This is a genomic window from Sphingobium sp. FW305-3-2-15-F-TSA7 (assembly GCF_058787155.1).
This window is the reverse complement of record NZ_JBYSZM010000010.1, coordinates 1-196,125: the sequence shown is the minus strand read 5'-3', so window position 1 is coordinate 196,125 and position 196,125 is coordinate 1. Positions and strand designations below refer to the sequence as shown.

172 protein-coding genes, 3 tRNA genes and 1 pseudogene are annotated in these 196,125 nt (G+C 65.1%); 70 read left to right on the top strand and 106 right to left on the bottom strand.

Going from position 1 to position 196,125, the window contains the following annotated elements; translation table 11 throughout:
- The coding region (locus tag AC3WN8_RS10440) for a LysR substrate-binding domain-containing protein (RefSeq protein WP_492669342.1) at window positions 1–409 on the top strand (409 nt) is incomplete at its 5' end.
- A 105-nt stretch (window positions 410–514) separates the two neighbouring features.
- Here the strand turns inward: AC3WN8_RS10440 and AC3WN8_RS10435 are convergent.
- The 4 genes from AC3WN8_RS10435 to AC3WN8_RS10420 form a co-directional block, all read right to left on the bottom strand.
- Window positions 515–590: transfer RNA gene (locus AC3WN8_RS10435), tRNA-Cys, on the bottom strand.
- Between the two features lie 75 nt (window positions 591–665).
- Window positions 666–740: transfer RNA gene (locus AC3WN8_RS10430), tRNA-Phe, on the bottom strand.
- Between the two features lie 2 nt (window positions 741–742).
- A tRNA-Met gene (locus tag AC3WN8_RS10425) sits at window positions 743–814 on the bottom strand.
- Window positions 815–978: 164 nt separating this feature from the next.
- Window positions 979–1,563 (bottom strand): TetR/AcrR family transcriptional regulator, encoded by a 585-nt coding sequence (locus tag AC3WN8_RS10420; RefSeq protein WP_492669341.1) that lies wholly within the window; start codon window positions 1,561–1,563, stop codon window positions 979–981.
- Window positions 1,564–1,789: 226 nt separating this feature from the next.
- Between AC3WN8_RS10420 and AC3WN8_RS10415 the strand changes: the two genes are divergently transcribed.
- The gene (locus AC3WN8_RS10415; protein WP_492669340.1) at window positions 1,790–3,370 is read left to right on the top strand and encodes a serine hydrolase domain-containing protein; all 1,581 of its coding nucleotides are present in this window, start codon (window positions 1,790–1,792) and stop codon (window positions 3,368–3,370) included.
- A gap of 18 nt (window positions 3,371–3,388) precedes the next feature.
- On the opposite strand, the gene AC3WN8_RS10410 is transcribed toward AC3WN8_RS10415, so the two are convergent.
- Complete coding sequence (locus AC3WN8_RS10410; RefSeq protein ID WP_492669339.1) at window positions 3,389–3,835, bottom strand: GFA family protein; 447 nt, start codon at window positions 3,833–3,835, stop codon at window positions 3,389–3,391.
- A 109-nt stretch (window positions 3,836–3,944) separates the two neighbouring features.
- Entirely contained in the window at window positions 3,945–4,517 is a 573-nt protein-coding gene (locus tag AC3WN8_RS10405) for a bifunctional transcriptional activator/DNA repair enzyme AdaA (protein ID WP_492669338.1), read from the bottom strand.
- A gap of 128 nt (window positions 4,518–4,645) precedes the next feature.
- Between AC3WN8_RS10405 and AC3WN8_RS10400 the strand changes: the two genes are divergently transcribed.
- The 5 genes from AC3WN8_RS10400 to AC3WN8_RS10380 all read left to right on the top strand — a co-directional run bounded on the left by AC3WN8_RS10400 (window position 4,646) and on the right by AC3WN8_RS10380 (window position 9,014).
- A complete protein-coding gene (locus tag AC3WN8_RS10400) occupies window positions 4,646–5,053 on the top strand; it encodes an SRPBCC family protein (protein WP_492669337.1) in 408 nt (135 codons plus the stop codon).
- Between the two features lie 127 nt (window positions 5,054–5,180).
- The gene (locus AC3WN8_RS10395) at window positions 5,181–6,950 is read left to right on the top strand and encodes a tetratricopeptide repeat protein (protein ID WP_492669336.1); all 1,770 of its coding nucleotides are present in this window, start codon (window positions 5,181–5,183) and stop codon (window positions 6,948–6,950) included.
- 80 nt (window positions 6,951–7,030) lie between these two features.
- A complete protein-coding gene (locus tag AC3WN8_RS10390) occupies window positions 7,031–7,687 on the top strand; it encodes a Rossmann-fold NAD(P)-binding domain-containing protein (RefSeq protein WP_492669335.1) in 657 nt (218 codons plus the stop codon).
- Window positions 7,687–8,670, top strand: a complete 984-nt coding sequence (locus tag AC3WN8_RS10385; protein WP_492669334.1) for an MBL fold metallo-hydrolase — start codon at window positions 7,687–7,689, stop codon at window positions 8,668–8,670. The genes AC3WN8_RS10390 and AC3WN8_RS10385 overlap by 1 nt, the downstream gene beginning before the upstream one ends.
- A gap of 158 nt (window positions 8,671–8,828) precedes the next feature.
- Entirely contained in the window at window positions 8,829–9,014 is a 186-nt protein-coding gene (locus AC3WN8_RS10380; protein ID WP_492669333.1) for a hypothetical protein, read from the top strand.
- 169 nt (window positions 9,015–9,183) lie between these two features.
- Here the strand turns inward: AC3WN8_RS10380 and AC3WN8_RS10375 are convergent, their stop codons facing one another.
- The 5 genes from AC3WN8_RS10375 to AC3WN8_RS10355 form a co-directional block, all read right to left on the bottom strand.
- Window positions 9,184–9,312 (bottom strand): hypothetical protein, encoded by a 129-nt coding sequence (locus AC3WN8_RS10375; RefSeq protein WP_492669332.1) that lies wholly within the window; start codon window positions 9,310–9,312, stop codon window positions 9,184–9,186.
- A 190-nt stretch (window positions 9,313–9,502) separates the two neighbouring features.
- Window positions 9,503–10,807: a tetratricopeptide repeat protein gene (locus tag AC3WN8_RS10370; RefSeq protein WP_492669331.1), complete on the bottom strand. Its 1,305-nt coding sequence runs from the start codon at window positions 10,805–10,807 to the stop codon at window positions 9,503–9,505.
- A complete protein-coding gene (locus AC3WN8_RS10365; protein ID WP_492669330.1) occupies window positions 10,807–11,904 on the bottom strand; it encodes a tetratricopeptide repeat protein in 1,098 nt (365 codons plus the stop codon). The genes AC3WN8_RS10370 and AC3WN8_RS10365 overlap by 1 nt, the downstream gene beginning before the upstream one ends.
- 199 nt (window positions 11,905–12,103) lie before the next feature.
- Complete coding sequence (gene lspA / locus AC3WN8_RS10360) at window positions 12,104–12,613, bottom strand: signal peptidase II (RefSeq protein ID WP_492669329.1); 510 nt, start codon at window positions 12,611–12,613, stop codon at window positions 12,104–12,106.
- Window positions 12,614–12,677: 64 nt separating this feature from the next.
- On the bottom strand, window positions 12,678–12,941 hold the full coding sequence (locus AC3WN8_RS10355) for a hypothetical protein (protein ID WP_492669328.1): 264 nt from the start codon (window positions 12,939–12,941) through the stop codon (window positions 12,678–12,680).
- Between the two features lie 497 nt (window positions 12,942–13,438).
- Between AC3WN8_RS10355 and AC3WN8_RS10350 the strand changes: the two genes are divergently transcribed.
- On the top strand, window positions 13,439–14,314 hold the full coding sequence (locus tag AC3WN8_RS10350; RefSeq protein WP_492669327.1) for an OmpA family protein: 876 nt from the start codon (window positions 13,439–13,441) through the stop codon (window positions 14,312–14,314).
- A gap of 133 nt (window positions 14,315–14,447) precedes the next feature.
- Here AC3WN8_RS10350 and AC3WN8_RS10345 read toward each other — a convergent pair whose 3' ends face one another.
- Together AC3WN8_RS10345 and AC3WN8_RS10340 are read right to left on the bottom strand one after the other, a co-directional pair.
- Window positions 14,448–14,843: a hypothetical protein gene (locus tag AC3WN8_RS10345; protein ID WP_492669326.1), complete on the bottom strand. Its 396-nt coding sequence runs from the start codon at window positions 14,841–14,843 to the stop codon at window positions 14,448–14,450.
- Window positions 14,844–14,934: 91 nt separating this feature from the next.
- Entirely contained in the window at window positions 14,935–15,369 is a 435-nt protein-coding gene (locus AC3WN8_RS10340) for a hypothetical protein (protein ID WP_492669325.1), read from the bottom strand.
- Between the two features lie 133 nt (window positions 15,370–15,502).
- Here AC3WN8_RS10340 and AC3WN8_RS10335 point away from each other — a divergent pair, with 133 nt between their 5' ends.
- Window positions 15,503–16,651, top strand: coding sequence for a nucleoside hydrolase (locus AC3WN8_RS10335; RefSeq protein WP_492669324.1), 1,149 nt, complete (start codon window positions 15,503–15,505; stop codon window positions 16,649–16,651).
- Complete coding sequence (locus tag AC3WN8_RS10330) at window positions 16,648–19,212, top strand: GH116 family glycosyl hydrolase (protein ID WP_492669323.1); 2,565 nt, start codon at window positions 16,648–16,650, stop codon at window positions 19,210–19,212. Before AC3WN8_RS10335 ends, AC3WN8_RS10330 begins: the two co-directional genes overlap by 4 nt.
- 25 nt (window positions 19,213–19,237) lie before the next feature.
- On the opposite strand, the gene AC3WN8_RS10325 is transcribed toward AC3WN8_RS10330, so the two are convergent.
- The gene (locus tag AC3WN8_RS10325) at window positions 19,238–19,561 is read right to left on the bottom strand and encodes a hypothetical protein (protein WP_492669322.1); all 324 of its coding nucleotides are present in this window, start codon (window positions 19,559–19,561) and stop codon (window positions 19,238–19,240) included.
- Between the two features lie 193 nt (window positions 19,562–19,754).
- On the opposite strand from AC3WN8_RS10325, the gene AC3WN8_RS10320 reads away from it, so the two are divergent.
- Window positions 19,755–20,135: a hypothetical protein gene (locus tag AC3WN8_RS10320; protein ID WP_492669321.1), complete on the top strand. Its 381-nt coding sequence runs from the start codon at window positions 19,755–19,757 to the stop codon at window positions 20,133–20,135.
- A gap of 281 nt (window positions 20,136–20,416) precedes the next feature.
- Window positions 20,417–21,145 (top strand): DUF4377 domain-containing protein, encoded by a 729-nt coding sequence (locus AC3WN8_RS10315; RefSeq protein ID WP_492669320.1) that lies wholly within the window; start codon window positions 20,417–20,419, stop codon window positions 21,143–21,145.
- Window positions 21,146–21,160: 15 nt separating this feature from the next.
- On the opposite strand, the gene AC3WN8_RS10310 is transcribed toward AC3WN8_RS10315, so the two are convergent.
- From AC3WN8_RS10310 to AC3WN8_RS10295, 4 genes are all read right to left on the bottom strand, one after another.
- Entirely contained in the window at window positions 21,161–21,721 is a 561-nt protein-coding gene (locus tag AC3WN8_RS10310; protein ID WP_492669319.1) for a sugar O-acetyltransferase, read from the bottom strand.
- A 110-nt stretch (window positions 21,722–21,831) separates the two neighbouring features.
- Window positions 21,832–23,340, bottom strand: a complete 1,509-nt coding sequence (locus tag AC3WN8_RS10305; protein WP_492669318.1) for an AMP-binding protein — start codon at window positions 23,338–23,340, stop codon at window positions 21,832–21,834.
- A gap of 34 nt (window positions 23,341–23,374) precedes the next feature.
- Window positions 23,375–24,796 carry an amidase family protein gene (locus tag AC3WN8_RS10300; protein WP_492669317.1) on the bottom strand — a complete coding sequence of 474 codons (1,422 nt, stop codon included), beginning with the start codon at window positions 24,794–24,796 and terminating at the stop codon, window positions 23,375–23,377.
- Entirely contained in the window at window positions 24,793–26,193 is a 1,401-nt protein-coding gene (locus AC3WN8_RS10295) for an MFS transporter (RefSeq protein WP_492669316.1), read from the bottom strand. The genes AC3WN8_RS10300 and AC3WN8_RS10295 overlap by 4 nt, the downstream gene beginning before the upstream one ends.
- 136 nt (window positions 26,194–26,329) lie before the next feature.
- Here AC3WN8_RS10295 and AC3WN8_RS10290 point away from each other — a divergent pair, with 136 nt between their 5' ends.
- The 4 genes from AC3WN8_RS10290 to AC3WN8_RS10275 all read left to right on the top strand — a co-directional run bounded on the left by AC3WN8_RS10290 (window position 26,330) and on the right by AC3WN8_RS10275 (window position 31,408).
- Window positions 26,330–27,202, top strand: a complete 873-nt coding sequence (locus AC3WN8_RS10290; RefSeq protein WP_492669315.1) for an alpha/beta hydrolase — start codon at window positions 26,330–26,332, stop codon at window positions 27,200–27,202.
- Between the two features lie 41 nt (window positions 27,203–27,243).
- A complete protein-coding gene (locus AC3WN8_RS10285; RefSeq protein WP_492669314.1) occupies window positions 27,244–29,523 on the top strand; it encodes a TonB-dependent receptor in 2,280 nt (759 codons plus the stop codon).
- A 97-nt stretch (window positions 29,524–29,620) separates the two neighbouring features.
- On the top strand, window positions 29,621–30,271 hold the full coding sequence (locus tag AC3WN8_RS10280) for a TetR/AcrR family transcriptional regulator (RefSeq protein ID WP_492669313.1): 651 nt from the start codon (window positions 29,621–29,623) through the stop codon (window positions 30,269–30,271).
- A gap of 69 nt (window positions 30,272–30,340) precedes the next feature.
- Complete coding sequence (locus tag AC3WN8_RS10275) at window positions 30,341–31,408, top strand: alpha/beta fold hydrolase (protein ID WP_492669312.1); 1,068 nt, start codon at window positions 30,341–30,343, stop codon at window positions 31,406–31,408.
- Between the two features lie 13 nt (window positions 31,409–31,421).
- Here AC3WN8_RS10275 and AC3WN8_RS10270 read toward each other — a convergent pair whose 3' ends face one another.
- The 10 genes from AC3WN8_RS10270 to AC3WN8_RS10225 form a co-directional block, all read right to left on the bottom strand.
- The gene (locus tag AC3WN8_RS10270; RefSeq protein WP_492669311.1) at window positions 31,422–32,303 is read right to left on the bottom strand and encodes a tyrosine-protein phosphatase; all 882 of its coding nucleotides are present in this window, start codon (window positions 32,301–32,303) and stop codon (window positions 31,422–31,424) included.
- Entirely contained in the window at window positions 32,300–33,556 is a 1,257-nt protein-coding gene (locus AC3WN8_RS10265; RefSeq protein ID WP_492669310.1) for a purine-cytosine permease family protein, read from the bottom strand. Before AC3WN8_RS10265 ends, AC3WN8_RS10270 begins: the two co-directional genes overlap by 4 nt.
- A 54-nt stretch (window positions 33,557–33,610) precedes the next feature.
- Window positions 33,611–34,339, bottom strand: coding sequence for an aspartate/glutamate racemase family protein (locus tag AC3WN8_RS10260; protein WP_492669309.1), 729 nt, complete (start codon window positions 34,337–34,339; stop codon window positions 33,611–33,613).
- A 7-nt stretch (window positions 34,340–34,346) separates the two neighbouring features.
- Window positions 34,347–34,751 (bottom strand): cupin domain-containing protein, encoded by a 405-nt coding sequence (locus AC3WN8_RS10255; RefSeq protein WP_222993948.1) that lies wholly within the window; start codon window positions 34,749–34,751, stop codon window positions 34,347–34,349.
- Window positions 34,744–35,742: a branched-chain amino acid transaminase gene (locus AC3WN8_RS10250; RefSeq protein ID WP_492669308.1), complete on the bottom strand. Its 999-nt coding sequence runs from the start codon at window positions 35,740–35,742 to the stop codon at window positions 34,744–34,746. The genes AC3WN8_RS10255 and AC3WN8_RS10250 overlap by 8 nt, the downstream gene beginning before the upstream one ends.
- A 22-nt stretch (window positions 35,743–35,764) precedes the next feature.
- Window positions 35,765–37,942, bottom strand: coding sequence for a TonB-dependent receptor (locus AC3WN8_RS10245; protein WP_492669307.1), 2,178 nt, complete (start codon window positions 37,940–37,942; stop codon window positions 35,765–35,767).
- Between the two features lie 46 nt (window positions 37,943–37,988).
- Window positions 37,989–38,972: a quinone oxidoreductase family protein gene (locus tag AC3WN8_RS10240; protein ID WP_492669306.1), complete on the bottom strand. Its 984-nt coding sequence runs from the start codon at window positions 38,970–38,972 to the stop codon at window positions 37,989–37,991.
- Window positions 38,962–40,101: an S-methyl thiohydantoin desulfurase family protein gene (locus AC3WN8_RS10235; protein ID WP_492669305.1), complete on the bottom strand. Its 1,140-nt coding sequence runs from the start codon at window positions 40,099–40,101 to the stop codon at window positions 38,962–38,964. Before AC3WN8_RS10235 ends, AC3WN8_RS10240 begins: the two co-directional genes overlap by 11 nt.
- Before the next feature lie 2 nt (window positions 40,102–40,103).
- Entirely contained in the window at window positions 40,104–41,678 is a 1,575-nt protein-coding gene (locus AC3WN8_RS10230; protein WP_492669304.1) for a hydantoinase/oxoprolinase N-terminal domain-containing protein, read from the bottom strand.
- A 171-nt stretch (window positions 41,679–41,849) separates the two neighbouring features.
- Window positions 41,850–42,917, bottom strand: a complete 1,068-nt coding sequence (locus AC3WN8_RS10225; RefSeq protein WP_492669303.1) for a threonine aldolase family protein — start codon at window positions 42,915–42,917, stop codon at window positions 41,850–41,852.
- 331 nt (window positions 42,918–43,248) lie between these two features.
- Here AC3WN8_RS10225 and AC3WN8_RS10220 point away from each other — a divergent pair, with 331 nt between their 5' ends.
- The 3 genes from AC3WN8_RS10220 to AC3WN8_RS10210 all read left to right on the top strand — a co-directional run bounded on the left by AC3WN8_RS10220 (window position 43,249) and on the right by AC3WN8_RS10210 (window position 48,708).
- Complete coding sequence (locus AC3WN8_RS10220; protein WP_492669302.1) at window positions 43,249–45,897, top strand: winged helix-turn-helix domain-containing protein; 2,649 nt, start codon at window positions 43,249–43,251, stop codon at window positions 45,895–45,897.
- 49 nt (window positions 45,898–45,946) lie between these two features.
- Window positions 45,947–46,762 (top strand): hypothetical protein, encoded by an 816-nt coding sequence (locus tag AC3WN8_RS10215; protein WP_492669301.1) that lies wholly within the window; start codon window positions 45,947–45,949, stop codon window positions 46,760–46,762.
- A gap of 119 nt (window positions 46,763–46,881) precedes the next feature.
- The gene (locus AC3WN8_RS10210; RefSeq protein WP_492669300.1) at window positions 46,882–48,708 is read left to right on the top strand and encodes a DUF885 domain-containing protein; all 1,827 of its coding nucleotides are present in this window, start codon (window positions 46,882–46,884) and stop codon (window positions 48,706–48,708) included.
- Window positions 48,709–48,840: 132 nt separating this feature from the next.
- Here the strand turns inward: AC3WN8_RS10210 and AC3WN8_RS10205 are convergent, their stop codons facing one another.
- Window positions 48,841–49,107 (bottom strand): hypothetical protein, encoded by a 267-nt coding sequence (locus tag AC3WN8_RS10205; protein WP_492669299.1) that lies wholly within the window; start codon window positions 49,105–49,107, stop codon window positions 48,841–48,843.
- A 137-nt stretch (window positions 49,108–49,244) separates the two neighbouring features.
- On the opposite strand from AC3WN8_RS10205, the gene AC3WN8_RS10200 reads away from it, so the two are divergent.
- Window positions 49,245–49,778, top strand: a complete 534-nt coding sequence (locus tag AC3WN8_RS10200) for a hypothetical protein (protein ID WP_492669298.1) — start codon at window positions 49,245–49,247, stop codon at window positions 49,776–49,778.
- A 57-nt stretch (window positions 49,779–49,835) separates the two neighbouring features.
- Here AC3WN8_RS10200 and AC3WN8_RS10195 read toward each other — a convergent pair whose 3' ends face one another.
- Entirely contained in the window at window positions 49,836–50,360 is a 525-nt protein-coding gene (locus AC3WN8_RS10195; protein WP_492669297.1) for a hypothetical protein, read from the bottom strand.
- Between the two features lie 229 nt (window positions 50,361–50,589).
- On the opposite strand from AC3WN8_RS10195, the gene AC3WN8_RS10190 reads away from it, so the two are divergent.
- Window positions 50,590–51,792: a dipeptidase gene (locus AC3WN8_RS10190; RefSeq protein ID WP_492669296.1), complete on the top strand. Its 1,203-nt coding sequence runs from the start codon at window positions 50,590–50,592 to the stop codon at window positions 51,790–51,792.
- A gap of 23 nt (window positions 51,793–51,815) precedes the next feature.
- On the opposite strand, the gene AC3WN8_RS10185 is transcribed toward AC3WN8_RS10190, so the two are convergent.
- The 4 genes from AC3WN8_RS10185 to AC3WN8_RS10170 all read right to left on the bottom strand — a co-directional run bounded on the left by AC3WN8_RS10185 (window position 51,816) and on the right by AC3WN8_RS10170 (window position 57,691).
- Window positions 51,816–52,286, bottom strand: coding sequence for a hypothetical protein (locus AC3WN8_RS10185; protein WP_492669295.1), 471 nt, complete (start codon window positions 52,284–52,286; stop codon window positions 51,816–51,818).
- 119 nt (window positions 52,287–52,405) lie between these two features.
- Entirely contained in the window at window positions 52,406–54,100 is a 1,695-nt protein-coding gene (locus tag AC3WN8_RS10180; RefSeq protein ID WP_492669294.1) for a hypothetical protein, read from the bottom strand.
- 36 nt (window positions 54,101–54,136) lie between these two features.
- Window positions 54,137–55,198, bottom strand: a complete 1,062-nt coding sequence (locus AC3WN8_RS10175) for a class I SAM-dependent methyltransferase (protein ID WP_492669293.1) — start codon at window positions 55,196–55,198, stop codon at window positions 54,137–54,139.
- Between the two features lie 279 nt (window positions 55,199–55,477).
- Window positions 55,478–57,691, bottom strand: a complete 2,214-nt coding sequence (locus tag AC3WN8_RS10170; protein ID WP_492669292.1) for a TonB-dependent receptor — start codon at window positions 57,689–57,691, stop codon at window positions 55,478–55,480.
- A 163-nt stretch (window positions 57,692–57,854) separates the two neighbouring features.
- Between AC3WN8_RS10170 and AC3WN8_RS10165 the strand changes: the two genes are divergently transcribed.
- Complete coding sequence (locus tag AC3WN8_RS10165) at window positions 57,855–58,811, top strand: alpha/beta hydrolase (protein ID WP_492669291.1); 957 nt, start codon at window positions 57,855–57,857, stop codon at window positions 58,809–58,811.
- A gap of 48 nt (window positions 58,812–58,859) precedes the next feature.
- Here the strand turns inward: AC3WN8_RS10165 and AC3WN8_RS10160 are convergent, their stop codons facing one another.
- The gene (locus AC3WN8_RS10160) at window positions 58,860–61,001 is read right to left on the bottom strand and encodes a TonB-dependent siderophore receptor (RefSeq protein ID WP_492669290.1); all 2,142 of its coding nucleotides are present in this window, start codon (window positions 60,999–61,001) and stop codon (window positions 58,860–58,862) included.
- 252 nt (window positions 61,002–61,253) lie between these two features.
- Between AC3WN8_RS10160 and AC3WN8_RS10155 the strand changes: the two genes are divergently transcribed.
- The 3 genes from AC3WN8_RS10155 (at window position 61,254) to AC3WN8_RS10145 (ending at window position 65,386) form a co-directional block, all read left to right on the top strand.
- The gene (locus AC3WN8_RS10155) at window positions 61,254–62,810 is read left to right on the top strand and encodes a PAS domain-containing sensor histidine kinase (RefSeq protein WP_492669289.1); all 1,557 of its coding nucleotides are present in this window, start codon (window positions 61,254–61,256) and stop codon (window positions 62,808–62,810) included.
- Window positions 62,811–62,933: 123 nt separating this feature from the next.
- Window positions 62,934–63,332 carry a hypothetical protein gene (locus tag AC3WN8_RS10150; RefSeq protein WP_492669288.1) on the top strand — a complete coding sequence of 133 codons (399 nt, stop codon included), beginning with the start codon at window positions 62,934–62,936 and terminating at the stop codon, window positions 63,330–63,332.
- 146 nt (window positions 63,333–63,478) lie between these two features.
- Complete coding sequence (locus AC3WN8_RS10145; RefSeq protein ID WP_492669287.1) at window positions 63,479–65,386, top strand: potassium transporter Kup; 1,908 nt, start codon at window positions 63,479–63,481, stop codon at window positions 65,384–65,386.
- A 22-nt stretch (window positions 65,387–65,408) separates the two neighbouring features.
- Here AC3WN8_RS10145 and AC3WN8_RS10140 read toward each other — a convergent pair whose 3' ends face one another.
- The 7 genes from AC3WN8_RS10140 to AC3WN8_RS10110 form a co-directional block, all read right to left on the bottom strand.
- A complete protein-coding gene (locus tag AC3WN8_RS10140; protein WP_492669348.1) occupies window positions 65,409–66,104 on the bottom strand; it encodes a response regulator in 696 nt (231 codons plus the stop codon).
- Window positions 66,105–66,109: 5 nt separating this feature from the next.
- Window positions 66,110–68,662, bottom strand: a complete 2,553-nt coding sequence (locus AC3WN8_RS10135; RefSeq protein WP_492669347.1) for a DUF4118 domain-containing protein — start codon at window positions 68,660–68,662, stop codon at window positions 66,110–66,112.
- 125 nt (window positions 68,663–68,787) lie between these two features.
- A complete protein-coding gene (gene kdpC, locus AC3WN8_RS10130) occupies window positions 68,788–69,381 on the bottom strand; it encodes a potassium-transporting ATPase subunit KdpC (RefSeq protein ID WP_492669286.1) in 594 nt (197 codons plus the stop codon).
- 71 nt (window positions 69,382–69,452) lie between these two features.
- The gene (gene kdpB, locus AC3WN8_RS10125; protein ID WP_492669285.1) at window positions 69,453–71,474 is read right to left on the bottom strand and encodes a potassium-transporting ATPase subunit KdpB; all 2,022 of its coding nucleotides are present in this window, start codon (window positions 71,472–71,474) and stop codon (window positions 69,453–69,455) included.
- Window positions 71,475–71,488: 14 nt separating this feature from the next.
- Entirely contained in the window at window positions 71,489–73,192 is a 1,704-nt protein-coding gene (kdpA, locus tag AC3WN8_RS10120) for a potassium-transporting ATPase subunit KdpA (RefSeq protein WP_492669284.1), read from the bottom strand.
- A gap of 13 nt (window positions 73,193–73,205) precedes the next feature.
- Window positions 73,206–73,295 (bottom strand): K(+)-transporting ATPase subunit F, encoded by a 90-nt coding sequence (gene kdpF, locus AC3WN8_RS10115; RefSeq protein ID WP_492669283.1) that lies wholly within the window; start codon window positions 73,293–73,295, stop codon window positions 73,206–73,208.
- Window positions 73,296–73,403: 108 nt separating this feature from the next.
- Window positions 73,404–74,186, bottom strand: a complete 783-nt coding sequence (locus AC3WN8_RS10110) for a TorF family putative porin (RefSeq protein WP_492669282.1) — start codon at window positions 74,184–74,186, stop codon at window positions 73,404–73,406.
- 338 nt (window positions 74,187–74,524) lie between these two features.
- Here AC3WN8_RS10110 and AC3WN8_RS10105 point away from each other — a divergent pair, with 338 nt between their 5' ends.
- Window positions 74,525–75,310: a DUF2189 domain-containing protein gene (locus tag AC3WN8_RS10105; RefSeq protein WP_492669281.1), complete on the top strand. Its 786-nt coding sequence runs from the start codon at window positions 74,525–74,527 to the stop codon at window positions 75,308–75,310.
- On the opposite strand, the gene AC3WN8_RS10100 is transcribed toward AC3WN8_RS10105, so the two are convergent.
- The 4 genes from AC3WN8_RS10100 to AC3WN8_RS10085 all read right to left on the bottom strand — a co-directional run bounded on the left by AC3WN8_RS10100 (window position 75,307) and on the right by AC3WN8_RS10085 (window position 80,077).
- Window positions 75,307–76,857, bottom strand: coding sequence for a sodium:solute symporter family transporter (locus AC3WN8_RS10100; protein WP_492669280.1), 1,551 nt, complete (start codon window positions 76,855–76,857; stop codon window positions 75,307–75,309). The genes AC3WN8_RS10105 and AC3WN8_RS10100 overlap by 4 nt on opposite strands.
- 33 nt (window positions 76,858–76,890) lie before the next feature.
- Complete coding sequence (locus AC3WN8_RS10095) at window positions 76,891–78,135, bottom strand: exo-beta-N-acetylmuramidase NamZ family protein (protein ID WP_492669279.1); 1,245 nt, start codon at window positions 78,133–78,135, stop codon at window positions 76,891–76,893.
- Window positions 78,132–79,358: a serine hydrolase domain-containing protein gene (locus AC3WN8_RS10090; RefSeq protein ID WP_492669278.1), complete on the bottom strand. Its 1,227-nt coding sequence runs from the start codon at window positions 79,356–79,358 to the stop codon at window positions 78,132–78,134. Before AC3WN8_RS10090 ends, AC3WN8_RS10095 begins: the two co-directional genes overlap by 4 nt.
- 125 nt (window positions 79,359–79,483) lie before the next feature.
- Window positions 79,484–80,077 (bottom strand): CGNR zinc finger domain-containing protein, encoded by a 594-nt coding sequence (locus AC3WN8_RS10085; protein WP_492669277.1) that lies wholly within the window; start codon window positions 80,075–80,077, stop codon window positions 79,484–79,486.
- 61 nt (window positions 80,078–80,138) lie between these two features.
- Here AC3WN8_RS10085 and AC3WN8_RS10080 point away from each other — a divergent pair, with 61 nt between their 5' ends.
- From AC3WN8_RS10080 to AC3WN8_RS10035, 10 genes are all read left to right on the top strand, one after another.
- Complete coding sequence (locus tag AC3WN8_RS10080) at window positions 80,139–81,581, top strand: amidase (RefSeq protein ID WP_492669276.1); 1,443 nt, start codon at window positions 80,139–80,141, stop codon at window positions 81,579–81,581.
- Window positions 81,554–82,780 (top strand): MFS transporter, encoded by a 1,227-nt coding sequence (locus AC3WN8_RS10075; protein WP_492669275.1) that lies wholly within the window; start codon window positions 81,554–81,556, stop codon window positions 82,778–82,780. Before AC3WN8_RS10080 ends, AC3WN8_RS10075 begins: the two co-directional genes overlap by 28 nt.
- Before the next feature lie 389 nt (window positions 82,781–83,169).
- A complete protein-coding gene (locus AC3WN8_RS10070; RefSeq protein WP_492669274.1) occupies window positions 83,170–84,117 on the top strand; it encodes a hypothetical protein in 948 nt (315 codons plus the stop codon).
- An 87-nt stretch (window positions 84,118–84,204) separates the two neighbouring features.
- Complete coding sequence (locus AC3WN8_RS10065) at window positions 84,205–85,434, top strand: metal-dependent hydrolase family protein (protein ID WP_492669273.1); 1,230 nt, start codon at window positions 84,205–84,207, stop codon at window positions 85,432–85,434.
- A 167-nt stretch (window positions 85,435–85,601) separates the two neighbouring features.
- Window positions 85,602–88,301, top strand: coding sequence for a LuxR C-terminal-related transcriptional regulator (locus AC3WN8_RS10060; protein ID WP_492669272.1), 2,700 nt, complete (start codon window positions 85,602–85,604; stop codon window positions 88,299–88,301).
- Window positions 88,302–88,605: 304 nt separating this feature from the next.
- Entirely contained in the window at window positions 88,606–90,675 is a 2,070-nt protein-coding gene (locus AC3WN8_RS10055) for a TonB-dependent receptor (RefSeq protein WP_492669271.1), read from the top strand.
- Between the two features lie 75 nt (window positions 90,676–90,750).
- A complete protein-coding gene (locus AC3WN8_RS10050; RefSeq protein ID WP_492669270.1) occupies window positions 90,751–92,310 on the top strand; it encodes a hydantoinase/oxoprolinase N-terminal domain-containing protein in 1,560 nt (519 codons plus the stop codon).
- 34 nt (window positions 92,311–92,344) lie between these two features.
- Window positions 92,345–93,439 carry an S-methyl thiohydantoin desulfurase family protein gene (locus AC3WN8_RS10045; protein ID WP_492669269.1) on the top strand — a complete coding sequence of 365 codons (1,095 nt, stop codon included), beginning with the start codon at window positions 92,345–92,347 and terminating at the stop codon, window positions 93,437–93,439.
- A 109-nt stretch (window positions 93,440–93,548) separates the two neighbouring features.
- Complete coding sequence (locus AC3WN8_RS10040) at window positions 93,549–94,013, top strand: nuclear transport factor 2 family protein (RefSeq protein WP_492669268.1); 465 nt, start codon at window positions 93,549–93,551, stop codon at window positions 94,011–94,013.
- Window positions 94,014–94,097: 84 nt separating this feature from the next.
- Complete coding sequence (locus AC3WN8_RS10035; RefSeq protein WP_492669267.1) at window positions 94,098–95,915, top strand: EAL domain-containing protein; 1,818 nt, start codon at window positions 94,098–94,100, stop codon at window positions 95,913–95,915.
- 153 nt (window positions 95,916–96,068) lie between these two features.
- Here the strand turns inward: AC3WN8_RS10035 and AC3WN8_RS10030 are convergent, their stop codons facing one another.
- Window positions 96,069–97,358 carry an alpha/beta hydrolase family protein gene (locus tag AC3WN8_RS10030; protein WP_492669266.1) on the bottom strand — a complete coding sequence of 430 codons (1,290 nt, stop codon included), beginning with the start codon at window positions 97,356–97,358 and terminating at the stop codon, window positions 96,069–96,071.
- Window positions 97,359–97,505: 147 nt separating this feature from the next.
- Entirely contained in the window at window positions 97,506–98,105 is a 600-nt protein-coding gene (locus AC3WN8_RS10025) for a hypothetical protein (protein ID WP_492669265.1), read from the bottom strand.
- 222 nt (window positions 98,106–98,327) lie between these two features.
- Between AC3WN8_RS10025 and AC3WN8_RS10020 the strand changes: the two genes are divergently transcribed.
- The 3 genes from AC3WN8_RS10020 (at window position 98,328) to AC3WN8_RS10010 (ending at window position 103,154) form a co-directional block, all read left to right on the top strand.
- A complete protein-coding gene (locus tag AC3WN8_RS10020; protein WP_492669264.1) occupies window positions 98,328–98,786 on the top strand; it encodes a nuclear transport factor 2 family protein in 459 nt (152 codons plus the stop codon).
- A 463-nt stretch (window positions 98,787–99,249) separates the two neighbouring features.
- On the top strand, window positions 99,250–100,572 hold the full coding sequence (locus tag AC3WN8_RS10015; protein ID WP_492669263.1) for a surface lipoprotein assembly modifier: 1,323 nt from the start codon (window positions 99,250–99,252) through the stop codon (window positions 100,570–100,572).
- 14 nt (window positions 100,573–100,586) lie between these two features.
- The gene (locus tag AC3WN8_RS10010) at window positions 100,587–103,154 is read left to right on the top strand and encodes a transferrin-binding protein-like solute binding protein (protein WP_492669262.1); all 2,568 of its coding nucleotides are present in this window, start codon (window positions 100,587–100,589) and stop codon (window positions 103,152–103,154) included.
- Between the two features lie 105 nt (window positions 103,155–103,259).
- On the opposite strand, the gene AC3WN8_RS10005 is transcribed toward AC3WN8_RS10010, so the two are convergent.
- Window positions 103,260–107,291 (bottom strand): YadA-like family protein, encoded by a 4,032-nt coding sequence (locus tag AC3WN8_RS10005; RefSeq protein ID WP_492669261.1) that lies wholly within the window; start codon window positions 107,289–107,291, stop codon window positions 103,260–103,262.
- Window positions 107,292–107,772: 481 nt separating this feature from the next.
- On the opposite strand from AC3WN8_RS10005, the gene AC3WN8_RS10000 reads away from it, so the two are divergent.
- From AC3WN8_RS10000 to lexA, 6 genes are all read left to right on the top strand, one after another.
- Window positions 107,773–108,366, top strand: coding sequence for an anthranilate synthase component II (locus AC3WN8_RS10000; protein ID WP_492669260.1), 594 nt, complete (start codon window positions 107,773–107,775; stop codon window positions 108,364–108,366).
- A complete protein-coding gene (gene trpD, locus AC3WN8_RS09995) occupies window positions 108,363–109,358 on the top strand; it encodes an anthranilate phosphoribosyltransferase (protein WP_492669259.1) in 996 nt (331 codons plus the stop codon). The genes AC3WN8_RS10000 and trpD overlap by 4 nt, the downstream gene beginning before the upstream one ends.
- Window positions 109,355–110,143, top strand: a complete 789-nt coding sequence (gene trpC, locus AC3WN8_RS09990; protein ID WP_492669258.1) for an indole-3-glycerol phosphate synthase TrpC — start codon at window positions 109,355–109,357, stop codon at window positions 110,141–110,143. Before trpD ends, trpC begins: the two co-directional genes overlap by 4 nt.
- Window positions 110,140–110,607: a cyclic pyranopterin monophosphate synthase MoaC gene (moaC, locus tag AC3WN8_RS09985; protein WP_492669257.1), complete on the top strand. Its 468-nt coding sequence runs from the start codon at window positions 110,140–110,142 to the stop codon at window positions 110,605–110,607. Before trpC ends, moaC begins: the two co-directional genes overlap by 4 nt.
- A gap of 97 nt (window positions 110,608–110,704) precedes the next feature.
- The gene (locus AC3WN8_RS09980; RefSeq protein WP_492669256.1) at window positions 110,705–111,892 is read left to right on the top strand and encodes a molybdopterin molybdotransferase MoeA; all 1,188 of its coding nucleotides are present in this window, start codon (window positions 110,705–110,707) and stop codon (window positions 111,890–111,892) included.
- A gap of 123 nt (window positions 111,893–112,015) precedes the next feature.
- Entirely contained in the window at window positions 112,016–112,681 is a 666-nt protein-coding gene (lexA, locus tag AC3WN8_RS09975) for a transcriptional repressor LexA (protein WP_492669255.1), read from the top strand.
- Between the two features lie 155 nt (window positions 112,682–112,836).
- On the opposite strand, the gene AC3WN8_RS09970 is transcribed toward lexA, so the two are convergent.
- Entirely contained in the window at window positions 112,837–114,951 is a 2,115-nt protein-coding gene (locus AC3WN8_RS09970) for a ComEC/Rec2 family competence protein (RefSeq protein ID WP_492669254.1), read from the bottom strand.
- Window positions 114,952–115,032: 81 nt separating this feature from the next.
- On the opposite strand from AC3WN8_RS09970, the gene gltX reads away from it, so the two are divergent.
- Window positions 115,033–116,466 carry a glutamate--tRNA ligase gene (gene gltX, locus AC3WN8_RS09965; protein ID WP_492669253.1) on the top strand — a complete coding sequence of 478 codons (1,434 nt, stop codon included), beginning with the start codon at window positions 115,033–115,035 and terminating at the stop codon, window positions 116,464–116,466.
- 15 nt (window positions 116,467–116,481) lie between these two features.
- Window positions 116,482–117,765, top strand: a complete 1,284-nt coding sequence (locus AC3WN8_RS09960; RefSeq protein ID WP_492669252.1) for a citrate synthase — start codon at window positions 116,482–116,484, stop codon at window positions 117,763–117,765.
- A gap of 89 nt (window positions 117,766–117,854) precedes the next feature.
- Here AC3WN8_RS09960 and AC3WN8_RS09955 read toward each other — a convergent pair whose 3' ends face one another.
- The 4 genes from AC3WN8_RS09955 to AC3WN8_RS09940 all read right to left on the bottom strand — a co-directional run bounded on the left by AC3WN8_RS09955 (window position 117,855) and on the right by AC3WN8_RS09940 (window position 121,885).
- Complete coding sequence (locus AC3WN8_RS09955) at window positions 117,855–119,204, bottom strand: sensor histidine kinase (protein WP_492669251.1); 1,350 nt, start codon at window positions 119,202–119,204, stop codon at window positions 117,855–117,857.
- Entirely contained in the window at window positions 119,201–120,310 is a 1,110-nt protein-coding gene (locus AC3WN8_RS09950) for a DUF2336 domain-containing protein (RefSeq protein WP_492669250.1), read from the bottom strand. Before AC3WN8_RS09950 ends, AC3WN8_RS09955 begins: the two co-directional genes overlap by 4 nt.
- 35 nt (window positions 120,311–120,345) lie before the next feature.
- Window positions 120,346–121,515: a hypothetical protein gene (locus AC3WN8_RS09945; RefSeq protein WP_492669249.1), complete on the bottom strand. Its 1,170-nt coding sequence runs from the start codon at window positions 121,513–121,515 to the stop codon at window positions 120,346–120,348.
- 70 nt (window positions 121,516–121,585) lie between these two features.
- Entirely contained in the window at window positions 121,586–121,885 is a 300-nt protein-coding gene (locus AC3WN8_RS09940; protein WP_222990001.1) for an Hpt domain-containing protein, read from the bottom strand.
- An 81-nt stretch (window positions 121,886–121,966) separates the two neighbouring features.
- On the opposite strand from AC3WN8_RS09940, the gene AC3WN8_RS09935 reads away from it, so the two are divergent.
- Entirely contained in the window at window positions 121,967–124,267 is a 2,301-nt protein-coding gene (locus AC3WN8_RS09935) for a coiled-coil domain-containing protein (RefSeq protein ID WP_492669248.1), read from the top strand.
- A gap of 12 nt (window positions 124,268–124,279) precedes the next feature.
- Here the strand turns inward: AC3WN8_RS09935 and AC3WN8_RS09930 are convergent, their stop codons facing one another.
- Window positions 124,280–124,849 carry a DUF7010 family protein gene (locus AC3WN8_RS09930; RefSeq protein WP_492669247.1) on the bottom strand — a complete coding sequence of 190 codons (570 nt, stop codon included), beginning with the start codon at window positions 124,847–124,849 and terminating at the stop codon, window positions 124,280–124,282.
- Window positions 124,850–124,983: 134 nt separating this feature from the next.
- On the opposite strand from AC3WN8_RS09930, the gene AC3WN8_RS09925 reads away from it, so the two are divergent.
- From AC3WN8_RS09925 to AC3WN8_RS09915, 3 genes are all read left to right on the top strand, one after another.
- Window positions 124,984–125,820, top strand: a complete 837-nt coding sequence (locus tag AC3WN8_RS09925) for a helix-turn-helix transcriptional regulator (RefSeq protein ID WP_492669246.1) — start codon at window positions 124,984–124,986, stop codon at window positions 125,818–125,820.
- 154 nt (window positions 125,821–125,974) lie between these two features.
- The gene (locus AC3WN8_RS09920; protein ID WP_492669245.1) at window positions 125,975–126,712 is read left to right on the top strand and encodes a hypothetical protein; all 738 of its coding nucleotides are present in this window, start codon (window positions 125,975–125,977) and stop codon (window positions 126,710–126,712) included.
- 220 nt (window positions 126,713–126,932) lie between these two features.
- Window positions 126,933–127,487, top strand: coding sequence for a pseudouridine synthase (locus tag AC3WN8_RS09915; RefSeq protein ID WP_492669244.1), 555 nt, complete (start codon window positions 126,933–126,935; stop codon window positions 127,485–127,487).
- Window positions 127,488–127,603: 116 nt separating this feature from the next.
- Here the strand turns inward: AC3WN8_RS09915 and AC3WN8_RS09910 are convergent, their stop codons facing one another.
- The 22 genes from AC3WN8_RS09910 to AC3WN8_RS09805 form a co-directional block, all read right to left on the bottom strand.
- A complete protein-coding gene (locus tag AC3WN8_RS09910) occupies window positions 127,604–128,755 on the bottom strand; it encodes a JmjC domain-containing protein (RefSeq protein ID WP_492669243.1) in 1,152 nt (383 codons plus the stop codon).
- 23 nt (window positions 128,756–128,778) lie between these two features.
- Entirely contained in the window at window positions 128,779–129,042 is a 264-nt protein-coding gene (locus tag AC3WN8_RS09905; RefSeq protein WP_492669242.1) for a DUF1467 family protein, read from the bottom strand.
- Entirely contained in the window at window positions 129,039–130,628 is a 1,590-nt protein-coding gene (locus AC3WN8_RS09900) for a ribonuclease J (RefSeq protein ID WP_492669346.1), read from the bottom strand. The genes AC3WN8_RS09905 and AC3WN8_RS09900 overlap by 4 nt, the downstream gene beginning before the upstream one ends.
- 171 nt (window positions 130,629–130,799) lie before the next feature.
- On the bottom strand, window positions 130,800–131,573 hold the full coding sequence (locus AC3WN8_RS09895; RefSeq protein WP_492669241.1) for a type III pantothenate kinase: 774 nt from the start codon (window positions 131,571–131,573) through the stop codon (window positions 130,800–130,802).
- A gap of 10 nt (window positions 131,574–131,583) precedes the next feature.
- Window positions 131,584–132,291 (bottom strand): biotin--[acetyl-CoA-carboxylase] ligase, encoded by a 708-nt coding sequence (locus tag AC3WN8_RS09890; RefSeq protein ID WP_492669240.1) that lies wholly within the window; start codon window positions 132,289–132,291, stop codon window positions 131,584–131,586.
- A gap of 52 nt (window positions 132,292–132,343) precedes the next feature.
- The gene (gene nuoN, locus AC3WN8_RS09885) at window positions 132,344–133,783 is read right to left on the bottom strand and encodes an NADH-quinone oxidoreductase subunit NuoN (protein ID WP_492669239.1); all 1,440 of its coding nucleotides are present in this window, start codon (window positions 133,781–133,783) and stop codon (window positions 132,344–132,346) included.
- Window positions 133,783–135,333 (bottom strand): NADH-quinone oxidoreductase subunit M, encoded by a 1,551-nt coding sequence (locus AC3WN8_RS09880; RefSeq protein ID WP_492669238.1) that lies wholly within the window; start codon window positions 135,331–135,333, stop codon window positions 133,783–133,785. Before AC3WN8_RS09880 ends, nuoN begins: the two co-directional genes overlap by 1 nt.
- Window positions 135,334–135,340: 7 nt before the next feature.
- The gene (nuoL, locus tag AC3WN8_RS09875; RefSeq protein WP_492669237.1) at window positions 135,341–137,398 is read right to left on the bottom strand and encodes an NADH-quinone oxidoreductase subunit L; all 2,058 of its coding nucleotides are present in this window, start codon (window positions 137,396–137,398) and stop codon (window positions 135,341–135,343) included.
- Between the two features lie 6 nt (window positions 137,399–137,404).
- Window positions 137,405–137,710 (bottom strand): NADH-quinone oxidoreductase subunit NuoK, encoded by a 306-nt coding sequence (nuoK, locus tag AC3WN8_RS09870; protein ID WP_489065995.1) that lies wholly within the window; start codon window positions 137,708–137,710, stop codon window positions 137,405–137,407.
- The gene (locus AC3WN8_RS09865; RefSeq protein ID WP_492669236.1) at window positions 137,707–138,318 is read right to left on the bottom strand and encodes an NADH-quinone oxidoreductase subunit J; all 612 of its coding nucleotides are present in this window, start codon (window positions 138,316–138,318) and stop codon (window positions 137,707–137,709) included. The genes nuoK and AC3WN8_RS09865 overlap by 4 nt, the downstream gene beginning before the upstream one ends.
- Window positions 138,319–138,327: 9 nt before the next feature.
- A complete protein-coding gene (nuoI, locus tag AC3WN8_RS09860; RefSeq protein ID WP_492669235.1) occupies window positions 138,328–138,813 on the bottom strand; it encodes an NADH-quinone oxidoreductase subunit NuoI in 486 nt (161 codons plus the stop codon).
- Complete coding sequence (gene nuoH, locus AC3WN8_RS09855) at window positions 138,810–139,856, bottom strand: NADH-quinone oxidoreductase subunit NuoH (protein ID WP_492669234.1); 1,047 nt, start codon at window positions 139,854–139,856, stop codon at window positions 138,810–138,812. Before nuoH ends, nuoI begins: the two co-directional genes overlap by 4 nt.
- A complete protein-coding gene (nuoG, locus tag AC3WN8_RS09850) occupies window positions 139,853–141,859 on the bottom strand; it encodes an NADH-quinone oxidoreductase subunit NuoG (RefSeq protein WP_492669233.1) in 2,007 nt (668 codons plus the stop codon). The genes nuoH and nuoG overlap by 4 nt, the downstream gene beginning before the upstream one ends.
- A 3-nt stretch (window positions 141,860–141,862) precedes the next feature.
- Window positions 141,863–142,534, bottom strand: coding sequence for a hypothetical protein (locus AC3WN8_RS09845; RefSeq protein ID WP_492669232.1), 672 nt, complete (start codon window positions 142,532–142,534; stop codon window positions 141,863–141,865).
- A complete protein-coding gene (gene nuoF, locus AC3WN8_RS09840) occupies window positions 142,531–143,823 on the bottom strand; it encodes an NADH-quinone oxidoreductase subunit NuoF (RefSeq protein WP_492669231.1) in 1,293 nt (430 codons plus the stop codon). The genes AC3WN8_RS09845 and nuoF overlap by 4 nt, the downstream gene beginning before the upstream one ends.
- On the bottom strand, window positions 143,823–144,491 hold the full coding sequence (locus AC3WN8_RS09835) for a complex I 24 kDa subunit family protein (protein ID WP_492669230.1): 669 nt from the start codon (window positions 144,489–144,491) through the stop codon (window positions 143,823–143,825). The genes nuoF and AC3WN8_RS09835 overlap by 1 nt, the downstream gene beginning before the upstream one ends.
- Window positions 144,491–144,745: a hypothetical protein gene (locus AC3WN8_RS09830; RefSeq protein ID WP_492669229.1), complete on the bottom strand. Its 255-nt coding sequence runs from the start codon at window positions 144,743–144,745 to the stop codon at window positions 144,491–144,493. The genes AC3WN8_RS09835 and AC3WN8_RS09830 overlap by 1 nt, the downstream gene beginning before the upstream one ends.
- A complete protein-coding gene (locus AC3WN8_RS09825) occupies window positions 144,742–145,959 on the bottom strand; it encodes an NADH-quinone oxidoreductase subunit D (protein WP_492669345.1) in 1,218 nt (405 codons plus the stop codon). The genes AC3WN8_RS09830 and AC3WN8_RS09825 overlap by 4 nt, the downstream gene beginning before the upstream one ends.
- A gap of 17 nt (window positions 145,960–145,976) precedes the next feature.
- Complete coding sequence (locus AC3WN8_RS09820) at window positions 145,977–146,348, bottom strand: cupin domain-containing protein (RefSeq protein WP_492669228.1); 372 nt, start codon at window positions 146,346–146,348, stop codon at window positions 145,977–145,979.
- Entirely contained in the window at window positions 146,345–147,220 is an 876-nt protein-coding gene (locus tag AC3WN8_RS09815) for an NADH-quinone oxidoreductase subunit C (RefSeq protein ID WP_492669227.1), read from the bottom strand. Before AC3WN8_RS09815 ends, AC3WN8_RS09820 begins: the two co-directional genes overlap by 4 nt.
- A gap of 1 nt (window position 147,221) precedes the next feature.
- Entirely contained in the window at window positions 147,222–147,785 is a 564-nt protein-coding gene (locus AC3WN8_RS09810; protein ID WP_492669226.1) for a NuoB/complex I 20 kDa subunit family protein, read from the bottom strand.
- A complete protein-coding gene (locus AC3WN8_RS09805) occupies window positions 147,776–148,150 on the bottom strand; it encodes an NADH-quinone oxidoreductase subunit A (protein ID WP_492669225.1) in 375 nt (124 codons plus the stop codon). Before AC3WN8_RS09805 ends, AC3WN8_RS09810 begins: the two co-directional genes overlap by 10 nt.
- Before the next feature lie 188 nt (window positions 148,151–148,338).
- Here AC3WN8_RS09805 and AC3WN8_RS09800 point away from each other — a divergent pair, with 188 nt between their 5' ends.
- Window positions 148,339–148,809, top strand: coding sequence for a YbjN domain-containing protein (locus AC3WN8_RS09800; protein WP_492669224.1), 471 nt, complete (start codon window positions 148,339–148,341; stop codon window positions 148,807–148,809).
- 37 nt (window positions 148,810–148,846) lie between these two features.
- Here the strand turns inward: AC3WN8_RS09800 and AC3WN8_RS09795 are convergent, their stop codons facing one another.
- From AC3WN8_RS09795 to efp, 7 genes are all read right to left on the bottom strand, one after another.
- Window positions 148,847–150,034, bottom strand: coding sequence for a GGDEF domain-containing protein (locus AC3WN8_RS09795; protein WP_492669223.1), 1,188 nt, complete (start codon window positions 150,032–150,034; stop codon window positions 148,847–148,849).
- A gap of 76 nt (window positions 150,035–150,110) precedes the next feature.
- Window positions 150,111–152,033, bottom strand: a complete 1,923-nt coding sequence (locus tag AC3WN8_RS09790; RefSeq protein ID WP_492669222.1) for a CocE/NonD family hydrolase — start codon at window positions 152,031–152,033, stop codon at window positions 150,111–150,113.
- A 73-nt stretch (window positions 152,034–152,106) separates the two neighbouring features.
- A complete protein-coding gene (locus AC3WN8_RS09785; protein WP_492669221.1) occupies window positions 152,107–152,724 on the bottom strand; it encodes a DUF2306 domain-containing protein in 618 nt (205 codons plus the stop codon).
- A gap of 42 nt (window positions 152,725–152,766) precedes the next feature.
- Entirely contained in the window at window positions 152,767–153,354 is a 588-nt protein-coding gene (locus AC3WN8_RS09780) for a DUF4126 domain-containing protein (RefSeq protein WP_492669220.1), read from the bottom strand.
- Window positions 153,355–153,426: 72 nt separating this feature from the next.
- Window positions 153,427–153,684, bottom strand: a complete 258-nt coding sequence (locus AC3WN8_RS09775) for a GlsB/YeaQ/YmgE family stress response membrane protein (protein ID WP_492669219.1) — start codon at window positions 153,682–153,684, stop codon at window positions 153,427–153,429.
- Window positions 153,685–153,803: 119 nt separating this feature from the next.
- Window positions 153,804–154,628 (bottom strand): inositol monophosphatase family protein, encoded by an 825-nt coding sequence (locus tag AC3WN8_RS09770; protein ID WP_492669218.1) that lies wholly within the window; start codon window positions 154,626–154,628, stop codon window positions 153,804–153,806.
- Between the two features lie 159 nt (window positions 154,629–154,787).
- Entirely contained in the window at window positions 154,788–155,351 is a 564-nt protein-coding gene (gene efp / locus AC3WN8_RS09765) for an elongation factor P (protein WP_492669217.1), read from the bottom strand.
- Window positions 155,352–155,460: 109 nt separating this feature from the next.
- Here efp and AC3WN8_RS09760 point away from each other — a divergent pair, with 109 nt between their 5' ends.
- Entirely contained in the window at window positions 155,461–156,903 is a 1,443-nt protein-coding gene (locus tag AC3WN8_RS09760; protein ID WP_492669216.1) for an AMP nucleosidase, read from the top strand.
- Here the strand turns inward: AC3WN8_RS09760 and AC3WN8_RS09755 are convergent.
- The 6 genes from AC3WN8_RS09755 to AC3WN8_RS09730 all read right to left on the bottom strand — a co-directional run bounded on the left by AC3WN8_RS09755 (window position 156,896) and on the right by AC3WN8_RS09730 (window position 163,055).
- Window positions 156,896–158,089 carry a GGDEF domain-containing protein gene (locus AC3WN8_RS09755; protein ID WP_492669215.1) on the bottom strand — a complete coding sequence of 398 codons (1,194 nt, stop codon included), beginning with the start codon at window positions 158,087–158,089 and terminating at the stop codon, window positions 156,896–156,898. The two genes, AC3WN8_RS09760 and AC3WN8_RS09755, sit on opposite strands and share 8 nt — an antisense overlap.
- Window positions 158,086–159,246 (bottom strand): GGDEF domain-containing protein, encoded by a 1,161-nt coding sequence (locus tag AC3WN8_RS09750; RefSeq protein ID WP_492669214.1) that lies wholly within the window; start codon window positions 159,244–159,246, stop codon window positions 158,086–158,088. The genes AC3WN8_RS09755 and AC3WN8_RS09750 overlap by 4 nt, the downstream gene beginning before the upstream one ends.
- An 81-nt stretch (window positions 159,247–159,327) precedes the next feature.
- Complete coding sequence (locus AC3WN8_RS09745) at window positions 159,328–161,130, bottom strand: M2 family metallopeptidase (protein ID WP_492669213.1); 1,803 nt, start codon at window positions 161,128–161,130, stop codon at window positions 159,328–159,330.
- A 65-nt stretch (window positions 161,131–161,195) separates the two neighbouring features.
- On the bottom strand, window positions 161,196–161,969 hold the full coding sequence (locus AC3WN8_RS09740; protein WP_492669212.1) for an alpha/beta fold hydrolase: 774 nt from the start codon (window positions 161,967–161,969) through the stop codon (window positions 161,196–161,198).
- Window positions 161,950–162,396, bottom strand: a complete 447-nt coding sequence (locus AC3WN8_RS09735; protein WP_492669211.1) for a GFA family protein — start codon at window positions 162,394–162,396, stop codon at window positions 161,950–161,952. Before AC3WN8_RS09735 ends, AC3WN8_RS09740 begins: the two co-directional genes overlap by 20 nt.
- The gene (locus AC3WN8_RS09730) at window positions 162,393–163,055 is read right to left on the bottom strand and encodes a DUF2238 domain-containing protein (RefSeq protein WP_492669210.1); all 663 of its coding nucleotides are present in this window, start codon (window positions 163,053–163,055) and stop codon (window positions 162,393–162,395) included. The genes AC3WN8_RS09735 and AC3WN8_RS09730 overlap by 4 nt, the downstream gene beginning before the upstream one ends.
- 47 nt (window positions 163,056–163,102) lie before the next feature.
- Between AC3WN8_RS09730 and AC3WN8_RS09725 the strand changes: the two genes are divergently transcribed.
- Genes AC3WN8_RS09725 through AC3WN8_RS09715 form a run of 3 tightly spaced genes read left to right on the top strand, consistent with a single transcriptional unit; the run spans window position 163,103 to window position 166,182 of the window.
- Entirely contained in the window at window positions 163,103–163,552 is a 450-nt protein-coding gene (locus AC3WN8_RS09725) for a MarR family winged helix-turn-helix transcriptional regulator (protein ID WP_492669209.1), read from the top strand.
- Window positions 163,545–164,654 (top strand): HlyD family secretion protein, encoded by a 1,110-nt coding sequence (locus tag AC3WN8_RS09720; protein WP_492669208.1) that lies wholly within the window; start codon window positions 163,545–163,547, stop codon window positions 164,652–164,654. The genes AC3WN8_RS09725 and AC3WN8_RS09720 overlap by 8 nt, the downstream gene beginning before the upstream one ends.
- The gene (locus AC3WN8_RS09715) at window positions 164,647–166,182 is read left to right on the top strand and encodes a DHA2 family efflux MFS transporter permease subunit (RefSeq protein ID WP_492669207.1); all 1,536 of its coding nucleotides are present in this window, start codon (window positions 164,647–164,649) and stop codon (window positions 166,180–166,182) included. The genes AC3WN8_RS09720 and AC3WN8_RS09715 overlap by 8 nt, the downstream gene beginning before the upstream one ends.
- 36 nt (window positions 166,183–166,218) lie before the next feature.
- On the opposite strand, the gene AC3WN8_RS09710 is transcribed toward AC3WN8_RS09715, so the two are convergent.
- The 14 genes and pseudogenes from AC3WN8_RS09710 to ffh form a co-directional block, all read right to left on the bottom strand.
- Window positions 166,219–167,247, bottom strand: a complete 1,029-nt coding sequence (locus AC3WN8_RS09710) for an aspartate-semialdehyde dehydrogenase (RefSeq protein ID WP_492669206.1) — start codon at window positions 167,245–167,247, stop codon at window positions 166,219–166,221.
- Window positions 167,248–167,409: 162 nt separating this feature from the next.
- Window positions 167,410–169,635, bottom strand: coding sequence for a S9 family peptidase (locus tag AC3WN8_RS09705; RefSeq protein ID WP_492669205.1), 2,226 nt, complete (start codon window positions 169,633–169,635; stop codon window positions 167,410–167,412).
- Between the two features lie 82 nt (window positions 169,636–169,717).
- Complete coding sequence (rplS, locus tag AC3WN8_RS09700; protein WP_492669204.1) at window positions 169,718–170,101, bottom strand: 50S ribosomal protein L19; 384 nt, start codon at window positions 170,099–170,101, stop codon at window positions 169,718–169,720.
- 1 nt (window position 170,102) lies between these two features.
- Window positions 170,103–170,843 (bottom strand): tRNA (guanosine(37)-N1)-methyltransferase TrmD, encoded by a 741-nt coding sequence (trmD, locus tag AC3WN8_RS09695; RefSeq protein WP_492669203.1) that lies wholly within the window; start codon window positions 170,841–170,843, stop codon window positions 170,103–170,105.
- Complete coding sequence (locus AC3WN8_RS09690; protein WP_492669202.1) at window positions 170,843–172,366, bottom strand: serine hydrolase domain-containing protein; 1,524 nt, start codon at window positions 172,364–172,366, stop codon at window positions 170,843–170,845. The genes trmD and AC3WN8_RS09690 overlap by 1 nt, the downstream gene beginning before the upstream one ends.
- A gap of 70 nt (window positions 172,367–172,436) precedes the next feature.
- Window positions 172,437–174,032 (bottom strand): serine hydrolase, encoded by a 1,596-nt coding sequence (locus AC3WN8_RS09685; RefSeq protein ID WP_492669201.1) that lies wholly within the window; start codon window positions 174,030–174,032, stop codon window positions 172,437–172,439.
- Between the two features lie 65 nt (window positions 174,033–174,097).
- The gene (locus tag AC3WN8_RS09680; RefSeq protein ID WP_492669200.1) at window positions 174,098–175,651 is read right to left on the bottom strand and encodes a serine hydrolase domain-containing protein; all 1,554 of its coding nucleotides are present in this window, start codon (window positions 175,649–175,651) and stop codon (window positions 174,098–174,100) included.
- A gap of 94 nt (window positions 175,652–175,745) precedes the next feature.
- Window positions 175,746–177,683, bottom strand: a complete 1,938-nt coding sequence (locus tag AC3WN8_RS09675) for a serine hydrolase domain-containing protein (RefSeq protein ID WP_492669199.1) — start codon at window positions 177,681–177,683, stop codon at window positions 175,746–175,748.
- Window positions 177,684–177,699: 16 nt separating this feature from the next.
- Window positions 177,700–180,162 carry a TonB-dependent receptor gene (locus AC3WN8_RS09670; RefSeq protein WP_492669198.1) on the bottom strand — a complete coding sequence of 821 codons (2,463 nt, stop codon included), beginning with the start codon at window positions 180,160–180,162 and terminating at the stop codon, window positions 177,700–177,702.
- Between the two features lie 108 nt (window positions 180,163–180,270).
- Window positions 180,271–181,368, bottom strand: coding sequence for a FecR family protein (locus tag AC3WN8_RS09665; protein WP_492669197.1), 1,098 nt, complete (start codon window positions 181,366–181,368; stop codon window positions 180,271–180,273).
- 7 nt (window positions 181,369–181,375) lie between these two features.
- Window positions 181,376–181,903, bottom strand: coding sequence for an RNA polymerase sigma factor (locus AC3WN8_RS09660; RefSeq protein ID WP_492669196.1), 528 nt, complete (start codon window positions 181,901–181,903; stop codon window positions 181,376–181,378).
- Between the two features lie 186 nt (window positions 181,904–182,089).
- Window positions 182,090–182,575: a ribosome maturation factor RimM gene (rimM, locus tag AC3WN8_RS09655; protein WP_492669195.1), complete on the bottom strand. Its 486-nt coding sequence runs from the start codon at window positions 182,573–182,575 to the stop codon at window positions 182,090–182,092.
- A gap of 246 nt (window positions 182,576–182,821) precedes the next feature.
- Window positions 182,822–183,271, bottom strand: a pseudogene (rpsP, locus tag AC3WN8_RS09650) (30S ribosomal protein S16); the annotation flags it as partial.
- A gap of 49 nt (window positions 183,272–183,320) precedes the next feature.
- Window positions 183,321–184,781, bottom strand: a complete 1,461-nt coding sequence (ffh, locus tag AC3WN8_RS09645) for a signal recognition particle protein (protein WP_492669194.1) — start codon at window positions 184,779–184,781, stop codon at window positions 183,321–183,323.
- 217 nt (window positions 184,782–184,998) lie between these two features.
- On the opposite strand from ffh, the gene AC3WN8_RS09640 reads away from it, so the two are divergent.
- The 5 genes from AC3WN8_RS09640 (at window position 184,999) to ispZ (ending at window position 190,414) form a co-directional block, all read left to right on the top strand.
- Entirely contained in the window at window positions 184,999–186,648 is a 1,650-nt protein-coding gene (locus AC3WN8_RS09640; protein WP_492669193.1) for a putative bifunctional diguanylate cyclase/phosphodiesterase, read from the top strand.
- A gap of 77 nt (window positions 186,649–186,725) precedes the next feature.
- Window positions 186,726–187,532, top strand: a complete 807-nt coding sequence (gene dapF, locus AC3WN8_RS09635) for a diaminopimelate epimerase (protein ID WP_492669344.1) — start codon at window positions 186,726–186,728, stop codon at window positions 187,530–187,532.
- A 16-nt stretch (window positions 187,533–187,548) separates the two neighbouring features.
- A complete protein-coding gene (gene mtaB / locus AC3WN8_RS09630) occupies window positions 187,549–188,862 on the top strand; it encodes a tRNA (N(6)-L-threonylcarbamoyladenosine(37)-C(2))-methylthiotransferase MtaB (RefSeq protein ID WP_492669192.1) in 1,314 nt (437 codons plus the stop codon).
- Window positions 188,859–189,785, top strand: a complete 927-nt coding sequence (gene ftsY / locus AC3WN8_RS09625; RefSeq protein WP_492669191.1) for a signal recognition particle-docking protein FtsY — start codon at window positions 188,859–188,861, stop codon at window positions 189,783–189,785. The genes mtaB and ftsY overlap by 4 nt, the downstream gene beginning before the upstream one ends.
- Window positions 189,782–190,414 carry a septation protein IspZ gene (gene ispZ, locus AC3WN8_RS09620; protein WP_492669190.1) on the top strand — a complete coding sequence of 211 codons (633 nt, stop codon included), beginning with the start codon at window positions 189,782–189,784 and terminating at the stop codon, window positions 190,412–190,414. The genes ftsY and ispZ overlap by 4 nt, the downstream gene beginning before the upstream one ends.
- Before the next feature lie 100 nt (window positions 190,415–190,514).
- Here ispZ and AC3WN8_RS09615 read toward each other — a convergent pair whose 3' ends face one another.
- Window positions 190,515–191,138, bottom strand: a complete 624-nt coding sequence (locus AC3WN8_RS09615) for a superoxide dismutase (RefSeq protein WP_492669189.1) — start codon at window positions 191,136–191,138, stop codon at window positions 190,515–190,517.
- Between the two features lie 168 nt (window positions 191,139–191,306).
- On the bottom strand, window positions 191,307–192,335 hold the full coding sequence (gene pspF, locus AC3WN8_RS09610) for a phage shock protein operon transcriptional activator (RefSeq protein WP_492669343.1): 1,029 nt from the start codon (window positions 192,333–192,335) through the stop codon (window positions 191,307–191,309).
- A gap of 175 nt (window positions 192,336–192,510) precedes the next feature.
- Here pspF and AC3WN8_RS09605 point away from each other — a divergent pair, with 175 nt between their 5' ends.
- From AC3WN8_RS09605 to AC3WN8_RS09565, 9 genes are all read left to right on the top strand, one after another.
- Complete coding sequence (locus tag AC3WN8_RS09605) at window positions 192,511–192,663, top strand: hypothetical protein (RefSeq protein ID WP_492669188.1); 153 nt, start codon at window positions 192,511–192,513, stop codon at window positions 192,661–192,663.
- A gap of 79 nt (window positions 192,664–192,742) precedes the next feature.
- Window positions 192,743–193,414, top strand: a complete 672-nt coding sequence (pspA, locus tag AC3WN8_RS09600; RefSeq protein ID WP_492669187.1) for a phage shock protein PspA — start codon at window positions 192,743–192,745, stop codon at window positions 193,412–193,414.
- Window positions 193,415–193,418: 4 nt separating this feature from the next.
- Complete coding sequence (gene pspB / locus AC3WN8_RS09595) at window positions 193,419–193,679, top strand: envelope stress response membrane protein PspB (RefSeq protein ID WP_492669186.1); 261 nt, start codon at window positions 193,419–193,421, stop codon at window positions 193,677–193,679.
- Window positions 193,680–193,714: 35 nt separating this feature from the next.
- Window positions 193,715–194,095 carry an envelope stress response membrane protein PspC gene (gene pspC / locus AC3WN8_RS09590; RefSeq protein ID WP_492669185.1) on the top strand — a complete coding sequence of 127 codons (381 nt, stop codon included), beginning with the start codon at window positions 193,715–193,717 and terminating at the stop codon, window positions 194,093–194,095.
- A 27-nt stretch (window positions 194,096–194,122) separates the two neighbouring features.
- Entirely contained in the window at window positions 194,123–194,413 is a 291-nt protein-coding gene (locus AC3WN8_RS09585) for a hypothetical protein (RefSeq protein WP_492669184.1), read from the top strand.
- Between the two features lie 23 nt (window positions 194,414–194,436).
- A complete protein-coding gene (locus AC3WN8_RS09580; protein ID WP_492669183.1) occupies window positions 194,437–194,772 on the top strand; it encodes a hypothetical protein in 336 nt (111 codons plus the stop codon).
- Window positions 194,773–194,797: 25 nt separating this feature from the next.
- Window positions 194,798–195,049, top strand: a complete 252-nt coding sequence (locus AC3WN8_RS09575; protein ID WP_492669182.1) for a hypothetical protein — start codon at window positions 194,798–194,800, stop codon at window positions 195,047–195,049.
- Window positions 195,050–195,081: 32 nt separating this feature from the next.
- Entirely contained in the window at window positions 195,082–195,315 is a 234-nt protein-coding gene (locus AC3WN8_RS09570) for a hypothetical protein (RefSeq protein WP_492669181.1), read from the top strand.
- A 178-nt stretch (window positions 195,316–195,493) separates the two neighbouring features.
- Complete coding sequence (locus AC3WN8_RS09565; RefSeq protein WP_492669180.1) at window positions 195,494–195,925, top strand: SufE family protein; 432 nt, start codon at window positions 195,494–195,496, stop codon at window positions 195,923–195,925.
- The last annotated feature ends 200 nt before the right edge of the window (window positions 195,926–196,125 follow it).

The following is a 196,125-nucleotide window of genomic DNA, read 5'->3' as shown; positions in this document are numbered from 1 at the left end:
GCAAGCCCCCACCCCGATCGACGCCCTGCTGGCGGAACGCTGGGTGGTCCGCGAAAAGGGATCGGGCACGCGCCAGACGCTCGACCGCGCGATGCATCCGTATAGCGACCGCTGGCGGATCGGCCTGGAGCTTCAGCAGGGCGAAGCGATCATCGAGACGGTCGCGGTGAGCGCGCTGATCGGCTGCGTATCGCATCTGGCGGTGCGCGGGGCGCTTGAGCTGGGGCGCGTGGTTCGGCTGGATGTACCGGAGCTAGACCTGCGGCGGCGGTTCTTCATCCTGTCACATCGGGAGAAGTATATTACGCCGGGGATTCGGGCGTTTCTGGGGATTTGTGGGGATATGGTGTCGCTTGAACACGGGAGGGAAGCAGAAGCCAACTCTTCGAGTAATTTGATCGTGAATTAAGGGTAAGCCGACCGTTCGGCGCGTGAGCGGATTACCCACCTGATACGCCGCCCGGCCGGGCGCCGCGTTCGAAATACGCGGTCCCGTCATCAGGCGAACGAAGGATGGAGCCGCGAGTGGGAATTGAACCCACATGCATTCGGGTTGCAACCGAAGCCAATGACCACTCTGGCATCGCGGCTTGGCACCGGCGGCGGGAGTCGAACCCACCAGCATCGTCCCTGAAAGGACCGTGCCGCGCCCACGCGAGCCGATGTGGTGCCAGAACATGGAATCGAACCATGGACCTCCGGGCTTCAACCGGAAGCTCTACCAACTGAGCTATTCTGGCGGTGACAATGGCTGGGATCGAACCAGCGACCTTGGCCTTATGAAGGCCCTGCTCTACCTCTAAGCTACACTGCCGATTTGCGCAGTGAAGCAACGAACATGTGCTTCAACAGCGCGAGCTGTTAAATCGACACATTCGTTGGAGGGAGCTTATCCGTCGCATGGCGGCCAGTTTGCCCATCGGCGCATCGAAGTCAATGTCCCGAACTACAGAACAACACTTTCTTCCAACTTCCCCATCACCCTTCCCGCGTCCCCAGCAGGAAATCCAGCGTCTCATAGACTTCCTTCATCGTCTGTTCGACGGGCAGGCCCAGGATGAGATTGAGCCATCCCGTGCCATATTCGATGGCATAGATCAGCTTCGCCATCCGGTCCGGCGGGAAAGGCAAGGTGAGTTCGCCGTTCTTCTCCAGCGTCTCGAATGTCGCGGCGAACATGGCCAGGCTTTTCCGGAGCTGGGTCACCAGTTCCTCGTTCAGGGCACTGGGGGGGAATCCCTCCGCGCTCAGACGCAGGCTGGCCGAGACCATCTGTTCGGGGGTGAGCGCGGTCTTGATCGGGATCGTTTCGAGGAAGGACCGGAACTCGCTCAACGTCTGCTGCGGTGCGGGCGAGACATAGGAGAATTCCCGGATCGCCGCGAGGATCAGTTCCTCCTTGTTGGCGAAGTGCAGGTAGATCGTCCCGCCGCTCAGCCCCGCTTGCTTGCGGATATCGTCGATCGAGGTCTTCTCCACGCCCTTTTCCGCGATGCAGGCGATCGCCGCTTCCAGGATGCGGCGGTTCTGGGCGGCCATATAGGCGGGGCTTCGCTTCGGCATGGCGCTTTATGCCGCGCGGCGCGGAGACCGCACAAGAAAAATGTAATCCAGATTCATTTTTATTGACGCCGCCGTGCCCCGGCCTCAAAAATGAATCAATAATCATTTTCGAATCGGCGAGGAGATCGCGGCGCCGGCACTCCCGGCCGAAACCCCGTTTTCATACCCCGTTCCCCTTCCCCACCGCATTTGCGGGCGGGGCACATAATCAAGCGTGGAGAGAAGAATGTCCGACATGAAACCGACCGCAAAACTCGATCCCGTGGCAATCGACGCGATCTTCGCTTCGGTGAACCAGAGCCAGTTGCCGGGTGTCGCGGTGGCGGTCGCGATCGACGGGGTTCCGGTCTATCGCAAGGGTTTCGGGCTGGCCAATATGGAGCTGCCCGTCGCGCTTTCCCCCACGATGCGGATGCGGATCGGCTCCACGTCCAAGCATTTCGCGTGCTTCGCCTATCTGCTGCTCTGCGAGGACGGACGCGCGGGGCTGGACGATACGGTCGGCACCTATTTCCCCGAATTCCACGACGTCGCGCGGCGCGTCACGATCCGGCAGTTGATGGGGCATGTCAGCGGACTGCGCGACGCCGTGACGCTGTGCATGATGGTGCACGGAACCGGCGTGGCGACCACCGAGCGGGAGATGCTCGCTTATTACGAGACGATCGACGATGTCGATTTCGCGCCCGAGACGAACTGGAGCTACAATAACGGCGCCTATGCGATCCTGAGTTCGGCGATCGAGCGGATCAGCGGCCAGAGCCTGGACGCGTTCCTGCAAGAGCGCGTCTTCAAGCCCGTCGGCATGCACGACACGATGATGCGGCGGTGGGACACCGACTTCGTGCCCAATAGCGCCACGCTGCACATGGTCGATGCGGGCGGCGGCTATACCAAGCAATATATGGGCATGGAGATCTCCGGCATGGGGGGCATGGTGTCGTCGATGGACGATATGCTCCGCTGGCTCCGCCATATGGACCGGCCGGTGGTCGGCTCGGCCGAGACCTGGCAGCTGATGAAGGCGCCGCGCGACCTGTCGAACGGCCGCAGCACCGGATATGGGCTGGGGCTGATCAGCGCACTGTATCGCGGCGTGCCGACGATCGCGCATAGCGGCGGCGTGATGGGCGGCAATTCGCAGATGATCAAGGTGCCCGGCGCCGGGCTCGACATCTCGGTCGCCGCCAATCGCGCCGACGTCAATTCGGTCGAGCTCGCCAACAGGATCATCGACGCCTGTGTCGAGGGGCTGGAGCCGATCGGTGCGGCGGAAGCGGGCGAAAAGCGGACCGGATTGTTCCGCTCCAGCCGGACCGGACGCGTGGTCGAGCTGCTGGACGTGGAGGACAAGCCCTTCGTCTCGGTCGACGCGGCAATGCCCTTTCCCCTCACGTCCGACGGCAATGGCGGTTTCACGCTCGCCCCGCCGGTCGACTTCATCAAATGGGGTGTGGCGCCTTCGGAAACCGGCCTGCAATTCAGCGATTTCGGCAATGAGGACGAGCTGGACGAGGTTCAGCGGGATGCGGAAGCGAAGATCGGCGCCTTTGCCGGCGTCTATCGTTCCGCCCCTTTCGATGCGGCCGCCGAAGTCTCCGACGGGCCGGACGGCGCGCGGCTGCGGCTGACCGGACGGCATGGCAGCCATGGCTATAAGCTCGAGCCGCTGACCGCCACGATCTGGAAGGCATCCAGCCTGGGAGTGTTCTCCGCGATCGGGTTCGCCGTCACCTTCGATCCCGAAAGCGCTGGGCTGGTGATCAACGCCAATCGCGCGGTCGGGCTTCGCTTCGCGCGAAGTTGAGCCCGACAGCGCGAAGGATCAAGCCAGATTGAGCGCGAAGATCGCCTTCAGCCGGTCGATCGGGACGGCCTCGTCATAGACCTCCGCGTCCGGAGGCAGGCCGATCCAGGCGGGTTTGCGCTTCACCCACATATGGACGACGGGCACGACATCGGCGCTGTCGTCGAGCGTGCCCGTCCGCAGGATGGCGAGGCCCGGGCGGCCTTCATTGGTGCTGTGGATCCGCGTCTTGCATGTGGCGCAGACGAAATGCGTCGTCCGGGTGCGTTCGCCGTTGATCCGCGACCAGCCCTCCAGCGCGCCTTCGATCGCGAAGCGCGACAGGGGGACGACGGCATGGAGCGAGCCGGTGCTGCCCGTCATCGTCTGGCAGTCGAGGCAATGGCAGGCATAGCTCGCCGGCAGCGCCGCGAAATCGAGGACATAGCGGCACGCGCCGCAACGGCATCCGCCAGCAAACGACATCGGACATACATCTCCGTTCCAGGCCATTGCTCTGGCCATCCTTCGACAAGGGCTTAGCCGAAATTACGGCGCCAGTGCATATCGTCGCCATAATATCGGTTACGAAGCGTCAGCGACGCAATGAACTCGGAGCGCGGCGATAAGTCTGCTGAAAGGCGGCGTTGAACGATCGCAGGCTGCCAAAACCCGAAAGATAGGCGATTTCCGTCATCGGCAGACTGGTCTGGTCGATCAGCCGCTTTGCACGCTGGATGCGGGCGGTGCGGCCCACGGCGGTCGGCGTGGTATCGAGATATTTCCGGAAAAGCCGCGCCAATTGGCGCGAACCGATGCCGAGCCTGTCGGCGAGATCGTCGACGCCATGCCGGTCGAGGGCCCCTTCCTCTATGAGCCGCAGCGCGCGCGTGACGGTGGCGCGCGAACCGCTCCATGCCGGCGAATTGGGCGCAGTCTCCGGACGGCATCGCAGGCAGGGCCTGAAGCCCGCATCTTCGGCCGCCGCGGCGCTGGGAAAATAACGGACATTCCGGCTCAGCGGCTGACGCACCGGGCAGACCGGGCGGCAATAGATGCGCGTCGAGGTCACGCCGATGAAGATGACGCCGTCGAATGCGGGATCGCGCGCATAGCGGACGCGTTCGCAATCCTCGAAATTCGGCATGGCGATTTCGGCGGCGGTCATTCGCCAGTCCATACCGCCGATCGCGCACGATGTCGCCGACCGGCCGATGACGAGGTCCGTTTTTTGCCAGCGCGCCGGGATCGGCATGCCTATGCCGGTGCCGACGAACGCAATGAGGAGTTCCCGACATGCCCGCCATCCATCACCAGATTCTCATCGACGTGCCGGCTGAAACCGTTTGGGATGCGGCTGAGGATGTCGGAGCGCTCCATAGCCGGCTCGTGCCCGGTTTCGTCGTCGCTACCGAAATGCTGGAAGGCGTACGATACCCGACGCGGCGGGTGACCTTTGCCAATGGCGCGGTCGCCGACGAGATCATCGTCGACAATGATCGCGCGCGACGCCGGCTTGCCTGGAGCGTTCAGGGCGTCGATCACCATAATGGCGTCCTGACGGTGACCGAGACGGACAGCGGCTCGCTCGTGACCTGGACGGCGGACGTGCTTCCCACAGAACTGGCCGAGCGGATCTCTCCGATGATGGCTGCCGGCCTTTCGGCAATGAAGAGCCATCTGGAGAACGCCAGGGCCTCGTGATGCCCGGAATGTCCGGGGCTTCCGGACCGGCGCGATGGTCGAGCGAAGGCGGTTTCCTCTATTCCGGGACTCATGTTAGCCTTCCACGCCGGTTGTGGCTCATCGCATCACCAAGGGGGTCGGGTGTATGAGACGGTTCTGGAAAGCCTTTGCCATATGCGGCGCGGGGCTCGTCCTTGCGAGCGTCTCGTCCGAGCCGCGCATCTCGCCCGCCACATTGGCCGCGCTCGATCCCAGCCGCCTTGCCGAATTGATCTGCAGTTCGAGGAAGATGGGCAATGCCCTGGCAAACGAACTGCTCATCGCGGCGGCGGTGGCCGCGCCGGCGAGCCGGTCCCGGCCGATCCCGCTCTATCCCGATCTCGCGACATCGCCGTTCCGCGTGACGTCGGGCGCGCCCGGAGCGCAACGCTATTTCAGCCAGGGCCTGCTGCTCTCCTATGGCTTCAACCATGCGGGCGCGGTGCGATCGTTCCGCGAGGCGCAGCGCCTCGATCCGGGCTGCGCAATGTGCTGGTGGGGAGAGGCCGTGGCGCTCGGCCCCAATATCAACGCGCCGATGGACGAGCGCGACCGGGCGGCCGCGATGGCCGCGATGGACCGGGCGATGGGGCTGCGCGATCGCGCATCCCCACGCGAAAGGGCGCTGATCGAGGCGGTGGCGCTGCGTTATTCCCGCGACGCGACGGCCGACCGCGCGGCGCTCGACGCGGCCTATGCCGATGCGATGATCGCCGTCGCGCGCCGCTTTCCCGACGATAACGACATCGCGGTGCTGGCCGCCGAGGCGGCGATGAACACCACGCCGTGGAATTACTGGGAGGCCGACAAGCGCACGCCGATCGGCCGCAGCGGCGAGGCGGTGCGCCTGGTCGAAACCGTGCTTCGCCGCGCGCCCAACCATGCGCAGGCGGCGCATCTCCAAATCCATCTGCTCGAGGCCAGCGATCCCAAACGGGCCGAAGCGGCGGCGGACCGGCTGGCGGCGCCGCTCGCGCCCAGCGCGGGGCATCTCGTCCATATGCCGGGCCATATCTATGCGCTGCGCGGGCGCTATGCGGATTCGATCCGCGTGAACATCGCGGCGGCGCGGGCGGACGAGGCGTTCATCCGCGACACCGACGACCGGAGCCTGGTGCGGTACGGCTATTATCCGCACAATATCCATTTCATCGTGGCCTCGGCGCAACTGGCGGGCGACATGGGAACGGCAATCCGCGAAGCGCGGCGCCTGCGCACGGTGCTCGATCCGGCAACGTCGGCCAAGATCGCCTGGATCCAGGCGATCGACGCGGCGCCCTATCTCGCACTGGCGCAGTTCGCAGAGCCGAAGGCGATCCTGGCCGCGCCCGCGCCCGATCCGCGCCTGCCCTATCCCACCGCGATGCGGCATTATGCGCGCGCCGTCGCTTATGCCCGGCTGCGCGACAAGGCGGGTTTCGACCGCGAGCTGGCGGCGATGGCCAGGCTCAAGGCATCGAACGCCTTTGCCGACATGGTCGCGCAGGGCGTGCCGGCGCCCGACCTGCTGGCGCTGGCGGAAGCGGTGGCACGCGGCCGCTTCGCCGCGGCAGGCGGGCGCCATCGCGAGGCGGCGAACCATTATGCCCGCGCCATCGCGATCGAGGGGCGCATTCCCTATCAGGAGCCGCCCTATTGGTATTATCCGGTCAACCAGTCGCTGGGCGCCGCCCTGTTCCAGGACGGGCGATATGGCGAGGCGGCCCAGGCGTTCCGCGCCGCGCTCGCCCAGTCGCCCAATAATGGCTGGGCGCTTTACGGCCTGATGCGCAGCGAAGCCGCGCAGGGCCACGCCCCCGAAGCCGCGGCGGCGCGGCAGGCGCTGGCGAAGGCATGGCTGGGGGATCGAAACTGGCTGCGCATGGATCGGCTTTGATGCGGCGCGGCGCCATAGCCGAAGCTCGCTGATCTGCCCCCGGTCTTACATCCTGCCCATCCGCTCCTAGATAGACCGCGATGACAAAGCTTCTCCTGGCGGGTGCCACAGGTCTGGTCGGCGGCGACGCGTTGAAGCTGTTGCTGGCGGATGCGCGCGTGACGCAGATCGTCGCGCCGACGCGCAGGCCGCTGCCCCCGCACCCGAAGCTTCTGAACCCGATCATCGACAGCAACGACCTGCAGCTCGAAGCCGGCTGGTGGGCGGTCGACGGCGCGATATGCGCATTGGGGACGACGCGCGCGCAGGCGGGATCGGCCGCCGCTTTCCGCGCCATCGACCATGACTATGCGCTGGCCGTCGCGACGCAGGTCCGCAAGGGCGGCGCCGTCCGCTTCGCCCTGACATCCTCCATGGGTGCGGATGCGCGATCGCGCCTCCTCTACCCCCGAACCAAGGGCGAACTCGAAGACGCCGTCGGCCGGCTGGATTTTCGATCGCTGACGATCGTCCGCCCCGGATTCATCGGTGGAGATCGCAGCGAGCATCGCCCGGTGGAACGGATCGTCGGCACGATCCTGCGCGCGGTCGCGCCGATCCTTCCGGCCGGTGCCCGCATCAGCCCGGCATCGACGATCGCGGCCTTTCTGGTCGAGGCGGCGATCGATGGCGGCGCGGGAAAGCACCTGGTCAGCGCCGCGGATATCGCGATCGCGGCCGACCGGGGCCGCGCCTGATGGCGGCACGCAATCCCTATCATCAAGGGCCCGTCACCGATCATTTCGACGGCACCCGCTTCTTCAATCCCGGCGAGCCGGAAACCGATCGGACGCTGAGCGAATTGCTGCGCTGGAAGCGCACGGCGCCGAACAATCCATGGCCAGGCTCGGTGCCGGTGACGCCGGTCGTCCCCGATGCGCGGGTCGAGGGGCTTCGCGTCACGATGATCGGCCACGCCACCTTGCTGATCCAGATCGCCGGTCTCAACATCCTCACCGACCCGGTCTGGTCGGACCGCGCCAGCCCGCTCTCCTTTGCCGGGCCCAGGCGGATCACGGCGCCCGGCGTCGCGCTTGTCGATCTGCCGCCGATCGACGCGATCCTGCTGTCGCACAATCATTACGACCATCTCGACATTGCGACCTTGCGGGCGCTGCACGATCGGCACGCGCCCCTGATCGTCACGCCGCTGGGCAACGATGCCATCGTGCATCGCCATATCCCGGCCGCCCGGATCGATGCGGGCGACTGGGGCGATCAATTCGCGATCGGCCCCGAAGCGGAGGTACATATCGTGCCCGCCACCCATTGGTCGTCGCGCGGCATGCGGGACCGGCGCATGGCATTATGGGGCGGTTTCATGCTGCGGGCCGCGGGCAAGCTCGTCTATTTCGCGGGCGACACCGGCTATGGCACCGGCAGGATATTTCGGGAGATGCGCACCCGCTTCGGCCCCGTCGACCTCGCGCTGCTGCCGATCGGCGCCTATGATCCACGCTGGTTCATGGCGGCACAGCATACCGATCCCGAAGAGGCGATACGGATCATGCTCGATCTCGATGCGCGCGCGGCCCTGGGCATGCATTGGGGCAGTTTCAAGCTGACCGACGAGCCATGGGAAGATCCCGCGCTTCGTCTTGCCGCCGGACTGAAGGCACAAGGCATCGATCCGGCCACCTTCCCTGCCCTGCGCCCGGCCGACGTCGTGGAGATCGGCTGAACGGGCGGGACTGTCCGGCGCGTTTGCCGCTGGTTTAGATCGCCGCGGCTCGGCACATGGAGGGCGATGCCCTGGTTCCCCTTGTTTCGCAGCCGCTTGCATTGGCACCATTTCGCGCGTCGGCGGTTCATGGTCCGATCGATGCGGAGCACAGAGCCATGGACGATGACAAGGACCGTATCGTCGCCGTCGGTTTGCTGACCCAGGCGGACCTGACCCTTTTGGGCCCGACGTTCGCGCGGGTGTACAAGATCGATGAGACGCCGTGTTTCGGTGACCTGCTCCGCGCGATCGATCTGGCCGATCGGGAGGCCCGGACGAGACACGTCCCTATGGCAGAGTAGGTCGATGGACCCATTTGACTGGAAATCGCTCCAGGGCCTGATCGCTTGAGATGGAAGCGCTACGCGCTTCCGCCGATGGCGTGAATCAGGCCCTATTCAAATGGTTGAGACCAAGATTCACACTTCAGATTGTTTCAATCTGAAGTGATCTTGGTCTAGGGTCCAGACCCTAGATTCCCCAGCGCATCCCCTTCCGCGTCGAGGCCTGTTTTTCCAGCACGTAGATGCGCGCCTCGTAAGCGGCGGCAAGCTCGAGATGCACCTGTTTCGCCGACGGACAATCCGCATATTCCGCCAAACGGTGCTCCTGCTTCGCACGCCGTCTCAGATACTGGATTTCGTGTTGGTCGGACAAGGTTCCCCCGAACCCCACCCGAAATCCAATAAGACCAATGAGTTCCGAAGTCGACCCCAAAGCGATCGCTGTTAGAATGATAGAGATGCACCTCACGCAGATGCAGCGGCAGCCAACGATCCGTTGAGGGCAATCAAGGCCTGTCGCGCCGGGCGACCCGCGTGTCGGATCGGGCCGGGACGCGCTTCGCGCCCGTCCCGCGCATCGCCACCACCGCTTTCCGGTAAAGCGCGCGGAGTTGTTGCCGCATCGCTCTCGCGATGTCGTAATCCTCCTCGATCACCGCCAGCCCCGCGCAGGTCTCGATATCGCCATAGTGGCGGGCATCGCGATCGCAGCGCGCGATCCAGGCGGCGCGGTTCGCCATTGCCCGCCGGTGGAGCGCGCGGGCTTCGCCGCACACCGTTTCCGCCCCGTCGGTGCAGCCCTGCGCGAGCGCGAGATAGGCGAGGTAATCCGCCATCTCCGCTTCCCGGGGTGAGCCGCCGCGCGTGTCCCGGATTGCCCGGGCCAGGAAATGGCAGCCCTCCGGATCGATCATCAGCGCGTCCCCCTGCGGGAAGCAGGCGCGCGTCAGCAGATCGCGCGCCGCGCCGGGATCGCGTTCGGCCCCGGTTCCGGTGAGCGCCATCCAGCCCAGATATTTGCAGGCATAGGGGGCCTGGCCAGGATCGTCGCCGTCGCACACGCGGCCCAGACGTTGTCGCGCGCGGGCATAATCGCGCAATTGCCGGTTGTGCAGATAGAGCTTGCCCGCCTCGTAGCAGCCGGCGGTGATCAGCCCCGCGTCACACGATTTGTCATGATGCTCCAGCGCGCCGCGCAGATCGCCGCCGCGCGCGGCGCTGACGCCGCTGCTCCAGCAGCTGTCGACATTGGACTCCGCCTTGCACGGGGGAGATTGGCCGGCGGGCGGCGGATATTCGATCGGATAATTGGGAAAGGTCACGCCGTCGGAGTCCTTTTCCCGCCCGATCGCGCGCATGCCCGCCAACAGCCGGTCATGAACGCGCGCGATCGTATCGGGGCGGCATGACAGCGTGGCGAGCGTCCTGCCCGCGCGGCTGACGGTCAACAGCCCGAAGCGGTGAAAGGCCGAACGGTCGGGTTCCAGCCCGTCGCGAAAGCCGGCGGCGAAGCGATAGGCGGTGTCACCGTTGATGAAGGTCGCGATCTCATCGATCGTATCGCCCGGCCCGTCCTTGCGCCGGTAATCGAGATCGGCGAGCGGACTGGCCAATGTCAGTTCCGGCGGCTGCCCCGGCCGGCCATAGCGATAGATGGCGCGCGTGCCCGCGATCGATATCGATGCCGTCCGGTCCTGGCCCGTGATCCGGCAGCTCAGCACCGCGTCCTCGCCCGTCCGGGGCGCGGCGGCGGCCGTCGCCGCCCAGAGCGCGAGCAGGACCGCGCCGAAAACACCCGACAATCGGCCCATCACCTGTTCGTCGTCCCGCCGGTGTCCTGTGCCGGATCGCCAGCGCGCGCGATCGCCAGCGCCTTCACCGCCTCCCCGGCGGATTCGGTCTTCGGATCCAGTTCCAGCGTGCGTTCCAGCAATGCGATCGCGCGGGCGATGTCGCGTTCGCGGCCATTGCCGGTCTGATAGGCGCGGCCGAGCGAGAAGCAGCTTTCGGCCTCCCCCATGCCGCACGCCTTGTCGAACAGGCCCAGCGCGCGCTGGCGGTCCTTGCCGGTGCCGCGCCCGTCATCCACCATCATGCCAAGATTGCCGCACGCATTGGCGTCGTCCGCCGCACAGGACCGTTCGAACAGCGCGACGGCGCGCCGGGGATCGCGCGCGACGCCCAGCGCGTCGCGATAATGCACGCCCAGATTGTAGCAGCCATGCTGATCACCGGCGTCGCACGCCTGTTTGAACAGTCGCGCCGCGCGCCGGTGATCGCGCTTCACGCCCTTTCCCAGCGAATAGGACGCGCCGAGATTGGCGCATCCGGCGGTGTCGCCCAGGTCGCATGCCTGTTGGAACAATCGGGCAGCGCGGGCGACATCCTCCGCCACGCCCTCCCCGCCGATATAGGCGAGGCCAAGATTGGAGCAGCCCGTCGCTTCCCCGCCGTCACAGGCCTTGGCATAATAGGATGCCGCCCGATCGAACGACTGTTCCGCGCCACGCCCCGCGCCGTGAAGATAGCCGGCCATCGTGCAGCCCGCCATGTCGCCGAGCTGGCAGGCCCGGGCGAACAGCGCCACCCCCCGCGCCGCGTCCGCCGGAACCCCGTCGCCGTCGAGATGGATATGCCCGAGCCGCGTGCAGGCATCGCCGTCACCCGCCTCGCAACGCGGCGTCAGTGCGTCGACCGGCGCATCGACCGGCGTGGCGCCTTCGGCAGGGCTATCCTCCGGCACGGCATCCCCGGGCGGTTCGTCCACCGGCGGATCGGCGACGGCCGCATCCTCGGCCGCAGGCTCCAGCGTTTCGACGGCCTGCGCATCTTCGGCCTGCGCTTCCACGGCCAGGGGCTCGACGGGCTGGGCTTCGACGGGCTGGGACTCGACGGTTTGTGGCTCCACGCTCCGCGTTGCCGTGATCCGCGCGTCCTGCGCATAGGCTGGACAGCCAAGGCCCGGACACAATGCCATCGCCGACCACAAAGCGAGGCGAAAACGCGACGAAGACCGATTCTGATGTTTCAAGGGCAATCCGCGAGCAACGACAACAACTTGGCCCGCCCCTTAGCGCGCGATGCCGGGCTCCGCCACCATCGCCGCCTCAGGCCAGCGCGCCCCGGCCCTCGTCGCGCATCAGCAGCGCACGGACCAGAAAGAGGACCGCGCCGATCGCGATCGCGGCATCGGCGATGTTGAAGACCAGGAAGGGCCGGAAATCGCCGAAATGAAGGTCGGCAAAATCGACGACATGGCCGAAACGCACGCGATCGACGATATTGCCGAGCGCGCCGCCCAGCACCAGCGCCAGCCCCGCCACATCGGCGCCGCGCTTCTCCCGCCACATCCATAGCGCCACGCCCAGGCTCATCAGGCCGGTAAGCGCGACCAGCGTCCAGCGCATCGCTTCGCTGTCCGCGCTCAGGAAGCCCATCGAGACGCCTTCATTCTCGACATAGGTCAAGTTGAAGAAGGGCAGGATCTCCAGCGACTTGCCATGTCCGTCCACGCCCAGCGGACCGGTGACGACATATTTGACGAGCTGGTCGACGACGAAGATCGCCAGCGCCACGATCAGGCCAAGGCGGCGGCGGGCAGGAAGGGTTTCGTTCATGGCCACTCCATACCGCGCTTTTGGCGAACGCGGAACGGGCGCCACCCGCCAGCCTATCGGCCAGTCATCTCCGCCAGCCAGTCGCCGATCGCCTGCAACGCTTCGAGGCAATGGTCTGGGTGAGCTTGGCATATTCGGTGATGGCGCCGGTTTCGGATTCCTGGATGAGGTGGTTGAGCCCGGGCATTTCCATCACCCTGGCTCTTGGATTGCTCGCCAGCGCGGCCTTGTCTGGCCCGATATTCCGCGACGCGATCGCCTGAACATCCTTGCCGCCCATCAGCGCGAGAACCGGGATGTTGAGCGCGCGCAGATCCTGTTGGGTCACGGTGCGCGGGTGAGCGAGGAATAGCGATTGGTGCGCCTCGGTGCGCATGCGCGCCGAAGAACAAACGAATACAGTCCCTATTCCAAGATTTATCGCCTATTCCGTCGCGATCGGGTGCCGCAGGCCAAGCAGCCGAACGAATCAACCGCGATTGAATTTCATGGCCGCAACTTTATCGCGACTTACTCGTTTTGGCGGCCCCGATGCCACGTCCATCCGAGAGCTATCGGGTAACAGGCGATCGACATCGGTTCACCGCAATATGCGCTCCAATTACCCGGACCACCCCTCGGCGCTGCAAGGCTGTTCATCTGCGCGAAAGGTTCGGCTGAACACCCAAGCGGCGCCGACATTCAGGGGCAGCCGAAACGTCGTGAATTTTTTTTGAAGCGTGATGGAGAGGAATCCGAAATCCGGGCGTTATCGCAAGCTCGGCGGTCGGACGAGAAGCTGCGATCACGCAGGCTGCGGCCGTTCGAGTTTAAAGGAGTAGCGCAATGAATTTCACTTCCAAAAGTCCACGAGCCCTGTTGCTCATCGCCATGCTCGCCGGGCCGGCAACCGCCAGCCTGGCCCTGCAACCGCAGGATCCGCCAGAAGCCGAACTCTCGACAAGCGTCGCGGTCGATCCCGCCGGCGCCACCATGGCCAAGGGGCCGGTGGTCGAAGGCATCATCTCCGCGCGCAGCACGGACAGGATCCAGATCACCGCCGCGGACGGCACCAATACCCTCATCGCCGTCAATGACGAAACCCGGATCAAGTCGCGCGGCGGCTTTCTGGGCCTCAACAGCAGCAAGCTGGCCTCGGCGCAGCTGGTCAACGGCCTGCCCGTCACCGTCAAGACGCTGCAATCGGGCGACAGCCTGATGGCGAGCCAGATCGACCTGAAGAACAAGGATCTGCGCACCGTCGCGATGATCCATGGCGGCACCGATCAGCGCTTCGCCGAACAGACCGCCGCCACCGAGGCGCTGCGCGGCCGCGTCGGCGATATCGGCGAATATAACATCAAGGGCACGACCAACGTGAACTTCGACACGGGCAAGGCCGTGCTCACCGCCCAGGCGAAGAACGATCTCTGCGCCACGGCGACCCAGGCCGAAGGCACGAAGAACGCGTTGCTGCTGGTCGTCGGTTACACCGATTCCACGGGCAGCGAGGAACTGAACCAGACGCTCAGCGAAAAGCGCGCCGCCCGCGTCGTCAACTATCTCCAGCAGGCCTGCGGCTGGAAACCCTATCGCATGCTGACCCCCACCGGCATGTCCGAAGCGGATCCATTGGCGGACAACGAAACCGCCGAAGGCAAATATCAGAACCGCCGCGTCGCGGTGAACATCCTGGTCAGCAAGGGCCTGGATGGCATTTGACACGGCACGGGATGGGCGGCGCCCATCCCGGTTTTTTTGGGCAAGGTAAGCCGAGGGCCGGCGCGACGCGCGATCATGATGCGCGACACGAAAGCCGCCCCCGCCCGATCAGGCGGCAATGGCGGCCAATCCATCATTTTCCGCTCAACGCCTTGCGAGCCGACCGCGCCAGCGCGCAGTTTCTGCCAGTCACAGCACATTCCCGCTCAAGCATCTCCACGACCTTGAGCTGTTCCTGCTGAACATATTCGTCGTTGCGGATATCCGGTGAGAACATGCTTCTTCCGACCGGCGGAGCGGCCGTGCGATCGGGACGGCGGACCTCGCCGGAACCGGGCAGAACAAGCTGAGCGGCGCGCGGAACGGCAAGCCCGATCGCGATGCCCGCGATCAGGCAAGTCCCCGCGATGATGACTGTTCTCAGGCGGCGGCGTGGATGCATCATGACCGGTTCCCAGTCTTGCTCGGGCCAGACTATCACCATGAATAGCTGCCACCATATTTTCAGATTTCGTAACGATTTCAGCAATGCCTCTCATTTCGACATTGCGCCTTCATTGCGGTCGTAGCGTCGAGGCTTTGGAATCCCGAAGCCGGGAATCATTCGAATAATCGCCCCCTCACCGCGCGCCCGGCCGCCCCTCTATGCTGCCGATCGACAAGCGACGCTTGCGCTTGTTGGAGGGTGGCGTCCCCGGCGCCCCCGGCTTTCGCTTGCGTTTCCAGTGATGGGGGATTGTGGGCGGCAGTTCCTTGCCCCGGCGTCTGGTGAGGTGCACGGTGATCGCCATCGGCAGGTTGAGCGCGAACAGCGCGGCGAAGCATATGCCACGAATCTCCCCCGCGCCGTACCAGCCAAAGGCGATCGCCAGGATCGCGGGTGAGAGGACCAGGGCGGCGAACCACAGCCGCAGCTGATAGGCGAAGCCGGGCTTCTCACCGCGTTCCAGCCCGTTGCGCGCGAACCATCGCGAGAAGCGATAGCCCAGCCCGGTCCCTGCCATCGCCAGCGCGACATACAGGATATGGAGCAGGATCACGCCTTCGACACGCATGGCATCGGCGTATCGGCGGCGCCCGCGTATGGCAACAGCCTGCCCCTCCCCACCCGCGCGCCCTCTTGCGGATACGAATTGTATAATTCATGTATACTATCAGCGGATATCACAGGGGGCGAAGATCGGGGCGATGCGATACTGGATGGGCCTGTTGACCGCCGCCGCGCTGGCCGCCCTCGCGTCGGCCCCCGCCATCGCCCACGCGCAGGCCGAAACGCCCGCATCCGAGCCAGTCCGCGTCATCCTCGATACCGATATGTGGGGCGATATCGATGATGTGCTGGCGCTGGCGATGCTCCATGCGCTGCAGGATCGCGGAGAGGCGCGGCTGCTGGCCGTGACGAGTTCGACCGACGATGCCTCCACCGCCGCCTTCATCGATGCGCTCAACACTTTTTACGGCCACCCCGCCATTCCCGTCGGGCTGGTGCGCGGCGGCGTGACGGCAAAGCAGACCGCCGCGCGCTTTCCGTTCCTGAACGCCGTCACCCCCTATACCGAGGCGCTGACGCGCGCGGCGAAGGCGGACGGATCGCCGCTGTTCCCGCACGGGCTGAAGGATGGAAGCGCCGCGCCTGACGCGGTTGCGCTGCTCCGCCGCACGCTCGCCGCCCAGCCCGATGGCAGCGTCGTCATCATCCAGATCGGCTTCGCCACCAATATGGCGCGACTGCTGGAAAGCCGGGGCGACGCGGCCAGCCCGCTTGACGGGGCGAGCCTGGTCCGGCGCAAGGTGCGGCTGCTGTCGGTGATGGCGGGCGGCTATGCCGATGCGCAGGGCCGCCCGCTCGCCAAAAGCGCGCCCGAATATAATCTGGAGCTGGACGTGCCCGCCGCCCGCGCGCTGTTCGCCGCATGGCCGACGCCGCTGGTCGCCAGCGGGTTCGAGGTCGGCGTATCGATGCGGATCGATGGCCGCGCGGTCGATCGCCTCTATGGCCATGCCGCGGCGCATCCGGTGCTGATGACCTATCATCATGTCGATCCCATCTATCGCACCATCCGCAAGACCGCGCCGGGCGCGCTGCACGATCACGCGACCTTCGATCTCACATCCGTGCTTTACGCGGTCCGCCCCGATGACGGCTATTTCACCCTGTCCGCGCCGGGGCGGATCAGCGTGGCGGCGGACGGATCGAGCCGCTTCACGGCGCCGCCGGGCGGCACGCACCGCTATCTGACGATCGACGACATGATGCGCGCCCGCGCGCTGGAGGCGATGACCCTGCTCGCCAGCCAGCCGCCCGCGCGCGCCGAACCGGGGGAGGACGCGCGATGATGGAGATCGACCGCCGAGGCCTGTTCGCCGTCGCGGGCGGCGCGATCGCCGCCCCATCCGCGCTGGCGGCGGGCGCGGCCGATGCAGCATCCACCCCCGCAACGGCGCCGGCGCCGCACCGCCGCACCGGCGCGCAGCTGCACCGCATCGCCTTTCCGCTGGGCGGCATGGGCGCGGGCATGATCTGCCTGGAGGGCGCGGGCGCGCTCACCAACGCATCGCTGCGGCATGAACCCGATATCGGCACGGAAGCGCCGATCTTCGCCGCGATCTCGGTAAAGGGCACGGGCTTCGCGCGCGTGCTGGAAGGGCCGGTGCCGCCGCACAAGCGCTTCCCTTCCTTCTCGGTGGATGCCGATGCCGCGATCCGATCGCTCTGGGGCCTGCCGCGGTTCCGCGACGCCGCCTTCGAGTCCGCCTTTCCCTTCGCGGAGATCGCGCTGACGGAAGAGGACAGTCCGTTCGAGGTCACCATCACCGGCTGGAGCCCATTCGAGCCGGGCGCGGAGGATGATGCCAGCCTGCCCGTCGCCGGGCTGGAATATCGCTTCGTCAACCGCACCGCACGGCCGGTGGAGGCGGTTTTCTCCATGCACGCGGCCAATCTGATGGCGGGAGAGAAGAACGGCCGCATCCGCCCGCTGGAGGGTGGCTTCATCCTGGAGGGCGCGATCGACGATCGCCCCTGGACGGCGGGCGCCTTCGCCATCGCGACCGACGATGCAGCCGCGCAGGTGAACCACGCGTGGTTCCGGGGCTTCGCTTGGCGCCACATCGTGTGGAAGGATGTGGCGGAAGGCGCCTGTTACAGCCGCCCGCCGCTTCCCGATGATGCGGGGGAGCCCACGCCCGGCGCCACATTGTTCGTGCCCTTCACCCTCGCCCCCGGCGCGGAAAAGCTGATCCGCGTGCGCATGGGCTGGTATGTGCCGCGCTCCAATATCCGGCTGGCCGGCGGCGGATCGCCCGATTTCGACTGGCGGATACGGCATGCCGGCGCGCCGCCGCCCGAGGATGGCCCCTGCTATGTGCCCTGGTATGCCAGCCGCCATGCCGGGATAGAGGTGGTGATGGCAGACTGGCGCGATCGTTACCAGTCGCTGCGCGCCGCGTCCGACCGGTTCAGCCGCGCGCTCTTCGCCTCCACCCTGCCGGCGGAGGTGATGGACGCGGTGGCCGCCAATCTCTCCATCCTCAAATCCCCCACCGTGCTGCGTCAGGCGGACGGGCGTTTCTGGGCGTGGGAAGGATCGCGCGATCATGTCGGCTCGTGCGAGGGATCGTGCACCCATGTCTGGAACTATGCGCAGGCGTTGCCGCATCTGTTCCCCCGGCTGGAACGGACCTTGCGCGAAACCGAATTCGGCCCCTGCCAGGATGAACAGGGCCATCAGGCGTTTCGCGCCGCATTGCCGATCCGCCCCGCGCCGCACGATTTCGTCGCCGCCGCCGACGGGCAGCTTGGCGGCATCATGAAAGTGTATCGGGACTGGCGGATCAGCGGCGACACCGGCTGGCTGCGCGGCATCTGGCCCAGGGTACGTGCCAGCCTGGATTATTGCATCCGCGCCTGGGATCCGCGCGGGCGCGGCTGGATAGAGGAGCCGCACCACAACACCTATGACAGCGAACTCTGGGGGCCGGACGGGATGTGCACCAGCATCTATCTGGGCGCGTTGCGCGCGGCGATGCTGATGGGCGATGCGCTGGGCAGCGACACGCGCGGCTATGCGGCGCTGCTGGCGCGCGGCACCCGGCGGCTGGAACGCGATCTGTTCAACGGCGTGTATTTCATCCAGAAAATCTCATTGGACGGGCTGAACGCCAAATATCCCGACGATTTCGGCAAGGGCGGCTTCACCGTCACGCTCCAGCCGGAGGAACTCGCCATCGCCGCGCGCGAAGGCCCGGCCAACCAATATGGCACCGGCTGCCTGGCCGATGGCGTGATCGGCGCGTGGATGGCCTGGGCCTGCGGGCTGGAAACGCCGATGGATACGGCCAAGATCGCCAGCCATCTGGGCGCGGTGCACCATCACAATTTCCGCCGCGATCTCACCAATCATGCGGACCCCACCTATAGCAGCGCGCGCGCCACCTATGCGCTGGGGAATGAAGCCGGGCTGCTGCTGTGCACATGGCCAAAGGGCGATACGCTCTCCCTCCCCTTCCCCTATGCGACCGAGATCTGGACGGGTGTGGAATATCAGGTGGCGTCGCACCTGATCGCACTGGGGGAAATGGAAAAGGGGCTGGAGATCGTCCGCGCCGCCCGCGCCCGTTATGACGGCCGCACGCGCAACCCGTTCAGCGAGGTGGAAGCCGGCCATTTCTACGCCCGTGCGCTTTCATCCTATGCGCTGCTCCAGGCGCTGAGCGGCGCGCGCTACGACGCGGTGGAGAAAGTGCTGCACCTCCACCCCCGCATCAAGGGAGACTTCCGCGCCTTCCTCTCGACCGCGACCGGATACGGAACGGTGGGTGTGAAGGGCGGTCGGCCCTTTGTGGAAGTGGCTGCGGGCACGATTCCGTACAAAAGGATCGACTATCGCGCCGCTTGAGGGGGATTGGCGCCACGCAGCAGATTCAGCCTTTGCGGCGATACATGATCAGCGCGACGATGCATGATCCATACACCCCCGTCAGAATGGCAAGGTCGCGCAGGCTGCGCCACCTCACCTCCGCCATGAAGGACGCCATATCGCTGTCAGCCGCCGGGTGAACCAGCGCATTGCCCCAAAGTCGCCCCCATATCGCCAGCGCGTAAAGCGCCGTGATGATCAGGGCGAACAGGAGCTTCCGGCGGCTCATGGGCGACAGGCTACCACCTCCGGCAATGTCCGCAACCGGCGCGGCAGGAATAATCCCGCGATACCCAAACCCATCACTCCAGCGAAAGCTGGAGTCCATAGGGTGCGTCCGGCGCCGTTGCGGCCCGGCAATCGCATAGGCTCCAGCTTTCGCTGGAGCGACCGCAAGTGATGGCTCCCCGCCATCCCCAAAGTCTTCCACCGCCCTACCCAAATCGAACCGTTTGCGGTGATCATGGCTTCTGTTATCCAATCATGGAGCAATCGCGCGAAAATCAGGCGAGGGCTGAACCATGTCGCGAATGATCATGGCGCTTTTATTGGCCGCACTGCCTCTGCCGGCGGCTGCCCAGTCGCTGACCAGCGAGCAGGCCATGGAGAATTTCCGCGCGAAAACCATGCAGCCGCCTCGCTGCACCAATAGCAGCGATCCCGAAGACATCACCGTCTGCGGCCGCCGCAATCAGGGCACGTACCGGCTGCCGCTGACGGAGCCGACGCCCGGCGAGCGCATCCGGGGCGAAGCCGTCTCGGCGCTCACGGTGGCCGAAACCCGCGACACATGTTCGGCCGTCGGCCGGAATCAAAGCTGCGGCGGAGGCCTGCCGATCATGGGAATGGTGATGTTGCTCGCCAAGATCGTGGAGAAGAAGATCCTGAACCCGGACGATTGATGCGCCGACAGGTGCGAGAATCCCAAAATCCGCCCTTTATCCACCAGCAAATAAAGGGGGCTTCACCTGTCGCGGTGATCCCAGTTCCTGGGGCATGGCAGGCTTCATACACAGTGACGAAGTTATCGGGTGATCATCGCCGGTCCGCAGCCTCGCCACGATGCAAGAAGCGGTGCGCAAGCAGGAACAATGCAATCCTTTCGGGTTCACAACGGTGACGACACGCCGTGTTCATTCGGTCTCGTCCAACTGCGCCCGCAATATCGGAAAGGAACTATTGGATGATCTTCAAGCACAAGGCCGCTGGACTATTGATCGGTCTTGCCGCCGCACTTTCGGCGAGTGGCGCTTATGCGGGCACCGGCCCGAACCCCGTTGCGAAGCGCGCGGCCGCGCTGGCGACGCACCATTGGGATCTCGTCGAATGGAGTGGGAAGGCCCTTCCCCAGGGCAAGCCGCTGCGGCTCGATTTCGATGCCGCGACCGGGCGCTTCTCCACCGAGACAGGATGCAATCGCGCGGCCGGCACCTATACGGTGAAGGGCAGTTCGCTTCGCCTTGGTAACCGGAAGGGCGGTTTCGCCAGCACCTTGATGGCATGTCCCGAGCCCGCAATGACGATGGAGCGCGCCTATGTCGACAGCCTGTCGGCCGTGACGCGCTACGGCATCACCGGCGACACGCTTGTCCTGCGGACGGCGAAAGGCGTGAAGCTCACCTATCGGGCGGCACACAAGCCGGCAGCCGACGCGCCGCGCAAGTTCATCTATGTGTCAGTGGAGACCAAGCCCTGCACCGGGGTCGCGCCGATGACCTGCCTGCAGGTCCGCGGCAAGGAAAGCGATCCCTGGACGCTGCATTATGGCGGGATCGTCGATTTCGAGCCCCAGCCCGGCATCGAGTACCGGCTGCGCATCATCGAGGAGAAAGTGGACAATCCCCCGGCCGACGCCTCCTCCATCCGCTGGACACTGGATCAGGTCATCGAACAGCGCGTGGTCAATCCATAAAGCGGCGGCACTGCTTCAGTCGTCACCGATCGAACGGATGGCCTGCGCCGGATTTCCGCCGACAAGCGTGTTGGCGGGAACGTCCCGGGTGACGACCGATCCCGCGGCGACAACCGAGTTTTCGCCGATCGTCACCCCGCCGATGACGGTTGCGCCGGCTGCGATCCAGACGTTCCTTTCGATGACGATGGGGTTTCCGATCGTGACGGCGCGGCGCTGCGACGGGTCGAGGGGGTGGCCAGTCGTGATGAGGTTCACGTTCGGGCCGATCAGCACGTCGTCGGCGATGTCGAGGCCGCCGAGATCGTAGAAGGTGCAATTCTGATTGATGAAGACGTTGCGCCCGACACTGATCTCGCGTCCGCCGGCGGTGTAGAATGGCGGGAGCAGCAGGACGCTCTTGTCCACGGCCTTGCCGATGAGTTCGCCGAACAGCGCCCGGACTTCGTCGGCATCGTCGAAGGTCAGACGGTTGAGTTTGGCGGTGATCGCCATCGCCCGTCTGGTATCCGCCACCATCGCCGCCGATTCCGCCGTTTTCGCATGAATTGTCCTGATGCGATCGGTGTTCGGCATTCACTTGTTTCCTCGGCTTGCGGCTGGCGAGCGTTTCGGCGCACGCGGGCGGCGCCGGGATTCGCCGGGCATAGCCGCAAAGCGGGAGAGCTGGAATCCATCCCCGACCTTTACGCGGCCGGGCTTTTCCCGCGCGCTGCTCCGGGAGCCGCAACGACAAAGCTCCTGCCGTCGGCCAGCCATGCCAGGCGCTCGTCGCGCAGCGCGGTTCGGCGGACCTTGCCCGCCTCGTCGCGCAGGGGCGTATCGACCAGCTCATAGCTTTCCGGGCATTTATAGCCCGTCAGCCGATCACGAAGGAACGCGTCGATCGCGGCCGGCGCCAGATCGCCGGTCCGCTGGACGATCGCATGGACACGCGCGCCATAATCCTCGCAGGGCAATCCCAGCACCACGGCGTCGCTTATCGCGAGATGTTCCAGCAGCGCGGCTTCGACTTCGGCCGGATAGATATTTGCGCCGCCGCGGATGATCAGATCGGTCCGCCGATCGGAGAGATAGAGATAACCGTCCTCGTCGAGATAACCGAGATCACCGAGCGACATGCGGCCTTCGCCGTCCAGCCGGGTTTCGGCGCCGATATAGTGGAAATGGCCGGCCGCTTCGGCGGCGAAGAAGATCTCGCCGACTTCGCCGGCGCCGCACGCCTCGCCATGTTCGTTGCGGATGCTCAGCACCTCGGGCGATGCCCTGCCCACCGATCCCGGCTTGCGCAGCCATTCCTCCCCGGTGATGGCGACCGATGCGCCCTCGGTTCCCGCATAGATTTCGAAGATGCGCTCGGGGCCTAGCCAGTCGATCCAGGCCTGTTTCAGCCATGGTGGGCAGGCCGCGGCGAGATGGACGACCCGGCGAAGCGAGGACAGATCGTAGCGCGCCTTCACATCGGGCGGCAGCGCCCAGATGCGGTGCATCATCGTCGGCACCATGCAGACCCATTCCACCCGTTCGCGCTCGATCAGGCGGAGAGCCTCCTCGGGGTCGAACCGGTTCATCCCGACCACGCGCGTTCCGGCGAGCAAGGCGAGGTTTGCGAAGAGGAACGGCGCATTGTGATATAACGGGCCGGGATTGAGCATAACGCCGCCGATCGGCATCCCGACCAATGCGCATATCCCCTGCAGCCGTTCATCGTAGCGCGCCGCGCCATGATCGACGATCAGCTTCGGCCGGCCGGTCGACCCGCCGCTCGTCACCGCCTTCCAATGGACCGCGGCCAGATCGGGCGGCAGCTCGACAGGTGCGTCGTCGCGTGCGGGCGCGATCTGCATCACGCCATCGATCGGCTCTCCGCCGTCGCGGATCAGGATGCGCGGCCGGGCGAGTGCGACGATCTGGGCCAGTTCGCGGCCGGGCAATCTGGTCGGGAGGATGCACGGCGTCGCCCCTGCCCGCCATGCGGCGAAGCTGCTGACATGATGTTCGATGCCATTGGGCAGCGCCACCGCGACAAGATCGTCGGGTGTCACGCCCAGTTCGATCAGCCGCCGGGCGCGGGCCGCGCTGAACAGCTCGAGTTCGGCCCAGCTCAATGCCTGGCCGGGATAGGTGATCGCAAGATCCGCGGCGGACGCGCCGCCGGCATGTGCAGCCAGGATTCGGCCAAAGCTGTCGGTCATCAATTACTCTTCATTATAAGGATGAGAGGGGCGCTCAATCGTCGCCGACCCAGATCGGCGGGGTGTGCCGCCACCATTGCAGCGCGACTTCGAGCTGATAGGCGAGCGCCAGCAAAAGCGCCTCGCCGCCCGGTCTGGTCGCGAACTGGATGCCGACCGGCAACCCATTGTCGCTGAAGCCGATCGGCAGGCTGATCGCGGGCGTGCCCGCAAAATTATCGACCCAGCAATAGCCGGCATAGTCGATGAGCCGGTCCTTCTGATCGAGCCACGACACGTCGGGGCCGAATACGCCGATGCGGACGATCTCGGTGCCGAGCGTCGGCGTCATCCAGATGTCGATATCGTCCAGCCGGGCCAGATAGGCGGCGACGATGCCCTCCATCGTCCTCCACGCCGCGGCGAAGCGTTCGTCGTCGACCGCCTGTCCCGCCGCAACCAATGTGGCCGAGCGATATTCCAGATCCTCAGGCGCGATCGCCATGCCGATCGCGTCGGACAACAGGCCGAGACGGCGCGAGAAGGTTCCTTCCGCAACGACCTGCAACGCATCGGTTGCACCTGCGCCGTCGAACGGCAGAGCCGCATCGCTGACGCCATGGCCCAGCCTGCCGAGCAGATCGATCGCTTCCGCGAAGACGCGCGCGACACTCCGGTCAGGCTGCCCGCCGGTCCGCATGATCCGGCTATAGGCGTGGATGCGTAGCGGCCGATCGACGGGTGCGGTGACCAAAGGCACGGGGGCGAAAGCGGCGCCGGGCGCGCGCGTCTGGGTTCCCTCCAGCCAGGCGGCGGTGTCGCGCACCGTGCGGCTGACGCAGCCGCTGACGTTGAGATCCGAAATCGCGCGCAGCGCCTCATCGCCGAAATTGCGCCCGCGCGAGGGCTTGAGACCGACGAGACCGCAGGGTGCGGCGCCGTGGCGGATCGAGCCGAGACCGTCGCTGGCATGCGCGACCGGCACGACCCCCGCCGCCACCGCCGCCGATCCGCCGCCTGACGATCCGCCCGGCGTGTGATCGAGGCTCCACGGATTGTGCGTCGGCCCGGCCAGCGGCGATTCGGTGACCACGTTGAGCCCGAGTTCGGGCATGGTCGAACGCGCGATCGAGACCGGGCCGGCCGCGGCGATCGCGCGCGTATAGGGCGCGTCGTCCGTCGCGATATAATCACGCAACGCCGCGGAGCCCCAGCGGGCCGGCAGCCCCTTTTCGGTGATCATGTCCTTGATCAGCGTCGGGATGCCGGCAAGCGGACCGGTGCGGGGTTCGCGCGCCTGCATACGAGCGCGATCGAAATTGGGCCAGGCGATGAAATTGAGCCGTGGGTTGGCCGTCTCCGCACGTGCGATGGCGCGTTCGATCAGCGTAGCGGCGGTGGTGCGCCCTGCGTCGATCGCCTCGAGCATATCGGTGGCGTCGCCAGGCGGTGCGGCGGTCGATAGAGGCGTCTTCATGCTTTTTCTCCCGAAAGCTGGGACCGGATCGCCCGGACGGTGGCCGCATAGGGTTTTGGCGCGAACGACATCAATATCGCCGAAATCACGAGCGACGGCACGCTGACGATGGCGATCGCATGCAGCATGCCGCGCGGCCCGGCGAGCAGGCCCGACATCAAACCCACCGCCATCGGCGAAACCGCGAGCGCCAATGCGTTGATGATGCCCAGGATCGCCAGCACCCGCGATCGCAGCTGTGGCGGCGCGAGACTCTGGAGCACGCCCGGCATCAGTGCGGAGCCGGCGATCCCCAGCGTGCCCTGGACGGCGGCAACGGCATAGGCCTGAAACGGCGACGCGACGAAAGGCAGGACCATCGCCGGCAGCGGCGTCAGCGCGACGAAGATCCGCGCGACCGCGACCGGCTCCAGATCGTCATTGCGCCCGCGTATTTTCAGGAGCGCGGCGGGCAGCGCGACCCCGATCAGCGTCGCGATGGTGATCGCCACGCCAAGGCCGACGCCGACCGTCGCGGGATCGACGCCGAAGGCGCGCGGCAAGGCCAGCGGGAACCAGATCAGCGCCGAGGTCATCGCGACGGCCATGGCGAAGATCGAACCGAAGACGCAGCTCAAGGTGCGCCAATGCAGCTTCGCATAAGGCAGGAAATCGTGCATCGCCGCATCGTCGCCCGCACGCTGCACCGGCGGGGGCGCCTGCCGCCGGCTGAGCGGCATGGTGAGCACGAGCAGGAAGAAGATCGGCCCCGGGAGCGCGACCACCGTCATGGCGATGCGCCATGTATCGATGCCCGCCAGCCAGGCCGGAAAACCGGGTTGCGCACCCGCCAGCCATTGCAGCATCGCGCCGCCGACCGCCATGCCGATGCCGGCACCGAACAGCGATCCGCCGTAGAAGATCAGATTGGCGGTGTGACGCTGCCGTTCCGGGAACAGATCCGGGATCATCGCATAGACGATCGGCGCCAGCCCCGCCTCTCCGATGGCGATCCCGATCGTCGCCATGAACAGGCCGCCGAAACTGTCCTGCAAGGCGCAGAGCCCCGTTGCCAGCGACCAGCAGGCGACTCCGATCGCCAGGATGAGCCGGCGGCCGAAGCGGTCGGCAAGCCAGCCCATCGGATAGCTGGCGACGGTGGCGAAGACGGCCACGCCCAATCCCTGGATCATGCCGATCTGCAAGTCGGTGAAGCCCAGCGAGGTCTGGAGCGACGGCGAGATCAGACTGAGCATCTGCCGGACCACAAGCCCGAAAAGCGTCGTCATCATGAGGACGACAAGGCCATACCAGGCCAATACCGAGGCGCCGCGCGGGGCGCCACCGTCCTGGGCACTGGTCGTCGCCGATTCGGGGATCGAAAGCCCCTTCCCGTCCGCAGCTGCGCCGCTTTGCATCGCCAGATCCTCCCCGGCCGCAATGGCCGTGCACCAGGGATTCCACATTTTCATAAAAGAAACAAGTTGACTTTATTGTTATTTGAGCGAAGTTGATGCGGACAAGCCGGCATGACCGGCAAAGTGGAGTGGATCGATGCAGTTTTCCGTTCGTGCGTCACTCGAGCAATTCACGCTTCCGCATCCCGGCGGCACGGGACAGCTGAAGATCAGCGTGGCGGAGCCCGCCGACATGCCAGCCGCGGCGGATGCGCCGGTGCCCGTGCTTTATGTCGTCGACAGCGACATCATCTTCGGCATCGCCGCCGAGATCGCGCGTGCGATGGCGAGCGTCGGGGCCGGCCCCGTCCATTATGTCGTCGGCATCGGCTATGACGCCGACTATGCCGATTTCCTGAAGCTGCGGACGGCGGACTTGACGCCGCCGATCGGCGCCGCGGCGCAGGCGGACCTCGGCAAGCTGGGCGCGATGATCGGCGCCGAGCGCAACGGCGGCGCCGATGCCCTGCTGGCCTTCATCGTCGACACGCTGAGCACAGAGATGACGGCGCGCTATCCGCGCACGGCGGGCGGCGAACGGATCCTGTTCGGCCATTCGCTCGGCGGTCTGTTCGCCGCCAATGCGCTGCTGACCCGGCCCGACGCCTTTTCCGCCTATATCGTCAGCAGCCCGTCGCTGTGGTGGGACGGCTTTTCGATCCTTGGCGGGCTGGCGACGTTCGGCGAGCGGCTGCGCGCGCTGCCGCGCCAGCCGCGCGTGTTCGTCGACGTCGGCGGCAAGGAACAGGATGTGCCGCAAAGCGTGCCGCCCGGGATCGATGCCACGCTGGCGGAAGTCCAGGCGCAGATCGCCGCCGCGCGCATGGTCGACGCCGCCGCGGAATTCGCGGACGCGCTGAAGGCCGCGGGCCTTTCGAACCTGCGCCACATCGCCTTTGCGGAGGACGATCACAGCTCGGTCGTGCCGGCCGCCTTGGTCCACGGCATGCGCTTCGCGCTGCAAGGCTGAGGCCGGCACCGAATTCACGAACAAAAAATAGGGAGGAAGACATGCGGATTCTGGCAGGACTCTTGGGTGGAACGGCACTGGCGATCGCGATGGCGACGCCCGTCGCGGCACAGGATTCAGGCGCGGATCGGGACGGCGAAACAGCGACCGACGAGATCGTCGTCACCGCGCAGAAGCGCACCGAAAGGCTGATCGACGTCCCGTCCGCCGTGACCGCGATCAGCGGCGCGACGCTGACCGAACGCAATCTGACCCGGATCGAGGACATTGCCGCGCACACGCCGGGCCTGAGCTTCAACCAATATGCCGCCGGACTGCAGGTCACGCTGCGCGGCCTCAACGCCAGCGGCCAGGGTGCAACCACCGCGATCCTCGTCGACGATGTGCCGCTGACCTCCGCTTCATCCTATCAGCAGGCGACGACGCCCAATTTCGACACCTACGATCTTCAGCGGATCGAGGTGCTGCGCGGCCCCCAGGGCACGCTCTACGGCGCCTCGGCGCTTGGCGGCCTGGTCAAATATGTCACCCGGTCGCCCGATCTCGGCCGGTTCGAGGGCACGGGCCAGCTGGAGATCAACACCGTCCGCGGCGGGCAGACCGGCGGATCGGCGCGCGGCGCGCTGAATGTGCCCGTCGTCGCCGATGCGGTCGCGCTCCGCGTTTCCGGGCTGTACGAACGCCTGCCGGGTTTTGTCAACAATCCCCTTCGCGGCGATCGCAATGCCAATAGCGGGGAGCGTTACGGCATCCGCGGCTCGCTATTGTGGCAGGTCAGCCCCGATTTCAGCGTCAGGCTCGGGGCGATCTGGCAGCGCGACCATGTCGACGCATTGCCGCTCGTCGAGCTTGTCGGCGCGGCGGCGACGCCGGCCACGCCCCCGGCGAACGCCGCGTCGATCGCCCATGACGGCGATCTCCAGCGGAACACCCGCCTGTCGGAATCGGTCGTGCGCAAGGCGCAGGTCTATAGCGCGGCGCTCAATTACGACGCCGGCGCCGCGACCATCACGAGCATCACCAGCCTTGCCAGGATCGGTTTCAACCAGATCCTCGACAATACGGATGAGAATGCCGCGCCCGGCCTGACCTTCGGCGCGATCGTCTCAGGCGTCTATGGCCAGCCGATCACGATCAGCGGCAACAACATCACGTCGGTCCGCCGGTTCAACCAGGAGATTCGGATCGCATCGGCGCCCGGCGGCGCGATCGATTATCTCGCCGGTGTCTTCTATGCCGACGAGAAGAGCCGTGTCGCCCAGATCTTCGACGTGCTGACCGTCGCGCAGCCGACCGCGATCCTGACCACGCCCTTTCCCGGCGGCTCGCTCTCCGTACCCGCAAGCTATCGCGAACTGGCGGGTTTCGGCCAGTTGACCTGGCATATCGCACCGAATGTGGCGGTGACGGCGGGCGGACGCTATGCCCATAACCGGCAGAAATCGCAGGCCAGCAAATTCTTCGGTTTCGCCACGCAATTGACCGGCGATGTCGTCGACGATCCGTCAAAGGCGAGCGACGGCAAGGCGACCTGGTCGGCGGCGATCAGCTGGCATCCGGTCGAGCGCGTCAATCTTTATGGCCGCGTCGCAACGGGCTACCGCCCCGGCGGTCCCAATGCCACGCCGCCCGGCACGCCGGCCGGATTCCAGACGCGATACGATCCCGATACGACGGTCAATTACGAACTCGGCGCCAAGGGCGAGTTGCTCGATCGCCGCCTGGTCTTCGACGTCTCGATCTTCACGATCGACTGGTCGCATATCCAGATCCCGACGCTGACGACCAACCCCGATACCGGCGTCCCGTTCAACTTCACCGCCAATGCCGGCAAGGCGCGTAGCCGCGGCATCGAATATGCCTTTCGCCTCACCCCGATCGAGCGGCTGACCCTGTCGGTCAGCGGCGCCTATACCGATGCGGAGCTGCGCACCGACACGCCGTCGATCCGGGGGCTTCGCGGAGACCGGCTGCCCTATGTGCCGAAATTCACCAACACGGTCAGCCTGGATTATCGTGCGCCCATGGGCGGTGAGACCACATTGTTCGCCGGGATCGACTGGAGCTATGTCGGCGGGCGCTATTCGGCGTTCGTCGCCACTACCGCCAATAGCACGCATCAGCGGCTGCCCGACTATCACGCGGTCAATCTGCGCGGCGGCGTCGATTTCGGGCGCTACCAGCTCGATCTCTACGTGACCAATGCCGGCAATGCGCACGGCCTTTATTCCTATAGCAGCGGCGGCGGCGCGAACGGCACGGGTACGGGCATCGTCCAGCAGCCACGCACGTTCGGCGCGCGCGTCAGCGCGGCCTTTTGATGTCGTGGGCCGGGATGTTGTGGGGGATCCCGGCCCCGGTCCGGCCGGTTGCAATCCAGGTGTAATTTTCGGACGCAAACCTTAGGAAAGCCGGTAAATGCAGTTGATGGATGAGAATGCCAGCGTGACGACGAGCCCGACCAAAGCCCGCCGCAGCCAGGCGGACCGCAGCGCCGCCACCCGCGCAAAGGTGATCGAGGCGGCGCGCGACGTGCTGTGCGCACAGGGCTATTCGGGGGCGACGATGCACGCGATCCGCGATGCCGCCGGCATCAGCCTGGGCGCCATCCAGCATCAGTTCCCGACCAAGGCGAAGATCATGGCCGCGGTCGCCGCCGAATTCTCGGCCTATCGGATACAGGTCTATACCGACGCCATCCGGCGCGGACGGACGCCGCGGGAAGCGATGGAGAATCTGCTCGACGCCAATTTCGAGATGGTCGGGCGGCCCGAAATGGCGGCACTGCTCGAAATCCATCTGGCGCGCCGCAACGACCCCGAACTGGACCGCGAAGTCGCGCCGAGCACGCGCCGCTTCGACCGCCGCGTGCGCCTGTGGGGCTATCGCATCCTGCATGCCGCCGGGATCGACGATGACGACGAAGCGCATCAGAGCCTGCAGCTGCTCAACAATGCCGTGTCGCGCGGATTGACGGTGGAATATATCCGCAACCCCGACAGCGCGGTCGTTCAGCGGTCGATCCGGATCTGGAAGGCGCAGATGATGGAATTGCTGTTCGGCGCCTGAAACGTCGCAGGTTCGGAACGTGAAGGAGGAGGCTTCGCTTCGCACGCATCATGGCCTAGCTTCGGCGCCATGCGCATCCTGACCCTGCTGGCTTCGGCCCTTCTCACCCTGCTCCCCTTCCCCGCCATGGCGCAGCCCTGGCCGACGAAGGAAGGCGATGTGACGCTCCCCGATTTCCGTTTCGGTTCGGGCGAGACGATGAAGTCGCTCAAGATGCATTACACCACGCTGGGCACGCCCCGGCGCGGGGCAGACGGCGAGATCGAGAATGCGGTGATGGTGCTGCACGGCACCGGCGGTTCGGGCAAGCAGTTCATGGCGGCGCAGTTCGCCGACGAACTTTACGGCCCGGGCCAGCCGCTCGACATCACGCGCTGGTATGTGATCCTGCCCGACAATATCGGCCATGGCGCATCCTCCAAACCGAGCGACGGGCTGCGCATGGCGTTCCCGAAATATGATTATGCCGACATGATCGAGGCGCAGCGGCGGATGCTGGCCGAAGGGCTGGGCGTGAAGCGGCTGGAGCTGATCCTGGGCACGTCGATGGGATGCATGCACGCATTCGTCTGGGGAGAGACGCATCCGGGCTTCGCGCGGCGGCTGGCGCCCTTTGCCTGCCTGCCGGTGGCGATCGCCGGGCAGAACCGGATCTGGCGCAAGCTGTCGATCGACGCGATCAAGGCCGATCCGGCTTGGAAGGATGGCAATTACGCCGCACAGCCCGAACAGGGCCTGCGTACCGCGCTCAGCCTGATGCTGATCGCCGGCGCCAATCCGCTGGCCTTGCAGGCGCAATATCCGACACGCGCGGCGGCAGAGACCTATCTGGAACAGGCCTATCCGCGCACCGCATCGGGGCGCGACGCCAACGACCTGATCTATCAGATCGATGCATCGCGCAGCTACGATCCCGCACCCGGACTGGAAAAGATCGCGGTGCCGGTGTTGTGGATCAACTCGGCCGACGATTTCATCAATCCGCCCGGCTACGGCATCACCGAAGCGGCGGCGAAGCGCATGCCGCGCGCCCGCTTCATCCTGATCCCGGCCAGCGCCGACACCAAGGGCCATGGCACGCACACATGGGCGAAATTCTGGAAGGCGGATCTGGCGAAGCTGATGGCGGAACGCTGAGAGGGCCCCTGCCCTATTCGAGATAGAGCGCGCGCAGCCGCGCGAGATCCACCGCGTTCAGCCCGATCTCCTGTTCCAGATAGGCCGAAACCGATCCCCAGCGTCGCTCGATCACCGCGAAGGACGTGGCGAGATAGGGTTTACCGTTGGATGCGGAGAGCGAGGGCGGCTTGGCGGTTTCCGGCTCCTTCCGGTATTTCGCGAAATAGGCATAGACCGGATTGACCGTCGCCAGCGCATCGGGGATCGGCGCAACTTCCCATTCGGTGCGGCGGTGGCGCTCGGACAGCAGATAATCGGCATAGATGGTCTCGCGATCGACGCCGAGCGCGCTCAGCACCAGCGCGGCCGCCAGCCCGGTGCGGTCCTGCCCCGCCGAGCAGTTGAACAAGGTCGCCCCCTCGTCGGCGAGCAACCGGTCGAACAGCAGCCGCAGCTGCGGCGCGATCATCGTCGGCAGGACGGCGTACATCTCCTTGATCGCCGTCTCGGTGCCATCCTTCTTCAGCGCGGTCTGGATCGTCTCGAGCAGCGGCGCGAAGGAATAGCCGACCGCATTGTAGCGGATGCCGTCGAGCCGGGTCGGCGCCAATATGCGTTCCTCGTCGGATCGCAGGTCGACGATATTGCCGATGCCCAGCGCGCGGACGGCGATGACGTCGCTATCGGTCAGCATCGGCTGCGCACCCGCGCGGTAGATACGCCCCCAGCGCACATGTTTGCCGCCGGCCGCCGCATAGCCGCCGAGATCGCGAAAATTGGATGCCTGTTCCAGCGGCACGATGCGTTCGGGCGCGGCCCGCTCGATGGGCACGGCAACGACCTGCGCGCCCGCATCGGGCTGGACGCAGCAGGCGAGCAGCGGCCCCAGGCCGATCAGCAGCCAATGTCTCATATCTCGATTCTCCCGGTTTCGGCGGAGGGCACGGCCCCAATGGTCTCCAGTCGCGACGCGGCAGCCGCCAGCGCGAATGCGGTGATGAAGCCATCGAGCGCCGACGCACCGGTGATCCCCGCACCATATTCGCCATATGTCGCGACCGCGCTCGCCACGCCCCAGATCGCCAGGCTGCGCCAGCGCACGTCCGCCGCCACCGCCCGGCCGAACAGCGCCTGCTGGATCAGGATCGCGGCAGCCGGCGGAAACACCAGGCCGAGCAGGACGAGATAGCTGACAAAGGCGTTCTGCACGCCGGCAAGCGCGATCAGCGCGCCGACTGCCGCCGTCACGATCACGATATGGGTGAAACGAACCCGCTTCAGCCAGGTCGAGCTGACGAGCGCCGACGAGTAAAGCGTCATGATCCCATTCTGCATCAGGCCGAGCGGCAACAGGATCGTCAGCACCACCGGCATGCCGAGCAGCATCAGCACCTCGGCCGGATCGCCGCTGCGGGCGACCAGCCCCGCCGCCGCATAGCAACCGATCACCACCGCCCATACCGGCCCCAGCGCCGTGCCGGCGGCGATCATCGCATCGCGCGGGCGGGCGATGAACCGGCTGTAATCGGGCAGGATGATGCAACCGATCACGAACGAGCCGATGATCGCCGATATCCCCCGGCCGATCGGCACGGCTGTAGCGGCAATGGTATCCGCCGTCTCCAGCCGCGGCAGCGCCGCCACCGCGACGAAGACCAGCAACAACAAGAGCAAAGGCACGAAGATCAGCGGCACCCGCGCGATCAGCGAGAAGCCGAAGATCGTGATCGCCCCGATGATCAGCGCCGCGCCAAGGATGCCGCTCGCCAGCGGCGGCTCCGCGCCGAACGCTCGGCGGATGCCGCCCACCGCCAGCTCGCCGATAAAGCCCATCTCGACCGCGAGCCAGCCGAGCAGCGCGATCCCGAGTGCGGCGGTCAATACCCGCGCGCCCCTGGAGCCAAAGGCCTGTTCGGACAGCAAAGCCGTCGAGCGCCGCGTCCTGACCCCGGCATAGGCCATGAGCATGGCAAGCCCGGCCGTCAGCGCGCAGCCGGCGACGGTGACGATCACCGCGTTGAACAGGCCATAATCGCGGCCGATCGTACCGCCCAGGATGATCATGGGCACGCTCATGATCGAGCTGATCAGGATCAGCGTGATCGACCCGGCGGAGCGGTTGGCGTGCTCGGCCGGCACGGGTTCGCGCGGAAATTCATTGCTCATTCGACAGATTCTCTTGCCAGGGCTGCCCCGCGCATCGCGCCAGGCCGGCGCGTTTCAGGGCATGGCGTATCCGACCATCGTCTTGGGCCGCGGCACGGGGGAACAATGCTTGCTGTGCGTCAGCCCGGCCCGGACGATCCCCTCCGCGACGCAGACGGTCGCCGGGATCGGGTCGATCACCGGTATGCTGTGGCCGCGTTCGGCCAGATAGGTTTCGATCGCCGCCGCACAGCCCAGAAAACCGGTGCAGCCCAGGATGATGACGTCCGCATCATCCTGTTCCACCGCCTCCAGCGCGCATTCACCCAGCCGCCGCTTCGCTTCCTCGATCCGCGGCTCCAGCTCCAGCACCGGAATGTCGACCACCTTGATCGCCGCCAGCTTCTCCTGGACGCCGCTCAGGCGGATCAGGTTGCGGACCATCGGTTTCACCGCGTTGAGCACGGTCACATAGCCGAAGCGTTGCCCCAGCAGCGTGGCCAGGTGCATCGATGTCTCGCCCGGCCCCAGCACCGGGATCGACAGCATCTCGCGCGCCGCCTTCACCCCCGGATCGGCCATGCAGTCGACGATGACGGCGTCCGCGCCCGAGCGTTCGGCCTTGATCGCCTCCGCGATCGTCGCGGGCACCGCGAACGCCTCGTCATATTCGCTCTCGATCGAGGGCGGTCCGGTTTCGAGCAGCGACTGGGTGATGGTCAGCCCGGCATGGGTGAGATGCGCGACATCGTCGAGCGAGCGCACACCCTTCGTCGTCACCGGCGTCACGAGATGGATGCGCATGACGGTCTCAGCCTCGCGCCGGATCGACGGTCTCGGTCAGCGCGCCCGCGGTGCCGCCGCGCAGATAATCGTCGGTCTTCTTCAGCCAGTCCTCGCGACGCGGCGACCACATGTCGATCTCGACGACGCGGCCGATCATCTCGGCGCCATGCGGCTGGTGAGGCGGGATCACCATCACTTCGCCGGCATGCAGGTCGCGCGTCTCGCTCTTCGCCTCGTCGAACCAGAAGCGCATCGTGCCCTCGACCACCTGGGTCACCTGCTCATTCTCATGCGCGTGGAGCGGCACGACGAAGCCGTCGTCGAAATAGATGCGCGCGATCGTCATCTTCTCGCCGGTCACGATCTGGCGGCTCATGCCCTCGGCCACTTCCTCCAGCGGCACATCGTCCCATTTCAGTATCTCAACCATCGATATCCTCCCTCTTGCCGGCCCTCACCGGCGTCAGCCAATTCTTACGGTCTCGCACCCGGCCGCGCACCACATCCTGGAAAGCAGCGCGCAGCCGCTCGGTGACGGGGCCGATGCGGCCATCGCCGATGCGGATATGATCGACGGTGCCGATCGGCGCGATCTCGGTCGCGGTGCCGGTGAAGAACAGTTCATCTGCGATATAAAGGAACTCGCGCGGGAAGGCGCTCTCGCGAACAGGAATGCCCAGCGCCGCCGCGATCTCCATCACCGCAGACCGCGTGATGCCCGAAAGGATGCAGCCGTCGACCGGCGGCGTGACCAGCACGCCGTCACGCACCGCAAAGATATTCTGCCCGCTGCCCTCGCTCACCATGCCGTCGGGCGACAGCGCGATCGCCTCGGCAAAACCCTTTGCGATCGCGTCGAGCTTGATCAGCGCCGCATTGTTGTAATGGCCCGCCGACTTGGCGAGTGCCGGGAAGGTGTTAGGCGCCGGCCGGGCCCATGACGAGACGCAGACATCGATGCCGCGATCCGCCTCGCTCTGGTCGAGATAGCTGCCCCATTGCCAGGCAGAGACATAGGTCTCGACCGGATTGCCGATCGCCGCCATGCCCATGTCGCCATAGCCGCGCATCACCATCGGCCGCAGATAGCAATCCTCCAGCCCGTTGGCCGCCACCAGATCGATGCAGGCGCGCTCCAGCGCGTCGATCGAATAAGGCAGGTCGATGCGATAGATGCGGCAAGAATCCTGCAACCGCCGCAGATGCTCGCGCAGGCGGAAGATCGCCGGCCCCGCTTCGGTGCGATAGCAGCGTATCCCCTCGAACACCGAGGATCCGAACTGCACGCCGCCCGACAATATATGCACCTGCGCCTCCGCCCAGCGGATATGGCGTCCATTGTGCCAGATGTAATCGGGCTCGTTGATCGATTTGCCCATCAGGCCCTCTCCAAACAGGTCCTGGCGGGCGGATGCGCGCATGGCGCCCCCGCCCGCCCGTGCATCAGAATTTATACTGCACTTCGATGCCGTAGCTGCGCGGCGGGCTGAAAGTGCGGCTGAACAGTCCCGCGAACGGAGACAGGCTCAGCGCCTGCTGCGTGTTGAGCAGATTCTCGACGAACAGCTTGGCGCTGTAGCGGTCGTTCTCCACGCCGATGCGGGCGTCGATGAAGGTCTTGTCCTTGATCGGGAAGACTTCGTTGACGCGCAGGAACATGCCGCTCTGGTAGCGGTAATCGACGCGGCTCACGAAATCGAGCGTGTCGCTCACCGGTTCCTGCCACTGCATCGAGGCATTGGCCGTCCATTTCGGCGTGAACGGCGCGCGGGTCTTCGCCGCGTTCTGCACGATCGCGTCGGTATAGCCGATGCCGCCCGAGAAACGCAGCTTGTCGGTCGCCTGCAACGCCACGTCCGCCTCGAAGCCCATGATCTTGGTGCGCGGAATGTTGGTAGTGGTGCGGAACGGCGGCGTCGCGATCGTCTGCGTCACCTGCTGGTTCGAATAATCGATACGGAAGGCAGCGGCGTTGAAGGTCAGGATATTGTCGAAGAACTGGCTTTTCAGGCCGATCTCGTAATTCTTGGTCGCTTCGGACAGCGCCCGGTTGCCCGAATTGAAGAAGCCGAACCGGAACCCTTCGGAATAAGTCGCGTAGGTCATGATCTTCTTGGTCCAGGAATAGGCAAGCTGGACCTTGGGGGTGAAGGCGCTGTCCTTCGCCTTCAGCGTATCGACCAGATTGCCCGCGGGATCGGTCACCTTGATCGGCGTGTCGGTGCGCGGATCGGTGACGCGGGTGTTGCCGTAATTATCCTCGTCATAGCGGCCGGCCAGGGTCAGCTCCAGCCCGTCGGTGATGTCGTACGACGCCTGGGCATAGACGCCCCAGATCTTGTCGAGCTTGCGATCCCAGCGGTCGAGCAGATAGGTGCGCTTGACCGGCGATCCGGCAATGAGCTGCCCCGCGCCCAGATGCGTGTAGGACAGGCGCCGCGCCAGCTCCAACCCGACCACCCAGCGCAGCCGCTGGTCCGATTTGGAGGTCAGGCGCATGTCCGCACTATAGGTCTCGAAATTGTCGGTCAGGTCCTGGAACTCGTCGATCACCTGGCCGGGCGTCGCCGCGTCGCCATAGGTGGCGCCGCCGAACAAAGTGCGGTTGGCGGGCGCCGGGCCGCCTTCATAGTTCACCGTGCCGAACAGGCTCTGGTTGATGTCCTGATAGGCGAGCACGGTCGAGAAGGTCGCGAAATCGAGATCCGCCTCGGCGCGCATCGAGACATCGACCAACCGGCGCTCCTCACGACCCAGATAGCCCTTGCGACGCAACGGGCCGGGATTGGCGGCGGTGCGGAATTCGTCGACCAGCGCGGCATTGGCGATCTTGTCGACGGTGCCCGGCGCGGAGCCGTGCGAGTCGGTGATCGAGGCCCGCAGGTCGAAGCTGAGCTTGTCGCTGGGCGTGAACAACAGCCGCGCACGCCCGGTCTTCTGCTGGCGCGCATCGACCGCACCGGTGCCGTTGGCGGTCTTCACGATGCCGTCGGTGTCGTTGAAATAGCCGCTGACCGAATAGAACAGCGTATCGGCGACGATCGGGCCGGAAACCCCACCCGAAAGCTTGATGTCGTTGCCGCGCGCATAGCTCACCTGCACCCGGCCTTCGAAATCCTGGCTCGGCTTGCGCGTCACGATGTTGATCGCGCCGCCGATCGCGCCAGCGCCGTAGAGCGCGCCCTGCGGCCCCTTGAGCACTTCGATGCGCTCGACGTCGAGCAGAGTGCCCTGCTCCATCGCGTCGATCGAGGTCGCCTTCACCCCGTCGATCACGAAGGCGACGGGCGGCCAGCCCTGGCGGCCCGAGGTGATGCCACGGATGGTGATGTTGCTTTCGCCCGAACGGAAGCCTTTGCGCAGGATCACATTGGGCACCATGTCTGCAATGTCCTGGATCTGGTCGATGCCGGCGGCTGCAATGTCCTTCGCGCTGAAGGCGGCGATGGAATCGGGCACGTCCTGCAGGCTTTCGGCGCGCAGGCGCGCGGTGACGACGATATCGCCTTCGTCGGTCGCTGCTTCGGCCTTGGCCGGCGCCTCCTGTGCCATCGCGACGCCCGCCGCCAGCGGGCTCAGCATGGTCGCGGCCAACATGGTCGGAATCATCTTTTTGATCATCTTGAACTCCCCAATCAAGTTACTGTTTTCATTCACGGTTTTTACTTCACTGATCCGGTGCCAGCACGATCCCGCCGCGGCTTTCCCCGGCTTCGAGGATGCGATGCGCGTCGGCGGCGCGGGACAGCGGCAGGATGTCGGGATCGATCGGGCGCACGACGCCGCGATCGAACGCGTCGAACGTCTCGTCGACATAGGTGCGAAGCTGTTCGGGCGTGCGGATCTTGTGGAACAGGATCGGCCGGGTGACGCTGAGCGACCGGACGGCCAGGTCGGACGGCCGGAACGGCTCGACTGGGCCGGAGGATTGGCCGAAATTGACGAGCGTGCCGCTGTAATCGAGGCAGCGGAGCGATCCGGCGAAAGTATCGCGACCGACCGAGTCATAGACGGCGGCAACGCCCGCGCCATCGGTCAGCGCATCGACGCGCGCCACAAAATCCTCGGACCGGTAGAAGATGATCTCGTCGGCGCCACTGGCCCGCGCGATCTCCGCCTTCGCCTCGCTGCTGACGGTGCCGATCACCCGAGCGCCCAGCGCCTTGCACCATTGGCAGAGCAACTGGCTCACCCCGCCCGCCGCCGCATGGACCAGCACGGTCTGGCCGGCCTCGACCCGGTGGGAGTCCTTGACCAGCATCCGCACGGTGAAGGTCTTCATCAGCGATGCAGCCGCCTGCGCGTCGCCGATGCCGTCGGGCAGGCGAACCGCGAGATCGGCGCTCAGGATCCGTCGCGCGGCATAACCGCCATAGGCGCCGCTGATCCATGCGACCCGGTCGCCCACCGCCAGATGCGTGACGCCGAGGCCGACCGCCTCGACCACGCCCACCGCGTCCAGCCCCGGAATGCCGGGCAGCGCCAGCGTCCGGTACTGGCCGGTGCGGACATAGGTATCGTGGAAATTCACGTTGATCGCAGCATGCTGTAACAGAATCTCGCCCGGGCCCGGTTCGGCCAGTTCCACCTGTTCGAGCAGCAGCTCCTCGGGGCCACCATGGCGGCGCAGGACGATCGCGTCAGTCCGCATGGGCGGGGCTCCGGGCGGCGGCGGGCGCCAGCCCGTCCAGCGGCAGATCCTCTACCGCCACGAAATCCATGTCGAATCCGAAGGCGCGCGGTCCGAAGGTCGCCAGCGCCTCGGGCGTGCGCATGATCGGCGGCACGCCCACCGCCATCACCTTCACCCGCTGGCCGAAGCGCAGCGCCTCGGTGGTGATCGGCTCGCCGGTCTCGCGGTCGAGTATGGTGATCAGGTCGGGCACCATCGTCAGCGTCCGCCCCGCCTTTTCAGCGGTCAGGAACTCGTTCTGGAAGGTGATGCGGCAGGGTTCGTCATCGCCCTCGATCGGCACCAGGGTCACAGCACCACGCGCGAAGCCGCCCTGGGTCTCGCGCAGCACGTCGGAAACCTTGCCGTCATACAGGATGCGGGCATGGCGCGGCGGATTGGCCTGGGCGAAGAAATCGATCAGCGCGGTGAAGGGGCATTGCTTGCTCGCCCGCGCGGCGCTGATCGTCTGGCCGATGCGCAGCGACAGGGTCAGCGTGTTGGGCACCGCCGTCCGCTTCACGTCAGCGCCGCTCATCGGATAAAGCGCGATCTGCGCCATCGCGCCCAGATTGATGACCGCGCCGCGCGCCAGTCGCTCGGCGAGTATGTTGGACTCGGTCTCGATGCTCATCAGGTCGCCGCGCTCGCTCGCAAGGCTCAGCGGCGCGCTCTTGCAGCCATAGACGCTGAAGGTGACCATGTGCAGCTCGGGAAAGGCGCGCCCCATGCCGTCTGCATCGACCACGGGCAGCCCCATGCGCGCCGCCACCACCAGCGGCAGCGTGCCGTTGGCGCCGCCCGCCTCGATCGAGATGATCGCATCGGCCTTGCGCCCCAGCCGGTCCTCGACCGCGCGCACCGCCTGCTCGGCGGCGATCATGCACGGGATTTTCTCGATCATCACGGTCGGCGCGCCGATGCCCGCGGCGGTGATCACCAGCGCGTCGTCGGGCAGGTCCAGCGGATCGATGATGTCGGCGCGGCGCCCCTCGTCGAATTCCTGCTGAAGCATCAGCCGGCCGATATAAGGATCGCCGCCCCCGCCGGTGCCCAGGAAGGTTGCGCCGGTCGCATAATCGATCAGGTCTTCGCGGTTGAGTTCCATGGTCAGACCCCTTCGACTTCGGGCTGGAGTTGGGTGACGGTCGCCAGCTCGCCCACCGCCTTCACACGGACGCGCACCGCGCCGCTCGGCGCGTAGGAAAGCGGCAGTTCGTCGACCTCGATGATGGAAACGCTGTCGGCCTCGGCACCCGCATCGACGACGCGGCGCACCGCCTCGGCGCGCGCCTGTTCCAGCGCGGCGTCACGGCCGGTCTCGGCATAATGGAAGACGCGGTCGACCTCTCCGCCCACCTGGGCGATAGCGGCGCCGATCGCATTGGCCTCCGACGAGCGCTCGGGGATCAGCAATTCGCCGACGCCCTTCAGTTCGCGATCGATCAGCACGCTGCCGCCGCCCACCAGCACCACGGTCGTATCGTCGGCGGAAGTCTTCATGCGATCGATCGCCTGCTCCACCTTGCGGTGGATCTCGTCGACCGCCGCATCGACGAACGCTGCGTCCAGATGCGCCACGCGACCGCGATCGCCGATATCGGCGATGCCCGCGGCCACCGCGATATCGGTCGTCGTCAGCGTCTCGCCGCCGAACACCAGCGCCTCGCGCGGCAGGCGATAACCCACCGATTGCGGGCCGATCCGGCGCGGGTCCTGCGGGTCGACGCGCGTGCCGCCGCCCAGGCCGATCGCCAGGATATCGGGCATGCGGAAATTGGTGCGCACCCCGCCGATATCGACGGCGAGCGAGGATTCGCGCGGAAAACCGTTCACCAGCACGCCGACATCGGTGGTGGTGCCGCCGATATCGACGACGATCGCGTCCTTGCGGCCGGAGAGGTAAGCGGCGCCGCGCATCGAATTGGTCGGGCCGGACGCGAAGGTCAGCACCGGATAGCGCGCGACGAAGTCGGCGCTCATCAGCGTCCCGTCATTCTGGCTGATGAAGAAGGGCACGGTCACACCCAGGCTGCGCAGCGCCTCTCCGAAGGAATTGACGACGCGTTCGGACAGGTCGGCGAGCGACGCGTTCATGATCGCGGCATTCTCGCGCTCGATCAGCCCCATCCGGCCGAGCTCGCTCGACAGGGTGACGCGCGCGCCCGGAATCTCGCCCCGCACGATCTCCGCCGCGCGCTGCTCCATCGACGCATCGATCGGCGAGAAGACGCAGGAAATCGCGACGGCGGTGATCCCCGCCTTGCGGATCTCGCGCGCGGCGGCGGCGACCGCCGCCTCGTCCAAAGGCGCGATCAACTGGCCATCGAACTCGTAGCCGCCGCCGACCAGATAGATACGCTTGCCCACTGCCATCAGCAGGTCGCGCGGCCAGTCGATCAGCGGATTCAGGCTGCGCGCGGCGGGCAGGCAGATGCGGATCACCGCCACATCGTTCAGCCGCACGCGCTCGACAAAGGCGTTGGTGAACTGGGTGGTGCCGATCATCACCCCGTCGATCGCGTCGGGCGCGACGCGCGCGCTGCCCAGCAGCTTGCGGATCGATGCGACGACGCCCGACCCGACATCCTCGGTCGTCGGCGTCTTCAGCGATGCGACGACCGTGCGGCCGTCGAGCAAAGCCGCGTCCGTGTTCGTTCCACCAACATCCACCCCAATACGCATCGACAGGCATCCTCAGATCATGTGACGCCCTGATGATGCGGATGCGGCCGGTGACTTGAAAGCGAACCGGAGAGTGAGATGGGGTGGTTTTTCAGGTAGGATCGCGGCCGCCCGTTTTCCTACCCTGACGCTGAAACGGGCGGGAAAGCGTGCGGAAATGGCGGGTGGGCTTCAGTCACCGACCATCGCGGCGATCCAGTCGCCGATCTCCGCATCCGCCAAGGCCATGGCCATGTCGCCGATCACGATCTCGGCAGCGACCGGGCCGTCGGGCGTCGCACGGAAGCCGTTGAACAGCCAGATGCCGTGCTGTCGCGCAAAGGTGCGGTTGGCCGCCATCAGCGCGTCGGGCGTGCCGGGCAGCAGGATCTGGAAGGCATTGGCGTGCGGCACATCGGGCACCGTCGCGAAACCGCGCTCCGCCAGATACGCAGCGAGCGCACGCGCGCGCGCCACATAGCCCGCCATGCGCGACAGCCGCTGGTCGAGCCCGTCGAGCGCGGCCAGCGCATAGGGAAAGGCCGTGTGCAGATCGCCGCCCAGCCGCGTCTTCCAGGGCTTGAGCGCGTCCAGCAGCGCGCGATCGCCCGCCAGCGCCGCCCCGGCGAGTCCGCCCAACCCCTTGTAGAATGAGACATAGATGCTGTCGGCGAGCGCGGCGACCATGGCAGGCGCCACGCCATAGCCCGCCGCAGCCTCCCACAGTCGGGCGCCATCGACATGCAGGTGCACCCGCCGTGCCCGGCACCATGCAGACAGCGCCTCCAGTTCTTCGAAGGGCAGCAGCCGATAGGCGGCCTGGCGCAGCGGCAGTTCGACGACGCATATCGCCGGTTCCGCGTCGAGCGTTTCGAGATCGGCAACGCCATAGGGACCATCGCCGCCCAGCCGGATCGCCGGCGCCTCGATCAGGTGATCGACGGCATCGGCTTCGTCCACCGCCATATGGCCGAGTGCTGGAATGACGACGGCACCCTCGCGCCACCCGGTCAGCGTGCTCAGCAGCGCAAGCTGCGCAGTCACGCCCTTGATCATGAACAGCGCCGCCGGCTTGCCGAGCAGTGCCGCCGTCCGCACTTCGAGCTGCGCGACGGCACCGCCATTTCCGTAGAAATCGGCCGCCAGCGCCGCTTCCGGCCTGGCGGCCAGTGCGCGCAGCAGCGATTGCGGATCTGCCCGGCCATGGTGCGACAGCGTCCGTCCGCAACCGGCGCGCAGCAGCAGATCCTGGTCGTCCATCGTCAATCTCCGTGAATTCGGGCGCGGCCGGCCCGGCACCATCATCGCGTTTTTGCCTGTCATGGCGCAAGGGCGGGGATCGCCTCGCATACGGTTCCTACCCCGATTAGCCGGCCGTTCCACCCACCGCCGCTCGCTGCAAATGCGCGCCGCACGCGATAGGCTGGCGCCCTGCCCGGCACCGGCGAAGCCGGACGGCATGGCGGGCAAGCGTTGATGTCGGTTGCCCGCGCGCTACAGTGGGCAGCGGGAAAAACGCCCTTGGCCATATGGGAGGCAGGCGATCAGCAAGGTCGGCGATCTGGGCGGTGCATGGAACGGAACCTTGCTATTGAGCAAGCTCCGCCCGCCCCTGCTCAATGCCGATGCGGTGCCGCGCACTGCGCTGATCGCGCGGCTCGACCGGGGCCGGTCGCACCTACTCTCGCTGCTGCGCTCGCCGGCCGGTTTCGGCAAGACGACCTTGCTCGCACAATTCCACCAGCATCTGGAGACAGACAGCAGCGCCACGGCCTGGCTGGCCCTCGATGAGGACGATCGCGATCCCGAGCGGTTCATCGCCTATCTCACCGGTGCCGTCCTCCGCGCGGTCGCCGACACCGATCGATCGGTCTCGGAAACGCTGGCGACCCTGCTCAACGCCTTGTCGGCGGACGGACCGCCGGCCTTCGTTTTCCTCGACGATTATCACCTGGCGCAGACGCGGCAGAACGACCAGGTGATCGAATGGCTGCTCCGCCACCGGCCTCAGCGGCTGAAGCTGGTCGTCGCGATGCGGGGGCGACCCAGCTTTCCGGTGTCGCGGCTGCGCGCGGAGGGCAATCTGCTCGAATTCGACGAGGAGGATCTGCGTTTCCGGCTCGACGACGGCCGCCGCCTGTTCGGCGACGAACTCGATTCAGCCGGGATGGCGGCGATCTTCGAACGCACCGAGGGCTGGCCGGTGGCGCTCCAGCTTGCGCGGCTCTGGGCCAGCCGCCATGCGGGCACACCGTCGCCCTTCCCCGGCTTCACCGGCAGCGCGAGCGAGATGGCGGCCTATCTGGCGGAAGAGATCGTCGCTGGCCTGCCCGAGGCGAGCCGCGATCTGCTGCTCGCCACCGCGATCGTCCGAGAACTGCCGATCGACCTGGCCCGGCATCTCACCCAGGGTGAGGCGAGCAGCGCGATGCTGGCGGAACTGATCGCGCTCAACGTGCCGATCTTCGCGGTGCCCGGCCATGACGACCGGTTCCGCTATCACCCGATTTTCCGCGAATTCCTGGCAGCGCAGCTCGCCGTCTCGGATCGCCACGACAAGCGCACGCTGCATCGTCTCGCCAGCCAATGGTTCCTCGACCATGACCGGATCGTCGACGCGATCGAACATGCCGCCGCCGCGGGCGATCAGGATCGTGCGATCGAACTGGCAGCCAGCGTCAGCTGGGTGCGCCAGATCAGCCGGGGCCGTTCGGTCGACGTCCGCCGCGTCCTTGCCGCACTTCCCGAAGACCGCATCTCCCGCCATCCCAGGCTGGCGGCCACGCTGACCTTCCTCAAATATAAGGAAGGGAACAACAAGGCGGGATCGCTGATGTTCCAGGATCTGGAAGCGATGTTCCCGCGCGGCCCCGGCCGGGCGGCCGCATTCGGGCCGGGCGCGACGCAAGATCTCCAGCTACTCGACGCGCTGCACGCCGCCTATGTCGACGAAGGCATCTCGCCGGAAGCGATCCGCCCGCTGGAAACATTGCTCGTCGGCGCCGATCCCGCCGATTACGGCTTTCGCGGCACCCTCACCACGACGCTCGGGCTGCTCTATTTCCGCAACGGCCGGCTGCTCAATTCGCGCGCGACGTTCCTTGCCAGCATGGACGAGTTCGCCAGCGGCAATATCGGCTATGGCACGGTCTTCATTCCCATTCACCTCGCGATGATCGCGATCGTCCAGGCGCAGCTCGGCGAGGCACGGGGCTGGATCGCCAGCGGTTCGGAGAAGATCCGCGCGCATTTCTCGTTCGACCCGGCGCTGCACCACCAGCTCGATCTGATCGCTGCCGAACTCCACTATCTCTCGAACGATCTCGGCGCCGCGAAGCGCTGCCTGTCGGTCGCGATGACGGCGATCGAACAGACCGAGGGCTGGACCGAGCTCTATATCGCCGCCTATCGGACGATGGCGTCGATCGCGCTCGTGGAGGACGGCATCGGCGCGGCGCGCGCGGTGCTCGACGCGGGCGACGACGCTGCCCGGCGGCTCGGACTGCCGCGCCTGTCGTTCAATCTCGCCTCCAAGCGCGTGCAATTGCTGCTTGCCGCGGGCGACGTGGCGGCGGCGGCACAGGCGGCGGCGGATAGCGGCCTCGCCGATATCGCCGCCGGCCGCCATTATCCGGTGACGGGCTGGATCGAACGCGACGAGGCGACCGCCAGCCTGGCGCGGCTCGCCATCGCGCGCGACGATCCGGCACATGCGCTCGAACGGCTCGCCGAGCTGGAACGGCGGTCTCATGAAAGCGATGCCGGCCTCCGCCTCATCCAGTGCAGGATCCTCAAGGCGATCGCCTTCCGCAAGGCGGGCGAGCTCGACCTGGCGGTCTCGAGCATGCGCCAGGCCCTGACCGAAACGATGCGCGAAGGCCTTGTCCGCCCGTTCCTCGACGAGGGGCCGGCAGTCCGCGCGCTGCTCCGCGATACCGTCGCCCATATCGGCGTCGGCGCGATGACCGAGGCGCTCTATGCCTGGATCTCGCAATTGCTGATCGCCTTCGACGGCGGCGGCGCGGCCGACGGTGCCGCCGAAGCCATCTTCACACCCGCCGAACTCAGCGTGTTGCAGGAATTGCGTACAGGCGGATCGAACAAGGAGATCGCACGCCGGCTCTCCACCACCGACAACACGATCAAGTTCCACATGAAGAACATCTTCCGCAAACTGGGCGTCAACACCCGCCGCCTGGCGATCGAAGTCGCCACGCAGCGCGGACTGATCGCCGCCTGAGCGGCGGCACGCGCTTGACAAGCGGGCACCCGCCTGCCCGGATATCGCCATGTTCGGATGGAAACGCCAAAAGCCGCTGACGCTGGTGCCCTTTGCCCAGGCGATGCCGCGAACCTTCAACACATTGCTGTGCGACGGCGTGACGGCGCATGATCTTCCCGACTTCGCGGCATTGCTGGCGCTTCATGCCCGGCTGCAGCGGGAGCGTGCCGATCGCCGCGTCCTCGCCTCGCTCGATGATCTCGGCCAAGCCTGTTACACGTCAGGCCACGGCACCGACGCCAACGATCTCGACGATATCGAAGGGCATGATCTCTCCGGGCTGGACGCGGCGCTGTTCGAGGATGGCGAGCATCGCGGTTATCTCTCCACCCCAGCCGAATTCCCCATCCGCCTCGCCAATCTGTTGAAACGCGCCGGACCGGTCGCGCTTGGCGACGTCGCAGGTCTGCTCGACTGGGAAACCCCGGGCGACGCGAACGACCCGATCACCGTCAACAACGATCCCGACGCGGCGCTGCGCATCGCCGGGGAGCGCGAGGTGATCTTCCAGTTCGTCCCCGTCACGTCGGCGGCGGAGGCGATCGCGGCCTTTCCCAACGGCTATTTCGGATCCGATCTCGACCCGATGCAGAATCTCGTCCTCGCCCGGCATCTGGAGACGGAATACGGCCTGTCGCTATTCGGCATCGGATCGCGCTTTCTCGGCTTCCGCCGCGAACGGCCGCTGGACGAGGCGACGGCACAAGCGCTCGCGACCGGGATCGCCGCGCTCTACGCTGGCAGTCCGGCAGAGGCGGCCGACGCGCTCGCAAGACTGCTGACAGGCCGGGACTGGCTATTGCTGCGCTATACCGAAAGCTGAGCCGGGCGCGCGAAACGCCCGGCAGCCCTGCTGCCACACGCCACCGTCCGAAAATTCCGGGAAGCGATTGCATGGAACGCGGCGGCGCGCGAAAAGCGCGCCGTTGATAGGAGAGTCCCATGCGTAAAGCCCTTGCCCTGTTGCTGCTGCCCCTCGCCCCGCTGATCCAGGCAAGCGCGCCCGCACCGACATCGCCAATGCCTAGCCCGACCGCGCAGGCGGGCGTTCAGGACCAGGCCCTGCTCGAGTTCCTCGACCAGGCATTCGACGCGCAGATGGCGCTGAGCCCGGAGGCGCAGACGCGACTCGGCTTCAAGACCGATTATGACCGGCTGGACGATTATACCGACGCCGCGGCGGTACGCGCGCGCAACCTGACCGAGAAGCAGCTCAAGGAGATGCAGACGCGGTTCCGGTCCGACCAGCTGGGGGAAAGCGCGCGCGTCAGCTATCGCCTGTTCGAATATGAAGTGACGCGCGGCCGCGAATCCTTCCAGTTCCGCAAGCTGGCCTTTCCGGTTTCCACCACGGGCAGCCCGGCGGGCGACATTCCCGTGCTGCTGATCAACAATCACAAGGTCGACACCGTTGCCGACGCCCGCGCCTATATCGCGCGGCTGCGCGATACCGAGCGCGTGATGCGCGAAACGGCGGCGCTGATGCGCGAGCAGGCGGCGGCGGGGATCGTGCCCAACAAGGTCAATTTCGCGCCGGCCCGCGCCGATGCGCTGAAAGTGGTCACCGGCGCGCCGTTCGACAGCGGGCCGGATTCGACGCTGATGGCCGATTTCACCAAGAAAGTGGGCGCGCTGAACGCGCCGGCGGCGGACAAGGAAGCGTTGCTGAACGATGCGCGCACAGCACTGACCGGCCCCTTCCGGCGCGGCTATGACATACTGGTCGCCGCGATCGACGAGATCGAGCCCCAGTCCAAGGGCAATTTCGGGGCATGGAGCCTGCCCAATGGCGCGGCCTACTACGCCGATCGACTGAAGAGTTCGACCACGACCGCGCTGACCGCCGACCAGATCCATCAGCTGGGCCTTCGCCAGGTGGCGGCGATCCGGCAGGAAATGGAAGCGATCAAGACGGAAGTCGGCTTCAAGGGCACGCTGGAGCAATTCTTCGACCACGTCCGCACCGATCCCCAGTTCAAATATGCCAACACCGAAGCGGGCCGGGAGGAATATCTGCGCGACGCCCGCGGCGTGATCGCCTCGGTGATGGCGGCGGCGCCGCGTTATTTCCGCACCTTGCCCAAGGCGGCCTTGGAAGTGCGTGCAGTGGAGAAATGGCGCGAGGGAACGGCCTCGACCGCGTTCTACAACCAGCCCTCCGCCGACGGATCGCGGCCCGGAATCTATTATGTAAACCTGATCGACATGAACCAGACGCAGAAGATCCAGGTGGACGGCATCGCCGCACACGAAGGCGCGCCGGGGCATCATTTCCAGATCGCGCGACAGCAGGAACTGATCGGCATTCCCAAGTTCCGCAAGTTCGGCGGATACGGCGCCTATATGGAAGGCTGGGGACTCTATTCGGAGCGACTCGCGGGCGAAATGGGCGTCTATAAGGATCCCTATTCGCGGCTGGGCATGTTGTCGCTCCAGGTGTGGCGTGCGATCCGGCTGGTGCTGGACACGGGCATCCATTCCAAGCGCTGGACGCGCGAACAGGCGATCGCCTATTTCCGATCGAACAGCTCGGTATCGGACACCGATATCGCGCGCGAGGTCGATCGCTATTTCAACTGGCCGGGCCAGGCGACAAGCTACATGGTCGGCCAGCTCAGGATCGCCGAGCTGCGTGCCCGCGCCGAAAAGGCGCTGGGGTCGCGCTTCGACATCCGCGACTTCCACGAAGCCGTGCTGAGCCAGGGCGCACTGCCATTGGACGTGCTGGAGGAACAGGTGGATCGCTACATCGCGGACGCGCGGAAATGATCATGCGGTGACGGTGCACTTCGTTCCAAGCATGCTTACAAGGCTGTCAGGGTTTTGTGCATGCGGGTTCAGCGCATCGTCACCGGAGCCATGGCCGGGCCCGGAGGCAACTCCGTCCAGTGAGAAACTGCCTTAGACGCACATCCAGTCGAGCTCGGCATCGTCGAGCGCCTGCAACACCTCCTGGTCCGTCAGCATCACGCCCAGGCGCCGTCTGACATTGTCGGGCGTCCCTCGCTCGGGAAAGCCGTCATCAGCCTTTGCGGCCGCGATCAGCGCGTCCAGCCTTTCGTCTCGATCCTCTTGTTTCAACAGCCATGCCGCGAAGGGCAGCGGCGCCTCTCCATACCACTCCCGTCCGATCATATAGCCGAAGCCCTGGCGGGGTTTTCCTTGCACCCCTCTTGTCCGCATCTTCTGCGGTCAACGCGTCGATAATCGGTGCTCAAGCGCGATACTCCGCTTTCTATTTCCGAAAATCGTGAAAGCCCCCGAAGAACCTTACGTTCCTGGACGAACGATGAGGCCCATGTTCAATGCGATGGGTTGAGAAGCGTGCGTGTGTACAAGGCTTTGACGTCAGTGTTGCGGAGGATGCGTTGCCTACCTATCCATCGCGCATGACCTTCCCGAACATCCTGCATCCCCCATTTCTCATATCCGTCGAAGTCCTGGGGGACCGCGGCCTACGGATCGTGGCGGAAGAGCGGACCGGACGGGGCCCTGCACTGGAGGAACTTCCCGAACTCGGCCTCACATCTCGTGAAATCATTCGGCATTCGAGCGATGCCACATATGAAATCAGCTGGCCCGTCGTGGTGGGTTTCGTCACGCGGGGAGACCCGTTTCCAGCAGGGCCTTCGAGCACGGCGACAATCCGCGACCACGGGACTCAAAGCGCCTTTCTGGATTGGATAAAGGCCGAGTCCAACGCGGATCCCAACTATGTCGCGATCACGGCCGGCGAGGATGACTCCGACAGCGAACTGCGCCATTGGGTGATCAGTTGCAACGAAGCGCGGTTCGACGTCGCCGCCCTCGATCCGCCGCTCGTCAGGCACCTGGACTGAACGGCCGATCCAACAGCTCGACGTGCGGAGGATAGAGAAGAGGCGGCAGCGAAACCGTTACTTCCGCCCCTTCTCCTCATCCTTCTTCTCAACGGGCGGCGGCGCGATCGGGGCGATCTTGCAATTGCTCCCGCTCGCCAACCCACGCAGATAGCCGCGGCGGGCGATGCCGGCGGCGACGGCGGCCTGCAGGCGGCGCTCGGCGGGTGCGGCGCCGCTGATTTCACGGACGAGGCCGCGGAAAGGGATCAGCGAATTGACGATGGTCTTGCCGACGGCCTCCGCGATCTTTCCGGTGCGGTTCTCGTTCGCTTCGGTGCCGACGCCGAAATCCTCGCCCAGCACGGCGTCGAGTTCGCCCAGTTGCACGTTGATCGCGCGGCACCCGCGTGGCGGCGCTGTGTAAGGGTTTTGCACCGCTTTCTGCAGCACCTCCGGTATCTCGCCCTTCTTGATGCCGAGATCGCGCACCGGCTGGCTGGCGATGTCGCCGGCCTTGTCGAGATCGTCCCGCTTTTCCTGCGCCAACGCCGTGCCCGAAAGCAGCAAGGACAGAAGGACGCCACCCGCGATGATCTTCATATGCTTTTCCTTCCAGATGCTTAGTCCATGATATGCGAACTCGGCCCCGCCTGAAACGATTATAACGGATGGTTGAAGCATGCGCCTCAACAGGATCGAATTGGCGCGACAGGCAAAATGATGCGCCGATCTGTCCAAAACACGCTTCCTGCGGACGCGGACTCACGCCTATGGTCGACTCCATAAGAGCGCGCCCGTCCAGGCGCCGCAGAGCCGGAGGGAATAGAGGATGGATGAGGACCGGGCGTTTCAGGCGAAAGCGGGGATCGAGCGCAGGGCGTTCATGGGGACCGCCGCGGGCACGATGATCGCGGCGCTGGCGGGAAGCGGGATCGGCGGCGCGGCACTGGCGCAGGGCAAACCGACGAGAGCGCGCGGACGCGTGGACATCAGGCGGATGACGATCGTCAACAGCCTGGGCGATCTGGACGACAGCTATGGTCCGCGCCCACCCGAGCTGGAGCGGGACAGCCGGATGATGATCAGCCCGGGCGCGATCCAGGCGGGGCTGGCATCGGGCCTGACCGCGGTCAACATCACGCTGGACGCCGAGAGCTTCGAAAGCTGCACGACGGCGATCGGCCGCTACGACAATTTCGTCCGCAACAATGCCGCCACGCTGACGAAGATCTGGACGACCAGGGATATTCGCGACGCCAAGGCGCGCAACCGGATCGGCCTGATCTACGGCGTGCAGAACACGACGATGCTGGACGACAAGGCCGAGCGGGTCGACGTGTTCGCCGATCTGGGCCTGCGGATCGTGCAGCTGACCTATAACAGCCTGAACCGGGCGGGCGGCGGATCGATGGCACCGGGCAATCCGGGGCTCACCGATTTCGGCCGCGAGGTCGTCGGGCGGCTCAACAATCGCCGCGTCGTCGTCGACCTGTCGCACAGCGGCCAGCGCATCTGCCTGGACGCGGCGCGCTTTTCGAAACAGCCGATCGCCATCACCCATACCGGCTGCAAGGCAGTGGCGGATTCGCCGCGCAGCAAGACCGACGAGGAACTGCGCTTGGTCGCCGAGCGCGGCGGCTATGTCGGCATCTATTGGGTGATGTATCTGGCGCGCGCGAAAGGCCGGGAAGCCGATATCGACGACGTCGTCGCGCATATCGAACATGCGATCCAGGTGTGCGGCGAGGATCATGTCGGCATCGGCACCGATTACGGCGTGGCGCCGCTCAACCCCGACCGGGCGATCCAGGCCGCGCCCTGGGCAAAGATGGTGTCGGAACGCGCCAAGGCCGGCGTCGCGGCGCCGGGCGAATATCCCGACATATTGCCCTATGCGCGCGGGCTGACCGGACCCGGCCAGTTCCAGGCGCTGGCCGATCGGCTGGCATCGCGGGGCCATTCGATCCGGCGGATCGAGAAGATACTGGGCCAGAATTTCGTCCGCTATCTGGGCGACATCTGGGGCGCCTGAGCCGGCGCCCCTTCAGCCGGCCTTCATCCCGCGACGATCTCGCGCGGCGGATAGTCTTCGCCCGACGAGGGGCATTTGCCCTGTTTCATGATGCCAGCCTGGCCCGGCTCGAACCATTGCGACGACTGGAATTCCTCGTCATATCCCAGCCCGTCATAGATGCAGATTTCGGGCTTCGACCCGTCGGGCGCGATCGCCACGGCCCAATTATACCGATCCTCGGCGTGCGGGGCACCGCCCCAGACGAGGATACGGCCGCCCACCGTGACGATCGGAACGTTGACGCTGTCGTCAACGGTCCGGATGCCTTCGCGCATTGTCGCGTCCGGCATCGCTGCGGCGATCGCCGCCTTCACCGCCGGATGGTCGAGGAAGCGGTGGCCCTTTACCGCATCGAACGGATATTTGCCGACATAGACCGATAGGTCAGTCCTGGCGGCCGGTCCATGGCCTTGCGCCTGCGCCGCCATTCCGATCAGCACGATACCGGCCAAAATCCCTATCCGCACAGATAAACCCCCTTTGTCGGTCCTTGAACGAGGGTCATAACGCAGTTTCCGGCGCCCGGTTGCGTGCGTCCGGACACGGGATCAATCGGCAACGCGTTCCAGCGTCACCGGGCGGGTGCGGATCGCCGTCCGGCGCATGGCCGCCCTCCCGTCGAGGCGACGAAGGTCCTTGCTTCGTCGAGCTCGGGCCGTGCCCCATCACCATCGCAACTCACGTCCAACAGGGCGGTGAAGAAGCTGGCAGCCCGTTGGGCGTCACCCGCCGCACGGGCAGCCCTGGCGGCACCGTAGAGGCCGGCAAAGCGGTTTGGCGCGCGGCTCAGAGACCGTTCAAACTCCGCCAATGCTTCTGCTGGCTTGCCCTGTTCCAGCAGCAGTTCGGCGAGTTGCTCACGTGCCGGCAGGATCGATCCCGGCGTGACCGGATGTTTCTCGGTCGCATCGTCCAGATCCGCTACCGAACGCATCCGTTGCAATGCTTCCGTCCCCCTCTCCTCGGCCGCCTCGGCCCAGGCTGCCGCAATCTCGCGCTCGATCTGAACCTGGAGACCCCAGTCATAATTCCCGCCGGCGCCAACCAGGGCCTGGCGGACGGTATCCAGCATAGCGATCTCGCTATGTGCGAGTCCGACATTGCCACTGCGTGCGGCGCCGACGGCTCGCGCGAAATGGACATGTGCCTCCGCCCAGCGGAATTGCGACCAGGGGACGGCACGAAGCGCCTTCGGAGGGAGCACCAAGCCAGCCGCCCGGCTCCATTGCCGGCGCTCGAGCAGCAGACGGGCCGGAATGGCGGAGAAGGCATAGGCAACCTTGAAATTGGCCGGGTCGACCCGTTCGATCGCGTTCAGATCGTCGAGCACCCGGTCCGCCTTCGAATCCTGCGCCATCTGGAGATAGGCATAGGCCAGATAATCCATGGCATGGAGCCGTTCATCCCAGGATCCCGGCAATCCATGTCGCTTGGCATAGGCCTGGGCAGAGGCCTCTGCCGCCAGATTCGAACGGACCGCTTCCGCCCACAAGCCCAGGCGGATGAAGATATGTGACGGCATATGCCGGGCATGCGCGGACGCTGGTGCGATGCCGGCGTAACGGCGGGCGGCGGGAAGCGCGAGATGCGCGAGCGGCGGATAATCGTAGCTGTGGATCAGATAATGCGCGACGCCCGGATGGTCGGGCTGGACAGCGAGCACCGCGTCCAGGATCGCCGCCGCCTTCTTTTCCCGGGCAAAGCTCTCATCAGCATCGATCATGCCGGCGGCGATGAGCGACAGCGCGTAGAAGACGGCGGCTTCGCGGTCCGACGGGTCGAGCCGATAGAGCCGTTCCATCGCATCGGCATAAGCGAATGTCCGCTCCCGATGCCCCACATGATCGGTGTCCGCGTAAAACGCCGCGAGCGCCGAAATAAATGCGCGCTCACGCGGCGAGCGTCCGCCAATGGCCTGGGCCCGCGCAATGGCGATCCGCCCCTTCTCCAGTTCGGACGGTGTCGGGGGCGCCCATAAGGGATGGTATTGGCTCATCGCCATCCCCCAATGGCTCATCGCGCAGTGCGGGTCGGCCTCGGCCGAGCGAAGGAACGCCCGTTCCGCCTCCTCATATTCGAAGGAATGAAGCCAGGCCACCGCGCGATTGAAATGCGGCTTCGCCGCCGCGGCACATGAAATCAGAAAATCCACCGTCCCGAGCTGCTCCGGAGGTTCATGCTGATGCGGTGCAGGCGCCTGCCCGAGAGCCGGCGAAGCGAACGACAAGACCGCGGCGCATGCAACCAGCACAGACTTGTCGACCATCAGCGTCCTCCATCTCAGCTTGGTCGCTTTCCGGGATCAGCGGGCTTCGAGCACCATATTGAATGGCCCCTCGGTCGCGCGGCGGACGGTCCCGAAACCGCCATCCTTGATGATCCGGGTCAGCCGCGCTTCTCCGGCCTGCGCGCCCAATCCCGCGCCGACTTCCTGGTCGAGCGATGTCGGCACGCAGATCATCGTCGACGCATTATAATAGAGCCGCCCGACCGGATTCATATTGTCGGCGGGCCCGTCCCCGGCGATCGGTTCGACGATCATCCAGATTCCGTCCGCTGCCAGAATGCGGCGCATATGCGCCGCGCAGCCAAGCGGGTCTCCCATGTCGTGCAGGCAATCGTACATCGTGACAAGATCGAAACCGTCCTCGGCGATCTCCTTCGCCTTTGCCACCTCGAAGCGCACACGATCGCCAAGGCCGTGGTCTTCGGCATGGCGCCGCGCCTCCTCGATCGAAGGCTGGTGGAAATCGAAACCGACGAAATGGCTGTCGGGATATGCCTGCGCCATCAGCAGCGTCGAGAACCCCACGCCGCAGCCGACATCGGCGACCCGGGCACCGGAGCGAAGCCGCGCCTCCATGCCGTCAAGCGCCGGGATCCATGCCTGGACGATGTTGTTGACATAGCCCGGCCGGAAAAAGGCCCCGGTGGCACAGAACAGGCAGCCGGCATGATCGCCCCAGCGTATGCCCTTGCCGTGCCGGAAACATTCCTCGACCTTTGCCTCCGCCTCGATCATCGCCGCGACGAGTTCGAATGCGCCGGCCAGGAAGACCGGGCTGTCCCGGTTGGTGAATACCATCGCCTGTTCGGGCGACAGGCTGAACATGTCCCGACCGGCATCGAAATCGATATAGCCGTTCGCGGCCTGGGCGAGCGCCCATTCGCGTACATATCGCTCGTGAAGGCCACCGGCCCTTTGCGCGAGTTCGCCCGCCGTCGCGGGTGCCTCGCTCAACGCGTCGAACAGTCCAAGCCGCATGCCGAGCCGAACGGTCGGGACGCTCATCGCGCCGCCAAGGTCGCCCAGCATCTTTCCCACAAAGGCATGCAGCCTTGCTTCGTCCAAGATCGGTGACATCGTCCTGCTCCCTTGCTTGTGATCGCGTCGACTCTCCAGACTGGCTCGGTATCGGCCTCAATATATCACCATCGGGGGGACAGGGCGACCGGACAGCCATGGCGCGGCGGCCATGGCTGTTCGGGGATCGCGTGATCCGAGTCTGTTTGAGAAAGCCGGTACCAGCCCGCTCCCCCGCCCAACCACCCGACAGGATCATACTGTATCGGGTGGTTGGGCGGGGGAGCGGGCTGGTACCGTCACTGGAAAGCGCTCTTCCGCGCTTTCTCAAACGAGCTCTCAGAAATCATAGGCGGCGGTGAGCCCGAAGGTGCGGGGCTGGACGACCAGCTTGTAGAAGGGGCTGGTGGTGAACGCCCGGCTGCCCAGCGGTCCGGAGAAGAGCGCGCCGCGCGAATTGCCGATATTGGTGACGAAGGCGGTGAGCGACTTGTGGTCGTCGCGCACGCCGACGCGCACGTCGCCCACGGTGTAGGCGGGCAGCCTCATGCGGAGCTCGGCCGCGCTATTGGGGAATTCGACGCGGCGGCTGCTGACATGGCTGACCGATCCACCCAGGAACGCGTCGAGCCCGCCCGCGATCGGAAAGCTCTGTTCCGCCGACAAGGTCGCACTGAACTTGGGCACATTGGGCAGCACATCGCCCTTTTTGCCGAACGATCCCGCCGCCGGCAGGTCTGCCGTCAGCTTCGCCTCGTTGATCGAGGCATTGCCGGAGATCGACAGGCCCTGCGCCGGGCGCAGCTCGAACGAGCCCTCGATCCCCTTGCTCACCGCGGCGCTGGCATTCTTGAGAAAGAGAAATCCGGTATTCTGGTCGTGGAAAGCAAGCTGGATATTCTTCCAGTCGAGCTTGTAGGCGGCGAGATCGAAGGTGAGCATCCGGCCGAACGCCGATCCCTTGATGCCGATTTCGTAATTGATCGTCCGGTCCGCCTTGTACGCGCGCGGCGTGCTGGCGTCGAAATCGCCCGCATTGGGCCCGCCGGGGCGATAGCCGCTGGAGACACGGGCATAGGCCAATATGTCGGGCGTCACCTTGAAACTGGGGCTGATCACATAGGTGAAGGCGTTGTCGCTCGACGTCTCGCGGAAATCGGTGGTCGGCCCGAACAGGAACTGGATCGGTTCGGGGATCGCGATCAGGCTGTGATAGCGCTGGCGGTTGCCGCTGTAGCGCGCACCGAGCTGGAGATCGAAGCGCGGCGCGATATGCACCGTCACGTCGCCGAACGCGGCCAGCTCGCGATAATGGAATTCGTCGACTTCATCGAACAGCACGCCGGCATAGGCGCCGGTCGTCACGTCCGCGCCATAGGCGATGAAATAGTCGGTCGATTTCTCCTTGGTGAAGAAACCGCCGACCAGCCAATCGAGCAACGGGCCCGACGCGGACAGGCGCAGTTCCTGCGAGATCTTGCTGGTGCGGAAGCCATAGGGCATCGCGGCGCCGGTGACGGGATAGACGAGCGCGGCATAGGGGCCATAGGATGCGCTGGGGTCGGCGATCGTCTTGTAATCGTTGATCGAATAGCCGGTGACCGCGCCGAGATCGACGCCGCCGCCCAGATCGACGGTCAGGTTGGCGCTGTAGAATTGGGTGCGGTTGGAATAGGAACCGGTGCCGACCTGCCATTTATGCGCCAGGTCACCCACCGTTTCGCGCAACTGGCTGTCGGTATCGATCTGGTTCGAACCGTCGCCGCTGATCTTCTGGTAAAGCGCACCGAGCTTGAGCGTCGCGCCGGGCGCGATGTTCCACAGCAGCGACAGCCGTCCGCCATAGACATTGGCGCGGTCGACATCCTTGCGCCCCTGTGCGGGATCGTCGACATAGCCGCCGTCGCGGCGATAGAAGCCGCTGGCGCGCAGCGCGAGCCTATCCTCCACCAGCGGCACGTTCACCGAGCCGCGGATGCCGCCGCCGATGCCGCCATCCTCGATTGCGCTCAGATCCGCCTGCACCCGGCCGCTGAACCGCGTCGTCGAGGGATCCCGGGTGACGTATTTGAGCAGGCCACCCAGACTGCTGGCGCCGTAGAGCGTGCCCTGGGGACCGCGCAGCACCTCGATACGCTGAAGATCGCTGGGATCGAGATTGGGGAAGAAACGGCTGCCGAAACCGAGGATCGAGACCGAACCATAGGGCACGTCGTCGATCGTGATGCCCACCGTCGGACTGGTCGAAACGCCGGTGGTGACACCGCGGATCGACAGATTGTAGCGGCCATTGGCCAGCGGGCTGAGCGACAGGCCCGGAATCGCGCGGAAATAATCCTCGATCCTGGTCTGGTTCTTGTCGATCAGGTCGTTTGCCGACAGCGCCGTCACCGCCATCGGCACATCCTGCAGCCGCTGCTCGCGCTTCTGCGCGGTCACCACGATATCCGCGACCTGACCGTCGCCGGTGGCCGTTTCCTGCGCCACCGCGCCGCTCGCGAGACAGGCCATGGCGCTCGCACCCGCAAGCAGATTCAACCGCAATCCGTTCATCCTGTTTCCCCCTGATTATGATCAAGCGCTTTTCCGCACTTGTGCACACATTATGTATTATCTATGTATTCAGTCAAGCTGCGCGCAAAAGAGGTGATGATCGGCGGAAAACGGCGCTTGTCGGTGGCCCGGCGGGCGCTGATACTCAGGCAAGGGGATGATGATGATGAGGATGGGCGACGGCATGGCGGTTCGGAAATGGCGGGTGCTGATCCCGGTGCTGGCAGCCACGATCGGCATGACGCCGTCGGCCGCGCTCACCGCCGATCCGGCGCCGGCATCGCCGGTCGCGACCGCCGGCACCCCCTATGTGATGCCGCGATCCGAAGTGCGGACGATGCGCTCGGCGGCGGGCGCCGACTATCTGATCTATATCGCCTGGCCCAAGGACCCCCCGCCCCCCGGCGGCTATCCGATCCTCTATCTGCTCGACGGCACCGAAAGCTTCGGGATCGCCGCCGAGTTCGAGAATCGGCTGGGCGCCTATTCGGGGATGGCGCCGGGCATCGTCGTCGGCATCGGCTATCCCGGAGACTCGCGCCGCCAGCTCGATTACACCCCGACGGTGCCCGAGGGCACGGAGATGCTGCGCCCGATGACGGCGAAGGGCGGCGCGGAGGCGTTTCTCGACTTCGTCGCCGACACGGTGATCCCCGGCGTCGAGGCCGGCAAACCCGTCGATGCCGATCGCCGCACGATCGCGGGCTACAGCCTGGGCGGGCTGTTCACATTACAGGCGCTGTTCCGGCGGCCCGAGCTGTTCCGCACCTATGTCTCGTCCAGCCCCTCGATCTGGTATGGCGAGAAGCAGGTGCTGAAGCTGCTGCCGGGACTTGCCGACCGGCTGCGCAAGGCGAAGACCGGGCGCCGGCTGTTCCTGAGCGCGGGCGAATATGAGCAATCCCCGCCGCCGGGCAAGGAACGGGATCCGTCATGGCTGAACATCGCCGATCTCAGTATCCGCGCGCGCATGGTCGACAATGCACGCGAACTGGCGGAACGGCTGGGCAAGGAACCGCTTCAGGTCTCCTACCGTGTCGTTCCGGGCGAAACCCATGCCACCGGCGACTGGCCCGCGCTGCGCGACGCACTGCAGCACGCCTTTGCCGACACGCCCTGACGCGGGCGGCAGGAAGCCCCTGCCCCCGCGCCCGATCGCCCGCAATCGTCAGAATGCGTACTTCAGCGTCACCCGCGCGTTTCTCGGCTCGCCATAGACGAAGCCGGGAAACCAGACATTGCCGCTGAAAAAGTGCTGATCGAAGAGATTGTCGACATTGAGCTGCAGCGACACCTGCTCGCTCAGTTCATAACGCGCCATGATATTGGCGATGGCATAGGCGGGCTGGCCGATCGGCTGCACGACCCCGGTGCCGGGATTTTCCGCCGTGACCGGCGGCCGGCTTTCCCATTTGACCGCGCCGCCCAGGCTGAGGCCGTCGAGCGTGCCGGTGAACGCATATTTGGTCGCGAAATTGAACACGCGGCGCGGCTGGTGCGCGAGCACGTGCACGCCATCGGCATCCTTCGCGCTATAGCTGCTCCACCCGGCGCTGACGTCCCATTGCGGCGTGATCTTTCCGACGACTTCCAGCTCATAACCTTTGGAGACGGTTCCCTTCGCACCGCGATAGGCCGGATTGGGGGTACCGGGCACAAGCTGGCCCGGATCGGGAACCGCGAGATTATCCTGTTCGATGCGGTAGATTGCGGCGGTCGCCAGCAACTTGCCGTCGAGCAGCAGCGCCTTCACTCCCGCTTCGTAGCTTTTGCCTTCCAGCGGATCGAGCAGGCGGCCTTCGCGGTCGCGGTAATTGCCCTGCGGCTTGAAGATGTTGGTGTAGCTCGCATAGGCGGACAGAGTGTCGGTGATATTATAGACCAGCCCGGCATAGGGCGTGATCTGGTTCTTGTATTTCAGCCTGTAGTCGAGGGCTCCGCCGCTGGTCAGTTCGTTGCGCTTGAAATAGCTCAGCCGCCCGCCGCCGATGAACTTCAGCCCGTCGAACAGGCTGATCCGCGTCGTGGCGTAAAGTGCCGCCTGGGTGGTATTGCCCATGCTCATCACATAGCGGCCAGCCCATTCCGGTTCGGCGAGCTGGCCGTCCCAGCGATTGAAATCGGCGATCGGGTCGATCGAAACGGGATCGCGATTGCTCCAGCCGTCCTCGAGGTAGCTCGCCATCGCGCCAAGGGCCAGATCATGCTCGCCGCCGAGCAGCGAGAAGGAACCATTGGCCTGGATGCTGCCATGCCATTGTTCGGGATCGGCATTATACCAATAGCCGGAGGTGCCGACGCCGGCGCCCGTCACCCGATCGGGTATGCCGTCGAGCCACAACAGCTTCGAATTCTCCAGGCCCTTGTGATAGCCGATATCGCCGCGAATATGCCAGTTTCCGCCCAGTTCGTGCGACAGCGTGGCAAAGGCCGAAATCTCGGTGGTGTTCCATAGCCCCCAGTCGGTGCCCGTGGTCCTGGAGCGCGGCCAGTTGGTCCGCGTGCCGTCGCTGAACCAATAGGGAAGCTGCGCCCACATCACGCCGTCGCGCTCGTCGCGCTGATAGCTGGCGCCGACCGACAGCTTCGTGCGATCATCCAGATCGGCGTCGATCACGCCGTAGAGGAGAAGGCCCTTCTTCTTCTCCAGATCGACGAAACCATCCTGCCGATAGGCCTGGGCGACGGCGCGGGCGCGTACCGTACCGGCCGCATTGAGCGGCGACTGGACATCGACAGTCGCAGCGATGCGGTTCCAGGACCCGCCATCGAGGCTGACATAGCCGGCGAATTCGCGCGCATCGGCATGTTTGCGGATCAGATTCACCACCGCCGAGGGATCGCCCGCGCCCTGCATGAGGCCCGCGGCGCCGCGCACCAGATCGACGCGTTCATATTGGGCGGTGCTCGTTTCGCCGAAGCCGACATTGCCGTTGACGAAGGGCGCACCGTCGAGCTGGAAATTCTGAACCTCGAAGCCGCGCGCGGAAATCGCGCTGCGCCCGCGATCGACGTCCTTCTTGGAAATGCCCACGGCGAAATCGAGCGCGTCGTTGATCGACGTCATCGCCTGATCGTCGATCTGCTGCCGGGTGATGACGCTGATCGTCTGCGGCGTTTCGATAGGCGTGAGGGGAAGCCCCGTCGCCGCGGTGGGCTGGTTCGTTCGGCCATAGCCCGTCACGACGATGGTCTCGTCGGTTTCGTCGTCGGTCGCCGCCTCCGGCTGCTGCGTCTGCTGTGCGTGAAGCTGTGCCGGCGCGAACAACCATGCCGAGCCCGTCAGCAGCAAACGCATTGAACGACGCATCATTTTCCCCTTTTCGACCACAACGAACCGTTGACGGCGGCGATGATTCACCTTTTCGAGGCGCGTGTCGCTAATGCGATTTACTCGCAGTTGCAAGAGATGGATCGGCTGATGTGCGCATATCCGGACCGGAACCGACCTCTAACCATGATCGCACATCACCGCTCTGGAACGCCGGTTCCGCTTGAGGCGTTCTTCAGCTGCACATCATGCACCAAGCATGTTGAAAGTGGCGGCTGACGGGGAAATTCAATGGATCATGGTCAGCGGCTGGTCGCATCCCGCACCGAAGAAGGCCGCTATCGCCTGCTCGTCGACGCGATCAGGGATTATGCGATCTACATGCTCGATCTCGAAGGCCGGGTGGTCAACTGGAACGCGGGGGCCCAGCGATTCAAGGGCTATGCCGCCGGGGAGATCATCGGGCAGAATTTTGCGCGCTTCTATCGGGACGAGGATCGCGCCGATGGCCTGCCCCAGCGCGCACTGCGCATCGCGGCAACCGAGGGCAAGTTCGAGGCCGAGGGGTGGCGCGTCCGGAAGGACGGCTCGACCTTTTGGGCGCATGTCGTCATCGACCCCATCCGCGACGAAACCGGCGAGCTTGTCGGCTTCGCAAAGATCACGCGCGACCTGACCGAGCGCGAACAGACGCGGATCGAGCTGGAACGGACACGCGAGGCGCTGTTCCAGTCGCAGAAGATGGACGCGATCGGGCAATTGACCGGTGGTATCGCGCATGATTTCAACAATCTGCTGATGGCCACGCTCAGCAGCCTGGAGCTTTTGCGCAAGCGCCTGGGCAATGATCCGCAGGCTTTGCGCCTGCTCGACAATGCCGTGCAGGGCGCGCAGCGCGGCGCGACGCTGACCCAGCGCATGCTCGCCTTTGCCCGCCGGCAGGATTTAGCGCCGGTCCGTGTCGAGATTCCGGCACTGGTGCATGGCATGACCGAGCTGATCAAGCGCGCGCTCGGCCCCTCGATCCGGATCGAGACCCGCTTTCCGCTCGCCCTGGACGCGATCATCGCCGATGTGAACCAGCTTGAAATGGCATTGCTCAATCTGGTGGTGAATGCCCGTGACGCGATGCCGGACGGCGGTTCGATCGCGATCGTTGCGCAGGAGCATTCGGTGCTGAACGGCGGCAGCCATGGCCTCGATCCGGGCCGCTATGTGGCGCTGTGCGTCGTCGACAGCGGCGCGGGAATGGATGCCGGGACGCTGTCCCGCGCCATGGAACCCTTCTTCACCACCAAGGGTGTCGGCAAGGGCACCGGGCTCGGCCTGTCGATGGTGCACGGCCTTGCCGAGCAGCTGGGCGGGCGGCTCGTGCTCGAAAGCGAACCGGGCCGCGGAACGACGGCGGCGCTGTGGCTGCCGGCGGCCGAACCGAACGAAAACAAGGTCGCCATGCTGAGCGCCCTCGACGCGCCGCGCCATGTCCGGCCGCTGACCGTGCTCGCGGTCGACGACGACGGACTGGTGCTGATGAACACGGTCGCGCTGCTCGAGGAACTCGGCCACACGGTTTTCGAGGCGTGTTCGGGCCAGGAGGCTCTCGAGGTCTTCCGGCGCGAACCCGACATCGATCTGGTCATCACCGATCAGGCGATGCCGCACATGACCGGCATGCAGTTCGCCGAAATCGCGCAGGCAGAGCGTCCGGCCGTGCCCTTCATTCTCGCAACCGGCTATGGCGAGCTTCCCGGCGGGGCGAGCGGGATCCTGCACAAGCTGGGAAAACCATTCCGCCAGGAAGATCTGGCGCGGGCGGTGGCCACCGTCATTCCCGAGGACATTTGCTAGAACGGGAAAAGGCCTGTTCTGGTGTCCCGGAAAATTATGCGAAACCTATGCTCGACCGCTTTCGTCGATCTCGAATTCATATGCGCCGCTCCGTAGATTCGCCGTACCCGGAAAGGTCGGCAGATGCGCTATTCTCCCCCACGACACTCCCTCGACGCGGCAAGCCTGGCAAGTGTCGGCTCTGTTTCGGCGCACGCTTGGCCGGCGGACAATCCCCTGCCCCAGTCCCGGATCGAGAATTCGCGACCCGGCCGGCAAATCGGTTCTCCGGACGGCAATGGCCGATCGACGGATATCCTCCTCCGACTCGGCGGCCTGATCCTGATCGCCCTGGCGGTGTCGGCGGTCTACAGGCTCGGCCATCTGGCCCGGCCGGGTGCCCGCGGCGCCGGTTCGGCGCTGGAATATCTGCTCGCGATGCTCGGTTTCGCCTGTGCCAGCACGGGCAGCGTGATGACGATATTGGGGAAACATCTGTTCGACGCGGTCGAGCTGTCCGAGCGCTGGCAGCCGCGCCGCTGACGAAGCGCCGGTTCGGACCGGCGACGAAAAACATATGTGAAACATATGTCCGGATGGCCGTTCACATCTGGAAAACATATGCCCGCCGCGTGCAAGAGCATGACGGCGGAGCGCCTTGTCTCGCCGAACAGGTGCCAAGACAGCTCATGAACGAGACCCCATCGCCCGACCGGCACCAGCCGGGCACCCGATCCGGATCGGCAAAGCGGCAAGGCGCGCTCGCGCTCGGAGCCATCGGCGTCGTCTTTGGCGACATCGGCACATCGCCGCTCTATTCGCTGAAGGAGAGCTTTGTCGGCCACCATCCGCTGAGCGTCGATCAGCCGCATATCTACGGCGTGCTCAGCCTCGTCTTCTGGACGATGATGATGATCGTCACCGTCAAATATGTCTGGATCGTGCTTCGCGCCGACAATCGCGGAGAGGGCGGCAGCCTGGCGCTTCTCGCGCTGATCGCCCGCAAGACCGAGGGCCGGAAATGGAGCGCGGGCATCGTCATGCTCGGCGTGCTCGCGACGGCGCTATTCTATGGCGATGCGATCATCACGCCGGCGATCTCGGTGCTGTCAGCCGTCGAGGGACTGACGGTGGTGCAGAGCGGGATGGAACCGCTGGTGCTTCCGATCGCGGTCGCAATCCTGATCGGGCTGTTCGCGATCCAGTCGCACGGCACCGCACGGGTCGGGATCGTCTTCGGCCCCGTCATGCTGATCTACTTCGTGGTCATTGCGGGCCTGGGCGGCGTCGGCATCGCGCGCCATCCCGAGATCATCGGCGCGCTCGATCCGTGGTGGGCGTATAATTTCTTCGCGCTCGACCCGAAACTGGCCTTCCTGGCGCTCGGGTCGGTCGTGCTCGCCGTCACCGGCGCCGAAGCGCTCTATGCCGATATGGGGCATTTCGGCCGCAGGCCGATCGCCATCTCGTGGCTTTACCTCGTCTTCCCCTGCCTGATGCTCAACTATATGGGACAGGCGGCACTCCTGCTCGATCGACCCGACGCCGCGGAGAATCCCTTCTTCATGCTGGCGCCGGACGAAGCGAGGCTGCCGCTCGTGATATTGGCGACGATGGCGACGATCATTGCCAGCCAGGCCGTGATCACCGGGGCCTATTCGGTGACCCGACAGGCGGTTCAGCTCGGCTTCCTGCCGCGGATCCGGATCACCCACACCAGCGCCGAAACCGCCGGGCAGATCTATATCCCGTCAGTGACCTGGCTGCTGCTGCTGCTGGTCGTCATGCTGACCCTCGGTTTCCGCAGCTCGAGCAATCTCGCGGCCGCCTATGGCATTGCGGTGACCGGTACGATGTTCATCTCGGCATGCATGCTCGGCGCGCTGACCTTCACGGTCTGGCGCTGGAACCGCTGGCTGGCCGCACTGGTCACCGGCATCTTCCTCCTGATCGACGGCGCCTATCTCGCCTCGAACATGACGAAGATTCCCGATGGCGGCTGGTTCCCGTTGCTGGTCGCGCTCATCGCCTTCATCCTGCTGACGACGTGGCGGACCGGCCGCAGGCTGATGCACGATCGGCTGCGCGAAGATGCGATGCCGATCGACCTGTTCATCAGTTCATCGACGGCATCGATGAAAAGAGTGCCGGGCACCGCGATCTTCATGTCGTCGACGGCCGACGGGGTGCCCCCCGCCCTTCTCCACAATATGAAGCACAACAAGGTGCTCCACGAACGGATCGTCCTGCTGACGGTATCGATCGACGATGTCCCGCATGTCGAGGGCCCGGCGCGGATCGAGACGCTGGAACTGGGTCACGCCTTTTACCGGGTCACGCTCCATTACGGCTTCATGCAGGAGATCGACGTTCCCCGCGACCTGGCCGACATCAAGGTTTGCGGCGAGCCGTTCAAGACGATGGATACGAGCTTCTTCCTGGGCCGGCAGACGCTGATTCCCTCCGCGCGTCCCGGCATGGCGCTGTGGCGTGAGCGCCTGTTCGCCTGGATGCTGCGCAATTCCCAGACCGCGATGGAGTTTTTCCGGCTGCCGACGAACCGGGTCGTCGAGCTGGGCAGCCAGGTCGAGATCTGACCCTCGATCGGATTCCGGGCGCTCAGGACAGTCCTGCGTCCGATGCCTTCAGCCGGTAACCCACGCCCAGCTCGTTGACGATGACGGTAGGGCGGCTGAGATCGGTTTCGATCTTCTGCCGGATATTGCGGATCACCACCCGCAGATATTCGATATGCCGTTCGTAATCGTTCGGCCACACGCTGCTCAAAAGCTGCTGATGGGTGATGACGCGCCCGGGGAACTTCGCCAGCTCGGCGACGACGCCATATTCCTTGGGAGTCAGGCGGACGTCGTTACCGCCTTTGAGAACCCGGCGATTGACGAGGTCGATCTCGACATCATCCGCGATCACGGTCGCACCGATGCCCTGGCTGTGCATGCGGTGGCGGAGCGCGGTGCGCACGCGGGCGAGCAATTCATCGGTGTCGAACGGCTTGGTGACATAGTCGTCGGCGCCGAGATCGAGCGCGGTCACCTTCTGCTCCGTCGCATCCCGGGCCGACACCACCAGCAATGTCGCGGTCGTGCGCATGCGGATGACCGGCACCAGCTCGAGGCCGTCGCGATCGGGCAGGCCGAGGTCGAGCAACACGACGTCGGGATCGATCCGCGAGAGGATCTCCAGCGCTTCGGCCGCGGTTTCGGCTTCGGTGACGTCATAGGGGCCGCGCGCGAGGGCGGTCCGCAACAATCGTCGAATATGGGGTTCGTCGTCGATGACGAGCACCCGGGGCATATTGCTCACGCAATCTTCTCCTGATCGAAGTCCCGGACAAGAATCTTGTCCGGAAAATGAATGCTGAAGCGCGCGCCGCGCGGTTCGCCGCGATTGGCGGCCTCGACGCTGAGCCCCATCGCCTCGGCAAAGCCCTTCACGATGGCCAGGCCCAGGCCGGTGCCGCCCTTGGCGCGGTCCGATCCCTCGATGCGCATGAAGGTCTCGAACACGTCCCGCTCCCGCCCCGGCGGCAGCCCAGGTCCTTCATCGAGGATCGACAATATCATTTCGTCCATCGTGCGCTCCGCGACAAATGCGATCGGCGTTCCCGGATCGGCATAACGCCCGGCATTGTCGAGCAGGTTGATCAGGCAATGATGGAAAAGCTGCGCATCGACCAGCACGAGCGGAAGGCTGGGCGATACCGTCAGGCGTATGTCATGCCCCTCCAGCATCCGACGGGTATCGTGCACCGCGCTCGCGATCGCGTCGGTAAGATCGGTGGGTTCGACGCGCAGCCGCATCACGCCCGCCTCCACCCTGGCCATGTCGAGCAGGTTGGCGACGAAGCGGTTGAGCCGTTGGGCTTCACCCTCCAGCGTATCGATCAGCGCCGGCGAAGGATTGCGCCGCATCTCCCCCGCGGCGGCGAGGATCGATGTCAGCGGCGTGCGCAGGTCATGGCTGACCGACGACAGCAAGGCGGCGCGAAGGCGATCGCGCTCCTTCAGCTCGGCAACGTCGCGCATCTCCTCTTCGAGCTGCATGCGTTCGAGCACCAGCGCGGCCTGGTCGATCAGGCTGAGCAGCAGCGGCACCTGATCGGGCCGGACAGGGTCGCGGCCATCCTCGCGCGCAAGGCCGACCACGCCCAGCACGCCTCGCGCGGTTCGCAAGGGGTAGAACAGCCAGTCGGACGCGGTCAGCGTGTCGGAGCCACGCCCGGCCGGCTGCCCCTTGTCCAGCACCCATTGCGCGGCCGCCCGCTCGATATGATCCAACCGGTCTTCGGGCGGATAGGCGGCGCGCAGCTGGGGCCCGTCCGCCGAAGGGAGAAGCACGCAGCTGCGAGAATCGAAGACGCGTGCGAGCTCGGCGGAGATCGCCTGCATCAGTTCCTCGTCATTGGCGGTCGTCGTGAGCTGGCGGGAGAAACCGGCAAGCGCTGCGTTCTGCCGGGCGCTCGATGCGGCAAGATCGGCCTGGATACGCACCCGCGCCGCGAACTGGCTGGTGACGAATGCCACCGAGAGCAGCACGATGATGGTGACGACATTCTCCGGATTGTTGATCGACAGAGTGCCTGTCGGCGGCAGGAAGAAATAATTATAGGCCAGGGAGGATATGATGCTCGCGAACAGGCCCGCGCGCAGGCCGAACAGGCTTGCCGCCACCATCACCGGCAGCAGATAGAGCAGCGCGACATTGGCGAGATTGAGCACCGCGCCGAGCGTCCAGCCGAAGGCGGTCACGCCGGCGACCATCAGGGCGGACCAGAGATAGTCGCGCGGATGCCCCCAGGTCCCGCTTTTGCGGCGCGGCCGCGTCGCCGTCCCGGGCGCGGCGGGTTCCGCAGGCAGGACATGGACGGCCACGTCGGTCAGCCCGCGCACCAGCCGATCGACGACCGAGCCATGACGCAGCTCGAACCACCAGGAGCGCGACGACTTGCCGATCACGATCTGGGTGGCGCGCGCCTCCTCGGCAAAGGCGGTCAACCCTTCGACGACATTCGACGCGGGGATGGTCGCGGTGGCGCCGCCGAGCTGAGCCGCCAGCGCCATCGCCTCGTTGAGGCGCTGGCGATCGGCATCGCCCAGATCCTGCGAACGGCGCGTCTCAATATGGACGGCGGTCCATGGCGCCCGCAACGCATCGGCGAGCCGCTTTGTGGCGCGGACGAGGCCTGCGGCGCTCGGCAATTCGCTGACCGCGACGATCACCCTTTCGCCCGCCGCGAAGCTGCCCGCAAGCGCATGGGCGCGGACATAATCGAGCATCTGCGCATCGACCGCCTGCGCGGCGCGGCGCAGCGCCAGCTCACGAAGCGCCGACAGGTTCGATTTCGAGAAGAAATGGTTGAGCGCGCGACTGGCCTCGTGCGGAATATAGACCTTGCCGTCCTTCAGCCGCTCGATCAATTCGTCAGGCGGAATGTCGACCACTTCGATCTCGGCGGACTCGAGGATGCGATCGGGCACCGTCTCCCGGACCCGGACCCGGGTGAAGGACGCGACGACATCGTTCAGGCTCTCGATATGCTGGATGTTGACGGTCGAATAAACGTCGATTCCGGCCGCAAGCAGTTCCTCGACATCCTGATAGCGTTTGGGGTGCCGGCTGCCCGGCGCATTGCTGTGCGCGAGTTCGTCGACCAATGCGAGCTGGGGGCGCCGCGCCAGCAATCCGTCGAGATCCATCTCGGTCAGGATGCGACCCTGATAGTCGATCTCGCTGCGGGGCATGATCTCGTGCCCCTGGGTCAGCGCCTCGGTCTCGGCGCGGCCGTGCGTCTCGACGACGCCGACAACGACGTCGATTCCGGCACGCTTGCGCCCTGCCCCGTCGGACAGCATCTCCCAGGTCTTGCCGACACCCGGCGCCGCGCCGAGAAACACCTTCAGACGACCGCGGCCTTCCTGCGCCGCTTCGCGCAGAAAGGCCTCTGGCTTGGGTCGGGCTTTATCGTCGGGTCGTTCGCTCACTTGCCCGAACTTGCGCCCATTCGATCAAGTTGTCGATTTAGCGCCAGCACATTGACGCGGTTTTCGCCAAGGAATCCGAGAATCGGGCGCCGGACCGACGCCGTGACCAGACTGCGGACCTTGCCCTCCGGCAGGCCGCGCACCTTTGCGATCCGCGCGACCTGCACCAGCGCGCCCTCGGGCGACACATCCGGGTCGAGCCCCGATCCGGATGCGGTGGCAAGATCGGCCGGCAGATCGCCGGCGATCCCCTCGGCACGGCGCTTTTCGACATCGGCTTTCACGCGATCGGTCAGCGCCTGCGCATTCGGCCCCAGGTTGGAACCGGACGAGGCCAGCCCGTCATAGCCGTTCGCGCCCGCGGCGGACGGCCGCGTCTGGAAATAGCGATCGGAGGTGAACGCCTGTCCCACGACCGACGATCCAACGATTCTGTCGCCTTCCCTGATCAGGCTGCCATTGGCCTGGGAGGGAAACACCGCCTGACCGATGCCGAGAATGGCAAGCGGATAGGCAAGCCCCAGAAGGGCCGCGAACAGCAGCGTCATGGCGATTGCGGGACGCAATGCGGAGGTGAAATCGGAACCCATAATCTGTCTCCTGAAGCGCTGCGCGGATGGGCAGGAGCCGGCCATTCGAATGGCAGCGCGATCACAAAAGCTTAGGCCAGGCCGAGGCCGTTGACCGCGAGGTCGATGATCTTGATGCCGACGAACGGGGCGACGAGACCGCCCAGGCCGTAGACGGCGAGATTGCGCGCCAGCAGCGGCCCGGCACCGATCGGGCGGTATTTCACGCCCTTGAGCGCCAGCGGCACGAGCAGCGGAATGATCAGCGCGTTGAAGATGATCGCCGACAGGATCGCCGATTGCGGCGTCTCCAGCCCCATCACGTTGAGCACGCCCAGGCCCGGATATAATATGACGAACATCGCGGGGATGATCGCGAAATATTTGGCGACATCGTTGGCGACCGAGAAGGTGGTGAGCGCCCCGCGCGTCATCAGCAATTGCTTGCCGAGCCCGACGACCTCGATCAGCTTGGTCGGATCGCTGTCAAGATCGACCATGTTGCCCGCCTCGCGCGCCGCCTGGGTGCCGGTGTTCATCGCCACGCCGACATCGGCCTGGGCCAGCGCGGGCGCGTCATTGGTGCCGTCACCGCACATCGCCACCAGCCGGCCGCCGGTCTGTTCCTTGCGGATCAGCTCCAGCTTGTCCTCGGGCGTCGCCTGGGCAAGGAAATCATCGACCCCGGCCTCGGCTGCGATCGAGGCCGCGGTCAGCGGATTGTCGCCGGTGATCATCACCGTGCGGATGCCCATGTGGCGCAACTCGACGAAACGCTCGCGGATACCCGCCTTGACGATGTCCTTGAGGAAAATCGCGCCAAGCAGCCTGCCGTCCTTCGCGACGGCGAGCGGCGTGCCGCCCGAACGCGCGATCTCGTCGGTGATGCGGCGCAATGCCCCGGCCGCGGGCGTATCCCCCGAACCCGGATTGGCCTTGAGGACCGAATCCACAGCCCCCTTCTGAATGGTCGAACCATTGATCGTGACGCCGGAAATCCGGGTCTGGGCGGTGAAGGCGATCACCTTGGCCCCGACCGGCAGCGCCGCCGTCGAGACGCCCTGCTTCTCGCGGGCAAGCACGACGATCGAACGGCCTTCCGGGGTCTCGTCGGCCAGGCTGGCCAGCAAGGCCGCCTGCGCCAGCTCCGCCGTGGTGACGCCGTCGATCGGCTTGAACTCGCTCGCCTGACGGTCACCGATCGTGATCGTGCCGGTCTTGTCGAGCAACAGTACGTCGATATCGCCCGCCGCCTCGACCGCCCGCCCCGATTTGGCGAGCACGTTGAAGCGCACCAGCCGGTCCATGCCGGCGATGCCGATCGCGGACAGCAGCGCAGCGATGGTCGTCGGGATGAGCGTGATCAGCAGGGCGGCGAGGATCGCGACCGGAATCGAGCCGCCGGCATAGGATGCGAAGCCGGGAATCGTGCCGACCGCGATCAGGAAGATGATGGTGAGGCCGACCAGGAGGATGGTCAACGCGATCTCGTTGGGCGTCTTCTGCCGCTCGGCGCCTTCGACAAGCGCGATCATCCGATCGAGGAAGCCCTGCCCCGGCTCGGCGGTGACGCGGACCTTGATATGATCCGAGATCACGCGCGTGCCCGCTGTGACGGCGGAGCGATCGCCGCCCGCCTCGCGGATCACAGGTGCGCTTTCGCCGGTGATCGCGGCTTCGTTGACGCTTGCGACACCTGCGATCACCTCGCCGTCGGCGGGGATGAGATCGTTGGTGCCGACCAGCACGATATCGCCGGCACGCAGCAGGCTGGCGGCGACCTTCTCGCCATTTTCCCGTGTCGCGATCAGGTCCGCCTTGGTCGCGCGCAGCGACGCGGCCTGCGCCTTGCCACGCCCTTCGGCCAGGGCTTCGGCAAAGGTGCCGAACAACACGGTCAGCCAGAGCCAGATCACGAGCTGGATCTTGAAGCCCATGGCCAGCCCGTCATTCCCGACGACGAGCAGCACGGTCAGGAGAGTGGCCACGACGGCGGTCGTGAACATCACGGGGTTGCGGATCAGCTCGCGCGGGTCGAGCTTGCGGAATGCGTCGCCGATGGCAGGCCCGAGCAATTCGGGCGTGAACACGGATTTGGTTGCGGTGCGGCTCATATGCGTGGCCCCGATCAGAAGGTTTGGCCGCTGATCATCGCGAGATGATCGGCGATGGGACCGAGCGCGAGGCTCGGCAGGAAGGTAAGACCGCCCAGGATCAGAATGATGCCCACGAGGAGCCCGACCCAAAGGCCACCGGTCGTCGGGAAGGACCCGGCCGATTCCGGAATGTGCCTCTTGGCGGCGAGAGATCCGGCGATCGCCAGCATCGGCACGATGATGAAGAAGCGGCCGATCCACATCGCGACGCCCAGCAATGCGTTATAATAGGGGGTGTTGGCAGTGAGGCCCGCAAAGGCGGAGCCATTGTTCGCGACCGCGCTGGTGAAGGCGTAGAGGATTTCGGAGAAGCCGTGCGGGCCTTTGTTGAGCGGCCCGGCCAGCCCCGCCGTCGCCACCGAACTGATCGCGGTCAGGCCAAGGATCGTCAGCGGCAGCACCGCGATGGCCAGCACCGCGAGCTTCACTTCCTTCCCCTCGATCTTCTTGCCGACATATTCGGGCGTGCGTCCGACCATCAGCCCGGCGACGAACACCGCGAGAATGGCGAACAGCAGGAAACCATAGATGCCCGCGCCGACGCCGCCGATCACGACCTCACCCAACTGCATATTGAACAGCGGGATCATGCCGCCCAGCGCCGTGAAGCTGTCGTGCATCGCATTGACCGCGCCGCATGACGCGGCGGTGGTGACGACCGAGAACAGCGCCGAAGCGGCGATACCGAACCGGACTTCCTTGCCCTCCATATTGCCGCCGGCGACGGCGAGATCGTGGAGGATCGGATTGCCCGCGGCTTCCTGCCAATAGGTGACGGCCGTACCGGCGACGAACAGGATCATCATCGCCGACAGGATCGCCCAGCCCTGGCGGGTATTGCCGACCGCCTTTCCGAAGGTCCAGGTCAGCCCGACGCCGATGGCGAAGATCGACAGCATCTGGAGCAGGTTGGTGAAGGCGTTGGGATTCTCGAAGGGGTGCGCCGAATTCGCGTTGAAGAAGCCGCCGCCATTGGTGCCGAGCATCTTGATCGCTTCCTGCGAGGCGACCGGCCCGAGCGCGAGCGTTTGCTTGACGCCCTCCAGCGTCGTCACATCGACCGAGCCGGCAAGCGTCTGCGGCACGCCATTGGCGATATAGACCACGGCCTGGACAACACAGATCGGCAACAGCAGATAGAGCGTCACGCGCGTCATATCCGCCCAGAAATTGCCGATCGTCGCAGCACTCCGCCGCGCAAAGCCCCGGAACAGGGCAAAGGCGAGCGCAATGCCGGTGGCAGCCGACAGGAAATTGTGGATCGTCAGCCCCAGCATCTGCGACAGCTGGCTCATGGTCGATTCACCGGCATAGCTTTGCCAATTGGTGTTGGCGGTGAAGCTGATCGCGGTGTTGAACGCGAGATGGTCGGGAACCGGACCAAAAGCCCGGGGATTGAGCGGCAACCACGCCTGCAACCGCAGCACGGCATAGGTGAACAGCAGCAGCGCCACATTGAACAGCAGCATGTGCACCGCATAGCGGCGCCAGCTCTGCTCGGCGTTGGGATCGATGCCCGAAACGGCGTAAAAGCCGCGCTCGACCGGCCCCAGCACGGCGTGCAAGGGCGTTCGTCGCCCTTCATAAAGGGCGAACAGCCATTGCCCCATCGGCTTGGTGAGCGCGATGAGAATGGCGACGAAGACGATGATGAGGATCCAGCCCTGCATGGTCATGGCGTCGGTCCGATCAGAATCGTTCGGGCCGCACGAGGGCGACCACAAGGTAGATGAGGAGGCCGCCAGCGGTGATCGCGGCGAGCCAGAGGTCGATGGTCATGATTGCGGCTCCGTCAGCCATTGTCGCAGAAGCGGACATAGGCGAGCGTCGCGGCCGCCAGTCCGATGATGATTCCGAGCCAGAGGATATCGCCCATCAGCTTTCTCCCTAAAATGACGCGGTGACGGACAGGAGCACGGCCCCGTCGACGATGTTGCGGCCCGGCCTGGTGCCGCTGGTGTAGAAGGCGTCGGCGCCCGTCTTGCCGATGTCGGTATCGACATAGGCGACCCCCAGGGTCAGCATCTTGTACGAGATGTCGGCACCGACCAGCCAGTCGAGATAATGGCCGTCGGGCCCGGCGAGCGTGCTGCCCTTGCCGGTGGTATAGCCAAGATGGCCCTTGAGCGTGACCGGCGTTCCGGGGATCGCGCCCGCGGCGTCGGTATAGACGTAGAGATTGTCGTTATCGCCGATCGCGTCCTGCCTGGGCGCATAGGCCGCACCCGCCTTGAGCGAGAGCGGCCCCAATGTGCCGCTCACCGAGGCATAGGGTTCGGCATAATCGGTGCCGTTGGTGCCGGGATAGAGATACCAGAGCAGCCCGGCATCGACGGTCACGCCGCCGAGATCCTTCTTGAATCCACCGAACACGTCGAGTTCGAGATTGGAGCCGCCAAAGCTTCCGAACCCGGCAAGGTTCGAGCCCCAGGTCCCGACATAGAAGCCGGACTCGTGCGTCGCGGTCAGCCCCGCCTGCACCGCCACATCCTCGTCCGACTGCGACACGCCGCGGAAACGATATTGCGAGATCAGCGTCGCGGATCCCGAAACGGTGATCGGCGGCGGCGTTTCCGCAGGTGCTTCGACCGGGACGTCCTGTGCGCTGGCAGGCACGGCCAGGGCCAAGGCGCCGCCGGCGGTGATTGCGGCAAACGAGATCGACTTCATGATTTTCATAACCATCCTCGTGGAACGACGAACCCCCGCCACGCTTCTGGCCGGCGACGGGACTCGATCGAGAGGACAGTCAAATAGTCCCGCACCGCATTTTTTTGCGAGACGCAGGAAATCGCTTCCGAATATGTTTTCCATATGAGCGGCCGGCGAACCGATCGCTTTTGGCCCTGAAGCGAACCAATCGGCGGGAAAATGCCGCAAGGGCGCTGGCATGTGCTTCGCGAAAGGCGTATTATGAGGATAGCGGATCTGGCGTGCGAACCACGCAGGTACGCAATTTGGCAGCCTGACTGATCGCAGCCCGAGACTGCCTTGCCAGGAGACTCGCTATGGTCGCCGCCTCGTCTTTTTCAGTACCGTCATCGGCCGTGAAGCTGCGCCATATCGGCGTTGAGGATCTTCATTGGTCGCTTCGCCAGGGGTTGAACGATTTCCTCGCGCTTCGGGGCGACATCCTGTTCGCCGGCGTCATCTATCCGGTCGTGGCGCTGCTCGCCGCCGCCTTCGCGCTCAACATGGACATGATCCCGCTGATCTTCCCGATGGCGGCGGCGTTCTCATTGCTGGGCCCGATAATCGCCATCGGCTTTTACGAACTGGCGCGGCGACGGGAAGAAGGGCTCGACGCCGGATGGGCGCACTATCTCGATCCTCTGCGCGGCCCGTCGCGCTGGCAGATAGTGGCGCTCGCCGGGGTTCTCACGCTCATCGCCATTGGATGGATGTTCGTCGCCCGCGCCATTTACGATGCGACGCTCGGCACGCTTGCGCCGGCAGGGATCGGCGCCTTCATCACGCAATTGTTCACCACCACAGAGGGCTGGCGCCTGATCGCTTTCGGCAATCTCGCCGGTCTTTGCTTTGCGATCGTGACGCTCGCGATCTCGCTGGTCTCCTTCCCGATGCTGGTCGACCGGTCGACACATGCCAGCGAGGCCGTCGAAGCGTCGTTCCGGGCCACTGTGCGGAATCCGCTGATCGTCGCGCGCTGGGGAGTCTATGTCGCCGTCATTCTCGCGCTTGCCTGCATTCCCCTGTTCCTGGGCCTTGCAGTGGCCCTTCCCGTCCTGGGCTATGCGAGCTGGCACCTCTATTCGCGGATCGTCGAGCGTTAGGATGCTCGGCCACCGCCTTTGGGCGCGGCAGCCACCAGGAAAGCGATAGCGGTGCCGAGGCAGAGCTGGAACGGAAAGGCCAGATGGCGCAGCCCCGGCGGGAAGCCGAGCGCCGTGGCGATCGCCGGCTGGAGCAGCAGCACCGCGACAAAGCCGGCGATCAACGATGCAATCACCGATCCCGTCGTGCCGCGCCGCGTGAATATCGCGGTCAGATAGACGCCGAGCAGCCCGGCATAGGCGAACACCATCACCTGCAGCGCGAATTCGAGCAGCCCGAGCTTTGCATAATGCTGCCAGTAGAAGGACAGCACCGCGACAGCCAGCATCGCCACCCCGATAATGCCCATGCCCGCGCGGCCGGCCTGGACATAATGATGCTCGGCAACGGCACCGCGCCGCTCGCGCCACGGCCGGTAGAAATCCTGGATGAGCACCGACGACATCGCGTTCAACGCGGAATTGGTGGTGGCGACGGCCGCGGCCATGATCCCCGCGGTCACCAGCCCGCGCAGCCCCGAGGGCAGCTGCGTCAGGATATAGTGCATGAAGATGCTGATCTTCTCGCCCGCGAACGCCTGACCCGCGCTGGCGGTGGCCCCGCCCATCAGTTCGGGCCGATCGTAGAAGATATGGAGCAACAGCCCGATGGTGATGAAGATCGCGACCACCGGCACGGTGGCGAGCACCGACATGTACAGGCTGCGCGATCCCGTCCGTGCGTCCTTGCACGCCAGCAGCCTCTGGGTCGTGTCCTGATCGAGCCCCGACGACGCGATGTAGAGCAAAGCGATCCCCGTGACGATCGCCAGCAGCGAGAATGGCCGCGACAGATCGGCCGACAGATCGAACAGGCGGAGCTTGTCGACCCCGCCCGGCGCATGGATCAGGCCCTGGACGATCTCCGCATTGCTGGCCGGGATCGCCAGGCGGATGAAGATCAGCACCGTGATCGCGGAGCCGACCATGATCACGAACTGGACCAGGTCGATCCACAGCACGGATTTCAGCCCGCCGACGAATGTCGACAGGAAGCTGGCGATGACGAGCACGGCCGCCGCGATCATGATGCCCTGCGCGCTGACCGTCGACGTCATCACCATCGCGACCGCGATCGCCGCGAGATAGACGCGCGCGCCGCCCGCCAGCACGCGGCCGAGCAGGAACATGCCCCCGGCCCAGCGCGTCGCGCGCGCGTCGAAGCGCAGAGTCAGCAACTCATAGACCGTGGTGACGCGCGCCGCATAGAAACGCGGGATCAGGATCCTGGCGACGAAGATCGCACCGAGCAGCCCGCCCAGATTGGTGCCGAGATAGGTGAAGTCGCCATGATAGCCGAAATCCGGCCCGCCCAGGAACGTCGCGGCGGACTGGGTGGCCGACAGCACCGACACCGCGGCCAGCCAGGCCGGCACCGTGCCCCCGGCCAGGAAATAATCGCGGGTATTCTCGGTATGCCGGGGCATGAACAGCCAGGCGCCGGCGACGAGCAAAGCGAGATAGCCTAGGATCACGACCCAATCGAGGGTGCTGAACGGCAGGGACATGGCCATCTCCAATGGGGATCGATCGAGCGCGGATCAGTAGAGCAGATAGCGCGCCCGGCGCGCCTTGAACCGGTTCAGCTCGCCCTGCCAGCCGGCGACGATCCTGCGCGGATCGATGCCGGCCTTGATCTGGTCGAGCACCGCGCGGTTGCGCAGCAGCCGGTCGACCTTCTCGATCTCGAAAGTCTTGCCGTAGAGTTTCCACAAGGCCGAGACCGCCTCGACGCCCAGCGCCGGTGCGTCGAGCCGGGTGCGGTCGCGGACGATGAACTCGACGCCTTCGATGCGCTGGCCGATGAACTGGTTGTGCACCTCGCCCGTCGGCACATAGACGACTGGCAGAAAACTCACGCCGGGGATCGCCCGCGCGTTGAGATAGGCGGCCAGTTCGCCCCCCTTGATCCAAGGCGCGCCGAAGCGGAGGAAAGGCGGCTCTGTCGCGCCTTTCAAATTGACGTTGGTCCCTTCGAGCAAGGCCGTGCCGGGATAGACGGTCGCATGGGTCAGGCTGCGCAGATTGGGCGAGGGATTGATCCACAACAGGCCGGTATCGTCATACCAGTCGCTGCGTTTCCAGCCGGTCATGCGGATGACGGTAAGCTTCGCGCCGATCCTGTCCTCCGCATTGAACATCCGGGCGAGCTCGCCCAGCGTCATGCCCGGGCGCATCGGCTCCGAATGAGGGGTGACATAATCCTCACGCCCCGGGGTTGAGACCGGGCCCTGTACTGCGATGCCGTTGACCGGGTTGGGCCGGTCCAGCAGGACGATCTCGACCTTGTGCGCGGCAGCCGCCTGCAGGAAATATTTGGTCAGCGTCTGGAACGTCCAGTAGCGCACGCCGGCATCCTGCAGGTCGATGACGATCGCATCGATCCCGGCAAGCTGCTGCGCATTGGGCCGCTTGTCGGCGTCGGCCCTCCCATAAAGACTGATGATCGGCAGCCCGCTCGCCTTGTCCACGGCGTTGCCGATAGTCTCGTCATCCTGCGTCGCGTCGATGCCATGCTCGCCGGCGAACAGCCGCACCACTTCCAGCCCCGGCACCGCAGCCTGCGCATCTTTGCGCAGCACGTCGATCGTCCGGCGCCCCTGCCCGTCGACGCTGATCGGATTGGCGAGGATGCCCAGCCGCAACCGTCCGCCGTGGCGCGCGGCCATTTCGCGCAGCGGCGCGAAGCGCTGATCCTGCAGCACGTCGATGCCCGTGCGGACGCGCGCCTGCGCCGGCATCGTCACGAGGAGCGCGACGATCAGGATCAGCATCCGTCCCATCATGGTGCCTTCGCTTTGGCTGGCACGGACGCATCGAGCGCGGTCAGCACCGCCGTATGGATCGCGGGACGTGCCTGGTTGATCAGATTGGTGTTGCGCGTCGGATTCACCCGATTGGTCAGCAGGATCACGAAAGCATCGCGATCGGGATCGATATAGATCGTCGTGCCGGTGAAGCCGGTATGCATGATCGCGCGCGGAGACGCGAGCGGCCCCGCGAAACCGCCGCTCGCGGCCGGCATGTCCCAGCCCAAGGCACGCGTGCTGCCCGGCGGAATGCCCTGCGGTCTGACGAAGAGTGCGGCGGTGCTCGCGCTGAACAGCCTTTTGCCCCCATAACTGCCGCCATTCAGCCAGAGCTGTGCGAGTTTCGCCAGGTCGCCGGCGGTGGAGAACAGCCCGGCATGGCCGGCGACGCCGCCCATCAGATAGGCATTCTCGTCATGGACGACGCCGTGCACCAGCGTGTGACGAAGCTGATCGTCCTGCTCAGTGGGCGCGATCCGTGCCAGTTTCGAATGCGGCGGCCGGAATCCTGTATCCTTCATGCCGAGCGGTCCGAACACATTCGCCCGCAGGAACCGGTCGAGCGGCTGTCCGGAAATGCGCGCGACGATCTCACCCATCAGGATCAGGTTCACATCCTGATATCGATAGGCTGTGCCCGGCGCGTCGGCGACCGCCATGGTGTCGATCTGGCCCAATATGCCCTGCCGGTCGCTGGCGTGGTGCCAGAGCGGATCGCCCGTTTTCAGGCCCGAACTGTGCGTGAGCAACTGGCGGACGGTGATGCGGTCATGCTCGGCCGTGCCCCCGAACGCAGGCAGGTACCGGACGACCGGCGCATCCAGATCGAGCCGGCCGCGATCGTACAGAATGGCAGCGGCGGTCGTCGTACCGACCACCTTGGTCAGCGAGGCCAGATCGAAAATGGCGTCGACCGGCATTGCCGGCGCGCCGGCGGACACGTCGCGCCGCCCGAAGGCTTTGAGCGCGATCAGCCGGCCATGCTGTCCCACCGCGAGCACCGCGCCCGGAAAGGCCTTCTGCGCCAGAAAGCCGTCCACTTCGGCAAAGGCGCGTGCGAAGCGCTTTTCCTGCTCCGCCGTCGCGATCGTCAATTGCCGGACAGGATGGCGGATCGGAGCATCGGCCTGGCCGGGCTGGCCGCACAGAAGCAGCAAGCCCGCAGCCGCCAACGACCAGAGGTGCCTCGTCGCGATCATGTTCGCGTGCTTCATTCGCCCCCGATATTTCGCGTGGACGCCGCCGACAGGCCTCGCCCGCAGTCGCCCATTCTCATGGTGGCAGAATGATATCGTCGGACGCGCGCGGTCAACCTCGGAAGAGGTCAGCGCGTTTCGAAACCGTCGTCTGCGACTTGATCCACGCCACTTCGGCGAGCGCGATAGGCCCGGGTTTTCTGCCGATTGCCGCAGCCGGTGGACGAGCACCAGCGCCGGGAACCGGGTTTCGAGCGGTCGAGGAATATCCAGCGGCAATCCGGATCGGCACATGATTTCAGCCGGTCGAGCTGTCCCCCGGCCGCGAGCGCGTGGAGCTGGACCAGCACCACGCCCAAAGTATCGGCACCAGCCTGCGGAACGAGGCGCACGCCTCTCTCGTCGGCCGCCAGTTTGAGGCCATAGACCGACGCCGCGGCGTCCAGGGCCGGTGCGGCGGTCGACCGCGCGTGCGGCGGAAGCTCCAGATAGGATCGCAGCGCATTTCTCAGCGCGACGGCATTCCGCCAGCCCCCGGCGTCCGAGGGTTCGCCCAGATCGTGTCGGCCGAGCCAGTCTTCGAAGAGCGCCGGGGTTTCGAGCGCATCGCTGCCTTCGAGGCGACTATGGTCGACGACATAGCGCCGCTCGTCGAGCGTGTTGGCGAAATCGTAAAGCAGCGCGGCACCGGGCGGCACCGCATATCGATCGGACAGTCTCATGACACCAGTATAATCGATTTAGTGGTTGACTCCAAGAGACACCATTAAATAGGATTAAGCGGTGTCCGAAAATACGCCCCCCTCCCCCACCGCAGCCCCGCCGCTCCACTATCTGGAGCTGCACGCGCTTGCCCATTCGATCCGCAGCCGCGCCATTTCGGCGACGGAAGCGACACGCTGTCTGCTGGCGCGCATTGCGACACTGGACGGCCACCTGCACAGCTATGCGGCGGTGATGGCCGACGACGCGCTTCGCCAGGCGGAACGCGCCGATGCCCGCCTTGCCGCCGGCGAAGATGTCGGGCCGCTGCTGGGCGTGCCGATCGCGGTCAAGGATCTGTGCTGGACCGCCGGCCAGGCAACCGCTGCCGGCATGCCGCTCCATCGCGGATTCGTGCCGGCCGAGGACGCGACGATCGTCGCTCGCCTGCGCGCCGCCGGGGCCGTCATCATCGGCAAGAGCCAGCTCACCGAAGGCGCCTATTCGGATCATCATCCCGACATCGCCGCGCCGCGCAATCCGTGGGGGGAGGAATATTGGCCCGGCATTTCCTCCAGCGGGTCGGGTGTCGCGCTCGCCGCCGGCCTTTGCCATGGCGCGATCGGTACCGATACGGGCGGATCGATCCGCTGGCCCTCGGCGGCGAACGGCGTGACGGGGCTGAAGCCGAGCTGGGGCCGCGTCAGCCGCCATGGCGTATTCGCGCTGGCGCCGTCGCTCGACCATGTCGGCGTGATGGCGCGCAGCGTCCGCGATGCCGCCTATCTGTTCCAGGCTATCGCCGGTCCCGATCCGCTGGATCCGACGGCGGTCCAGGCGCCCGTCGCCGATTATGTCGGCGTGGTGGAAATGGGGGCAGTGGAAATGGGATTGGCCGGATTGCGCATCGGCATCGATCCGAACTGGATCGAAACCGGCATCGCGCCCGAAGTGGCGGCCGTCGTCGCCGGCATTGCCCGGGAATTGGTGGGGCTTGGCGCCACGCTCGTCGACGTACGCCTTCCCGATCCGGAGCCCGCCGTCTCCGCCTGGTTCCCGATCTGCGCGGTCGAGGCCGCCGTGGCGCACGAGGCGACCTATCCCGCGCATCGCGCGGCCTATGGCCCGGTCCTTTCCTGGGTGCTCGATACGGGGCATGCGCTTTCAGCGACGGCGTACCAGCATGCGCTTCTCGAACGCGCCGCGTTTCGCGGGCGATGGGCCGCGGCCACATATGGTGTAGACTTGGTGCTGATGCCCGCGCAGCCGATGACTCCGCTCACGCTCGATGCGATCAGCACGCTGGGGACGCAGCCCGAACTGGTGGCGGCGCTTCAACGTTTCACCTGCCCGTTCAACCTGACGGGAAGCCCCGGCCTGACCTTTCCCGGCGGTGCCACTGCCGCGGGGATGCCGATCGCCGCCCAGCTCGTTGCGGGCGATCTCGACGAAGCCGGCTTGTTCCGTGCAGTGGGCGCCTATCAGTCGGTGACGGCATGGCACCGTCGCCATCCCGCGCTGTGAAAGCGCCGATCGCCCCCGACGCCCCGGCCGAGTCCGGACGCGGATGGATCGTCGTCGCGGCGACGTTTTCGATAACCTTTGTCGGTTTCGGCAGCGCTTATAGTTTCAGTGCCTTCATGGCGCCCCTGCAGGCGGAATTCGGCGGGTCGCGCGCCGAGCTCGCACTGGCGTTCAGTATTGCCGGCTTCCTCTATTTCGCGCTGGGCGCGGTCAGCGGCCCGTTGGCCGACCATATGGGCGCGCGCCGCTTCGCGATTATCGGCATGGCGCTGCTGGCCATGGGGTTGGCGCTGGCGAGCCGTGCCCGCAGCCTGAACGAGGTCTATCTCGCTTACGGCCTGGGTGTCGGCGGCGGGATCGGCCTTGCCTATGTGCCCGTTGTCGCGGCCGTCCAGCGATGGTTCGTCGCACGCCGTGCGCTTGCCTCGGGGCTGGCGGTGAGCGGCATCGGCGTGGGGACGTTGGTGATCGCGCCGCTGGCAGCCTGGTCGATCGCATGGTTCGGTTGGCGCGCGACGTTCGGGCTGCTTGGCGTCGGTGCAGCGATCATCGGAATCGGCATGGCGCTGCTGATCGGGGAGGCGCCAAGCGACGGTGCAGCACAGTTGCGCGATCGCAACGCGAACCTGCGAGACATGGTGTTCACGCCGACATTCCTTCGCCTGTATCTCGCCTGCCTGGCGTGCGGCCTCGCCACCTTCGTTCCGTTCGTCCACCTGATTCCCTATGCGCTAGATCACGGCATGAACGCCGGAAGCGCATCCGCATTGATCGCGTTGATCGGGGCGGGAAGCACCGCCGGCCGGTTCCTGCTCGGCAACGTCGCCGACCGGCTGGGCCGCGACCGCTTTCTCGTCGCCACCTATGTCGCGATGGCACTGGCCATGGGGCTGTGGGCATTTGCATCCGGCGGCACCGCGCTCATCGCCTTTGCGGTGGTCTATGGGATCTTTTACGGCGGGTGGGTCGCGGTGTTGCCGTCGGTCGTGGCCGATCGTTTCGGAACCGCGAAGCTGAGCGGAGTCATCGGGCTGCTTTACACCAGCGTGGCGATCGGGACGCTCCTGGGTCCGGTCGCAGCCGGGCTGCTCTATGATGCGACCCACAGCTATCGCCTGGCCATCGTCGCGAGCCTTGTCGCCAATCTGACGGCCGCGGCGATCGCCCTGTTCGACAATTCCAGATCTTCGGACCGGTAACGCGCGCGGAACCGCGACCATGGCTGTCGGCGGGCGCGATCGGATTGGTTGCCCCCGGCCGTCAGCACAATGCTCCGGCGGCGCGCAGGCCGCCGGAGTTCACTGGTGCGCTCAGTCGTGCGGCGCGTCCCACATGCGCCAGGCTACGCCTGATCGACCAGGTACATTGTTCCCCACCCAGGCACGGACCGCGCCGACCGGCAAACGGACCGTCAACTCCCCCAATGACGGTTGCCACATCCGACCGGATAAACGGGGATATCGGCGAGGTGAAACCGGAAACGCCCCAAAATGGATAATGGCGGATGTGACGCTCTTTCCAGGCGAACCCAGCAATCATCGGCGCGGCGGAGGTGGACGCCCGATGGGCGATCGGGCACATCGGTCCGGTGACCGATTCCACCATCGATCCGCCGCTGCGGCAGTTGACCCGGCTGCGTGCCGAAATGTCGATCGCCGCGACCCAGCTCACCGCCCGGCTGCTGCCGGACGAGCCGATGCTGGGGGTCAAGCTCGGGATCGTCGCGCGGATATGCCTGCCCGACTGGACGGCGAGCGGATCGCTGGTGCGGCCTGCCGTGCCGATACGGGCGATCACGATGCGAAAAATGGCGCTGTCGCTGGGCAGCGCGCCGGAGACGACCCGGCGCCATGTGAAGCTGCTGATCGACCGCGGCATATTCGCATCCTCGGCCCAGGGCGTGTCGCTTGCCGCCACTGCCGCCAACGAAGCGCTGGTGCGCCAATATTATCTGGGCGTCCACGACCTGTTCCTGCGGCTGATCGAGGACATATCCGCGACGTGCGATGTCGATCTTCCGGTGAACAAGACGCCCGGCTTCGCGATCGGCGACATCATCGAGCGCGCGCTCGATATGCTGCTGCTGCCGATCGATACCTATCGCCCGGCCGAAAGCAGCCTGCTCTCCTTTCTGCTATGGGGCGCATTGACCGTGGTCGCGGTCCGGGGTGTGACACATGATCCGGTGTTGAGCAGGCGATATGCCGATACGATTCCACCCGACGATCTGCGGATCGCGATATCGCTGCGCGAGCTGGCAGCGGCGCTGTCCATCCCCTATGCCACCGCCTGGCGACAGGTGCAGGCGCTGCAGGCCAAGGGGCTGGTGACCCGGCTCGGCGGCAACCGCTGGACCGTCCTGACGGACAATCTGCTGAACGCGAGCGTTCGCGAGATCAGCGCACCGCCCAGCCTGCTCCTGCTTCGCAAGCTTCGCGAACTGACCCGGCTGGGCCTGGACCCCGCCCGCGTCGCCGATCACTATCAGCTGGGCCGGCCGCCGCTCGCCGATCTGGCATTGTCGCAAGGCACATAGGCGCTACCCGATAATCGCCCCCGCTACCCGTCCAGCCGATTGCATCGCAGCGGCGATGATCGAAACCTGCGACGGGTAGAGGTGACGATGACGGTGATATTCGAGAATTGCACGATCTTCGACGGTCGATCGGAGGATCTGCTTCAAGGCGGGTCGATCCTGATCGAGGGCGGGGTCATCCGCGAAGTGTCCGACCGGCCGGTTCCGGCCGCGATCGGCGGCGACCGGGTCGATGTGGGCGGACGCGTGGTTATGCCCGGGCTGATCGACGCCCATTTCCATTGCTATGGCATCGAGCCCAATCCGGCGCGGATCGACGCGATCGCGCCCGGGCTGCGCGCGCTGCATGCGCGGCGGATCATGGAAGGCGCTTTGCAGCGCGGCTTCACCACGGTGCGCGACGCGGCGGGCGGCGATCATGTGCTGGCGGCGGCGCTCGAAGCCGGGCTGATCGACGGTCCCCGGCTGCTCTATCCCGGGCTCGCGATCAGCCAGACCGGCGGGCATGGCGATCCGCGCGGGCCCGATCATGCGCCTTTGTGCGCCTGTGCCTATTGCGGTGCGCTGTCGGTGGTCGCCGATGGCCCGGACGAGATGCGGCGGATCGTGCGCGAGCAGTTCCGCCAGGGCGCACACCATATCAAACTGTTCGTATCGGGCGGCGTGCTCTCCCCCGGCGACCCGATCTGGATGAACCAGCTGTGCGATGCCGAGATTTCGGTCGCCGTCGAGGAAGCGAAAACGCGGCGATCCTATGTGATGGCGCATGCGCATACCAACGAAGCGGCGCTGCGCTGCGTCGAGCTGGGCGTGCGTTCGATCGAGCATGCGACGATGATCGAGGATGACGGCGTCGCCGCGATCGTCCGGAATGACGGTTTCGCGGTACCGACGCTGGCGATCATCGATGCGCTGCGAACGCTGGGACCAGGGCTGGGCCTGGCGGCGCCGATGGTCGACAAGGTGCGCGAGGTGGCGGACCAGGCCTATCTCGCGCTCGACCGGCTGGTTCAGGGCGACGCGCGCATCGGCTTCGGCACCGATCTGCTGGGCGGGCTGATGGACCGGCAGACCCGCGAATTCCGCCTGCGGCGCGAAGTGTGCCGGCCGATCGACATATTGCGCTCCGCCACTTCGGTGAATGCGGAGCTGATCCAGATGACGGGCAAACTCGGCGTGATCGCACCCGGCGCCTTTGCCGACCTGCTGGTGTTGGAGGGCAATCCGCTGGAGGATGTCACGTTGTTCGAACGGCCCGAGGCGATCCCCGTGATCATGAAGGACGGGCGTTTTTGCCGGAACGCGCTTGCGAGCTAGGGCATGCGACCCGCTTCCAGCGGATCGCATGCCCTAGTCTTTTGTTTTCCGCGATTTGCGAGTCGTTCGATGATTCCATCGAACTCCAAATCGCTCTAGACAGGCGCGACGCATCGTGCCGGACTATCGGGAGCGCATGGGAGGCGCAGCGTTGAACGGAACCGCCCATGACTGCGCCTGAACCGGAGACCCCGGGCCTTTCGCGCCCCGGCCTTTCCCGGCGGCGCGCGCAGTTGCGGCGGATCGCCCCGCCCGTGCAGCATGTCGCGGCGACGGGCCGGGCATTGCTCCAGCGATCGCTGGACGTGGCGCGCGCGGGGCGGCTGACGATCCTGATCGGGCCGACCGGCTACGGCAAGACGACCGCGCTGGCCCAATGGGTGGAAAGCCTGGCCGGGCGCGGACTGGCAGCCGCCTGGTACACCGCGTCCGATCTCGATCGCGAGCCCGACCTGTTCCTGCAGATGCTGGCGCTGTCGCTCGACCGCGCCGGGGTCAACATGGCCGACGCGGCGCTGGGCAAGGCGGGTTATGCCAGCCCCAAGGCGACGCTCGACGCGATCCTGCTCCAGCTCGAGAAATTCGCGCGGCCGCTGGTGATCGTCGTCGACGATTACGAACGCCTGGAGCATCCCGCGATCGCGCAGATGATCGACGCGATCGTCGAGGCGCTGCCGGCCGAGATCCATCTGGTGCTGGCGACACGGCGCAAGCCGCAGCTCAACCTGTCGGCGCTGCGTGCGCAGGGCGCGGTCAGGATCATCGACCCCGGCGAATTGCGCCTGGACGAGCAGGAGATCGCCGCGACACTCGACATCGCGCCCGACACGCCCGAGCTGACGCGGATCGTCGAGCAGACCGAGGGCTGGCCGGTCGCCGTCCAGCTCTATCGCCTGTGGCGCGAGCGCGCCGGCCGCCACGCCGATGCCCCGGGCTTTGGCGGACAGGTGGAGGAAGTCGCGGATTATCTGGCCGAACAGGTGCTGGCCGACCTGTCCGACGATCTGCGCGCGCTGGTGCTCGACATGGCGGCGCTCGACTATATCGAACCCGCGCTGGCCGACCGCATTCGCGGCCGGAGCGACAGTGCCGGGCAATTGGCCGAGATCGCGGCGCGGCTGCCGACCCTGGTGCAGCGCAGCGCGTCCGAAGGCGAGCCCGCCTATCGCCTTCACCCGCTGCTCGCCGATTATGCACAGGCACGCGGCGCGCGTGGGGCGACGCAGACCCGCCAGCTTCATACCGAGGCGGCCTCATGGTTCGGCGAGCATGAACGCTATGCCGCCGCCGTCCGCCACGCCGTGCTGAGCGGCGATGCAGCGGTGCAGACGCGCATCGTCGGTTCGCTGCCCTTTCTAGACGTGTTCCTGGCCTATGGCGCGGGCGAGCTGCGCGCGATCCTGCGCGAGACGCCCGCCGCACTGGTCGCGGCGCTGCCGCGCATCCAGCTGATGGCGGCGCTCGCGCATTTCAAGACGGGGGCGTTCGGCAGCGCACTGGCGATGCTCGACCTGGTCCGCGAGCGAGCGATCGCGAACGGAGAGATTGAGCGCGATGTCCGTTTCGCGGTGGAATGCGACGCACTGGCGCTGATCTTCCTGATCTATATCGACGGGCCGATCAGCGATTGCGAGACGCGGATCGCGCAGATCCTGGCACGCGCCAGCGCCTATCCGCTGCTCTGGGCGTGGTGCGAGAATGCGATGATCGTGGTCCACCAGCAGCGCGGCGACCTGGCGGCGGCGCGCCAGTCGATCATCCGTTCGCGCGAAATCTATGAAGCCAGCGGGATGCTGGGTTTTGCCGAGGCGCATCTGCACACCCACGACATGCTCATCATGCTCGCCGCCGGCCAGCTTCGCCAGGCGGGCGAGCTGGCGACGGTGATGCAGCGCGACCAGCGGACACGGCGCCATGCCGAGCCCGTGATCGCAGCGATGACACAGATGACGCTGGCGGTGATCGAGCATGAGCGCAATTATCGGGAGCGCGCGGGCGACACGATCCGGCTGGCGCTGGAACAGTTCGGCGAGGGCGAAGCCTGGTTCGAACATTATGCCATCGCCTATCCGGTGATCGCCGACGTGATTGCGCGCCGGCACGGGCGCGACGCCGCGATCCGCATGATCGAAACCGCCGATGCACGACTGAAGGCGCGCGGGATGATGTGCTGCGCCGGCCTGCTCCATGCGCTGGCCAGCGCACACCGGGTGAGCGGGATGAACGCCGATGCCGCAACGGCGCTGCTCGCCGATACCGCGCTGCGGCGATCGGCGGCGCGCGACAGCGCCGGGGTGCCCTGGCGCGAGCGCGATATGGCCAATCGCACGCTGATTGCCGCGGCATTGCGCATTGGTGACGTCATGGCGGCACAGGACCATGCGCGCGCGATGATCGACGAGGGTCGGCAGAGCGACCGGACGGGCACGCTGATCAAGGGCCTGGTGCTGCTCGCACGCGCCAGCGAAGCCGCGGGCGACGGCGCGGAGGCGGACCGGGCGATCGGCGAGGCGGTACGCATCGCCTGCACCGAAAGCGTGACGGCGGCGTTCGTCGAGGAAGGCGCCGCGATCCGCCCGCTGCTGCTGCGCGCCCGCGCGTTGATGCAGGCGGCGATCGACCAGAAACATGCCGAGGCGATCCTGCGTACGCTGGACGCGCATCCGCAATTCCGATCGCCCGACATGCTGAGCGACCGCGAGGCCGAGATCGTCGCGCATCTGGCCGACGGCGCATCGAACAAGCTGATCGCGCGCCGGCTGGGGCTGACCGACAATACGGTCAAGTTCCACCTGAAAAAAGCCTATGCCAAGCTCGGGGTTTCGAGCCGCAAGGAAGCGGTGGCGCGGGTTATGCAGGACGGGTGAAGGGCGTCCCCCATCCGTTTGCTTCGAGCGCAGGTTCGAGCTTGCCGAGAACCGAAGTCGAGAAGGACCTGGACGCCGGGCGGCTTCTCGACGGCCGCGTCTCGACAGGCTCGACGCTGCTCGAAGCGAACGGTGTGGGTTCCGCTACCCTTATTCGCCCGCAACCACCCCATAAGCGATTGGCCAAGCCGAGGCCCGTCATGGTCTGATGCTCCCGAAGATAAAAAGGGAGTCAGGGATGATGGCGAAGACCGGAAAAAGCATATCGCACTGTCTGCTAACCGGATGCGCGGCGGTGGCGATCATGGGCAGCACAGCCGCATGGGCGCAGAGCGAGCCACAGGATCAGAGCGAGGCCGGTGCCGACACCGCCGATATCATCATCACCGCGCAGCAGCGCGCCGAGCCGCTGCAGAATGTGCCGATCCAGGTGCGCGCCTTCACCGATCAGGCTTTGTCCGACGCGGGCATCCGGTCGACGGGCGACATCATCGCGCAGATCCCCAATATGAGCTTCGATCGCGGCAATAATTACTCCAGCAGCTTCGTCACGATGCGCGGGCTGACGCAGATCACCAATGCCGATCCGCCGATCGCCTTCGTCATCGACGGCGTGCCACAGACCAGCCAGGAGCAACTGGGCGTCGCGCTGTTCGATCTCGAGCGCGTCGAAGTGCTGAAAGGACCACAGGGCGCGCTTTACGGCCGTAACGCCGTGGGCGGCGCGATCAACGTCGTCACCAAGGCACCCACCAACGATTTCGCGGGCTTCGGCAATCTGAGCTATGCCAATGGCGATACGCTGGAGACCTCCGCCGGCGTATCGGGCGCGATCGTCGACGACATAGTGCGTTTCCGCGTTTCGGGCACCTACAAGCAATCGGACGGGCTGATCCGCAACAGTTTCCGCGGCGACCATACCGATTTCGTCGATCACGATTATTCGCTGCGCGGCCGGCTGCTGCTGACGCCCAGCGAGCCGCTCAGCATCGACCTGCGCGGCCAGTATCGCGATTTTCGCGGCGGCACCAACGGCTATGCCGTCGTCAAGTCTGGCGATCCCAATGATTTCCTCGATCCGCAGTCCAACATCCCCGGCTTCGCCAAGGGGCATAGCGGCGACCTGACCGCCAAGATCGACTATGATTTCGGCTTCGCGACGTTGACGGGCATCTCCGCCTATACGCGCTTCAAGCAGATCTACCGCGCGGACCTGGATTTCAGCAATCCGGTGGACACGCCTTCGGGGTTCAACGGGCTCGGCTTCCAGCTCGGCCAGGGCCAGGATCTGTCGCAAAAGACCTTCAGCCAGGAAATCCGGCTGGTCTCGGCCGATAACGGCCCGCTGCGCTGGCTGGTCGGCGGCTATTATCTGAACACGCGGCGCGCGCTGCGCACCCGCGGCTTCATCGACATCAACAGCGATCCGGCGCAGATCGACACGCCCGGGCTGGTGATCATCGACAATAACGAGATCGCGCGGAACAAGGCCTATGCCGGCTTCGCGCAGGTCGATTACGACATTCTCGACACGCTGACGCTGACCGGCGGCCTGCGCTACGACAGCGACGATCGCGAACAGACCAATGTCACGACCGGCGCGAAGCGCGACCTGTCGTTCGATCACTGGCAGCCCAAGGTGACGCTGACCTGGAAGCCGCGCAATGGCCGGCTGGTCTATGCCACCTACAGCACCGGTTTCCGTTCGGGCGGGTTCAACGCGCCCAACGTCACCGTACCCTCGTTCAAGGCCGAGACGCTCGAGAATTTCGAACTGGGCTTCAAGACGCAGTGGCTGGACCGGCGCCTGACGATCAACGGATCGGCATTCATGATGAATGTCGACAATTACCAGTTCTTCTATGTCGACGCGCTGACAGCATCGCAGATCATCGACAATATCGGCAAGGTGCGGATCAAGGGCATCGAGCTGGAGGCGATCGCGCAGCCGGTGAAGGGCCTCGAGGCCGGGCTCGCCATCGGCTATATCGACACCAATATCCGCAAGACGCTGTTCCCCGCCGATATCGGCAACCGGACGCCGCGCACCACGCCCTTCACGCTCAACGCTTCGCTCCAATACCGCACCGCGATCAGCGGCGACATCGAGGGGTTCGGCCGCATCGAATATCAGCATTCGGGCAAGAAATATTGGGGCGCCGACAATGCGGCGGTGCAGGATCCCTTCGGCATGCTCAACCTGCGGCTGGGCGTCGAGCGCGGCGGCTTCGGCCTCTACGGTTTCGCCCGCAACCTGCTGAACAAGAACTATTATACCGAATATGTGCAGCCCAAATATTCCGGGCTCAATGTGGCGATCGGCTATCCCGGAACGCCGCGCACCTATGGCGTCGAAGCCAAGATCACTTTCTGACCCCGGACTGCGCGGGGCGGCGCATGCCGCCGCCCCCGCCCCTTTTTTTCAAGCGAGTAGACAGGCATGAACAGCATGAGTGGATACAGGCTCGGCATAGATGTTGGCGGCACCAATACCGATGTGGTGCTGATGCATGGCCGCGAGGTCGTCGCGACCGCCAAGAGCTTCACCACCGCCGATGTCCGCAGCGGGGTGATCAACGCGGTGACGATGATCCTCGATCAGGCTGGCGAACATCGCAGCGAGATCGGTGCGGTGATGATCGGCACGACGCAGTTCGTGAACGCCTTCGTCCAGCGCCGCGGCCTGGCGCCGGTCGCGGTCTTCCGCGTCTCGCTGCCCAAGGCCGACGGGGTGCCGCCGCTGACCGGCTGGCCCGACGATCTGGTGGAGGCGGCCGGCGACCATATCTACATGGTGGGCGGCGGATCGCTCTATACCGGCAAGGATTATGCGCCGATCGACGAGGACGCGTTGCGCGCCGCCGCGATCGAGGCGCGCGGCAAGGGGCTGAAGGCAGTGGCGATCTCTGCCAATTTCGCGCCGATCCGTCCCGATATCGAGGAACGCGCGGCGGCGATCGTGCTGAGCGAGATTCCCGACGCGCGCATCACTTTGTCGCACAAGGTCGGTGGCATCGGCCTGATCGACCGCGAAAATGCCGCGATCATCAATGCGATGCTCGCCGAGCTTTCGGGCCAGGTGATCGGATCGCTCGAATCCGCGCTGGCGGAGCTCAAGATCAATGCGCCGATCTTCATCAGCCAGAATGACGGGACGCTGATCACCACCGAAGTCGCCGCCGCCTTCCCCATCTTCACCTGTTCGGCGGGGCCGACCAACAGCATTCGCGGCGCCGCGTTCCTGACCGGGCTCGACGAGGCGGTGGTCGTCGATATCGGCGGCACCACCAGCGATATCGGCTTCCTGCTGCGCGGTTTCCCGCGCGAGACCACCGCCGCCAACGATATCGGCGGCGTGCGCACCAATTTCCGCATGCCCGATGTCCTCTCGATCGGCATCGGCGGCGGCAGCCTGGTCCGTCACAGCGACGCCGGCTGCACCGTCGGACCGACATCGGTGGGCTATCGGCTGCAGGAAGAAGGGCTGGTGTTCGGCGGGACCACGCTGACCGCGACCGATATCGCGGTGCGCGCCGGCCAGGCCGAGATCGGCGATGCCGCCAAGGTCGCGCATCTCGATGCCGGGCTGGTCGAGGCGGCGCTCGACGACCTGCATGCGCAGATCGAGGAAGCGATCGACCATATCAAGACCAGCCAGCACGCCATCCCGCTGGTGCTGGTGGGCGGCGGCAGCATCCTGATCGGCCGGCCACTCAAGGGCACATCCAATGTGCTGCGGCCCGATCACGCCTCGGTCGCGAACGCCGTGGGAGCGGCGATCGCATTGGTCAGCGGGCGCGTCGACAAGCTCTATGATGTGGCCGCCCTCGGCCGCGATGCGGCGATCGCGCGCGCCAAGGAGGAAGCGACGGCGGAGGCCGTGAAGGCCGGCGCGCGCGCCGAGGATGTCGAGATCGTCGAGGTCGTCGAACTGCCGATGACCCATATGAAAAGCGGAACGGTGCAGATCCGCGTGCGCGCCGTCGGCCCGCTCGCCATGTTCGCCTGAACCGCCCAAAGATCGCCTGAGAAAGCAACAGACCATGCTGACCGTGAACAATGTAACCGACATCAAGGACATGGCGCGCGGCGCCGTTCTGCTCGGCACCGGGGGCGGCGGCGACCCCTATGTCGGCCAGCTTTTCCTGCAAGCGCAGATCAAGGCGGGCCGCTATCCGAAGGTGATCGCGAGTGAGACGATCGCCGACGACGCCTTCGTGCTGTCGATCGCGGGGATCGGCGCGCCGACGGTGATCGTCGAGCATCTGGTGAGCGACAAGACCTTACTGCGGCTTCTGGCGCGCGCCGAGGCCTTTTACGGGCGTCGCGTCGACGCGCTGATCAGCGCCGAGATGGGCGGCGCCAATTCGATGTTCCCCCTCGCTTTGTCCGCGATCAGCGGTATTCCGGTGCTCGACGCCGACGGCATCGGCCGCGCGGTGCCGCATATCGAAATGACCACGTTCAGCATCAATGGCTGCAAGGCGACGCCGTGTATCGTGATGGACGACAGCGGCAATGTCGCCGTGATCGAGGCGGTGGACGATCGCACCGCGGAGGATCTGTGCCGATCGATCACCGCCGCGATGGGCGCGCTGACCTTCGGCGCGCTCTATCCGATGTCGGGTGCGCAGGCCAAGGCGTTCGCGGTGCAGGGCACGCTGATGCAGACGCTGGAGATCGGCCGCGCGATCCGCACCGCGCGCGAGGGCGGCCGCGACATCTTCGCAGACCTGCTCGACGTGCTGGGCAGCCGCGACGGTCGCGCCGCGCGGATCCTGTTCGACGGCAAGATCGTCGACGTCGTCCACGACACGCGCGACGGCTGGCATTTCGGCCATGCCCGGATCGGCGGGATCGGAGATTCGACCGACGAATGCATCGTCGAATTCCAGAACGAATTCACCGTCGCGCGCGTGAACGGGAAAACGGCAACGATCGTGCCCGATCTGATCACCATGCTCGACCGCGAGACCGGCGAGCCACTGACCGCCGAGATGCTCGCTTATGGCCAGCGCGTCAAAGTGCTCGGTTATGCCGCAGACGCGATGCTGCGCACCCCGCTGAGCCTGGAGGTGCTGGGGCCGCGCATGTTCGGGCTGGACGAGGATTTCCAGCCGATGGAGGAACTGGCGTAGAATTGAGCATCGCCCCCTTCGCGGCCCGACCCATTGCCGTCGCCCGGCCCGGCCGATTGACCCCGATCGGCCGATCCGCTTTGCTGGCGGCGAATGATGGAGGGGATTTATGCCGGCAAGGATGATGGGACTGCTCGCCTGTGCTCTGGCGGTTGCGAGCCCGGCGGCGGGGCAGGATGCGGGTGCGGCGGATCCGGCAACGGCACGCGCGATCGAGGCGGCCGCCTATGACTATGTCGACGGCCAGCTGGAGGGGGATGTCGAACGGGTCACCCATGCGCTCCATCCCGATCTCGCCAAACGGACCCCGCGGCGTGAATCGCCCTATGAGACGTTGCCACTCGGCCGGATGACCTCCGACGAGTTGATCGGCCTGACGCGCGAAGGCGCGCTCAAGACACCGAAGGACCAGTGGCAACGGTCGGTGAAGATACTCGGCGTCGATCAGGACATCGCCACCGTCCGGGTGGAGACGCCCTGGTTCGTCGACCATCTGCAACTCGGGCAGTTCGGCGATCGCTGGGTGATCGTGAACGCGCTGTGGCGCAGGAAGCCGCGCCCCGCCGGACCCTAAACGCCTGGAAAACCGCCATTTGTGACGGTGATGTGACAATGTGGCTAAGGGCTCCTTCACCACTCGTGTCTATTGGCTCGGTGCATGAAGGTCGCGCTCCAGTCCGAATTGCCACGCTCCATCGGCCATGCCGTCGCCAGCCAGGACGACGCGGGCCTGGCCGCACAGCTCGCATCCGCGGATTTCGCGTATCAGCCGATCATCAACACCTCGTCGCTGCGCGTCCATGGTTTCGAAGCATTGGCGCGGCTGCCCGAAGGGACACCCGCCATTTGCGAGCTGCTCGACAGGGCGGCCGAGGACGGTAATCTGAGGGCGATGGATCTGGCGCTGCTGCGCAAGGCCATCACCAAGTTCGCCGGCTTCGAAGCGGCGGCATCGACCCGGCTGTTCTGCAACGTCGACAACCGAAGCTATGAAGGGTCACCGCCGACGATCGAGGGGATCAGGGACGTTTTCAGCAACTCCGGCCTCAGCGCCGGCAATCTGTGCCTCGAAATATCGGAGCGAGGCCCGGTACGATCGGCGGACAACCTGCTGCACGCCGTCGAGCTTCTCAGCGGCATAGGCGTGCGCATCGCGCTCGACGATTTCGGCGTCGGCATGTCGGGCCTTCACATGCTGATGACCGTGGAGCCCGATTACGTCAAAGTCGATCGCAGCTTCATCAACCAGATCGCATCGAATCCCCGCAAGCAGGCGATCGTCGCGAAGCTGTGCGGCCTCGCCCACGCGCTTGGTTTCATGACCGTCGCCGAAGGGGTCGAGACCGAAGCCGATTTCCGCATGGCGCGCGACCTTGGCTGCGATCTGGCGCAGGGCTTCGGCATTGCGCACCCGACCACGAGGCTCGACGAACTGGCGATGTCGTACGGCGGCACGCTGCGCGGCGCCGGGCGCCCGAAGATGAATGCCCGCGTGGCAAAATTGCTGAACCCGATCACCCCTTTGGTCATCGACGCGCCGCTGATCGATGCCGCGAACGCCTTCAAGGCCGCGCCGGACCTGCGGATCATTCCGGTCACCGACCGGACCGGGCTCGTACTCGGGGCGCTCGCCGAAGAGGATATCCGCCGTTACCTGCTGAGCGATTTCGGCCCCGCGCTGCTCGCCAACAAGGGCGCCACGCCCCGGCTGGAAAAGCTGGTGCGGCGTTTTCCGATCGGCGACGCCACGGCCAGCGTCGAGGCGATCGTCAACAGCTATGTCGATGCGGAAAGCGCCTATGGCCTGATCCTGGCCGACGAAGGCTGTTATGCGGGCTATCTGAGCAACCATGCGGTCCTGCGCCTCGCCGCGGAAACGGCGGTCTCGACGGCGCGCGAGCAGAACCCGCTGACGCATCTTCCGGGCAATCGCAGCATCACCCAGCATATCGAGGAAATGCTGTCGCGGATGGGACCGCAGACATTGGTCTTTTTCGACTTCAACAATTTCAAGGCGTTCAACGACAGCTATGGCTTCGCCGCCGGCGACCGCGCACTGACGATGTTCGCCGATCTGCTGCGCAAGGCGCAGGCGAAGACCGCGTTCGTCGGCCATATCGGCGGCGACGATTTCTTCGTCAGTCTGGCGCAGGAAGAAGCGGCCAGCGCCGAGATCATCCGCGGGCTTTGCGCCAAATTCGCGAGCGACGCGGAAAGCCTCTACTCAGCGGCGGACCGTGCCGCGGGCGGCATCGTGGCGGTCGACCGCTTCGGGCATGAACGCTTCTTCCCGCTGCTCGGCGTCTCCGCCAGCATGCTGCACCTGCCCGCCGCCCGCGCGCATTTGACGCTGGAGATGGTCAACGACCGGCTCGCGGCCGGCAAGCAGATGGCCAAGGGGTCGGCCACCGGCATCGCAACGGTTCGGCTGCCGGAAAGTGGCGCCGCCGCGCTGGTTGAACGGCTCAAGGGTTAGGCAGCACTACGCGCTTACACGATCATCGCAAGCGCGACCGACCGCGACCGCTCGACTTGACCAAGTCGTCCATCACCACAGCGCCGAAGAACACATGAAAAGGTCGGCAGAGAATCATGATGGAACGGAGACGGAGCCCCGCATACTCACCCGCTAACGAACCACCCGAGCGTCGTCATAAGCGGCATCAAGCCGTTGCCCACGCGCGAAGCTGATCAGAAGCCGTTGCAGCGACGCTGGCTGCCGCGTCGAAAGCCGTTCCTCGCCCTTGACCTCGAAGGCGTAGAGGCCGTGTTCCACCTGAGGGTAGACAACCACCGAAATCGGGCGCCCCTTCTTCTTCAACGCGAGGAGGCGGCGGCGGGTTTCGAGATAGGGGGCGTCGATATCCTCGCCGCCCAGGATCCAGAGTTGCGGGGTTCGGAGTTTTCGCAGGACCGGCATCGGATCGTAATCAGGGATGATGCCGGCGAACAGGCGCGGCCCCTGTTCGCGCAACTGGGCCTCCGGCGTGGTGATCACCACGCCGGTCAGATTGCCGCGCACGAAGCGGAACCACGGTTCCTTGCGGTATCTGTCGAGCACGGCGCGTAGCGCGTCATAGCCGGACTGGAAGCGATTGCGGGCGATCGCCTGGGCGGCGGCGCCGATCTCCTGCGCCTTGGCGACCTCGGCGGCACCGAAGCCGTGCCGGGTCATGTCGAGCGCGAGCGCTTCGTCATCCTCCGCCATGGGCGATACCGCGAGACCATAGCCGACGATCACGAAATCGGCCGGGCCCTGCGTCGCGGCCAGCGGCGCCGTCCAGCCGCCCTGGCTGGTGCCGTAATAGCCGATGCGCCCTGCTCTTTTTCCGGCCATCGCCCTTGCGGTCCGGAGCGCCGCGGCCGCATCGGCGGCGAGCTGGTGGAGATCATGGGTGAAGGCGCCGGCGGAGCTGCCCGTGCCGCGCTTGTCATAAACGAAGACGCCGACGCCCTGTGCGGGAAGCAGGCGCTGGAGCGCATAATTGCGAAGGCCTGAACTGTCCTCGGATCCGTGGATCAGCACCACGATGGGAACAGCCCCCTGCCCCGCCGGCAGCACGAGCCGCCCGGCAAGCTGTGCATCGCCGCTGGCGAAGCTGGTTTCCGTCATATCGAACGGCAGGCGCCGACCCGCAACGCCGGCGAAACCGATCTCACCCCGGCCGCAGCCCGAGAGATCGACGGCGATGCCGTCGCGCCGCTCCGTCCAGCCCAGCGTGCTCGACCATGAGCCGGCCGGCGTGGAAGACAGCAGCCCCGTCGTGCCGTCCGGCCGGCGCCAGCGATATTTGCCGTCCTGCGCCGGCGCAATGTCGACGCCGGAGCCATCGGCCAGCCGGTAATAGGCTGGCGCGCATTCCGTCGTCCGGGCCGGGGCGGCGGCCGGCGCCGGGGCGGCAACGGAAGGCGCGAACATCAGCAATCCCAGGGACGCTATCGCTGATATTGGCCTGGCGCGGTGCATCATGCGACGGCTTATAGCGAGCCGGTGTCGTATAGTCCCGATACACGTCATCATTCCACCTCGGGACATGAGCGGGGGGATCGGCGACACCGCCCTCCCCTATTTCGCGCCCTTCAGATAGTCCGCCGGGATCGGATGTTCCGGCGTCTCCGGACTCCAGATGATATTGAGCACCCACCAGCGCTTGCCGTCATTATAGAGCTGCACGCTGTTGATGCCGCGCATGAAGGGTTCGGCATCGCTCGCCTTGCGCCGCGCGGCATAGGTGGTGAAGATATGCGCGATATTGCCGTAGCGTTCCTCGCGATAGGCCAGTTCGACCTCGTGGAAGCCGTTCTTTTCGAGATTGGGACCGCTGATGTTGACGTAATCTTCCGGTGTCATCACACGCGCACCGACCTGGCCGGTCTGCGCATTCTTTCCCGTCGGAATCATCTGCGCCTTGGGATGGAAGAGCGACCGGAACCGGCTCCAGTCGCGCTTGACGCCCGCATCCCCCGAAATGACCTCATAAAGCGCCTTCACCGCCGCATGCGGCGAGGAAACGTCGTCCGGTCGCGGTGCCGGCACCTGGGTGGAGGGATCCACGGGCGCGGGCGCGGACTGGGCCGTCGCGATACCGGGTAGCGCCAGCCCCGTCGTCATCGAAAGCAGCATTGCCAGCGCCGCTCCGTTCAGTTTTCCCGCCCTGCCTGTCATATCGCGATCCTCCCTCATGCGCCGGTGCGCATTCGTCCCGATCTATACGCGGATCGATCGGGAATTAAGCCGAAGTTTTCGATGGACAATTCGCATCGGTCGACGCGCGACATCCGCATCCGCCGCACGCGATCGCGAATGGCACGCCCCGAAGCGATCCCGCCTTGACGGGCGACGTCGCGCGGTGCTTCCTCCTGCCCGAAATTCGAAAAGGAAAAGAGGATGCGCTCAGTATTGTTCACTGCCGCGGCTTGCGCGCTACTGATGATGGCCACGGGCGCACAGGCCGCGAAGCAGACATGCGTAAGCAAGGCGACAGACGAGGCCGACGTCGCGGCCATGGTCAAGGATTTCTTCGCGGCGATCCAGCGGCGCGACCTGGCGGCGGCGGCGGCGATGACCACGCCCGGCTTTCATTCCTTCGACGTCGCCAAGGCGTTTACCGGGCCCGAATTGTTCGCGATGGTCGGCGGCGCGCAGCAGAAGGGCGCGACTCTGGAATTCGGCATCGGCGCGGTGGAGACGCATGTCGCCTGCAACACCGCCTGGTCGGTGTGGAAAAATGACGGCAAGATCAATGCGACGCCGACCCTCTGGCTCGAATCCGCGGTGCTGAGCCGCACCCCGGCGGGCTGGCGCTTCGAATTCTATCATTCGACCAAGGTGCCGCCTGCCAAATAGGGGCTCGCATGCCAAACCCGTTTTCGGCCACCCCCAGTCATCCGCACCATGGGCCGACGCGCGATCCGTACGGGACCAAGACCTGCGGTATACTTGCAACGATCGCCGGCCAGATACGTAAACTAAAACTCTGTAAACAATATAATCCGACCCCGACCGCCAACCGAAGAAGTTCGCGAGATATATTTCAAAAACCCAGTGAAATTACTTAATATACACAGCATATTCACTATTATTCTGATAATATTCGCTAAATTCTATTTTCTACCTCACTTATTGCATGATCCAACATTCCAAATCACTTACATGCAAAAATCAAAAAATGTGACACCTCTTGATTCCATCATCCATCCGCTTGCCTTTCCACGTAAACAGCAGTCTGATTGTGGACAATCGTGACCCCACCAAGTAATGCCGGCCCAAACGAGGGGCGCGTATTTTAGTATATCGTTTTTTGAGTGCGGTGGTCCTAGCGGGCCTGGCGAGTAGCGTAAGCGCACAGAATGAAACGGAACGCGGGAGCGTCCCCGCGGATCGCCCCACGAGCGCGAATCTATCTGCCGCGCAGGTCTTCGCACTAGCCGATGCCGCGCGCGCGCGCAGCGATTTCGGCACCGCCGAAACCGCCTATCGCGCACTGACGCAGGATCACGATATCGAAATCCGTAGCGAGGCGCGCTTTCGTCTGGGCATGATGCTGAGCGACGACCTTCATCGCTATTCTGATGCCGCGATCGAATTCCGTCGAATTCTGGACGACAAGCCGGACACGGCGCGCGTACGGCTGGAACTGGCACGCATGCAAGCGATGCTCGGCAATCTCGGCGCGGCACGGCGCGAATTGCGCGCAGCCGAAGCCGCCGGGCTTCCGCCCGCCGTCGAACAATTGGTGCGCTTTTATTCGCGTGCGCTGAATGCCCAGAAACCGGTGGGCGGTTCGATCCAGGTGGCGCTGGCGCCGGACAGCAACATCAATCGCGCGACGCGCTCGGACACATTGGGCACGGTGATCGGCGACTTCGTGCTCAACGACGATGCCAAGGCGAAGTCTGGCGTGGGGCTGGACCTGCAAGGGCAAGCCTATTTCAAGCTGGGGATCGGGTCGGGCACGGATCTGCTGGTGCGCGCCTCGGGAAGGGGCTCGCTCTATCGCGAGGCGGATTTCAACGACATCACCCTGGGCCTGCAGGCAGGGCCGCAATATCGGTGGGGCAAGGATCAGATCACATTCTCGTTCGGCCCGTCATGGCGCTGGTATGGCGGTGGTCCCTACAGCACGACCATCGGCGGCAATGCGAGCCTGCAGCACCCGATCGGAAAGCGCAGCCAGTTGCGGCTCGACGGCGGGATTGGCCGCGTCACCAACAAGCGCAATGCCGCGCAGAGCGGCCGCAACTTCACCGCCTCTGCCGGGGTCGATCATGCATTCAGTGCGCGGCTGGGCGGTGGATTGCAGTTCTATGGATATCGCGAAGCGGCCCGCGATCCCGGCTATTCGCTCGTGAGCGGTGGCGTATCGGGTTACCTCTTCCGCGAGATGGGCCGCACCACGCTGGTCGGATCGCTGGGGTATAGCCATCTCGAGGCGGACAAGCGGCTGTTCCTCTACCCGAAACGCAGGGTGGAGGATCGTTTCACCACCAGCGTCGCCGCCACGCTGCGCGCGCTGAGCCTGGGCAGTTTTGCGCCGATGGTGCGCCTGACATGGGAGCGCAACCGCTCCTCCATCGAAATCTACGACTATCGCCGCGTTGCCGCCGAATTCGGCGTGACATCGGCGTTTTAGGCAGGGGAAAGTCCATGAAGTCCGTGCGTATCAAAAGACTGGTCTCGATATCGTCGGTAGCCGCGCTGAGCCTGGCGCTCACAGCGTGCGGCGGCGGCGGCGTCAACAGCACACCGACGCCTACTCCGACACCCACTCCAACTCCAACTCCAACTCCGACACCAACGCCCACACCGACGGGAGATCTGCTCGGCAACCTGGCGACACAGAGCTTCCAAACCATCTCGACCACCGGATCGGCCACCTATCATGGGACGGAGGCACCGCCATCGGCGACGAACGCCGGACCATCGTCGCTCACGCTGGCATATGATGCGGGAACGAAGGGCTATACAGTCACCACGGCAGGCCGCACGCAAACCTTCCTGCCTTCACATATCGATGCCGCAAAGAGCACGCCCGAACTCGTCGTCTATGTCCGGACCACAGGCACGACGACGACCGAAACGCTGACCCTGACCAAGGCGGGAACGTCCGGTCATTTCACCTATCGCTATGTCGGAAGCGGTTATTGGGAAAAGCTCGTGCTCAGCGCCACGGCCGGAACGGGAACCGGCAGCTTCGATGCCTTCGTCTACGGCTTTCCCACGGCGACACCCGCCATCCCGCGGACGGGCGGCGCCAGTTATGCCGTGGACGTGCTCGGTGCGCGAACGACGCAGGGCGGGCTGGAGGGACTGGCCGGTGCCGGTTATTTCGATGCCGATTTCGGCCGTGGCGTCTTTTCACTCGCAAGCTCGCTTGAAGGAAAATCCGGGATAAAGACCGAATTCATCGCCCAGGGCAGCCTGTCCTCGGCATCGAACGGTTTCACCGGCACCGTCCGCTTCACCGATCAGAACGCCACCTATGTCGGCGCCGTCAACGGCCAATTCTTCGGCCCGGCCGCGGAGGAACTGGGCGGCGCCTGGCATGCCCAGGAACAGGGGTACGGAACACCGGATGTGGCCGCAGGTACGGTGATGGGCCGATCGACCGGGGCGATGGCCAATATGACCTCGTTCAACGACAGCGGCGTCCGCACATTCCATGCCGGAACCGGTTATCGCGTCACGCACGGGCCATCATCCAACAGCGCCCAGCAGACGTCGATGGTGATCCATTATGATCCGGCGAGCGGCGACTATATGGTTTCCGTGCCCGACGCGATGCACAGTTTCGATTACGTCAACCAAGGCGGCACCGGAGGCGGCGACGGACTGACGATCCATGACGGCGCAAGCCTGACTTATGTGCGTGGCGCTGACTGGCTGCGGCGTTCGAACATGTCGTCGAACCAGTCGACTACCACCATAGACAGCATCGTTTATGGCTATGAGACGCCCGCTGCCGCGGTTCCGCGTACGGGATCGGCGGGCTATGCGATTGAGTTGAACGGCGCCTTCGTCAGAGCCGACCAGTTGAGCAGTACCTCCGGCCTGCGCGGCACCGGCGTACTCACTGTCGACTTCGGAAGCGGTGCGATCGCAGCCAATGGATCGGCCAACGTGGTCCAGCAGACGAGCACCACGGTCTACGATCCCGGCGGCTTCAACGCCACGGCCACGCTTTCGTCAAACGCCAACGCCTTTTCCGGCACGATGCAACTCGATTTCCGCGAGGCCGGAAAATTCGACGCCCAACTGAGCGGCCGATTCTTCGGGCCGGCAGCGCAGGAAGTCGGCGCCGCCTTTTCGGCGAGCAAGGGTACGCACTCGCTGTCCGGATCTCTGCTCGGCGCGCGTGATGACAGCGCGTTGAGTCGGAAGCTTGCGGACTATACCGAGACGACCACCTTCCTCGGTGGATATTCCGCCTCACTCAGGGCCCCGCCAGCCCATGGCAGCATCCCGTTGCTCCGGGGTGATTTCGCTCTGATCATACCGACCAGCCTGGCCCCTCGGCTCACCTGGAACCCGTCTGCGGACAGCTATACGGTCCAGGCCAACAGGCTGCCGCCTGAACCTGCGCTTGAGCTGACATTCGGAGAAGCGCAGAAGAATACGGCGGCCTCTGACGCGCGTTTCGATGTCTATACGCGCTCGACCGGCACGACGGACTACACCTTCCGCGTTTACAAGACGGGCAACAGCGAACTGGCGCTCACTTATGCCAGCTTCGCGCAACTGAGCGCCCATACGCCCGGAACGAGCGGCAGGCTGGAAGACAATGACGAATTCGGGTTCATGACCTTCGGCAGCCTGACATCGCTGGCAGCCATGCCGCGGGCCGGTACTGCCAAATACTCGGGCGTCGTCTATGGTCACGGCGCGCAAGTGACCGAGCAAACGCGCGCGATTTATGACCTGGCGGGCACCAGCAGCTTCGTGATGGATTTCCTCAACAACAGCTTCACGTCGAAACTGGTGATCAACGGCACCAACCGCGCGGATGGAAGCGCGAAAAGCTTCGCCGACCTCAACTTTTCCGGCGGCATCTTCAGTGCCACCTTCAACGGTGTCCTGACAGCCGGCAGCAACGGAAACGGATCGATCACGGGCTCGTTCTACGGGCCGAGCGGGAGCGAAATCGGCGGCGTGTTCGGATATTCAGAAGATCAGTTGCGGACGGTGCTGAACGGCGGGTTCGTAGCCAAACGATAATTTCGTCATTCCGGTTTCAATAGATCGATGGCGGGGCGCCAGGCGCCCCGCCATCATTCCGTTCCGGACATGAAGAGGGCCCCGCCGCCCGCTTGCCCGCCCGGATCAGAAAACGAACCCTACGCCGGCATTGGCGCCGCCCTGGCCGCGAGTGTTGTAGGTGGCGCCCGCCTTGACCACGACCTTGCCGCCGGGCGTCGCTTTCGAGACGCCGAAGGCCACCGCGCTTTCGCCCTGCCAGGTGCTGACGCCCATGCCGAACATGCCCATGCCGGGGCCGAAGGCCTGGGGCATCGCGGTCAGCGCCATCGCGGCGGCGGTGCCGCCCTCCGCATCGCGGCGGACGCGACCGAGATCGAAGGAAAGAACCGAGATGCGTGCATCGGTATAGGCGTTCGACACACCGACCGCCTGGTTCAAGCCGTTGTTGAGCTGACCGAGATTGACCGCATCGGTCGACGAGACGCCCGCAGCGACATTGGTGATCTGGCGCTCGCCTCCGGCGAAACCGACCGACACGCTGTTCGCGCGGTCGGCGACCGATGACGTGCCCAGCGCGACGCTGTTGGTCGCGAGCGCCGAGGCGTTGGTGCCGATCGCCGCGCCGTTGGCGCCCGACGCCACGGCACCAGCGCCGACGGCAATCGCATTGGTTCCGGTCGCCGACGCGTGGGGATTGCCGGCGGTGTTGTTGACCTGAACATATGCGCTGCCGCCGACCTGGATATTGGCAACCTGGGTCTGGAGATTGGAAATGTTGGTGGTGTTGGTCGCGACCTGCTGGCCCACGGCATGGAGCTGCGCGCCGGTGACCGCATCCGACGAATCGGCGGTAACGTCGCCATATGCCAGGTTGGTGATCTTCGTCCCCGACGCCCCGGCCAGCGTGATCGCATCCTTCGCCGCGCCGTCATAGGTGACGGCCTGATCGTTCGCCGCCGCGATCGCATCGACGCGGCCATTGACGTTGGCCAGGCTGTCGCCGAGCCCGCTCAATGCCGAACCGACATTGTCATAGGTCTGGCTGGTCGCATTGCCATTGGCGTCGATGCCGGCGATCGCATAGCTGGGCGCGCTGACCGATCCGTCGGCACTGGCGGTGGCACCGCCGCCGAGATGGGTGGCGACGCTGCCGGCGAGATTGGTCACCCGCCCGTCGACCTGTCCGACCGCCTGATTGGTGGCATGGAGCTGCGCGCCGTTGACCGCATCGCTCGAACCGGCACCGACCGTGCCCGCCGCGACATTGGTGACGCGGGTTCCGCCCGCGCCGCCGAGCGTCAGGCTGGTGCGGCTGTTATCGTCATATTGCACGGCGAGCGCGCCGATCTGGCCGACGGTGGTGCTGAGCGAAGCCACGGCCTGGTTGGTCGCGAACAGCTGCGATCCGTTGACCGCATCGCTGCTGTCGGCGGCAAGCGTGCCCGCCGAGACACCGGTGATGCGCTGGCTGGCCCCGCCGCGCGTCGCATTATAGGCATTGGCGACGGGATCGAACATCAGCGCATTGCCCTGAAGCGCCGTGACGCTGTTCGCCACGGTGTCGAGCTGCGCGACATTGACCGCGTCATTGTCGTCGACGCCCGCCGCGACATTGTGGATCGTCGTCCCACCCGCGCCGAGCAGGCTCAGCGACGTCCGCGACTTGTCGTCATAGGCCACCGCCAGCGCGTCGACCGAGCCGATCTTGCTGTTGAGCAGCGCGATATTGGTCGTGTTGATATCGACCTGTTGATTGGTCGCGAACAACTGCGCGCCGTTGACCGCATCGTCGCTTGCCGCATTGAGCGTGCCCGCCGCGACATTGGTGAGCTTCGTCGCCGCACCGCCGCGCGCCGCGTCGTAAGCGGCAAGCTTGGTGTTGAACAGCAGGGCATCGTCCTGCAGCGCGCCCATATCGATCGTCAGATTGGCGATGTTGGTGGTGTTGGTCGCCACCTGATTGCCGAGATTGGTGATCGCGGTCGTATTGTTCGCGATATTGGTGGTGTTGGTCGAAACCTGGCTGTTGGTCGCGAACAATTGCGATCCGTTGACCGCGTCGGTGCTCGACGCGGTGAGCGCGCCCGCCGCCACATTGGCGATCCGGGTCGGCGCGCCGCCGCGCTGCGCATCATAGGCGCTGATGCCGGCGTTGAACTGCAGCGCGTCGCTCGACAGGCCGGCGGTTGCCGCCTTCAACTGCGCGACATTGACCGCATCGTCATTCTCGACACCCGCCGCGACATTGCCGATCGTCGTCCCGCCAGCACCGAGCAGGGTCAGCCCCGTCCGAGACTTGTCGTCATAGGTCACCGCCAGCGCGTCGATCGTGCCCATCTTGCTGTTGATCAAAGCGATGTTGGTGGTGTTGATATCGACCTGGGTGTTGGTCGCGAAGAGCTGCGATCCATTGACCGCGTCGGTCGAGGCGGCGCTGAGCGTGCCCGCGGTCACGCTGGTCAGCCGGGTGCCGCCCGCCCCCTTGAAGGTCACGACATCCATGCCCGCGCCGTCATATTGGACCGCGCGCGCATTCAAGGCGTCGAGTTCGATGTCGATATTGGAGATCGCGGTGGTGTTGCCCGCGATATTGGTCGTGTTGGTCGAAACCTGGCTGTTCGTCGCGAAGAGTTGCGCGCCGTTGACCGCATCGGTGCTCGACACGCCAAGCGCACCGGCCGCGACATTCGCGATCTTCGTCGGCGTGCCCGAGCGCGCGGCGTCATAGGCCCCAAGTTTCGAATTATACTGGAGCGCGTCGCTCTGCAGCGCATTCACCTCCACATCGAGATTGGCGATATTGGTGGTGTTGGTGCCGAGTTGCTGATTGGTCGCGAACAGCTGCGATCCGTTGACCGCATCGGTCGACAGAGCGTCGAGCGTGCCTGCCGCCACGCTGGTCAGCCGGGTGCCGCCCGCGCCCTTGAAAGTCACGACGTCCATGCCGGCGCCATCATATTTGACGGCAAGCGCGCTCAGGGCGTCGAGCTCGATATCGATATTGGAGATCGCGGTGGTGTTGCCCGCGATATTGGTCGTGTTGGTCGAAACCTGATTATTGGTCGCGAACAATTGCGATCCGTTGACCGCATCAGTGCTCGACACGCCGAGCGCGCCGGCCGCGACATTGGCGATACCGGTGGGCGTGCCCGCACGCGCGGCATCATAAGTGCCGATCTTCGAATTATATAGAAGCGCGTCGTCCTGGAGCGTGCCGACCTGGATATCGAGATTGTTGATGCTGGTGGTGTTGGTCGAGACCTGCGTGTTGGTCGCGAACAATTGCGCGCCATTGACCGCATCGTCGCTCGCCGCGCTCAAAGTGCCGGCGGCAACATTGGTGATCTTCGTCGGCGCACCCGCGCGTTCCGCGTCATAGGCGCTGACCCCGGCGTTGAACTGAAGCGCGTCGCCGAGCGCGCCCGCCGTCGCGGCCTTGAGCTGTGCGACATTGACCGCATCGGTATCGGCCGCGCCGGCGGCCACGCCGGTCAGGCGCCGATCGCCGATATTGACTTCGGCCGCCGCGGTGCCGCCGACAAGATAAGCCTGGTCGCCCAGCGTCGCCCCCGTCGCGGTCGAGCCCATGCCCAGCGCGACGCTCGATCCGAGATGAGTGACGCTGGCGCCCTGGCCGATCGCGATCGCGCCGACCGCGCCCGCGCTGGTGCTCGCCTTGTTGCCGATCGCGATAGCGGTCAGGTCGCCAGCGCTTGCGGTCTGGCCGGTGGCACCAAGGCCGGTGATGAGATTGCCGCCGAACGCGATGCCCGCCGGCGTATCGAGCGAGAAGGAATCGGCGGTCGTCTGGCAATTGGGATTGGTCAGCAGGTCGACCGCCTTGCCGTCGGTGCCGATCGCCAGGAGGTTGATCGGTCCCCCCTTCGACGCATTGCTGAGCGAGGTGGACAGACCGAGATTGACGAGGCCCAGGGTAAGCAGGCTGAGCGTGTTTTCGACCTTGCCGATTACGGGGGTGAGCACATCGCCCGCAATATCGGTGACGACGGATCGTGGCAGGCTGACCCCGGAACAGGCGCTGACCACCGAAGTCTGGGCCGCAGCCTGCCCCGCGCCGCCGCCGATCAGTGCGATCGCGGTCGCGATCTTCAGGCTGCTGACCAGTCGATTACGTTCCGACCCTGGCATGGCCATATGAACTTGCCCGTTCGCGCAGGACATATCGTCGGCCGAATAGACAATTTTCTTCACGTTGCTCACGGACCCCACTCCTTCGAACACGTGTCGATCTTCCTCCTTCGTCGTATATGAGAGGTTAATTCACTTCTGAACTTTCAGCGGATGTTGCTACAATTACACACCATTTTGACTTGTTTTATGAACTTGACCGAAAATGGGTTAATACATGAATGGCGGAAATATGCGGTCCATCTTTATTTGGAACGCGACTTCGTAACCATCTCGACCCCATTCGACCATTTCGATCGGCCGTATAATTCGATCGATTGCTGGAAAATCGCCATCGGCATCCTGACCGACTCGGCATGGGGCAAGCCCGTTCGTCCATGAACGCGGGCGTGCGGGCGCATACCAACCTGCGATAAGCGACTCTTGTCGGCCGCTGGTGTCAGAGGTGCTTCCCCATCGGGCATTCAGCCGATAAGGCCGATCCGCCATGATCCTCGTCATCGACAATTACGACAGCTTCACCTGGAACCTCGTCCATTATCTGATGGAACTCGGGGCGCCGGTGGAAGTGGTGCGCAACGACGCGATCTCCGCCGGGCAGGCTTTGTCCTCCGGCGCCGACGCCTTCCTGATCTCGCCGGGGCCGTGCACGCCCAATGAAGCGGGGATTTCGCTCGAGCTGGTCGCCGCCTGCGCCGACGCAGGCAAGCCGCTGCTCGGCGTCTGCCTGGGCCATCAGGCGATCGGCCAGCATTTCGGCGGTCAGGTGGTGCGCGCGACCGAGCTGATGCACGGCAAGACCTCGCCGGTGACGCATGACGGCAGCGGTGTCTTCGCCGACATCCCCTCCCCCTTCACCGCGACGCGCTATCACTCGCTGATCGTGCCGGAAGACGGGCTGCCCGAAGCGCTGAGGGTCAATGCGCGCGCGCCCGACGGCACGGTGATGGGTTTCCGCCACGCGACATTGCCGATCCACGGCGTCCAGTTCCATCCCGAAAGCATCGCCACCGAGCATGGCCACACGCTGCTCGCCAATTTCATGGCATTGGCCGGGCTCGAGGTAAAAGCGCGCGCATGACCACGATCCTCCGCCTTCCCGATCCCCGCGACATCTTCGACGAGGCGACCGCGGCCCAGGCCTTTTCCGACCTGCTCGACCAGCGCGTCTCCGACCAGGCCATCGCCGATTTCCTGATCGCGCTGACCGAACGCGGCGAGACCAGCATCGAGATCGCGGCGGCCGCGCAGGCGCTGCGCGACCGCATGATCGCGATCGATGCGCCCGCGGGCGCGATCGACGTGTGCGGCACGGGCGGCGACGGCCATCACAGCCTGAACGTCTCGACCGCAGTCGCGATCGTGATCGCAGCATGCGGCGTGCCCGTCGCCAAGCACGGCAATCGCGCGGCATCGAGCAAGGCGGGCGCCGCCGACACGCTGGAAGCGCTGGGCCTCGACCTGGCACGGGTCAGCGAGACCGCGGAAGAGACGCTGAACGAGATCGGCATCTGCTTCCTGTTCGCGGTCAACCATCATCCCGCGCTCAAGCGCATCCACCCGATCCGCAAGGCGATCGGCCGGCGGACGATCTTCAACCTGATGGGGCCGCTCGCCAATCCAGCGCGCGTCACCCGCCAGCTCATCGGCATCGCCCGGCCCGATTATGTGCCGATCTACGGCACCGCGCTGGCACGGCTCGGCGCCGACGCCGCGCTCGTCGTCTCGGGCGAGGAAGGGCTGGACGAAGTGTCGGGCGCCGGCCCCAGCCGCGTCTTCCGCATCGGCGACGTGACGGTGGGTGACGTAATCACCCCCGAGGATGCCGGATTGCCGCGCGCGCCGACCAGCGCGATCCGCGGCGGCGATGTCGCTTATAATGCAGCGGCGCTACGCCGGCTTCTCCAGGGAGAGATCGGCCCCTATCGCGATGCCGTGCTGCTCAACGCCGCCGTGGCGCTGGTGATCGCCGGCCGCGCGGCGACCCTGCGCGAAGGCGCCGAGGAGGCGGCGGAAGTGCTCGACAATGGTCTTGCCAACGCGCTGCTCGATTGCTGGATCGCCTTTCGATGAACAAGCTGACCGAAATCTGCGACACCAAGCGCGACCATGTCGCCCGCCGCAAGGCCGAGGCCAGCCTGTCGGATATCGAAGCGCGCGCCGCCGCGCAGACGCCGCCGCGCGGTTTTCGGGCGGCGCTCGACGCCAAGGCCCGGAATGGTCATGCGCTGATCGCCGAGATCAAGAAGGCCAGCCCGTCAAAAGGCCTGATCCGCGCCGATTTCGATCCACCGGCCCATGCCCGGGCCTATGAAGCGGCAGGCGCGGCCTGTCTTTCCGTGCTCACCGACGTTCCCTATTTCCAGGGCGACGACAGCTATCTGGCGGCCGCGCGCGATGCGGCCTCGATCCCGTGCCTGCGCAAGGATTTCCTCGTCGATCCCTGGCAGGTCGCGGAATCCCGTGCCTTGGGCGCCGATGCGATCCTGATCATCGTCGCCGCGCTCGACGACGGGCAAATGGCCGAGATCGAGGCCGAGGCGATCCGGCTGGGCATGGACGCGCTGGTCGAGGTGCACGATGCCGACGAGCTCGATCGCGCGCTCGCGCTGCGGTCGCGGCTGATCGGCGTCAACAATCGCGACCTGCGCGACTTCACCGTCGATTTCGCACGCACCTATGAACTGATCGGTCGTGCGCCCGAAGGCTGCACCTTCGTCGCGGAGAGCGGGCTGACCTCCAGCGCCGATCTCGATGCGATGGCGGATCACGGCGTCCATTGCTTCCTGGTCGGCGAAGCGCTGATGCGCGAGGCCGATGTCGAGGCGGCAACCCGCCGGTTGCTCGGCGCGGCATGAGCCGGCTCACCCATCTCGACGCCGAGGGCGCGGCACATATGGTCGACGTGTCGGACAAGGCCGTCACCACGCGCGAAGCGGTGGCCAAGGGCCGGATCTCGATGTCGGCCAACGCCGCCGCCGCGATCCGCGACGGATCGGCGAAGAAGGGCGATGTGCTTGCGGTCTCGCGGGTGGCGGGGATCATGGGTGCGAAGCGGACCAGCGACCTGATCCCGCTCTGCCACCCGCTGCCGATATCCTCGGTTTCGATCGATCTGGCGCCCGATGCCAGCGGGGTGAATGCCACTGCTACCGTGCGAACGACGGGGCAGACCGGTGTCGAGATGGAAGCGCTGACCGCGGTCTCGATCGCGCTGCTGACGATCTACGACATGGTCAAGGCGGTCGATAAATCGATGGAGATCGGCCCGGTCCGGCTGGTTTCGAAGACCGGCGGCAAATCGGGCGATTACAAGGCGTGAGAGCGATCGCGGACCGCCAGGCCCCGTTCGGGCTGAGCCTGTCGAAGCCCCGCCTCTCCTTTTACAGGCTCAGCCCGAACAATGTGGGTGGCGGCTCATGAGCACCCTCCTCCCCGTCGCCGATGCGCAGACGCGATTGCTCGCGCTGGCCACACCGCTTCCGGCCGAAACGCTACCGCTGGGCGAAGCCGCAGGCCGTTATCTCGCCGAGGATTGCACGGCGACGCGCGGCCAGCCCGCCGCCGACCTTTCGGCGATGGACGGCTATGCCATCGCCTTCGCCGACATACCCGGCCCATGGCGCGTGACCGGGGAAAGCGTGCCCGGCACGCTGCCCGACGGCGCGATCGCGGGCGGCGAGGCGATGCGCATCTTCACCGGCGCCCCCCTCCCCGCCGGCGCGGACACGATCCTGATCCAGGAAGAGGCGGCGCGCGACGGCGACACGCTGATATTGACGGGCGAAGGCCCACGCCGACATGGCCAGCATGTGCGCGCCGCCAACAGCGATTTCGCACGGGGCCAGCGCCTCGTCGCACACGGCGCGCTGCTGACGGCGGCACGGATCGGGCTGGCCGCGATGGGCGGATATGGTCGGCTGAGCGTCGGACGGCGGCCGCGCGTCGCCCTGATCTCGACGGGCGACGAGTTGGTGCTCCCCGGCGAGCCGGTCTCTGGCGTACAGCTTCCCGCATCGAACGCGATCATGCTGCGCGCGATGCTGGAGCCCAACGGCGCGATCGTCGACGATCGCGGGATCGTGCGCGACGATTTCGACACATTGGCCGCCGCCTTCGATGCCGCGCGCGGTGCCGATATCATCGTGACCTCGGGCGGCGCGTCGGTGGGCGATCACGATCTGGTGCGCCCCGTGCTCGACGCGATCGGCGGGACGCTCGATTTCTGGAAGATCGCGATGAAGCCGGGCAAACCGCTGCTCGCCGGCAAGCTTGGCGACGCGATCATAGTCGGGCTGCCCGGCAATCCGGTTTCGACCTTCGTCACCGCGACATTGTTCCTGCTGCCGCTGGTGCGCGCGCTGCAGGGCGCAGCCGATCCGTTGCCGCCCACCCATCGCGTCAGGCTGGGCGCGCCATTGCCGGCATGCGGCGGCCGCGCCGAATATCTGCGCGGCCTGTGGGCCAATGGCGAAGTGATCCAGGCGACCGAACAGGACAGCGCGGCGATGGTCTCGCTCGCCTCCGCCAACGCGCTGATCGTCCGTGCGGCGGGCGCTCCTGCAGCGGATGCCGGAGAAATGGCGGAAATCTTGGCAATAAGTTGAGAGCCCGATTCACGCTTTCGGAAGCAGCGCTTTGCGCTTCCACCTCAACCGATCAGGCTCCGGCTTGACGCGCCCTCCGATGTTTCCTACACGTTCTTCGTTCGTTCCATCGGAGAACATGCGATGCTCACGCGCAAGCAACATGAATTGATCTGCTTCATCAGCGACAGGCTGGAGGAAACCGGCGTGTCCCCCTCGTTCGAGGAGATGAAGGAGGCGCTCGATCTCAAATCGAAATCGGGGGTTCATCGGCTGATCAGCGCGCTCGAGGAACGCGGCTTCATCCGTCGCCTGCCCAACCGCGCCCGCGCGCTGGAAGTGCTGAAGCAGCCCGAGCGTGCGGCCGCCAAGCCCGTGAAGAAGCAGACAGCGCCCGCCGCACCGCGCCATATACCGATCGCCGCCAACGACGTGCTGGAGATTCCGCTGCACGGCCGCATCGCCGCGGGCATGCCGATCGAGGCGCTGGAGGGCCAGAGCATGCTCTCCGTCCCCGCCGCGCTGCTCGGCTCCGGCGACCATTATGCGCTCGAGGTTTCGGGCGATTCGATGGTCGAAGCGGGGATTCTCGACGGCGATTACGCGCTGATCCGCCGCACCGACGTGGCGCGCGACGGCGAGATCGTCGTCGCTCTGGTCGACGAAAGCGAAGCGACGCTCAAATATTTCCGCCGCGAAGGCGCGATGGTTCGGCTCGACCCCGCCAATCGCGCTTATGACCCGCAGCGTTACCGGCCCGACCAGATCCGGGTCCAGGGCAAGCTGGCTGGGCTGTTGCGGCGCTATTGAGGGGTACTGACTTCGACCACATCGTCATTGCGAGAAGCGAAGCGACGAAGCAATCCAGTGGTTGATGCATCCCTGGATTGGTTGGCCTGCGGCCGCCTTCGGCCCGCTCCGCTCGCAATGACGGACGTTGAATGCCGCCATTTTCCCGATGACACCTATGACGGATTGGGCCGAAACGCCGGCATCGCCGCCGCCGGTCTTGGCGGATCGGCCCAGGGGTGATCGTCCGCCGCGCGCTTGACCGTCTCGATCCGGCCGGCGGCGAGATCGATGGTCAATCCGCCCGTCTTCGCCAGCAAAGCGCGATCCGCCTTGATCCAGCGCGGCGCGCACCAGTCGGGCAGCCAGCGCTCGCTGACCACGATATCGGCGTCACGGCAGGCTTTGCGCAATTCGCCGGGATCGACGAAATAGGTGCTGCGCGTGGCGAGCAGCCGCCAGCGCTTGGTGCCCCGGATCAGTTCGATCGTGCAGGCGTCGCGGCTGCATTGCGCCCCGCGCACGGCGTCGAGATCGGCCAGTTCACCCTCGAACCCCGCGCTTTCGGCGAGCATGTCGCGGACATAGTCGCCTGCGCGTGGCCGCAGCAGCGCATAGCCACCATCGACACGGACGGCGAGATGGCGGCCGTCGCCCGTCACCAGCAGGTCGGGCGGCTGGGTGGACAGTGCCCAGAGCGCGCCGACCACCACCGGCGCCAGCCCCAGCCATCGTGCGCCCGTGCGCCACAAGGCGATCCACAGCCCGCCTGCAACAATCAGCGCGAAAGCGGCATCGGGAACGACCGGCATCGCCGCAACCGCGCCGGGCATCGCGGCGACGCTGTGCGCGATCCACAGCAGCAGCGACAATGCCTGACCGGCAACCCACCATAAGGGCGCACCGAGCCCCACCATGTCGAGCAGCAATGCGGCCGCCTCCACCGGCATGACGATGAAGGTGGTCAATGGGATCGCGACGATATTGGCAAGCGCGCCATAAAGCCCCGCCTTGTGGAAATGGTGGATCGCGATCGGCGCCAGCGCGATTTCCACCAGCAGGCCGGTGAGCAGCAGCCCGAGCAGGATACGCCCCGTGCCCATCATCCAGCCTTCCTCGCGGCGCGCCAGCAAGGCCTTGATCCGCCGATGCTCGACCAGCGCCATGATCGCGGTGACCGCGGCGAAGCTGAGCTGGAAACTCGGCCCGACCAGCGATTCAGGCCAGAGCAGCAGGACGAAGGTCGCTCCCGCCGCGACCAGCCGTAGCGTGATCGCGTCGCGCCCGATCGCGATGCCGATCAGCACCAGGATCGCAGCCACGCACGAGCGGATCGTCGGCACCTCCGCCCCGGTCAGCAGCGTGTAACCGATTGCCGCCACCGCGCCGCCACCCGCCGCAATCAGCATCAGCGGCAGACGCAACGCCAGCCATGGGCTGAGCGCGAGCAGGCGCAGCAACAGCAGCATCGTCGCGCCGACCAGCGCGGTGACGTGCAGCCCGCTGATCGACAACAGATGCGACAGGCCGGCACGGCGCATCGCCTCGGCATCCTCCTCCGGAATCGCCCCTTGATCCCCGGTCGCCAGTGCCGCGGCGATCGCCCCCTCCCCACCGGCGAGTCGCGCCTGGATATGCGCGGACAGGCGCTGACGGGTATCGGCAAGCACGGGCGCCGCGCCGGCCTGGACAATGGTGACGGGGCCGAGCGAGCGTCCGGTCGCACCGATGCCCTGGAACCAGGCAAGCCGCGCGAAATCATAGGCGCCGGGCACGGCGGCCTCGGGCGGCGGCATCAGCCGCGCGCGTAGCGCGATCGTCGCCCCCGCACGCAGCCCGTCATGCGCATCCTCCTCGCGGACATTGACGCGCACGCGTTCGGGCAGCGCGGGCGCGTCGCGCGGCTCGAGCAGCAGCCGCACGAGTCCACGCGCGGGCAGCATGTCCACTTCGGTGATTCGCGCCTGGAAACTGACCACCGCCGGTCGCGCCAGCACCGGCGCCGCAACGCGTTCGGCGCGCCACCAGATCAGCATCATGCCGATCGCGGCAAGCAGCCCGAACCAGCCCAGCGCCCGGCCGAGCCATGTGCCCAGCCCCAATGCCGCGCCGCCGAGCGCACATGACAGCGCCAGCAGCAGGAAAGCGGCCCAATGGCCGGCCGGCATCAGGACGAACCAGGCGGCAACGCCTGCGCCGAGCCCAATCGGCACCCAGAGCGCAAGCTGGTCGCGCTCGGCCTCCAGCCAGGTCTCGATCCGCTCGCGCACGGCGAGAGGCGCCGCATGCATGTTATTTTGCAGCTGCGAAGAAGCCATGCTAGGGGCGTCGCCGGTCGATCTGGCCATCGTACGATAGTGGAGAACCCGCGCGTGGGCGCAAGCCAAGAAACCCGTCCTGTCGTCACGCGCTTTGCCCCGTCCCCGACGGGATTCCTGCATATCGGCGGCGCGCGCACCGCGCTGTTCAACTGGCTGTTCGCCCGCCACAATGGCGGAAAATTCCTTCTCCGCATCGAGGATACCGATCGCGCGCGCTCGACCGAGCCGGCGATCGAGGCGATTCTCGACGGCATGCGCTGGCTGGGACTCGACTGGGACGGCGATACCGTGTTCCAGTTCGCACGCGCCGCGCGCCATGCCGAAGTCGCCAATGCGATGCTCGAATCGGGCCATGCCTATCGCTGCTACGCCACGCAGGAAGAGCTTGCGGAGCTGCGCGAGCAGCAGCGCGCGGCCAAGCTGCCGATGCGCTATGACGGCCGCTGGCGCGACCGCGATCCCGCCGACGCCCCCGAAGGCGCGCCCTTCGTCATCCGGCTGAAGGCCGAGCGCGAGGGCGAATCGGTGATCGAGGATCGCGTGCAGGGCCGCGTCGTCGTGCGCAATGCCGAGCTGGACGACATGATCCTGCTGCGGTCGGACGGCACGCCCACCTATATGCTCGCGGTCGTCGTCGACGATCAGGATATGGGCGTCACCCATGTCATCCGCGGCGACGATCACCTCAACAACGCATTCCGCCAGCTCGGCATCGTGCGTGCCATGGGCTGGCCCGAACCCATCTATGCGCATGTCCCGCTGATCCACGGCGCCGACGGCGCCAAGCTGTCCAAGCGCCACGGCGCGCTGGGCGTCGACGCCTATCGCGACGAGATGGGGCTGCTGCCCGAGGCAGTGTGCAATTATCTGCTGCGTCTCGGCTGGGGCCATGGCGACGACGAGATCATCAGCCGCGAACAGGCGGTGGAGTGGTTCGACCTGGCCGGAGTCGGCCGGTCGCCGTCGCGCTTCGACTTCAAGAAACTCGAAAATCTGAACGCACATTATATCCGCGAGGCCGATGATGCGCGCCTGGCGTCGCTGGTGAAGCCGCGCGTCGAGACCCGGCTGGGCAGCACGATCGACGCCGCCGGTGAAACCCTGCTGGCGGCCGCGATGGCCGCGCTCAAACCGCGTGCGAAGACCCTCGACGAACTTGCGGAAGGCGCATTGTTCCTGTTCGAGACCCGCCCGCTTTCACTCGACGAAAAGGCAGCAACCCTGCTAGAGGGCGACGCGACCGCGCTGCTCGAAAAGACAGGCGGTGCGCTACAGGGGGTGAGCGACTGGACCGTGCCCGCGCTTGAAGAAGCGGTGCGGCTGGTTGCCGAGGATGCAGGAATCGGTTTGGGCAAGATTGCCCAGCCCTTGCGGGCCGCGCTCACAGGACGCGCGACCTCGCCGGGAATATTCGATGTGCTGGCGCTGCTGGGCCGCGAGGAATCGCTTGGCCGCATCGGCGACCGGATCAAGCAGGCCGCATAGGCAGGAAGGACGACTATGACCGGAAACGCGAAGCTGGTGGCCGGAGGCCAGGATCACGACTATCCGGTGCTTGCCGGTTCGGTCGGCCCCGATGTGATCGATATCCGAAAGCTTTACGGCCAGACGGGCATGTTCACCTATGATCCGGGCTTCACCTCGACCGCGAGCTGCGAATCCGGCCTGACCTATATCGACGGCGACCAGGGCATATTGCTCCATCGCGGCTATCCGATCGACCAGCTCGCCGAGCAGTCGAACTTCATGGAAGTCAGCTATCTGCTGCTCAACGGCGAACTGCCGAGCAAGGCCGAACTCGAGAAGTTCAGCTACACCATCACGCGCCACACCATGCTGCACGAGCAGCTGGCGACCTTCTATCGCGGTTTCCGCCGCGATGCGCACCCGATGGCGATCATGTGCGGCGTCGTCGGCGCGCTTTCCGCCTTCTACCACGACTCGACCGACATCACCGACCCGCGCCAGCGCATGATCGCCAGCCACCGGCTGATCGCGAAGATGCCGACGATCGCGGCGATGGCGTATAAATATTCGGTCGGGCAGCCCTTCCTCTATCCCGACAACAAGCTGTCCTACACCGGCAATTTCCTGCGCATGACCTTTGGCGTGCCAGCGGAGGAATATGTGGTGGATCCCGTCGTCGAGGCGGCGATGGACAAGATCTTCATCCTCCATGCCGACCACGAGCAGAATGCATCGACCTCGACCGTCCGGCTGGCCGGCTCGTCGGGCGCCAATCCCTTCGCCTGCATCGCGGCCGGCATCGCCTGCCTGTGGGGCCCGGCGCATGGCGGCGCCAACGAAGCGGCGCTCAACATGCTGCGCGAGATCGGCCATCCCGATCGTATCCCCGAATATATCGCGCGCGCGAAGAACAAGGACGATCCGTTCCGCCTGATGGGCTTCGGCCACCGCGTGTACAAGAATTACGATCCGCGCGCGAAAGTGATGCAGAAGACCGCGAACGAGGTGCTCGACAAGCTGGGCGTCACCGATCCGATCTTCGACGTCGCCCGCGAACTGGAGCAGATCGCGCTCAAGGACGATTATTTCGTCTCGAAGAAGCTTTATCCCAACGTCGATTTCTATTCGGGCGTGATCCTGTCGGCGATCGGTTTCCCGACGACGATGTTCACCGTGCTCTTCGCGCTCGCCCGCACCGTCGGCTGGGTCGCGCAGTGGAACGAGATGATCTCCGATCCCGAGCAGAAGATCGGCCGTCCGCGCCAGCTCTATACCGGCCCGACCCAGCGCGATTACGTACCCGTCGGCGATCGCTGAACTCGGCCGAAGCGGTAGGGCTCCCGGCGAAAACCAGGGGCCCCACCGTCATTCCAGCGAAAGCTGGAATGACGGGGTAGAAAGCGCGCTCAGCCCACCGGCAATGTGAGCGTGAAGCGCGCGCCCTGACCAGGTGCGCTGTCGACGCTGATTTCGCCGCCCATCGCGCGCGCGAGACGGCGCGCAATGTAGAGACCCAAGCCGCTGCCGCCCGGTTCACCGGGATCGACGCGCTCGAACTTCTCGAAAATGCGTTCATGATCCTCGGCATCGATGCCCTTGCCCTGATCCGCGATCACCACCACCGCGCGATCCGCCGCCTGCTCGGCGCGGATCCACACCATCGCGCCGTCGGGCGAATAGCGCACGGCATTGCCGATCAGATTGACCAGGATCTGGAGGATGCGCTTGAAATCGCCGCGCGCGGCAAGGCTTTCGTCATCTGCCGGCCGATCGATCCGGACATCGCGATCGGATGCGCGCACCGCAAGCAGCCCGGCGGCGCGGCGGGCGACATCGGCGAGATCGATCGCTTCGGCATCGACATGGAAATCGCTGCGCTCGATCGCCTGGAGGTCGACGAGATCGTCGACGAGCGCGAGCAGATGGCGACCCGCGGTCGCGATGTCGCCGGCATATTCGGCATAGTCGCGCCTGAGTGGCCCTTCGTTGCGCGCACTGATGCTGTCGGCGCGCGCAATGATGCGTGCCAGCGGCTCACGCAGCGCGCGGTCGAGCCGTTCGCCAAAGGCATCGGCGACGATCTGCGGTTCTTCCGGACTGGCCGGTGCGACGCGATGCCAGGCGGCATTGCCCCGGAATCCGACGAAACGCCCCGCCCCGTCATGAATCGGCACCGCACTCAGCCGGACGCGCCCATTGCCGTTGCGCAACTCCGCGTCCTGACAGTCGAGCCGCCCCTGCGCCGCAAGCGCCGCGAGCAGCGGCAGATTGCCGTTCTCATCTTCGATCAGCTTGACCAGCTGGGTGACGGGCTGGCCGATCATGCGGCTCGCCGGGCCGCCGATCGCATCCTCGGCCGCGGCGGAGAGCGCGACGATCTTGAGCGCCTCGTCGGTTTCCCAGAGCCAATCCGCCGATGCCCGCAGAAAATCGGTTTCGCGGTCGATGTCGCGTGCGGCGACCGCGGGCAAAGCCGGCCGCGGGCTCCAGCCGCCGATGGTCAGGCGGACCTCGTTCCCGTCGGGCTGGGCGCGGACCCACAGATCGATGTCATTCTCACCATCGGCCGCGATCACAGCGCGCGAGATCAAGATGCCCAACCGGTGCGCAAGCCGCGCCAGCGCCGCGATCTGCGGGACCGCGATCGCACCGCCCGCTTCACCACCCGCGCGCATTTGCAGGCCGAGCAGCGGCGGATCGGCCTCGATCAGCCGCCCGCTGCGATCGACGCGGCCATGGACCGGTTGCGCGTTCATGCCGCCCACCCGTCGCCGCGCTCGGCAAGCCCGGCGGCCAACGCCGCGATCGCGGTGCGATATCCGCTATCCACCTGCCAGGGCTGGATCAGTTCGAGCGCACGGACGCGGGTCAGGCTGTCATAGGCCGCCATCTGTTCGACCACCTCCGCATCGTCGGCGCACAATGTCAGCGCGATCGCGCCCGCCGCAGCGCGCCCGACGTCGAGCGCCCGAAGCAGCACAATCAATCTTTCGCCGAAGGGCGGCAGCGCCATGCCGCGCGCGGCTTCGAAATCGAGGCCGCCGCGCACGGCCAGTCCGGCGACGAACAGCGACAGGCGCCCTTCCTCGCACGCGGTCTGGAGCAGCGCATCGTCGAGCCGGCCGCGCTCGGCAAGCGCATAGCCGAGTTGCATCGCCGCCGATTCGAGCGTCTCACCCTCGTCATGTCCCGACAGGCTGGCCCCCGCCGCATCCATCAGCGCGGCGTCGGCCACGCCATGATCGGCACCATGCTGGCGCGTCAGATATTCGCGAAGCGCGGCGGCCACCCACCAGACCAGGCGATATTGCATGTCGGCGGGCAGATCGGTGCGCGCGAGCACCGGTTCCTCGAACAGGAAATGGCGGCGGCTCTCGGCGATCAGCATCGCCATCGCCGCCGCCGACACGGTTTCGTCGGGGTCGACGAGCAGCGCCTCGACCAGCCGGCCATTCTCTCCGTCGCGGCGCAAAGTGGCCGACAGACGCTGTTCCTCGACGCGTGCGAGCAGCAGCGAGACGAGTTCGACATCATGGAGCGCGCGGGCGCGCTGGAGCAGCGGCAATGCGATCGCCACGCGCGCGCTGCCGAGCGCGGCGAGGATTTCCGGTGTGAAGCGCGCGGCGTGCGAGGTGATCAGGCGCTGGCGCAGATCATGTTCGATCGCGCCGACCAGCCGGACGATGAAGCGTTTGACGGTGACGCGCTGATAATCGGTGAGCCGCATGCTTTCGGGCAGGAACAGGTCGACGAGCACGGCGAGCCGCTTGCGCCCGCCCTGCGCACCGCGCGCGGCATCGGCCAGCAAGCGGCCGGCACCGACGGGGGAAACCGCGGTTCCATCATCGTCCTCGGCGATCATGCTGCCTGCGTTACGGCAACATAGTTAAATTGGTGCTAAACCGGATCGACCCGAAAATCATCGTCCGGCCCCGCCATGCCGCGCTGTCCCAATGCCAGCAATATGCCCGCGAGCAGCGTGGATGCGGCAAGCCCGCCGACCGGCATGTCGAGGAGCGCGAACACGAACAGCGGCGCCGCGAGCAGCGACGGTTCGACGGGGTCGCGCCCGGTCAGCCGGGTCTGATCCCATAACAGGCCGGTCAACCCGATCGTGCCGAGCGCAAGCGGCCAGACGCCCCAGCCGGTGCCGATGCCGTCCAGCCCCCAGGCCAGCACGATCAGCGCGAGCGCGAACAGTCCCGCCTGTGCCCAGCGCCACAGTTTCTCGGGACCGGACGCGCGCAGGCCGGCCGCGTCGAGCCGCCGCGGGATCATGCCCAAAGGCCCCGACACGGTGAGCAGGAAAGCGCCAAGCCCGATCCACTGATAGGAAAAGGCGGGAAGCGCGGCGGCGGCGAGCGCAAGCGATGCGCCGCGCAGCCAGCCCGGCCGGACGGCGCGATCGAGCAGGAAGCCGCTGAGCCGCTGGCTCAGCGGCGCGGGCAACAGCCGGCCGACGCCGCTGCCGAGCAACGCGATCTCCGCCGCGCGCGCCTGCGGGCCGCTTTCGACCAGCCAGACCGACGCCGCGCCGGTCTCGATGCGTGGTGCCTGCGCCTGGACGATCCGGCGCAGCAACGTTGATTGCAGATCCCAATCGCCGAGCATGGCCGCGGTCTTGCGCAGCATCGTGCCGTCGATCAGCGCGATCCCGGCCCAGCGCGACCCCGCGTCGATCCGTTCGTGACGCAAGGTCGTGCCGCTGTCGGGCACGGTGAAGATGCTGGGCGAGCGCGCCTGCGCGGCACGCTTGAGCTGATCCTGACGCACGACGACACCGTCGCCGATCAGCAGCAATTGCTCGTCGGGATGGATACGGTCGGCGGCATCCGCCACGGTGCGCGCCAGTTCGACATCGAGCCCGTCGCGTTTGAGCCGGTCGATGCCCGCGACCAGCGCTGCAGGCACACGCTCGACCAGGATGACGATATGGCGGGCGCCCGCCGCCGCCGCCTGGCGCGCCTGATATTCGATCAGACTCTGACCGAGAAACGGCAAGGCCGCACGCGGCGTCGCGCCGTCGTCGAGCGCGGCGCATCCAATGATGAGGCTGGCAAGCGCCACGATCGTCCCCTGGACCCCCGAACAAGAGGGCAGGCGATAGGCGTTTATCGGGCGTCGTGCAAAGCCGGTATCAGCGATCGAACGACGAAATCGCGCTGTTCACCCGTCGGACCGCGACCGGATCCCCCGGCGCAGCGGTCGCCGCGGCCTCCGCCGCGTCCATCAGCCGCACCGCGCCGAAGCTGGCCGCCAGCCCCTTCAGCCGCCATGCCGCCATCTGCCAATTGGCATCGCAGCGCGCGCGCGACAGCAGGTCGGCCTGACGCAGCGCGCTGTCCATGAAGGCGGCACGAAGCTCCGCGATCAATGATGGATCGTCGCCGACCGCAGCCGCCAGCGCGGTGTTCAGGGCTCCGGGATCATATGCCATCCCGTGTCCTTAACGCGGACTGATTAAGGAGGCGTTTCGTCCGTTGGCGTTGCCACATGAAAAGTGGTAAATGATGATCTTATGACAGGGGGATCAAGGATCGTCGAACTCCGGCGCGGCGCGGCAGCCGGGGATGCGGACGCCGAATCGGCGACGACGACGCCAGCCGAATACGAAGCGCATTTCGCGGTCGACGCCGAAGGAATCGACGGACCGTCGCCCTGGCGCGACCGGCTGATCGCGGGTGTCATATTGGTTCTCGCGCTGGGCTGGACGATCGCGATGGGCCTGAGCGGTTGGAGCGCGATCGGCGGCAGCGGGGCTTCACTGACCGAAATAACCGGCTTCATCGGCGCATTGAGCGCCCCGCTCGCCCTGCTCGGCATCGTCTATCTGCTGCTCATGCGCAGCAGCGACCGCGAAGCGCGCCGCTTCGCACGCACGTCCGCCGCGATCCGCACCGAAACCCAGTGGCTGGGGGCGGTGATCGAAACCCATGCCGCCCGGCTCGAAGAGAATCGCGCCATGCTGTCCGAGCAATCGGGATCGTTCATGCATATCGGCGAGGATGCCGCCGCCCGCCTGAAAGTCGTGACCGACGCAATGCGCGGGGAAGTCGACACGCTGGGCCGCCAGGCCAATGCCCTCAAGACCGCCGCCGTCGCCGCACGCACCGATCTGAGCGTCCTGCTGGCCGATCTGCCCAAGGCGCAGTTGCATGCGCAGCGCATGACCGAGGATCTGAAGGAAGCCGGGCTGACCGCACATGGCAATGCCGGCGCGCTCGAAGCCCAGCTTTCGTCGCTGGTGGCGCGCGGACGCGAAGCCGACGAGATTGCGGGCGGTGCCGCGCAGCGGCTGGCCGCGCATCTGGCGCGCATGGAAAGCACCGGCGAGACCGCGGGTGCGCGGCTCGAAGCCGCGGCCGGCCAGATGACCGAAGCGGTCGATGCCGCGCTCAATCGCGCCGCCGAGGCCGTCGACGAAGCGCGCAAGGGCATGGAAGCGCAAGGCGGCGCCATGCTCGCGATGATCGAGCAATCGCGCGCCGCGATGGACGAGACCGGCGAACAGGCGGGCGTCGCGCTGGCCGCGCGGGTGGAGGACATCAACACGCGCATCGCGGCGCTTGGCGCCGCACTCGACGCGCATGCCGAATCGAGCCGGCTGCTGACCGACGCACTCCAGACCGCGATCACCGATGTCGATACCGGTCTGGCCAATCTCGACCGCACCGGCATCGAACGCACCGGCCGCCTGTCGACCGCAATTTCCGATCTCAGCGGCCATACCGAGCGCATGAACGCAGCGCTCGGCAAGGGCGGCAATATCGCCGACACGCTGATCCAGAAAGCCGAAGCGCTATTGACCGCGCTCGATGCCAATTCGCGCGAGCTCGACGAAGCCCTGCCCGCCGCGTTCGACCGGCTCGACGTCAAAGCTGCGGGCAGCCGTACACTGATCGCCGCACTGACCCCCGAGGCCGAAAAGCTGGAGATGACCGCGGTCAGCGCGTTCAACCGGCTCAGCGAATCCGAGGCGGCGCTCAGCCGTCATCGTGCATCGATCGACGCGCTCGTCGCCGATCTCGACCAGCGCATCGTCGAAAGCCGCGGCTCGATCGAAACGCTGGCGCAGGCGATCGGCCTGGCCGGCGACGAAGCCACCCGCTTTGCGGAAATGGCGGGGCCGCAGCTCGTCGAAGCGCTCGTCCGCGTCCGCGAAACCGCACAGCTTGCCTCCGAACGCGCCAAGGATGCGCTGGCGTCGATCATCCCCGAAAGTGCGGCCGCCCTTGCCCGCGCCAGCGACGCGGCGCTTGCCGAAACGCTGACCGAGCGGGTCGAGGCGCAGATGGCGGAGATCGCGGCCGCCGCCGAGCGTGCGGTGGAGGCCGCACACAAGGCGTCGGACCGGCTGATGCGCCAGATGCTGACGATCGCCGACACGACATCGGCAGTCGAATCGCGGATCGAGGAAGCCCGCGAGGAAGCCGACCGGGTGAGCCAGGACGGCTTTGCCCGCCGCGTCGCACTGCTGATCGAATCGCTCAATTCGACCGCGATCGACGTGACCAAGATCCTGTCCAACGACGTCACCGACAGTGCCTGGGCCGCTTATCTCAAGGGCGATCGCGGCGTCTTCACGCGCCGCGCGGTGCGGCTGCTCGACTCGGGTGAGGTCCGCGAGATCCTCCACCATTATGACGACGACCCCGAGTTCCGCGACCAGATCAACCGCTATGTCCATGATTTCGAGGCGATCCTTCGCAACGTGCTCGCTACGCGCGATGGCTCGCCGCTCGGCGTGACCCTGCTTTCCTCCGACATGGGCAAGCTCTATGTCGCGCTGGCCCAGGCGATCGAGCGGCTGCGGACCTGATCGCCCCGGCGTTCATCGCCTTCGCGGGTCGAAATCCAGGCCAAACCGCCTTTGCCAATCGACCCGACCGAGCTGGATCAGCGAGATCGCATAGGCGAGTGCAATGCCAACGCTGACAGCGCCCATCCGGTTGCCGGGGCAAAGATGCCAGGCGCCGAGGACAAAAGCGATGCGCATGGCGAGATGGACCAGCCCCAGCGGGTGGCCGATGGTCCAGGAAAACACCACCCAGTGCAGCGCGAAACCGATGCCGACGGTGATCGGGAAGAGCGAAGGCGCGTAGATCCACACCGGAATATGGATCGCCCAGGTCGCCAGCGCCATGATCCGCGCCATGGCCGAGAGCCGGAACAGCGGGTTTTCGGGCGGAGATCCCATTTCCTCTCCCCGAAAACGCCCGATCATCATGCCGAGCGGCAGGATCGACCAGAAGCATAATGTCAGCGTCAGATTGTGAAACCGGGTCGCGACGACGAGGCTGAGGATCGCCGCCAGCGTATAGACCGTCGCTCCGGTGATCGGCAGCGCCAGCGATCCCTTGCGCCGCACGATGAAATCCGCTCGCATTTCGTCAAATGTCATGATCGAATGCCCTTTGTCTGCCGCGATTTCCAAGCCGACAGGTGAGTCCGCCTGCCTCGAAATCACTCTAAAAGACGACAACGGACGATGCTTGGAAAAATCGGAAAGCGCGTTCGAGCGAGGTCGAGAAGCCCATGTTTGTTCACTGGCAACCCGCCGCGGCGGATCTGCATCCGTTCCTGACCGGCTTTGTCGAACGGCGCGATCAGGTCCCCGTCGGATTGTCGCTGGAACTCCCGCTCGCCACCCCCCTGCTCCATGTCACGCTTGGCGCGGCGTACGGTTTCGAGCGGCATGGCGATTTCGAGCCGATGCCGCGTCTTTCGCTATGGGGCTTCAATGCGCGAACGCGGCTGACCAGGCCCGAGGGATGTATCCACGCCTTTGTGGCGGTGCTGACATTTCGTGGCGCGGACCTGCTGGCGCCCGGCGCCGTTTCACAGGCACAGGGGATATGCCTCGACCTCTCGCTTCCTCTTGGCCGGAATGCCGTGCGCTTGCTCGACCACCTCGAAAGCGCGTGCGGGTTTTCGGAGCGCTGCGAGATCGTCCAATCGCATCTGCGCGATCTCCTGCGCACTGGCCGGGGGGATCGTGCGAGCCATGTCCACGACATCGCCGGCGACATCGCCGCGAACCGGTTGCGCGGATCGGTCGCTTCGATCGCGAACCGCTTCGGCTTGAGCGAACGGACGCTCCGCAATCATTTCCATGCCGATATCGCCGTATCGCCCAAGACGCTGTTGCGGGTCGCCCGGCTCAATCGGGTCATGAGGGCGCTTCATCCGTCACCCTGGGGCGGAAGCCATGCCGCCGATGTTCGCCTGGAGTTCTTCGACGACGCGCATTTCCACAATGAATTCAGATGGCTGACGGGCATCACCCCACGTGACTATGTGAGACGCAAGGGAGTCAGCGGCGACTCGCTCGTCTACAATCTTCTCGACGAACCCGGCACCCGAACCGGTTGACCAGGCGCCTTGCACGCCAAAGCCGGCTTTGGTGGTGCGCCGCCACACCATCTGAAAATGCTCACGTCCGACGAGGTCCTACGATCGCATGACGCGCAGGAACCTCGCGAGCGCCAGGGTGCGCGGGATGATCTGCAAGAAAAGACCCCGAACGATGCACCGGATCAAGACACTGCTCACCGCCGCCACGCTCGTCATGGCGCTGTCCGCACCGCCCGCCCAAGCGGTCATCTTCCAATTCTACGAAGGGAATAACTGCACCCAGAAAAAACTGGGTGCCGCCGACGTCCAGAATATGAGCAGCGATGTCTGGTCGTGGAACATGAAACGCGTCGGCGAGGACCTGCGCCGCGTCGCGTTGGTTTTCATGCCTTTCATCGGTCCGTTGATGACCGACACCTATAATGACGAGATCCGGTCGGTGCTGGTGCTCTCCAACTGGCGCACGATGCGCGAGGCACGCAATCCAACCTTCTCGGTCTATGACGATCCCGACGGCAAGACCAAGGACGACTGGGCGAAGCTCTATGTCAGCGACGCGACGCTGATCCCGGAGGAAGGCGTGTGCGTGGGCAGTTTCGAAAAGTCGTTCAACCGTCACGGCATCCGTCTGGAGCGGCATCCCGACAACGGTCTCGATGGGAAGATCTCGCACCTCAAGATCGGATGCGACGCCACGTGCCGCGGCAATCTCACACCCGACCAGACGCCGGTCGCGACGGCAGTTCAACCGCTCGAGCAACCCAAGCCGAAACTGGTCGTCACGCACCGGGAACCCGGCCGCACCATGTCCAAGGAAGCGGCAGATGCGCTCAAGGCGCGGAAGACCGGCGAGAAGCCAAAGCCAAAACTCAAATTCAAGCCGCTGCAACGCACTTTGCCGGAGCGCTGAATGATAGACCTGCTGTCCAACGCTCCGTAGAGCTTGATCCGTCCGGATTGGAACGCTTGTCCTTGCAAGGCGGTCGTAGACCAACCAATCCAAGGAAACGACGGATATTGGATTGCTTCGCCGCTCAAGCGCCTCGCAATGACCTTCCAGCTTTGCCGGATGCGTCTCCAGAGCGGTCGCTTGAAAGCGCAGGTGACCGACAGGGAAAGCAAGAGGGGCGATGTCGCGGTTGATCCTGTTCAACAAACCCCATGAGGTGTTGTCGCAATTCACCGATCGCGGCACGGATGCGGCGCGCGCGACGCTGTCGGATTTCATCGATTTGCCGGGCGTCTATCCCGCGGGACGGCTCGATCGCGATAGCGAAGGCCTGTTGCTGCTGACCGATGACGGCAGATTGCAGGCGCGGATCGCCGATCCCAGGTTCAAGATGCCGAAATCCTATCTGGTGCAGGTCGAAGGCGATCCCGGCGACGCGGACCTCGAGCCGCTGAGGCGAGGTATCACGCTGAAGGACGGGCCGACCCGGCCGGCCGAAGTCGAGCGCATTGCCGCCCCCACCCTCTGGCCCCGCGATCCGCCGGTCCGTTTCCGCAAGAGCGTGCCCGATTGCTGGATCAGGCTGACGATCCGCGAAGGGCGAAACCGGCAGGTGCGCCGGATGACGGCAGCAGTCGGCCTGCCGACGCTGCGGCTCGTGCGATGGCGCATCGGTGACTGGACGCTTGATGGCATTCAACCCGGGGAATGGCGTGAGGCGCCTGATCGGGTGTGACGCGGGGTGCTATCTCCCCTCCCGTTTACGGGAGGGGTCGGGGGAGGGCCTGTTTCGATCGAGCAATGCCCGGACACACCCTCCCCTAACCCCTCCCGTAAACGGGAGGGGGATACCTACTCGTCCCGGTCGAACACCACGCTGCCCTGATCGACCAGCGCCGCGATCAGCGTCATAGCCTCATCCGATTGCGACAGCGCCGGATCGACAGTGATCTGATCCCGCGCGCAGAGCTGCTCGGCGAATGCGGCAGTGTCTCCGGTGCAGTCGAACCCCTCGCCATCGACGAACAGCAGCAGCGCATCCTGCCCTTGCCGGATGAAGGAAAAGCGGCTGGCCGGATTGCGGGTCAACGGCACGGCGTCGCCGAGACATGCATGCAGGTCCGCGCGCGCGATCGGCTCTTCCGGCTGCCAATCCATATCGGGATATTTGGGCGTGCTGCTATATTGGCCGAACCAGCGCGCAAAGCCGTCCCTGTCGCGCATCTTTTCGGTCACCATCGCGTGCAGCGCCGCAATCGCGCTCGCCGAGATTTCGCCCGGATTCGATTGTGCGGGGAGGTCCGCGTCCCCGTAACGATCATCGTCCTCGATCGCCTCGACCAGGTGATCCGACCAGCCGGCGATCAGTTCGCCCCGCGAGGGAGCGCGAAAGCCGATCGAATAGGTCATGCAATCGTCGCCGACCGCGATGCCGTCATGCGCGATGCCTGGCGGCACATAGAGGATGTCACCGGGTTCGAGGATCCATTCGTCGGTGACGTCGAAATCGGCGAGCAGACGCAGATCGTCATGCGGCAGCAATTCACTTGCCTGATCGCAGCGCCCACCCACCCGCCAGCGGCGCCGGCCAAGCCCCTGGATCAGGAACACGTCATATTGGTCGAAATGCGGACCCACACCGCCGCTATCGGCGGCGATACTCACCATCACATCGTCGATCCGCCAATTGGGGATGAAGCGGAACGGTTCGACCAGCGCAGCGACATCGGGGACATGATGATCGACCGCCTGGACAAGCAAGGTCCATGGTTTCTTGCCGAGCCTGGCAAAGCGTGTTTCGGGGAACGGGCCATGTTCGAGCTTCCAGCTGTCGCGGGTCCGCACGACGAGGCGCGATTCGACGCCCTCCTCGCAGGCCAGCCCCGCAAGTTCGTCGGGATCGAGTAGATTGCGCCACGAAATCCAGGGATTCCGGATCAGCAGCGGTTTCCTTTGCCAATAATCGCGCAGGAAGCCGTCGATATCGAAATGGTTCAGTTGCATGGTCGCTCGCGGCGGATTGCCGCTCAACCCGAAAACACGTCGAACATGTCGGCGGTCAGCCAGCCAAAGACATAGTTGGCGTAATAGAGACCGAAGACGACCGCCGAAATCAGGCTGGTCCACAGCACCACCCGGAACGGGCGGAACTCCGCCGGTGCACTGTCCGCCTGGCCCGGGATCTTGGCGAGGCCCGCCTCGTCATGGGTGCGCGCGTGAAAAGGCAGCACGACGAAGGCACACATCACCCAGAACAACAGGTAGATTGCGAGGGCCGAGGTCCAGGTCATTTTCCCACCCTCACGATCAGCACGTCGACCACAGGCTTCTTGCCGGTCCATTCGGTCGCCTTGCGGCGCACGCCGAGCCGGATCGCCTCACGCACGAATTCCTCGTCACGACCGGCCGCCTTGCCGGCCGCCGCACGCGCGGCGGCGACGGCATCGGCCAGGAAATCCTGGCGATCCTCCTCCACCGGCACGCCCTGGAGCCTGATCTCGGGATCGCCGCGCAGGCGGTCGGATGCGTCGAGCGCCACCGCGACCGAGATCTGGCCGTGCATCGACACCTTGCGCCGCTCGTTGAGCGTCGTGCCGTCGGCGGGCAGGATCACATCGCCGTCGAGCACCAGCCGCCCGACGCGCTCGAAGCCGAGCTTGACCGGTCCGTCGGGCGCCAGCCGCAGCAATTCGCCATTCTGCTGGACGATCGATTTGGGCACCCCCTCCGCCAGCGCGAAGCGCGCCTGTTCGGCCATGTGCCGCATCTCGCCATGGACGGGCAGCACGATCTCCGGCCTGATCCAGCGATACATCTCCGCCAATTCGGGGCGGCCGGGATGGCCCGAGACATGGACATGCGCCTGACGGTCGGTGACCATCGCGACACCCGCGGCGGACAGCGTGTTCTGGATCTTGCCGATCGCGATCTCGTTGCCGGGGATCTGCTTGGACGAGAAGACCACCAGATCGCCCTCCCCCAGCTTGATGATATGGCTGCCCTCCGCGATCCGCGACAGCGCGGCGCGCGGTTCGCCTTGTCCGCCCGTCGCCACGATCATCGCCTTGGATGGCGGCAACGACATGATCGTGTCGAAATCGACGGTGTCGGGGAAATCCTTCAAATAGCCGACACTCTTCGCCACGCGCAGGATGCGGTCGAGCGAGCGGCCGGCAACGCAGAGCGTGCGGCCCGTGTCCTTCGCCACCTGCCCCAAAGTCTGAAGCCGTGCAGCGTTCGATGCAAAGGTCGTGACGAGCACGCGCCCCGTCGCTGCGCCGATCACCGCGTCGAGACCGTCGCGCACCGCGCCTTCGGATCCCGATGCCTCCGGGTTGAACACATTGGTCGAATCGCAGACGAGCGCGAGCACGCCCTGATCGCCGATTTCGCGCAATTCCGCGGGGGTCGACGGCTCGCCGAGCTGCGGCGCATCGTCGAGCTTCCAGTCGCCGGTGTGGAAGATCCGGCCATAAGGCGTCTCGATCAGCAGCGCGTTCCCCTCGGGAATCGAATGCGCCAGCGGCACATAGCGGAAACCGAACGGGCCGAGCGCGAAGCTCCCCTCATTCTCGACGATGATCAGCTCGACGCGTTCACTCAGGCCCTCCTCATCGAGCTTGCCCTTGATCAGTCCGGCGGTGAACGGCGTGGCATAGAGCGGCACGCCGAGATCGGCGGCCAGATAGGGCAAGGCGCCGATATGATCCTCATGCCCATGAGTCAGCACGATGCCGAGCAGATCGTCGGCCCGCTCCTCGATAAAGGCGAGATCGGGCAGGATGAGCTCGACGCCGGGATAGGAAGGATCGGCGAAGGTCAGGCCGCAATCCACCATCACCCATTTGCCCTGGGTGCCGTAGAGATTGACGTTCATGCCGATCTCGCCCGAGCCGCCAAGCGCGAGGAAGAGGAGTTCGTTGCCGGGTTTGGTCACGTGTATTCTGGTCCAATTCTTTTATGTCGGCCCAGCCGGGCTGGAGCCTTCGATGCCGATGACCGGCAACGCGATGGTTCCGGCATTCGGCCGGCTTGGTGTCGCAGCGCTTCAGTCGCGGCTGCGCTCGTAGAGCATCGAAAGTCCGCGGATCGTCAGATCGGGCTCGATCACGTCGAACATATCGTGCGCCTCGAACAATGTTGCCAGCCCACCCGTGGCGATTACTTTCGCCGGGCGGCCGATTTCCGCCCTAGTGCGCGTCAGCAGCCCTTCGATCATGGCGACATAGCCCCAATAGATGCCGATTTGCATCTGATCGACGGTGTTGCGCCCGATCACCGAACCGCTCTTCGGCGCCTCGATCGCGATGCGCGGCAGCTTGGCCGCGGCGGTGACGAGCGCGTCGAGCGACAGATTGACGCCGGGCGCGATGATCCCGCCCTTATAGGCCCCGCGATAATCGACGACGTCGAACGTGGTCGCCGTCCCGAAATCGATGATGATCAGGTCGCCCGGATGCTGGTCGTGCGCCGCGATCATGTTGAGCGCACGGTCGGCGCCCAGGCTCTGCGGTTCGTCGACGTCGAGCGGGAAGCCCCATACGGCATTGCCCTGCCCCGCGACGATCGCGTCGATGCCGAAATATTTGCTGCTCAGCACCTGGAGGTTGTGGAGCGTGCGCGGCACGACGGTGCCGATGATGACGCCATCGACGACGCTGCGATCGAGCCCTTCGAGCTGAAGCAGCTGGTTCACCCACACCGCATATTCGTCGCCCGTCCGGCGCGGATCGGTCGCGATCCGCCAGCGCGCACGAATCTGCCCGTTCTCGACGAGCGCACAGACGACATTGGTGTTTCCGGCATCGATGGCGAGCAGCATGTCGCGTCCTTCAGATCAGGAAGACATCACCGGCGTGAATGACACGCGCCGTGCCATCCGCCAAGCGCAGGATGAGTGCCCCGCCGGCATCGAGGCCGTCGAACAATCCTTCGATATTTTCACCATCGGGCAGGTTCGCGGTGAGCGCCGTGCCGCGCGCATGGGCGGCAACCAGCCAGCGTTCGCGCACCGGCGCCAGCCCCTCGCCGCGCCAGCGCGCCAGCCAGCGGGCGAATGCGGCGGCGAGATCGTCCAGAAACAGCGCGGGATCGGGCGCACCACCGTGCGCGGCCAGGCTCGTCACCGGGCGGTCCAGCCCCTCGGGATGATGTGCCAGGTTGACGCCGATGCCGATCACCACCGTATCGCCCGCGCCTTCGAGCAGGATGCCCGACAGCTTCGCGCCGTCGAGCAGCATGTCGTTGGGCCATTTGATCCTGAGATTCCCGCTGCCGTTCCACGCGGTCAGCACTTCATGGAGCGCGACCGCCGCGACCAGGGCGAGCGTCGCGACAGGCGGATCGCTCGCACGTGGGCGCACCAGGGTACTTGCATAGAGATTGCCGGGCACCGACGACCAGCTTCGGCCCAGCCGCCCGCGCCCCGCGCTTTGCGTGACCGCGCGGAGCCACAGTCCCTCGGCTTCGCCGGCCGCGGCGAGCGCGACCATATCCTGATTGGTCGATTCGGTTCGTTCGACGGTGCGGATCACGGTCATGTCGACGGGCCTTCCCCGTCGGAAACAGATGAAGGCCCGTGCACGATTTCGATCAGAACAGCGCCCGCGCCGCGTTCATCGTCGCCACGCCCAGCGCCGGGATCAGGAAATAGCCGAGCGGCGAGACGAAGAGCGCGGCAACCGCGATCAATCCGCCTTCGACATAGCTGTCCACCGGGCGATAGGCAGGCGCGGGATCGTCGAAATACATCGTCTTGACGATCTTCAGATAATAGAAGGCGCCGATGACCGAGGCGGCGATACCGATCGCGGCGAGCGGCCACAGGCCGGCGGCAACCGCAGCGTCGAACACCAGGAATTTCGCCCAGAAGCCGAGCAGCGGCGGAATGCCCGCCAGGCTGAACATGAAGATCGCAAAGGCGGCCGCCAGCGCCGGGCGCGTCCGCGACAGGCCGGACAGGCTGGCGATGGTCTCGACATGATTGCCGTCGGCATCGCGCATCTGGAGCACGCAGAGGAAGCTGCCGAGCGTCATCGCGACATAGACCGCAAGATAAGTCAGCACCGCCGAGATGCCCGCCTGGGTACCCGCGGCAAGACCGATCAGGACGAAGCCGACATTGTTGATCGACGAATAGGCAAGCAGCCGCTTGATGCTGGTCTGGCCGATCGCCGCCACCGCGCCGAGCACGATCGATGCAAGGGCCGCAAAGACGATGATCTGGCGCCAGGCATCGGTGGCCGGGCCCATCGCCTCGACCGCGACGCGCGCGGTCAGCGCCATCGCCGCGACCTTGGGCGCGGATGCGAAAAAGGCGGTAACCGGGGTCGGCGCGCCTTCGTAGACGTCGGGCGTCCACATATGGAACGGCACTGCGCTGATCTTGAACGCCAGGCCGGACAGGACGAACACCAGGCCGAACAGCTCGCCATTCGAAACGCCGTCACGCATCGCCACGGCGACGCCGTCGAACAGCGTCGTGCCGGTGAAGCCGTAGAGCAGCGAGATGCCGTAGAGCAGAATACCGCTCGCCAGCGCGCCGAGCACGAAATATTTGAGGCCCGCTTCGGCCGAGCGGGTGTCGCGCCGCATGAAGCTGGCCAGCACATAAGCGGCCAGGCTGTTGAGTTCGAGCCCGACATACAGCGTCAGCAGGTCGCCCGCCGACACCATCATGCCCATGCCGACCGAGGCCAGCAGGATCAGCACCGGATATTCGGCGCGCAGCGGTTCGCCGCGCTCGAAAAATGCGGGCGCGATCGCGATCGAGACCGCCGCGGCGATATAGATCAGCAGCTTGGAAAAGGCCGCGAAGCCGTCGGCGCGATAGAGGCCATAAAATGCCTCACCACCGCTACCGGGCAAGCCAAGCAAGCTGACGGCCGCACCGACGAGCACCAGCACGGCGAGCCAGCTCACGATGCGGGTCGCCTTGTCGCCGGCATAGGCCGCGACGAGCAGCAGAGCGAGCGCGCCGAGCGTGATGATCACCTCGGGCAACGCCATCAGTACGGATTGCGCGTAATCCATCAGTGCGCCTCCGCCTGAGTTTCATGGGTAGAGCCGTGTCCGGCAGCGGGCGCGGATTTTCCCGCCGCGATCCGCATGTCGCCGACCGGCCGAGTCGGCTCGATCCGGGCCAGCAGCGTGCCGATATCCTTGCGCATCGGCGCGATGAAGCTTTCGGGATAGACGCCCATCCACATCACCACCGCGGCGATCGGCGCAAGCAGCCACAATTCGCGGCTCGACAGGTCGGGCATGGCGCGGACATCGTCCTTGGTCAGCTCACCGAACGCGATCCGGCGATAGAGATAGAGCATATATGCGGCGCCCAGGATGATGCCGGTGGTGCACACCAGCGCCACCCAGCTCGACATCTCGTAAATGCCGGCCAGCGCCAGGAATTCGCCGACGAACCCGCTGGTGCCCGGCAGGCCGACCGACGCCATGGTGAAGATCATGAAGAACAGCGCATATTTCGGCATGTTGTTCGACAGGCCGCCATAGCGCGAGATCTCGCGGGTATGCAGCCGGTCGTAGATCACGCCGACGCACAGGAACAGCGCGCCCGACACTAGCCCGTGGCTGAGCATCACGATCATCGCGCCTTCGAGGCCCTGGCGATTGAACGCGAACAGGCCGACGGTCACGATCGCCATGTGCGCGACCGAGGAATAGGCGATCAGCTTCTTCATGTCCTGCTGAACCAAAGCGATCAGCGAGGTGACGACCACCGCGATCATCGACAGCGCGAAGATCAGCCAGGCGAGATCGGCGGACGCGATCGGGAACATCGGCAGCGAGAAGCGGATGAAACCATAGCCGCCCATTTTCAGCAGCACGCCGGCCAGGATGACCGAACCGGCGGTCGGCGCCTGGACGTGCGCGTCGGGCAGCCAAGTGTGGACCGGCCACATCGGCATCTTGACCGCGAAGCTGGCGAAGAAGGCGAGGAACAGCAATGTCTGCGCGCCTGCCGGGAAATCGTACGCCATCAGCTGGGGAATGAAAGTGGTCCCGGCTTCCTGCGCCATCCACAGCATCGCGATCAGCATCAGCACCGATCCGAGCAATGTGTAGAGGAAGAATTTGTAGCTGGCGTAGATGCGGTTCGCCCCGCCCCAGATGCCGATGATCAGATACATCGGGATCAGGCCGGCTTCGAAGAAGATGTAGAACAGGAACAGATCCTGCGCGGTGAACACGCCGATCATCAGCGTTTCCATGAGCAGGAACGCCGCCATATATTCGCCGACGCGGTCCTGGATCGCTTCCCAGCTCGCCAGGATGCAGATCGGCATCAGGAACACCGACAGCATGATCAGCATCAGCGCGATGCCGTCGATGCCCAGCGCCCAGGCGAAGCGGCCGAACACCGGCACATATTCGGTGAATTGCCACTGCGCGCCCGCAGCGCTCGCGTCGAAATTCGCCCAGAGCAGGATGCCGAGCGCGAAGTCGATCAGCGTGGCGCCGAGCGCGACCATGCGCGCGGTGCGCGCATCGACGTAAAGGCACGCGATCGCGGCGGCCATCGGCACGCCGAGCATGATCGATAGGATGGGAAGCCCGTTCATTCTTCGATCACCGCCCCGCGATCGCCCAGGTGGCCGCGGCCGCAAGGCCGAACAGCATCACCAGTGCATAGCTGTAAAGATATCCCGACTGCAGCTTCGCGGTCAGCGCGCTGCCGCGCACCACCAGCGCCGCCAGCCCGTTGGGGCCGAACCGGTCGATCATGCCCTCGTCGCCCTTCTTCCAGAACAGGCGGCCGAACCAGAAGGCCGGCTTCACGAACACGATGTTGTAGAGTTCGTCGAAATACCATTTGTTGAGAAGGAAGGCATAGAGCCCGCGCGCCGACGCCGTGAAGCGGGCCGGCAAGGTCCTGTCCTTCATATAGGCCCACCAGGCGATGAACAGGCCGGTCAGCATGACCGCGAACGGCGCCAGCTTCACATAGGGCGACACTTCATGCGCCGCGTGCATCAGATGCGCGTCGAAGGCCAGGCTGCCCTTCCAGAATTCGGCGCCGTGTTCGGCACCGATAAAGGCATGGTGGAAAGCCACACCCGCGAACACCGCACCCAGCGCGAGCACGAGCAGCGGCACCAGCATCGACAGCGGGCTTTCGTGCGGATGATAACCCGCCGTGCCGTCGCTTTCGGCATGACCATGCGCATGATCGTCATGACCGTGCGCGGCATGGCCATGATCGGCATGGCCGTGATGATCGTCATGCACGGCATGCTGGATATGCTCGGACTGCTCCCAGCGCGGCTTGCCGAAGAAAGTGAGGAAGATCAGGCGCCACGAATAGAAGCTCGTCAGCAGCGCGGCGAACGCGCCGACCGCAAAGGCGACCTGGCCGTGATAGCCCGAGGCGAAGGCCGCCTCCAGGATCATGTCCTTCGAATAGAAGCCGGCAAAGCCGATCCCGACGAATGGAATGCCGACGCCGGTGATCGCGAGCGTGCCCGCCATCATCGCCCAGAAGGTGAGCGGGATCTTTTTCCGCAGGCCGCCATAATAGCGCATATCCTGTTCATGGTGCATCGCATGGATCACCGAGCCCGCGCCCAGGAAGAGCAAAGCCTTGAAGAAGGCGTGGGTGAACAGGTGGAACATCGCCGCGCCATAGGCACCGACGCCGGCCGCGAAGAACATGTAGCCGAGCTGCGAACAGGTCGAATAGGCGATGACGCGCTTGATGTCGGTCTGCGTCGTGCCGACGGTCGCGGCGAACAGACAGGTCGCGGCGCCGATGAAGGTGACGAAGCCGAGCGCGACGGGCGCGGTCTCGAACATCGGCGAGAGACGGCAGACCATGAACACGCCCGCGGTGACCATGGTCGCGGCGTGGATCAGCGCCGAAACCGGCGTCGGGCCTTCCATGGCGTCGGGAAGCCAGGTGTGCAGGCCGAGCTGTGCGGACTTGCCCATCGCACCGACGAACAGCAGCAGGCACAGCACGGTCATCACGTCGAGGCGCATGCCGAGGAAACCGACGGTCGAGCCGGCCATGGCGGGCGCGGCTTCGAGGATCGCGGGGATCGAGACGGTCCCGAACACCCAGAAGGTGCCGAAGATGCCGAGCATGAAACCGAGATCACCGACGCGGTTGACGACGAACGCCTTGATCGCGGCGGCATTGGCACTCGGCTTCTTGTACCAGAAGCCGATCAGCAGATAGGATGCCAGGCCGACGCCTTCCCAGCCGAAGAACATCTGGACCAGATTGTCGGCGGTCACGAGCATTAGCATCGCGAACGTGAAGAGCGACAGATAGGCGAAGAAGCGCGGCTGGCTGTCGTCCTCCGCCATATAGCCCCAGCTATACAGATGGACGAGCGCCGACACCGTCGTGATCACGACGAGCATCACCGCGGTCAGCGTATCGACGCGCAGCGCCCAGTCGACCGAAAGGTCGCCGGAGCGGATCCATTGCAGCACGGGCACGACCTGTGCCTCGGCATGGCCGGCGACGAACGGCACGAAGATGAACCAGGACAGCGCGCACGAGGCGAACAGCGCGCCGGTCGTGATCGACTTGGCGACGGTGTTGCCGAGCATGCGATTGCCGAAGCCCGCGACGATCGCGGCCAGCAGCGGCAGGAAGACGACGAAGAGGATCGAATTCACCGGGAACTACCCCTTCATCCGGTTGATGTCGTCGACCGCGATGGTGCCGCGGCCACGGAAATAGATGACGAGGATCGCCAGGCCGATCGCCGCCTCACCGGCGGCGACGGTCAGCACGAACATCGCGAACACCTGTCCGACCAGGTCGCCCAGATAGGCGCTGAACGCGACGAGGTTGATGTTCACCGCGAGCAGGATCAGCTCGATCGCCATCAGGATGATGATCACGTTCTTGCGGTTCGCGAAGATGCCGAGCACCCCCATCACGAACAGGATCGCGCTCACCACCAGATAATGCTGGATTCCAATCACAACTCCACCCCCTGCCCCACGGGCTGGTTGACGTTGCGCACCGCATCCTGGGGCCGGCGCTTGTTCTGGTCCGAGATCTTCTGCGGCTTGGTGCCGCCGCGCGCACGATGGGTCAGCACGATCGCACCGATCATCGCCACGAGCAGGACGAGCCCGGCCGCTTCGAAGATATAGAGATAGCGCGTGTAGATGAGCCCGCCGAGCGCCTGGATATTGGGCATGTCGGTCGGCGTCGGCGCGATGCGCTGCGCCAGCTCGATCTTGCCCGCGCTCCATGCGCCGACCGCGACGATCATCTCACCCACCAGCACGACCGCGATCAGCAGGCCGAACATGGCGTAGCGCGCGAATCCGGCGCGCATTTCGGCGAAATCGATGTCGAGCATCATCACGACAAACAGGAACAGCACCGCGACCGCGCCGACATAGACGATGACGAGCAGCATCGCGATGAACTCGGCGCCCGCGATCAGCATCAGCCCCGCCGCATTGAAGAATGCGAGGATCAGCCACAGCACCGAGTGCACCGGGTTGCGCGCGGTAATCGTCAGCGCGCCCGACAGGATCACGACGAATGCGAACAGGTAAAAGGCAAGGGCCTGGATCATGCGCGCGCCCTACCTGTACGGTGCATCGGCGGCAAGATTCGCGGCAATCGCGCTTTCCCACCTGTCGCCATTCGAGAGCAGCTTGTTCTTGTCATAGAGCAGCTCCTCACGGGTTTCGGTCGCGAATTCGAAATTCGGTCCCTCGACGATCGCATCCACCGGGCAGGCTTCCTGGCAGAAGCCGCAATAGATGCACTTCGTCATATCGATATCGTAGCGCGTCGTACGGCGGCTGCCGTCCTCGCGCGGTTCGGCCTCGATCGTGATCGCCTGGGCCGGGCACACCGCTTCGCACAGCTTGCACGCGATGCAGCGTTCCTCGCCATTGGGATAGCGGCGTAGCGCATGCTCGCCCCGGAACCGCGGCGAGATCGGGTTCTTCTCATACGGGTAGTTGATCGTCGCCTTGGGCTTGAAGAAATATTTCAAGGTCAGCCAGTGCGCCTTCACAAACTCCCAGAGCGTGAACGACTTGATGAAATGGGCGAGGCTCATTGCACGCCTCCATAGCGGGTGAGCATCAGGAATCCGGAGACAAGGAAGACCCAGATCAGCGAGAATGGCAGGAAGATCTTCCAGCCCAGCCGCATCAGCTGGTCGTAGCGATAGCGCGGCACCGTCGCCTTGATCCACGAGAAGATGAAGAAGAACACCAGGATCTTGATGAAGAGCCAGATGATCCCCGGCACCACATAGAGCGGCGCCCAGTCGATCGGAGGCAGATAGCCGCCCCAGAACAGGATGGCGTTGAGCGCGCACATCAGGATGACGTTGGCATATTCGCCGAGCCAGAACAGCGCGAAGCTCATCGACGAATATTCGGTCTGATAGCCGGCGACGAGTTCGCTCTCCGCCTCGGTCAGATCGAACGGCGCGCGCGCGGTTTCGGCCAGCGCGGAGATCAGGAACACGATCGCCATCGGGAAGAGCAGCGGGTTGAAGCCGTTGCCGTTGAGGAAGCCGTACAGCCCCTTCTGGCTCTCGACGATGCCGGTCAGGTTGAACGTCCCCGCCCACAGCACCACCGAGACCAGCACGAAGCCGATCGAGACTTCATAGGAAACCATCTGAGCCGCAGCGCGCAAAGCACTGTAAAACGGATATTTCGAATTCGACGCCCAGCCCGCGATGATCACCCCGTAAACGCCGAGCGACGATGCCGCCAGAATGTAGAGCAGGCCGACATTGATATCGGCCAGCACCATGCCGGCACCGAACGGGATCACCGCCCAGACGATCAGCGCCACGGTGAAGGTGATAATCGGTGCGAGCAGGAACAGGCCGCGATTGGCCGAGGACGGGATGATGGTTTCCTGGAGGAACACCTTCAAGCCGTCGGCGAAGGATTGCAGCAGGCCGAGCGGACCAACGACATTGGGGCCGCGACGCAGCGCCATCGCCGCCCAGATCTTGCGATCGGCATAGATGATCATCGCGACCGCCAGCATCAGCGGCAGCGCGATCATCAGGATCAGGATCAGCGTGGCGAGGAACCAGCCGAACCCGTAACCCAGATAGGTCTGGAAGAACTCGGTCACTCCGCGGCCTCCAGATACTGCTCACCATGCACAAGCTCGACCGAGCAGCGCTCCATGGTCGGCGACGCACGGCAGATCGCGTTGGTCAGATAGAAATCCTTGATCGGATAGCCGATCTCGCCCGAAGCGGTGGCGTCGAGCTTCGGCGGCGCCCATTCATAGGCGGCCAGACCCTCGACACCCAGCGCGGGCACTTCCGCAGCCATGGCGGCGCGAAGCTGTTCGAGCGTGTCGAAGGGCAGCGGCGTGCCGATCGCGGCGGAAAGCGCGCGGAAGATCGTCCAATCCTCGCGCGCATCGCCCGGCGGGAAGACCGCACGGTCGCCGCGCTGCACGCGCCCTTCCAGGTTCACATAGGTGCCCGGCTTCTCGGTGAAGGCGGCGGCGGGCAGGATCACGTCCGCCGCATGCGCGCCCTTGTCGCCATGATGGCCGACATAGATGTTGAAGCTGTCGGCGAACTTGCCGAAATCGACTTCGTCGGCACCCAGGAAGAAAGTGAGCTTGGGCGCGGCCGCGACGATATCGGCGATGCCACCCGGCTGGGCATAGCCGAGCATCAGCCCGCCCATGCGCGACGCCGAGAAGTGCAGCGCGTTATAGCCGTTCCAACCATCCTTGATCAGGCCGAGCGTCTTGACGAGCGCGAGCGTCGCGCCCTGCCCGTTCTTGAGCGCGCCGCCGCCGACGATCACCGCCGGACGCGCGGCCCCTGCGAACACATCGGTCACCGCCTTGGGCAGCTTGGCGAGCAGCGACAGATCGTTGCCGAGCCATTCGACCTTGTAGGTGAGATCGGTTTCGGCGCCGACCGCGAAGACCTTCGCGCCCTTCTTGATCGCCTTGCGGATGCGCGTGTTCACCAGCGGCGCTTCCCAGCGGACATTGCTGCCGACGATCAGGATGGCGTCGGCGGTCTCGATCCCGGAGATGGTCGAGTTGAAATTGACCGCGGCGAGATTGGTGACGTCATAGGCAAGGCCGGTCTGACGCCCTTCGAGCAGCGAAGATCCGAGCGAACGGACCAGCGCCTTGGCGGCATACATGGTCTCGCAATCGACCAGGTCGCCGGCGATCGCGGCCACGCTGCCGCCGGCCGATTTCGCAACGCTCGCGATCACCGCGAACGCCTCTTCCCAGCTTGCCGGAACCAGCTTGCCGTCGCGGCGCACATAGGGTCGATCGAGCCGGCTGCGGACGAGGCCGTCGACGGCGTGGCGCGTCTTGTCCGACGCCCATTCCTCGTTCACATCCTCGTTGATGCGCGGCAGCGCGCGCAACACCTGGCGGCCGCGGCTGTCGAGCCGGATATTTGTGCCCACCGCGTCCATCACGTCGATCGCCAGCGTCTTCTTCAATTCCCAGGGCCGTGCCTCGAAGGCGTAGGGCTTGCTGGTCAGCGCCCCCACCGGGCAGAGATCGACGACATTGCCCGACAGTTCGGACTTGATCGCTTCCTCCAGATAGGTGGTGATCTGCATATTCTCGCCGCGGCCGACCGCGCCGATATCGGGCACGCCCGCCACTTCCTCGGCGAAGCGGATGCAGCGCGTGCACTGGATGCAGCGCGTCATCACCGTCTTGACGACGGGGCCCATATATTTCTCGGTCACCGCCCGCTTGTTCTCGTCATAGCGGCTATGGCCCTTGCCATAGGCGATCGACTGATCCTGCAGGTCGCATTCGCCGCCCTGGTCGCAGATCGGGCAATCGAGCGGGTGGTTGATGAGCAGGAACTCCATCACCCCTTCGCGCGCCTTCTTCACCATCGGGCTGTCGGTGCGGATCTCCTGGCCCTCAGCCGCGGGCAGCGCGCACGACGCCTGCGGCTTGGGCGGTCCGGGCTTCACCTCGACCAGGCACATCCGGCAATTGCCCGCGATGCTCAGCCGCTCATGATAGCAGAAGCGCGGAATCTCCTTGCCCGCCAGCTCGCACGCCTGGAGCACGGTGGCGCCGGCGGGAACTTCGAGCTCGATGCCGTCTACGGTTACCTTGGGCATGAATCAGCTTCCGGTCTTCGATGCCGCTGCGGGGCCAGCGGCGGAAAAGTGAGATGCACTCCGATACAGGCCGAGAGCCAGGATCGATCGGAGCATCGGCCGGTTGAGGCGCACGGTCGATCCAGCCTTCACGCATCCGGTGATCGTCTGGCCCAGCGCGCCGAAAGCGCCCTTCTCTTCGCCGCTCGTCGCGTTCGTCCCGAGCACGGTACGGACGCCGCGCGGATCCTTCTGGACCACGCAGAGCGCTACCTCTTCCAGCTCGCTGCGCGCAGCGATGGGCGCCACGGTCCAGTCGGACGGGATGACCGACGCGATGTCGCGCTTGCCATAATCCATCTCGTACAGACGTTCGGCGATCCCGCCCGCGAGCAGGACACTGGCGAATGCGAGGCGGCCGTTGTTCAGACAGTCGCTGGTCAGAGCGAGCTTGCGGATCTTCTCGGAATATTCCTCGGTTCCGAAATCGGTTCCCAGCAATTCGCGAGACTCGTTTGCGCGACGGCTGGCGATGCAACTCGCAAACTGATGCATGACGATCACGGCTTCGGCGCGAAGGGGCGCATTCTTGTCGGCCACGGCCTCATCCGCAGCCGCAGCCGCAGCCGCAGCCGCAGCGCCCGTCACGCCGAACAGGGCCAGGGCAACGGCGCCGGAAAGGTACGAAAATCTCATTCCGCCGCCTCCATGATTCCACCGTTCTTCTCGTTGATCCGGCGTTCCAGCTCGGGACGGAAGTGACGGATCAAGCCCTGGATCGGCCATGCCGCCGCATCGCCGAGCGCGCAGATCGTGTGTCCCTCGACCTGCTTGGTCACGTCGTGGAGCATGTCGATTTCGGAGAGATCGGCATTGCCTTCGCGCAGCCGCTCCATCACGCGCCACATCCAGCCGGTGCCTTCGCGGCACGGCGTGCACTGGCCGCAGCTCTCATGCTTGTAGAAATAGCTCAGCCGGCTGATCGCGCGGACGATGTCGGTCGACTTGTCCATGACGATGACGGCGGCGGTGCCGAGACCGGAGCCCAGCGCCTTCAGCCCGTCGAAATCCATCGGCGCATCCATGATCTGCGCCGCGGGCACCAGCGGCACCGAGGAACCACCGGGAATGACGGCAAGCAGATTGTCCCAGCCGCCGCGGATGCCGCCGGCATGCTTGTCGATCAGCTCGCGGAACGGGATCGACATCGATTCTTCGACGACGCACGGCTTGTTCACATGGCCGCTGATCTGGAACAGCTTGGTGCCGGCATTGTTCTCGTTGCCGAAGCTCTTGAACCAGGCCGCCCCGCGCCGAAGGATCGTCGGTGCGACCGCGATCGATTCGACATTGTTGACGGTGGTCGGGCAGCCATAAAGGCCCGCGCCCGCCGGGAAAGGCGGCTTCAGACGCGGCTGGCCCTTCTTGCCCTCGAGGCTTTCGAGCATCGCGGTCTCTTCGCCGCAGATATAGGCGCCGGCGCCGCGATGGACGAACACGTCGAAGTCATAGCCGGACTTTGACGCATTCTTGCCGATCAGCCCCTTGGTATAGGCTTCCTCGACGGCCGCGAAGAGCACCTTCGCCTCATAGATGAACTCGCCGCGGATATAGATGTACGCCGCACGCGCGCGCATCGCATATCCCGCGATCAGCGCGCCTTCGATCAGCTTGTGCGGATCGTGGCGGATGATCTCGCGATCCTTGCACGAGCCGGGCTCGGATTCGTCGGCATTGATCACCAGGAAGTTCGGGCGATCGGGACGCGGTTCCTTGGGCATGAAGCTCCACTTCATGCCGGTCGGAAAACCTGCACCGCCACGGCCGCGCAGGCCCGAGGCCTTGATCTCCTCGATGATCGCGTCCTGCCCGCGCGCCATCAGCGCCTTGGTATCGTCCCAGTCGCCGCGCTTGATCGCGGCGTCGAGGTTCCACGGCTGAAAACCATGGACGTTGGTGAAGATGCGATCCTTGTCCGCGAGCATCACTTCCACTCCCCGCGATAATCATGGTTCGCAGCCACCATTTCCTTGAGCGTGGTCGGGCCACCCTCCGGACAGCTGGTCTGGCGATCGATCTGCGGACCGGGCTTCGGCGTCTCGCCATTGGCCAGCGCCTCGAGGATCCGGCTGGTGCTGTCGAAATCCAGATCTTCGTAATTGTCGTCGTTGATCTGGACCATCGGCGCATTGGCGCACGCCCCCAGGCACTCGACCTCGGTCAGCGTGAACAGCCCGTCGGGCGTGGTCTTGCCCTTTTGCAGGCCGCGATTCTTGCACGCCGACAGCACTTCGTCCGATCCGCGCAGCATGCACGGCGTCGTGCCACAGACCTGCACATGATAGCGGCCGACCGGCGCGAGATTGTACATGGTGTAGAAGGTCGCGACCTCATAGGCGCGCATGAACGGCATATCGAGCTCGCGCGCGACATATTCGATCACGGGCACGGGCAGCCAGCCCTGCGTATCGGTCTCGGCGCCGATCTGGCGCTGGGCGAGATCGAGCAGCGGCATCACCGCCGAGGCCTGACGCCCCGCCGGATAGCGGCCGATGACCTCTTTCGCGGTGGCGGCATTCTCCGCGGTCCACGCGAAGCTGCCCCAGCGTGCGCGGGTTTCCGCTTCGTCGGGAATTTGAGGTGCGTCGGCCATCAGATCGAAACCTTGAGGTTGAAATTTTCCGCAGCCTCAGCCCTGCTTTGTCCGGAACATTGACCAATGAGGAGCAGTATCACCAAACCGAAAGCCACCTGGAGCGGCCACTTCACGAACTCAACATCGTCTCTCGACTTTGCCAGTTTCTTACCGACAAGGAAGCCGATCAGGACGATGCCGCCATAGATAAGGACGGCCGCAAGAACCGTTCCGGCCAGTTGTCCAGCAGCATGAGCGGAACCGTCACTCACCGGTCGCATTCCCCGAACACCACGTCGATCGCCGAAAGAACGGCGGTGGTGTCGGCCAGCATATGGCCCTTCATCATGAAATCCATCGCCTGGAGGTGGCTGAACGCGGTCGGCCGGATCTTGCAGCGATAGGGCTTGTTGCTGCCATCGGCGACCAGATAGACACCGAATTCGCCCTTGGGGCTTTCGGTCGCCACATAGACTTCGCCGGCGGGGACGTGAAAACCCTCGGTATAGAGCTTGAAGTGATGGATCAGCGCTTCCATCGAGCGCTTCATCTCACCGCGCTTGGGCGGCACGACCTTGCGGTCGAAGCTCGCCACCGGCCCTTCGGGCATCTGTGCCAGGCACTGCTTCATGATCCGCATCGACTGGCGCACCTCTTCGACGCGCACCATGAAACGGTCGTAGCAATCGCCCTTGGTGCCGACGGGAACGTCGAATTCCATTCGGTCATAAACGTCGTAAGGCTGGCTCTTGCGGAGATCCCAGGGGATGCCCGCCGCGCGGATCATCGGGCCCGAAAAGCCCCATTTGACCGCGTCGTCCTTGCTCACCACGCCGATATCGACATTGCGCTGCTTGAAGATGCGATTGTCGGCGACCAGGCTGATCGCATCCTCGAACAGGCGCGGCATCCGCTTGTCGAGCCACTCACCGATATCGGTCAGCAGCTTGAGGGGCACGTCCTGATGGACGCCGCCGGGGCGGAACCAGGCCGCATGCATGCGCGCGCCCGACGCCCGCTCGAAGAAGTTCAGGCAATCCTCGCGAACCTCGAACAGCCACAGATTGGGCGTCATCGCGCCGACGTCCATCACATGGGCGCCCAGGTTGAGCATGTGATTGCAGATGCGCGTCAGCTCGGCGAAGAACACGCGCAGATATTGCCCGCGCAACGGCACTTCCAGATCGAGCAGCTTCTCGATCGCCAGCACATAGCTGTGCTCCATGCCGAGCGGCGAGCAATAATCGAGCCGATCGAAATAGGGCAAAGCCTGGAGATAGGTCTTGTACTCGATCAGCTTTTCGGTGCCGCGATGGAGCAGGCCGATATGCGGATCGACGCGCTCGACGATCTCGCCGTCCAATTCCATCACCATGCGCAACACGCCGTGCGCCGCGGGGTGCTGCGGACCGAAATTGATCGTGTAATTCTGGATCTCGACGTCGCCCGGCGTGGGATCGGTCGGCGTGGTCTGCGCTTCCAGCATTTCGACGCGATCGGCCATCACAGCGTCTCCAGCGTTTCGCGGGTCATTACGGACGGGTTGGCGCCCGTATTCGGCTCGCCTTCGCGATCGATCAGGAGCATGTGCACTTCCTCTTCGGCGAAGGGGCGATGCTCGGTTCCGCGCGGCACCACGATCATCTCGCCGGCTTTCAGGCGGCGCACACCATCGCGAAACTCGATGCCCAATTCACCCTTCACGACGATGAAGAGTTCGTCGGTTTCGCCATGGCTATGCCAGGTGAAGTCGCCCTGCGCCTTGGCGACACGAATCTCGTTGCCGTTGTAATTAGCAAGAATGCGCGGATTCCAGTGGTCAGAAAAGCTTCCCAGCTTCTCACCCAGGCTGATGACTTCGGGCGCCACCATCATGCCTCACCCTTGGGCTTGCGCGGCGCGCGCGGCTTGGCCGGCGCCTTGGTCGCGGCCGGTTTCACCGGATCCTTGGCCGCCGCCTTCTTCGCGGGCGAACGCTTCGCGGCGATGGTATTCGCGGGCTCACCAGCGCCTGTATCCGAGGGTTTTTCGGTGGTCTTGGGCGTCGGCGGCGGTGCCTTGGCTTCCGTCTTCGCCGCATCCGCCTTCTTGATCTCGTCGGCCTTTAGCGGCGTCGGCGCACCCTTGGCCTCGGGCAGCTTCGCCTTTTCGTCGCCGGGCAGCACATATTGCGCGCCTTCCCAGGGACTCATGAAATCGAAGCTGCGGAAATCCTGGGCGAGCTGGACAGGCTCATAGACAACGCGCTTCGCCTCTTCCGAATAGCGCAGCTCGACATAGCCGGTCAGCGGAAAGTCCTTGCGCTGCGGATGGCCGCGGAACCCGTAATCGGTCAGGATGCGGCGCAGATCGGCATTGCCGGTGAAAAGCACGCCGTACATGTCGTACACCTCGCGCTCCAGCCAGCCGGCGACGGGCCACAGGCCGGTCACGCTCGGCACCGGTTTGTCCTCGTCGGTCGAGACATGGACGCGGATGCGGTGGTTCCTGGTCAGGCTGAGCAGGCAATAGACGACTTCGAACCGCTCCTCACGGTCGGGCCAGTCGACGCCGGCGATCTCCATCAGCTGCTGGTAACCGCAATCGTCGCGCAGCGCGGTCATCGCCTGGACCAGCGAGTCCCGGCCGACGATCAGCTTGATTTCGCCGACGGCCTCGATCGCGTCGACCAATGCCGGGCCAAGTGCGGCGCGTATGGCGTCGATCACGCCATCATTGCTGGCGTATGCAGGTGCGGGACTGGCCATATCAGCGCTCGATCGTGCCGATGCGGCGGATCTTCCGCTGGAGCTGCATCACGCCATAGAGCAACGCCTCGGCGGTCGGCGGACAACCGGGGACATAGATGTCCACCGGCACGATCCGGTCGCAGCCGCGCACGACGCTGTAGCTATAGTGATAATAGCCGCCGCCATTGGCGCAGCTGCCCATCGAGATGACGTATTTGGGCTCCGACATCTGGTCGTAGACCCGGCGCAGCGCCGGCGCCATCTTGTTGCAGAGCGTGCCGGCGACGATCATCACGTCCGACTGGCGCGGGGATGCGCGCGGCGCGGCGCCGAAGCGCTCCATGTCGTAACGCGGCATGTTCACATGGATCATCTCGACCGCGCAGCAGGCAAGGCCGAAGGTCATCCACCAGAGCGAGCCGGTGCGCGCCCATTGGAACAGTTCCTCGGTCGAAGTGACCAGGAACCCCTTGTCCGAAAGCTCGCCGTTCAGCCCTTCGAAAAAGGACTGATCGGGCAAAGTGCCCGGCATCGGCGCGCCATGCGGCACACCGGGGATCGATGGGCTGAGTTCTACTCCCATTCGAGCGCTCCCTTCTTCCAGGCATAGACAAGGCCGAGCGCGAGCTCCGCGAGGAAGATCATCATCGCTGTCCAGCCCGCCCAGCCGATCTCGCCCAGCGACACCGCCCAGGGATAGAGGAACGCGGCCTCGAGATCGAAGATGATGAAGAGGATCGCGACCAGATAGAAGCGGACGTCGAATTGCGCGCGGCTGTCCTCGAAGGCCGGGAAGCCGCATTCATATTCGGTGAGCTTCTCAGGAGTCGGCTGATGCGCGCCCGTCAGCCGCGAAACGGCCATGGGCGCGAAGACGAACACGCTGGACAGCGCCAATGCCACGCCCAGGAAGAGCAGGATCGGCAGATATTGTGACAGATCGACCAAGAGACTCTCGTACGGCCAGATTTATGGCGGGGCTTTAGGACTGCTGCACCCGCGAAGCAAGGCCGTGAACCAGTGAGAATGATTCGCAATTAGCCGGATTTCAGCCACTTTCCAGTCCGTCGCGTTGACAGCGGCGGAGGTTGCGAACACCTTTCCGGCGGGACGCAGGCGGCATAGGGGGCATCGACATGAAGAACCGCAAATGGCTGGGTGCCGGCATCGCACTGGCGCTTGCCACGCTCGCGACACCGGCCGCAGCCGAACAGGTCGTCGCCGACCATCAGAAGCTGGTCGCGCTGCTTCAGGCCAAGGGTTACAAGGCCGAACTGATCAAGGGAACGGATGCGGACTATGTGCGCACCGCCGATTCCGGGGTGCCGGTCACCATCTTCTTCTTCAACTGCGCCAAGGGGAAGACGGGCTGCACCACCATCCAATTCTATACCGGCTTCACCGACGTCAAGGCGACGCTCGAACGCATCAACGACTGGAACAAGAGCCAGCGTTGGGCGCGCGCCTATGTCGACAAGGATGGCGATCCGGTGATGGAGATGGATGTCGACATGGATTTCGGCGGGCTGAGCAAGGAGCTCTTCTACGACAATCTCGGCACCTTCATCGCGCTCATCCCGCGTTTCCGCGATCATCTGAAGAAATAGCGGCGGGGCGCGGCGAAGGAACCAGTCCGCCTTACCTTCAACTCGCCAGCTTGCGCATGAAACCCGGTGACGGCGGCGCCGCACCGAGCGGCTGCCCCACACATGCGCGATTCCGCCCGCCATTCTTGGCGGCATAGAGCGCACGATCCGCGATATCGAACAGTTGATGGACATCCAGCCCACTGCCCCGCCCCGCCGCCGCGACGCCGAGGCTGGCAGTCACGCTACGCCGCAAACATGAACCCGGCTGATCGCCAAGCGCCTCGATATCCTCTCGCAGTCGCTCGCAGACCATCCAGGCACGCGGCAAATCGGCGTTGGGCAGCAGGATCGCGAATTCCTCCCCACCATAGCGTGAGGCGACGCCGGACATTCCGGCAGCGTGACGCGCGATCGTTTCGGCCACTGCGCGCAGACAGAGATCGCCCTCGCGGTGACCGAAGCTGTCATTATAGGATTTGAAGTGATCGACATCGATCAGCACCAGCGCGAACGGCCGGGGATCGGTCAACGACAAGGCGAGCGCCGCTTCGATCGCCTCGATCAGATGACGGCGATTGTGCAGGCCGGTGAGCGCGTCGGTCAGGCTCAGCCGCCGCAATTGTTCGTTGGCGAGTTCGAGCGCGGAGACAAGCTGCTGCTTCTGCGCCGAGATGCGCATGACCTGAACGATCAACCCGCTCAGTCGCCAGCCGATGAAACCGGAGAATGTGCAGACGACGAGCGAGGCGATACCGAGATAGACACCCTCCGGCTCACGGCTGGAGAAGAAACCCAGCGCGATCAGCACGAAAAGCGGCACGTGAAAGGCGATATGCCCCGACCACCAGGCGACATGCCCCAATATCACCATCACCGCGCCGAGCGCGACGACGCAGAACACCAGATTCTGCCCGCTGCTGCCGACGCTGATCAGCCAATAGCCGCCAATGCCCCAGAGCAGGCCCGACAGGAAGATCGCGGCGACGGCGACGCGCGCCCAGCCGATCATCGTCAGCTCGCGCGGCCATTGCCGCCGAAACGCGATCGAAGTGACGCCGCGCAACGCCATCACGGCGCCGACCGCGCCCGCCCAGAGCAGCAGCATCGATGGAGATACGGTGCGCCAATAGGTGGCGACGATCAATGCCACGGCCGCAAAGCCGAGGATCGCGGCGGGAACCACGGTCACGTAGAGCATGCGCACTCGCGATTCGAGCAATAGCCGCTCGGAATCCCGCTCCATCGGTTTCCTCCCGCCACCTGGCGTTCACCGAAGCCATGATGCCGACAAAGTCCTAACCAGTGATTAGGTGGCCATATCAGCGAGCGGCAGGGTCGACCGGCAGCTCGAGAAAGGATGGATTGCGCGCGTTGCGGTAGATGGTCTGGGTCGCGGCGCGATAATCGGCCGGCTTAGCGTTCATGATATTGGGCACGAAGCTCTGCGGATTGCGATCATAGAGTGGGAACCAGCTCGACTGGATCTGCACCATCAGGCGATGGCCGCGTCCGAACCGGTGGTTGACCTGCGGCAGGCGGAGTTCGTAGCCCAGCGGCCGGTTCGCCGAGATCGGACGAGGCACGCTGAAGCTTTCCCGATAACGGCCGCGAAGGATGTCGCCCGCGATCATGAACTGATAGCCGCCAAGCCGGTCGTCATCGGGATTGTCGTCGGGAAAGACGTCGATCACCTTCACCACCCAGTCCGCGTCAGTGCCGCTGGTCGCCGCCTGGAGCCGCGCGACGATCGTGCCGCGCACGGTGAGCGGTTCCTCGAGCGGCGGGCTCATATAGGTCAGCACGTCGGGACGACCGTCGACGAAACGCTGATCCATCGTCAACCAGGACCGCCACCCCGCCAAGCCGTCGGCGTCGCCGACGATGCGGCGGATCGGCCGTGGCTGATAGGGCACGGGCTTGGCGGGATCGGAGACGTAGGAATCCGCGCCCTTTTCAGCCGACGGTGCCGTCCAGACCAGCCCGTTGCCGGCGCCGAGATACAGCCTGCGCGTCTCCAGCGCGCGCGGCGGCCAGGCGTCGAAGCGGCGCCAGCGATTGCTGCCGGTCTCGAACACCGTTGCCGCGGCAAGGCCATGCGCCGGACCGTCCTTCAGATAGTGCGCGAGGAACGGCGCCAGTACGTCTTCGCGCCAGCGCTTCGCAGTATCCTCGCTCCAGCGCATCGCGCCGATATTCTCGCCATTCGCCCAGCTCTGGCCGTGATACCAGGGGCCAGCCGAGAAGAAATTGCGATCATTGGCGGTGTCGCCCTTTTCCATCACCGCATAGGTGGCCGGCGGGCCGTAAATATCCTCCTGATCGAACCAGCCATGGACGTTGAGCGTCGGCACGCTGTCCGTTTTGGCGGCGGCGAGCAAAGGCGGCATCGCCTTGGCCTGCCAATAGGCGTCATAGGCGGGATGTTCGAGCGCCAGCTTCCAGAATGCCTGGCGCTTGTCGAAGTAGCGGGCGTCGATATCGCCCGCGCTGCCGGCCTTCAGGAACCAGGAATAAAGATCGTGATGGTTGAACGCCATGGCCAGCTGCGCATCGGCGCGCGTGCCCATGCGATAGAGATATTCGACGGCGAAGCTGAGGCGGAAGGCGCCGTTGTGGAAATAATCGTCGCCCATCCACAGATCGCCGACCGCGTTGACGGGCACCGCCGCCTTGAGCGCGGGGTGCGGGCCGAGCAGTGCGTTGAGCACCAGCCAGCCGGGATTGGACGTGCCATAAATGCCGACCCGGCCATTATTGCCCGCCACATTGCGGACGAGCCAGTCGATGCTGTCCCACGCATCGGTCGATTCATCGGTGGGCGTGTCGTTCAATGGTCCGCGCGGCGGCCGGTTGTGCGAATACTCGCCCTCGGATTTATAGCGTCCGCGAATGTCCTGGAACACCCAGATATAGCCGGGCAGCTCGGCGAAGCGCGGCCCCAGCACGGCGTTCAGATCGGGATGCGCCTTGGCCCCCATCGTCGCCGACGCCTCATAGGGCGTGCGCTGCAGCAGGATCGGCAGATCGCCCTTCGCATTCTTCGGAGTCAGGATGATCGTGTAAAGCTTCACCCCGTCGCGCATCGGGATCATCATTTCGCGAAGAGTGAAATCGTCGTCGGCATTGGGCTCGCGCAACGGCGCCGCCGCAGTCTGCAGCAGCAGGATGGCGAGCAACAGCGCGGCCAGCAAGGCCGTCACGATGCGATTGGGTCGGGTGGATGCCGGTGCGTATACTGTCATGATGGTGACAGCGATCATGCCGTTCCGCGCACGAAACGCAAGGTACCGGCGCGCAGAACCGATCGAGGCCGGCTCAGCCGGATCGCCCCATCCGACGAATATAGATCTCCGCCAGGAACAGGTTCGGCATCCAGCACAAGAAAGAAATCGCCCGATACCCGTCGACAAAGTCCAAATTCGTCAGCGGGACCAGCGGCATGTAGATCCGGAGCGTCACCGCCGCGAAGGTCAGTGCGAAGGAACGGATCATCCAGAGGCGATGTTCGGCAAAGCGGCGTTGCCGGGCAGCGCGCCAGCCAAGGCTGTTCACCAGCGCCCACAGGACAGCCAGGCTGCCAAAGCCCATGGTCGCGATCGGGCCGGCGGTCGAACCAAAGGCAAGAACGAAGCCGGCGATCGCGCCGAGCAGGCAGCTGATCACATAGATGCGGCCGATCCAGCGATGGACGATCGGCGCCGCGGACCGCACGCGCGGCAAAAGCTGAGCCGGCGCGAGCAACAAGGCCGTGGCCGCGCCGGCGACATGGAGCGTCAGCCATGGCCTGGCGAAGAGATTGGCGAGAATGTCGGGCGCCAATGGCCCCATTGCCGGCAGGTATCGATAGGAAAAGAGCGCAACGCCCATGCTCAGCAACGTTGCCAGGGCCCAGAGCCCCGTCATGGTTCGACGACGATCGACGATGTGGATCATTGCCTCTTCATATTCCGCAAGAGGTCGGCACGCGGCGGCGGCTCAGCGACCGGCGGGCGTCAGCCGGCGCAACAGGCGTCGCAGCATGACGATCAGCGCGATCGCCGCCAGAAGCAGGCATATCGCGACGACCACCGCCGCGATCGGGTTTGCGAGCACGAGCAGCAGCAGCCCGCCGGTGGCGACATCCTCGCTGCTCGATACTGCGATATTGCTGAAGGGTTCGGGACTCATGTTGACGACGGCGCGGGTGCCCATCTTCGCGCCGTGACTGAGAAGCGCCGCGCTGCCGCCGAGCAGCAGGCTCGCGACCTGCCATGTGGGATCCTGGGCATCGACGATCGCCATTGCGAGCAACGCACCGCCCACCGGGCGGACGAACGTATGGACGGCGTCCCAGATCGAATCGAGCCACGCCAGCTTGTCGGCGAAGAATTCGGCGACCAGGCCGACGCCGGATATGCCGAGCACCCAGGGATTGGCGAGCACGTCGAGGCCGGCCAAATGGTTCGGCAGGTCGATCCAGCCGGTGCGCATCGCGAGGCCGGTGGCGAAGGTGCACAGATAAATACGCCATCCGGACAGCAGGCTTATGCTGGCCGCGAGGCCGATCAGTTCAACCCCACCCATATCGCCGACCTTTCAGCCCCTCTCGACGCGTGGCCGGGCCAACGGCCCGAAACCGCGCGCCGATATGTCGGTTCAGGCTGCCCGGCCCTTCACCATCCGGTAGATCCAGAGGAGCAGGATCGCGCCCGCGGTCGCGATCAGGATGTTCACGATATTGCCGTTGCCGCCCAGTCCGAGCTTGCTGCCGATAAATCCGCCGATCAGGCCGCCGGCGATACCGATCAGGATGGTGACGAAGATGCCGCCCGGATCCTTGCCCGGCATGATCCATTTCGCCAGCGCGCCGGCGATCAAACCGACGACGATCCAGCCCAGAAAGCCATAATCCATCTCGCATCTCCCCTTTTGTTTCGGGGAGAGGCTATTCCTCGACAGCCCCGACCGCAAGCCGGGAAACGTCGCGCCCGAAGTCGGGCGGAAATGCGGCGGCAATCGCTGTCAGGATCGGCTCAGCGCGGCGCCTTCATCCCGCCGGCGAGCAGTTTGTGGAGGCGCGAATGGAGCACATCGTTCCCGGCCAGCAATTCGCCGCGCTCCAGTGCACGGTCGGCACCGCGGAAATCGGTGACGAAACCGCCGGCTTCGCGGACGAGCAGGATGCCCGCCGCAATGTCCCAGGGCTTGAGCCCGCTTTCCCAGAAGCCGTCATAGCGCCCGGCCGCAACCCAGGCGAGATCGAGCGAGGCCGAACCGAGCCGGCGAATGCCCGCCACTTCGGGGGCGATCGCGTCATGGATCGCACGCCATTCGGCATGGTCGCCATGCCCTTTGAACGGCGTGCCGGTCGCGATCAGCGCTTCGTCGAGATGGCGACGCGACGAGACGCGCAGCCGCTGGTCCTGAAGCCAGGCGCCCCTGCCCTTTTCCGCCCAGAAGCTCTCGTCGGTCAGCGGCTGATAGACGAGTGCGCTGATGATCTCGCCGCGACCGCCGCCCGGCCTCGGTTCCTCGACGGCAATCGAAATGGCGAAGTGCGGGATGCCATGGAGGAAGTTGGTGGTGCCGTCGAGCGGATCGATGATCCAGCGCGGCTTGGTCGGATCACCCGCAATCTCGCCACCCTCTTCGAGCAGGAACCCCCAGTCCGGGCGTGCCTTCAGCAACTCGTCATACAAAGTGCGCTCGGCGCGCTGGTCGGCCATCGAAACGAAATCGGCCGGCCCCTTTTTCGAGACCTGGAGATGCTGCACCTCGTTGAAGTCGCGGCGGAGCCGCGGCGCGGCCTTGCGGGCGGCGCGCTCCATGACGGTGAGGATGCCGGAATGGGAAACCAAGACAAATCTCCAGCTTCCCCGCGCGCGGGGAAGGACAGGGTTGGTGCGCAGGCGCCGCCGCATGATGCGGCTTCACCCGGCTTGAACGCAATAGCCGATGGATCGCGCCGACGGATCGGCCTCCACGCGCCCTTCCCCGGGAAGGAAGGGCTTATTCGCTCACTCGGCCCGCTTCACATAGGCCTGTTCATAGACGTCGACGATGATGCGCGTGCCCGATGCGATGTGCGGCGGGACCATGATGCGCACGCCATTGTCGAGGATCGCGGGCTTGTAGCTCGACGAGGCAGTCTGCCCCTTCACCACCGCGTCGGCCTCGACGATCGTCGCTTCGATCTGATCGGGAAGCTGAACCGAGATCGGCTTCTCGTCGTAAAGCTCCATCACCACGTCCATGCCGTCCTGCAGAAAGGCCGCGGCATCGCCCAGCAGGTCGCGGGGCAAGGTGATCTGGTCGTAAGTGTCCTTGTCCATGAAGGTCAGCGTATCGCCGTCCGCGAACAGGAACTGGAAATCCGTGGTATCCAGCCGCACCTTCTCGACCGTTTCAGCCGAGCGGAAGCGAACATTGTTCTTGCGGCCGTCGATGAGATTCTTCATCTCGACCTGCATATAGGCGCCGCCCTTGCCCGGCTGGGTGTGCTGGATTTTCACCGCGCGCCAGATGCCACCTTCATATTCGATGATGTTGCCGGGACGGATGTCCACGCCGCTGATCTTCATGGGGTTCTCACGATTCAAAGAAAAATGCTCGCGCGCTCTATAGCCCGCAGCGCCCGGAGGCAAGACCGAGGGCTTGCCAGCATGGGCCGGGCTCGGATAGTTGCTGTCAATGTCCGACGCAAAAACCATCGTCGCCGAGCTTGACGCTCTCTACACCGCCTCGGTCGATCGCCTGCGCACCGCGCTCGAGCGCTTCATCCGCACCGGCGAACCGCCCGAGTCCGCCGATCGCACCAATGGCGCCTTTGCCTATCCCGAAATCCGGCTGCGCTATCGCGGACAAGGCGACGCACCGGTGCCGCCCCGCTCGTTCGGCCGGCTGGTCACCCCCGGCGACTATGCGATCAGCGTCACCAAGCCCGCGCTGTTCGCCGATTATCTGGTCGAGCAGCTGAGCCTGCTGATCGAGGATTACGACGTCGAGGTCTCGGCCGCCCCGGGACGGCAGGAAATCCCCTTTCCCTATGTGCTCGAGGCCGGGCATGACCTGATGCTCGACGATGTCAGCGCGACCGAGCTGTCACGCTGGTTCCCCGCGACCGAGCTCGCATTCATCGGCGACGAGATCGCCGACGGCACCTATCGCGACCTGCCCGACGCGGCGCGCCCGCTTGCGCTGTTCGACGGGCTGCGCACCGATTTCTCGCTCGCCCGGCTGCGCCATTACACCGGCACGCCGCCCGAGCATGTCCAGCGTTACATCCTGTTCACCAACTATCACCGCTATATCGACGAGTTCGTCCGCTGGGCCTGCGGCCAGCTCGGTGAAGGCAGCCGGTTCACCGCGCTTTCGGGCGCGGGCGGCGTGATGGTGACGCCCGAGACCGCCGATCCCGAACGCGTGGTGGCCGACAGCGCATGGCGCCGGCACCAGATGCCCGCCTATCACCTGATCGCGCCCGACCGTTCGGGCATCAGCGTCGTCAATATCGGCGTCGGCCCATCCAACGCGAAGACGATCACCGACCATCTCGCGGTCGTCCGGCCCGAGGCATGGCTGATGATCGGCCATTGCGGCGGACTGCGTCCCAGCCAGCGCATCGGCGACTATGTGCTCGCCCATGCTTATCTGCGCGACGACCATGTGCTCGACGACGTGCTACCGCCCGAGATTCCGGTGCCCGCGATCGCCGAAGTCCAGCTCGCGCTCGCCGCCGCCGCGGAGACGGTGTCGGGCGAGAATGCCGAAACGCTCAAGCGCCGGCTGCGCACCGGCACGATCGTGACCACCGACGATCGCAACTGGGAATTGCGATATTCGGCGTCGGCGCTCCGCTTTTCCCAATCGCGCGCGGTGGGCATCGACATGGAATCGGCGACCATCGCAGCCCAGGGTTATCGTTTCCGCGTTCCCTATGGCACGCTGCTCTGCGTGTCGGACAAGCCGCTGCATGGCGAACTCAAACTGCCCGGCCAGGCCAATCGCTTCTACGAACGCGCGATCAGCGAGCATATGCGGATCGGCATCGAGGCCTGCGACCGGCTCCGCCGCGAGGGCAGCAAGCTCCACAGCCGCAAGCTGCGCGCTTTCAGCGAGCCGCCCTTCAGATAGAGACGGCTCCGGCGCGCACACCCGTTCTGGCCGGCACGGGCCTGATCACGACGCGGTTACGGCCGGCATTCTTGGCATCGTAAAGCGCCTGATCCGCACGCTGGAGGATCTGGCCGAACGCCAGGTCCTCTCGATCGAAGCCGGCCACACCGAAACTTGCCGTGAAGACCAGTTCGGGCTTGTCGTCGAAACGGATGGCTGCCACCTCGCGCCGGATACGCTCGACTGCCTCACCGGCATCCTCCGGCGCAAGATCGGTCAGCAGCAGGCAGAATTCGTCACCACCCAGCCGGCCGAAAATATCGACCTCGCGCACGGCCGCCTGGACATTGTCGGCGAACGACACCAGCGCGCGATCCCCGACGGCATGGCCGAAACGATCGTTGACCCGCTTGAAATGGTCGATGTCGCCGATCACCACGGTGAACGGTTGGTCGCGCCGCCGCGCATTGGCCATGGCCACGGTCGCGGCCTGTTCGATGCCGCGCCGGTTGAGCGCGCCGGTCAAACCGTCCCGGGTGACGAGTTGCTGGAGATTCTCCGACAGATCGCCCGCAATCAGGAAGATCGCGGCGATACCCGTTCCGACATAGACTGGCGGCAGGCCGATGCCGAGGATCATGCGATAACGTTCGATCGCCAGCCGGTCCCCCTCCGGCCCGATCAGCAGCGCCGAACCGCTCAACGCGATCTGATAAAGCGTGAAGACCCCAAGCATGACGATGAAGGCCGCCTCGGGCGCATTGGGCCGCCGATGCCTGGGCCAGATCGCGATCGCTGCGATCGGCATCATGATGATCGCGAATATGTTGGATAACGCGCCCTGAAGCGCGCGATTGGGAAGCACGGTGTAGACCAGCGCGATCGCCGCCGCGAACAACAGCCCAACGGCGATGAACCACCCCGGATGCACCGGCCTGCCGGCGCGTTGCAGCGCGCCGATCGGCACCAGCGCGCTCGATCCGAGCACCGCCACGCTTGCGATGATGACCGGAATCGGATCGTTCGGGGCGATAAGCACGCCGAGCGCGTTCACAACCCATTGCAGCGCGCCCAGACCATAAGCGAAAGCCCAGCTCGAAACATGGCGGGCACGGCCAAAATGAAGCCAGGCCAGCGTCATCGTGATGCACAGGATCGCGCTGGTGAAGAACAGCACCGACAGAATCACGATCGCCGGCGTCACGGCACGAGATCGGCCGAAAGCATGGTCCGATCGCCGCCCGCCGCGATCGACTGGCACAAGGCGGCATCGGCACGTTCAAGTGCGGACGACAGCACGATATCGTCGGTGCGAAAACCGGTGATCCCGAAACTGACGGTGAGCGAGAAAGGCCGCGCGCCGCCGATGGTCGCACCCGCAATCTCCTGACGCGCGCGTTCGACCACCTCGGTCGCGATCTGAGGCGAGGCATCGATCAGCAACAGGCAGAACTCCGCCTGGCCGGTGCGCGCCAGCAGATCCTCCTCGCGCACGCTGGCATGGATGATGTCGGCGACGATCGCGAGCGCGCCATCGATCGCGGATTGCCCCCGCGCCCTGCGCATCGCGTCGAAACCGTCGACCGCGCAGAGCACGATGGCAAGATCGCGGCGGCGGCGGCGCGCATCGGCAAAGGCATTGGTGGCCGCCTGCTCGAGCCCGCGCCGATTGAGCGTGCCGGTGAGCGGATCGCGTGTCGCGAGCGCGCGCAGCCGGTCGTTGAGATCCATCGCCAGGACGAACACCGCCGCCACGCCGACCGCCGCATAGACGGCGGGCAGCCCGATGACGAGGACGTCGCGATAGAGTTGTCCGGTCGCGAGCATGTAACGCGAGTCCATGCCGAGCGACAATATCGCCAGCGCGAACTGGAACAGCGCGAACAGGCCGAAGGCGAACACCACCGCCACTTCGGGCGGATAGGCAGGCCGGCCTCGCGGGAACAGCGCCACCGCTGCCACCACGAACATGATCCCGGCGTGGAAATTGGCGACCATGCCGCGGATCGCGAGGCTGCCGGTCACTGCGGCGAATCCCATGGCCAGGATCGAGAACATGATGATGCCGACCATGATCGGCAGCCGGAGCGGCAGCTGCGCGCGATGCCGCGCGCCGATGGCGATCAGCGCGGAATCCACGGCAATCAACGTACCGGTGATGAAGAGCGGCCAGACCTCGTCGGGGATCACGATCCGAGCATAGGCGCTGATGCTCCATTGCAGCACGGCGCCGGCCGCCGAGAGCGCCCAAAGCTGCGCATAGCGCTGCCGCCCGAAATAGAGCCAGGCGAGCGTCATCGCCACGCACATGATCGACGCGACCGACAAGAGCACGGCCAGGTTGACGAGCGGCAGATTCATGCGCGGCGACGCCGAGCGTGACCGATCCGTCCCCGGCGCGTCCGCATATATGGCCCCCCCGAGCCCATCATCTTCGTTCCGTCACCACCCGCATTGCTTGCCCTTGTTCTGCGTCTTGAGCCAGGATTGCAGCGGTGCGAAATAGGCGAGCATCGCCTTGCCGGAGATTTCGCGGCTGCCGGTGAAGGCCTGGAGCGCATCGGGCCAGGGCTTGGATGCGCCCATTTCGAGCATGGCATTGAGCTTCGCGCCGACCGCCTTGTCGCCATAGAATGAGCAGCGATGCAGCGGCCCCGTCCATCCCGCCTGCTTGCAGGCGGCCTGGTAGAATTGGAACTGGAGGATCCGGGCGAGGAAATAGCGGGTATAGGGCACCGCCGCCGGGACATGGAATTTGGCACCGGGATCGAAGCGGGTCTCGTCGCGCGCCACGGGCGGGACGATGCCCTGATAGCGCAGACGCAGATCGTTCCAGCCCTTCTCATAGCCAGTTGCCGGGATCTGGCCGCTGAACACACCCCAGCGCCATTTGTCGACGAGCAGGCCAAAGGGCAGGAAAGCGATCTTGTCCATCGCCTGGCGCAACAGCAGACCGAGATCCTTGTCCGCGGCAGGCACTTTCGCCTTGTCGAGCAGGCCGATGCTGACGAGATAGTCGGGCGTGATCGACAGCGCGACAAAATCGCCGATGGCTTCGTGGAAGCCGTCGTTCGCGCCGTTCAGGTAGAGATAGGGCTGCTTGTTATAGGCGCGCTGGTAATAATTATGGCCCAGTTCGTGATGGATCGTGACGAAATCGTCCGAATTCACCTTGATGCACATCTTGATCCGCAGATCGTCGACATTGTCGAGATCCCAGGCCGAGGCATGGCACACCACCTCGCGGTCGGCGGGCTTGAGGAATTGCGAACGCTTCCAGAATGTCTCGGGCAAGGGCGCGAAGCCGAGCGAACTGTAGAAGCCCTCGCCCGTCTTCACCATCTTCAATGGATCGTCGCCGCGCGCCTTCAGCAATTCGCCGACGTCATAACCGATATCGCCGGCGCCCGGGGGCGCCACCACGTCGTAGATATTGCCCCATTCCTGCGCCCACATATTGCCGAGCAGGTCGGCACGGATCGGTCCGGTCCTGGGCTGGACGGCATCGCCATATTTCTCATTGAGCTTGCCGCGCGTGTAGCAATGGAGTTCGTCGTAGAGCGGCTTGACGTCCTGCCAGAGCTTGTCGGTCAGCTTTGCGAAATCGTCGGCCGGCATGTCATATTGCGAGCGCCACATCGCGCCAACATCGGTGAAGCCCAGTTCGCGCGCGCCCGCATTCGCGATCTCGGTCATCTTCGCATAATCGTCGCGCATCGGCGCACCGACATTGTCGTGCCAGCTGACCCACATCTCCTTGAGCTTGGCGGGATCGCGCACCTCACCCATCGCGGCCTCGATATCGCTGCCCGAGATCGGCTTGCCGTTGACAGTGCCTTTGCCGCCACCATACAGTCCCTTGATGCGGGTCGCGACGGTCGCGAGTTCCGCCGCCGACCCCGGTGTCGTCGGTGCCGGCAAGGTGATGCCGCCGCGCAGCACATCGATCTTGCGCCGGGCATCGTATGAAAGGCCCGGCACCTTGTCGAACCGTGCCGCGTCCTTCGCCTGGCGTACGCGCATCTCGCTCTCCCGAGTCGCGAAAAGAGCGGCGATCGCGTTGGTGTCGTCGGTGATATAGGTCTCGTTGATCCAGTCGACCTGCGCCTTGGAGGTGCCGAATTCGCGCTGCTCCTTCTCGGCATCAGCGACGAATTTATCCGCATCCGCAGCGGTTTGGGCAAGAACGGGCGAAGCGCCCGCGAGCATGGTGACAAGCGCGATCGCTGACAATGCGGACTTCATCGGACTTCCTTGATCTGAACGCGAACCGGTTCCGCGATCCAGACTGAACCCGACGTCGAACATGGTCAAGACGCTAGAAATCGTGCAATTTCTTCACCAAGCTCCGGCCGGATCACCGCGCTCATATGCCCCCCGGGAATCTCGCGCACCACGGCATCGGGCAGCGCGCCGGCCAGCGCCGCATGCGATCCGTTGTCGTCGTCATCCTCGCCCGAGAGCACCAGCACCGGCAAATCGAGCGATTCGATATCGGCAACGGGCGTATCGACGAAGCTGTCGAGGATGCGCAGCAACGCAACCGGGTCGCCCTTCGTGGTCTTGAGGAACGCTTCCGCCATCCATTCGGGGCTGCCGCGCCGATGGCTGCCCAGATTGGTCAGGATATGGCGGAAATGGCCGGCGCGATCGCCGGTGTTGATCAGCCCCTGCAGCCCCATGCCCGCGATCACTGCCCTGCCCGGCGCCGCGCCGCCGACAAGCATCCGCACCGAGGTTCGCGCGCCGAGCGAGTAGCCGCCCAGATCATAGTCGGACAGGCCGAGATGCGCGATCAGCGCGAAGCCATCCTTTGCAAGCACATCGGGCGGATAGGCGGCCGGATCGTGCGGCTTGGCGCTCTGCCCGTGCGCGCGCAGATCGGGCATGATCACGCGATAGCCGGCGGCCGCGATCCGCGCGGCATGGCCGTAACGGATCCAGTTGGTGAAGGCGTCCGAGAAATAGCCATGGATCAGCACCAGCGGCCGCGCATCAGGCGCACCCATTTCGTGCCAGGCAAGCTCGACCCCGTCGAAGCTTGCAAAGCGATATGTCGAGACGTCAGTCGGGGAGCTTGCCAATGGCCTGGATCCAGCGGTCGTTGAGAGCCTGATATTCATCGGCGCGGTAGCGCGGCAGGCCGGCGGTGTCGATCCAGGCCTCGTGCATGCTTTCCACCGCGAAATGATGTTTGGGCCGAAACCGCGATGGATCGTCGAAGCTGCCGACGGTCAGATCGATAGTCTCACCATCGGGGAAGGCGAAGCCGAGCGGCGTGCCGCAGCGACTGCAGAACGGCCGGTGCGCGATCGGGGAACTCGCGTAATAGTCGGGCGCCTCCCCCGTCCAGCGGACCGCCGCCTTGGGCAGATTCTTGAACGCGACCGAGACGCCGCCCGTCGCGCGCTGGCAATAGCGGCAATGGCAGAGATAGGCATCGTCATTCGCGACATCGGCTTCGTAACGGACCCGCCCGCACTGGCAGCCGCCGGCCATCGGCTCGCTCATCGCGCTCTCCATCGCACCCAGGCGGCGGCCAGCAGCCCACCGACAAAGGCAAGCCCCATGTCCTTCTGCGCGTCCCACATATCGCCCTGCTGGCCATTATAGTCATCGGCCATTTCGGGCGCGACGGCCAGCGTCAGCAGCCCTTCGAAAATCTCGTAGAGCGCGCCGACCGACAGCACAAAACCGAGCGAGACGATCGCGGCGAGCCCGCGCGACTGACCGCAATGTCGGCGCGCAATCTCTCGCACCGGTGCGTAGAAGAGCAGCCCGAAGGCGAAATGGACCAGCCGGTCATAATGGTTGCGCGTCCAGCCGAACCAGCCGCTCGGCGTTCCGCCCGTCAATGCGCGCGCCCATTCGTCATAGGGCACGCTCGAATAGGTATAACGCCCGCCCAGCGTGTGGAGCGCAAAGAACAGGACCAGTGCGACGACCGCGCCGTCGCTGAGCGGCCAGCGGCGCAGCAGCATCGGTGCCAGGATCAGCAGCAGCGCGGTCGGCGCGTGGTGAAGCCAGGCGATTTCCGGAAAGGGCTGAGCGATCTGCGCGAGGATCAGCATGATGCCCAGCGCGACGAAGGCGCGGAACTGCGCAGCCGGGAGCGCGCGCAAATCGGCCAGCAGTTGCATCGCCTGCAACTGGCCGAGCCTGAAACGCAATTCAACTGACCTTGTATATAATAAGCATTGTTATTATATCGTACGTCATGAGCGACCCTCTTGGCTTCCTTGTTGCCGACGTGTCGCGCCTGCTTCGCCGCAGCTTCGACGAAAAGGCGCGCACCATCGGCGTCACCCGCCCGCAATGGCGCGTGCTCACCTTGCTGGCGCGCCGCGAGGGCATCAACCAGGGCGGAATCGCCGAACTGCTGGAAGTCGAGCCGATCACCTTGAGCCGCATGATCGACCGGCTGCAGGAAGCGGGCCTGGTCGAGCGGCGCGCCGATCCCAATGACCGGCGCGCCTGGCAGCTTTTCCTGACCGACAAGGCCACGCCGATCATCGCGCAGCTCAAGGGCTGGGCGGAAGAGCTGTTCGGAGAAGCGCTGGACGGATTCAGCGAGTCCGAAGAGCAGCAGCTCAATGCGCTGCTCACGCGTGTTCAAGAGAATCTGTCGCGCAGGGGCGACGAGTGCGGAGTACGTGCACATGGCTGATCTGGGCGAACCCGTGGTTCTGGAAGACGCGAAGCCGATCGAACGCCCGATTGCGCTGGAATTGCCGGCCGAAACCGAAGCCGTCGCGGAGAAGCCGCGCCGCAAATGGGGCCGGCTGGCGCTGATGCTGTCGGTGCCGCTGCTGATCGCCGCGATCGGCGGTTATTTCTGGCTGACCGGCGGACGCTATGTTTCCACGGACAACGCCTATGTCCAGCAGGACATGGTCTCGATCGGCCCCGATGTGACGGGCCGGATCGTCGATGTGCGCGTGAAGGAGAATCAGCGCGTCAAGGCCGGCGACATATTGTTCGTCATCGACCCCGAACCCTATCGCATCGCGCTTGCCCAGGCCGATGCCGCGATCGCCACGGCGCGTGTCCAGGTCGCGACGCTGTCGACCGACACGGGCGGGGCCGCCGCCGATATCGAGAGCGCGCGCGCCGATATCCAGCTGGCCCAGGCCACTTTCGATCGCCAGAATGCGCTGATGCAGCGCGGTTTCACGACGCGCGCCAGCCTCGATGCCGCGCGGCACGAAGTCGCCGCATCCAAAGCGCGGCTTGCCAATGCCCAGGCCGATGCGGCCCGCGCGACCACGCAGATCGGCAGCGGCACGACCGCCTCGGGCACGCCCGCCGCGATCCAGGCGGCGCTCGCCCAACGGCAAAAGGCCGCACTCGACCTGTCGCGGACCGTCGTCCGCGCGCCCGCCGACGGTATCGTCAGCCAGACCAACCGTTTGCAAGTGGGCAACGTCACCCCTGTCGGTTTCCCCGCCCTCAGCCTGGTGATGAGCCAGGGCGCCTGGATCGAAGCCAATTACAAGGAAACCGACCTCGACCATATGGCGGTCGGCCAGCCGGTCCGCATCAAGCTCGACGCCTATCCCGAGCTCAAGATCACCGGCCATGTCGCCAGCATCGGTGCGGGCACAGGATCCGAATTTTCGGTGCTTCCCGCGCAGAATGCCAATGGCAATTGGGTGAAGGTGACGCAGCGCGTGCCCGTGCGCATCGCGATCGACAACGCGCCGCCGCGCGCGATGATCGCCGGGCTGAGCGCGAACATCACCGTGGATACCAAGAACGGCCGTGACTGATCCCGCGCCCGGCCAGGCGATGCTTGCCGTCAAGCATCGCTGGCTGCTCACCATCGGCATCATGGGCGCGATGGTTATGCAGATCCTCGACACGACGATCGCGAACGTCGCACTGCCGCACATGCAGACCAGCCTGGGCGCGACGATGGACAGCGTCACCTGGGTGCTGACCAGCTACATCGTCGCATCGGCGATCGCGATCCCCGCGACGGGCTGGCTGTCGGGGCGGTTCGGATCGCGCAACCTGTTCCTGTTCGCGGTGGCAAGCTTCATCATCGCTTCGATGCTGTGCGGCATCGCCGTCAGCCTTGAGGAAATGGTGGTGTTCCGCGTGATGCAGGGCATCGCCGCCGCCTTCATCAATCCGTTGTCACAGACCGCGATGCTCGACATCAATCCGCCGGAGCGACAGGCAAAAGCGATGGCGGTCTGGGGCATGGGCGTGATGATCGGCCCGATCATGGGGCCCGTGCTCGGCGGATGGCTGACCGAGAATTACAATTGGCGCTGGGTATTCTACGTCAACGTCCCCGTCGGCCTGCTGACGCTCGGTATCCTCTGGGCGCTGCTGCCCTCGCGACCGAAAGAGACGCGCTCGTTCGACATGATGGGCTTTGCGATGATCTCGATCGCGGTCGCGAGCTTCCAGTTGATGCTCGACCGCGGGCAGCAGGAAGACTGGTTCGCGAGTTGGGAGATCATCATCGAGGGCGGCATCGCACTCGCCGCGCTCTGGGTTGGAATCGTCCATCTCGCCACCGCCAAGGCGCCGCTGTTCGACCGGCACATCTTCAAGAACCGCAACCTGGTGATGGGCATGATCTTCATGCTGATCATCGGCATGTCGACCATGGCGCCGATGGCGCTGCTGCCGTCGATGCTCCAGCAACTGTTCGGCTATCCGGTCATCGACACGGGGCTGATGATGGCGCCGCGCGGACTGGGCGTGCTCGTCACCATGTGGCTGGCGGGCCAGCTCATGGGTCGGGTCGACACGCGGCTGGTCGTCTCGGTCGGCTTCGTGATCTTCGGATGGTCGCTGTTCCAGATGTCGGGCTGGTCGCTCGACATGGATTATTGGCCGGTCGTCACCGCCGGCTTCGTCCAGGGGCTGGGCATGGGCCTGGTCTTCATGCCGCTCAACTCGCTCGCCTTCGCGACGTTGAGCGCGCATTACCGGACCGACGGCGCCAGCCTGCTCAACCTGATGCGCAATATCGGCCAATCGGCCGGCATCTCGATGGTGACCGTCCTCCTCGCCCGCAACACGCAGACGAGCCATGCCGATCTCTCGCAGCACGTCACTGCCGGAACCGTGCCGTCGCTCGATCTGAGCGCGCTCGGCCGCTTCGGTGTGGTTTCCGACGGCGTGTTCGGTGCGATCAACGCGGAAGTCTCGCGCCAGGCGGCGATGATCGCCTATCTCGACGATTTCTACCTGATGGCGATCATCTCGGTGGCGGTGATTCCGCTGGTGCTGTTGCTCAAGAAACCCAAGGGCAAGCTCGAAGCGGTGATCGCGGAATAGGCCGGATCATCGCCGCCCCGTCCGCGACCGGCGGGTTCAGGCCGCCTTCTTCAGATGGCGGCGGCCGAGCAGTTCGGCGATCTGGACCGCGTTGAGCGCAGCGCCCTTGCGGAGATTATCCGAAACGCACCACAGCACCAGGCCATTGTCCACCGTCGGATCCTCGCGGACGCGGCTGACGAAAGTGGCATAGTCGCCGACGCATTCGACGGGGGTGACGTATCCGCCGTCCTCGCGCTTGTCGATGAGCATGATACCCGGCGACTCGCGCAGGATCGACTGCGCCTGCTTGGCCGAGATCTCGTTCTCGAACTCGATCGTGATCGCTTCGCTATGGCCGACGAACACCGGCACGCGCACGCAGGTCGCGACGACCTTGATCTTGGGGTCGAGGATCTTCTTCGTCTCGACGACCATCTTCCACTCTTCCTTGGTGAAGCCGTCATCGAGGAAGCTGTCGATATGGGGGATCACGTTGAAGGCGATCTGCTTGGTGAATTTGTGCGCCTCGGCGGAATCGCCGACGAAGATGTTGCGGCTCTGCTCGAACAGTTCGTCCATGCCCGCCTTGCCCGCGCCCGACACCGACTGATAGGTCGAGACGACGACGCGCTTGATCTTGGCGGCGTCGTGCAGCGGCTTGAGCACCACCACCATCTGCGCGGTCGAACAATTGGGGTTCGCGATGATGTTCTTCTTGGCGTAGCCGTCGATCGCTTCCGGATTCACTTCGGGCACGATCAGCGGCACGTCCGGATCCATCCGGTAAAGCGACGAATTGTCGATCACGGTGCAGCCGGCGGCCGCGGCGATGGGCGCGTATTTCCTGGTGGCTTCGGAGCCGATCGCGAAGATCGCCATGTCCCAGCCGGTCCAGTCGAAATGCTCGATATTCTGGACCTTCAGGGTCTTGCCGGTCTCACCGAACTCGATCTGGTCGCCCTGGCTACGCGACGATGCGACGGCCGCGACCTCATCCGCCGGAAATTCGCGCTCCGCCAGAATGTTCAGAACTTCGCGCCCGACATTGCCGGTCGCGCCGGCAACCACCACCCGGTAGCCCATTTTCACGCACTCCACATGAGCGATTGCGAGCCGGCATCAGCCGACGGCCCGGAAATCGCAACGCGCAAGATAATAAAGAGAGCGCGGTCTAGCGCCGCTCACGCAATTGTCCAGTGGCGCGGGGCGGTTCGCACGCAAGTTATTGTCCTGGCGCGACCAGCTCTACTTCACCGCGCGCGCCAGGAATCGCTCGATCGTGCCATAGAGATGCGGGCTGATTCCTGGTCCCGCGACACGGTGCCCCTGCCCCGGATAGACCATGGTCTCGAACGGAATCGCGTCCTGCTGAAGCTTCGCCATCAGCGCGGTGGAATTGTCGAACACGACATTGTCGTCCGACATGCCGTGGATCAGCAGTAGCGGATCGCGGATCCTGCCCGCATCGGCGATGGCATCGGAGATCTGATAGGGTTTCGGATCCTTCGCCGGATTGCCGAGATACCGCTCGGTATAATGGGTGTCGTAAAGTTCCCAGCGCGTGACCGGTGCGCCCGAGACGCCCGCGGCGAAGACGCCCGGCGCCTTTTCGAGCAGCTTGAGCACCATATAGCCGCCATAGGACCAGCCATTGACGACGATCCGCTTGGGATCGACGAAATCCTGCGCCTTGAGCCAGTCAACACCCTTGAGCTGATCGGCGACCTCCACATTGCCCATATGGTGATAGATGTGATCTTCGAATGCCTTGCCGCGATCGGGGGTGCCGCGATTGTCGATCGAGAAGACGATCCAGCCCTTCTGCACCCAATATTGCGGCAATCCGCCTTCCCAGACATTGGCCGCCTGTCGCCCCCCATTGGGGCCGCCATAGACCTGGAGGATCACCGGATAGCGTTTGCCGGGTTCGAGCTTCGGCGTGCGCAGCTCGTAATGGAGCGTGGTGCCGTCTTCCGCCTTCAGCGTGCCGTAAGTCGGCAAGGCATGGCTCGCCATATAGGGCGCATAAGGATGCTCCCCCGTCACCGCATTCTGTTCGATCCATTGCAGGCGCTTGCCCGCGCTATCGGCGAGATAGGTCTGCGGCGGCTGCCCCTGGTTTGAACGGGTGACGATGAAGCGGCTCGCCGAGCGATCCATCGCCGCGTCATTGTCGAATCCTGCCTCGGTCAGCTTGACCGGCTTCGCACCCGGCTTCGCATAGTCGAGCGCATAGAGCTGCCATTCGATCGGCGTGTCGGGATTGGCGGTGTAATAGAGCCGGCGCTTCGCCTGATCGACGCCCACCAGTTTCTGGACCACCCATGGACCTTTGGTCAGCTGGGTCAGATTGCCCTTTTCCCAGCGATACAGATGCTTGTAGCCATCGCGTTCCGACGACCAGATCAGGCTGCCGTCGCGCAGGGCGCGGAAATCCTCGTGCAGGTTGAGCCAGGTCTTCGCCTCTTCCTCGATCACCGGCACGATCTTGCGCGTGGCGATATCGGCCTTGAGCAGAGACAGTTTGGTCTGCGCCCGATTCTGCCACTGGATGTAGAGCGACTTGCCGTCGGGCGCCCAGTCGACGCGGGCGAGATAATAGTCGGGGTCATCGTCCAGATCGAGCTTGAACGCATCCGATCCGTCGGCGCGCATCACATAAAGATCGACCTTCGCATTGGGCGTGCCCGCCTTTGGGTAGCGCTGGTCGTAGACTTTGGTGCCATCGGTGCCGATCGCGGCGCGCGTGACGACCTCGACCGCGCTTTCGTCGACGCGCGCGACCGCGACATGGCTGTCGTCGGGCGACCACCAATGGCCGCGCCGGCGATCCATTTCCTCCTGCGCGACGAACTCGGCGACGCCCCAGGAGAGCGTACCGCCGCCATCATTGGTGAGCTGGCGCTCCTTGCCGGCGACAAGGTCATAGACGAAGAGATTCTGGTCACGAACGAACGAGACGAAGCCGCCCTTGGGGCTGACGGTGCCGTCGAGTTCGCTGGTCGCGGTTTCGGTCAGCCGGCGCGTGCTGCCGTCGAGCCCGGCCAGATAGAGATCGCCGTCGAGCGGAACCAGGATCGAGCGGCCGTCGGGGCTCCAGTCATAAGCGACGATGCCCTTGTAGTCGGCGATGCGAGCGCGCTCGCGCTGCATCTTCTCGGCTTCGCTCAGCGCTGCGCCGCTGCCGAGCTTCGCGGAATCGATCAGCATCCGCGACGCCCCCGTCACGGTATCGACCGCCCAGAGATCGTAGCGCTCCTTTTCGTCGGCCCGGTTGCGCAGCGATGTCAGCCACTTGCCGTCGGGCGACAGCCGCAGCGCGCGCGGTGCCGGACCGGACAGAGCAGGATTGCCGTAGATGCGTTCGAGCGTGAGCCCGGTCGGCTGCTGTTGCTGCCCTTCAGCCTGGGCGGCGGCGGGCATGGTCATGGCAGCCGCCAGGACGGTCGACAACAGCAAGGTCTTGAGCATCCGATACTCCGAAAAAGCAAACGGGCGCCGGCTTGCGCCGACGCCCGTTCGATAACTGTCATTCGCAAGGCGCGAAAGCCGATCAGGCCTTTGCGGCGTCCTGACGGGGATCGCGACGCTCGGCGATACGCGCCGACTTGCCGGTGCGGCCACGCAGATAATAGAGCTTGGCGCGACGCACGGCGCCCTTGCGCACCACTTCGATCGAATCGATGTTGGGCGAATAAAGCGGGAAGACGCGCTCGACGCCCTCGCCGAACGAAATCTTGCGGACGGTGAACGACGAACCCATGCCCTTGTTGGCGCGGGCGATGCAGACGCCCTCATAGCTCTGGACGCGGGTGCGCTCGCCTTCGACGACCTTCACGCCGACCTTCAGCGTATCGCCGGGACGGAAATCGGGAATCGACTTGGCTTCGTTGAACTTTGCGATCTGCTCGGCTTCGAGCGTCTGGATGAGGTTCATCTCATCTGTCCTTCTTCTCTCGCTGCGCACCAGAGGGCGACCCGACCCGAGCGCCACCGTGGCGCTCCCAAAGGTCCGGCCGCCTTAGCCGTGTATCGCTTTCCGCCTGGGCTTTTCGCCAGGCAGCGATCTTCGCATGATCCCCCGATCGCAGCACTTCGGGGATCGTGCGCCCCTCCCATTCGACAGGTCGGGTATAATGCGGATATTCGAGCAGCCCCGTTTCGAAGCTCTCGTCATCTCCGCTTGAAGCGGCGCCCATTACGCCGGGAAGCAGCCGAATGCAAGCGTCGAGCAGTATGATCGCGGCGGTCTCCCCGCCCGAGAGGATATAGTCGCCGATCGAGATCGGCTCGATCGGCCGCGCTTCGAAAATGCGCTCGTCGAAACCCTCGAACCGCCCGCACAATATGGTGACACCCGGCCCCGCCGCCAGCGTGCGCACACGATCCTGGGTCAGCGGCCGTCCGCGCGGCGTCATCGCCAGCACGGGCGCGTCGGGCTGGAGCACCAGTGCGTGATCGACCGCCGCGGCCAGCACATCGGGCTTCAACACCATGCCCGCCCCGCCGCCGGCCGGCGTATCGTCGACCGAGCGATGCTTGTCGGTCGCGAAATCGCGGATCTGGACGGTGTCGCACGACCATTTGCCCTCGGCGAGCGCACGCCCGGCAATCGACATGCCAAGCGGCCCGGGGAACATCTCGGGATAAAGCGTCAGTATCTGGCAGGCGAAACCCATTATTGCGGCACGACCCGGTAGCGCAGCGCCTGGACGGTGAGCGGCGCGGTCGGCGCGAGCAGCAGCATGCCGTCCAGCTTGCCGCGCTCGCAATCGAGGCGAAATGTCGCGGACATCGCACCGGTCGGCGTCAGCGGCTGGGCCGTTGCACATGCGCCGACCTGCTTCTTGAGATCGGCAAAGACGAGCCGCCAATTCTCGGCCGAGCGATCGAGCAGGAAGTTCATCGCGAGCTTGCCCTGGAGCGGCGCCAGATCGCCCGCCGCATAGGCCGCGCGCGAGGCTTCGAACAGGCTTGCCAGCGCCGGCGCCACAGGCGTTTCGCGCCGTTTGAGCGATCCGGCCTTGAGCATCGTCACCGCCGCATCCCAGGCGGGTCCCGAAGGGCCGGCATAGGTGCGGTTCGCCAGCGCAAAGATGCCGACGCCATATTCGGGCATCAGCATCACATGCGATCCATAGCCGGGATAGCCGCCGCCATGCGCCATGGTGAGGCCCAGATCGCAATCCTGCGCGACGCGCCAGCCCATGCCATAGCCGGTCGCTTCCATGCACGCCTCGGCGCCACTCGAACCGATGCGACGCTGGACCGACACGAAATTGAGCCCCTGCGCGATCTCACGCACGGTGGAACGCTTGACCGGGCCATTATCGGCATCGTCGCGCGGCGGCCAGGCCGAGAGCAGGAAGGCCACCCATTTGGCATAATCATTGGCGCTGACCTGAAGCCCGCCCATTGCGTTGAAGGCGCCGTCCTTCATTGTCGGTTCTTCGGACCAGGCCTCATTCTCCCAGCGATAGCCGATCGCGCGGCGTTCGATGGGTGCGTCGGTCACCTGGAAGCCACTCGAGTTCATGCCCAGCGGCTTCAGGATCGTGCGCTCGACATAGGTGCGATAGGGCATGCCCGATGCGCTGGCGACGATCCGCCCGAGCAGCGCATAGCCATAGTTCGAATATTCGTGCTGCATCTGCGGGGCACGGCTGAACGGCACTCCCGCCTTGATCATCGCGGCGAAATCATCGTGCGGCAGGACCTGCTGGCGATCGCCCCAGGGATCGTCGGTCACGAGCCCGCCGACGTGATGCAGCAGGTCGCGCACGCGGATCCGCGGCGAATCCTTGGTCGGATAGGTCCAGCCGCGCATCTCGGGCACATATTTCTCGGCGAGATCGTCGAGCGACAATTTGCCGGCATCGCGCAGCGACAGGATCGAAAGCGCGGTGAACGCCTTGGTCATCGATGCGATGCGGAACAGGCTGTCGGCGGTGACGCCGCGTTTCGCGGTCAGTTCCTGGACGCCGATCCCCTTCACATAGACCAGCCGGCCATCGCGGACGATGCCATAGACCATGCCCGGCACATGCGCCTCGGCCTGGAACTTCGCGAAGATCGCGTCGACCTCCGGCACGATCCGCTCGATATCGGGTGCCGAGGCGGGCTGGGTGACGGTCTGCGCCGATACGGGGCACGCAATCGACAGCAACGATACCGCCGCCAGGATACCCAATCTCGAACCCATGCCATCCTCCGCCCTTCGATGCCGAACGGAAGGCTCTAGAGCCTGATCGCTTGAGGTGGAAGCGTTTCGCTCAGCCCTTCCGCTTCTTGAAGCTGAGGTCGCGGAAATCGAAGCTCGGATCGGTGGTCGGCGACACCGCCTTCATCGTGAACCCTTCGACCTGGCGCCCGAAATCCTGCGAGAAGCGGACAAAGGCGTCGGCATTCAGGCTGCGGTCGTTCCACTTCACCACGAACACGTCGCCGCTATAGGGATAAAGCCGCCCTTCGAGACCCTTGGTGCGGCTGAAGCGCATCACCAGCCCATCCTTGCCCAGGCGTACCGAGACGTCGCCGCGCCACGCATCGGCATAGGTGCCCGCATAGGCCGAAAGCGGCAGAGCCGGACCGGTCGTCTTGCCGCTCAGCGTGGTTTCGACCTGCGCCGCGATCTTGCGCACCTGATCATCCTCCTGATCGGTCGCCTCTTTCAGCAATTTCACCCAATCCTGGCCGTCCCCACCCAGGAAGGTCTCGACGATCTGGAGCGTGATCGCGATCTTGGTCGCCTGATGCTGCTGGTTGGCGAGGACGACCACGCCGAAGCGGGATTCGGGCAGTAGCGCGACCATCGAACTCATGCCGCCGACTTCGCCGTCATGATAGACCAGCGTCTGCCCGCGCATGTCGGCGACGCTCCATCCCAGGCCATAGGATTGGAACCGCATGCCGGCCGCCGCCGCCAGCCCCTCGCGATCGACCGGCAGCAATGTCTGCGGCGTCCAGAGTTCCAGGCTCTGCGTCTTGCTGAGCAGCGGCTTTCCGGCGGCATCGCCGCCATCGGCGAGCAGCATGTTCATCCATTTCGCCATGCCCGGAATGTTGCACTGGATGGAGCCCGCCGGCCCCACCATTTCGAGATCGTCGGGCGTCACTTTCTGCAGCGCGCTTCCCACCATCGAATGCGGCGCGGCGGCACTGGCCCCGCCCTCCAGCCGGCTGCGATTGACCGCGCAGGGCGCCATGCCGAGCCGGCGGAGCAGCCGGGTCTCGACGAAATCCTCCCAGCTCTGCCCCGTCACCGCCGGAATGACCTGCCCCGCGACGACGTAGAGAAGATTGTCATAGGCATAGCGCGACCGGAAACTGGACGACGGCTTCAGAAAGCGCAGCGTCCGGATGACGTCTTCGCGCGTGAAGTCGGTGGCAGGTACGAACAGCAGATCCCCGGCATAGGACGGCAATCCGCTGCGATGCGTCAACAGATCGCGGATCGTGAATTCGCGGGTGACATAGGGATCGTACATCCGGAACTCCGACAGATGATCGATCACCTTGTCGTCCCAGCCGATCTTGCCTTCGTCGACCAGCAGGGCAAGTGCCGCGGCGGTGAACGCCTTGGTGTTCGAACCGATGGCGAAGATCGTTTCGGGCGTGACCGGCGCCCGGTTGCCGATGTCGCCGACGCCATAGCCCCTGGCAAAGACGAGCTTGCCATCCTTGACGATCCCGACCGACACGCCCGGCGTTCCGAAGGTCCGCATCGCGGCGTCGACGAGCCCATCGACGCTCTTGGGATCGACGGGCACGGCCTTCGAACTGTCGGCAACCTGCGCGCCGACCGGCGCGGATGCGATGGCGATCGATGCAGCGGCCAGCGACCAGGCAAATGTCCAGCGTCGTTTCATATGCGTCTCCTGCGCACCGACGATGCGGTGCGTGTCCTGAAATCATGAGGAAGGTCGACGGGCGTTCAGCGGTGCGCCGGACTCCGCGTGAAGTGCAGATCCCATACCCTCTCGTTGCCGACCGAAAGTTCGGACACCCCGCCATTGCCGTCGCGACGGAAGCGGACCAGCGTGTCGCCGATCGTGAAGGCGTCACGATAGGCAGCAGCCAGCGGGAACGCCTCGTCGGGCCGTCCGCGCAATGCCATGGTCAGCTGGCCATCACGAAGCGCAACGACATAAGCCGCCTCCGCTTCATCGCTGGCATAATCGCCGACGAACTTTTCCAGCTCTCCGGCGGTCGGCACAAACCCTGGCGCGCTCCGGTAACGCGAGATCGCGCCGAACTCGTCCTGCAGCGCAAAACGGTCGCGCCCTTCGAAGCGCAGCACGATCCCCTCGGTGCGATATTCGGTCTCCGAAACCGATGCCAATTCGACCTGACCGGCCAAGGTCAGTTTGCCCGCCTCGCCTTTCAACGTCAGTGGCATTCCCGTCGATTCTTCGACGAACAGGCCACCAGGAGCGATTGTGCGGACCGTTCGTTTTCCGTTCGGTGCCGCCCGCGAAGAAATTGGCGGCAGGAGCAGATTTGCGGTTTCGTGCGCGAGACTGCCAGCATCGATGTTGGCGGCGTTGCAGAGCACGGCAATCGACAGCCCGGTCTGGGGATAACGGCCGAGCCATGCCGTATAGCCTGCCGTGGCCCCCGGATGCGCGACTTCCCGATATCCGCGATAATCGCTGACGATCAGGCCCCTGGCATAATTGACCTCATGCCCCGAACTGAGGACCGCGCGCGTCTCCAGTCCCTTGGTGACGAACGCCCCCAGCCGGCCGTCGGCCAGCGCCGCATTCCATCGCAGCAGATCACCCGCCGTCGTCAGCAATCCGCCATTTCCATAGGCATTTTCGAACGGCATGCGCTGCACATAGCCATCGGGCGATTTGACATAGGCGACCGCCCGGTTCTTCACGATCCGCCGGAAATCGTCGCGCCACTGCGTGTGGGTCATGCCGAGCGGTTCGAAGAATTCGGCCCGGCTATAATCGGCAAGCGACTTGCCGCTCACCCGTTCGACGATCAACGCCAGCAGATTGTAGCCGGTGTTGGTGTAGGAATAATGCGTACCGGGCACGAAATTGAGCGACTTTTGCCGCGCCGCGATGCGCAGGACATCGTCCATCGTGTAGATGCGCGTCGTGCGCGGCCAGCCCGCGATGATCTGCACCCCGCCCCAGTCGCGCAGCCCGCTGGTGTGATGAAGCATGTGATCGATCGTGATGACATGGCCATAATCGGGCAGTTCCGGCAGATATTTCCGGACATCGTCGGTCAGCGCGACCTGGCCGCGCTCGGCCAGGCGCAACACTGCCGCGGCAGTGAACTGCTTCGACGAAGATCCCGCCTCGATCACGGTCTCCGCGTCGATCGCGATGCCATGTTCGAGATCGGCGTCACCATAGGCGCGTACCATGTCGGGCTGCCCCTTTCGGCCGACGCCGATGGCGCAGCCGGGCGTGCCGGACTTCCAGTTTGCGAACAGGCGGTCGATGTCCGACGTGGGATCGGCGGCCATGGCGGGGGACATCCCCCAACTACTCGACAGCAGCAGCCCAGCGATGGCCAGAGTGCGTGAAACGGAGCGATAAGAATTCATTGCACGATCCCGTTCATCCAAAATTCCAGCCGACCAGATTCCATTTCAGGAAGAATAGCGTCAGCATGATCGCGGCCACGCCCACTGCTGTGTGATAGAGGCGGCTGCGAAGGTTCCAGTATCTCCCGGTCCACGCCTTCAGCAGGGTCAGCAGGAACACTGCGGTCAGGCCGATGAAAAGGATCGGCATCGCCAGCGCGACCGTCCACGAGGTCGGGACCTGGCTGAGCCGCTCGACCAGATCGGTCGCGACCAGCAGGAAGGCGAGGACGACGACGCTGAGCGTCCCCCAGATCGCGACCGCCGCCGACAGCCACACCGCTCGCCGCTCCGGCCGCGTCATCGCGGCGATCAGGCGTGCCCGATAGAAGAGACCGAGGATCACTGAGACGAACAGCGCGAGCGACAGGCCAAGCACGGGATACCAGAAACCGTTCCTGTCGAAGAACGGGACGCGTTCGAGCGGCGCGAACGACAGGAAATCGAGGAACATGTGGGTGACGTCGCCGGCGGCGTTGGTGCGAAAGGCGATTTGCCGGGTTCCGCCGACTTCCTGGAACAGATTGGGCGCGATCGACGCCAACTGCACCTCCTCGTCACCCGATCCCATGCTCAGCCGGTTGTCCGAGACCGAGACGGACAGTTGCGACAACAGGCCGTAGACTTTGTCGATATCGCTGTGATTGCGTCGCGTGAATTCATAGCTGCCCGCATATTTCTCGAGCGAGCCCGTCGCCATGGCGTTCGGTGCTGTTTGCGGCTTGGGATAAAGCCGGGCGATCAGCGCCTTGGCCAGATTTTCGGCGGCAACATCACCCTGCCCGCCGCTGAACGAGATGAAGACGCCAAGCTGTCGCGCTGGGAACAGATACATTTCGGTGTTGAACAGCGGATCAGAACCACCATGCGCCCAGGCGCGCTCGCCACCGATATTCTGCCCATAATAGCCCAGTCCGATCGGGGGCAGTCGCGGATCGAGCGTGAATGAGGGGCTCTGCATGCGCTGCATGCTCGTAGGCGTCAGAATGGATTTGCCTTCATACTGGCCGCCCTGCAACGCCGCGATCATGAAATGGGTCATGTCGATCGCAGAGACAGATCCCGATCCTGCCGGGCGGAAACCGCCTTCATAGGTGGCCGGCTTGCGCACGAAACCACCGCCCTCGCGGGCATAGCCCACCACCTTGAACGGCGCGAGCGCGGCCGGCACCGGTTCGTGAACCGTGGCGTAGCGCATGCCGAGCGGCGCGAAGATGCGCTGTTCGACATAGTCTTCATAGGGGATGCCGCTGACCTGTTCGACGATCAGTCCGGCAAGCGCCGCGCCATAGTTGGAATAGGACGGCATCGTGCCGGGCGGGCTGACACGGGCCGGGATATGCGCGGCCAGTTTCTGCGCGATCGACGGCGCGCCCTTCAGATCGGTGGTGATGCCATAGCCGACGCCCCCTTCTTCGAAGCCGGCCGTATGCGTCATCAAATGGCGCAGCGTGATCGGCTGCTTGTAGGTTGCCGGAATCTTGAAGGTCCGGAGATAGGTGTTGATGTCGGCATCGAGGTCGAGCCTGCCCTGCTCGACAAGCTGCATCACCGCCGTCCAAGTGAAGAGTTTCGTGGTCGACGCGATGCGGAACAGGTGCTTTTCGGGATCGACCGGTGCGCCGCGCTCGATATCGGAGAAGCCATAGCCCTTGGCGAACAGGAGCTTGCCGTCCTTCACGATCGAGATGACGCCGCCGGGGATCTTTCCATGATCCATTTCCGACTTCATCAGTCCGTCGATGAACGGTTCGAGCATCGCGATTTCGGGCTCGGCCCCGGCCGAGGGAGCGGCCGGCGCCGATGCGACCAACGGGATCGGTTCCGGCCGGGCGGCGATCAGCAACGCACCGGTTCCCATCAACAGGCTCGCCAGCACGCCCAGCAGGATTGTCCTTGCGGAACCCTTCACGGTCCTTCTCCCGATTTCAGAAAGTGGCATCGAGGCTCAACCCGATGGTCCGCGGCTGCAGCACGACGGACGAAACATAGTTACGGAAGGTCGAGATCAGGGCACTGTTGGTATAGGCCCTGCGATCCGTGAGGTTCCGGACGTAAAGGCCGAAGTTCCAGCGGCCGCTGGAAATGCTCGCCTGCAGGTCGATCGCGTCATAGGCCGGCAGGATCAGACCGTTTTCCGTTCCCTCGACGCTGTTCCGTCGCTTGCCGATATAGCGATAGCCGGCACCGAGGTCCGCACGCCACTCTCCGCCGATCGCGAAACCGTAGCTCGCGGTCAGCGACCGCGTCCAGCGCGGCGCCGCCGGCAGGCGCGCGCCGTTCGCCCAGCCCTCGTCCGGCACCGCTTCGGTGAGAAAGGCGTCGGTATAGGCAGTGTTGAAACCGAGCGTCAGGCCCTTGGCCGGCTGAAGCAGCGCGGCAAGTTCGACGCCCTGGCTGCGGGCCGTGCCGCCATTGGCGCCATAGCTGAGATTCTGCTCGGTCGTCGTCTCGACCTGGATGTTCTTCCAGTCGATGCGATAGACCGAGACGTCGACATGGAGGAGGCGATCGAACAGATCGCCTTTGAAGCCGGCTTCATAATTGACGATGGTGTCGGCATCCACCTGTCGCGGCACGCCGGGCAGGATCGGGTTCGGCCCGCCCGGCCGATAGCCGCTGGCCACGCGCGCATAGAACATCACGTTCCGGCTCAGGCGATATTGCGGGCTGATCGCATAGGTCACCACATCGTCCCGCGAACGGCCATGCGCTGCCCCCTCCGCAAGCGGATCCAGCAGGTTGCGGGCAGTATTCTGGTGCAGCGATTGCGTATTGCGCGCCCAGCGCAGTCCGCCGGTGATGTCGAATGCCTCGGACAGTTTGACGGTCGCGTTGGCGAAGGCCGCGATCTCGCGATAGCCACTGTCGAGATCGGCCGACATGATCGGATCGAACCCCGGCACGCCGGCACCGGTGACGATATCCTTGGCGGTGAGAAGCTGACTCGCCTTGGTCTGCTCGTCGTTGAAATAGAGGCCGAGCATCCATTGCAACCGCCCCGGCGACGAGGCCAGTCGCAATTCCTGGGTGAAGCGACTGAGCTGGGCACGCGATTCCAGCCCCGACAGCCCCGGCTCCGGAAGCGCAGCGCCGAAGATCGCCGAAAAATCCTGCACGCCCAGCAGGCTGGATCGCGAATAGCTGGTCGCCGAGGTGAATTCGGCCCAGCCCAGTTTCCAGGTCACCGTCGAAGCCAGGAAATGCACTTCTTTTCTGAACGGCTCGCGCAGAAGATTTCCGTTGGTCAGATCACCGCCGAGCGGCCCCAGCGCGACGGCCCCGTCCGTGTCGCGTGCCACGATCGCATTGTCGTCGGACGTGATGCGCTGCGTGATCGCGGTCAGCTTGATCGAAAGCTGGTCGCTGGGTTTCCAGAGCAACGCGATCCGCCCGCCCTGCTGCAACAACGTGTTCTGGTCTTTCCGACCGGTGACATAATTGTCGATGAAGCCGGGCGTATCCTGGCGGAACAGACTCGCCCGCACGGCAAGTTCGCCCGCAACGATCGGCACGTTCAGGCTGACCCGGCCGGCATAGCCCGGATCCGAAGCGCCCTTTGTCGCGAAGCCCTCGCCGCCCACGCGCATCTCGAAATCGTTCAGATCGGGGCCGCGCGTCACATATTTGAGCAGGCCGCCCATGCTGTTCGCGCCGTAGAGCGTGCCCTGGGGACCGCGCAGGACTTCGACCCGCTCCAGATCATAGGGCATCATGTCGAACGACGTCGCGGCCTCCGCCGAATAGCCGTTGCTCGATCCCAGCGGCGCCTCGTCGATATAGGTCGCGACCATCGTGGTATCGCCGCGCGCATTCAGCCCGCGCATCGTGATCGATGCCTGGCCGGCGGACCCGCCGCTCTCGACGATCAGGCCGGGCACATAGGCTGCATAGTCATGCAGGCTGCTGGCATGCAGGCGTTCGAGCTGCCGGGTGCCGACGACGCTGATCGAGATCGGCACATCCTGTGCCCGCTCGAGGCGCTTCTGCCCCGTCACCACGATCTCCGGATAGTCTTCGGGGTCGGTTTCGATCGTCTCCACGGCGGCGCTGGTCGGGCCGCTGCGCGCGCCACCGCTCCGCTTCACCACAAAGGTGCTGGCATTGACCCGCTGGAAGGTCAGGCCGGTTCCGAGCAGGATCCTCTCGAGCGCCTGCACAGGCTCGACATTGCCGCGCAGCGGCCCGGACAGCCGATTGCGCACGTCATTCGCATCGAAGACGATTTCGGCGCCGCTCTGCTTGCCGAACAGCTCCAGCGCGCTGGAGAGATCCTGACGCGGGATGTTGAAGCTCCGCATGGTCTGTGCCGCCGCCGGCGAAGCCGTCAGGACCAGGGCCGTCCCGACAAGAGCCCATGATCGCACGCCGCCAAATCCGCCTGAAAACATAAAAAGCCTCCCCTGCGCCATTGACGGCGCGATCACCGCAGTTCCGCGGCCTCGGAGGAGAAAGATGACACAATCAGAAAATCCCTCCCGAGTTCGGAGAATTTTTTCTCATTGGTCCGATTTGGCCCCGCTCCAGTCCAGAATCACCGCGCCTTGCGCGGGGCGACGAACCTCCAGCGGATAGAATGCGGTCATAGCGGCAAGGAAATTTTCCGGCCGCGCGGTGCTGAAGACTCCGCTGACCCGCAGGTTCGCGATCTTTGGATCCTCGACGATGATCTGGTCGCGCGTATAGCGGTTCATCTCCGCCAGCGCCGAGGCCAGTGGTTCGTCGCGGAAGATGAGTTGGCCCTGCCGCCAACTGGTCGCCTGCTCGACATCGGCCGCGCTGACCACCACGGCATGAGTCTCGTCGGTGGCAAGCTGTTCGCCCGGCTGAAGGCTGATGGGATCCATCGCCGGCAGATTTCCCGGCGCACCGGCCGCACGCACCGAATCGACGACCACCCGGCCGGCGGTCAGGACGATACGCACCCGGCCCCGATCCACACGAACGTCGAAGGCGGTTCCAACCGCTGTGGTCCGCAAGCCGCCCGCAGTCACGACGAACGGACGGTCCTTGTTCCTGGCGACCTGAAACAGACCCTCGCCCTGGAGCAGACGCACATCGCGCCGGCCGGGCGTGAAAGCGACCTCCAGGACGCTGTTGGTGTTGAGCGACACGATCGACCCGTCATCGAGTGTGAATCGCGACCGTTCCCCTATTTTGGTGACATAACGCCGCGCTGCCGCGTCGGCAGGCGACTGATCCCTCCCTGCAACGATCGTAGCCAGCGGGGATATGTCGCCCGCCGGGCGGGCAATGGTGAACCAGATGCCCGCGCCCATGGCGATCGCCGCCGAAGCGGCGACCAGACGCAGCGGCACGGAAATCCGCCTGGGCGCCGGTCCCATGGCCAGGGCCGCTTTCCGCATCGTGCGAACATCCTCATCCGATGCAATCGCACCGAAATCCTCCACCCCGGCCTCCGCGTCCCGATAGGCGAGCGCATTGGCCGGGTCGCGCATCCAGGCCTCGAAGGATGCTTCGTCCCGCTTCGTCATCAGCTTCAGCCGATGGCGCGCAAGCCAGTAAAGGGCGGAATCGTCCTCGCGCGACATGCCGTTATCGGCGCCGGTCTGTCCTGGCCGGATCATTGCAGACATGTCCGCATCATTGCAGGCGCGTCCGCAGATAGGCGATCGCCCGCATCATGTCCTTCTCGACGGTGCTGACCGCGACACCCAGGCGCTGCGCGATCTGTACGCCCGTCAGTTCCTCAAAACGATTGAGGACAAACACGGTCCGCACGCGTTCGGGCAATTCCTGCAACGCCTGCACCATCAGACGATAGGCCTCTTTGCCGAGCAGGATCCGTTCGGGCGACAATTCGTCATGCGTATCGGCATAATCGTCATCATATGGATGTTCCACATCCAGCCTGCGCCGGATCCGATGCCGCCCGCGTTCGCGCAACAGATTGGCGGCGATCTGGAAGATATAGCCTTCGACATTGTCGATATCGCCCAGCCGGGCGCGTCGCAGCAGGCGCAGGAAAACCTCTTGGGTCAGATCCTCGACATCGCCCGCCCCCGCCAGCCGCCGGGAAAAATATCGCCGGATCGCATCGGCATAGCGCGCGGAAAGATCGGCAACCACCTTTGCATCCGCGGCTTGCAATGGCGGCGTGGCGGCGTTCAAGGCTTCACCTTCCCGGTCACGGTCGCGGTACGGACCGCCAGGCGCATGATCGCTACAAGGTGCATATCGCCCGACATCGTCATCCCGTGGAGCTTTCCTCCATGGCATGATGACGACGGAAGAGGATTCCTTACAACTTTATCCGGAAATATGCGTGAAAGCCTGGCGGAGACGCCAAACGCCGCGTCAGTCGGCAGCCGCGAATTCCGCGTCGATCACGACCTGCTCGCCCCATTCGGGCACGGCCTGAGCATTCATCGGTACCATGAAGCGCTTGCCGGTCGGCCGTTCGATCTCGAGAATGTCGCCCGCGCCGAAATTCTCGACGGCGACGACGGCGCCCAGCGCCTCGCCATTGGTCGAGACGGCAGGCCGGCCGATCAGATCGGCATGATAATATTCGCCCTCCCCGAGCGGCGGCAATGCGTCGCGCGGAACCGAAAGCTCGGTACCCCGGCACTTCTCCGCGGCGGTCCTGTCGGGGATTTCGGCGAAGCGGGCGATGGCACCCTTGGGGCCATCGCGCACGCTTTTCAGGGTCAGAGCGCCATTGCTGAAGCTCTTATGCGCTTTCAGCCCATTCACATCGTCGGTGAACAGCTTCAGGCGCACCTCGCCCGTCACGCCATGCGCGCCGATGATGACGGCCAGCGTGACGGTGCGATCGGTCAAGGGTCAGCCCTCGGCCTTTTCCTCAGTGGCTGCTTCGGCAGCCGGAGCTTCTGCCTCGGCGGCGGGCGCTTCCTCAGCAACCGGAGTTTCCTCGGCGGCAGGGGCTTCCTCGGCGACAGGGGCTTCCTCGGCGACAGGCGCTGCTTCGGCGGCCGGAGCCTCCTCGGCAACCGCCTCGACGACCGCTTCGGCCTCGGGGGTGGGCTCTTCGGTGGCGGCCTCGACGGCCTCCGCCACGACTTCGACGGTCTCGGCCTGCTCGACCGCAGCTTCCTCGGCTGCAGGCTCTTCAGCCACAGGCTCTTCGACGGGCGCAGGCGCAGGCGCGGCAGCCGCCTCGGCGGCAGCGTCCTCAGCGGCCTTCAGCTTCTCGGCCTTCTCCTCGGCGCGCTCCTTGGCCTTCTCGCCCGGCTCGGCCTTCTTGGGATTGTTGCGCGCAGCGCGCTCCTTGACGCCCGCGACGTCGAGGAAACGGGCGACACGATCGGTGGGCTGCGCGCCGACCGACAGCCAGTGCTTCGCACGATCGGCGTCGAGCTTCACGCGATCCGGCGAATCCTTGGCGAGCAGCGGGTTATAGGTGCCGATCTTCTCGATGAAATTGCCGTCACGCGGCGAACGCGCGTCGGCAACGACGATGCGATAATAAGGACGCTTCTTGGAACCGCCACGCGACAGACGAATGGAAACTGCCATTTTTCTTCTTCCTTCTTTTCAATGCTTTGAATTGGTTGATTTAAACTGATTACTTCTTCCGAAACTTTCCGAAGCCGGGGGGCAATCCCGGCGGGCCGCCCAGACCGGGCAGGCCCCCCATGGGCGGCAGCGCGCCGCTGCCCATCACGCCTTCGATTCCGCCGCGCCCGAACAGCGCGCCGAGCCCCTTCAACCCGCCCATCTTGCGGATCTTCTTCATCGCGGTCGCCATTTCCTGGTGCATCTTGAGCAGCCGGTTGACGTCCTGGACGGTGGTGCCGCTGCCATTGGCGACGCGGATCTTGCGCTTGGCATTGAGCAGTTCGGGCTTGGTGCGCTCCTTGGGCGTCATCGATCCGATGATCGCGTCCATGCGGACAAGGATGCGGTCGTCGACCTGCCCGTTCGCCATCGCGTTCTGGACCTTCTTCACGCCCGGCATCATCGATGCGAGCGCGCCCAGGCCGCCCATGCGCTTCATCTGCTGAAGCTGCGAGCGCAGATCGTTCATGTCGAACTGGCCCTTGGCCATCTTCTGCGCGAGCTTTTCGGCCTCGTCGGCCTGGATGGTCTCGGTGGCGCGCTCGACCAGGCTGACGACATCGCCCATGCCCAGGATGCGGCCGGCGACGCGGCTCGGGTGGAAAGGCTCGATCGCATCGAGCTTTTCACCGACACCGGCGAACTTGATCGGCTTGCCGGTGACCGCGCGCATCGACAGCGCGGCACCGCCGCGCGCATCGCCGTCCATGCGGGTGAGCACGACGCCGGTGAGCGGCACCTGCTCGGAGAAGCTCTTGGCGACGTTGACGGCGTCCTGGCCGGTCAGCGAGTCGACCACCAGCAGGATTTCCTGCGGTTGCGCGACGTCGGCGACCGCCTTCATCTCCTCCATCAGCGCCTGATCGATATGGAGGCGGCCCGCAGTGTCGAGCATCAGCACGTCGAAGCCCTGGAGCTTCGCGGCGTTGAGCGCACGGCGCGCGATATCCACCGGCTGCTGCCCGGCGACGATCGGGAGCGTGGTGACGCTCACCTGTTCGCCCAGCGTCGCGAGCTGTTCCTGCGCGGCGGGGCGATTGACGTCGAGCGACGCCATCAGAACCTTTTTGCGGTCCTTCTCGGTCAGCCGCTTGGCAAGCTTGGCGGTCGTGGTGGTCTTACCCGAGCCCTGAAGGCCGACCATCATCACGATCGCGGGCGGGGTGACGCCGAGTTCGAGCTCGGCCGCTTCGCCGCCATTCTCGCCGCCCAGCATCTCGACGAGCGCGTCGTTGACGATCTTGACGACCTGCTGGCCGGGCGTGACCGATTTGATCACCTGATGGCCGACCGCGCGTTCGGTCACCTTGTCGATGAAATCGCGGACCACCGGCAGCGCGACGTCGGCCTCGAGCAGCGCGATGCGGACTTCGCGCATCGCCGCGCGCACATCGGCCTCGCCAAGCGCGCCGCGCCCGCGCAGGCGATCGAAGACGCCGCCCAGCCTTTCGCTCAGAGATTCGAACATCGCAACGCTCCACTTCCGTGCCGACGATCCGCAAAACGCAAGAAACGCCGGCGGACGAAACCTCGTCAGCCAGCGTGAACCATTGCCTCGAACCGTTCGGAACGATCTTGCGGCGCCACTAGCCCAAAGTGCGATCGCGCGCAAGCCGGTCACGCTTAACGCAATTTATACGCCTTTGGCCCAAGAACGCCGATGGATCGGGGATATGGGGCAGAACATGAACGGGGATAGCAGCGAACTCAACAGTCGAGGGTCCGCCGTGAACAGCGCGCGGCGCGATCTGCTGACCGGCGGAGTCACCGTCGCGGCGATCCTGCTGTTCGTCGGCACCGGCGGAAACGTGGTGAGCAGCGCGATCGACACGATCACCGGCGTCGGCGGCGGCCCGAACCGCACGGTCGCGATCATGCTGCTGCTCAACGTCGCGCTGATCCTGTTCGGCTGGCGCCGCTACACCGACCTCGCCACCGAGGTGCGCGAGCGCACCGCCGCCGAAGAGCGCGCACGCCAACTCGCCTCCACCGACCCCCTTACCGGATTCCTGAACCGCCGCTCGCTTGCCGAAGAAGGCGCCGCGATGCTCGCGCGCGCCGATCGCCGCCAGAAATGCGTGGCGATGCTGATGCTCGACCTCGATAACTTCAAGAACGTCAACGACGTGCACGGCCACGCCACCGGCGACGCGCTGCTCCGCACCGTTTCGGCCGAGATCCAGCGCGCCATGCCCCCGGTCTCGCTGACCGCACGCCTGGGCGGCGACGAATTCGCCTGCGCCTTCCTGTTCGACCCGCAGAATGACGAAACGGTCAACCGTATCGCCGAGCAAATCGTCTCGCGCCTCGCCCAGCCCTTCGACACCGACGGCGCGCATACGCATATCAGCGTCTCGGTCGGCATCGCGCGTTCGGAGATCGACTGCGACAGCGTCGAATCGCTGATGCGCCGCGCCGATATCGCCATGTATGCGGCGAAGAATTCGGGCCGGAACCGCTTTTGCTGGTTCGACACCTCGATGGAGCGCGACCTTCAGGCGCGCAACGCGGTCGAAGCCGGCCTGCGCACCGGCATCCCCAAGGGCGAGTTCGTCCCCTATTACGAGCAGCAGGTGGACCTCGCCACCGGCCGCCTCAACGGTTTCGAAGTGCTGGCACGTTGGGAAAGCCCGGCACAGGGCCTGATCTCTCCCGACCAGTTCGTTCCCGTGGCCGAGGAAACCGGCCTGATCGCCGAAATGTCGATGTCGGTCATCCGCCAGGCGATGGAGCATGGCCGCGACTGGGATCCGTCGCTCAGCCTGTCGGTCAACATCTCTCCGGCGCAGCTCAAGGATCCCTGGCTGGCGCAGAAGCTGGTGAAACTGATCGTCGAAACCGGCTTCCCCGCCAACCGGCTCGAAGTCGAGATCACCGAAAGTTCGCTGTTCGAGAATCTGTCGCTGGCCCAGTCGATCGTCGGCAGCCTGAAGAATCAGGGCATCAAGCTGGCGCTCGACGATTTCGGCACCGGCTACAGCTCGCTGGCGCATCTGCGCGCGCTGCCTTTCGATCGCATCAAGATCGATCGCAGCTTCGTCTCGTCGATCAACGAGAATCCCGAAAGTGCGGCGATCGTCAATGCGATCACCCGGCTGGGCGACAGCCTGGGCCTGCCCGTCACCGCCGAAGGCATCGAGGACGAAGAGATCATGCAGCGGCTGCGCCTGCTGGGCGTCCACAAGGGTCAGGGCTGGTATTTCGGCAAGCCGATCCCGGTCACCCAGGTTCGCCGCCTGCTCGCCGACAAGCATCTGCTGCCCGCGCTGCGCGCACGCGGCACCGATGCCGACGAACCCGTCGAACCGATCGAGACCGTCCGCAAGACCGGCTGACGATACGGATCGCGCCACCGCCGGCTTCGACCGATCCCGGCATTGCGAGTTACCGGGGCAGGCCCTAGATGCGGGGAATGGGCATCGCCTTTCACAAGATGCATGGGCTCGGCAACGACTTCGTCGTGATCGATGCGCGCGTGCAACCGGTCTCGCTGAGCGAGGCGCATATCCGCGCGATCGCCGATCGCCATACCGGCGTCGGCTGCGACCAGCTCATCATCATCGAAGCATCGACCGAGGCCGATGCGCGCATGCGCATCTTCAATGCCGATGGCAGCGAGGTGGAGGCATGCGGCAATGCCACGCGTTGCGTCACCCGCCTGCTCGGCAGCGACGTCCGCATCGAGACGCTGGCCGGAATCCTCCATGGCCGCACGGTCGGCGACGGCGCCACCATCGACATGGGCCATCCGCGCTTCGACTGGCAGACCATTCCGCTGGCCTATGCTATGGATACGCGCGACATGCCGGTCGGCTGGGACGGACTGGAACGCCCGACCGTCGTCAATGTCGGCAACCCGCATGTGGTCTTCTTCGTCGCCGACGCCCATGCGGTGCCGCTGGAAATGCTCGGCCCACGCATCGAAACCGACGCGCTGTTCCCCGAACGAATCAACGTCAATGTCGCGACGGTCACGGGCCCGTCCGCGATCGACCTCCGCGTCTGGGAGCGCGGCGTCGGACTGACCCGCGCCTGCGGCACCGGCGCCTGCGCGACCGCGGTCGCCGCGATCCGGCTGGGCCTGGTTTCCGGCCCGGTCACCGTCACCCTGCCCGGCGGCGCGCTCGAGATCGACTGGCAGCCGGGCGAAGCGATTCGCATGACAGGCGCCGCCACCCATGTCTTTTCGGGCGAGATCGACACTGGCTGGCTGGACTGATGCGGAACCGGCCGGAATGAGTGGGCCCGAGATCATCACGATGGGCTGCCGCCTCAACATCGCCGAGAGCGAAGCGATGCGCGCGCTGACGCCCGACGCCGACGATCTGGTGATCGTGAACAGCTGCGCGGTGACCGCCGAAGCCGTTCGCCAGACACGGCAGGCAATCCGTCGCGCGCACCGCGCCCGACCGGAGGCGCGGATCGTCGTCACCGGCTGCGCCGCGCAGATCGAGCCCGAAGGCTTCGCGGCCATGCCCGAAGTGTCGCTCGTGCTCGGCAATCGCGAGAAACTGGAAGCCAGCGCCTTTCTGCCGCCCGCCGCCATGGGTGAGCGCGTCCAGGTGTCCGACATCATGGCGGTGCGGCAGACCGCCCCGCATCTCGTCTCGAGCTTCGCCGACAATAGCCGCGCATTCGTCGAGGTGCAGAATGGCTGCGACCATCGCTGCACCTTCTGCGTCATCCCCTATGGCCGCGGCAACAGCCGCTCGGTGCCCGCCGGCGCGGTGATCGAGCGTATCAAGGCGCTGGTCGATGCCGGCTATAACGAAGTCGTGCTGACCGGCGTCGACTTGACCAGCTACGGTCCCGATCTGCCAGGCAGCCCCACGCTCGGCGCGCTGGTCGAGCGCATCCTGACGCATGTCCCCACCCTGCCCCGCCTGCGCCTGTCCTCGCTCGACTCGGTCGAGATCGACGACCGGCTGTTCGCGCTGCTGACCGGCGAGCCACGGGTGATGCCGCACCTCCATCTCTCGCTCCAGGCCGGCGACGACATGGTCCTCAAGCGGATGAAGCGGCGTCACGATCGCGCGCAGTCCGTCGCGATCGTCGAGCGGCTGAAGGCCGCACGGCCGGAGATCGCGATCGGCGCGGACATCATCGCCGGATTCCCGACCGAGACCGACGCGATGTTCGAGAACACGCTCGCGCTGATCGCCGATTGCGACATCGTCCACGCCCATGTCTTTCCCTATTCGCCGCGCGCCGGAACCCCGGCCGCGCGCATGCCCCAGGTCGAACGCGAGGTTGCCAAGGCACGCGCGCGGCGCCTGCGCGAGGCCGCGACGGCCCGACAGGGGCGTTGGCTGGAAAGCCTGATCGGCAGTGTGCAGGCCGTCCTCGTCGAGCGCGATGGCGGCGGCCATGCCGGCAATTTCGCGCGGCTCCGTCCGCTCCGCCATTCCGGCGACGACGATGACGCGCCTTCTTTTGCACGGCCTCCGGAAAAGCGGGATCCCCGCTTTCGCGGGAATGACGTTGGAGGAATCTTGAACGTAGAGATTATCGGTGTCGACGGCACCCAATTGATCGGCGCCCCCATATGAGCGAGACACCCTGGCACCGTAAGCTGATCGGCGGCTTCAAGCGAACCTCCGACAAGCTCGGCGAGAATCTGACCGGACTGTTCACCAAATCCGCGCTCGACGAGGCCCAGCTCGACGAGATCGAAGAGGCGCTGATCGTCTCCGATCTCGGCCCCGGCATGGCAGCGCGCGTGCGCGAGCGGCTGGCCGAAGGGCGCTATGATCGCGGCATCGACGAGGCCGGCGTCCGCCAGCTCGTCGCCGAAGAGGTCGAGAAAGTGCTCGCGCCCGTGGCGAAGCCGCTGGAGGTGGAAGCCTTTCCGCGCCCCCAGGTGATCCTGGTGATCGGGGTCAACGGATCGGGCAAGACCACCACCATCGCCAAGCTCGCGCATCTGTTCCTCGAACAGGATTATGGCGTGATGCTGGCGGCCGGCGACACGTTCCGCGCGGCCGCGATCGGACAGCTCAAGGTCTGGGCGGACCGGATCGGCGTGCCGATCGTCAGCGGCCCCGAGGGCGGCGATTCGGCGGGCATCGTCTGGGACGCGGTCAAGAAAGCGACGGAGACCGGCATCGACGTGCTGATCGTCGACACCGCCGGCCGCTTGCAGAACAAGCGCGAGCTGATGGACGAGCTTGCCAAGATCCGCCGCGTGCTCGGCCGGATCAACCCGGCATCGCCGCATGACGTGGTGCTGGTGCTCGACGCGACCACCGGACAGAATGCGCTGTCGCAGATCGAGATCTTCAAGGAAGTCGCGGGCGTGACCGGCCTGGTGATGACCAAGCTCGACGGCACCGCGCGCGGCGGCGTGCTGGTGGCGGCCGCGGAGAAGTTCGGCCTGCCGATCCATGCCATCGGCGTCGGCGAGACGCTGGACGATCTGCGCCCGTTCGACGCGAAGGAGCTTGCCGGCGCCATAGCAGGAACCGATCGATGACCAGTGAGCCCATCAAGACCGAGGAGCAGCCCGACAAAGTTGAGAAGAAGCCGGGAGGATTGGGCATCGCGCTCGATTTCGGACCGCTACTTATCTTCTTCATCGCCTACAAGCTGACCGGTGTGATCGCAGGAACCGCAGTTTTCATGGCAGCAATTGCGGTGGCGGTGATCATCTCGAAGCTGAAGCTGGGCAAAGTCTCGCCCATGCTCTGGCTCTCTGCCATATTGGTGGTCGGCTTTGGCGGACTCACCATCTATTTTCACGACGAGCGCTTCATCCAGATCAAACCGACAATTATCTATACACTCTGCTCGCTGATTTTGTTCGGCGGGTTGATGATGGGTAAGCCACTGCTCAAATTTCTGCTCCATGCCGCCTTTGACGGGGTTAATGAGCAAGGCTGGCTCAAATTTTCGCGCAATATGGCGATCTTCTTCGCAGGCATGGCGGTGCTCAACGAAGCCATGCGTGCCACACTGAGCTTCGATTTATGGCTGACGCTCAAAGTCTGGGGCGTCACGATATTGTCGATGGCCTTCGGCTTAGCCAACATCCCGATGCTGATGCGCCATGGCCTGTCAATGGACGCCAAGGACGTGATCGAGGAAAAACCGCCCGAAGGGTAAATCCAGCCACCCGCCGTCATGGAGAGACGCAGCGACGAAACAATCCAGAGGTTGATGCATCCCTGGATTGCTTCGCTCCGCTCGCAATGACGATGTGTCGTTATTGCGCCTGGTCGGCGCGCTCGGCACCCTTGCCGTCGAGATTCTGTTCGACGAACGCCCAGTTGACGAGCTTCTTCAGCACTGCGTCCAGATAGTCCGGCCGCGCGTTGCGATAATCGACATAATAGGCATGTTCCCAGACATCGAGCGTCAGCAGCGGCTTGATATCGGGATAGACGACCGGCGTATCGGCATCGTGCAGCGAGGTGACGGCGAGCTTGCCGTCCTTGAGCACCAGCCAGCCCCAGCCCGACCCGAAATGGCCGACCGATTCTTCCTTGAGCTTGGCGATCAACGCATCGGTCGAGCCGAAGGCTTCGTCGATCAGTTTCTGCAGCGCAGCCGAGGGCGCGGCGCTGTCGGGTGTCAGGCATTGCCAGAAGAAGCTGTGGTTCCAGATCTGGGCGGCATTGTTGAACAGGCCCTTGTCGCCCTCCGCCTTGGCTTTCTCGATCGTCTGGATCAGGCTCAGCCCCGCCAGACCCTTTTCATCGATCCAGCCATTGACCTTGTCGACATAGGCCTTGTGGTGCTTGCCATGGTGATAATCGAACGTTTCCGCGGACATATGCGGCTCGAGGGCGGTCTTCTCATAGGGCAGGTCGGGCAGTTTGAAAGGCATCAGGTCCTCCGATTTGGGATGCGAGTGCTCAACGCCCGACGCGCGAATTTGTCTCGCGGGTTTTCGTTTTGGCGTTGAAAGCGAATTTTGGCCGGTCGGCCCCTTGTGCGATTCCGGGGATGCCAAGGCATCCGCGATCGGTTCGTTCAATCGACAGGCGGCCTCATATCAGAGCAGGTCATGCCGCTTGAGTGCATGGCGAAGCTGGTCATAACTCAGATTGAGGCTCTTGGCGGTGGCGCGCTGGTTGAACCGGTTGCGTGCCAGCGCCGCTTCGAGGATGCGCCGCTCATGCCCGTCGACCGCACGCCGCAAATCGTCGACTTCGGGCAGATCGGGCTGGGCCGGAGCCGGCAGCGCGCGCGGCTCCACGTCCGACGCCGGCGGCGCGGACGGTGGCTTCCTCACCTGACTCTCAGGGCGCCAGGGCGATGCGAATGGATCGAAGACGATCTCGTCGACCGGACGCTCGGGATCATCCCAGCGATAGACCGCACGCTCGATCACATTGCGCAACTCACGCACATTGCCCGGCCAGTCATGCGCCAGCAGCGCCGCGGCGGCATCCGCCGAGAAACCCGGCCAATGCGGCCAGTCGAGTTCGGCCGCCATGCGCCGCGCGAAATGATCCGCGAGCACCGGCACATCGCCTTCGCGTGCACGCAAAGGTGGCAGGGTCACGACCTCGAAGCTCAATCGATCGAGCAGATCGGCGCGGAACCGGCCGGCCTCGACCAGCGCCGGCAGATGCTCGTTGGTCGCGGCGACGATGCGGATGTCGACGCGCAGCGGATTGTTCGACCCGATCCGCGTCACTTCACCATATTCGACCGCGCGCAGCAGCCGCTCCTGCGCGGAGGCGGACAGCGTCGCCAGTTCGTCGAGGAACAGGGTGCCGCCGTCCGCTTCCTCGAAACGGCCGGCGCGCATGCGGGTCGCGCCGGTGAATGCACCCGCCTCATGACCGAACAGCTCGGCCTCGACCAGAGTCTCGGGCAAAGCGGCGCAATTCATCGTGACCAGGGGCCCGTCCCAGCGCGGGCTCAGGCGATGCAGGCGCTCGGCCACCAGTTCCTTGCCCGTGCCCCGCTCGCCGATCACCAGCACCGGACGATTGAGCGCGGCGGCGCGGCTCGCGCGTTCCACCGAATCGAGGAAAGCGGTCGATTGACCGATAAAACTATTGTCGCGATCCATGCCCATGAGTTAGCGAATTTTCCCAAAATTTAGCAACAGAAAACTGGCACAACACCCCCTGGCACAGCATAAAATCCGCACTTTTCTGCGATTTTCAGAAATTGGCACGGCACATGCTTAGGGAAGGACAAGCAACACGGCCCGACACCGGGCCAAAGGTTCAGGGAGTTTTACAATGATCAACATCACCGAAAACCGGTTCGCCAAGACCCTCACCGCCATCGTCTGCACCGTCCTGTTCAGCGCCACCTGCGTGCTGAGCGCGGTCGGGCCGGCACGCGCCGATACCGGCGCCAACGAAGCCCCCGTCGTCCGGCCGCTGGCCTGACGACATACACGGCCGGGGCGGTATCCCTTGCGCCGCCCCGGCACCCTCTTTCGACCAGACCATGTTTAGGAGTTTCCAGATGGGCATTTTCTCTCGAACCCGCGACATCATCGCCGCCAACGTCACCGACCTGCTCGACAAGGCCGAAGATCCCGCGAAGATGATCCGCATGATCATCCTCGAGATGGAGGAAACGCTGGTCGAGGTCCGTGCGTCCGCCGCGCGCACCATCGCGGATCAGAAGGAAATGCGCCGTCACATCGTGAAGCTCGAAAAACTCCAGGAAAGCTGGATGGAGAAGGCCGAACTGGCGCTGTCCAAGGATCGCGAGGATCTCGCCAAGGCCGCGCTGATGGAGCGCCAGAAGGCATTCGACATGGCCGAGCAGCTCCAGTCGGAGATCACCGTGCTCGACGATGCACTGCGCGCTTCGGAAGAGGATATCTCCAAGCTCCAGGCCAAGCTGCGCGAAGCGCGCGCCCGCCAGAACTCGATCGTCACGCGACTGGAAAGCGCGCAGAACCGCGCCCGGGTTCGTGAAGCCTATGCCGGCCAGAAAGTCGAGGACGCCTTTTCGCGCTTCGACCTGCTCGAGCGCCGCGTCGACCTGGCCGAGGGCCGTGCGGACGCGCTCGCGCTGGGCGGGCCGGGCAAGACGCTCGAAGAGGAGATCGCGGAGCTGCGCTCGTCCGAAAAGGTCGATGCCGAACTTGCCGCGCTGAAGGCTCGGACCGCCGGCCAGGAGGGCTGAGCTCATGGAGGATTTCGTCCCCGTCCTCGCGATCGTCGCGATCTTCATCGGGATGCCCTGGATCATCCTCCACTATGTCACGCAGTGGAAGCGGGCCGGGAACATCACGCGCGAGGACGAGAACCTGCTCGACGAGCTCCACGACACCGCACGGCGGCTCGATGACCGGCTCCACAGCATCGAGCGCATCATCGCCGCCGACAATCCGAACTGGCGTCTGGGCGACACCGTGTCGCAATTCGATCGCCTGGAAGACCGCCGCTGAGCCGGCACCAAATTTGGACAGGGAGGAACACAGAAATGTCCGCCAGCCGCACCAAATTCTACCTCGACAAGCAGAACCGCAAATGGCTGGGCGTCTGCGCGGGGATCGCCGACTATACCGGCGTCGATGCAACCTGGGTCCGCGTGGGCGCCGTGTTGCTCACCATCATGGGGGGCTTTCCCTGGACGCTGATCGCCTATTGGACCGCCGCCTGGATCGCCAATCCCAAGCCCGCCGGCCTTTACAGCGACGTCGAGGATCAGAAATTCTGGCAGGGCGTCCGCCGCTCGCCGGCGCGCAGCACCCGCGAGGTCCGCTCCAAGTTCCGCGACATCGATCGCCGCCTGGCCGATGTCGAACTCTATTATACCAGCCGCAACACCGCGCTCGCCGACGAGATCGAGCGGCTGCGCTGATCGGCCCGGACACAGGGGAGACAGGATATGGGCTGGGCAGGACCAGGCTTCGTCATTGCGATCATCGCGATGAGCATCGGCGGCTGGGTGATCACGACATGGATCCGCGCAAAGCACGGATATCCGCTGGAAGGCGAATGGGGCGGCACCGTTGATCGAAGCCATCCCGACGCCGATCGAAAAATCGAACTGCTTTCGAACGAAAATGGCCAGTTGAAGGATCGGATCGGCAGACTCGAAGAGCGGATCGCAGTGCTGGAACGGATCGCCACCGATCGCACCGGCCGCCTGTCCGACGAGATCGACGCGCTGCGCTGAACCCGACTGGGAAAGGGAAAATCATGGAAGACAAGCTGACATTGGCGCAGGGCCTCATACAGAATCTGGGCCCCGTCATCGCCATCATCGTCGTCGTGGCGGTTGCCGGATGGGTGATCACCACCTGGATGCGCATCCGTCACGGCTATCCGCTGGACGGCGCCTGGGGCCAGGCGGTCTATCCGCGCAAGAACGACGAGGCGATCGAACGGGTGAAGCTGCTGACGCAGGAAAATGCCCAGCTTCGCGCCGAGATCGGATCGATCAAGGATCGCCTCGCCAATGTCGAGCGTATCGTGACCGACGAAGCACACACGCTGAACCGCGAGATCGAACAGCTTCGCGGCAAGACCAACTGATATTCGTTCTGAGAGGAACAAGGACATGAATCCGTTTGAAATGGTGGTGCTGATCGTTGCGATCGTGATGATCGCCAGCATCTTTCGCGCAAAATATGGCGTCGGAAGACATGGGCGCGGCGACGGCCCGGCGGTCCACGACGCAAATTCGGATCGGCTTCGCGACGAAGTGAAGCAGTTGAAGGAACGGATCGCGGTGCTGGAGCGCCTGGCGACCGACAATACGAGCAGCCTCGACCGGGAAATCGAGAAGCTCCGGGATCGCGACCGGGTGTAACGCCCGGCCGATCGCAGACATGGGGAAGACCAATGACCGACTATCCCATCATCGTCCTCGCGCTCTCCGCTCTGTCGGGGATCGGCATCCTGACCTTCGGCGCACTGCGCGGCTGGCGGGGATGGCTCGAGTTCAAGCGCGCCGAACTGCAACAGCATGCGCGCAACGAGATCGTGCCGTCCTCGGCGGGTTCGCGTATCGAGATCGCCGATCTCAAGGAACGCATCCGCAAACTCGAAGCGATCGCCGCGGGCGTCGACCTGTGACCAGTCGCCGCAAATCGGTCGGCCTGTTCGGCCGGATGATGGAGCAGGCGGACGCCGGACAATCGCAAAAGCCCCGGCCCCGCCACTCTGTCGAAACCACGCCGTCCAAGCCGACACCTTCGACGCCCGCCGCCTGACGGACATTGCCGGCCTCGCTTCACGCCGCTAAGCGCGGCGGATGGCCGATCCCACGCTCGACGACATCCGCGAAGAATATGAGTTCCTCGACAGCGACGACCGCTACCGTCTCCTGATCGATCTGGGCCGCGCGCTCGACGAGATGCCCACCGCCCTCAAGACCGACGCCACATTGGTCCGCGGCTGTTCGGCGGCAGTCTGGGTCTATCCCACCATCATCGACAACGACCGGCTCCATTTCCTGGCCGACAGCAATGCCGCGATCACCAAGGGCATCATCGCGCTCATTCTCAAGATCGTCCAGAATCGGACAGGAACGGAAATCCTCGCGCTCGACATCGAAGGCGCGCTGGCGCCCTTCGATCTCAGGAACCAACTCAGCTCGAACCGTACCCAGGGCATTCCCAACATGATCGCGCTGATCCGCGAGACGGCTGGGCGATACGCCGAGAAGCCCGTCCGACCGATATAAATCCAAGACGTCATGCCAGCGAAAGCTGGCATCTCGCAAAGGATAAAGCGCGATCTGGTTGGCAGACCCCAGCCTTCGCCGAAGGCGAAGTTTATCCTGAGCGCCTGCCTTGCAGGCAGTCGAAGGGCTGGGGTGACGTTACGGATTGAGAAGCGCCTCAGCGGACTCCCCCAGCCCCACCGCCGCGACCACCTCATCCA

What these genes read in the sequence shown, in the direction of transcription:
- AC3WN8_RS10415 (WP_492669340.1), top strand. Translation starts at nt 1,790, where the DNA reads ATGTCCGACATGAAACCGACCGCAAAACTCGATCCCGTGGCAATCGAC.
- AC3WN8_RS10135 (WP_492669347.1), bottom strand. Translation starts at nt 68,662, where the DNA reads ATGCTGTCCGACGGGGCAGGGCGCAAGCGTGCCGGAATCGACGTCGTT.
- AC3WN8_RS10265 (WP_492669310.1), bottom strand. Translation starts at nt 33,556, where the DNA reads ATGAGCAATGAATTTCCGCGCGAACCCGTGCCGGCCGAGCACGCCAAC.
- AC3WN8_RS10040 (WP_492669268.1), top strand. Translation starts at nt 93,549, where the DNA reads ATGCCGGCAAGGATGATGGGACTGCTCGCCTGTGCTCTGGCGGTTGCG.
- AC3WN8_RS09735 (WP_492669211.1), bottom strand. Translation starts at nt 162,396, where the DNA reads ATGAGCGAGCCGATGGCCGGCGGCTGCCAGTGCGGGCGGGTCCGTTAC.
- AC3WN8_RS09615 (WP_492669189.1), bottom strand. Translation starts at nt 191,138, where the DNA reads ATGCCTTTCAAACTGCCCGACCTGCCCTATGAGAAGACCGCCCTCGAG.
- AC3WN8_RS10050 (WP_492669270.1), top strand. Translation starts at nt 90,751, where the DNA reads ATGAGTGGATACAGGCTCGGCATAGATGTTGGCGGCACCAATACCGAT.
- AC3WN8_RS09785 (WP_492669221.1), bottom strand. Translation starts at nt 152,724, where the DNA reads ATGATCCACATCGTCGATCGTCGTCGAACCATGACGGGGCTCTGGGCC.
- AC3WN8_RS10165 (WP_492669291.1), top strand. Translation starts at nt 57,855, where the DNA reads ATGATGAGGATGGGCGACGGCATGGCGGTTCGGAAATGGCGGGTGCTG.
- AC3WN8_RS10320 (WP_492669321.1), top strand. Translation starts at nt 19,755, where the DNA reads ATGTCGCGAATGATCATGGCGCTTTTATTGGCCGCACTGCCTCTGCCG.
- AC3WN8_RS10400 (WP_492669337.1), top strand. Translation starts at nt 4,646, where the DNA reads ATGCCCGCCATCCATCACCAGATTCTCATCGACGTGCCGGCTGAAACC.
- AC3WN8_RS10385 (WP_492669334.1), top strand. Translation starts at nt 7,687, where the DNA reads ATGGCGGCACGCAATCCCTATCATCAAGGGCCCGTCACCGATCATTTC.
- AC3WN8_RS09575 (WP_492669182.1), top strand. Translation starts at nt 194,798, where the DNA reads ATGAATCCGTTTGAAATGGTGGTGCTGATCGTTGCGATCGTGATGATC.
- AC3WN8_RS10240 (WP_492669306.1), bottom strand. Translation starts at nt 38,972, where the DNA reads ATGCGGACTGACGCGATCGTCCTGCGCCGCCATGGTGGCCCCGAGGAG.
- AC3WN8_RS10160 (WP_492669290.1), bottom strand. Translation starts at nt 61,001, where the DNA reads ATGCGTCGTTCAATGCGTTTGCTGCTGACGGGCTCGGCATGGTTGTTC.
- AC3WN8_RS10210 (WP_492669300.1), top strand. Translation starts at nt 46,882, where the DNA reads ATGCGTAAAGCCCTTGCCCTGTTGCTGCTGCCCCTCGCCCCGCTGATC.
- AC3WN8_RS10150 (WP_492669288.1), top strand. Translation starts at nt 62,934, where the DNA reads ATGCGCTATTCTCCCCCACGACACTCCCTCGACGCGGCAAGCCTGGCA.
- AC3WN8_RS10405 (WP_492669338.1), bottom strand. Translation starts at nt 4,517, where the DNA reads ATGACCGCCGCCGAAATCGCCATGCCGAATTTCGAGGATTGCGAACGC.
- AC3WN8_RS10090 (WP_492669278.1), bottom strand. Translation starts at nt 79,358, where the DNA reads ATGATCGCGACGAGGCACCTCTGGTCGTTGGCGGCTGCGGGCTTGCTG.
- AC3WN8_RS09585 (WP_492669184.1), top strand. Translation starts at nt 194,123, where the DNA reads ATGGGCTGGGCAGGACCAGGCTTCGTCATTGCGATCATCGCGATGAGC.
- kdpF (WP_492669283.1), bottom strand. Translation starts at nt 73,295, where the DNA reads ATGACCATCGACCTCTGGCTCGCCGCGATCACCGCTGGCGGCCTCCTC.
- AC3WN8_RS09825 (WP_492669345.1), bottom strand. Translation starts at nt 145,959, where the DNA reads ATGCTGGAAGCGCAGACCACGCCGACCGATCCCACGCCGGGCGACGTC.
- AC3WN8_RS10195 (WP_492669297.1), bottom strand. Translation starts at nt 50,360, where the DNA reads ATGAAGATCATCGCGGGTGGCGTCCTTCTGTCCTTGCTGCTTTCGGGC.
- AC3WN8_RS09950 (WP_492669250.1), bottom strand. Translation starts at nt 120,310, where the DNA reads ATGATCGCCGAGGACGATGATGGAACCGCGGTTTCCCCCGTCGGTGCC.
- AC3WN8_RS10105 (WP_492669281.1), top strand. Translation starts at nt 74,525, where the DNA reads ATGGTCGCCGCCTCGTCTTTTTCAGTACCGTCATCGGCCGTGAAGCTG.
- AC3WN8_RS09895 (WP_492669241.1), bottom strand. Translation starts at nt 131,573, where the DNA reads ATGCTGCTCGCCATCGATGCCGGAAACACCAATGTCGTCTGTGCGCTC.
- AC3WN8_RS09605 (WP_492669188.1), top strand. Translation starts at nt 192,511, where the DNA reads ATGATCAACATCACCGAAAACCGGTTCGCCAAGACCCTCACCGCCATC.
- AC3WN8_RS10235 (WP_492669305.1), bottom strand. Translation starts at nt 40,101, where the DNA reads ATGGAACTCAACCGCGAAGACCTGATCGATTATGCGACCGGCGCAACC.
- AC3WN8_RS09810 (WP_492669226.1), bottom strand. Translation starts at nt 147,785, where the DNA reads ATGGGAGTAGAACTCAGCCCATCGATCCCCGGTGTGCCGCATGGCGCG.
- nuoG (WP_492669233.1), bottom strand. Translation starts at nt 141,859, where the DNA reads ATGCCCAAGGTAACCGTAGACGGCATCGAGCTCGAAGTTCCCGCCGGC.
- AC3WN8_RS09705 (WP_492669205.1), bottom strand. Translation starts at nt 169,635, where the DNA reads ATGCTCAAGACCTTGCTGTTGTCGACCGTCCTGGCGGCTGCCATGACC.
- AC3WN8_RS10255 (WP_222993948.1), bottom strand. Translation starts at nt 34,751, where the DNA reads ATGGTTGAGATACTGAAATGGGACGATGTGCCGCTGGAGGAAGTGGCC.
- AC3WN8_RS09720 (WP_492669208.1), top strand. Translation starts at nt 163,545, where the DNA reads ATGGCTGATCTGGGCGAACCCGTGGTTCTGGAAGACGCGAAGCCGATC.
- kdpB (WP_492669285.1), bottom strand. Translation starts at nt 71,474, where the DNA reads ATGAGCCGCACCGCAACCAAATCCGTGTTCACGCCCGAATTGCTCGGG.
- AC3WN8_RS10010 (WP_492669262.1), top strand. Translation starts at nt 100,587, where the DNA reads ATGAAGTCCGTGCGTATCAAAAGACTGGTCTCGATATCGTCGGTAGCC.
- AC3WN8_RS09750 (WP_492669214.1), bottom strand. Translation starts at nt 159,246, where the DNA reads ATGAATCTGCCGCTCGTCAACCTGGCCGTGCTCTTGTCGGTCGCGTCG.
- AC3WN8_RS10215 (WP_492669301.1), top strand. Translation starts at nt 45,947, where the DNA reads ATGTTCGGATGGAAACGCCAAAAGCCGCTGACGCTGGTGCCCTTTGCC.
- nuoF (WP_492669231.1), bottom strand. Translation starts at nt 143,823, where the DNA reads ATGCTCGCGGACAAGGATCGCATCTTCACCAACGTCCATGGTTTTCAG.
- lexA (WP_492669255.1), top strand. Translation starts at nt 112,016, where the DNA reads ATGCTCACGCGCAAGCAACATGAATTGATCTGCTTCATCAGCGACAGG.
- AC3WN8_RS09865 (WP_492669236.1), bottom strand. Translation starts at nt 138,318, where the DNA reads ATGATCCAGGCCCTTGCCTTTTACCTGTTCGCATTCGTCGTGATCCTG.
- AC3WN8_RS10280 (WP_492669313.1), top strand. Translation starts at nt 29,621, where the DNA reads ATGCAGTTGATGGATGAGAATGCCAGCGTGACGACGAGCCCGACCAAA.
- AC3WN8_RS10075 (WP_492669275.1), top strand. Translation starts at nt 81,554, where the DNA reads ATGGCACCGTCGCCATCCCGCGCTGTGAAAGCGCCGATCGCCCCCGAC.
- AC3WN8_RS10380 (WP_492669333.1), top strand. Translation starts at nt 8,829, where the DNA reads ATGGACGATGACAAGGACCGTATCGTCGCCGTCGGTTTGCTGACCCAG.
- AC3WN8_RS09915 (WP_492669244.1), top strand. Translation starts at nt 126,933, where the DNA reads ATGTCGCGGTTGATCCTGTTCAACAAACCCCATGAGGTGTTGTCGCAA.
- kdpA (WP_492669284.1), bottom strand. Translation starts at nt 73,192, where the DNA reads ATGACCATGCAGGGCTGGATCCTCATCATCGTCTTCGTCGCCATTCTC.
- AC3WN8_RS09820 (WP_492669228.1), bottom strand. Translation starts at nt 146,348, where the DNA reads ATGATGGTGGCGCCCGAAGTCATCAGCCTGGGTGAGAAGCTGGGAAGC.
- AC3WN8_RS09890 (WP_492669240.1), bottom strand. Translation starts at nt 132,291, where the DNA reads ATGACCGTGATCCGCACCGTCGAACGAACCGAATCGACCAATCAGGAT.
- AC3WN8_RS10340 (WP_492669325.1), bottom strand. Translation starts at nt 15,369, where the DNA reads ATGCGTGTCGAAGGCGTGATCCTGCTCCATATCCTGTATGTCGCGCTG.
- AC3WN8_RS09800 (WP_492669224.1), top strand. Translation starts at nt 148,339, where the DNA reads ATGAAGAACCGCAAATGGCTGGGTGCCGGCATCGCACTGGCGCTTGCC.
- AC3WN8_RS10085 (WP_492669277.1), bottom strand. Translation starts at nt 80,077, where the DNA reads ATGAGACTGTCCGATCGATATGCGGTGCCGCCCGGTGCCGCGCTGCTT.
- AC3WN8_RS09845 (WP_492669232.1), bottom strand. Translation starts at nt 142,534, where the DNA reads ATGAGATTTTCGTACCTTTCCGGCGCCGTTGCCCTGGCCCTGTTCGGC.
- AC3WN8_RS09665 (WP_492669197.1), bottom strand. Translation starts at nt 181,368, where the DNA reads ATGTCTGCAATGATCCGGCCAGGACAGACCGGCGCCGATAACGGCATG.
- AC3WN8_RS10335 (WP_492669324.1), top strand. Translation starts at nt 15,503, where the DNA reads ATGCGATACTGGATGGGCCTGTTGACCGCCGCCGCGCTGGCCGCCCTC.
- mtaB (WP_492669192.1), top strand. Translation starts at nt 187,549, where the DNA reads ATGAGTGGGCCCGAGATCATCACGATGGGCTGCCGCCTCAACATCGCC.
- AC3WN8_RS10350 (WP_492669327.1), top strand. Translation starts at nt 13,439, where the DNA reads ATGAATTTCACTTCCAAAAGTCCACGAGCCCTGTTGCTCATCGCCATG.
- AC3WN8_RS09680 (WP_492669200.1), bottom strand. Translation starts at nt 175,651, where the DNA reads ATGGCCGCCGATCCCACGTCGGACATCGACCGCCTGTTCGCAAACTGG.
- ispZ (WP_492669190.1), top strand. Translation starts at nt 189,782, where the DNA reads ATGACCAGTGAGCCCATCAAGACCGAGGAGCAGCCCGACAAAGTTGAG.
- AC3WN8_RS09955 (WP_492669251.1), bottom strand. Translation starts at nt 119,204, where the DNA reads ATGAACGCGCAACCGGTCCATGGCCGCGTCGATCGCAGCGGGCGGCTG.
- AC3WN8_RS10030 (WP_492669266.1), bottom strand. Translation starts at nt 97,358, where the DNA reads ATGTTCGCGCCTTCCGTTGCCGCCCCGGCGCCGGCCGCCGCCCCGGCC.
- AC3WN8_RS10155 (WP_492669289.1), top strand. Translation starts at nt 61,254, where the DNA reads ATGGATCATGGTCAGCGGCTGGTCGCATCCCGCACCGAAGAAGGCCGC.
- AC3WN8_RS10200 (WP_492669298.1), top strand. Translation starts at nt 49,245, where the DNA reads ATGCGATGGGTTGAGAAGCGTGCGTGTGTACAAGGCTTTGACGTCAGT.
- AC3WN8_RS09905 (WP_492669242.1), bottom strand. Translation starts at nt 129,042, where the DNA reads ATGACCTGGACCTCGGCCCTCGCAATCTACCTGTTGTTCTGGGTGATG.
- AC3WN8_RS09835 (WP_492669230.1), bottom strand. Translation starts at nt 144,491, where the DNA reads ATGGCCGACGCACCTCAAATTCCCGACGAAGCGGAAACCCGCGCACGC.
- AC3WN8_RS09940 (WP_222990001.1), bottom strand. Translation starts at nt 121,885, where the DNA reads ATGGCATATGATCCCGGAGCCCTGAACACCGCGCTGGCGGCTGCGGTC.
- nuoN (WP_492669239.1), bottom strand. Translation starts at nt 133,783, where the DNA reads ATGGATTACGCGCAATCCGTACTGATGGCGTTGCCCGAGGTGATCATC.
- nuoI (WP_492669235.1), bottom strand. Translation starts at nt 138,813, where the DNA reads ATGAGCCTCGCCCATTTCATCAAGTCGTTCACGCTCTGGGAGTTTGTG.
- AC3WN8_RS09760 (WP_492669216.1), top strand. Translation starts at nt 155,461, where the DNA reads ATGTCCGACGCAAAAACCATCGTCGCCGAGCTTGACGCTCTCTACACC.
- AC3WN8_RS10300 (WP_492669317.1), bottom strand. Translation starts at nt 24,796, where the DNA reads ATGAAGACGCCTCTATCGACCGCCGCACCGCCTGGCGACGCCACCGAT.
- AC3WN8_RS10310 (WP_492669319.1), bottom strand. Translation starts at nt 21,721, where the DNA reads ATGCCGAACACCGATCGCATCAGGACAATTCATGCGAAAACGGCGGAA.
- pspB (WP_492669186.1), top strand. Translation starts at nt 193,419, where the DNA reads ATGGAGGATTTCGTCCCCGTCCTCGCGATCGTCGCGATCTTCATCGGG.
- AC3WN8_RS10395 (WP_492669336.1), top strand. Translation starts at nt 5,181, where the DNA reads ATGAGACGGTTCTGGAAAGCCTTTGCCATATGCGGCGCGGGGCTCGTC.
- AC3WN8_RS10420 (WP_492669341.1), bottom strand. Translation starts at nt 1,563, where the DNA reads ATGCCGAAGCGAAGCCCCGCCTATATGGCCGCCCAGAACCGCCGCATC.
- AC3WN8_RS09925 (WP_492669246.1), top strand. Translation starts at nt 124,984, where the DNA reads ATGTTTGTTCACTGGCAACCCGCCGCGGCGGATCTGCATCCGTTCCTG.
- AC3WN8_RS09900 (WP_492669346.1), bottom strand. Translation starts at nt 130,628, where the DNA reads ATGAACGTCAATCTCTACGGCACCCAGGGCAAATGGGTGATGGTGGAT.
- AC3WN8_RS10060 (WP_492669272.1), top strand. Translation starts at nt 85,602, where the DNA reads ATGACTGCGCCTGAACCGGAGACCCCGGGCCTTTCGCGCCCCGGCCTT.
- AC3WN8_RS10325 (WP_492669322.1), bottom strand. Translation starts at nt 19,561, where the DNA reads ATGGACTCCAGCTTTCGCTGGAGTGATGGGTTTGGGTATCGCGGGATT.
- AC3WN8_RS10095 (WP_492669279.1), bottom strand. Translation starts at nt 78,135, where the DNA reads ATGATGGGACGGATGCTGATCCTGATCGTCGCGCTCCTCGTGACGATG.
- AC3WN8_RS10020 (WP_492669264.1), top strand. Translation starts at nt 98,328, where the DNA reads ATGCGCTCAGTATTGTTCACTGCCGCGGCTTGCGCGCTACTGATGATG.
- AC3WN8_RS10180 (WP_492669294.1), bottom strand. Translation starts at nt 54,100, where the DNA reads ATGGTCGACAAGTCTGTGCTGGTTGCATGCGCCGCGGTCTTGTCGTTC.
- AC3WN8_RS10000 (WP_492669260.1), top strand. Translation starts at nt 107,773, where the DNA reads ATGATCCTCGTCATCGACAATTACGACAGCTTCACCTGGAACCTCGTC.
- AC3WN8_RS10190 (WP_492669296.1), top strand. Translation starts at nt 50,590, where the DNA reads ATGGATGAGGACCGGGCGTTTCAGGCGAAAGCGGGGATCGAGCGCAGG.
- AC3WN8_RS10045 (WP_492669269.1), top strand. Translation starts at nt 92,345, where the DNA reads ATGCTGACCGTGAACAATGTAACCGACATCAAGGACATGGCGCGCGGC.
- AC3WN8_RS09790 (WP_492669222.1), bottom strand. Translation starts at nt 152,033, where the DNA reads ATGACAGTATACGCACCGGCATCCACCCGACCCAATCGCATCGTGACG.
- AC3WN8_RS10005 (WP_492669261.1), bottom strand. Translation starts at nt 107,291, where the DNA reads ATGGCCATGCCAGGGTCGGAACGTAATCGACTGGTCAGCAGCCTGAAG.
- efp (WP_492669217.1), bottom strand. Translation starts at nt 155,351, where the DNA reads ATGAAGATCAGCGGCGTGGACATCCGTCCCGGCAACATCATCGAATAT.
- AC3WN8_RS10250 (WP_492669308.1), bottom strand. Translation starts at nt 35,742, where the DNA reads ATGCGCGCATCCGCCCGCCAGGACCTGTTTGGAGAGGGCCTGATGGGC.
- AC3WN8_RS09640 (WP_492669193.1), top strand. Translation starts at nt 184,999, where the DNA reads ATGAACGGGGATAGCAGCGAACTCAACAGTCGAGGGTCCGCCGTGAAC.
- kdpC (WP_492669286.1), bottom strand. Translation starts at nt 69,381, where the DNA reads ATGGGTTCCGATTTCACCTCCGCATTGCGTCCCGCAATCGCCATGACG.
- AC3WN8_RS10245 (WP_492669307.1), bottom strand. Translation starts at nt 37,942, where the DNA reads ATGATCAAAAAGATGATTCCGACCATGTTGGCCGCGACCATGCTGAGC.
- AC3WN8_RS09935 (WP_492669248.1), top strand. Translation starts at nt 121,967, where the DNA reads ATGACAGGGGGATCAAGGATCGTCGAACTCCGGCGCGGCGCGGCAGCC.
- ftsY (WP_492669191.1), top strand. Translation starts at nt 188,859, where the DNA reads ATGAGCGAGACACCCTGGCACCGTAAGCTGATCGGCGGCTTCAAGCGA.
- lspA (WP_492669329.1), bottom strand. Translation starts at nt 12,613, where the DNA reads ATGAACGAAACCCTTCCTGCCCGCCGCCGCCTTGGCCTGATCGTGGCG.
- AC3WN8_RS10390 (WP_492669335.1), top strand. Translation starts at nt 7,031, where the DNA reads ATGACAAAGCTTCTCCTGGCGGGTGCCACAGGTCTGGTCGGCGGCGAC.
- AC3WN8_RS09775 (WP_492669219.1), bottom strand. Translation starts at nt 153,684, where the DNA reads ATGGATTATGGCTTTCTGGGCTGGATCGTCGTCGGTTTGATCGCCGGC.
- rplS (WP_492669204.1), bottom strand. Translation starts at nt 170,101, where the DNA reads ATGAACCTCATCCAGACGCTCGAAGCCGAGCAGATCGCAAAGTTCAAC.
- moaC (WP_492669257.1), top strand. Translation starts at nt 110,140, where the DNA reads ATGAGCCGGCTCACCCATCTCGACGCCGAGGGCGCGGCACATATGGTC.
- AC3WN8_RS10100 (WP_492669280.1), bottom strand. Translation starts at nt 76,857, where the DNA reads ATGTCCCTGCCGTTCAGCACCCTCGATTGGGTCGTGATCCTAGGCTAT.
- AC3WN8_RS09960 (WP_492669252.1), top strand. Translation starts at nt 116,482, where the DNA reads ATGACCGGAAACGCGAAGCTGGTGGCCGGAGGCCAGGATCACGACTAT.
- pspC (WP_492669185.1), top strand. Translation starts at nt 193,715, where the DNA reads ATGTCCGCCAGCCGCACCAAATTCTACCTCGACAAGCAGAACCGCAAA.
- AC3WN8_RS09580 (WP_492669183.1), top strand. Translation starts at nt 194,437, where the DNA reads ATGGAAGACAAGCTGACATTGGCGCAGGGCCTCATACAGAATCTGGGC.
- ffh (WP_492669194.1), bottom strand. Translation starts at nt 184,781, where the DNA reads ATGTTCGAATCTCTGAGCGAAAGGCTGGGCGGCGTCTTCGATCGCCTG.
- AC3WN8_RS09745 (WP_492669213.1), bottom strand. Translation starts at nt 161,130, where the DNA reads ATGAAGTCCGCATTGTCAGCGATCGCGCTTGTCACCATGCTCGCGGGC.
- AC3WN8_RS10270 (WP_492669311.1), bottom strand. Translation starts at nt 32,303, where the DNA reads ATGAGACATTGGCTGCTGATCGGCCTGGGGCCGCTGCTCGCCTGCTGC.
- AC3WN8_RS09670 (WP_492669198.1), bottom strand. Translation starts at nt 180,162, where the DNA reads ATGTTTTCAGGCGGATTTGGCGGCGTGCGATCATGGGCTCTTGTCGGG.
- dapF (WP_492669344.1), top strand. Translation starts at nt 186,726, where the DNA reads ATGGGCATCGCCTTTCACAAGATGCATGGGCTCGGCAACGACTTCGTC.
- pspF (WP_492669343.1), bottom strand. Translation starts at nt 192,335, where the DNA reads ATGGATCGCGACAATAGTTTTATCGGTCAATCGACCGCTTTCCTCGAT.
- AC3WN8_RS10285 (WP_492669314.1), top strand. Translation starts at nt 27,244, where the DNA reads ATGCGGATTCTGGCAGGACTCTTGGGTGGAACGGCACTGGCGATCGCG.
- AC3WN8_RS09815 (WP_492669227.1), bottom strand. Translation starts at nt 147,220, where the DNA reads ATGGCCAGTCCCGCACCTGCATACGCCAGCAATGATGGCGTGATCGAC.
- AC3WN8_RS10065 (WP_492669273.1), top strand. Translation starts at nt 84,205, where the DNA reads ATGACGGTGATATTCGAGAATTGCACGATCTTCGACGGTCGATCGGAG.
- AC3WN8_RS10290 (WP_492669315.1), top strand. Translation starts at nt 26,330, where the DNA reads ATGCAGTTTTCCGTTCGTGCGTCACTCGAGCAATTCACGCTTCCGCAT.
- AC3WN8_RS09980 (WP_492669256.1), top strand. Translation starts at nt 110,705, where the DNA reads ATGAGCACCCTCCTCCCCGTCGCCGATGCGCAGACGCGATTGCTCGCG.
- trpC (WP_492669258.1), top strand. Translation starts at nt 109,355, where the DNA reads ATGAACAAGCTGACCGAAATCTGCGACACCAAGCGCGACCATGTCGCC.
- AC3WN8_RS10025 (WP_492669265.1), bottom strand. Translation starts at nt 98,105, where the DNA reads ATGACAGGCAGGGCGGGAAAACTGAACGGAGCGGCGCTGGCAATGCTG.
- AC3WN8_RS10035 (WP_492669267.1), top strand. Translation starts at nt 94,098, where the DNA reads ATGAAGGTCGCGCTCCAGTCCGAATTGCCACGCTCCATCGGCCATGCC.
- trpD (WP_492669259.1), top strand. Translation starts at nt 108,363, where the DNA reads ATGACCACGATCCTCCGCCTTCCCGATCCCCGCGACATCTTCGACGAG.
- AC3WN8_RS10370 (WP_492669331.1), bottom strand. Translation starts at nt 10,807, where the DNA reads ATGGGCCGATTGTCGGGTGTTTTCGGCGCGGTCCTGCTCGCGCTCTGG.
- AC3WN8_RS09780 (WP_492669220.1), bottom strand. Translation starts at nt 153,354, where the DNA reads ATGGGTGGGGTTGAACTGATCGGCCTCGCGGCCAGCATAAGCCTGCTG.
- pspA (WP_492669187.1), top strand. Translation starts at nt 192,743, where the DNA reads ATGGGCATTTTCTCTCGAACCCGCGACATCATCGCCGCCAACGTCACC.
- AC3WN8_RS09920 (WP_492669245.1), top strand. Translation starts at nt 125,975, where the DNA reads ATGCACCGGATCAAGACACTGCTCACCGCCGCCACGCTCGTCATGGCG.
- AC3WN8_RS10170 (WP_492669292.1), bottom strand. Translation starts at nt 57,691, where the DNA reads ATGAACGGATTGCGGTTGAATCTGCTTGCGGGTGCGAGCGCCATGGCC.
- AC3WN8_RS10055 (WP_492669271.1), top strand. Translation starts at nt 88,606, where the DNA reads ATGGGCAGCACAGCCGCATGGGCGCAGAGCGAGCCACAGGATCAGAGC.
- AC3WN8_RS09690 (WP_492669202.1), bottom strand. Translation starts at nt 172,366, where the DNA reads ATGGGTTCGAGATTGGGTATCCTGGCGGCGGTATCGTTGCTGTCGATT.
- AC3WN8_RS10260 (WP_492669309.1), bottom strand. Translation starts at nt 34,339, where the DNA reads ATGCGCATCCATCTCGTGACGCCGGTGACGACGAAGGGTGTGCGCTCG.
- AC3WN8_RS10225 (WP_492669303.1), bottom strand. Translation starts at nt 42,917, where the DNA reads ATGGACGACCAGGATCTGCTGCTGCGCGCCGGTTGCGGACGGACGCTG.
- AC3WN8_RS10175 (WP_492669293.1), bottom strand. Translation starts at nt 55,198, where the DNA reads ATGTCACCGATCTTGGACGAAGCAAGGCTGCATGCCTTTGTGGGAAAG.
- AC3WN8_RS10295 (WP_492669316.1), bottom strand. Translation starts at nt 26,193, where the DNA reads ATGCAAAGCGGCGCAGCTGCGGACGGGAAGGGGCTTTCGATCCCCGAA.
- AC3WN8_RS09910 (WP_492669243.1), bottom strand. Translation starts at nt 128,755, where the DNA reads ATGCAACTGAACCATTTCGATATCGACGGCTTCCTGCGCGATTATTGG.
- trmD (WP_492669203.1), bottom strand. Translation starts at nt 170,843, where the DNA reads ATGGGTTTCGCCTGCCAGATACTGACGCTTTATCCCGAGATGTTCCCC.
- AC3WN8_RS10275 (WP_492669312.1), top strand. Translation starts at nt 30,341, where the DNA reads ATGCGCATCCTGACCCTGCTGGCTTCGGCCCTTCTCACCCTGCTCCCC.
- AC3WN8_RS10315 (WP_492669320.1), top strand. Translation starts at nt 20,417, where the DNA reads ATGATCTTCAAGCACAAGGCCGCTGGACTATTGATCGGTCTTGCCGCC.
- AC3WN8_RS09970 (WP_492669254.1), bottom strand. Translation starts at nt 114,951, where the DNA reads ATGCATGCGGCGCCTCTCGCCGTGCGCGAGCGGATCGAGACCTGGCTG.
- AC3WN8_RS10145 (WP_492669287.1), top strand. Translation starts at nt 63,479, where the DNA reads ATGAACGAGACCCCATCGCCCGACCGGCACCAGCCGGGCACCCGATCC.
- AC3WN8_RS10410 (WP_492669339.1), bottom strand. Translation starts at nt 3,835, where the DNA reads ATGTCGTTTGCTGGCGGATGCCGTTGCGGCGCGTGCCGCTATGTCCTC.
- AC3WN8_RS09565 (WP_492669180.1), top strand. Translation starts at nt 195,494, where the DNA reads ATGGCCGATCCCACGCTCGACGACATCCGCGAAGAATATGAGTTCCTC.
- AC3WN8_RS09570 (WP_492669181.1), top strand. Translation starts at nt 195,082, where the DNA reads ATGACCGACTATCCCATCATCGTCCTCGCGCTCTCCGCTCTGTCGGGG.
- AC3WN8_RS10230 (WP_492669304.1), bottom strand. Translation starts at nt 41,678, where the DNA reads ATGCGTATTGGGGTGGATGTTGGTGGAACGAACACGGACGCGGCTTTG.
- AC3WN8_RS10140 (WP_492669348.1), bottom strand. Translation starts at nt 66,104, where the DNA reads ATGCCCCGGGTGCTCGTCATCGACGACGAACCCCATATTCGACGATTG.
- AC3WN8_RS09795 (WP_492669223.1), bottom strand. Translation starts at nt 150,034, where the DNA reads ATGGAGCGGGATTCCGAGCGGCTATTGCTCGAATCGCGAGTGCGCATG.
- AC3WN8_RS09725 (WP_492669209.1), top strand. Translation starts at nt 163,103, where the DNA reads ATGAGCGACCCTCTTGGCTTCCTTGTTGCCGACGTGTCGCGCCTGCTT.
- AC3WN8_RS09710 (WP_492669206.1), bottom strand. Translation starts at nt 167,247, where the DNA reads ATGGGCTACCGGGTGGTGGTTGCCGGCGCGACCGGCAATGTCGGGCGC.
- AC3WN8_RS10110 (WP_492669282.1), bottom strand. Translation starts at nt 74,186, where the DNA reads ATGAAGTCGATCTCGTTTGCCGCAATCACCGCCGGCGGCGCCTTGGCC.
- AC3WN8_RS09880 (WP_492669238.1), bottom strand. Translation starts at nt 135,333, where the DNA reads ATGAACGGGCTTCCCATCCTATCGATCATGCTCGGCGTGCCGATGGCC.
- AC3WN8_RS10330 (WP_492669323.1), top strand. Translation starts at nt 16,648, where the DNA reads ATGATGGAGATCGACCGCCGAGGCCTGTTCGCCGTCGCGGGCGGCGCG.
- AC3WN8_RS09685 (WP_492669201.1), bottom strand. Translation starts at nt 174,032, where the DNA reads ATGAAACGACGCTGGACATTTGCCTGGTCGCTGGCCGCTGCATCGATC.
- AC3WN8_RS10305 (WP_492669318.1), bottom strand. Translation starts at nt 23,340, where the DNA reads ATGACCGACAGCTTTGGCCGAATCCTGGCTGCACATGCCGGCGGCGCG.
- AC3WN8_RS09930 (WP_492669247.1), bottom strand. Translation starts at nt 124,849, where the DNA reads ATGACATTTGACGAAATGCGAGCGGATTTCATCGTGCGGCGCAAGGGA.